Consider the following 225349-nt stretch of genomic DNA (forward strand, 5'->3'; position numbering starts at 1 on the left):
GGAACAGCTCCCACTGGGCCTTGAAGCCGTTGTCGAAGTCGGTGTTGTCGGGGACCTCCTGCCACTGGTCGCGGAAGACCTCGGTGGCGGGCAGGTCCGGGTTCCAGACCGGCTTGGGGGTGGAACTGCGGTGCTGGGCACGGCAGTTGCGCAGCCCCGCGACCGCCGAGCCTTCCGTCCCGTCGACCTGGAACTCGACGAGTTCGTCGCGGTTGACGCGGACGGCCCAGGAGGAGTTGATCTGGGCGATGACGCCGCTGTCGAGTTCGAAGATGCCGTAGGCGGCGTCGTCGGCGGTGGCGTCGTAGGGCTTGCCGTTCTCGTCCCAGCGCTGCGGGATGTGGGTGGTGGCGATGGCCTGGACGGATTTGACGCGGCCGAACAGCTCGTGGAGGACGTACTCCCAGTGCGGGAACATGTCGACGACGATGCCGCCGCCGTCCTCGGCGCGGTAGTTCCACGACGGGCGCTGGGCACTCTGCCAGTCGCCCTCGAAGACCCAGTAGCCGAACTCGCCCCGGACGGACAGGATCCGGCCGAAGAAGCCGCCGTCGATGAGGCGCTTGAGCTTGAGCAGGCCCGGCAGGAAGAGCTTGTCCTGGACGACGCCGTGCTTGATGCCGGCCGCGTCGGCGAGACGGGCCAGCTCCAGCGCGCCCTCGAAGTCGGTGGCCGTCGGCTTCTCGGTGTAGAGGTGCTTCCCGGCCGCGATGGCCTTCTTGAGCGCCTCCTCGCGGGCCGAGGTGACCTGGGCGTCGAAATAGATGTCCACGGTCGGGTCGGCGAGGACCGCGTCGACGTCCGTGGAAATGTTCTCCGGGTCCAGGCCGTGCTGCTCGGCGAGCGCTTTCAGCGCGTACGCGCGGCGGCCGACGAGGATCGGTTCCGGCCACAGCACCGTGCCGTCGCCGAGGTCGAGCCCGCCCTGCTCGCGCAGGGCGAGGATCGAGCGGACGAGGTGCTGGCGGTAGCCCATGCGTCCGGTCACGCCGTTCATGGCGATACGCACCGTCTTGCGTGTCACGTGTTTCCCTTCGTCCGCGTACGTCTCAGCAACGCAGCAAGCGCTTTCTACATATGCAGAAGTTAGCCTTTGCGCACTGGTCTGTACAAGACCGTGATGGGGTCGAGTTGTTCGAGGGGGCGAACAACTGGGGTCGGTGGCCTTATCGTCTGCTCGGACGGGGGCGTCTGCTCGGGCAGGGCTCCCTTCGAGCAGCCTATGGACAACGGCGTACGACTTGATGCGCGACCGAAGTTGCGCGACCGGAGGACGAACGACATGACGGTGACCCTGGCGGACGTGGCGGCCCGCGCCCAGGTCTCCCCCGCGACGGTGTCGCGCGTGCTGAACGGGAACTATCCCGTCGCGGCCTCCACCAAGGAGCGGGTGCTGAAGGCGGTCGACGAGCTGGACTACGTCCTGAACGGCCCGGCGAGCGCGCTGGCCGCGGCCACCTCCGACCTGGTCGGGATCCTGGTGAACGACATCGCCGACCCCTTCTTCGGGATCATGGCGAGCGCGATCCAGGCGGAGATCGGGGGTCCGGGCGGACGTGCGGGCGGGGAACGCCTAGCGGTCGTCTGCAACACGGGTGGCTCCCCGGAGCGCGAGCTGACGTATCTGACCCTGCTGCAGCGGCAGCGGGCCGCGGCGGTGGTGCTGACCGGCGGCGCGGTGGAGAACCTGCCGCACGCCGCGGCCGTGGCGGCGAAGCTGCGGCGGCTGACGGAGGCGGGGACGCGGGTGGTGCTGTGCGGGCGGCCGCCGGCTCCGGACACCGGGGCGGTCGCGCTCACCTTCGACAACCGGGGTGGCGGGCAACGCCTGACCGAGCACCTGATCGGCCTCGGACACCGCAGGCTCGGCTACATCGCGGGTCCGGAGGAACGGACGACGACGCGGCACCGGCTGGAGGGGCACCGGGCTGCGCTGGCCGGGGCGGGGATCGCTGAGGACCCCCGGTGGACCGTGCACGGGCGGTACGACCGGCAGGCGGGGTACGAGGCGACGCTGGAACTGCTGCGCCGGGACCCGTCGTTGACGGCGGTGGTCGCGGCGAACGACTCCGTCGCGCTGGGGGCGGCTGCCGCGCTGCGGGAGTCGGGGCTGCGGATCCCGGACGACGTCTCCGTCGCCGGGTTCGACGACCTGCCGTTCAGCGTGGACGCGGTGCCTGCGCTCACGACGGTGCGGTTGCCGTTGGGCGAGGCGGGGAGCCGGGCGGGGCGGATCGCGATGGGGCGGGAGGAGCCGCCGCCCGGGGGGATCGCGACGGTGGGCGGGGAGTTGATGGTGCGGGGATCTACGGGGGTGCCCCGGGGGTGAGTTGAGGAGGTGCGTCGAGCGGGGGTCCGCTGAGGGGTGGGAGGGGTCTCCTGAGCCGCCTCACAGGCACGTGCGAGCCAGCCATTCGTCGGAGCTGTACGCGTCCCTCGCGGGGTCCGGCGTCGTGGCCGGCGTCTCCTCGACCATGTCCTCCGGGCGAACGCGCTCCGGCAGCCTGCCGAACCGGGCGCGCCGCACGGTCTCGGCGGCGTTCGAGAGCTCGGTCTTCTCAGGTGTCATCTCGTGCTCCTCGGTTGTGCGGCGGCACAGTCGCCGCCTTCGGTCAGAATCGGTCGACGTCGAGGACGGCCCGGGCGAACGCCTCGGGTGCTTCCTGCGGCACGTTGTGGCCGATGCCCCGCAGGGTCCGGTGGTCGTAGGGGCCGGTGAACCTGGCCCGGTAGGCCGCGCCGTCGCCGGCCGGCGTGAAGGGGTCCCGCTCCCCGTCGAGAGTGATGGTGGGCACCGCGATGTCCGGCCCGGCGGCGAGCCGCGCTTCGATGCCGTCGTAACGGGGGTCGCCTTCCGCGAGGCCGAGCCGCCAGCGGTAGTTGTGGATCACGATGGCGACGTAGTCCGGATTGTCGAAGGCCGCGGCGGTGCGGTCGAACGTGGCGTCGTCGAAGTCCCATGTCGGGGAGACGGTGCGCCAGATGAGCTTCGTGAAGTCGTGCCGGTACTCCGTCAGACCCGCCTCCCCCCGGTCCGTGGCGAAGTAGTACTGGTACCACCACGCCAGCTCGGCCGCCGGGGGCAGCGGCAGCTTGTTCTTCTCCCGGTCGGTGATGAGGTAGCCGGTCACGGAGACCAGGGCCTTGCAGCGCCTCGGCCAGAGCGCGGCGATGATGTCGGCCGTCCGTGATCCCCAGTCGAAGCCGCCGAGCACCGCCCGCTCGATCCGCAGGGCGTCCATCAGGGCGATGATGTCGAGGGCGATCACCGACTGCTGCGCGTTGCGGAAGGCGCGGGGCGAGCGGAAGCTCGTGGTGCCGTGTCCACGCAGGTAGGGAACGATGACGCGGTAGCCCCGGGCCGCCAGCAGAGGCGCGACATCGACGTAGCTGTGGATGTCGTAGGGCCACCCGTGCAGCAGGATGACGACCGGTCCGCGGGCCGGGCCTGCTTCGGCGTAGCCGATGGTGAGTTCACCCGCCCTGACCTGCTTCAGTGCCGGGAAGGACCCGTCGCCAGTGCCCGGTGTCCGCGCCGCTGTCGCGTTCTCGGCGCCGGTTCCCGAGGACAGAGCCGCTGCCGCCGAGGGGTGACTCAGGCCGGCCAGTGAGACCGCGGCCGCTCCCGCCGCGCCCGCGCCGGTGACCTTGCCGAAGGTGCGCCTGTCGATCATCTGTGAACCGTTCTGTCCGTGTCGGCCGGCCGGGCGCCGTACGCCCGGCCGAGGGCTCTGGCCACCCATGGTGGTGCGCCGACGCCTCCGGAACATCGGTGACGGGCCGCAGACATGCTGCGGGTTTCCCGCAGTCGCGTCCGTGGCCTCGGCGGCGCCGGGACTCGCCCGACCGCGCCGCCGGTCCCCGGGGCCGGGCCGACCCGACCGCCCAGTACCTTTGCTCCCATGAATGCCGGCCGCGCTGAACAGGGGGTGGAGGCCGTGTCGCGCCTCAGCGTGGTGATCGCCGATGATCATCCGGTGGTCCGTGCGGGCATGCGGGTGCTGTTGTCCCAGGACCCGTCCTTCGAGGTCGTCGCCGAGAGTTCCACGGTTCCCGAGACCGTGCGGGCCGTGACGGAGCACCAGCCCTCCGTGCTGGTCCTGGACCTCACCATGGCCGGACGGTCCAGCCTGCCCTCGATCCCCGATCTGCTCACGGCGTCACCCGGCACCCGCATTCTGGTCCTCACGATGCAGGAGGACCCCGCGTTCGCGCGCGCGTCCCTGCGCATCGGGGCGGCCGGCTATCTGCTCAAGGAAGCGGCGGCGGAAGAGCTGGTCGGCGCGGCCCGTCAGGTCGCCGAGGGAGCCACGTACCTCCAGCCGGCGATGGGCGCCCGACTGGCCGTCGCGGACGTCGGCTCGTCCGGCGCCGAGGGGGACGGCTCGCTGACGGCGCGCGAACTTCAGGTCCTCTCGCTGCTCGCCCTGGGCCACACCAACCAGGAGATCGCGCGACGGCTGCACGTTTCCGTCCGGACGGTGGAGACCCACCGGGCCAGGATCCGGGAGAGGCTCGGGACCGGGACACGGGCGGAACTGATCGCCGCGGCCCGTGAGCGCGGGCTGCTGTGACGGACGGTGGGCCGCGCGCCAAGGCCGGACCGATCACGGAGGCCGCGGGCGCCGCGCTGCTCGTCGTCGCCTTCGCGGTCGAGGTCCTGCAGCAGCAGCCTCGCTGGGTGATGAGGTTCGCCCTCGGCGCGGCCGTCGTCCTCATCGTCGCGGCGGCGCTGAGCAACGCCGTCCGGCGGGCCTGGCTGGCGGCGCTGAGCGGGCTCGCGCTCATTCTCGCCGTGGAGCAACTGGTCCGTATGACCAAGGAGCCGCTGTTCAACGGCTTGAACATCGTGCCGCTCCTGCTGATCGGCTGCGCGGCCATGCTGGGCCGCGGTGCGGTGTCGCGCCGCCGTGCTCTCGCACGGGACCTGGCGCAGGCGCGCAGCGACGGCGAGGAGCGCGAACGTCGGCGCTGGGCCCGCGAGTTGCACGACGAGACCCTTCAGGAACTGGGCGCCGTCCAGATCGTTCTGTCCACCGCCGTCGGCGCCGGCCAGTCCGCCGCGACGAACGAGGCCATCAACCAGGCGCGGGGCCTGATCGCGAACCAGATCACGTCCTTGCGGCATTTGATCGTGGAGATGCGGCCCTTCGCCCTCGACCAGTTCGGCCTGGTGGCCGCTCTCGAGACGCTGTGCCGGCGCACCGAGGAGACGTTCGGGCTGAAGACGCAGCTGAGCGTCGCAGCGGCGTGGAGCGGGCCCGGCGACGAGCTGTCGCCGGAGGCCCAGGCGCACGTCTACCGCATCGTGCAGGAAGCGGTGAACAACGCGGTCAAGCACGCTGAGGCGAGCCGCCTTCTCGTCGAACTCGACAGCGACGAGAAGGCGATCAGCGTGACGGTCCGGGACGACGGCCGCGGGATGGCCCAGTGGCCCGCCGACCCGGTCGACCGAACGGCACCGCGCACGGTGGTCTCCACCGGCACCGGTCTGCCCGCCATGCGCGAGCGCGCCCACCTGCTGAACGGCCAGGTCACCGTCCGCTCGACCGCCGGCGAGGGAGTCCGCGTCACCCTCCGGGTACCGCACCACGCCAGGCGCCCCTCCTGGTGGTAGGCCTTCGGCCTCATACCCACGCCGTCCCCCACCACACAGCCGCCCCCGCCACCACAACCAGCCCCGCGTTGAGCCCGACGTGGCGGTCCCCCCGTCTCAAGTGGACCCTGATCGCGCCCACTTGCAGCGCCACGAACCCGACGGCCGCCACCGGGGCCAGCCAGGGCGCGATGTCGGTCGCCGGCGGGAGGATCAGGCCCAGGGCGCCGAGTACTTCCACCACCCCGATCGCCCGGACCGCCCGCATCGGGATGTCGTCCACCCAGGCCATCATCGGGCGGAGCCGCTCGCGGCTGCGGAGGAGCTTCAGGGTGCCGGCGTAGAGGTGGAAGAGGGCCAGCAGGGCGGCGGTGATCCAGTAGGCGATGGTCATGAGGTGCGTCCAGGGGCGGTCATGCCCCGATTGCAGCGGCAGTGAGCCGCCCGCGTCCAAGACCTGTTCCGTGGGCTCCATACCGTGCGGGTATCGTCGCAGTGCGGAGGGGGTGGGCGGGATGGAACTGCGCACGCTGCGCTACTTCGTGGCCGTTGCCGAGGAGCTCCACTTCGGGCGGGCCGCCGCCCGGTTGCACATGAGTCAGCCGCCGCTGAGCCGGGCGATCCGGCGGCTGGAGTCCGACCTCGGTGCCGCGCTCTTCGAGCGGTCGTCCGCCGGGGTCGTGCTCACGCCGGCCGGGGCCGTGCTGCTCGACGAGGCGCGGGGGCTGCTCGATCAGGTCGAGCGGGCGCACGTCCGGGTGGCCGTCGCCGCCGGGGTCGCGGTCCTCACCGTCGGGCTGCTCGGCGACTCCACCGATTCCCGGGTCGCGCGGCTCGCCGATGCCTATCGGCTGCGGCGTCCAGGCGTCGAGGTACGTATTCGCGAGACCGATCTGACCGACCCCACCTGCGGGTTGCACGCCGGCGCGGTCGATGTCGCCCTGACCCGGGGGCCGTTCGACGGGACCGGGCTCGTCGTGCGGGAGCTGCGGGCCGATCCGGTGGGGGCGTTGCTGCGGGACGACGATCCGCTGGCCGGGCGCGGGAGTCTGAAGCGGGCCGATCTCGTCGACCGGAGGTGGTTCCGGTTTCCGGAGGGGACCGATTCCCTCTGGCAGGGGTTCTGGAGCGGGGGTGAGGTTCGGGAGGGGCCCGTGGTGCGGGCCGTCGAGGAGTGCCGGCAGGCCGTGCTGTGGAACGGGACCGTCGGGATGACGCTCGTCGGCCATCCACCGGGGGCCGGGCTCACCGTCGTGCCGCTCCTGGACATGCCGCCCAGTCGGGTCGTGGTGGCGTGGCACGCGGGGGACGCCAACCCGTTGGTCCAGTCGTTCGTCCGGATCGCCACGGCCGTCCTCGGCGACTGAGTCCGCGCCGGGGTTGAGTCGGCGATCCGGTGCCGGCCGTCATTCGGCGAGCACGGCGGCCGCGAGGTCCAGGCGGGTGCGGATCGCCTTCCTGATCTTCGCCAGGGCCGCGCTGTTCTTCTCGATCGCCTGCCGTTGCAGGGCGGCGTCGACCGTGTACCAGACGCCGACGACGTTGTTCTGTTTCTTGCACTCCGCGTCGGCGCGGGCCGCCGCCTTCTCCTTCGTCGAGGCGGTGCTCGTGCGCCAGGCGCTGTCGCCGGTGGCCGCCAGCGGGTCGGGGTAGGAGAAGCCGCGGGCTCGCATGCACCGCGACCACTTGGCGAACACGGCCTTGACCAGGGGATGCTTCCGTGAGGTCTCGAAGCTGTCGATGTTGATGTCGTTGGAGAGCTCCGCGTCGCCTCCGGCTTCCGGCCCGTCGGAGCGCAGTCGCGCCCTGGCCTCACCGACACATCCGCCGACCGGGATCTTCCGGCCGTGGTAGACCTGCCCGCCGGCCGCCTTGGAGCCGGGTTTGACGTGCGGGTCGTTCGTGCCCGTCAGTACGAGGGTCGTCCTCGCCGACAGCGACGGAGGCTCGGCGGGCGTCGGGACGGTTCTGCTGCCGGGCGGGGCGAATCCGTCGACCGCCGCCCGGGCCGGGTCGGTCACGCCGTACCGGAACTCGGTGGGGGTCCTCGGCCTGAACGCCGGTGCCGGGGCAGGGGACTTGTAGGGGAACCCGAAGCGGGCCATGCACTGCTCGGTCAACGTGGCCTGGGCGGCGGTCAGTTCGTCCGACTGCTGGTCGCTCAGGAGGTAGGGGGCGACCGGGAGTGCTCGGTCGGCCGCCGTGATCAGCCGCGGCACGGAGGACACCTCCGGCATGACGACGGCCGCGTTCTTCGGCCCGGAGGGCCGGGAGGACGGCGGCGAGGAGGAGGAACAGCCCCCGGTCATCAGCACGGCGGCGGTCACCAGGACGACTGCGGCTTTCGGGTGGCCGGTGGCACGGAACGGGATCATGAGCCTGTGTCCTCGGTACGGAGGGGGATGAGTCGCGCAAGGACGGCGGATGACGCGCGGGGACGCTGGGGAACACCGCCGGGGATGCCCGGCCCGGTGTGTGCGGGCGGGGCACCCCCTCGCGTCAGGCCGCGGTGGGCAGACCTCGGTCGGTCCGGACGCCCGGCCCGGTCAGCCGAACTTGCCCGAGGCGTTCTCGTTGCGCAGCGTGGAGTTGAAGTTCCCGCCGCCGCCCGCCGCGAAGCGCTGGCTCGCTCCGGTGTAGTTGATGTGGTAGTACACGGTGAAGGCGTTGTTGAAGTCCCAGTTGTCCACCGAAGCGGCGTTGTTCCGCACGCCCTGGCCCGCGCCGTCACTGCCGTTGGCGCTGGTCACGAAGGTGTAGCCGGAGTAGTTGGGGATGTTGGGGAACTGCTTGTAGAAGGCCCCCTGGTAGTTGGGGTGGTAGTACAGGCAGGCGTAGCCACTGGAACAGGTCGTGTCGGCCGCTGATGCGGGGCTGATGGCGAGCGTGGTGGCGCCGGCGGCGAGGATGGCCGCGACGGCTGCCGAGCGACGGATGTTGTTCACGGTGTGTCTTGTCCTTTCCGGTACTGGTGCGGGCTGACAGACATCGTTGCCAGCACCTCCGGCCGAGGGACACCCCTTTCCATGGGCGTCGAAACGCGCAGGTGAACAGGGATCGGGCCGCGTTTTGAGGGTCAACTGCCCGAGGGGTGCGCCGCGTTGACCAGGGCGGATCCGGTGGACGTGCGGGTGTGCAGGACGAGCTCGCCCTGGTGCAGGGTGCTCAGCAGTCCGGCCGCGCGCAGTGCGGAGAGGTGATGGCTCACCGTGGCGGCGGACACGCCCACCCGGCGCGAGAGTTCCCCGGAGGTGGTGGCGGTCCCGGCGGCGATCAGGATGGAGGCGCGGGTGGTGCCCATGAGCCGCCCAAGGGCTCGGACCGTCACCGGTGCCACGGTCCTGTCGTAGCCGGCGGGATAGACCAGGACGGGCGGCAGAGCGGGGTCGGCCAGCGAGTTCGCGGTGCCCTGGCAGAAGTGCGACGGCACCAGGAGGAGGCCTCGTCCGCCCAGGTGCAGGGTCTGCTCGACGGCGTACCGCACCTGGAGGACGGGAGGCGTCCATCGCATCAGGGGCCGGTAGCTGTGCAGAAGGCCGTGGATCCCGCTGTCGAGAAGGGCCCTGGTGCGCATGGCCCGGTCCGCCTCGACGCTGTTACGGATCGCGTTCCAGTGCGGGGCGAGGGCGATGCGCTGGTAGTCCCTCAGGAGGTGCCGCAGGTCCGCTCTGGCCTCGGGGTCCGCTTCGTACAACCGCTCCAGCCAGGCTGATCCCCGGCCCCGGCCGAGGAGATCGAGTTGGTCGCGCAGGACGTTTCTGTGACATCCGGCCACATCCTCGACGATCGATTCGATTCCGCCGGGCCGCGAGTTCTCCGGGGTGAGAAAGTCCGGAAAATATCCCGAGGCCGGGATCATGGGCATCAGCATGAGTCGAATGCGCGCCAGCAGATCACTGCGGGACGCTTCGGCCTTGACCTGCCGATACCACGGTTCGTACCGGGTCACGGCCAACCGTCTTCGTAATCGGAAGACGCTCAACACCAGCTCCCACATGGGATCCGGCGACGAGACCACCCTGGTTCTGAGCAGATCTTCGGTCGTGAAATGAATCCGCAACATCCCCTACCCCCTACGAGCCCCGCACCTCGCAGGCCAGTTTCTATAACAGGGATGCCCGACTAGCAAGAATTTTATCGAAACATGACTGCAATCATCCGGGACTTGCCCATGGCATGTGCAGTTCCGACGGTTCGGCAGTCGATGCGTGAACGTTCGCAATTTCAAATGAGTAACTCAATCACATCGCCTCGCAATTCCCGGCGGGGAGGCGGGCGCGCCGGTTCCCACCGGCACCACCGATGAGTTTCGCTCGTCCCTCCGGTCTCCATCCCCGCAAGCGGCAACCGGCGAGTACAGGAGTCAGTCCCATGCGCATCGTGGTCAGTGAGTTCATCAGCCTCGACGGAGTCGTGCAGGCGCCCGGCGGTCCCGAGGAGGACACCGACGGCGGGTTCGCCCACGGCGGGTGGTCGCACCCCTACTTCGATCCGGAGGTGGTCGGCGGGGCCTTCGCCGCGGGTCTTGAGCGGGCCGAGGCGCTGCTGTACGGGCGCCGGACGTATCTGACGATGGCGGGGGCGTGGCCCGAGCGGGCCGGGGATCCCTTCGCCGACCGGCTCAACTCGTTGAAGAAGTACGTCGTGAGCGACACCCTCGGTGAGAGCGAACTGGCCTGGAACAACACCGAGCGGATTCCCGGCGCCGACGCCCTCTCCCGGATCCGGGAACTGCGGGAGAGTGAGGGCGGCGACCTCGCGATGATGGGGAGTCCCACGCTCGTGCGGGCGCTGCTCGGGGCAGGCCTCGTCGACGAGTTGCAGCTCATCGTGATGCCCGTGCTGCTCGGGGGCGGCAAGTCGATCTTCCCGGACGACGGGGTCAGGCGGGGGTTCGAGCTGGTGTCCACCGTCGTCGGCAAGACCGGCGTGCAGGTGTGCGTCTTTCGGCCGGCCGCCGAGGGGTAGCCGCGGGAGGCGCGGGCGTCGTACCCTCGGCTCACGGGATCTCTGACTGAGTCAACTATCACCCGGGGGTCGACCACCATGACCGTCCAGGACATCCGCGCCTTCAACCGCTTCTACACGAACGTCATCGGCGCCCTCGACTACAGCCGCCACCTCTACGCCCCCTACACCCTCACCGAGTCCCGCGTACTGTACGAACTCGCCCACTCCCCGCGCACCGACGCCGCCGACCTGCGCGGGGAACTGGCGCTGGACGCCGGGTACTTGAGCCGGATCCTGAACAAGTTCGAGCAGGACGGGCTGATCGAGCGGGTGCCGTCCAAGGAGGACACGCGGCGGCGGCACATCACCCTCACCGCGCACGGGCGGGAGACCGCCGCACTGCTCGCCGAGCGGGCGAACGAATCCGTCGGCACGCTCCTGTCGAGCGTGCCGGCCGCCGACCGGCCCCGGCTGTCGGAGGCGATGCGTACCGTGCGGGAGATCCTCTCCGAGGGCCGGCCGCCCCGCCGCGAGGACGTCCTGCTGCGCGAGCCCGGACCCGGTGACCTCGGCTGGATCGTGCAGCGCAACGCGGCGCTGTACGCGGCCGAGTACGGGTTCAACGCCGACTACGAGGGGCTCGTGGCCCGGATCGTCGCCGACTTCGCCGAGGACCACGATCCGCATCTGGAGCGGGTGTGGGTGGCCGAGCTGGACGGGCGGCCGGTGGGGAGCGTGATGTGCGTGCGGGACGACGCCCCGGGCACCGCGCGGCTGCGGCTGCTGCTCGTCGAGCCCGACGCGCGCGGGCTCGGCATCGGCGACCGGCTGGTCGGCGCCGTCGTCGACTTCGCGCGCGGGGTCGGCTACCGCGATCTCGTCCTGTGGACCAACGACGTACTGACCGCCGCCCGGCATGTCTACCAGCGGCGCGGCTTCGTCCTGGTCGCCGAGAAACCCCACCGGTCCTTCGGAAAGGATCTGGTCGGACAGGACTGGCGGCTGGACCTGCACGGGACGGGCGAGTGAGAGTAGGGGCATGAGATTGGCGTTCTCCACCCTCGGCGTCCCCGGCCTGCCCGTCACGGACGTAGTCCGGCTCGCGGCCACCCACGGCTACCACGGCGTGGAGCTGCGTGCCCACCCGGAGGAACCGGTGCACCCCGGCCTCGACGTCGACGAACGGGCGGACGTGGCCGCCGAGTTCAAGGCCGGTGGCATCGACGTCCTCGGCATCGCCGGGTACGCGCGCGTGGCGGCGCCCGGCGACGACGGGCCGGTGATCGAGGAGGTCCGCCGTCTGGTCGACCTCGCCCGCGACCTCGGCGCGCCCTACGTCCGGGTCTTCCCCGGCGGCGGCCACGAGCAGACCCACGAGCGCGCCGACGCGACGGCGGCCCGCAGGCTCGGCACGGCCGCGGAGTACGGCGCCGACCTCGGCGTACGCATCCTGCTGGAGACGCACGACTCGCACCGCACCGGCGCCGACGCCATCCGCGTCCTGGGCCGGGTCGGCCACCGCAACGCCGGCGCGCTCTGGGACGTCATGCACACCTGGCTCGGTGGCGAGCAGCCCTCCGAGTCCTACGCCGCCCTCGCCCCCTTCCTCGGCTACGTCCAGGTCAAGGACATCGCCTCCGCCGACGACACCACCCCGCTCTCCCTCGGCGCCGGCGTGCTGCCGCTCGCCGAGTGCGTGGAGGTGCTGTCCCGGCACGGCTGGGACGGGTGGCTGTGCTGGGAGTACGAGAAGCGGTGGTACGAGGAGGCCGCGCCGCTCGACGGGCTGCTGGCCGCCGGGCACGACCACCTGTGCCGGCTGCTCAACGACTCGGCGTAAGCCGTCCCCGGAACGGTCCCGCGTAAATCGCTGGCGGGCGCCCGGTCCGGGTTCTAGGGTCCCCGGGTGACCCCGCACCCCGCTCCGTACCCCGCCATGCCCTCATGAGCCCCACCGGCCTGCGCCGGGCCTTCATCGACGTCCGGCCGCTGCGGACCTCGCCCGTCTTCCGACGGCTGCTGTTCGGGCGGACGGTGTCCACGCTCGGCACCTTCATGACCATGGTCACCGTCATGTACCAGGTGTGGGACATGACCCACAGCTCCATGTGGACCGGGGCGGTGGGGGTGGCCCAGGCGGTGCCGATGGTCGGGGTCAGCCTGTTCGCGGGGGCCTGGGCCGACCGGACCGACCGGCGCCGGATGTACCTCACCGGGACCGTCGGCTCGGCGGTGTGCTCCGCGCTGCTCACCGTGCAGGCCTTCACCGGGCACGTGCACGTGGTCGTCGTCCTCGTGCTGGTCGCGGTGCAGACGTCGTTCGCCGCGCTCGGCGCGCCCGCGGCGGGCGTGTTCGTGCCGCGGCTGCTGCCCAAGGACCAGGTGGCCGCGGGCCTCGCCCTCCAGCAGGTCACCGGCCTCGCGATGATGCTGGTCGGCCCGGCCGTGGCGGGAGTGGTGCTCGGCTGGTGGGGCATCGGTGTCTGCTACCTGCTGGACACCCTCAGCTACGGTGCGTCCTTCTACGGCGCCTTCGGCCTGCCCTCGCTCCCGCCCGACGGCGAGAAGTCACGGCCGGGGGTGCACGGCGTACTGGACGGACTGCGCTTCCTGATCGCCCACCGGGCGGTGCGCGGCGCGCTGCTGACCGACTTCGCCGCGACCGTGCTGTCCTTCCCGGTCAGCCTCTTCCCCCTGGTCAACACCGAGCGTTTCGGGGGCGACCCGCGCACGCTGGGTCTGTTCCTGTCGGCGCTCGCGGTCGGCGGTGTCACCGCGACGGCCCTGTCGGGGCCGGTCACCCGGTTCGCCCGGCCCGGGCTCGTGATGCTGGTCGGGGCGGGCGTCTGGGGCGGCGCGCTCGTCGCGTTCGGCCTCTCCACGAGCCCCTGGGCCGGCCTCGGCCTGCTCGTCGTGGCCGGCGCCGGCGACTCCGCCTCCGTGCTCGCCCGCTCCACGATCGTGCGGCTCCACACCCCGGACGCGCTGCTGGGCCGGGTCACCGCGGCCGAGATGATCGTCGGCCAGGCGGGCCCGAACCTCGGCAACGTCCGCGGCGGCCTCCTCGCCGGCTGGACCTCCGGCACGGTCTCCCTCGTCACCGGCGGCCTGATGTGCCTGGCGGCGGTGGGAGCGGTGGCCGCGACCACGCCCGAACTGCGGGAGAAACCGCCCCGCCCCGCCAACCCCTGAAAGCCCGCGTCCCAGTCACCCCCCTGAAAGCCCGCGTCCAGCCACCCCCCTGAAAGCCCGCGTCCAGCCACCCCCTGAGCAGCCTCACGGCACCGGTACCTCGACCGGTACCTCGCACGGCCCCGCCACCGATATCTCTCTCCCGACCCCTACCCCCGCACCCCGCTCACCCGCCGTCGAGCCACCCGCGCCTCAAGCCTCTCCCGGCACTCCGGCCACTCCTGTGCCGTCACCGAGTAGATCGCGGAGTCCCGCAACCGCCCGTCCTCCCCCGGCGCCCAGGACCGCGACCAGTTCCGCAGGACGCCCTCGAAGCGGGCGCCGACGCTCTCGATGGCCGCGCGGGAGCGGCTGTTGCGCGCGTCCGTCTTCAGGTCGACGCGGGCCACGCCCCACTCCTCGAAGGCGTGCCGGAACAGGAGGAGCTTGGCCTCGGAGTTGACGCCCGTGCCCTGTGCGGAGCGCGCCAGCCAGGTGAACCCGACCTCCACCGCGTCGAGCCGGTCCTCCGACAGCCAGGACCGCGGCTCCCAGTACGAGGTCGCGCCCACCGCCCGCCCGGTGGCGAGGGACACCTGCGCGTAGGGCGCAAGCCGTCCCGTCGCCGCGCGGGCGAGCTGCGCGTCGATGTACGCCGCCGCCTCGTCGGCCCGCGGCACCCATGTGAACGCGTACGTGTCCCGGTCCTCCTCGGCCGCCACCGCGAGATCGGCCGCGTGCCGCCGCTCCAGCGGCTCCAGACGCACCAGTTCGCCCGCCAGGACCGGCCCCCGCAACTCGAAGGTCACCCGCGACTCCTCCTTCGTGACCGCGCCCGCGACCGCGCGAACGCCCCTTGGAAACCCGGGTGAGTCTTCCGTACCCGCGCCGGGTCGTCGAACGGGATTCCGGGCACGCGGAGCCCGGTCGCCGCGCGCGGGACCACGCGTCACTCGTGTCGGCGGGGTCGCAGAGGGCGTACGCACTCTGCGGGAGCCGTGGTCCAAGACCAGGGCCCACCCGTCCCGTTGGCCCCTGCGCCACCAACTTCCCGGAATCGTCGGCACGGCGGGAACCCCCGCCGACTACGGTTCGTCCAACCTCCGAGCTGCCGGATGAGTCCCGTGGTGCGGTGTCGGCCCTCGCTGCTGGCTGCGATCGCTGACCTACCCTCTCCGCCGTACCACGGCCGGCAGAAGCCGCCATCGGCGCGCCCCCCTCCAACAGCGCCGATGGCGGCCCCTCTTCACGTACCGTGCGCACTCCCTTGACTGGCAGAAACTTCCCGGATATTGCTGACTCCTCGGAAGTTTCCTTCAAAGGATCACCTCCGGAAGGAGCGCACGTGCCCTCCAGACGCACCGTTCTCACCGCGACCATGGGCGTCACCGCATCCCTCGCGATCGGCGGCACCGCCCACGCCGACGACAAGAGACTCCGCTCGCTGATCTCCCGTATGACGCTGCCCGAGAAGGTCGGCCAGCTCTTCGTCATGCGGGTCTACGGCCACTCCGCCACCGCCCCCGACCAGGCCGACATCGACGCCAACCTGAGCGAGATCGGCGTGCGCACGGCAGCCGAACTGATCGCCAAGTACCGGGTCGGCGGCATCATCTACTTCACCTGGGCGCACAACACCCGGGACCCGCACCAGATCGCCGGCCTCTCCAACGGCATCCAGAAGGCCTCGCTCAAGCAGCCGCGCGGGCTGCCCGTGCTCGTCGCCACCGACCAGGAGCACGGCATCGTGTGCCGGGTGGGCAAGCCCGCCACCCTCTTCCCGGGCGCGATGGCGATCGGTGCCGGCGGCTCCCGCGCCGACGCCCGCACGCTCGGCCGGATCTCCGGTGCCGAGCTGCGCGCGATGGGCATCAACCAGGACTACTCCCCCGACGCCGACGTGAACGTCAACCCGGCCAACCCGGTCATCGGCGTCCGCTCCTTCGGCGCCGACCCGGACGCGGTGGCGGAGCTGGTCGCCGCCGAGGTGAAGGGATATCAGAGCAGCCGGGTGGCCGCGACCGCCAAGCACTTCCCGGGACACGGCGACACCGCCGTCGACAGCCACTTCGGGTTCCCGGTCATCACGCACAGCCGCGCGCTGTGGTCCACGCTGGACGCCGTGCCCTTCCGGGCCGCGATCGACGCCCGGATCGACTCGATCATGACCGCCCACATCATGGTCCCGGCGCTCGACGACTCCGGTGACCCGGCCACCCTCTCCCACCCGATCCTCACCGGCATCCTGCGCGGGGAACTCGGCTACGACGGGGTGGTGATCACGGACTCGCTGGGCATGGAGGGCGTACGGCAGAAGTACGGGGACGACCGCGTGCCCGTGCTGGCCCTGAAAGCCGGCGTCGACCAACTGCTCAACCCGCCCTCCCTCGACATCGCCTGGAACGCGGTGCTGAACGCCGTGCGGGACGGGGAGTTGACCGAGGCGCGGCTCGACGAGTCGATCCTGCGGGTGCTGCGGCTGAAGGCGCGGCTGCGGCTGTTCGAGGAACCGTATGTCCGGCAGGCCGACGTGGACCGGGTGGTCGGCACCCGGACGCATCTCGCGGCGGCCGACCGGATCGCGGAGCGGACGACGACCCTGCTGGTCAACGAGGGCGGGCTGCTGCCGCTGTCGCCCGGGGCGCACAAGAAGGTGCTCGTCGTGGGCGCGGACCCCGCCTCCCCCTCCGGCACCACCGGGCCGCCGACCGGTGTGCTCGCCGCCGCGCTCACCGGGCTCGGCTTCACCGCCACCGCGCTGTCCACCGGCACCGCTCCCTCCGCGGCCACGATCGCGAAGGCGGTCGCCGCGGCCAAGGACGCGGACGCGGTGGTCGTGGGCACGTACAACGTGACGGCGGCCGACGCGCAGACGAAGCTCATCGAGCAACTGGTGGCCGGCGGGAAGCCGGTGGTCGCGGTCGCGATCAGGAATCCGTACGACGTGGCCCGGCTGCCGTCCGTACGGGCCTTCCTGGCCGCCTACTCCTGGACCGACGTCGAACTGCGGGCCGCCGCGCGGGTGATCGCCGGCAAGGCGGCACCGCGCGGGAAGCTGCCGGTGGCGGTGCAGCGGGCCGACGATCCCACGAAGGTGCTGTACCCCGTCGGACACGGGCTGTCGTACTGAGCCCTGGACGGCGGGCGTAGGGGAGGTACGCCACACAACCGGCGTACACCCACCAATCGGCCCGAACCACCCCGTATGCCTGGCGTGTGCCCGCTGTGGCGGGTCACGCTGGGCGGGGGTACCGGGGGGTTCACGATGCGTGAGAGAAGTTCTGTGGGGGTGGTCTGCGCACTGGTGGCACTGCTCGCTGCCCTGGTGTCGGGCTGCGGCGTCCTGTCGGCGTCCGGTTCGGAGGGCGGCGACGCGAGCGCCGCACCGACCGGGACGGAGCGGGCGACGGCGAGCCAACAGTCCGGCTACGGGGCGGTGTTCCTGGGGGTCGACGAGTGCAGCTCGTTCGGGACGACCAGCTTCACCGAGGTGCCGTGCACCAGTGAGCGGGCGGCGGCGCGGGTGGTGGCGCGGTACGACGGCACGGTCGGCGGGGGCCCGCTGTGCCCGGCGACCACGGACTTCGTGCTGCACATCAGCGAGCAGAGCCCGTCCTCCGACGAGGACGGTGACGGCTCGGTGCCGCAGGGGTACGCCTGCATGCGCGACCTGGAGCCGCCGCATCCCGGCGACCCGGGCGGCGGGGGCGGTCCGCGCACCATCGTCGGCGACTGCGTCTACGGCTCCGGCAACGGGCAGGTCCGCGAGACGGCGTGCGACGGCAGCGGCAAGAAGAAGCCGCAGTACAAGGTGGTGAAGGCGGTCGCGAAGCGGACCCAGTGCCCGGCGACGACGGCCCTGTACGTGCAGTTGGAGGGCGAGGAACGGGTGGGCTGCGCCCGGCCGGTGTGATCACGGCTGACTCGCATGTGATCAACGGCCGGGCGCAGCACCGGAGTTACGGACGCAGCGCGGGCTCGCGCTCCACGTCCCGCACGTCCAGCTTCCGGTCGAACGTCGCCAGCGGCTTGGCCTGCGCCGCGGTGGCGGCGGGGACGCCGGCCCAGGCGAGGATCCGGGCGGTGGCGAGCGCCTTCTGGTCGGCGGCCAGGCCGGCCACGTTGGCGCCGTGGTTCAGGCCGGGCGCGGTGAAGACGTACGCGTCCTTCGCCCCCTTGCCGACGGCGAAGCGCTCCGCGCCCCACGGGTCGTTCTGGCCGTAGACGAAGAGCATGTGGCGGGCGTTGTGCTTGACCCACGAGTCGACGTCACGCATCGCGGACGGCTGGAACTTCATCGGGATCGAGCGCGGCACGAAGTTCCGCGGCGGCTGGTAGCCGTAGCGGATGTACTTCTTCTCGATGTACGGGAAGTGGATCGTGGGCGCGCCCAGCTGGGTGCCCGCCTGGTAGTAGTACGGCGTGTACGGCTCCAGGCCCTGGTCCGTGTAGAAGGAGAAGCCGGAGATCGTGTCGACCGAGGTCCAGATCGCGTCGTCGGTCGCGTTCTTGGCGTCGGCCGGGATGTCGGCGCAGTCCGAGAGCAGGCTGTACTGCCAAAAGCCCCAGACGTAGTCGAGGACGACGGCCTCGTACGCCTTGTCCAGGCTGCCGACGGTGGTGAAGGTGTAGCCGTTCTCGGCCGCGTACGCCGCGTACTTCTGCTCCAGCGGCTCGCGGCGCACGAGGGCCTCGCGCTGCACGGCGTTCAGGCGGTCGCGGCACTCCTTGGTGCCGACCTTGGTGAAGAAGCGGTCGTAGGCCGAATCCTCGTTGTTCACCACGTCGTTGGGGGCGACGTACGCGACGACGCCGTCCATGTCCTTAGGGTAGAAGCGCTCGTAGTACGTGGCGGTCATGCCGCCCTTGGAGCCGCCCGTGGAGATCCAGTTCTTGGCGTAGATCTTCTTCAGCGCCTTGAAGATGCGGTGCTGGTCGCTGGCCGCCTGCCAGATGTCCAGCTTGCTCCAGTCGGCCGGGGCCGGCCGGGACGGGGTGAAGTAGCGGTACTCCATGGAGACCTGGTTGCCGTCCACGATCTGGGTCGGCTCGCGGCGGCTGGGCGTCGTGGAGACGTTGTAGCCGCCGGTGTAGAAGACCGTCGGGCGGCTGACGTCCTTGTGCAGCACGGTGATCCGCTGCTGGAAGGTGCCCTTGGACGGGTGCCGGTGGTCGACGGGCTGGGTGTAGTTCAGGACGAAGAAGCGGTAGCCGGTGTACGGCTTCTCCTCGATCAGGCTCATCCCCGGTATGGAGAGCAGCTGATCCTTGATGTCGGTCGTGCCGCCGGCCGCCGGCTGGGCGGCGGTGGCCGCCCCGGCCGTGCTCAACGTGCCTATCAGCACGGTGAGCGCCAGCAGCCATCTGAGCGCCTTGCGCATGCACACTCCCCTGTGGATACAGATGTCCGCCGGAAGCTAACCGAGCAACCGGCCTCCGCACCAGGGGAGTTCAAGAAAAGCTTGTAAGAAAGCCGCGAATCAGCAAAGAATCCAGCCCGAACTGACCGAGCCCCGGCCCACCGAGCCCTTGATCCACACACAGCGGTGCCCGGCGTGCACGGTGATGGGACCCGCGTGGTGGGTGTACTTCCCCTTGTCCACCACCGGCCGGTTGCCGCGCGCCTGCACACTGACCGACATGGTCCGCTTGGTGCCGCTCGCCGTCCTGGGGAAGGTGACGGCACACACGTACCCGTTGCGCTTGTATATGTGGACGACCCCGGTGGAGAAGGGCAGGTCACGCACCTTGCGCCCGCCGCAGTAGGAGTCGGCCTGGGCACTGGCGGGCGTGGCGAGCGCGAGCACTCCGGACACGGTCAGCACGGCCGTACCGAGGGCGAACCACCTCCGTATCGCACCTGTGTCCACTGTCATCCCTTCCGTATCGCCGCGGGCCGGCCCGTCGATGAGCGTACGGGTGTACGGACGCAGGACGTACGTCGGATGGTTGCGCAGGCGCTCCGCGCGGACGGCGGCCACCGACTCGCGTCTCTTCCCTCTTCCGCTCAGGCCCCCACGGGCGCGTCCTCCCCGACGAACGTCCGCCACAGCTCGGCGTATCGGCCGCCTCGGGCCAGGAGTTCGTCGTGCGTGCCGTCCTCCACCACCATCCCGTGGTCCATCACCACCACCCGGTCCGCTCGGGCCGCCGTGGTCAGGCGGTGGGCGACGACCAGGGTGGTGCGGCGGCCGGTGAGGCGGTCGGTGGCCTGGTTGACCTGGGCCTCCGTGGCCAGGTCGAGGGCGGCCGTGGCCTCGTCGAGGAGGAGGATGTCGGGGTCGACCAGTTCGGCACGGGCCAGGGCGATCAGCTGGCGCTGGCCCGCGGAGAGGTTGCGGCCGCGCTCGGCGACCTCGTGGAGGTAACCGCCGTCCAGCGTGGCGATCATCTCGTGCGCGCCGACCGCGCGGGCCGCCGCCTCGACCTGGGCGTCGGTGGCGTCCGGGCGGCCGTAGGCGATGGCGTCGCGGACGGTGCCCTGGAAGAGGTACGCCTCCTGCGGGACCACGCCCAGGCGGTGGCGGTAGGCGGTGATGTCGAGGGTGCGCAGATCGGCGCCGTCGACGGTCACCCGACCGCCCGTGGGGTCGTAGAAGCGGGCCACCAGCTTCACCAGGGTCGACTTGCCGGCGCCCGTCTCGCCGACGAACGCGACCGTCTGTCCGGCCGGGATGCTCAACTCGACGCCGCCGAGCGCCTCTTCGCCCTCCCCGTACGCGAAGTGCACATCTTCGAAGGCGATTTCGCCTCGCAGGGAGAGCACGTCCAGCGGTTCGTCGGCGGCCTTCGTGGAGGTCGGTTCCCGGAGCAGCTCCTGGATGCGGCCCAGCGAGACCGAGGCCTGCTGGTAGCCGTCGAAGACCTGGGAGAGCTGCTGGACCGGCGCGAAGAACAGGTCGATGTAGAGGAGGTACGCGACCAGCGCGCCGGTGGTGAGCGTGGCGTCGTCGATGCGACCCGCGCCCGAGATCAGCACGGCGGCCGCGGCGACCGACGACAGCAGCTGGACGAAGGGGAAGTAGATCGAGATCAGCCACTGGCCCCGGGTCCGCGCCGCCCGGTAGCTCGCGCTGCGCTCCGCGAACCGCGCCCCGCCGTCCCGTTCGCGCCGGAACGCCTGCACGATCCTGAGCCCCGACACCGATTCCTGGAGGTCGGCGTTGACCACCGACACCCGCTCACGGGCCAGTTCGTACGCCTTCACGCTCGCCCGGCGGAAGAAGAAGGTGGCGATGATCAGGGGCGGCAGCGTCGCGAACACGACGAGTGCGAGCTGGACGTCGATCACCAACAGCGCGCCCATGATGCCGAAGAAGGTGACGACCGAGACGAACGCCGTGACCAGACCGGTCTGCAGGAAGGTCGAGAGGGCGTCGACGTCCGTCGTCATCCTCGTCATGATCCGTCCGGTCAACTCCCGCTCGTAGTAGTCGAGTCCGAGCCGCTGCAGCTGGGCGAAGATCTTCAACCGCAGTGCGTACAGCACCCGTTCGCCGGTCCGTCCGGTCATCCGGGTCTCACCGGTCTGCGCCGCCCACTGCACGGCGACGGCGACCAGGCCGAACAGCGCCGCCGTCCACACCGCGCCGATCGCCAGCGCGGAGACGCCCTTGTCGATGCCGTGCCGGATCAGCACGGGCAGCAGCAGCCCCATGCCCGCGTCCACGGCGACCAGCCCGAGGCTGATCAGCAGCGGCCGCCGGAAACCGTGCAGCAGGCGTCCAAGACCGTACGACTCCTCCGGCCGCACCGCCCGCGCCTCGTCGATGCCGGGGAGGTCGGTCGCGGGCGGCAACGCGTCGACCTGGTCCAGGAGTTCGGGCGTGGCGGGCATCCCGGCCAGCGCGGTGTCCTTGGGCGCGCGGTCGCCGGTCCACAGCCGCGGGGTCACTCCGCGCTCGGCGTCGAACTCGGCGTCCAACTCATCGCGTACGGAAGTGTCCTCGGCCGGTACGGCAGGCAGCGCGTGGCCGGGCGAGACACCGCCGAGTTCGTCGGGGTCGGTCAGCAGGCGGCGGTAGAGGGCCGAGCGCTCCTGGAGCTCCTCGTGGGTGCCGACGTCGGCGAGACGGCCCGCGTCGAGGACGGCGATGCGGTCGGCGAGGCCCAGGGTGGAGCGGCGGTGGGCGATCAGAAGGGTGGTGCGCCCCCGCATGACCTCCTTGAGCGCCTCGTGGATCTCGTGCTCCACGCGCGCGTCCACGGCCGAGGTCGCGTCGTCGAGGACCAGGAGGCGCGGGTCGGCGAGGATCGCGCGGGCGAGGGCGACGCGCTGGCGCTGGCCGCCGGAGAGGGTGAGGCCGTGCTCGCCGACCGTGGTGGCGTAGCCCTCGGAGAGTTCGGCGATGAAGCGGTCCGCCTGGGCGGCGCGCGCGGCGGCCTCGACCTGTTCGTCGGTCGCGTCGGGGCGGCCGTAGGCGATGTTGTTGCGGACCGTGTCGGAGAAGAGGAAGGAGTCCTCGGGGACCAGGCCGATCGCGGCGCGCAGCGAGTCGTGGGTCAGCTCGCGGACGTCGTGGCCGCCGACGAGAACGGCGCCGTGCGTGACGTCGTAGAAGCGCGGCAGGAGCAGGGAGACGGTGGACTTGCCGGAGCCGGAGGAGCCGACGACCGCGAGGGTCTCGCCGGCGCGGATCTCGAAGGAGAGCCCGTCGAGCACGGGGCGCTCGTGGTCGTACCCGAAGGACACGTCGTCGAACTCGACGGTCGCGGGCGCGTCGGCGGGCAGCTCCTTCGTGCCGTCCTTCATGGTCGGCTCGGTGTCGATCAGTTCCAGGACGCGCTCGGTGCCGGCCCGGGCCTGCTGGCCGACGGTGAGCACCACGGCGAGCATCCGGACCGGGCCGACGAGCTGGGCGAGATAGGTGGAGAACGCGACGAACGTGCCGAGCGTGATGTGCCCGCGCACCGCCAGCCAGCCGCCGAGCGCCAGCATGGCGACCTGACCGAGCGCCGGGACGGCCTGCAGGGCAGGGGTGTACCGGCTGTTCAGCCGGACCGCGCGCAGCCGCCCCGCGAACAGCCGCCGCCCGACCTCCCGCAGCTTCCCGGTCTCCTGCTCCTCCTGCCCGAACCCCTTCACCACGCGTACGCCGCTGACGGCACCGTCGACCACGCCCGCGACGGCGGCGGCCTGGGCCTGCGCGTACCAGGTCGCGGGGTGCAGCTTCGTACGGCTGCGCCGCGCGATCCACCACAGCGCCGGGGCCACCGCGAGGGCGACCAGGGTGAGCGGCGGGGACAGCCAGGCCATGATCCCGAGCGAGATCACGAAGAGGAGGAGGTTCCCGATGGTCATCGGGAGCATGAAGAGCAGGCCCTGGATCAGCTGGAGGTCGCTGGTCGCGCGCCCGACGACCTGACCGGTGGACAGCTCGTCCTGCCGGCGGCCGTCGAGCCGGGTGATCGTCTCGAACATCTCCGTCCGCAGGTCGTGCTGGACGTCGAGGGCGAGCCGGCCGCCGTAGTAGCGGCGGATGTAGGTGAGGACGTAGACGACCACGGCGGCGGCGATCAGGGCACCGGCCCAGGGGGCCATGCCGCGGCTGTGGTCGCCGATCACGTCGTCGATGATCACCTTGGTGACCAGGGGGACGACGGCCATCACGGCCATGCCGCCCAGCGACGAGCCGAGAGCGAGAATGACGTTCGCCGGATGGCGCCAGGCGTATCCGGCGAGTCGTCTTACCCAGCCCTGCTGTTCCTGCACGCCGGTGCCCTTCGTTGTCCTTCGTACTGATCCACGTACCTGATCCACGTACCTGATCCACCGAAGGACACCAACGTCAGCTGAAGCGGATTTCATCCCTCCGCAACAAAGAGAGATGACAGGGAAGCCTGGGTCAGACCCGTACCCGAAGGTAGTAGAACCGGGTCGTCTGGACCGCGTTCTGGTTGTCGTCGCTCACCAGGAGGACCTTGAGGCGGCCCTTCTCCCTGCCCGTGATCGTCATGCCCTCGATGTTGTCGAGGAGGGGGTTGGGCTGGGGCTGCTTCGCCGTGGCGCCCAGGGTGGGGCAGGTGGCGATGTCGGTGAGGAGGGTCTTCTTGATCAGGCGTACGCCCGCCTGGCCCGTGAGGTTCTCGATGCCGCTGGTGTCGGTGGCGCGGCGGGGGTCGGCCAGGTAGAGGCGGACGGTGTTGCCGACGCCCGCCGTGAAACCGCGCTCCAGGACCAGGAGGCGGCCGTCGGGGGTCGCCTGGACCTCGGGGACGCCGAGGATGGCGTCGTCGGTGCGGTACGCGTACTGCGCGCCGAGCGTGAAGTGGTCGCCCTCGGTCCGGTTCCAGGTCTGGAAGCGGACGATGCCGGTGGAGTCGCCGGCGAGGGCGTACTCCATCGAGGCGAGCAGGGTGCGGCCGCCGGGCAGCAGGGTCAGGCCCTCGAAGGTCTGGTTCGAGGTGGCCCGGCCGGCGGGCGCGACGAGCAGCGAGGACGGGACCGGGAGGCGGTCGAGGATCTTGCCGTCGCGGGAGTAGCGGCGGATCGACGGCTCGGTCTCCGACGTGATCAGACGGGTGCCGTCACGGTCGATGACCAGGCCCTCGGAGTCGAGTGCCGCGCCGTTCTCGTCGGCGAGCTGGACGACCTTCTTCGGGGCCGGCGTCTTCGCGTTCAGGTCGAACAGCGAGGAGCGGTCCGAGAGTGCCGCCAGGGAACCGTCACGGTCGACCGCCAGCGCGGAGAGATTGCCGACGAACGTGCCCTGGTACGTCGTCTTGTCCAGGGCGTCGGAGAAGCGGTCGAGGGAGACGGCGGGCGAACACGCGTGACTCCCGGAGGAGTTGGCGCTTCCAGCGGACCCGGCGGAGGCGGACCCCGCGGAGGCCGGCCCGGCGGCGGTCAGGCACGTGGCCGCCGCCAGGGCCGCGGTGACGGTCGTGAGTACGGTTCTCAGGCGCATGGGCGTCACCGTAGGACGGGGACAGTGACGACCGGGAGACCGTTCCGTGAAAAATCAGCTCGCGGCCAGGTCCTTGTGGATGACCTTGGCGACGCCCTGGATGGTGGTGATCCCGTAGTTCATGGTGCTGTTGCCGTGCGTCAGCACCGTGATCGTGTAGTCGTGGCCGCCCCCCTTGAACGTGCCGACGCTGTGCACGCGCCAACCGTGCGTGGCGCGTTGCAGCCAGCCGTTCTTGACGTGCACGGAGACCCCGGAGGGGGCACCGTACGGGGTGCCCCAGCGCTGGGACGAGATGACCTGGCCCATCAACTTCTGGATGTAGTCACGGGCGTTGTCGCTCAGGACGCTGTTCTTCGCGGTGATCAGCTTGAGCAGCTTCTGCTCGTCGGTGACCGTGATCTGGGTGAGCCCCCAGTAGCCGTTCGCGCCGGGCTTGGTCTGCGTCATCTTGGCGGCGGCCAGGAAGCCCTTGATCTTCGTCATGCCCAACTGCTTCCAGAGCTTGCTGGTCGCGTCGTTGTCGGACTTGGTGATCATGGCCTTGGCGCGGGCGGCCTCGGTGTCGGTCAGATACCGGTTGTGCTTCTTCGCGTCCCACAGCAGCGTGGCGAGGACGGTGACCTTGACGACGCTCGCCGAGTCGAAGGCGCTGGAGGCGCGGAGCGAGCACGTGGTGTTGGTGGTGCGGTCGTAGAGGCCGACCGCGATGGTGCCCTTGCGGTTGGCGAGGGCGGCGGTGATGTCCTTCTTGAGCTTGGTCGCGAGCGCCGCCTTGGACGACGTGCAGGCGACGGTGGGCGTGGCCGCGGCGGCGGGCGTGGCGGCGGTGGCGGTGGCCACACAGGCGGCGAGCGTGGCGCCGGCGATCCATCTGGCACGTACGGATATTCCGTGTTCCCCGTTAGTCATGCCCTCTATGACTCACAGGTTCGACCGAAAGGTTGTACGCATCGCTGTCCAATTGGGCAACGACTGAACAAGACGTTGCCGAGCCCTTGGTCGATTCACAGCCGGGGGCCAGGTTCGCCACAGCGCGCGCCCACTCCCCGTCACCACGATGCTCGGGTGACATCTGCCACCGATCCGCACCCCCACACCGAGACCGTGTCCGAGAACTGGCCGCCGCCGACCCCGCCCGCGGCGCCCTCGGACAAAGCACCGCGCTGGTCGCTGCCCGCCCTGATCGCCATCCTGGTGGTGGCGGCGGCGCTGTACTCCTGGAATCTGTCCGGGTCCAGCCTCAACAGCTTCTACAGCTCGGCCGTCTACAGCGGCACCAAGAGCTGGGAGGCCTGGTTCTTCGGCTCGCTCGACGCGGGCAACTTCATCACGGTCGACAAACCACCGTTCGCCCTGATGGTCATGGGCCTGTCCTGCCGGATCCTCGGCTTCGGCACCTGGCAGATGATGCTGCCGGAGGTCGCCGCCGCGCTCGGCACGATCTGGATCCTGCACGCGTCCGTGAAGCGGTACTTCGGGCACGTGGCCGCGGCGATCGCCGCGCTCGTCCTCGCGCTGACGCCGATCACGGTCGCCATCAACCGGGACAACAACCCCGACACCCTGCTCGTCCTGCTGATGGTCGGCGGCGCGGCCCTCGCCCTGCGCTCGGTGCGCACCGAGCGCCTGCTGCCGCTGATCGGCTCGGCGGTCTGCTTCGGACTCGCCTTCAACACCAAGATGCTCCAGGGCTACATCGCCCTGCCCGCGGTCTTCGCCGTGTACCTCTTCGCGTCGAAGCTGGGCTGGAAGAAGAAGGTCGTCCAACTGGCCCTGGCCACGGTCGCGTTGGCCGTCTCCAGCTTCTGGTGGGCCACGGCCGTGTCCCTGGTGCCGGCCGACGACCGCCCCTACATCGGCGGTTCGACGGACGGCAGCGCCTGGAACCTGATCATGGGCTACAACGGCCTGGGCCGCGTCCTCGGCGGCGAGGGCAACGGCGCAGGCGGCGGTGGCGGGGCCGGTGGGGGCGGCGGAGGCGGCACCTTCGCCGGTACCGCGGGCCTGGGCCGGATGTTCAACGACATCCTCGGCGGCCAGATCTCCTGGCTGATCCCCTTCGCGGGCATCGCGCTCGTGGCCGGCCTGGTGCTGCGCGGGCGCGCCCCGCGCACCGACCCCACGCGTGCCGCGCTGGTGCTGTGGGGCGGCTGGCTGGTGCTGCACTACCTGACCTTCGCGATGGCCGAGGGCACCATGCACCCCTACTACACGACCGCGCTCGCCCCGGGCATCGCGGCGCTCACCGGTGGCGGCGGCGTCATGCTGTGGCGCGCCTTCCGTAGCGGTGACGCCCGCTGGTCGTGGGTGCTGCCGGCAGGGCTCGCGGTCACCGGCATCTGGGCGATCGTGCTGCTGCGCCGGGCCACGGACTGGAACACCTGGCTGTGGCCGGCGGTCGGCGTGGTCATGGTCCTCGCGATCGTCGGCCTGTTCGTCTTCCGCGCGGCGAACGGCGGCACCGGGGCCCGGCTGCTCGCCGTCTCCGTCGCGGCGGCGATCGTGGCGGCCCTCGCGGGCCCGACGGCGTACGCGGCCTCGCCGGCCCTCTCCTCCACGAGCGGCGGCATGGGCGGCACCAACCCGACGGCCGGCCCCTCCACGGGCGGCGGCGGTCCCGGCGGGGGCGGCGGCCGGGGCGGTTTCGGCGGCCGGCGCGGCGAGTTGCCGGGCGGCACGCAGCAGGGTGGCGGCGGCCAGGCGAACGGGGAGTTCCCGGGCGGCGGCCAGGGCCAGATGACGCCGGGCGGTGGCGGCACCGGTGAGCTGCCGCAGGGCGGGGGCGCGCCGAGTGGGGCACCCAGCGGGGCTCCCAGTGGCGGCGGTACGGCCCAGGGCGGCAGTACGGCTCCGGGCGGCACCGGCGGTACGGGCGGTACGGCTCCCGGCGGCACCGGTACCGGCGCCGCACCCGGCGGCACGGGCGGTGCCCGGGGCGGCTTCGGCGGCGGGGGCGGGATGGGCGGGGGCGGCGCATCCACCGAGCTCGTCTCGTACCTGGAGAAGCACCAGGACGGCGCCAAGTGGCTGCTCGCGGTGGCCAATTCGCAGTCCGCGGGCCAGCTGATCCTCAGCACCGGCAAGCCGGTCATCTCCATGTGGGGCTTCACCGGCTCCGACAAGGCGATGACCCTCGCCAAGCTCAAGGAACTTGTGAAGAAGGGCGAGTTGCACTACATCCAGGTCGGTGGCGGCGGCATGGGCGGCAACAGCAGCCTCAACCAGGAGATCACCAGCTGGGTGGAGAAGAACGGGACGGCGGTGAAGGAGAGCGAGTACAGCAAGAGTTCGACGCCGGACGCGTCATCCGGATCCGGCTCGTCCTCGTCCTCATCCTCATCCTCGTCCACGTCCACGTCCACGTCCACGCAGACGACCACGTCGACGATCTACCGTCTGGACCCGTCGGACGTCAGGTGAGTGACTGACTGAGCAAAGCGCGCGCCAATGGCCTCTCAACGGCCCCTGACCTACCGGTCGGGGGCCGTTTTGGTACGTCAACTCGCGTAGACAAGGCCCGATTTGCCGTTTCCAGTCACCGAATGGACACGCGGGGTCCATTTACACGGCTGCATGTCCATGCCACGCTCCCGATTGCCGCCTCCATTCAACCCGCGTAGATGGGACCCCCTTTATGCTGGCGACACGCATCCGCCGCTGGAAGACAGTGGCCCTGACGACGGCAGCCGTCCTGGTCGGCCTCAGCGTCCCCGCGCTGACCGCGACCCCGGCCGCGGCCACGACCACGGCGTACGACACGACGTACTACAAGAACGCGGTCGGCAAGACGGGTACGACCCTGAAGTCCTCGCTGCACACGATCATCAGCGCCAACGTCACGAAGATCTCGTACTCCGCGGTCTGGGACGCGTTGAAGGCCACCGACCAGGATCCGAACAACAGCAACAACGTGATCCTGCTGTACAGCGGGGTGTCCCGCGCCAAGTCCCTCAACGGCGGCGATGTCGGCGACTGGAACCGCGAGCACACCTGGGCGAAGTCCCACGGCGACTTCGGCGAGGTGACCGGCCCGGGCACGGACCTGCACCACCTGCGTCCCGCGGACGTCCAGGTCAACAGCATCCGCGGCAACCTGGACTTCGACAACGGCGGCAGCGCGGTCACCAACGGCGGCGGCTCCACGGTCGACTCCGACTCCTTCGCGCCGCGCGCGGCGGACCGGGGCGACGTGGCCCGCATGATCCTCTACATGGCCGTGCGCTACGAGGGTGACGACGGGTTCGCCAACCTGGAGCCCAACGAGAAGGTCGGCAACGGCAGCAACCCGTACATGGGCAAGCTCTCCGTCCTCAAGGCGTGGAACGAGGCGGACCCGCCGAGCGCGTTCGAGGAGAAGCGCAACCAGGTCATCTACGACACGTACCAGCACAACCGGAACCCGTTCATCGACCACCCGGAGTGGGTCGAGGCGATCTGGTAGACGGGAACCGCTCGGCCGCGTACCGCTCGCCTGCGGCATGCCACCAGGCGGGCGGTACGGGGCCGTGCACGACCGAGTCCGACTGCGGCTGATCGGGATGAAGCCCGAGCCGCCGCAACGCCCCGCCCTCCACCTGAACAGAGAACCAACCACGCCACCGCCCGCTCACCGGATCCGGCCCACAGGCAAGCCCGAAGCACAGCTCGTCGTCCTCGAACGGCATCCAGTCGATGCCGTGCTCGCGCAGTCAACCGAGCAGCTGCCGCAGGGGATTGGGGCAGCCGGGAAGATTCTCGACACTCAGAACGTGCACCCACTCAGCCGGGTCCGCCGTCGCCTTGAGGCCCTTCTCCGACTCGTGTCTCTTCACCAGTCCCCTTCCACCGTCATCGCGGCGTAAGCCGTCATTCAAGCCGCGTCCTCGACAGCCGTGGCCGCCCCAGAACGACCTTCCCTGCAAGGCATATTCGGCCTCGAACACCCCGGCGAGGATCACAGCACGGCCGCCCGAGCGGCGTCGTACGGGTCCCAGTCCGAGTCCAACACCACCCTGAGCCCCTCGGCACGGACGGCGTCCCGCTCCGATGGCCAGACCGGATAGACCGCGACGAGCTCCACGAGATCGTCGGTGTCCCCGCCCGGGGCCGTCACATCGATCCCGTCGCTGAGGGCCGGCACGGGCAGGATCGGGGCCAGGACCAGACTGCTCAGGCCGGACGGCGGCACGTACGGCTCCTTGTAGCCGATCACCATGCCGGGATCGAACGGGCACAGACCGCGAAGGGCGGCCACGACCCGCGCGGGGACCTTCGGCCAGGCCGACCCTGTCGACCGCATGGTGATGCAGAGTTCACGAACGGGCCGCTCGTGCAACCGTTGCCACGGGGACAGACCATAGGTGACTCCGGTCACGAACCCGGGCTCGGGCACGTCCACGAAGGCAAGGGCGAAGACCTCACCGTCGTCGATCGCCCGCGGCTCCACCTCGTGGATGTCCGGCTCCGCGCCCACGATGGAACTCAGGCGGTCCACGAAGCGAGCGAACCGGTCGGCGTCGCCGGGCCGGGCCACTGAATCACCTTCTCTCAACCGGTGTGCCGGGCGAAAGCACCTGTGCCGGGGGCTTCAGGATCGAACTCTGTCGACCAGATGCACCAATGCTTTTCCGGGCTCCCACCGTAGGGGCGGGAAACGCGTCGCAGGTGCCGTGCGGGAGTCAGCGACGAAACGCAGCGTCGTCGGCGAGCAGTGGATTCCCAGCTCGCCCACCGGGTCAGGACGAGAGATCCCGTTGCTCCCTGATCCTGCGCAGGCGTTCCGCGACCGGTACCTGCCCTGGGGGCCTCAGGATGAACTTGTTCTTCATCTCGTCGAAGGCACTCAGATAGCAGGACACACGGTCTCCCACCTCGTAGTTGTCGTCATCGTCGATGTACAGGACATCGATGAGGCCGTCCCGTGAGAGGCCCAGGTCCACGATGACCCCCCACGGGAAGACGGCCGTGGCCTCTCCCTCCGCGACGCTCCCCACGAGGCGCATCTCGGCGTCGGGCACTTCACGGTCGGTCATATGCCGGCCCTCCGGGCGGCGATGATTCAAGGTCATTTCAAGACCGACCCGCCCCACAGGCCACTCCACACACACCCTCACCCAAGATGCGTAGCCGCGAACATCCGCAGTACAGCCGGGAGTACGACCACGGACGGCCCCGGCGTCGACAGCGCCTTCGCCAGGTCCGTCTCCAGTGTCTTCGGGCTCGTCCGTACCCCCGGCACCCCGAACGACTCCGCCAGCGCCACATAGTCCGGTCGCGTCAGTTCCGTCGCCGTCGTCCGGCCGAAGGCGTCCGTCATGTACTCGCGGAGGATGCCGTAGCCCCCGTCGTCGACGATGAGCCACGTGACGTCGAGGTCGTACTGCTTCGCCGTCGCCAACTCGGCGATCGAGTACAGCGCCCCTCCGTCACCCGACACCGCCAGCACCGGTCGCGAGGGGTCGGCCACCGCCGCTCCCAGCGCCGCCGGGAAGCCGTAGCCCAGACCGCCGGCGCCCTGGGCGGAGTGGAGCAGGTTGGGGCCCCTGGCGTCGAAGGCCGACCAGGCCCAGTACGCGAGGATCGTCATGTCCCAGAAGGACGGGGAGGAGGCGGGGAGCGCCCGGCGCACCGACGCCAACACGTCCTGTTCCAGGGTGAGTTCCTGGGAGGCGAGGCGGTCCGCGACGCGGGCCAGGACCTCACGCACCTTCTCCGGCGCCTCCTCGTCCTCCCTCGGGGACACCGTCTCCAGCAGCGCCTGCAACGCCAGTCGCGCGTCCGCGTGGATGCCGAGCGCGGGGTGGTTGGACTCCAGCTTGCCGAGGTCCGCCTCGATCTGGATCACCCGGCCGCGCGGCTTGAACGTGTGGTAGTTGGAGGACAGTTCACCCAGCCCCGAGCCCACCACCAGGAGTACGTCCGCATCCTCCAGGAAGTCCGTGGTGTGGCGGTCCTCGATCCAGGACTGGAGGGACAGGGGGTGCGTCCAGGGAAAGGCACCCTTGCCGCCGGGGGTGGTGACCACCGGGGCCCGCAGCGTCTCCGCCAGCTGTCGCAGCTTGCCCGAGGCGTCGGAACGTACGACTCCCCCGCCCGCGATGATCGCCGGGCGGGCGGCGTTCGACAGCAGGTCGGCTGCCACCGCGGTGAGTTCGGGGCGCGGCGGCAGCTCCCCGGGGAAGGCGTCGCCGCCCGTCACCACCGGGATCGACGTCTCTGCGAGCAGCACGTCCTGCGGGATCTCCACCCACACCGGGCCGTGCGGAGCGGTCAGGGCCGACTTCCAGGCCGCCTCGATCGCGGAGGGGATCTGCGACTGGGTGCGGACGGTGTGGACCGACTTCACAACGCCCCTGAAGGAGGCCGACTGGTCCGGGAGTTCGTGCAGATAGCCGTGGCGGCCGCCGCCCAGACCGGCGGTCGGGATCTGGCTGCTGATCGCCAGCACGGGTGCGGATGCGGCGACCGCCTCCTGGAGGGCCGCCAGGGACGTCAGCGCCCCCGGTCCCGTCGACAGCAGCAGCGGGGCCGCCTCGCCCGTGATCCTGCCGTACGCGTCCGCCGCGAAGCCCGCGTTGTTCTCCACACGCAGGCCGATGTAGCGGAGGTCGGAGCGCCGCAGCGCGTCGAACATGCCGAGCGCGTGCTGGCCGGGCAGGCCGAAGACGGTCGTCGCGCCGAGCGCGGCCAGCGTCTCCACGACCAGGTCTCCGCCGTTGCGGCCGGGAGGAGGGTTGAGAGCAGCGGAAATCTGCGCCTCCGTCGGACGGAGCACCAGGTCGTGGTCGTGAGTCACTGCGCGCGGGCCTCTGCAATCTGGCGGGACATGATCGTGGTCAGTTCGTACGCCGTGTGCGACGCCGCCACCGACGTGATCTCGGCGTGGTCGTACGCCGGTGCCACCTCGACGACGTCCGCCGACACCAGGTTGCAGGATGCCAGGCCGCGCAGGATCTCCAGAAGTTCGCGGGAGGTCATGCCGCCGGCCTCGGGCGTGCCGGTGCCGGGCGCGTGGGCCGGGTCGAGGCAGTCGATGTCGATGGAGATGTAGAGGGGACGGTTCCCGATGCGCTGACGGAGCTGGTCGGCGACCTCGTCGACGCCTCGGCGCATCACGTCCGCCGACGTCACGATCCCGAAGCCCATCTTCGCGTCGTCGGTCAGGTCCTGCTTGCCGTACAGCGGCCCGCGCGTCCCGACGTGCGACAGTGCCTCCGTGTCGAGGATCCCCTCCTCCACCGCCCGCCGGAACGGCGTCCCGTGCGTGTACTCCGCCCCGAAGTACGTGTCCCAGGTGTCGAGATGGGCGTCGAAGTGCAGCAGGGCGACCGGGCCGTGCTTCTTGGCGACCGACCTCAGCAGCGGCAGCGCGATCGTGTGGTCGCCTCCCAGGGTCATCAACCGGGCGCCGGTTCCGAGGAGTTCATCAGCCGCCGCCTCGATCGTGTCCACTGCCTCGTTGATGTTGAACGGGTTCACGGCGATGTCGCCGCCGTCCGCCACCTGCGCCAGCGCGAACGGGGACGCGTCCTGCGCCGGGTTGTAGGGCCGCAGCAGCCGGGACGCCTCGCGGATCGCGTTGCCGCCGAAGCGGGCGCCCGGCCGGTAGGAGACGCCCGAGTCGAACGGCACCCCGACCACGGCCACATCGGCGCGGCCGACCTCGTCCAGGCGTGGCAGCCGGGCGAAGGTCGCGGGTCCGGCGTACCGCGGGACGCGGGAGGAGTCGACGGGACCGCGGGGCGACTCGGGGGTACTCATGGTCGTATGCCTTCCTTCTGTCCTGCTGTCTTGCTGTCTTGCTGTCTTCTTGCCGTGTCTTCTACCGGGATACCGGAACCGGCTCGGGAACCGCTCGTCCGGACAGTCGTTCCCGCCATGCGTCGAGCACCGCCGCGTCGGTCGCCGGTGTCGCCAGTGACACGACGACGTAGACGACGAGGGACGACAACAGGCCGTAGTAGATGGGCTCGTTGGCGAGGATGCCGTAGCCCGCCATCAGGCCGACGACCGCGAGGCCGCCGACGACCACGGAGGCGAGCGCGCCCTGCGCGGTGCCGCGCCGCCACAGCAGTCCGCCGAGGATCGGGACGAGGAGACCGCCGACGAGCAGGTTGTACGCCACCGTCAGCGCCTCGACGACGTTGTTGAGCGCGATCGCCGTGACGATCACCGCGACGCCCATGACGAGGATGAAGAGCCGGTTGTCCCGCACCTCGTCCTTCTCGGTCTCGTCCCGCCGGACGGCTCCCCGCAGCTTCGACCAGATGTCGTTGTTGGCGACCGTGGCGCAGGCGATCAGCGCGCCGGAGGACGTCGACATCACCGCGGCCAGGGCAGCCGCCAGCACCAAACCCCGTACGCCGACCGGGAGTTCGTCCTTGACGATGGTCGCGAAGGCGTCGTCCGGGCTGCCGAGGTCGGGGTACAGGACCTTGGCCGCCGTGCCGATGACGGCGCCCGCGACGGCGTAGACGAGGCAGTAGGTGCCGGCGACCGTGCCGCCCCACTTGGCCGTCCTGTCGCTGCCCGCCGTGAACACCCGCTGCCAGATGTCCTGGCCGATGAGCATGCCGAAGGTATAGATCAGGACGTACGTGAAGATCGTTTCGCCGCCGATGCCCAGCGGGTCGAAGTACTCGGTCGGCAGCTTCGCCTTCATCTCGCTGAAGCCGCCGGCCTTGACAACCGCGATGGGCAGCAGGAGAAGGAGTACGCCGATCGTCTTGACCACGAACTGCACCATGTCGGTGAGGGTGATCGACCACATGCCGCCCAGTGTCGAGTACGCGACGACGATCGAGCCGCCGAGGATGATCGCGACCGTACGGTTCATGTCGAAGAGGACGTCGAAGATCGTGGCGTAGGCGATGGTCGAGGTGACGGCGAGCATGAGGGTGTACGCCCACATGACGACGCCGGAGATCACGCCGGCCCGGCCGCCGTAGCGCAGGTCGAGCATCTCGGAGACCGTGTACACCTTGAGGCGCGCGATCCGGGCCGAGAAGAAGACCGACAGGGCCAGCAGCCCGAGGCCGATGGTGAAGACCATCCAGGCGCCGGAGAGGCCGTACTGGTAGCCGAGGCCCACGCCGCCGATGGTGGACGCGCCGCCGAGGACGATGGCGGCCATGGTGCCGGAGTACATCGCGGGCCCCAGGCGCCGGCCGGCCACCAGGAACTCGCTCTTCGACCTGGCGCGGCGCATGCCCCACCAGCCCATGGCCAGCATGCCGGCCAGATAGACGACGATCACCGCGTAGTCGACAGCCACGGGGGTCCCTCCTTCGCAGGTTCCTGGACCAAAGGATTTCTCGACCAGAGGATTCCTCGGCGGGAGGCTCTCCCGGCCGGAGGTTTCCTCGACCATAGGTGGCCGGAATGTGGCTGCGAAGTGTACGTTTCATCCATTCGAGGTGGCCTGAGTGGAGGAAACGCACACCATGCCGGATCCCGCTGTTCCGCCTACTCCCCCAGTGCCCCTCGCGGCACTTCTGGCCCGCGAGGACCTGGCCCTGCGGCAGATCGCGGGCCCCGCCGACACCGGCGTCGTCATCCACTGGGCGCACACCTCGGAGATGGCCGACCCGTACCCGTATCTGCTGGGCGGCGAGCTGCTGCTGACCGCCGGTGTGCACATTCCCGAGGCGGCCGGGTCGGGGACCTACTTCGACGACTACGTGTCGAGGATCGTCGCTGCGGGCGGTGCGGCGCTCGGGTTCGGGGTGGCGCCGGTGCACGACACCGTGCCGCGGGCGCTGGTCGCGGCCTGCGAGGCGTACGACCTGCCGCTCGTCGAGGTGCCGCCGCAGACCACCTTCTCCGGCGTGGCCCGCGCCGTCTGGCAGCTCATGGCCCAGGCCCGCCTCGCCGAACTGCGCCGGATCAGCGAGGCCCAGCAGAGCCTGGCCGCGGCGGCGGCCCGCCCGGACCCGGTACCGGCCGTGCTGCGGCAGCTGTCCCAACGGGTGGGCGGCCGGGCGGTGTTGTACGGCCCCGAGGGCGCCGAGATCTCGGCGGCGGGACGGCAGCCCGGGGACGAGGTGCGGGTGGCGTTGGCCGAGCTGGCCCGGGTCGTCACCAGCCGCACCTCCACCACCGCCAGCGACACCACCGCCGACACCCACCTCGCCGCCTACGCCCTCGGCGTCGACCGGGGTTTCGTGCTCGGGGTGGCCGCGCCGGGCCGCGAACCCGGCGACCAGGCCATCGCCTCCGTGGCCGCCGTCCTGCTCTCCCTCCTCACCGGCGAACACCACAGCGGCACGGGCGCCGCCCGCTCCTCGGCCCTGGTGCGGCTGCTGCTCGGGGCGCCCGCGGAGGACGCCGCGCCGCTGCTCGGATCCGGTCCCTGGCGCGTCGTGCACGCGCGGCCGGACCGTCAGTCCCCCGACCCGGTGGCCGCCTCCGCGCTGGGCGCGGCCCTCGGCTCGCCGCTGGTCGACGTGGCACGGGACGTCGTACGGGTCCTGGTGCCCGCCGACCGCGAACCGGGCCCGCAGCCCGGCTGGACCCTCGGGGTCAGCGCCCCCGCTGCCCCGACCGCGTGGCCGGCCGCCGACACCCAGGCGGCCCGCGCGCTGGCCCGGGCCCGGGCCACCCGGACGGACCTGGTCCGGCACGACGAGCGCGCCGGGCTCGGCGACCTGGTCCCGCCCGAGGAGGCCGCGGCCCACGCCCGTACGCTGCTCGCCCCGATCGCCGACACCCCGGCCCTCACCGAGACCCTGCGCACCTGGCTCTCCCTGCACGGCAGTTGGGACCGTACGGCCGTCGCCCTCGCCGTCCACCGCAACACCGTCCGCCAGCGCGTCGCCCGCTGCGCGGCGCTCCTGGCCACCGACCTGGACGACCCGGACGTACGCATGGAGCTGTGGTTCGCGCTGCGGGGTCATTAGGGGTCCGGGCGGTGGAAGGCAATGAGTACGAGGCACAACCGGCATGAGTACGTGACGCACGTCCCAGCGTTCGGTACGTCAGGGACGCGCACAGTCGGCTGCCTCACAATGGGAATCATGCCGATACCCGGGACACCCCACCGCGCCGAACTCGTCGAGCACCTCGTCAGGACCCGCATCGCGGGCGATGTCGCCACCCCGCGCGAGAACAACCTCAGCCACTACCGCAAGCTCGCGAACGGCGACCGCCACTACTGGTTCGGCCTGGAGTTCGGCGACCGCTGGAGCGACGAGCAGGACGTGCTCGCGGTGATGGCGGAGCGGGTGGGTGTCAACGACGACCCGGAGTACCGCTACGGGCAGGACACCATCGACGCCGAGCTGACGGTGGACGGGCTGGAGCGGCTCGCGGCGCGGCTGCGCAAGGCGGCGGACGGCGAGCAGCGGGTGCTGTTCGCGACCGGTCACCCGGGCGGCCTGCTGGACGTGCACCGCGCCACGGCCGCCGCGCTGCGCACCGCCGGCTGCGAGATCGTCGTGATCCCGGAGGGGCTGCAGACGGAGGAGGGGTACGTCATGCAGTTCGCGGACGTGGCGGTCCTGGAGCACGGCGCCACCCTGTGGCACACCCACTCGGGCGAACCGATGAAGGCCATCCTGACGGCGCTGGAGCGCGAGGGCCGCCCGCTGCCCGACCTGGTCGTCGCCGACCACGGCTGGGCGGGCTACGCCGGACAGCACGGCGTGGACTCCGCGGGGTACGCCGACTCCAACGACCCGGCCCTCTTCCTCGCCGAGTCCGAGGGCACCGTCCAGGTGACGGTCCCGCTCGACGACCACGTCGTCAGCCCGCGCCACTACGACCCGATGACGGCGTACCTGTTGGCGGCGGCGGAGCTGGCGTAGGCACGACCGGCTGTCACGGCCACGGGTTCAGCCCCTCGTCCCGGCGCTGCGCATACCCCGGCGTCGGGTCCAGGTACACCCGCCCGATCCCGGGGAACGCCTCTCGCAGCCGCTGCTCCGCCCGTTCGCAGGCCCACTCGATCTGGGCCGCCGTCGACGCGTCCCGGAAGTCGACCTTGGCGGCGACGAGTGCCTCGCGCGGGCCCTGCACGAGGGTCGTCAGTTCCAGTACGGCCTCGATGTGCTCGTCCGCCAGCAGCTCCGCGCGGATCCGGTCCCGCATGGGCCTGGGCAGCGGGCGCCCGATGAGGAACTCCGCGTTGGAGCGGCCCAGCACCCAGGCGACGACGAGCAGGAGCAGGCCGATGAGCAGCGAGGCGAGGCCGTCCCAGACACCCGAGCCGGTGAGCTGGCCGCCCAGCAGCCCGCCCGCCGCCAGGACCAGGCCGACCAGCGCGGCCGAGTCCTCCAGCACGACCGCCTTCACGGCGGTGTCCGGGGTGCGGCGGAAGTAGACCCGGAAGGGCGCCCGGAACCGCGCCGCCTCACCCTTCGCCTGCTTCAGCCCCGTACGCAGCGAGTAGCCCTCCAGCACGAAGGCGACCGCCAGGACGATGTACGACACCAGCGGGTCGCCGAGGTCCTCGCCCGCGACCAGGGTGTGGATGCCGTCGTAGAGGGAGAAGACCGCGCCGCCGACGAAGGTGGCGACGGCGGCGAGCATGGCCCAGATGTAGCGCTCGGGGCCGTAGCCGAGCGGGTGTTCCTCGTCGGCCGGCTTCTCGCTGCGCTTGAGCGCGGTGAGCAGCAGGAGTTCGGTGACCGTGTCGGCGACCGAGTGCGCCGCCTCGGAGAGCATCGCGCTGGATCCACTGATGACGCCGGCGACCGCCTTGGCGAGCGCGATCCCGAGGTTGGCGACGGCGGCGACCATCACCGTGAACGTGCTCTCGCCGCCGCCGTCTTCGTGTGTTTCCGTCTGCTCCGTCTGCCCCATGCCCCACAGTCTCACCGAGGGACGCGGACCACGCCCTCCTGGATCACCGAAATCGCCAGCCGGCCGTCCTGCGTGTAGATCCGGGCCTGGCCCAGGCCCCGGCCGCCGTACGCGGAGGGCGACTCCTGGTCGTAGAGCAGCCACTCGTCCGCGCGGAACGGCCGGTGGAACCACATCGCGTGGTCGAGCGAGGCTCCTACGACATCCCCTACCGCCCAGCCGCCGCGGCCGTGCGCGAGCAGGATCGAGTCGAGCAGGGTCATGTCGGAGACGTAGGTCGCGAGGACCACGTGGAGGAGGGGGTCGTCCACCAGCTTGCCGTTGGTGCGGAACCAGACCTGGGAGTGCGGCTCGCGCGGCTCGCCGAAGCGGCCGTACGGCGGGTCGTCGACGTATCGGAGGTCGATCGCCTCGCGGGCCTCAAGGAATCGTTCGACGATCCCCCGGTCGAGGTGGTCGTAGCCGAGAAGCCGCTCCCGGCCGGTGGGTACCGTCTCCGGATCGGGGGCGGGCGGCATGGGCGCCTGGTGGTCGAGGCCTTCCTCGTACGACTGGAAGGACGCCGACAGCGCGAAGATCGGCCGGCCGTGCTGGACGGCGAGCACGCGGCGGGTGGTGAAGGAGCGGCCGTCGCGGATCCGCTCGACGGTGTAGACGATGGGCGCGCCCGGGTCGCCGGTGCGCAGGAAGTACGCGTGCAGGGAGTGGGCGTAGCGGTCGGCGGGGACCGTACGCCCGGCGGCGACCAGTGCCTGCGCCGCCACCTGGCCCCCGAAGACGCGGGGGACGACGGCGGAGCGGGACTGGCCGCGGAAGATGTTCTCCTCGATCTGCTCCAGGTCGAGCAGATCGAGGAGATCCTGTAGTGCCTGGCTCATGTGATCGTTTCTACCGGCCGGCAATTTCGGGGACTTTACAGACCCATGTTCTTCGCGATGATCGTCTTCATGATCTCGCTGGTGCCGCCGTAGATGCGGTTGACGCGGTTGTCCGCGTACAGGCGGGCGATCGGGTACTCGTTCATGAAGCCGTAGCCGCCGTGCAGCTGGAGGCAGCGGTCGATGACGCGGTGCGCGACCTCGGTGCAGAACAGCTTGGCGCTGGCGGCCTCGGCCGGCGTCAGCTCGCCCGCGTCGAGGGCTTCCAGGGCGCGGTCGGCGACCGCCTCGGCGGCGTCCACCTCGGCCTGACAGGCGGCCAGTTCGAACTTGGTGTTCTGGAAGGACGCGACCGGCTTGCCGAAGACGGTCCGCTCCTGGACGTACTCCTTGGCGAACCGCACGGCGGCCTTGGCCTGCGCGTAGGCGCCGAAGGCGATGCCCCAGCGCTCGGAGGCGAGGTTGTGGCCGAGGTAGGAGAAGCCCTTGTTCTCCTCGCCCAGCAGGTCCTCGGCGGGCACCTTGACGTCGACGAACGCCAGCTCGGCGGTGTCGGAGGTCTTCAGACCGAGCTTGTCCAGCTTGCGGCCGATGGAGTAGCCCTCGGACTTGGTGTCCACGGCGAAGAGGGAGATGCCGAAGCGGCGGTCCTCGGCGGTGGACGGCGAGGTGCGGGCGCAGACGATCACGCGGTCCGCGTGCACACCACCGGTGATGAAGGTCTTGGAGCCGTTGAGGACGTAGTGCGTGCCGTCCTCGGAGAGCTTGGCGGTGGTCTTCATGCCCGCGAGGTCGGAGCCGGTGCCCGGCTCGGTCATCGCCAGCGCCCACATCTCCTCGCCGGAGACGAACTTCGGCAGGAAGCGCTTCTTCTGCTCGTCGGTGGCGAGCATCTTGATGTACGGCAGTCCGAGCAGCACGTGCACACCGGAGCCGCCGAACTGGACACCGGCGCGCGCGGTCTCCTCGTACATCACGGCCTCGAACTTGTACGAGTCGATGCCGGCGCCGCCGTACTCCTCGTCCACGCGGATGCCGAAGACGCCGAGCTCGGCGAGCTTGTAGTAGAAGTCGCGCGGCGCCTGGCCCGCGGCGAACCACTCGTCGTAGACGGGGACGACCTCGGCCTCGATGAAGGCGCGCAGGGTCTCCCGGAACGCCTCGTGGTCCTCGTTGAACACAGTACGGCGCACCGCCGCCACCTCCGCTGGATACCTGACGCATGTCTAAGCGCTTGCTCAGAACCCAACGGTACCGGCGGGTAGGGAGAGCGTCCAGTGGAGCGCCCCCGTAACGCTCGTCACGCTCCCGACAGCAGCGCCCATCATCCTCCCGCCGCCGCGAAGGCGCCTCGCGCCATCCGATGCAGCAGCTCCGCCGTCGTCCCCCGCCCCGGGAGCGAGCCGGGACGGCCCAGGTGCGGGGTCGAGTTCAGCAGCCCGAAGACCGAGTGCACCGCCGAACGCGCCGCAGGCTCCGCCAGGCCCGGGTACACCTCGCGGAGCACCTCCACCCACAGCTCGACGTACTGGCGCTGGAGCTGACGGACGAGCTTGCGGTCGCTGTCGCGCAGGCGATCGAGCTCCCGGTCGTGGAGGGTGATGAGGGGGCGGTCGTCGAGGGCGAAGTCGATGTGGCCCTCGATGAGGGAGTCGAGGAGCGTCTCGGGGTTGCCGTCGGTCTCCGCGACCCGCCGCTTGCCGCCGGTCAGGAGCTGGCCGCTGATGCCGACGAGGAGTTCGGCGAGCATCGCGTCCTTGCCCGGGAAGTGGCGGTAGAGACCGGGGCCGCTGATGCCGACCGCGGCGCCTATCTCGTCCACCCCGACGCCGTGGAAACCGCGCTCGGCGAAGAGCCGCGCGGCCTCCTTGAGGATCTGCTCGCGGCGGGTGGGGGCGTCGGTTCTGGTGGCCATGGAAGCAATTCTAGACAGGGAGGTTAGCGGTCGTTAACCTGAAGGAAATGGTTAACGCTCATTAACAGTCGATCGCTGGGTGAGGGGACCGCAGGATGCAAGAGGCACCGGAGCTGACGAGCGCGGAAGATCCCGCGTCGGAGGCGTGGCGGGCCAACGAGGCGGCGCACCGGGCGCTCGCCGAGGAGCTGCGCGGCAAGCTGGCCGCGGCCCGGCTCGGCGGGGGCGAGAAGGCGCGGGCCCGGCACACCGCGCGCGGGAAGCTGCTGCCCAGGGACCGGGTGGACACCCTGCTGGATCCGGGGTCGCCGTTCCTGGAGCTCGCTCCGCTGGCCGCCGACGGGATGTACGAGGGCCAGGCGCCGGCCGCCGGGGTGGTCGCCGGGATCGGGCGGGTGTCGGGGCGCGAGTGCGTGATCGTGGCCAACGACGCCACCGTCAAGGGCGGCACGTACTACCCGATGACGGTGAAGAAGCACCTGCGCGCGCAGGAGGTGGCCCTCGACAACCACCTCCCGTGCATCTACCTGGTCGACTCCGGGGGCGCCTTCCTGCCGATGCAGGACGAGGTCTTCCCCGACCGCGACCACTTCGGGCGGATCTTCTACAACCAGGCCCGGATGTCGGGCGCCGGCATCCCGCAGATCGCCGCCGTGCTGGGCTCGTGCACGGCGGGCGGGGCGTACGTCCCGGCCATGAGCGACGAGGCCGTCATCGTCCGCAACCAGGGCACGATCTTCCTGGGCGGCCCGCCCCTGGTGAAGGCGGCCACCGGCGAGGTCGTGACGGCCGAGGAGCTGGGCGGCGGTGACGTCCACGCGCGCGTGTCGGGCGTGACCGACCACCTCGCGGAGGACGACGCGCACGCGCTGCGGATCGTCCGGAACATCGCCGCGACGCTCCCCGCGCGCGGGCCGCTGCCCTGGGAGGTCACCGAGGCGGTCGAGCCGAAGGTCGATCCGTACGGGCTCTACGGCGCGGTCCCGGTCGACTCCCGCACCCCTTATGACGTACGCGAGATCATCGCGCGCGTGGTCGACGGCTCCCGGTTCGCCGAGTTCAAGTCGGAGTTCGGGCAGACCCTGGTCACCGGGTTCGCCCGGATCCACGGCCACCCGGTGGGGATCGTCGCCAACAACGGCATCCTGTTCTCCGAGTCCGCCCAGAAGGGCGCCCACTTCATCGAGCTGTGCGACCAGCGCGGGATCCCGCTGGTGTTCCTGCAGAACATCTCGGGGTTCATGGTCGGCAAGGACTACGAGGCCGGTGGCATCGCCAAGCACGGCGCCAAGATGGTCACGGCGGTGGCCTGCACCCGCGTGCCGAAGCTGACGGTCGTGGTCGGCGGCTCCTACGGCGCGGGCAACTACTCGATGTGCGGCCGGGCCTACTCCCCCCGCTTCCTGTGGATGTGGCCCGGCGCCAAGATCTCCGTCATGGGCGGCGAACAGGCCGCGTCGGTCCTCGCGACGGTCAAGCGGGACCAGCTGGAGGGACGCGGGGAGGAGTGGCCCGCCGAGGACGAGGAGTCCTTCAAAGCCCCGATCCGCCGGCAGTACGAGCGCCAGGGCAGCGCCTACTACGCCACGGCCCGCCTCTGGGACGACGGCGTCATCGACCCGCTGGAGACCCGCCAGGTGCTGGGCCTGGCCCTGACCGCCTGTGCCAACGCGCCGCTGGGTGAACCCCGGTTCGGCGTCTTCCGGATGTGATGAGGGTGCCCGAGATGGTCGAGATGTTCGAGACGGTCCTGGTGGCCAACCGGGGCGAGATCGCGGTCCGCGTGATCCGCACCCTGCGCTCGCTCGGTGTGCGCTCGGTGGCCGTCTTCTCCGACGCCGACGCGGACGCCCGGCACGTCCGGGAGGCCGACACGGCGGTACGGCTCGGTCCGGCGCCGGCGGCCGAGAGCTATCTGTCGGTGGAGCGGCTCCTGGAGGCGGCGGCCCGCACCGGAGCACAGGCGGTGCACCCCGGGTACGGCTTCCTCGCGGAGAACGCCGGCTTCGCGCGCGCGTGCGCCGACGCCGGGCTGGTCTTCATCGGCCCTCCGGCGGACGCGATCGCCCTCATGGGCGACAAGATCCACGCCAAGGAGACGGTGAAGGCGGCCGGGGTGCCGGTCGTCCCCGGTTCCAGCGGCAGCGGACTGACGGACGCCCAACTCGCCGACGCCGCCCGGGAGATCGGCATGCCGGTGCTGCTCAAGCCGTCGGCGGGCGGTGGCGGCAAGGGCATGCGGCTGGTGCGGGACGCCTCGGCGCTGGCCGAGGAGATCGCCGCCGCCCGCCGCGAGGCCCGCGCCTCCTTCGGTGACGACACGCTCCTGGTGGAGCGCTGGGTGGACCGCCCCCGGCACATCGAGATCCAGGTCCTGGCCGACGGCCACGGGAACGTGGTGCACCTCGGCGAGCGCGAGTGCTCGTTGCAGCGCCGGCACCAGAAGGTCATCGAGGAGGCGCCGAGCGTGCTCCTGGACGAGGCCACGCGCGCCGCGATGGGCGAGGCGGCGGTCCAGGCGGCGCGGTCGTGCGGGTACGCGGGCGCGGGCACGGTGGAGTTCATCGTCCCCGGCAGCGACCCGTCGTCGTACTACTTCATGGAGATGAACACCCGTCTCCAAGTGGAGCACCCCGTCACGGAGTTGGTGACCGGGCTCGACCTGGTGGAGTGGCAGCTGCGGGTGGCGGCGGGCGAGCGGCTGCCCTTCGCGCAGGACGACATCACGCTCACCGGGCACGCGGTGGAGGCACGGATCTGTGCGGAGGACCCGGCCAAGGGCTTCCTCCCGTCCGGCGGCACGGTGGTCCGGCTGCACGAACCCCAGGGCGACGGCATCCGCACCGACTCCGGCCTCTCCGAAGGCACCGAGATCGGCAGTCTCTACGACCCGATGCTCTCCAAGGTCATCGCCTACGGCCCCGACCGCGCGACCGCGCTCAGGAAGCTCCGGGCCGCCCTCGCGGACACGGTGACGCTGGGCGTGCCGACCAACGCCGGATTCCTACGGCGGCTGCTCGCCCATCCGGCGGTCTTGGCGGGCGAGTTGGACACCGGGCTCGTCGAGCGGGAGGCGGACGGGCTGGTGTCCGGCGAGGTACCGGTGGAGGTCTACGCGGCCGCCGCCCTGCTGCGCCACGCGGGGCTCACGCCCGGGCGGGGCTCCGGCTGGGCCGACCCGTTCGCCGCCACGGACGGCTGGCGGCTGGGCGGGGAGCGGGCCTGGACGGCGCACCCGCTCCAGGTGCCGGGCCACGACCCGGTGACCGTGCGCGTCCGCCGCACGCCCGAGGGCGGGACCGAACTGCTGCCGGACGGTGCCGGGAAGGCGCTCGACGCGTCCGGCTGGGCCGGGCCCGACGGCCGGTTCCTCGTGCGGCTCGACGGACTCGTGCACACCTTCACCGCCCTGCCGGACGGCACCTGGCTCGGCCGGGACGGGGACGCCTGGCAGGTGCGGGACCACGATCCGGTGGCCGCCTCGCTCAGCGGGGCCGACCGGTCCGGTGCCGGTTCGCTCACCGCGCCCATGCCGGGGACGGTGACCGTGGTGAAGGTCGCCGTGGGGGATCAAGTGGCCGCCGGGCAGAGCCTGTTGGTGGTCGAGGCGATGAAGATGGAGCACGTCGTCTCCGCGCCGCACGCCGGCACCGTCGCCGAACTCGACGTGACGCCCGGCGCGACGGTCGCCATGGACCAGGTGCTGGCGGTCGTCACACCCGTGGTCGTCACACCCGCGGAGGAGGACCAGTGACACTCCCGATGGTCGTACCGGTCGCCGATCTGCCCGCGCGGGTGCGCATCCACGAGGTCGGCGCCCGTGACGGGCTGCAGAACGAGAAGTCGACCGTGCCGACGGAGGTCAAGGCCGAGTTCATCCGCCGGCTCGCCGACGCGGGTCTGACGACGATCGAGGCGACGAGCTTCGTCCACCCCAAGTGGGTGCCTCAACTGGCCGACGCCGAGGAGCTGTTCCCGCTCGTGCGCGACCTGCCCGGGGTGGACCTCCCCGTCCTCGTGCCGAACGCCCGCGGACTCGACCGGGCGCTGGCCCTGGACGCGCGCCGCGTCGCCGTCTTCGCCAGCGCCACCGAATCCTTCGCGAAGGCCAATCTCAACCGCACGGTGGACGAGTCGCTGGCCGTGTTCGCCCCCGTCGTGGCCCGCGCCAAGGACGAGGGCGCCCATGTGCGCGGCTATCTCTCCATGTGCTTCGGCGACCCGTGGGAGGGCGAGGTCCCCCTCGCGCAAGTGGTGCGTGTCTGCCGGGCGTTGGTCGACATGGGCTGCGACGAGCTGAGCCTCGGCGACACCATCGGCGTGGCGACCCCGGGCCACGTACTGGAGCTGCTCTCGGCGCTCAACGAACAGGGCGTGCCGACGAACGTCCTGGGCGTGCACTTCCACGACACCTACGGGCAGGCCCTCTCCAACACCTACGCGGCCCTGGAACACGGGGTCACCACGGTCGACGCCTCCGCCGGAGGCCTCGGTGGCTGCCCGTTCGCCAAGTCGGCCACCGGGAACCTCGCCACCGAGGACCTCGTCTGGATGCTCCAGGGTCTCGGCATCGAGACCGGAGTCGACCTCGGCCGCCTCGTCGCCACCAGCGAGTGGATGGCCGAACAACTGGGCCGACCCAGCCCGTCCCGCACCGTCCGGGCCCTCTCCCACAAGGACTGATCACTCATGGACTTCCGGCTCTCCCCCGAACTCGAAGAACTCCGGCGCACCGTCGAGGAGTTCGCGCACGACGTCGTGGCACCCAAGATCGGCGACTTCTACGAGCGGCACGAGTTCCCGTACGAGATCGTCCGCGAGATGGGCCGCATGGGCCTGTTCGGACTGCCGTTCCCTGAGGAGTACGGCGGGATGGGCGGCGACTATCTCGCGCTGGGCGTGGCATTGGAGGAACTGGCCCGCGTCGACTCGTCGGTCGCCATCACCCTGGAGGCGGGCGTCTCGCTCGGCGCGATGCCGATCCACCTCTTCGGCACGGACGCCCAGAAGCAGGAGTGGCTGCCGCGGCTGTGCGCGGGCGAGATGCTCGGCGCCTTCGGGTTGACGGAACCGGACGGCGGCTCGGACGCGGGCGCGACCCGCACGACGGCGAAGCTGGACGAGTCGACGAACGAGTGGGTGATCAACGGCACCAAGTGCTTCATCACCAACTCGGGCACGGACATCACGGGCTTGGTCACGGTCACGGCGGTGACGGGCCGGGGGCCCGACGGCCGCCCCCTGATCTCGTCGATCATCGTCCCGTCCGGCACTCCGGGCTTCACCGTCGCGGCGCCGTACTCGAAGGTCGGCTGGAACGCCTCCGACACCCGCGAGCTGTCCTTCGCGGACGTCCGCGTCCCCGCGGCCAACCTGCTGGGCGAACTGGGCCGCGGCTACGCGCAGTTCCTGCGCATCCTGGACGAGGGCCGCATCGCGATCGCCGCGTTGGCGACCGGCCTGGCCCAGGGCTGCGTCGACGAGTCGGTCAAGTACGCCAAGGAACGGCACGCCTTCGGCCGCCCCATCGGCGCCAACCAGGCCATCCAGTTCAAGATCGCCGACATGGAGATGAAGTCCCACACCTCCCGCCTCGCCTGGCGCGACGCGGCCGCCCGCCTGGTCTCCGGCGCCCCCTTCAAGAAGGAGGCCGCCCTCGCCAAGCTCTACTCCTCCACGATCGCGGTGGACAACGCGCGTGATGCCACGCAGATCCACGGCGGCTACGGCTTCATGAACGAGTACCCGGTGGCCCGGATGTGGCGGGACTCGAAGATCCTGGAGATCGGGGAGGGGACGAGTGAGGTGCAACGGATGCTGATCGCCCGGGAGTTGGGGCTCGCCGGGTAGCACCTGGAGAGGGTCGCCGTGGCGCCGGTCACGGGTATCACCGCAGGCGGCGGCCCACCCCACCCCCTGGACGTGAGCTGAGGTTAGGCTAACCTACCTTCGAACTTGTCCGGCGGACGCTCCGCCCCGTTCGAAAGCAGCCATACCCATGTCCAATGCCCGTGCCAGCCACTTCACCCGCCGCGGCCTCCTCGCCGCCGGTGGTGCCCTCGGCCTGGGGGCCGCGCTCGCGGCCTGTGGTGACGACGACGCGAAAAGCGGCGGCTCCGGCTCGGAGAGTGCGGGCACCGAGTCGGGCGCCTGGGCCTTCAAGGACGACCGCGGTACGACCGTGAAGCTGGACGCCGTGCCGACGAAGATCGTCGCCTTCGTCGGCGTCGCCGCCGCGCTGCACGACTACGGCATCGACGTGAAGGGCGTGTTCGGCCCGACCAAGACCAAGGACGGCAAGGCCGACGTCCAGGCCGGCGACATGGACGTCAGCAAGCTGACGGTCTTCGGCAACGTGTGGGACCAGTTCAACGTGGAGGAGTACGCGGCCTTCGGCCCGCAGCTGCTCATCACCACGATGTTCGACGACGCCGGCACCCTCTGGTACGTCCCCGAGGCCTCCAAGGACAAGATCGCCAAGCTCGCGCCCAGCGTCGGCATCTCCGTCTACGACCGCCAGATCACCGAGCCGCTCCAGCGCATGTGGTCCCTGGCGGAGTCGCTCGGCGCGGACATGACGGCCGCCCGGGTCAAGGAGTCCAAGACCGCCTTCGAGACCGCCGCCACCCGGCTGCGCGCCGCCGCCAAGGCCCACCCGGACATCAAGGTGCTGGTCGGCTCCGCGAGCCAGGACCTGTTCTACGTCTCCGGCAGCAACCTCTCCATCGACCTGGAGTACTACAAGGCCCTCGGCGTGAACATCGTCGAGCCGCCGGCCGGCGTCCTGAAGGCGAGCGGTGGCTGGTACGAGAGCCTGAGCTGGGAGAACGTCGACAAGTACAAGGCCGACGTCATCATGATGGACGACCGCACCTCCGCCACCCAGCCGGCCGACATCACCGAGGCCACCTGGAAGAAGCTGCCCGCCGTCAAGGCCGGCCAGGTCATCCCCCGCTCCACCGAGCCGATCCTGTCCTACGCCAAGGTCACCCCGCAGCTCACCGCCCTCGCCGAGGCGATCGAGAACGCGAAGAAGGTCAGCTGACCCCGCCCCGCCAGGAGCCCGGGCCCGCCCCTTGGCAGGGCCTCTTTAGGAGTACGCATGTCGACGGCCGTAGCCGCCCCGTTCCGTTTCTTCTCCCTTCGAGTCGTACGGACGAGGCGGCTCGGTCCGTCCCTGGTCCGGGTCGGCTTCGCCGGGGAGGATCTGCGGCACTTCCTCTCCGACGGGTGCGATCAGTCGCTCTCCCTCTTCCTGCCGCATCCCGGGCAGGAAGTGCCTGCCGTTCCCTATGAGTTGGGCGACGGGTGGTGGGAGGCCTGGCGGCAACTCCCCGACGACGTACGGGCCGTGATGCGCTCGTACACGCTCCGGGGGCTACGTCGTGACGACCGCGGCAACACCGTCGAGATCGACATCGACTTCGTTCTGCACACCCCGGCAGGGCCCGCCTCCGCCTGGGCCGCCGAGGCCGCCGCCGGTGACCGGGTCGTCCTGCTCGGCCCGGCGATCGCGGACAACCGCGCGATCCGCTTCCGGCCGCCCGAGGACACCGACCTGGTGGTGCTGTGGGGGGACGAGACCGCGCTCCCCGCAGTCTCGGCGATCCTCGAAGCCCTTCCCGCCGGGCAGCGCGTGCGGGCCTGGCTGGAGGTGCCCGACGCCGGTGACATCCAGGACCCGGCGACGGAGGCGGACGTCGAGATCACCTGGCTGACCGGACATCAGACCCGCGGCGAGGGGTCCCCCATGGCCCTCGCCGCACTCCAGGCTGCCCAACTCCCGGACTCCGAGCGGCCGTACGTGTGGATCGCCGGGGAGTCGGGGTGCGTGAAGGCGCTGCGCCGGCACTTCGTCCACGAGCGCGGGATCGACCGGCGGCGCGTGACGTTCGTCGGGTACTGGCGGTACGGGATGAACGAGGAAGAGCTGCGCGCGGCCGAGTGATCGCGCCTGGTCGTTGCGACCGAGTCGTCGCGACTGGGCAGTCATGGCTCGGCAGTTGCTGCTGAGGCTCACGTGATCACCGTCACGGCAGGGGCAGGGTTTCGTTCGCGTTACTTAGGTTAGGCTAACCTAAGTAACACGCCCCGGGCCCCTCTTTCCCCGCCCCCACCGGAGGACCACGCACCATGCGCTCGCACCTGCTCAATGACACGACCGCGGAGCAGTACCGCCGCTCCGTGACCGACGGCGTCGAGCGGGTGGCCGCCAAACTCGCCGCCACCGACCGTCCGTTCACCGGCGTCACGGTCGACGCCCTCGCTCCCCGTATCGAGCGGATCGACCTGGACGCCCCGCTGCTCGACACCGCGGCCGTGCTCGACGAACTGGAGGAGGTCTACCTCCGGGACGCGATCTACTTCCACCACCCCCGCTACCTGGCCCACCTCAACTGCCCGGTCGTCATCCCGGCGGTGCTCGGCGAGGCCGTCCTGTCCGCCGTCAACTCCTCCCTGGACACCTGGGACCAGTCGGCCGGCGGCACCCTGATCGAGCGCAAGCTCATCGACTGGACCAACGCCCGCATCGGCCTCGGCGAGAACGCCGACGGTGTGTTCACCTCCGGCGGCACCCAGTCCAACCTCCAGGCCCTGCTGCTGGCCCGTGAGGAGTCCAAGGCCGACTCGCTCGCCGAACTGCGCATCTTCGCCTCCGAGGTCAGCCACTTCAGCGTGAAGAAGTCCGCGAAACTGCTGGGCCTCGGCCAGGACTCCGTCGTCTCCGTCCCCGTCGGCAGCGACAAGCGGATGCAGACGGTCGCCCTCGCCCGGGAGCTGGAGCGCTGCAAGCAGGACGGCCTGGTCCCGATGGCCGTCGTCGCCACCGCCGGCACCACCGACTTCGGCTCCATCGACCCGCTGCCCGAGATCGCCGAACTGTGCGAGCAGTACGGCGTCTGGATGCACGTCGACGCGGCCTACGGCTGCGGGCTGCTCGCCTCGCTCAAGCACCGGCACCGCATCGACGGCATCGAGCGCGCCGACTCGGTGACCGTCGATTACCACAAGTCCTTCTTCCAGCCGGTGAGTTCGTCCGCCGTGCTGGTCCGGGACGCCTCGACCCTGCGCCACGCGACCTATCACGCGGAGTACCTGAACCCGCGCCGGATGGTCTCCGAGCGCATCCCCAACCAGGTCGACAAGTCCCTGCAGACCACCCGCCGTTTCGACGCGCTCAAGCTGTGGATGACGCTGCGCGTGATGGGCGCCGACGGCATCGGCGAACTCTTCGACGAGGTCTGCGACCTGGCCGTGGAGGGCTGGAAGCTGCTCGCCGCCGACCCGCGCTTCGACGTCGTGGTCGAGCCGACGCTCTCCACCCTGGTCTTCCGCTACATACCGGCCGCGGTCACCGACCCGGCCGAGATCGACCGCGCCAACCTGTATGCCCGCAAGGCTCTGTTCGCCTCCGGCGACGCGGTGGTCGCGGGCACCAAGGTGGGCGCCCGCCACTACCTGAAGTTCACCCTGCTCAATCCCGAGACCACGGCGGCCGACATCGCCGCCGTCCTCGACCTGATCGCCGGCCACGCCGAGCAGCACCTGGGAGAGCCCCTTGACCGCGCGTCCTGAAACCCCTGCCACCATCCATGACTTCGTGGGGATCGGGCTCGGTCCCTTCAACCTCGGCCTCGCCTGTCTGACCGAGCCGATCGACGAACTCGACGGTGTCTTCCTGGAGTCGAAGCCGGACTTCGAGTGGCATGCGGGCATGTTCCTGGAGGGCGCGCACCTCCAGACCCCGTTCATGTCGGACCTGGTCACGCTGGCCGACCCGACCTCCCCGTACTCCTTCCTCAACTACCTGAAGGAGCGCGGCCGGCTCTACTCGTTCTACATCCGGGAGAACTTCTACCCGCTGCGTGTCGAGTACGACGACTACTGCCGCTGGGCCGCGAACCAGCTGAGCAGCGTCCGCTTCGGCACCACGGTGACCGAGGTGACGTACCACGACGAGGACGAGCTGTACGTCGTGACGACCGCGGCCGGCGAGGTGTTCCGCGCCCGCCGGCTGGTCCTCGGCACCGGCACCCCGGCGTACATCCCGGAGGCCTGCGAGGGCCTGGGCGGCGACTTCATCCACAACTCCCGTTACGTGCAGCACCGGGAGGAGCTGGTCAAAAAGGAGTCGATCACGCTGGTGGGCTCCGGTCAGTCCGCCGCCGAGATCTACTACGACCTGCTCAGTGAGATCGACGTGCACGGCTACCGGCTGAACTGGGTCACGCGCTCGCCGCGCTTCTTCCCGCTCGAATACACCAAGCTCACGCTGGAGATGACCTCCCCGGAGTACATCGACTACTTCCGCGAGCTGCCCGAGGCCACCCGCTACCGGCTCACGGCCGAGCAGAAGGGCCTGTTCAAGGGCATCGACGGCGACCTCATCAACGAGATCTTCGACCTGCTCTACCAGAAGAACCTCGGCGGTCCCGTGCCCACGCGTCTGCTCACCAACTCCGCGCTGAACAGCGCGCGGTACGAGAACGGCACGTACACGCTCTCCTTCCGCCAGGAGGAGCAGGGCAAGGAGTTCGACCTGCAGTCGCAGGGCCTGGTCCTTGCCACCGGCTACCGGTACGCCGAGCCCGAGTTCCTGCGCCCGATCAAGAACCGGCTCCGCTACGACGTGCACGGCAACTTCGACGTGGCCCGCAACTACGCGATCGACACCACGGGCCGGGGCGTCTTCCTGCAGAACGCCGGCGTGCACACCCACAGCATCACCAGCCCCGACCTGGGCATGGGCGCCTACCGCAACAGCTCCATCATCCGTGAGCTGCTCGGCAGCGAGTACTACCCGGTCGAGAAGACCATCGCGTTCCAGGAGTTCGCCGTATGACCTTCACCTTCCGCCCCCTGGACCCGCTCCAGGACGCCGAGTTGCTGCACACGTGGGTCACCCATCCCAAGGCGGCCTACTGGATGATGCAGGACGCCCGCCTCGAGGACGTCGAGCGCGCGTACATGGAGATCGCGGCCGACCCGCACCACCACGCGCTGCTCGGGCTGCGGGACGGCACACCGGTCTTCCTGATGGAGAAGTACGATCCCGCGCACCGCGAACTGGTCGGGCTGTACGAGCCGTTGCCCGGTGACGTCGGCATGCACTTCCTCACCCCGGCGACCGACACGCCCGTCCACGGGTTCACCCGCGCCGTCATCACCGCCGTCCTCGCGCACCTCTTCGAGGACCCGGCGACCGAGCGTGTGGTCGTCGAGCCGGACGTGTCCAACACGGCCGTGCACGCCCTGAACGAGGCGGTCGGGTTCGTGCCCGAGCGTGAGATCCAGAAGCCGGAGAAAAAGGCGTTGTTGAGCTTCTGCACCCGCGAACAGTTCCGGCCGGCGACGACGGGAGTGCCCGCATGAGCCTCGCCGACGCCGTGGCCCACCTCTCCCCCGAGCGCTGGGAGACGGCCAACCGCCTGCTGATCCGCAAGGCGCTCGCCGAGTTCGCGCACGAGCGGCTCATCACGCCTGAGAACGACGGGGACTTGTACGTCGTCCGCAGCGACGACGGGCTGACCCGCTACCGGTTCGCCGCCGTCCGCCACGCGCTCGACCACTGGCAGGTGGACGCCGGCTCGATCACCCGCAGCCGGGACGACGCCGAACTCCCGCTGGCCGCACTGGACTTCTTCATCGAACTCCGGAAGACGCTGGGCCTGAGCGAGGAGATCCTGCCGGTCTACCTGGAGGAGATCTCCTCCACGCTCTCCGGCACCTGCTTCAAGCTCACCAAGCCCCACGTGCCGGCCGCCGACCTGGTGAAGAGCGACTTCCAGGCCATCGAGACCGGCATGACCGAGGGCCACCCCTGCTTCGTCGCCAACAACGGCCGGCTCGGCTTCGGCATCCACGAGTACCTCGCGTACGCCCCCGAGACCGCGAGCCCGGTCCGCCTGGTCTGGCTGGCCGCGCACCGCTCGCGCGCCGCGTTCACCGCGGGCGTCGGCATCGAGTACGAGTCGTTCCTGCGCGAGGAGTTGGGCGAGGAGACGGTCGAGCGGTTCCGGGAGCAGCTCAGCGGGCGGGGTCTGGACCCCGAGGACTATCTGCTGATCCCGGTCCACCCCTGGCAGTGGTGGAACAAGCTCACCGTCACCTTCGCGGCCGAGATCGCCCGCGGGCACCTCGTCTGCCTCGGCGAGGGCGACGACGAGTACCTGGCCCAGCAGTCCATCCGGACCTTCTTCAACGACTCGCACCCCGAGAAGCACTATGTGAAGACGGCTCTGTCGGTCCTCAACATGGGCTTCATGCGCGGGCTTTCGGCCGCGTACATGGAGGCGACCCCGGCCATCAACGACTGGCTTGCCGGGCTCGTTGAGGGCGACCCGGTGTTGAAGTCGACGGGCCTGTCGATCATCCGCGAGCGGGCGGCCGTCGGCTACCGGCACCTGGAGTACGAGAAGGCGACCGACCGCTACTCCCCGTACCGCAAGATGCTCGCGGCGCTGTGGCGCGAGAGCCCCGTCTCCTCCCTCCAGGAGGGCGAGCAGCTGGCGACCATGGCCTCCCTCGTGCACGTCGACCACGAGGGCGCGTCCTTCGCGGGCGCGCTGATCGAGCGGTCGGGGCTCGCGCCGGCCGAGTGGCTGCGGCACTATCTGCGGGCCTACTTCACCCCGCTGCTGCACAGCTTCTACGCCTACGACCTGGTCTACATGCCGCACGGCGAGAACGTGATCCTGGTCCTGAAGGACGGGGTCGTGCAGCGCGCGATCTACAAGGACATCGCCGAGGAGATCGCGGTCATGGACCCGGACGCGGTGCTGCCGCCCGAGGTCCGGCGGATCCGCGTGGAGGTCCCGGAGGAGAAGAAACTCCTGTCGATCTTCACGGACGTCTTCGACTGCTTCTTCCGCTTCCTCGCCGCGAACCTCGCGACCGAGGGAGTCATGGAGGAGGACGACTTCTGGCGCACGGTCGCCGAGGTCACCCGCGAGTACCAGGCGTCGCTGCCCGAACTCGCCGAGAAGTTCGAGCAGTACGACATGTTCGCGCCCGAGTTCGCGCTGTCCTGCCTCAACCGGCTCCAGCTGCTCAACAACAAGCAGATGGTCGACCTGGCCGACCCGGCGGGCGCGCTGCAGCTGATCGGCAACCTGAAGAACCCGATCGCCGGGTTCTGACCCCGAAGACGGCGGGCACCCCGGAGTACGGTCCTCCGGGGTGCCCGTCCTTTTCTCAACTACTGGTGACTACGCGGCACTTCAGCCGCTGCTCGGCCAAGGCACCTGCGGGGAGCGGTAGTAGGAGATCCCCAGCGCGTCCCACCGCGGAGCCTGCGCCGCGAGCCGCACCTTGTAGGTGTCCCAGTCGTGCGTGGCGGCCGGCGACCAGCCGAGTTCGGCCGTGCCCGCGAGCCGCGGGAAGGCCATGTACTCGATGTCGGCGCTCGTCACGATCGTCTCGGTCCACAGCGGGGCCTCCACACCCTTGATGGACGAACTCGGCGCCCCGGCGAGGTAGGTGCCCGGGTCCCAGTCGTAGGCCCGCCTGACCTCGACCAGCCCGGCCCAGTCCTGGCCCAGCGGGGTGTCGTCGGTGTACTTCATGTCGAGGTAGAGCCGGTCTGCCGGCGAGAGGACCAGCCCGGTCCCGTTCTGTGCCGCCGCCACGACCTGTGCCTTCTCCTCGGCGCTGGCGTCGTCCAGACCCCAGTACTGGGCGAGTGCTCCCTTCGCCGGGTGCGCGCCGGTCAGCTGGTGCCAACCGACCACCGTCTTCCCGTACTTGGCGACGATCGGCTGCACCCGGTCCATGAACTTCACGTAGTCCTCATGGCTGGTGGAGTGCGCCTCGTCGCCGCCGATGTGCAGATAGCGGCCGGGGGTGAGGGCGGCCAGCTCGCGGATCACGTCCTCCGCGAAGTCGTACGTGACGTCCTTGCCCGCGCACAGCGAACTGAAGCCGACCTCGGTGCCCGTGTAGAGCGGGGGCGCGACACCGTCGCAGTTGAGTTCGGCGTACGAGGCCAGGGCCGCGTTGGTGTGTCCTGGCATGTCGATCTCGGGGACGACCTCCAGGAAGCGCGAGGAGGCGTACCGGACGATCTCCTTGTACTCCGCCTTGGTGTAGAAGCCGCCGGGGCCGCCGCCGACCTGGGTCGAGCCGCCGTAGCTCGCCAGGCGGGGCCAGGAGTCGATCGCCAGGCGCCAGCCCTGGTCGTCGCTGAGGTGCAGATGGAGTTTGTTGATCTTGTAGAGGGCGAGTTCGTCGATGTAGCGCTTGACCTGGTCGACGGTGAAGAAGTGCCGGGAGACGTCGAGCATCGCGCCGCGGTAGGAGTAGCGCGGCCGGTCCTCGACGGTGCCGCCCGCGATGGTCCACGGGCCGTGCTGGACGGACTTCGACTCGATGGCGGCGGGCAGGAGTTGGCGCAGGGTCTGCACGCCGTGGAAGAGACCGGCGGGAGCGCCGGCGGTGATGGTGACGCCGCCGCTGCCGCTGTCCAGGCGGTAGCCCTCGGCGCCGTACCGTCCGGGGTCGAGGTGCAGCCGGATGCCGCCGCGTCCCTTGGTGGTGACCGGCAGCGGATAGCCGGTGGACGGGCGCAGCACGGCCGCCAGGTACTCGCCGACGCGGCGGACCTCGCGGTGGTCGCCGACCTTGATGGCGGTGTCACGGGTGATCCGGTACGGCGCTCCGCCCGGGCTGACCGAGGCGGGCGTGGGAACGACCTGGTCGAGCGGGGTCGCGGCGGGTGTCGTGGGGGTAGGTGCCGCGCCGGCCGTGAACGTGCCGGCCGCGGCGACGAGCAGCAGGGATCCGAGGACCCGGACCATGCGGGGAGTCGTTCTGTGGTGCCGTCTCACATGCGCTCCCTTCGACTGTGACCAGAGTGGAGGGACAGATTGGTCAAGACCACTCTCCCGCAGATCCGGTGAAACAATCCCTCCATGGCGGAAATCCTCCAGAAGGACGGCACCTGGGCGTTCGACGGCGACGCCCTGCGACTGACTCCCGGACGGGACAAGAACGTCAGCCTGCTGCGCAGGACCCTGGGCGAACTCATCGTCCCGCTGGGCGCGTTGGCGGGCGTGTCCTTCGAACAGGGTCGCAAGTCGGGCAGGCTCAGACTGCGGCTGCGCGACGGCGCCGACCCGCTGCTGCACGCCACCGGGGGCCGGCTGGCCGAGCCGAACGACCCGTACCAACTGGTGGTGGAGTCCGACCGGTACGGCGTCGCCGAGTACTTCGTGGACGAGGTGCGCAACGCGCTGCTGCTGGACGAGGTGCCGGCCGATCCGGTGGACGGCTATCTGCTGCCCGGCCCGGCGGTGCCTGTGTCGGTCTCCGCCGGGGACGGCACGGCGAGCTTCGACGGGGAGCGCGTGCGACTGGAGTGGAACTGGAAGACCGAGGACGCCAAGGCCGCCGCCGGGGTGCGCAGCCTCGCCGTCGCCGACATCATCGGCGTCGAGTGGCAGCCCGCGGTGGGTCTGGAGAACGGGCATCTGCGCTTCACCGTGCGGCACGCGCCGACCAAGGCGCCGCCGAAGTACGACCCCAACTCGGTGGAGCTGTGGGGCTTCAAGAAGGATCCGCTGATGGCCCTGGTCGCGGCGGCCGTCCAGGCCCGCCTCCCGCATCCGGCCGCGGCCCCCGCGGACGTCCCGCCGCAGGACGCCTCGCCCCGCCAACTCGCGCCCGCCGCCGACCCGGTCGAGGACGGTCACGACGCGTTGCTGCGCCGGCTGCGGGAGTTGGGCGAGCTGCGAAGCTCGGGCGTGCTGACCGACGAGGAGTTCACCTTGGCCAAACAGGCGATCCTCAAGCGCATGTAGCGCGCGAGGACCGCCTGTCGGTCACTCCTGGACTGCTTGCCGTCTCACCGGTACGCCCCGCCTTCCGGGCGCCCGGCGGTGGTCACTTGGCCTTGCGGGCGATCGTGAAGTGGTCGACGCGGGCGCCGGTCTCGGCGATGCCCGACACCTTCAGCTTGGCCAGGTGGCCGCGCGCGGCGGGCTCCACGTCCACGCGCAGGAACGAGTAGTTGAGGTAGCGCACCCGGGACCAGGCGACGGTCTCGTTGACCTTGCCGGACTTGGTGTTGACGAAGGCGGCGACGGACTCGACGTCCTTGACGTGACCTTCGTAGGAGTCCGGGGCGCTGAACGCGTACAGGCTGCGGCCGGCCGCGCCCGCGGTGACGTACACGACACCCTCGGTCTCGGGGTACGCGGTCTCGCCGATCGGCAGCTTCTTGACGACCTTGTCGCCCTTGATGACGTCGGTGCGCTCGTACTGGTGGTTGTGGCCGTTGATGACCAGGTCCACCGTGTACTTCTCGAACAGCGGCACCCACTCCTGGCGCACTCCCCCCTCCGAGGAGTGCGCGGTGGAGGTGCAGTACGCGCAGTGGTGGAAGAACACGACGATGAAGTCGATGTCCTTCGCGGCGCGGTATTTCTTCAGCTGCTTCTCGAACCACTTGGTCTGCGTGCCGCCCGAGATGCCGAGGTTGGCCGGGATCTCGAAGGAGATGTCGTTGGCGTCGAGCGAGATGATCGCCGTGTTGCCGTAGGTGAAGCTGTAGACGCTCGGCAGGTTCTTGGGGTCGGGGCCGTTGTCCGGCAGGTTCCAGCGGGCCTCTTCGCCGCCGTAGCCGTTGGGCGAGTACCAGGCCTCCATGTCGTGGTTGCCGTAGGCGGGCATCCACGGCACCGACTTGGCGACCGACTCGGTCTGGGCGAGGAACTGGTCCCACACCCGCGAGTCGAAGCCGGTGTCGGAGGTCACGCCGCCGCCGGACGGGTCGGCGTAGCAGATGTCGCCGGCGTGCAGGTGGAAGGCCGGGTTCTGGCCGAGCAGCAGGCTGTTGTTGGCCAGGCCGTGGTAGCCGACGCCCTCGTCGCCGAAGGCGGTGAAGGTGAACGACTTCTTGCGGTCGGGCGCGGTGGTGAAGGTGCCCAGGGTGCCCAGCAGGTGCGGCTCGGCCGGGTCGAGGCCCTGGTGGCCGACGCCGTAGTAGTAGGTCCTGCCGGGGCGCAGGTGGGTCAGCTTGGCGTGCACGTAGTACTGGGTGTGGTCGGCGCTGGCGCCCACGCCGGCCGGCGTGTAGAGCGAGCGGACCTCGGCCTCGATCTTGCGGGAGAGGTCCCAGGGGTGGGCGCCGATGCGGATGAAGGGCTTCTTCACCGGGAGCGGCACCTGCCACGAGACGGTCATCTCGGTGCCGGCGTCGGCGCCGAAGGCGAGGTGACGGCCGAAGGGGGAGACGAGCGAGCCGTCGACCGTCTCGGTCACGGGGGCGGTGCGCTGGGTGGGAACCGCGGCCTGCGCGACCGCACCCGGCACGAACGCGCCACCGACGACGGCGCCGATCGTCACGGCGCCGCCTCTCATCACGTTGCGCCGGGAGAATGTGGCGCGCAGGTACTCGTGCTGCTCGGCCATGCTCATGCGCTCGGCCAGCTGCTCGGGTACGCCCATACGAGGAATGTCCATGGCGTCTGAAACTCGTCCCCTCAGACAACGAGGCGCAAGACGCGGAATGGACAGGCCGCGAACAGAGGTCCATGAGAGTTTCAACGTTCTCCCAAAGCTTGCCAACAGGCCGTTGCCCGATATCGGGCAGGATTCTTGCGAAACGCTCTCCGGTACCCCAGGATCGACCGGGTGCACGACGAACTCGTTGATCATCTGACGCGCTCCTCACCCCTGAGCCGGGGCGAGGCGCTGCGGGTGATCCAGGAGGTGCTCGCCTACTTCGACGAGACGACCACGGAGTACGTCCGTCGCCGCCACCGCGAGCTGCAGGCCCAGGGCCTGGTGAACGCGGAGATCTTCGACCGGATCGAGGCGGATCTGAAATACCGGGCGGTCGCGCCGCCGGAGCTCACGCTCAGGCAGCTGCGCCGCATCGTCTACGGCTGAGCCGCAGCCGACAGGACCAGAGGAACACGTATATATGTGCGGAATCGTCGGATACATCGGCAGGCGTGACGTGGCCCCGCTGCTGCTGGAGGGCCTGCAGCGCCTTGAGTACCGCGGCTACGACTCGGCGGGCATCGCCGTCACCTCGCCCAAGACGGCAGGCCTGAAGACGGTCAAGGCCAAGGGCCGGGTGCGCGACCTGGAGGCCAAGGTCCCGGCCCGCTTCAAGGGCACCACCGGCATCGCCCACACCCGCTGGGCAACCCACGGCGCCCCCTCCGACGTGAACGCCCACCCGCACCTGGACGCCGAGAGCAAGGTCGCCGTCGTCCACAACGGCATCATCGACAACGCCTCCGACCTGCGCCGCAAGCTGGAGGCGGACGGCGTGGTGTTCCTCTCCGAGACCGACACCGAGGTCCTGGTCCACCTCATCGCTCGCGCCCAGGCCGAGACCCTGGAGGAGAAGGTCCGCGAGACCCTCCGGGTGATCGAGGGCACGTACGGCATCGCCGTCCTGCACGCCGACTTCCCCGACCGCATCGTGGTGGCGCGAAACGGCTCCCCGGTCGTCCTCGGCATCGGCGAGAAGGAGATGTTCGTCGCCTCGGACATCGCCGCCCTGGTCGCCCACACGCGGCAGATAGTGACGCTGGACGACGGCGAGATGGCCACCCTCAAGGCCGACGACTTCCGCACGTACACCACCGAGGGCACCCGTACGACGTCCGAGCCGACCACCGTGGAGTGGGAGGCGGCCTCCTACGACATGGGCGGCCACGACACGTACATGCACAAGGAGATCCACGAGCAGGCCGAGGCCGTCGACCGCGTCCTGCGCGGCCGCATCGACGACCGCTTCTCCACCGTGCACCTCGGCGGCCTGAACCTGGACGCCCGCGAGGCCCGGCAGATCCGCCGCGTGAAGATCCTCGGCTGCGGCACCTCGTACCACGCGGGCCTGATCGGCGCCCAGATGATCGAGGAGCTGGCCCGCATCCCCGCGGACGCCGAGCCGGCCTCCGAGTTCCGCTACCGCAACGCGGTCGTCGACCCCGACACCCTGTACGTCGCCGTCTCCCAGTCCGGCGAGACCTACGACGTCCTCGCCGCCGTCCAGGAGCTCAAGCGCAAGGGCGCGCGGGTCTTCGGCGTCGTGAACGTCGTCGGCTCGGCGATCGCCCGCGAGGCGGACGCCGGCATCTACGTCCACGCGGGACCCGAGGTCTGCGTGGTCTCCACGAAGTGCTTCACCAACACCACGGTCGCCTTCGCGCTGCTCGCCCTGCACCTGGGCCGCACCCGCGACCTCTCGGTCCGCGACGGCAAGCGGATCATCGAGGGCCTGCGCAAGCTGCCCGCCCAGATCACCGAGATCCTGGCGCAGGAGGAGGAGGTCAAGAAGCTGGCCGAGCAGTACGCCGACGCCCGCTCGATGCTCTTCATCGGCCGCGTCCGGGGCTACCCGGTGGCCCGTGAGGCCTCGCTGAAGCTCAAGGAGGTCTCCTACATCCACGCCGAGGCCTACCCCGCCTCGGAGTTGAAGCACGGCCCCCTCGCGCTGATCGAGCCCGCGCTCCCGACGGTCGCGATCGTCCCCGACGACGATCTCCTGGAGAAGAACCGCGCCGCCCTGGAGGAGATCAAGGCCCGCAGCGGCCGCATCCTGGCGGTCGCCCACCAGCCGCAGGCAAAGGCCGACGAGACGATCGTGGTCCCCAGGAACGAGCCCGAACTCGACCCGATCCTCCTGGGCATCCCCCTCCAACTCCTCGCTTACCACACGGCGTTGGCGCTGGGCCGGGACATCGACAAGCCGAGGAACCTCGCCAAGTCGGTGACGGTGGAGTAGTCCCGGCAGAACGAACCCCCACGTGTGCCTCCTGCACGTGGGGGTTCTTTCCGCTGCTGATCAGCCGGTGGCCGTCACACCCCGGCCGGCAGCCCGCCGCGGAAGCACGGTCGGCCAGTGGGCCAACGCGGCCGTCGCCGAATACCAGGCAACGGCTCCCGCAGCGACACCGAACCACCCACCGACCTTGCTCAGACCGTCACTTCCGGCGAACTGGGCGATGGCGAGCAGCACCAGGGAGACGAAGAACAACCCGTAGGTACCCTGCGTCAGTTGATCCCCACCCGCGAGGGTCACGGACAGGGCGACCAGAGCGAACAGGACCAGGAACAACCCGGCCGCGTTGTCCGAGACGGAGTCACCGGCCGTGACGGCCCAGGTGAACCAGAGCGCGCCGAAGGCCGCGAAGGCCGTACCGGTCAGGGCGTCGCCGTCGCGGAAGGCGAACAGTCCGGCGACGAAGAGGGCAACTCCGCCCACGTAGTGGGCCAGTGATACGGCGTCAGCCGCCGACACCCCGTCGATCACGTCGGCATAGCCCAGGCCGAACGCCAACAGGGTGATTCCCAGGGCCAGTCGGCCGACGATCGAGGTGGTGCTTCCCGCAGAGACGTCATTGTCCACGGCGGGCTCCCTTCATGCATGTGCGTTTGTGCGGTGTGACCGATATATGCCCTTCACAAGGACACAAACACCTCTGCACAGCAGGGAATTCAGAGCCGACCGACGAGTTGGACCTACGAGTTACGGGATGACGACGACGGGCCGCTGCGCCCGCTTGGCGAGCCGCCCCGCCACGGAGCCGAAGATGCGCCCGACGATGCCGTGGGTCGAGCCGACGACGATCGCGTCCGCCTCGTACTCCCGCCCCACCTCTTCGAGTTCGTGGCAGATGTCGCCGCCGCGCTCGACCAGGATCCAGGGCACTTCCGCCAAGTACTCGGCGCACGCCAGCTCCAGACCGAGCACCTCGGTGCGGTGGTCCGGCACATCGACGAAGACCGGTGGCTCGCAGCCGGCCCACACCGTGGTGGGCAGCCGGTTGGCGACGTGGACGATGATCAGGCCCGAGCCGGAGCGGTGGGCCATGCCGATGGCGTACGCCAGGGCGCGCTCACTGGAGGTGGAGCCGTCGAAGCCGACGACGACACCGTGCTTGAAGGCTGGATCGCAGGAATGGCGTGGTTCTTCCGCCGCCAGGGGCTCGGCCGACGTGGGGTCGGCGACTGGCCGCTTGCGGTCCGCGGGTTCGAAGTATTCGTGACCGGCCATGGCTGTCTCGGCGTTTTGATCCTTTTTGGGAGGGACGACAGAGTGCGGCGGAGCTGTGTCCGGGAATTATCTTCCCAACCCCATACCCCCAAGGGTACGGCGGCACGCCTCCTTAGCGCAGATCCCGCCCCCCGTGCGTGGGGGTTCCAGGGAGCATGCACGAGGGGGCGCCCGTAACGCAATGGTTGCTGCGCTGTACAGGCGGTTTGCACAGGATTCACTTACCGTGCGGCCGGTAAGAGGGGGGCGTACAGTGACCGACCGCTCGAACAGGCGTTGAACCCCGTGAGCCGCCGCCCCAGGGAGCACGCATGTCCGGACCGCACGTCACCCCCGAGACCACCCCGCCCCAGGACTCCGTGACCGACGTCGTCCGCTGGGCCGCCTTCAGCTGTGTCCTGGTCCCCGTGGTTCTCCTCTGGTACGGCGGCTCGCTCGCCGGCGCCGCAGGTACGGCCCTCGGCCTGGCCGCCGTCACCGCGGTGTGCCGGCTGCTGCTGCGGCAGTCCGAGCGCGGTGCCGCACAGCTGCGGGCCGAGGAGCGGACACCGTCCCGCGGCCACCGGCACCGGGGCGGCACGAGCGCTCGCAGGGGTGGGCGGCACACTGGGGGAAGTACACCGGTCGGCTGACCGGTTTCCGTGCACACCCACAGCGCTTTTCAGCCAACTTCCGGCCAGGGCGCGATCCTTACCCTCAGTACCCCCCAACCCCCGTTCCACCTGCACGGAAAGGGTCCCGGAGACCCTGCGCACCCTACGTGGATTGGCCACTGCGACAAGGCGCACTTCCCTGCACGGCCCACGAGTGCAACGCTTCGTGATCGAATGCTTCACGCCAAGTTGCCATGTCGACAATGTGCCGGTTCCCGAACTGGGTCACTCCGGCACCACGCGACACAGTAGATTCGATCTTGACGTCTTACGGCGGGGGACTCGTGCAGGACCGAGGGGAAACGTGCAGGAGCGACACAACCGAGGAGCCGCGACCACCGAGGGGGGCTTAGCAGTATGAGCCACGACTCCACTGCCGCGCCGGAAGCCGCGGCCCGGAAGCTTTCCGGGCGACGCCGCAAGGAGATCGTCGCGGTGCTGCTGTTCAGCGGCGGCCCCATCTTCGAGAGTTCCATACCGCTGTCGGTGTTCGGGATTGACCGCCAGGACGCCGGCGTGCCGCGCTACCGACTGTTGGTGTGCGGCGGCGAAGAAGGCCCACTGCGGACCACAGGGGGCCTGGAACTCACCGCGCCACATGGCCTGGAAGCGATCTCACGTGCGGGCACGGTCGTCGTACCGGCCTGGCGCTCGATCACTTCACCACCGCCCGAGGACGCGCTCGACGCACTGCGCCGGGCCCATGAGGAAGGCGCCCGCATCGTCGGACTGTGCACCGGCGCCTTCGTCCTCGCCGCGGCGGGCCTGCTGGACGGCCGCCCCGCGACCACACACTGGATGTACGCACCGACGCTGGCCAAGCGCTATCCGTCGGTGCACGTGGATCCGAGAGAACTGTTCGTGGACGACGGCGACGTACTGACGTCCGCCGGTACGGCCGCGGGCATCGACCTCTGTCTCCACATCGTGCGGACCGACCACGGCAACGAGGCGGCCGGTGCGCTGGCCCGTCGGCTGGTCGTCCCGCCGCGCCGGACGGGAGGTCAGGAGCGATACCTGGACCGCTCTTTACCAGAGGAGATCGGCGCCGACCCGCTGGCCGAGGTCGTCGCCTGGGCGCTGGAGCACCTCCACGAGCAGTTCGACGTGGAGACGCTGGCGGCACGCGCGTACATGAGTCGTCGTACGTTCGACCGCCGCTTCCGCTCGCTGACGGGATCGGCCCCGCTCCAGTGGCTGATCACCCAGCGGGTCCTGCAGGCCCAGCGCCTGCTGGAGACGTCGGACTACTCGGTGGACGAGGTGGCGGGCCGCTGCGGCTTCCGCTCCCCCGTCGCCCTGCGCGGGCACTTCCGCCGCCAGCTCGGTTCGTCGCCGGCGGCGTACCGTGCCGCGTACCGCGCCCGTCGCCCGCAGAGCGAGCGCCCGACCGATCCCGAAGGCACGCCGGGCCCCACCAGCCCGTCCATCCCTTCGGGTCCGCTCACCGCGCTCCCTCCCGAGGGCCCGGTCCCGATGCAGACCCGCCGCACGGCAGCCAGCGCGATCGGCGCGGCGTCGTCCTTGTCGGCGAGCGTGCCGGGCCCACGCACGGGTAGCTGACGTCACACCTCGAACGCCGGGTCGGCTGTCTCAGACAGCCGACCCGGCGTTCGAGGTCGTTTCGAGGGTCGAGGGGGCGGTGGCTTGTCGAGGAGGCACGGTTGCCTGTGAGGCACGGTTCCTTGTCGAGGAGGCCGCCACTTCTCGACGCCGGTCCAGGCAATTTCAGCCCGTCCGGCGTTTGAGGACGAGGCCGTCCAGGCCGAAAGCGGGGGTCTGGGGGCGGCAGCCCCCAGGGACGTCCACCACGACGCGGGGCACCTAAAAGCGGACGTCACCTTTAGGGTGGTCGCATGAACGATCGCATGGTGTGGATCGACTGCGAGATGACCGGCCTCTCGTTGTCCGACGACGCGCTCATCGAGGTGGCCGCCCTGGTCACCGACTCCGAGCTGAACGTGCTCGGCGAGGGCGTGGACATCGTCATCCGTCCGCCGGCCGAGGCCCTCGAGACGATGCCGGACGTGGTGCGCCAGATGCACACCGCATCCGGGCTGCTCGACGAACTCGACGGCGGTACGACGCTGACCGACGCCGAGGAGCAGGTTCTCGCCTACATCCGGGAACACGTCAAGGAGCCCGGCAAGGCCCCGCTGTGCGGCAACTCGGTCGGCACCGACCGCGGTTTCCTGCTGCGTGACATGCCGACGCTGGAGGAGTACCTCCACTACCGCATCGTCGACGTGTCCAGCGTCAAGGAACTGGCCCGGCGCTGGTACCCGAGGGCGTACTTCAACAGCCCGGAGAAGAACGGCAACCACCGCGCCCTCGCCGACATCCGCGAGTCCATCGCGGAGCTGCGCTACTACCGCGAGGCGATCTTCGTACCGCAGCCGGGCCCCGACTCGGACACGGCCCGGACGATCGCCGCGAAGCACGTGCTGCCCGCGCGGTAAAAGCCGTGCGCGAGCACCCCTGCGGACCCTGTACACTTTTTCTCGGCCGGTCGGAAAATCACTGATGGAACGACCGGGCGTGGTGGGTGTAGCTCAGCTGGTAGAGCACCTGGTTGTGGTCCAGGAAGTCGCGGGTTCAAGTCCCGTCACTCACCCCAGACAATCGGCCGGTGGCCCCGTTGATTCGGGACCACCGGCCGCTTCGTTTTCCAGCGGACATCGAAGTGGACGTCTCATGGACCTGAACCCCACCACTATCCACACCCCCCGCCTCGATCTCCTCCCCCTCCGCGTCGACCACGCCGCCGAGATGGCCGAAGTCCTCTCCGACCCGGCCCTGCACACCTACATCGGCGGCGCCCCCGCCTCCCCCGAAGCCCTGCGCACCCGCTACGAACGCCTGGCCTCCGGCTCCCCCGACCCGTCCGTGACCTGGCTCAACTGGGTCCTCCACCACCGCGCCGACGCCCACCTCCTCGGCACGGTCCAGGCCACGGTCACCGGCCGGACGGCAGAGATCGCCTGGATCACCGGCACCCCCTGGCAGGGCAAGGGCTACGCCTCGGAGGCAGTACGCGCCCTGATCACCTGGCTCACCGAACACTCCGTCCGTACGATCACCGCCCACATCCACCCCGCCCACCGCGCCTCGGAGTCAGTGGCCCGAGCAGCCGGCCTCCAACCGACCCACGAGAAACAGGACGGGGAGCGGCGCTGGCGGCTGACGCTGCCCGACTGAGGTCACCCGGTGGACGCCAGATGTCACCGTCATTCCCCGGCGAGGAAATGCCGGATGTCGGCTGCCAGGCAGGCCAGTTGCTCGCCGGACTCCACCCATGTGGTGACCGACGAACTCCAGCCGCCGGCGGCCCGCGGCCATGGCCGCAGGGTCCAGGTCAGGCCGACGTACCCGCCGGACCGGAAGACGGCTGACACCATCAGGTCGCGGTCGTCGGTCCGTCGGCTCCGTTCACCGTCCCACCCCCGGAAGTCGGCGGCGAGGTCTTCCAGGAACGGGACGAGATCGCCGTCCCCCACCCAGGCGACGATCTCGTCGACCCGAGCGGTCAGCCCCGGGGCGCGCAGCTCGACGGCATAGTGCACCGCGCCCGCGTCCACGCCGATCCGGTCGCAGAACGTCACGCCGACGGAGGCGTTGTCCTGGCAGCGAATGGTCACGCCGGCCCTGTCGTCGGTGTCGTCGTCCGGGGAGGTCACGGGCTGAGGCTAGGCCGACACCACATGCGCCGTCACGTCGATTCGTCGCTGGTGGAGTGCCCGCCCGCTGAAGCAAAAGCAATCCCCCGGCGACGATCAGGACGACGCCCGCGTCACCAACTCCGTTGCCAGGACCACCTGTCGGCGCTCCAATCCCCGCGAAACCGCCGGACGGCGATCCGCGATCTCTTCGAGGAGGAGGTCGATCATGCGGCGGCCCATTTCCTCGATGGGCTGGCGGACGCTGGTGAGGGGCGGGTCCATGTGGCGGGCTATGGCCGAGTCGTCGTAGCCGACGAGGGCCACGTCGTCGGGGATGCGGCGGCCCTCCTCGCGCAGCACCTGGCGGGCGCCGGCCGCCATGACGTCCGAGCCGGCGAAGACCGCGTCCAGGTCGGGGCGGCGGGAGAGGAGGGTCTTCATCGCTCTGCGGCCGCCCTCCTCGGTGAAGTCCCCCGGCTCGATGAGCTGTTCGTCCGCCGGGTGGCCCGCGTCGCGCAGGGCGTCGCGGTAGCCGTCGACGCGGCGCTGGGCACCGTACACGTCGAGGCGGCCCGTGATGTGGGCGATCGTGTGGTGGCCGCGGGAGAGCAGGTGCTCCACGGCCGAGCGGCCGCCGCCGTAGTTGTCCGAGTCCACCGAGGTGAGCGTCTCCGCGGCCGAGCGGGGGCCGCTGATCACCGCCGGGATCTCCAACTGGGAGAGGAGGTCGGGCAGCGGGTCGTCCGCGTGGACCGAGACCAGGAGGACGCCGTCGACGCGATGTGCGGCCAAGTACTGGGCCAGGCGCCGCCGTTCACGGGCGCTGCCCGCGAAGATCAGCAGCAGCTGCATCTCCGTCTCCGACAGCTCGGCGCCGACGCCCTTGAGCATGTCCGAGAAGTACGGTTCCGCGAAGAAGCGGGTCTCCGGCTCGGGAACGACGAGGGCGATGGCGTCCGTGCGGTTCGCGGCCAGGGCGCGGGCGGCCGTGTTCGGGACGTAGCCCAGTTCCGCCACGGCCGCCTCGACGGCCGCCCGCGTCGCGTCGCTCACCCGCGGCGAGCTGTTGATCACCCGGGAGACCGTGCCGCGGCCCACGCCGGCACGGGCGGCGACCTCCTCCAGGGTCGGCCGCCGACCGCCCCGGTTCCGCCCACCGCTGACCGTCATGGTCGCCGCCTTCCGTTCGCAGCTTTCAGGCCAGGAATGTAACAGCCGGGCCCGGCCGCCTTACCTCCATCATCCTCCGTCGACCGGGGCTGTCGCCCGCCGAGCCGGGCCTCACCCGTGTTCACCGACTTCCCCGGCTTCACCGGCCGACGGCAGCGCGTTCCCCCGGATCACGTCGGTGTACCAGTGGGCGCTCGCCTTGGGAATGCGGCGCTGGGTGGAGTAGTCGACGTACACCGCGCCGAACCGCTTCGAATAGCCGTAGGACCATTCGAAGTTGTCGAGGAGAGACCACAGGAAGTAGCCGCGCACGTCCGCTCCGTCGGTGATGGCCCGGCGGACGGCGTCGAGGTGGGAGTGCAGATAGGCGATCCGCTGCGGGTCGTTCACCCGGCCCTCGGGGGAGACGTAGTCGTCGAACGCGGCGCCGTTCTCGGTGACCATCAGCGGCAGCGTCGGGTGCGAGGCGGCGAGGCCGGTCAGCAGGGTGTGCAGGCCGCTGGGGTCGATGGCCCAGTTCATCGCGGTGAGCTGGTCGTTGGCCAGGTGGAAGTTCACGCCCTCCGAACCGGTCCACGGGGAGTGGTCGCTGGCGCCATGGCCGTCGTTCTTCGTGGTGCCGGAACCGTCGCCGGCCGAGACGACGGTCGGGGCGTAGTAGTTGACGCCGAGCACGTCGATGGGCCGGGAGATCTCGGCCAGGTCGCCGTCCCGCACCAGCTCCGCCCAGTCGACGAGGTGCGCGGTGTCGGCGAGCAGGTCCTCGGGGTAGGCGCCGTCGAGCACGGGGCCGGTGAAGACCCTGTTGCCGACCGCGTCGATACGGCGAGCGGCCTCCGCGTCCTCGGCGCTGTCGGTGAGGGGGCGCACCTGGTGCAGGTTGAGGGTGATGGAGGTCTGCGCGGAGGCCGGCAGGACCTCGCGCAGCGCCCCGATCGCCTGGCCGTGCCCCAGGTTGAGGTGGTGAGCGGCGCGCAGGGTGGCCGCCGGGTCGGTGCGGCCGGGGGCGTGCACACCGGAGCCGTAGCCCAGAAAGGCGCTGCACCAGGGCTCGTTGAGGGTGGTCCACAGACCGACGCGGTCTCCCAGGGCCCGGCCCATGATCTCGGCGTACTCCGCGAAGCGATGCGCGGTGTCGCGCTGCGGCCAGCCGCCCGCGTCCTCCAACTCCTGTGGCAGGTCCCAGTGGTAAAGGGTGGCGACGGGGGTGATGCCGGCTGCCAGGAGTTCGTCGGTGAGCCGGCGGTAGAAGTCGAGACCGCGCTCCACGGCGGGTCCGCGGCCGGTGGGCTGAACGCGGGACCAGGAGATGGAGAACCGGTACGCCTTCAGACCGAGGTCTTTCATCAGCGCCACGTCGTCGCGGTACCGGTGGTAGTGGTCGGCGGCGATGTCACCGGTGTCGCCGTTGCGCACCTTCCCGGGCGTGTGACTGAAGGTGTCCCAGATGGAGGGGGTACGGCCGCCCTCGGCGGCGGCGCCCTCCACCTGGTAGGCGGCGGTGGCGGCACCCCAGACGAAGCCCGGCGGGAAGGAGGTGGCGGAGGCCGATTCGGCCTTGGTCTCATGTCGTACGGCGGTCATGGTGTGAGCGCTCCCAAAGTGGCGTGAGTAACGGCCGGACGGTGCTCCGGCGACGAGGGGAAGCGGACGGGGCACGACGGCGGGCGCCCGGCCGGGTACGGCCCGCGCTGAGCGGGCCGTACGGAAGGGTGAACAAGGCCTGTCCGACCGGGAGTTCGGCGGTCGACGTCAGCCCTTGACGGCGCCCGCCATGATGCCTCCGATGATCTGCTTGCCGAAGATCACGAACACCAGCAGCAGCGGCAGGGTGCTGATCAGCGCTCCGGCCATGACGATGCTCTGGTCGGGGGTGTAGGAGGCGCTGAGCTGGCCGAGCGCGACCTGGATGGTGGGGTTGTCCTGGTTGAGGGCGAGAAAGGGCCAGAAGAAGTCGTTCCACGCCTGCACGAAGGTGAGCATTCCGAGCACCATCATCGCGGGCCTGGCCGCGGGCAGGACCACGTTCCAGACGACGCGGATGTTGCTCGCCCCGTCCACCTTGGCCGCCTCGATGAGTTCGTAGGGCAGCGCCTCAAGCAGGTACTGGCGCATGAAGAAGACACCGAAGGCACCGACGAGGGTCGGGAAGATCACCGACTCCAGCTTTCCGCCCCAGCCGATGTCCGCCATCATCATGAACAGGGGTACGACGCTGAGTTGGGGCGGGATCGTCAGGGTCGCGATGACCGCGGTCATCAGGGCCCCACGGCCACGGAAGCGCATCTTGGCGAAGGCGTAACCGGCGAGGGTGCAGAAGAACAGGGTGGCCGCGGTGATGCAGCCCGCCACGATCACGGTGTTGACGATCGCCTTCCCCAAGTGGGCCTGTTCCCAGGCCGCTTGGAGGTTGTTCCACAGCCGGCCGCCCGGCACGAGCGGCGGCGGACTGTCGAGGACCCGCTGCTGGTCGTGCGAGGCGGCCACCAGCGTCCAGTACAGCGGGAAGACCGAGCCCAGACCGACGATGATCAGGGCGATGTAGGTGAACGGACCGCCCTTGAGCTGCTGGCCGGCGCCGATCTTGAAGCGTGGGGCTTTGCCCGGGGTGACGGGAAGCGGTGCCGGGCCGAGGTCCGGCGCGGTCTGGGTGGGACTGGTCGTGGTCATCGATATCGCTCCCGTCAGGCCGCGCTGCTACGCACGAACCGGCCGACGATCCAGTTGATCAAGGCAATGAGCAGCAGCAGCACGAGCATGGCCCAGGCCACGGCCGCGGCCGGCCCCAAGTGCCCCAGCTTCCAGCCGTAGTTGAAGAGATAGATGCTGAGCGTCTCGTACTGGTGCTCGCTGCCTCCGGTGGAGCCGAGCGTGCCGCCCTGCAGCAGCAGCGGCTCACCGAACAGCTGCATGGAACCGATGGTCGAGATGACGATGGTGAACAGGATCGTCGGCCGCAGCGAGGGGATGGTCACCTTGCGGAACTGCTGCCAGCGCGTCGCTCCGTCGATCGAGGCCGCTTCGTACAGGTCCGTGGGCACGGCCTGCATGGCCGCCAGATAGATCAGGGTGTTGTAGCCGGTCCACCGCCAGATCACGATGGCCGAGATGGCGAACTTGGACGTCCACTCCCCGTTGCCCCAGTCGGTGTTGCCGATACCGACGAAGTGCAGGACCCAGTTGAGCAGCCCTCCGTCGGCCCGGAAGACCAGGGCGAAGACGAGGGCGGCGGTCGCCACCGAGGTGGCGTACGGGGTGAGGATCACCGTGCGCCAGAAGGTGCTGGCGCGCAGTTTGTAGTTGAGCAGGTGGGCCAGGCCCAGGGCCATGAGGAGCTGGGGGACGGTCGAGATGACACCGATCACGAAGGTGTTGGTGACGGCCGTCCAGAACTCGGAGTCCTGGAGGATCGTGGCGAAGTTGTGCCAGCCGACCCACTCGGACTGGTCCAGGCTCGTCATCTCCACCCGGTGCAGGGCTATCCAGCCCGTGTACAGCATCGGGTAGAGGCCGAAGGCACCGAAGATGAGGAAGAAGGGGGCGATGTACGCGTACGGCGACGCCTTGTCGTCGAAGCGCCACAGACGCGTGCGCCACGCGCTGGGTTCCTTCGACACGGCGCCGGCCCCGCCGGGCGGCGGGGTGGGGGCACCCCGTGTGGGGGTTGTGGTTGCCACGGAGGGAGTCCTTCCCTGGATCTCGGCCGGGTACGGGCAGGAGGCGGCGCGGGGCCGGGCACCCGGCCAGGGGCACGTCGTCGCACTCGGGTCGCCGGTCCGGCGGACGCGGTGCCGCGGCGTCCGGTGAGTGTGCCCGAACACCGCGGAAACGACCGGTACGTGACGACCGGAGCCGGTGCGGACGGCCCCGCGCCTACGGCAGGAGCCGCCGCACGGCCCCACGCACGTAGCGCGGTGCGGGCGCCCGCCGGGCCGCCCGCACCGCGGCTTGGGTCAGCCGATCACCTTGTCGATCGAGTCGGTCGCGGCCTTCCACGCCTTGTCGGGCTTGGTGCCCCGCTGCTCCATGTTGTTGATCTGCGTGGAGATCGTGTCCTTGATCGTGCCGTCCTTCGCGCCGAGCACGGCCTCGGGGATGGCCTTCGCCTCCTCGGCGTAGATCTGACCGATCGGGGCGTTGTTGAAGTACGGCAGCGTCGCGTTCTTCACGCTGTCGAGTTCGTAGGCGCCCTTGTTCGACGGGAAGACACCGATCGCCTTGAAGACGGCGGCCTGCTGCTCGGGAGCGGTCAGCCACTTGACCAGCTCGGTGGCTTCCTTGACGTGCTTGCCGCTCTTGGGCACGGCCAGGAAGGAACCGCCCCAGTTGGCCGCGCTGGTACCGGGTGCACGCGCGATGTCCCACTTGCCCTTGTAGGCGTCACCGGAGTTGATGGAGATCTGGCCGGCCATCCAGGCGGGGCACGCCACGGTGGCGATCGTGCCCTTGCGCAGCGCGGCATTCCAGGCGTCGCCGAACTGGGGGAGACCCTGGGTCAGCTTCTTGGACGCGGCTTCCGCGGCGAGGTTCCAGCCCTGCTGCACGGACGAACTGTCCTTGTAGATCGCCTTGCCGGAAGCGTCGTAGTACTGCTCCGCGGAGGAACCCACGACCGCGTTGTACATGGCGCTCGCGGAGTCCATGAAGTACGTGCCCTTGGGGGCTTTCTGCTTGAACTTCTCGCCGAGCTTGAGGTAGTCCTCCCAGCCGCCCGCGACGGCCTTGGCGACGGAGTCACGGTCGCTCGCCAGGCCCGCCGCCTTGAAGAGGTCCGAGCGGTAGCACAGGGACATCGGGCCGATGTCGGTACCGGCGCCGATGACCGAACCGTCCGCCGCGGTGGCCTGCTTCTCCTTCCAGGAGACCCAGTCGTTCACGTCGATCGACTTGCTGAGGTCGGCGAACTTGCCCGCCTGGGTGTCGACGACCTCCTTGATGCGGCCGACCTCGATGCCCTGGACGTCCGAGAGACCACTGCTCGTGTTCAGCTGCTGAAGCAGCTTCGGGTAGTAGTCCTGCTCGTTGGCGGTGGTGTCTTCCTTCACCGTGATGGTGGGGTGCAGCTTGTGGTACTGAGCGAACAGGCCGGCTTCCTTGTAACCGAACTGCCCGAAGTCGGCCACCGTGAGAGTGATGTTCCCGTTCGAGTCCTTGGCGTCCGAGGAGCTGTCGCTACTGCAGCCGGTCAGCAACAGGGCGGAGGCCGTCAGGACCGTCGTGGTCAGGGCCGCTGCTCTGCGGCCGTGGCCGCCGCCGGTACGGGTGATGCGCATTCCACTACTCCTTGTTCCAGTGGGGAACGGGATCTCAGGAATCGGACCGCCGAGGCTCGACGATCCGGACCTGCCCTCTCGTTTCGAGCAGCGGCCAGCCCACAGCACTGGACGTGCGGTGAAAAGGTGCTGGTCAACGGTGTGCCATGCGAGATAGAGGGACGGGCCGTTGGCGGTTCGATCCACACGGGAGGAAGCCCCCGAGGTTCCGTGGGACCGCTCCCACGCGGCATGCCGGAAGACTCCTTCGTGCCGGGCCGGGTGTCAAGACTTGAAAACGGCGTTGTTGCGCAAGCGTGTTCCGGACGTCACGTGAATGTGTCGCTCCAGCAGGCGTCAACGGCCGGACACGGCCCGGCCTCACGCAGGATTCACGCAGGTCACTCAAGGGTCCGCCGGGGGGCCGGGGAGCCTTGGCCGTCCGTCCGGGCCCTCGCCCGAATTTCTGGGCCAGAATGAGGCGAGCCCCGACCGATCGCCGGAAGGTGAACAATGAGCCCTGCCGAGCAGCCGCCTCCGCGCGCGGAGGTCCGGCGCCCGACCCTCAACGCCGTGGCCGCCCTCGCCGGCGTCGGCCGCGGCACGGTCTCCCGGGTCATCAACGGTTCCCCCAAGGTGAGCGCCCCCACCCGCGCGGCCGTGGAGCAGGCGATCGCCGAACTCGGCTACATCCCCCACCCGGCGGCCCGCTCCCTGGCCAGCCGCCGCACCGACTCGGTCGCCGTGGTCGTTCCCGAGGGCGAGGCCCGGCTCTTCTCCGAGCCCTACTTCTCGGAGATCATCCGCGGGGTGTCGGCCGAACTGGCGGTCGCCAAGATGCAGTTGCTGCTGGTCCTGGTGCCGGACGAGAAGGAGTACGCGCGGCTGGCCACCTACCTGTCCGCACATCGGGTGGACGGCGTCCTGATGCTCTCGGTCCACGGCGGCGACACGCTCCCCGACCGCCTTCACGAACTCGCCGTACCGACCGTGCTCGCCGGCCGGCGCGGCCCCGGCGAGTCGCTCGGGCACGTCCGCGCGGACAACAGCGGCGGCGCCAGGAGCGCGGTCGAGCATCTGCAGGCCAGGGGGCGCCGGACGATTGCCACCATCACGGGCCCGCTGGACATGGAGGCCGCCCAGGCCCGACTCGACGGCTACCGCGAGGCGTTGGAGCACGTGGGCATGGCCGTCGACGAGGACCTGATCGCGTACGGCGACTTCCGGGAGGAGGGCGGACGCGCGGCCATGCGGGAACTGCTGCGCCGACGGCCCGGCCTCGACGCGGTCTTCGCCGCGTCCGACGTGATGGCGTCGGGCGCCGTGCTGGAACTGCGCGCGGCGGGCCGGCGGGTGCCTCAGGACGTCGCCGTCGTCGGCTTCGACGACTCGATCGTGGCCCGGCACATCGATCCCCCGCTGACCAGCGTCCGCCAGCCGCTGGAGGAGATGGGCCGGACCATGGCGAGGCTCCTGCTGCACGAGATCGCCCACCGCGGGGACGATCACCGCGGAGTGGTCCTGCCGACGCGGTTGGTGGTGCGGGAGTCCACGTGAGCCAAGTCCCCGACGGAACCGGACGCAGCCGCGGAAGGAGCCGCTGCCCCCTTTACGCATGGGAGCGCTCCCATGCACAATGGGCGCCACCCGACCCATGGGAGCGATTCCATGTCCGACCTGACGACCGTGACCTTTCCTCCCGCCTTCCTCTGGGGCGCGGCGACCTCCGCGTACCAGATCGAGGGGGCGGTGCGGGAGGACGGCCGTACGCCCTCGATCTGGGACACCTTCAGCCATACGCCGGGCCGGACGGCCGGCGGCGAGCACGGTGACATCGCTGTCGACCACTACCACCGCTACCGCGAGGACGTGGCGCTGATGGCCGACCTGGGCCTGAAGGCGTACCGCTTCTCGATCTCCTGGTCGCGGGTGCAGCCGACGGGCCGGGGCCCGGCGGTCCAGGTGGGCCTGGACTTCTACCGGCGGTTGGTCGACGAGCTGCTGGCGCACGACATCAAGCCGGCCGTCACCCTCTACCACTGGGATCTGCCGCAGGAGTTGGAGGACGCGGGCGGCTGGCCGGCGCGCGACACGGTGTTCCGGTTCGCCGAGTACGCGCAGATCGTGGGCGAGGCGCTGGGCGACCGGGTGGAGCAGTGGATCACGCTCAACGAGCCCTGGTGCAGCGCCTTTCTGGGCTACGCCTCCGGCGTGCACGCGCCGGGCCGCACGGACCCGGAGGCCTCGCTGCGCGCCGCGCACCACCTCAACCTGGCGCACGGCCTCGGCACCACGGCCCTGCGCTCGTCGATGCCGTCCCGCAACTCGGTGGCGCTGAGCCTCAACTCGTCGGTGGTCAGGCCCGTTTCGCGGGACCCGGCGGATCTGGCGGCGGCCCGGAAGATCGACGACCTGGCCAACGGCGTCTTCCACGGCCCGATCCTGCACGGCGCGTACCCGCAGACGCTGCTGGCGGCGACCTCGTCGGTGACCGACTGGTCCTACGTCCTGGACGGTGATCTGCGGGCGATCCAGCAGCCGTTGGACGCGCTGGGCCTCAACTACTACACGCCTACGCTGGTTTCGGCGACGGAGTCGCCCCGGACGGGTCCGCGTGCCGACGGCCACGGCGCGAGCGCGCACTCGCCCTGGCCCGGCGCGGACGACGTCACCTTCCTCCAAACCCCGGGCGAGCGTACGGAGATGGGCTGGACGATCGACCCGACCGGCCTGCACGAGCTGATCATGCGCTACACCCGCGAGGCCCCGGACCTGCCGCTCTACATCACCGAGAACGGCGCGGCCTACGACGACAAGCCCGACCCCGACGGCCGCGTCCACGACCCGGAGCGCATCGCGTACCTGCACGGTCACCTCTCGGCGGTCCGGCGCGCCATCGCGGACGGCGCGGATGTCCGGGGCTACTACCTGTGGTCGCTGCTGGACAACTTCGAGTGGGCGTACGGCTACGAGAAGCGGTTTGGGGCGGTGTACGTGGACTACGCGACGCTGGCCCGGACGCCGAAGTCGAGTGCGCGGTGGTACGGGGAGGCGGCTCGGTCGGGGGCGTTGCCCGCTGTGACCGAGGTCTGAGCCGCCTCCCCCTCAAGGGCTGTTCCCCTCAGCTCAGTTGAAGGCCGCGAACGCCTTCGAGAACGCGAACTTGTCCTGAAGGATCGAGCTGCAGGTGGCGTCGGCGGTGGGCTTGGTGCCGCCGGCGCACTGCTGGTCGCGGCCCGCCGACCACATGGAGAGCCAGCCGAGGCCCTTGGACTTGGCGAAGTTCACCAGTTGGGTGGCGTCGTCGACCTTGAAGATCTCGGAGGCCACGTCGTTCACACCGAGCATCGGGGTGACGGCGACGGTCTTCCAGGCGGCGGCGTCCGAGAGGCCGAGCACGCTCTTGACCTGGGCCTGGGTGGCGGTGGCCGCCTGTTCGGCGTAGGTGCCCATGTCGCCGCTGTAGGCGGGACCGTAGTCCATCGCCATGATGTTGACCGTGTTGATCTTCACGCCGTTGGACTTGGCGTTGGACAGGAGGTTCACGCCGTCCTGGGTGAGGCCCTCGGGCATGACCGGGAGGGTGTACGAGACGTCCAGACCCGGGTGCGCGGCCTGGAGCTTGGCTATGGCCTTGGCGCGGTTGGTGTTCGCGGCGGTGTTGGGCAGCGCGCCGCCCTCGACGTCGAAGTCGACCTTGGTGAGCTTGTAGGCGTCCACGACCTTGCCGTACGCCGTCGCCAGCGCGTCCGCCGAGGAGCAGGTCGTGGCCAGTTCGGAGCCGGAGGCGCCGCCGAAGGAGACGCGGACGTCACCGCCCTTGGCGCGCAGGGCGCCGATCTGCGCGGCCACGGCGTCGGTGCCGAGGTCGCTGACCCCGCCCCACTTGGGGGTGCAGCCGCCGCCGTCGGTGATGAAGGCGAGGTTGTAGTTCTTGACGCCGGTCGCCGTCGCGCTCGCGAGGAGGTCGAAGGCCGGGTAGAGGGAGGTGTCGACGTAGGGCGCGAAGCCGGCGCTCGTCGTGGTGCCGGTGCCGGAGGTCGAGGTGGGGGTCGGCGTCGGCGTGGGGGTGGCCGTCTTGGTCGGGGTGGCCGTGGGGGTGGAGGTCGGCGTGGGGGTGGGCTTCGGGGTCGTGGTCTGCGTGGGGCGGCCGGTCGGTTCGGGCGTGGCGGTGCCGTCCGCCGAACACTTGGCGCCGTCGATGAGACACGCGGTCGGGTCCGCGGTGCCGTTGACGACGAAGCCGACGGTGACGGACTCGCCGGCGGTCAGCCCGTCGGTGTCCCACTTCGGGGGCGTCACGGTGACGTGCTGCCCGCTGACGCTCGACTCGGCGTTCCACAGCGAGCTGAGCTTCGCGCCCGAAGGCAGGTCGAACTGCAGCTTCCAGGTCTTCTCGGTGCCGCCGCTGTTGTTGGTGACGACGTACTGCGCGGTGTAACCCGTCGACCAGTCACTGGTCTTCGTGTACGCGGCGCCGATCCCGGCCGCCTGGGCGGTACCCGTGAGCAGGACCGCGCCACCGCCGACCACGGCCGCGGCGACCACTCCGCCGATCACCTTGTTTCTGCCGCTCACCTTGCGCCGGTGCGTGGTCATCGCGTGCCTGCCTTCGTTCTGGGGGTGGGGTGCGGCAGCACGCTAGCGACCTGGAATCGGGCAAAGTGCCTGATCCGGGCGGGGGTTGCGGATCTTAGGGTGCGCTTAAGGAAGGGATCGGGAGCGGTTAAAGGTAGAGACCAATCTGCCGCGCCGACGGCGCCGTACGGACCCCCGGTGACCTCTGCGTTCCGGCTCCCGGCCGTCCACCTGGATCCAGATCCGCACCTCGGTCCCGCCCAGGACGGACGACCCGATCCGTACGTCCCCGCCGGTCGACTCCGCGAGCCTGCGCACGATGTCGAGGCCCAGGCCGGTAGAGCCGGCGGCCCCCGAGCCGCGCCCGCGGGCCATCGCGGCCACGGGGTCGATGATGCCGGGGCCCGCGTCGGAGACCAGGACGATCACCGCGTCCTCGCCGTTGTGCAGGTCGACCGCGAAGGCCGTGCCCTCGGCGGTGTGCCGGAAGACGTTGCCGAGCAGGGCGTCGAGCGCGGCGGCGAGGTCGGCGCGGGCCACGGGTATGCGTACCGGCCGGTCGGCGCCGGCCACCCGCCACTTGCGGCCCTCGTCCTCCGCGAGCGCCGACCAGAACACCATCCGCTCCCGGACCACCTCGGCCGCGTCGCACCCGGCGCCGGGCAGGGCCGCCGCGGTCTGCGGCTTGGCCTCCCGGGCGGTCCGGATGATGGTGTCGACCTCGCGCTCCAGCTGGGCGACCGCCTCCCGGGTCTGCTCGGCGGCCGGACCCTCGCCCAGCGAGGCCGCGTTGAGCCGCAGCACGGTCAGCGGCGTACGCAGCCGGTGGGACAGGTCGGCCGCCAACTCCCTTTCGTTCGCCAGCAGTTGGACGACCTGGTCGGCCATCGAGTTGAACGCGACGGCCGCCAGGCGCAGTTCGCTCGGCCCCTCCTCCGGCACCCGCGCCCCCAGCTTGCCCTCCCCCAGCTCGTGCGCGCCCTCGACCAGGCGCCGCGCGGGCTTCACCATCCGCACGCCCAGCCGGTCGGCGACCGCGACCGAGCCGACGATCAGCGCGACGCCGACCGCGGCGAGCACCGCCCAGGCCGTGCCCACCCCGTGCCTGACCTCGGCGTCGGGCACGAACACCTCGACGACCGCGATCGCGCCGGAGCTCAGCGCGACCGGCTGGAGCAGCGTGGACCCGCCCTCGACCTCCGTGGTGGAGGCGCGGCCGAGCTTGCGCACGGTCGCGATGGCGTCGTCGGCCGCGCGTCTGCGCCCGATGTCGACGGCCTTGCCGCCCTCGACGGCGGGTATGTGCACGGCCATCCCCGAGTCGGAGCCCGCCGAGGCGACGACCTTCTCCAACTGGTCGCGGTCGGTGGTGATGGACAGCGCCGGGGCGACCGCGGCGGCCTCCCGCTCGGCGTTGGAGAACGCGCGGTCCCGGGCCATCTCCTTGATGACCAGGCCGAGCGGGACCGCGAAGGCGACCACGACCATGGCGGTGACCGCCAGGCAGACCTTGACCAGTGCCCATCTCATCGCGGCGGCTCCGCTCCCCCGGGTGGTTCCAGCTTCACGCCGACGCCGCGCAGGGTGTGCAGATAGCGCGGGCGGGCGGCGGTCTCGCCCAGCTTGCGGCGCAGCCAGGACAGATGGACGTCGATGGTCTGGTCGTCGCCGTACGACTGCTGCCACACCTCGGCGAGCAGCTCCTTGCGGGGCACGACGACGCCCGGCCGGCCGGCCAGGAAGGCCAGCAGGTCGAACTCGCGGCGCGTGAGGTCGAGCCGCACGCCGTCCAACTCGGCCTGGCGGCGCAGCGGGTCGACGGTCAGGCCGCCGACGCTCAGGACGCTGGACGGCGGGGCCTCTCCGGTGGCGGCGCGGGAGCGTCGTAGGACCGCCGCCATGCGCGCGGAGAGGTGCTCGACCGAGAACGGCTTGGTCAGGTAGTCGTCCGCGCCCGCGTTCAGCAACCGGACGATCTCCGTCTCGTCGTCGCGCGCGGTGGCGATGATCACGGGTACGTCCGTGATCCCGCGCAGCATCTTCAGCGCCTCGGACCCGTCCAGATCGGGCAGTCCGAGGTCGAGGATGACCACGTCGAAACGGAAATGGGCGACCTCGCGCAGCGCCTCCAGTGCCGTCCCGACACTGCGCACCGTGTGCGCGGCGTCGGTCAGGTGCCGGATCAGCGCCGAGCGGACGAACTGGTCGTCCTCGACCACGAGCACACTTGCCATGCGCCGCACCGTACGCCATCCGGGCGAGCCGGATCCGGGCCTGTGGATAACTTCCTACGGGCGACACCTGTGGGGCGCGTGAGGCAGTATGGCCGCGATGCTCAGAGGACTCGTACACGTACTGGCTTGGTCGCTCGCCACGGGCGCGGCGGTCACGCTGTCGTGGTGGGGTGTCCACACGGTGATGGCGGGCACGGCCTACGATCCGCCGCGCGCCCTGCCCATCACCGCGGGCCGCGCGACCACGCAGGAGTCGAAGCCGCTGGCGTCCTCGTCGCCGAGCGGGCCGACTCCCACGCCGAGGCCGACGCCGTCGAAGACGTCCACCGCGCCTTCGCCGACCCCCTCGAAGACACCCACCACCAGCCCGTCGCCCACGACTTCGGCCGCCGGCCAGGTCAAGAGCTACGACACCGACGGCGGCCGGGTGGTCTTCGACCTCGCCGACACGTACGCGACGCTGGTGTCGGCGACGCCGGGGCCCGGCTGGTCGATGCAGGTGTGGAAGACGGAGACGTGGATCCGGCTGGAGTTCGCCTCGGGCGCGGACCGGGTGTCGGTGTTCTGCACGTGGCACGACGGGCCGCCGCGGGTGGACGTGGAGAACTACTAGTCGCGAGCGGCCGGTTGAGGATCGCCCGTCGGGTCGGTCAGCGGAACACCGAGGGCGGTGGGGCCGGCGAGGCCACCGCCGCCGCGTCGGTGACGGGGGCCGCGCCGCCGGTGAAGTCCAGCAGGGCGCGGCCGTGTTCGACGCGGCCGGGGTGCGGGTCGGAGGCGGCGCGGCGGGTGAGTTCCGCGAGGGGCAGCGGGGTGTCGGAGGCGACCAGGACGGCGTTGCCGAACCGTTTGCCGCGCAGCACGGTGGGGTCGGCGATCAGGGCGAGTTCGGGGAAGCGGGCGGCGGCGGTGGCGATCTGGCCGCGCAGGTGGGTCAGCGGCGGGCCGTCGGCGAGGTTGGCGGCGTAGCAACCGCTCGGGCGCAGCACGCGGCGGACCTCGTCCAGGAACTCGGTCGAGGTGAGGTGGGCGGGGGTGCGGGCTCCGCTGAACACGTCCGCGACGACGAGGTCGGCCCACCCGTCGAGCACCTTGGCGAGCCCCTCACGCGCGTCGATGGACCGCACCCTGATCCGGGCGGAGGTGTCCAACGGCAGCTGTCTGCGCACCAGTTGGACGAGCGAGGCGTCCCACTCGACGACCTGCTGGGTGGACCGGGGCCGGGTGGCGGCGACATAGCGCGCGAGCGTCAGCGCACCGCCTCCGAGGTGCACGACGTGCACGGGCTTCCCGGCGGGTGCGACCAGATCGACGACATGCCCGAGCCGACGCTGGTACTCGAAGGAGAGAAACGCGGGATCGTCCAGATCCACGTGCGACTGCGGCGCCCCGTCGATCAACAACGTCCAGCCCCGCGTCCGGTCCCGATCGGGTATGAGCTCCGCGAGCCCCCCGTCGACGGCCTCGACAACGGCTTCAGCACCGGCCGACCCACGCCGGGCGTTCCTGGACTTTCCCATGCGCCCATTATCGACGGGGTCGAGAGGCACCGCCTGCGCACGGGGGCGTGAACATCGCGGGCGCCGCCGGGCAACGCCAGTGGCGGCCGGCCACGCGCGCGTGGACTGGCCCGATGGCCACGCCCGTCGCGCGCGCCAGCCTGACCGGCCACGCACGCGTGCAACACCCGCCGGCGGCTCGCCCTGCGCCCGACAGTCGGTGACGGCGAAAGGTCCCGCCTACGCCCGCCGGCGGCTCGCGTGCCGATCGTCCGGTGGCGACTCGCGCAGGCATCGCCCGACAGGGACGGTCACGCACGTGCGCATCGCCTATCGGCGGCACGCACGTCGAACGCCCGACGGCCGCCCCTGCTGATCGTCGAAGGCAACTCGCGTGAAGTTACCGGCAGTTGTCCGCCGCCTCGATCAGGCGGGCCGCCTCGCCCAGGGCCTGGCGCAGTACCGCCGGGTCGGTGGCCAGGTCGGAGTCGCCGGGCGGCAGGAGCCAGTCGGAGCCCTCGACGGGGGGCTCGGCGGGCAGGCGCAGGCCGCGGCCGTCGGTCTCCGTGCAGGTGCTGCCGGGAACGTCCCAGGCGGCGGCGGTGCCGGAGGGGACGACGAAGCCGAGGGTGCCGCAGCCGTCGTCGTGGAGTACGGGCCCCATCGCGTCGCAGGCGCCCCGGCGCAGGATGTCGACGGCCTCCAGCCCCTGCCGCGTCGGCACGGTCACCAGATCGCAGCCGGGCGGTGCACCACCGTCCGGCACCGGCGTGAACCTCACCGGCGTCACCATCGTACGAGGATCGCTGCTCTGCCTGGGTCGCATCCTGGACTCCACCACGGAACCCCTCCTTGGACGAAGCGGCTCGGGAGTCGGGTGGCTCCCGGTCCTGCTGGGTTCAACGCGCCACCGCGTCAACGGCTACGGCGAAAATCCGCCGCAAAGGATGGCAGTTCATGGCAGATCCCGGATGAGATATCCGGTTTGTAGCCAAACCCTGCGTGCCGGGTCGGTGACAGCGGGTACGTTCATGCCGCCGGAAATCAAGGGCGATCCCGTTGACAACCAGCTCAAGTCGCCCGGAATCCGGCTTGGTTCGACGGTTCGCACGAGAGGACCCGGCCATGGCGTCGTCAATGGTGACCTCGTCCCAGCCCACCCACCCACCACGGCCGAATCTGGCCTTCCGACAGCTGCGCGGCCGACGCTCACCGGCCGAGTTCGCGGCGGCCGTACGGCGGTCGGCCCGCGAGATCGGGGAGCGGGTGAGCTGCGACGCGCGCTACGTCGGCCGGGTCGAGGCGGGCGAGATCCGTTGCCCCAACTACGCGTACGAGCGGGTGTTCCTGCACATGTTCCCCGGCCGCACGCTCGCCGACCTGGGCTTCGCGCCCCGCTCGTCCGTACGCGGACGCCGGGCCCGCGACACAGGTGAGACGCAGGGGTCGGGCGATCCGTATGAGACACCGGACGCGCACCCGCACGAGGACCGGAACCGCACGTTCCACGAGATTCACGAGAACGACGAGAACGACGAGGAGAGCGACGTGCTACGTCGCGCATTCATGACCGGCGGGGGCGCCACGGTGGCCGCCGCCTCGCTGGGCCCCTTCGGCCTCGCCTACGACGCGGCCGCCGCGGAACGTCCCGTGCGCCGGGCCGGGGCGAGCGACGCGGGCGCCCTGGAGGAAGCCGTCCGCAGGATCCGGCTGCTCGACGACCGGCACGGCGCGGACGGCCTCTACCGGCGCGCGGCGGCCCCGCTGCGCGCCGCCTACGCGCTGCTCGACGCCGGCGCGACCCGGCAGACCACCGCCGACCGGCTGCACTCGGGCGCCGGTGAACTGGCCATCTCGGTGGGCTGGTTGGCGCACGACTCGGGGCGCTGGGACGACGCGCGTTCGCACTACGCGGAGGCGCTCGCGACCGCCCGGATGACCGGCGACGACGCCCTGGAGGCACACGCCTTCTGCAACACGGCGTTCCTCGCGCGCGACGCCGGCCGGCCGCGCGAGGCGGTGCGGGCCGCGCAGGCCGCGCAACGCGTCGGGCGGTCCCTGGGCTCGTCCCGCCTGATGTCGCTGCTCGCGCTGCGCGAGGCCGGCGGCTGGGCCGGGCTCGCCGACCGCATCGCCTGCGAACAGGCGCTCGCCCGCGCGCAGGCCCTTTTCGAGCGCGGCTCCTCGGACGCCGACCCCGAGTGGATGAGCTTCTACGGGGAGGCCGAACTGGAGGGCCTGGAGGCGCAGTGCTGGTCGACGCTGGGCGACTGGCCCCGCGCCGCCCGCCACGCGCGCCACGCCGCCCACCTCCAGGACCCGCACTTCACCCGCAACATCGCCCTCTACACCGCGGAACTCGCCGACGACCTGGCCCGCGGCGGCCACCCCGACGAGGCCGCGACGGCGGGCCTGCGCGTCATGGACCTCCTGGACCAGGTCCAGTCCTCCCGCGTGCAGACCATGCTCGCGACCACCGCGCGCGTGCTGCTGCCGCACCGACGCGCGTCGGGCGTATCGACGTTCCTGGAGAGGCACGCCTCACGTCCGCGGACGGCGTGAGAGCAGCCCCGGACGGCGTGAGGGGGGCGCGGGAGCAGGGCGTACGGGCAAAGCCTCGCGCGCCGTCAGTTCGTCAAGTGCCCCAAGTCGTTCCAGCTCTCGATCGCCGGTTCGCCGTAGGCCCAGCCGAGGACCGACAGGGACGTCGGGTTGAGCCGTATTCGGGCGGCGAAGTCGAGGGGGAGGCCGAGCCAGCGGGCGCCGATGGAGCGCAGGATGTGGCCGTGCGCGAAGACGAGGACGTCACGGTCCTCGGCGCGGGCCCAGGCGACCACCTCGTCCGCGCGGGCGGTGACGTCGGCGAGGGACTCGCCGTCCGGGACGCCGTCGCGCCAGATGAACCAGCCGGGTCGGACGGCCTGGATGTCGTCCGGGGTCATGCCCTCGTAGGCGCCGTAGTCCCACTCCATGAGCGTGTCCCAGGGCTGGGCGCGCTCGCCGAACCCGGCGAGTTCGCACGTCTCACGCGCGCGTGCCAGCGGGCTGGTGCGCACCTCGACGCCGGGCAGTCCGTCCAGCGGCGCCCGGTGCAGGCGCTCGCCGAGCAGCTTGGCGCCCCGGCGGCCCTCCTCCAGGAGCGGCACATCGGTCCTGCCCGTGTGCTTGCCGGACAGCGACCACTCGGTCTGTCCGTGGCGGGCCAGCAGGATGCGCGCAGCCATGGGTGAGGAAACCTTTCCGGGATAACCAGAGGCGGACCGGATCCATCATCGCGCACCCTGGAGGAGGGCAACCCGACGGGCGATCTCAGCGTCTTTGAGGGCCGGGGGCCGCGCCACGAGGGCGTGCGCATACGCCGTAAAGTGGCACGGCCGGACCACCGGGCGCCGCGCGAGACGAAGGGGGAGGGGATCGGAAGCCGATGACCGAGACACCAGGCACCGAGACAGCCCCGGGCGCCCGCCTGCGCTGGTGGACGGAGCTGCCGCTGATCCTGCTGGTGTACGCGTGCTACTCGGCCGGCCGGCTGCTCGCCCGCGGCAACGAGACCGGCGCCGTCGACCACGGCCTGACGATCCTGCGCATCGAGAAGGCCCTGCACCTCAACGCCGAGCACCCGCTGAACCGGCTCTTCACGCGCGAGGCGTGGCTCGGCGTGCCGGCCGACTTCTGGTACGCGTCGCTGCACTACATGGTCACGCCGGTGATCCTGATCTGGCTGTTCAGGTCGCGCGCGGTGCACTACCGCGCGGCCCGCACCTGGCTGATGACGTCGACCTTCATGGGCCTGATCGGCTTCACCCTGTTGCCGACCTGCCCGCCCCGGCTACTGTCCGCGGGCCACGGCTTCGTCGACACGATGGCCCAGTACAGCTCGTACGGCTGGTGGGGCGGCGACGCGAGCGCCCCGCGCGGCCTGGGCGGCATGACCAACCAGTACGCGGCGATGCCGAGCCTGCACGTGGGCTGGGCGCTGTGGTGCGGGATCGTGCTGTGGCGGTTCGGCGGGACGCGGCTGACGAAGGCCGCCGCCGTCGCCTACCCGCTGCTGACCACGATCGTCGTGATGGGCACCGCGAACCACTACTTCCTCGACGCGGTGGCGGGCGCCGCCGTGATGGGCGCCGGCTTCCTCCTGACGCCGTACGTGATGCGGGTGGCGAACCGGATCCGCAAGCGGCTGCCCTTCGCCGCAGTGCCCTCTCCCGGCGCAGGTTCCCCAATTGTCAGTGCCGGATGCCAGACTTCCGCAGGTGAGCGATTTCCACGGCAGCGCGAGTCCCGGATCGGTTCCGGAGCCGAGCCCGACGCCTCTCCCACCGACGCGGGAGAAGGCGCTGCGGCAGCGGCTCGCTGAGCTGCGCGGACCCGGAGTACCGGCCAAGGCCCTCGACGCCCGCGCCCTGGCGGCGCTGGCGGCCAACCCCGGGTGCAGACGGCGCGCGATCCTCGACGGTGCCGGGGTGGACAAGACGGCGGTGGCGGGGGCGCTGGGCTCCCCGTCGGCCTTCGGCCAGTCCCAGTTCGCGATCACGCGGGGCAACGCGTTCGAGGCGAAGGTCAAGGCGGACGGCGGCGCCGAGCTGCTGCGGCTGGTGCACGAGCGGCTGGACGCCGGGGCCGAACCGCCCGCCGACGCGCGCGTGCCCGACCTCACGGCGATCGGCCCCGAGGGCCGCGCGGCCCGTACGGCGCTGGCGCTGCGCGAGGCCGGCGAGGCGCCCGGCGCCTGGACGCTGCTCGACCACCCGATGCTGGCGCTGGACGTGGCGGGCTCCCCCGCCTTCCTGGAGCCGGACGCCGTGGTGGTGCACCCGGACGGCAGCTGGACGGTCGTGGAGATCAAGTCCTTCCCGATGCTGGACGGCTCCGCGGACCCGGCGAAGGTCGGCGCCGCCGCCCGCCAGGCCGCGGTGTACGTGCTGGCTCTGGAGCAGGTCGCCGCCCGCCTCGACCCGGCCCCCTCGGTGCGGCATCGGGTGCTGCTCGTGTGCCCGAAGGACTTCTCCAACCGGCCCACCGCCTCCGCCGTGGATGTCCGCAAGCAGCGCGCGGTCACCGCCCGCCAGCTGGCCCGCCTCACCCGCATCCAGGACATCGCCGACGCCCTCCCCGAGGACACCTGCTTCTCCCCCGAGCTGCCCGCCGCCGAACTGACGGCCGCCGTCGAGTCGGTGCCCGCCGCCTACGCGCCCGAGTGCCTGTCCGCCTGCGAGCTGGCCTTCCACTGCCGCGACCACTCCCGCGCGGCCGGCGCGGTGACCACCCTCGGCCGCCCGGTCCGCGCCGAACTGGGCGGCCTGGCGACGGTCGAGGATGTCCTGGCCGCGTCCCGGGGCGAGACCGGGGACCCCGACGACCCGGCGGTGGCCGCCCTGCGCAGGGCGGCGGCGCTGCGGGCGGAGGCCCTGGCGGGCGCGCGCCTGGCAGCCGTGCCGCCCCAGTCGTTCCTCCCCACCTCGGAGGGCGCTCTGTGTCGCTGATCTCCACCCTCGCCCGGCTCGAAGCCGTCAGCACCGGGCGTGCCCAGCCCGCCGCGACCGTCCGGCACCGGCATCTGTCGGAGCGCCCCCTGGTGTTCGTGCCGCTCACCACGGCGGGCGAGGCCGGGGCGCCGCTCGGCGCGCTGGTGGGCACGGACCGGGACGCGCCGCGGCTGCTGATCGTCGCGCAGCCCCGGGACCGCGACCTCAGGTTCGCGTTCCTGGCCGAGCTGGCGGACATCGTGCTGCCGTACATCGACGGGTACGCGGAGGACGTGGAGGCCGCCGAGCGCAACGAGACCGACCCGGAGACCGGCAAGCGCGTCAAGGTCGAGGTCGAGCTGTGCGCGGACGCCCCGCAGCTGATCGTGCCCAGCCGCGCGGGCCTGGACTTCGTCCGGCTGCTCGGCCGCTCCATGCGCTTTCGCCGTACGGCCGAGCAGGACCCGGAGACGCCCTATCCCGCGCCCCCGCGCGTGCCGCTGCTCGGCCGGTGGCTGACGCACTACGGGGAGCGGTCCCGCGTGCCGGGTTCCTCGCTGCTGCTGGCGATGACGGACGTGCTGGCCCGGCACTGGGCGACCGGGCAGTCCGCCCTGGAGGACCAGCACCTGGGCGCGCTGCTCGCCTGGATCGACCCGCCGGAGGGCACGACCGGCGCGGAGGCCGCGCTGCGTGCCGAGCTCGCGCGGGACGCGAAGGGCCAGTTGCTGTGTCCGCCGGCCGGCCCGGCGACCGACCCGGCCTTCGACAACAAGCTGCTGGCCCCCGCCCTGGATTGCCACTACCGCGCGCGTACCGCCCTCGCCGCCGCCGAGGACGGTCTTGAGGCGGACGACCGGCTCGGTGAACTCACCGCCGCCGAGCGGGAGATCCGCGCCCTGGTCGAGAGCCGGACCCGGCCCGCCTGGGACGCGGTGTGGCGCGGCCTCGACCTGGTGCGGGAGCTGCCCGAGGGCGCCCGGGTCGAGGAGCGCTGGACCCGGGACCGCTGGTCGTTCACCGCGCACCGCGACCGGATCGTCGCGGGCGAGCCCCCGCAGCCGCGCCGCGACGACGCGGTGGCCGCGGCCAACAAGCTCGCCGCGCGCGAGCGCGAACAGGCCCGTCTGGAGGCGCAGGAGGCCCTGGACGACCCGCTGGTGATGGCGGGGCGGCGGCTGTCCGGGGAGGCGTTCGCCGGTGAGGTGACGGACGTGGTCATGGCGTACAGCGAGGGCAAGCGACCGAGCCCGCGCCCGCTGGTCACCGTCCGCTCGGACGACCGGCCGCACCTGGGCGAGCGCGCCAAGGTGTTCCGGTCCCTCGGCGGCAAGCCGCAGTCGGCGGAGTACGTCGGCCGCGAGGAGTCCGCGGCGGGCGAGGCGCTGATCGTGCTGCGGGTCCTCGACAAGATGGGTCGCGGCAAGGAGCCCGAGGCCGGTTCCGTGCCCGAGAAGGGCGACCGGCTCTGCTTCACGCTGTTCGAGCACGAGCAGCGGGGCGGCCCGAAGCTGCCCGACCCGGAGGCGACCCCGTGGACGCACGGCGGCCCGCCCGGTGAGGCCGTCACGGAGGCCGCCGATCCCCTGACCTCGGAGGACGTCCTGTGACCGCCGCCTTCGACCCCGGTACCGCCGCCACCCGGGCGACCGACGCGATCCTCCGCGACACCCTGCACGGCACCCACCGGGGCGTGGTCGTCGACTCCCCGCCGGGCGCCGGCAAGTCCACGCTCGTGGTCCGCGCCGCGCTCGAACTGGCCGAAGCGGGGCGCCCGTTGATGGTGGTCGCGCAGACGAACGCCCAGGTCGACGACCTCGTCCTGCGGCTCGCGGAGAAGAGCCCCGAACTCCCCGTCGGGCGGCTGCACAGCAGCGACGCCGACCCGTACGACAAGGCGCTCGACGACCTGCCGAACGTACGCAAGTCGGCGAAGGCGGGAGACCTGGCCGGGCTGTCGGTCGTCATCTCCACGGCCGCCAAGTGGGGGCACGTGAAGGTCGACGAGCCGTGGCGGCACGCGATCGTGGACGAGGCGTACCAGATGCGCTCGGACTCGCTGCTCGCCGTGGCCGGGCTGTTCGAGCGGGCGCTGTTCGTGGGCGACCCGGGCCAGCTGGACCCGTTCTCCATCGTCGGCGGCGAGCAGTGGGCGGGCCTGTCGTACGACCCCTCGGCGTCCGCCGTGACCACGCTCCTCGCGCACAATCCCGAGCTGCCCCAGCACCGCCTCCCCGTGTCCTGGCGCCTGCCGGCATCGGCGGCGCCGCTGGTCTCCGACGCCTTCTACCCGTACACGCCGTTCCGCAGCGGCACGGACCACGGCGACCGCCGCCTGTCCTTCGGTGTCCCCGCCGACGGTTCCGGTCCCGACCGGGTCATCGACGAGGCCGCGGAGTCCGGCTGGGGCCTGCTGGAGCTGCCCGCGCGGCACACCCCGCGGACGGATCCGGAGGCGGTGCGGGCGGTGGCGACGGTCGTACGGCGGCTCCTGGACCGGGGCGGCGCGGCCACGTCGGAGCGCTCGCCGGACCCGGCCCCGCTCGCCGCCGACCGCATCGCCGTCGGCACGGCCCACCGCGACCAGGCGGCCTCGGTCCGGGCGGCTCTCACGGACCTCGGCGTCACGGACGTCACCGTCGACACGGCCAACCGCCTCCAGGGCCGCGAGTACGACGTCACGGTCGTCCTGCACCCGCTCTCCGGCCGCCCCGACGCCACCGCCTTCCATCTGGAGACGGGCCGCCTCTGCGTCCTCGCCTCCCGCCACCGGCACGCCTGCATCGTGGTCTGCCGCGCGGGCGTGACCGACCTCCTGGACGACTACCCGTCCACGGAACCGGTCCAGCTGGGAACGCTGGTGAAGTTCCCGGACGGGTGGGAGGCGAATCACGCGGTGCTGGCGCGGCTGGCGGAGCATCGGGTGAGCTGGCGGCCGTGAAGGGGGCCCTGGTGGGCCGACGTGAACGATCGCGCATCCACTCATCTCCTATCCGTCGGGAACATCACGCACCCCCGTCACCTTGATAGCGGGGGTGCTCTTGCGCGGGCACGAGACAATGGACGGTGGCCCGGTCACGGAACGGGTCGCCCGCGACGTACGTACGAGGAGGAGAAGACATGGCGGAGCCCACGCCGCGTCGGAACGAACCGCGGCTACGCCCCGCGCCCCTGCTCTTCGAGCCCGCCGAGGCGGCCGCCGATCCGGAGCACTTCTTCGACCTGGAGTCGATCGACGACCCGCACGCGCTGCTGGCCCGCTCGACGGAACTGGCGCAGGCCTTCCGCGCGGCGGCGGACCGGGCGGTGGAGTACCAGGCGATGGCGGCGGCGCAGCTCGCCGACCCGCGGCGGTTCGACCGGCTGACGCCCGCGGACATCGCGGAGCGGGCCGAGTGGACCGAGGACTATGCCAAGAAGATGGTCGAGTACGGGCAGCGCCTGATGCGCGGCGCGGAGGGCGGCGGCGGCCCCGACCCGGTCTGAGGCGAGGGGCTCTTCCCTCTGCTCACCCACCCGCTGCGGCATATGCCAGGCGGGCAAGATACCCCGCCCCGACCCCTCCTGTCCCGATTTTCGGCAACTCTCAGGAACGGAAGGCTCACGGCCGGTAGATGTAGATGCCATGAGCAGCGAAACCGACCAGCCCTTCTCCGATCGTTGCGACGTCCACGGAGTCACCCGGGACGGCGTGGCGTGGCTCGCCTCGGCAGGAACGTATCCGCGCAGCACGCTCGCCCTCTGGGAGGAGCGGCCCGACGCTCCCGTCGTCTTACCGTGCGGTTCCGTCTTCGACGTCGTCAGCGTGCCGGCGGTCTTCGGGCGCCGCATGCTCGACCGGCTGTGGGAGGAGGGGCCCGGTTCCGGGCCGGTGGCGGTGTTCCGCGGCCGGACGCTGCTGTTCGCCGCGCCGGGTACGGCCCAGCGGCTGCCGTCGCTGCTGCGCTGGGAGGAGTTCGGCCGCACGGGCGCGATCCCGTCCCTGCTGTGCCACGGCAACGGCGACGCGGTGACCGTGCCGGCCCCCCTGGCCGGCGCGGCGACCTCCCGGTGGCTCGTGGCCCCCGACACCCGTCACCCCTGGCTGCCGGGCCCGGAAATCGTGCTCTGGGCGGCGGTCCGAGCGGCCCGCTCGGCAGTGCGGATATCGATTTTTCCTCCCGCCGATCAGGATGCTAAGGTCTACGACGTCAGCAGGCGCCGCTAGCTCAGTTGGTTAGAGCAGCTGACTCTTAATCAGCGGGTCCGGGGTTCGAGTCCCTGGCGGCGCACAGACACCGAGGGCCTCTCGCAGATGCGGGGGGCCTTCGTCGTCGGCACAAGTTCCCACCGGCACCGCAGGCGCTGCTGGGGGTCCGGGGGTTATCCCCCGGGAGATGCAGCATCAGCGGGTCCGGGGTTCGAGTCCCTGGCGGCGCACGACGTCGATGGCGAGGCATGTTCGCGGAAAGCGCGAACCGGCCTCGCCGTCGTCATTTCTGCGCGGCTGCGCCGCGCGCTGTGGGGGCTTCGCCACCCACACCCCCATTCCCGTCGGCCACAGTCACCGTCGGTCGAGAACTACCCGACCGAAATCCTCACCGTCCAAGCCCCCGAAGCCGTTCGGCCCTCCGCTGCCACCCGGACCTTTCCGCCCCGTGCCGTCCCGCCCGGCACGGTGAAGTTCTCGCCCAGGGCGACCGGGGCGTCGGCGAGTGGGGGGTAGACCGAGTTCTCCCAGCAGGCCTCGGTGCGTGGGTGGGCGTCGATGACCTGGATGGGGCCGTCGCCGGACTGGGCGCCGCTGCTGATGCGGTAGACGAGGATGCCGGACCGGCACACGGCGGTGTCGTTGCCGACCGGCCCGCGCGCCTCGAAGGCGAGCGCGCTGTCGGGTCCGGTGCGCACCACCGCGAGCTTGGTGCCGCGCCCGAGGCCGAAGGCCGGCGATCCGGCCGCGCCCGTCACCGGCAGCCCCGGCCCGGCGCCGAGCGGTTCGAGGGTCAGCCGAGTGGTGCCCTGTCCCCGCGCGCACACCACCTGGCGCGGCTCCAGCCAGCCCAGCTTCCACTTGTGCCAGCCGAAGAGGTCGGGGGCCATGCCGAACTGGCTGCCCATCAGGTCCCAGTCGCCGACATACGTGTCCCAGTCGCCCTTGCCGTCGACCGGCCGGTGGTAGAGGTCCGGCAGATCGAAGACGTGCCCGGTCTCGTGGGCCAGCACCAAGTGGTCCGGCGGATGCTTCTCGAAGACCGTGACGACCCGCCGGATGTCCGTGCCGTCGGCCCGCAGCGGGGTGTCCATGTTGACGACCTTCGTGGCGTCCGAGTCCACGCCGGGCGCGTCCGGGTCGGCGACGAAGTACACGACGTCATACCGGGAGAAATCGACCTCGGGGTCGGCGGCGGCGAGCGCGTCGCGCAGGTAGGCGGCGCGGTCCGCGGCCTGCCAGTCGCGCTGTATGGCGTACGCCGTGGACGGACGCGGCATCCGGATCCAGTGGTTCAGCGGGTGCGGGTCCAGCGAGAACCGGCCGTAGGAGGCGCGCTCGAAGAAGCGGCTGGTGGCCGGGAAGTGGTCGGCGGTGAGCTGGGCCGGCGTGGTGCGCGGGGCCGCGTCCGGGAAGGACAGGAAGACCATCACGGCGTCCAGCCGGCGGGCCGGGCGCGGGTACGCGGCGTTCCAGGTGTCGACGCCCTCCGAGTGGTGGGCGTCGGTGCGCTGCAGGGCGCACGGGGCCGCCGAGAACGGTTCGGCGACCGAGGGCCCGGTGAAGAGCGAGGTCGCCGCGAGTGCCGAGAGGGTGGTGAACACCGCGGCGGTGCTGCGCAGTCGGGGCCGGGGGAACGGACGCGGCAACTGAACCTCCGGGAGCGGATCACGGGACACCGCACCCAGCCTCTTGGAGATTGTCGTACTACGCCCTGTTTGTCTGCACCAGAAGAGTGAGTCAGCCGAAAGACCGTCAGAGACGACACCCCGAAGCGCTCACGGAACGTCACAACTGGTCGGAGGCCAGATGAACACGTCCAGGTGCGGGCAGAAACGATCTGTCAGAACGGTCGCCCGATCCTGGACACTGGAGAGTGGCTGGAAGGCCCTTGGGTCTGCCTCTATGATCGGCACACTTTCCTGCACGGACAGAGATCGAATGCACTGCGGGAGCGAGCGGTGAGCGGAACGTCCGAAGGGCCGGCGCCCGCGGCAGACCTCGATCGGTCCGCCGTCACAGAGAGTGACACCATCTATCGGTCCGTCTTCAGGACCGCTTCCCTCGCGATGGCCGTCGTCGACCGCGAGGGTCTCGTCGTCAGCGCCAACGACGGTTTCGGCGCCCTGTTCGGCAGCGCGCCCGACGCGCTGACCGGCCGGGTCGCCGCCGACCTCGTCGACCTGGCGTCCGACGCGCGTACCTGGCACGCCTACCGGGAAGTGTTGCGCGGCCGGGAGGCCAGACTGCGCTGCACCCGCCGGCTGAAGCGGCCCAACGGCGAGTCGGTGTGGGCGCAGATCGCGGTCGCGCCGCTGCCCACGCCTGGGAAGGGCATCCTGCTGTCGGTCGCCGACATCAGCGCCCAGCACGAACTCCAGGACCGGCTGCGGCACTTGCAGATGCACGACCCGGTGACCCGGCTGCCCAACCGCACCCTGTTCTTCGAGCGCCTGACGGCCGCACTGGACGCGGAGTCCTACACCGACGGCGGCACCGGGCGGATCGGGCTGTGCTACCTGGACCTGGACGGCTTCAAGGCCGTCAACGACACGCTCGGCCACCGCGTCGGCGACCGGCTGCTGTCCGCCGTGGCGGAGCGCCTCACGCGCTGCGCCGACGAGGTCGGGCAGGGCCGGGCGGGCGCCACGCTGGTGGCCCGGCTCGGCGGCGACGAGTTCGCACTGCTCGTGGAGGACTCGACCGGCACCGAGCAGCTGGCCGACCTCGCCGAGTCCGTCCTTGAGGCGGTCCAGGCCCCGTTCGACCTCGGCGGTCAGCGGGTGTCGGTGTCGGCGTCCATCGGTGTCGTCGAGCGGCTCGCGACAGGCACCACCGCGACCGCCCTGATGCAGGCCGCCGACACCACGCTGTACTGGGCGAAGGCCGACGGGAAGGCCCGCTGGACGCTCTTCGACCCGGAGCGCAACGCCCACCGGATGACCCGTCAGGCGCTGTCCTCCTCGCTGCGTCCCGCCGTCGAGCGGGGCGAGTTCGCGCTGGAGTACCAGCCGTTGGTCGGGATGGAGGACGGGCGGCTGCGCGGGGTGGAGGCGCTGGTCCGCTGGAACCACCCGCAGTTCGGCATGCTGACGCCGAATCGCTTCATCACACTGGCCGAGGAGGACGGCTCGATCGTGCAGCTCGGCCGCTGGGTGCTGGTCACCGCCTGCCGGCAGGCCCGGCGCTGGCAGGTGGAACATCCGGACGAACCACCGCTGTTCGTCAGCGTGAACGTGGCGGTCCGGCAGGTCTGGGACTCCGACCTGGTCGCGGACGTGGCCAAGACCCTCGCGGACACCGGCCTCGCCCCGCATCTGCTCCAGCTGGAGTTGACCGAGTCGGCCGTGATGGGCTCGGCCGGGCGGCCCCTCCAAGTGCTGCAGGCTCTCAGCGACATGGGCGTTGGGATCGCGATCGACGACTTCGGCACCGGCTACTCGAACCTCGCCTACCTCAGCCGGCTGCCGGTGTCGGTGCTGAAGCTGGACGGCTCGTTCGTACGCGGCTTCCAGTACGAGAGCGACGGCACCACGGGCGCGCCGCCCAACCCCGCCGACGAGGTGATCGTGGAGGCGATGATCCAGCTCGCGCACCGGCTCGGGCTGACCGTCACCGCGGAGTGCGTGGAGACTTCCGCGCAGGCCTCGCGGCTGCGCCGGATCGGCTGCGACACCGGCCAGGGGTGGCTGTACTCACGGCCGGTGTCGCCGGATCGTATCTCCGAACTGATCGGCCCCCGGACCCGCTCCGGGGATCAGGTGGTCGGCAACCCGTAGGCGTCCGCGATCAGTTCGTACGAGCGCAGGCGCAGCTCGCCGTTGTGGGCGTGGGACGTGAGCATCAACTCGTCGGCGCCCGTGCGCTTCTGGAGGTCGTCGAGCCCGTCGCGGACCTGGTCGGCGGTGCCGTGGATGACGTTGGCGTTCCAGGAGGTGATGAACTCCCGCTCCATGGGGCTGAATTCGTACGCCTCGGCCTCTTCCGGGGTGGGCACGAGTCCGGGGCGGCCGGTGCGCAGCCGGACCATGTTGAGCGCGGCGGCCAGCACCTGGCGGCCGGCTTCCTTCTCGTCGTCGGTAGCGAGCGCCGAGACGCCGATGAGGGCGTAGGGGGCGTCCAGGACCGCGCTCGGGCGGAAGGACTCGCGGTAGAGGTCGAGCGCCGGGATGGTGTTCTGCGCGGAGAAGTGGTGCGCGAAGGCGAAGGGCAGACCGAGCATGCCGGCCAGGCGGGCGCTGAAGCCGGAGGAGCCGAGCAGCCAGATCGGCGGGCGGTGCGGGGACTGCACACCGCCCGGCGAGGTCGCCTGGATCGGGCCGGGGACCGCGTGGATACGGCGGTAGGGGTGGCCGTCGGGGAAGTCGTCGTCCAGGAAGCGGGTCAGCTCCGCCAGCTGCTCCGGGAAGTCGTCGGCGCCTTCGTTGAGGCGTTCCGTGCGGCGCAGGGCGGCCGCGGTGGCGCCGTCCGTGCCGGGGGCGCGGCCCAGGCCCAGGTCGACGCGGCCGGGGGCCAGCGCCTCCAGCGTGCCGAACTGCTCCGCGATGACCAGCGGGGCGTGGTTGGGCAGCATGACGCCGCCCGAGCCGAGCCGGATGCGGTCGGTGTGGGCGGCGAGGTGGGCGAGGATCACGGCGGGCGACGAGGAGGCGACACCGGGCATGGAGTGGTGCTCGGCCACCCAGTAGCGGTGGTATCCCCGTGATTCCGCGAGGCGGGAGATCCCGACGCTGGTCTTGAGGGCTTCCGTGGCCGTGCGGCCCGCGCCGACGGTGACCAGGTCCAGTACGGAGAGGGGTACGGGGGCGGTGCCCTGTGCGGTGCCCCGGATCTCGTCTGCCGTCACGGTGAGTGCCTCCTGGATTCGGCGGGTCTGTCGTTCCCGGAGTTAACAGGAGGCACTCTCCGTTTTATTCCCTGGGGCTGCCGCCCCAGACCCCGCTTCGGCCTGGACGGCCTCGTCCTCAAACGCCGGACGGGCTGAAAGACGCCTGCACCAAGGGCTCGCGCGTGAAGAGTGCCCCGAGCCTCGGTGCGTTCACCCTGCGGTCCGCAAGCCTCAGGCCCTCCCACACCGTGACCTGGTTGGCCGTGAGGACCGGCTTGCCGAGTTCCCTCTCCAGGGTCTCGATGTGGGCGGCGGTGTGCAGGGCCGTGTCCGGGAGGAGGACCGCGTCCGCGTCCGGGGAGTCCGCCTCGCGGGCCAGGGCGTGGACCTCCTTCTCGTCCCAGGTGCCGACCTCGGCGGCCGTGATGATGCCGGCGCCGCGGACGCCGGTCACCTCCGCGCCGCCGGCCCGCAGGAACTCCGCGAAGAGCTCGGCCACGTCGTCCGGGTAGGTCGCGCCGACGGCGACCCGCCGCAGGCCCAGCTCCTGGAGCGCGTGCACGAAGGCGAAGGACGTCGAGGAGGCCGGCAGACCCGCCGTGCGGGCCAGGGCGCGGACCTGCTCGTGGGCGCCCTCCCAGCCGTGGACGAAGCTGCCGCTGGTGCAGGCCCAGACCACCGAGTCCGCGCCCGCCATCCGCAGCTCGCCGACGCCCGCCGCAAGCCGGTCGGCCGAGCCCATCTCAAGGAGCGCGTCCACCCGGTGCGCGTCCTCGCCGATGTCGGTGTGGACGACGTCCAGGCGGATGTCGCTGCCGAGCAACTGCTCGATGCGCGGATAGTCGTCCTCGGCGGAGTGGCCGGGGTAGAGGAATCCGAGTGACGTCATGGTGAGCCTTCCTGCTGCTGTTCTTCGGCCGGTAGCACGGGGCCCGTGCGCGCCGACGGATCGATCAGCGCTTGGTACGGCCCCACCGCCCGGGTACCCAGTCGGCGCAGCGCGGCCCACATCGTCACTTGGTTGGCCGAGATCACCGGTATGCGCAGTTCCGCCTCCAGTTGGGGGATGACGTCGTAGGTCGGGAGGTTGGTGCAGCTGATGAACAGGGCGTCGGCGTCGCCGCGGACGGCCGTGCGGGCCATGTCGGCGACCTCGCGGTACGGGACCTTCCAGATGTGCCGGGTCAGGCCCATGAAGGAGCAGCCGGCGACCGTGACGCCCGCCTCGGCGACGTACTCCTCAAGAGCACGTGTCACCGACACCGTGTACGGGGTCACCAGGGCCACCCGGCGGGCGCCGAGCGCGGTCAGCGCCTCCAGGAGCGCGCCCGAGGTGGTGATCGAGGGGACCGCGCCGGCCCGGGTCATCGCCTCGCACATCGCCCGCTCGCCGGCGATCCCGCCGACGAAGCTGCCGGAGGTGCAGGCGTAGCCGACCACCTCCGGGGAGACGGCGACGAGGGTGCGGACCGCGTCCTGAAGCGTCTCGTGCTCGCTCACCAGACGGGCCAGGTCGAGGCTCACCTCGACCGGCACGTACGGAGTCCGGGTCAGGTGCAGCGAGACCTCGTCCGGGACCCAGCGCCACAGCTCGCGGTCCAGGGCGAAGTCGAAGGGGGCGACGACACCGACCCCGCGCTGCGGCCCGGGCCCACCGAGAAAGGAGACGTCCATGACGACCACCGCCCTCACCGAACGAACAGGGTGCGCAACGGACCGTACGAACGCCCGTGTTGACGAAGGTAGGTTCGGGTGCGAGCGTGGTCAAACCTCGCATGTCAGACGGCTGTCAGCACTCGGACCGCGCGCAGAAACGGCTTCCATGTCCGCACCCGCTCCCCCGTCCCGGCCCACCCTTCTCGTGCTGGACGCCGAACCGCTCCCCCGGCTCGGCAGTCTCACCGGGCGCGCCCGCGTCGAGCACGCCGACGCGTCGACGCTCGCCGAGCGACTGCCGCACGCCGACGTCCTGTTGGTGTGGGACTTCGCCTCGCGGGCGGTGCTGTCCGCATGGCCGGGCGAGGGGCCGAGGCCGCGCTGGGTGCACACGGCGAGCGCGGGCGTGGACCACCTCATGTGTCCCGAACTGGCCGCGTCCGACACGGTGGTGACCAACGCGCGGGGCGTCTTCGACCAGCCGATCGCCGAGTACGTCGCCGCGCTCGTCCTCGGCATGGCCAAGGACCTGCCGCGGACGCTGGAGTTCCAGCGGGAGCGGACCTGGCGGCATCGGGAGACTCAGCGGGTGGCGGGCACGCGCGCGTGCGTGGTGGGGTCCGGGCCGATCGGGCGGACCATCGCCCGCACGCTCAAGGCGCTCGACATCACCACCGCGCTGGTCGGCCGCACCCCGCACACCGGCATCCACGGCCCAGACGACCTGGACCGGCTGATCGCCCGTGCCGACTGGGTGATCGCCGCCGCGCCGCTCACCGAGCAGACGCGGGGCATGTTCGACGAGCGCCGCTTCGGGGTGATGCAGCCGTCCGCGCGGTTCATCAACGTCGGACGCGGGCCGCTGGTCGTCGAGGAGGCGCTCGCCCAGGCGCTCGCTAAACGCTGGATCGCGGGGGCCGCGCTCGACGTCTTCGAGCACGAACCCCTCACCCCCGACAGCCCGTTGTGGCAGGCCCCGGGCCTGATCGTGTCCCCGCACATGAGCGGCGACACGGTCGGCTGGCGGGACGAACTGGGCAGGCAGTTCGTGGAGTTGTACGACCGCTGGGAGGCAGGACGGCCGCTGCTGAACGTGGTCGACAAGAAACGCGGGTACGTACCCGGACGTTGACCACCCGGACGCCGAACACCCGGACGCTGGAGGGCAGATGACGGACCTCGCCGAGCTGACCGCCGCACAACTCCTCGACGGCTACCGCAAGGGCGAGTTCAGCCCCGAGGAAGCCACCCGCGCGACCCTGGAACGGGCCGAGCGGATCCAGCCCGAAGTGAACGCCTTCGTCCGCCTGTTGGCCGACGAAGCCCTCGCCCGGGCCCGGGAGTCGACGGGACGGTGGCGGCGCGGCGAGCCGTCGGGCCTGCTGGACGGCGTGCCGGTCACGGTGAAGGACATCCTGCTGCTGCGCGGCTCACCCACCCTGCGGGGCTCAAAAACGATCTCGGAGCAGGGGAGTTGGGACCAGGACGCGCCCTCGGTGGCCCGACTGCGCGAACAGGGCGCCGTCTTCCTCGGCAAGACCACGACACCGGAGTTCGGCTGGAAGGGCGTCACGGACTCGCCGCAGTCGGGGGTGACCCGCAATCCCTACGACCGCACGCGTACCGCGGGCGGCTCAAGTGGCGGCGCGGCGGCGGCCGTGGCCCTCGGGGCCGGACCCCTCGCGCTGGGCACCGACGGCGGCGGCAGTGTCCGTATCCCGGCCGCCTTCTGCGGGATCTTCGCGCTGAAGCCGACGTACGGCCGGGTGCCGCTGTACCCGGCGAGCGCGTTCGGCACGCTGTCGCACGTGGGGCCGATGACCCGGGACGCGGCGGACGCGGCACTGATGCTGGACGTCATCGGCGTGCCGGACGCTCGCGACTGGTCGGCGCTCGGGCCGCCGCCGGGGTCGTTCTCGGCAAGCCTCGGCGAGGGGGTGCGGGGGCTCAGGGTCGCGTACTCGCCGACGCTGGGCGGGCAGGTCGCGGTGCGGCCCGCGGTCGCCGCCGCGGTCCGGCAGGCGGTGCAGGGGCTGGCCGGGCTCGGCGCGTACGTCGAGGAGGCCGACCCCGACTTCGCCGATCCGGTGGACGCCTTCCACGCCCTGTGGTTCGCGGGGGCGGCCCGGGTGACCCAGCAACTGGGACCGCGGCAAAGGGAGTTGCTGGACCCCGGGCTCAGGGACATCTGCCGCACCGGCGCCCGCCTCTCCGCGCTCGACTATCTCGCCGCGGTGGACGTCCGGATGGAACTGGGCCGCCGAATGGGCCGCTTCCACGAGTCCTACGACGTCCTCGTCACGCCGACGCTTCCCATCACCGCGTTCGAGGCGGGCGTCGAGGTGCCCCAGGGCTCCGGGCTGCGCCGCTGGACGGGGTGGACGCCGTTCACGTACCCCTTCAACATGACCCAGCAGCCGGCGGCGACCGTGCCGGTCGGCACGGACGCCGCCGGGCTGCCGGTCGGACTGCAGATCGTGGCCGCGCGGCACCGGGACGACCTGGTGCTGCGCGCGGCGCACGCCCTGTACGAGGCGGGGATCGCCACGCCCGTCCCGGCCGGTCTCACAACCGCCGGAAGCTGAGCGTCTCCCCCGCCGCCCCGGTCCGCCACAGGTCGTTACAGCCCTCGGCCAGCTCTTCGAGCCCCTCGACGACCTGGCCCCAGACGATGCCGGGCACCCAGCCCACATGGCCGTTCAGGAGCAGGTTGTTGCGCTCGTAGAACAGGGCCAGGTCGACCACCGTCGTGCCGGCGCGGACCTCACGGTCATAGCCGTAGGCCTTGGTGCCGAGTTCCGATCCGGCGAAGGAGAAATAACAGAGATCTCCGGGAATCGGGGTAACTGTCGGATTCTCCAGGGGCGGCTCCGATTCCGCGAAGGGCGGGAACAGGGCGTAGATCTCATTGCGCGCGTATTTGGCGTGATAGACGTCACTGCCGAGTGGCAGGGCATCCCACACCGCTGCGCAGGTGAGAGGGGCGCGGTCGTCCAGCAGTATTGCCGTGCCGGTGATTCCGCGTTTGACCAGGGAGACTTCTATGTAGCGCTCGGTCATGCCATCCATGGTGCATACAACGCATCGTCTCGGGTAGCCGCGCCGCCATGGCTCCACCACTTCGGAACGACAGAGGCACAAACAGGCCAGAGACAGCCGGCGGACCCACCACCGGGACCAGCCGCCGATCGCTGCTCGCGGGGGTGGCGGCGCTCGGTGCGCTGGGGGCCGCGGGCTGCACGCGCGTGGCCACGGCGTCGACCACGGACGGCGGCGACCTGCTCGACCGGCTCAAGGCGGCGGGTGTCGTGAGACTCGGTATCGCCGGTGAGATCCCGTTCGGCTACATCGACAAGGACGGCGAACTGACCGGCGAGGCACCGGAACTCGCCCGGGTCATTTTCAAGCGGCTCGGAGTGGACAAGGTGCAGCCCGTACCGACCGAGTTCGGCTCGCTGATCCCCGGCCTGAATTCCCAACAGTTCGACGTCGTGGCGGCCGGAATGTACGTCAACCCCGAACGCTGCGCACAGGTGATCTTCGCGGATCCCGACTATCAGATGCTCGATTCCTTCATCGTGCGCAAGGGAAATCCCAAAGGCCTGCACAACTACAAGGACATCGTCGCGAAGAAGGCCAAGTTCGCGACGGGCACCGGTTATGCGGAGATCCAGTACGCCGTCGAGGCGGGGTACAAGGAGAGCGACATCCTGATCGTGCCGGACCAGGTAGCGGGATTGAACGCCGTCGAGGCCGGACGCGTCGACGCCTTCGCCGGTACGGCGCTGACCACCCGCGAGGTGGTGAAGAAGTCGGGCAAGGCCGAGGCCACGGAGGCCTTCTCCCCACTCGTCGACGGCACACCGCATGTCGACGGGGGCGCGTTCGCGTTCCGGCCGACCGAGACGAAGCTGCGCGACGCGTTCAACGTGGAGCTGCGCGCGCTGAAGAAGAGCGGCGAACTGCTGCGCATCCTCAAGCCCTTCGGGTTCACCAAGGCCGAGATGACCGACCTGACCGCGAAGGAGCTGTGCGGGGAAGGGGCGGGCGGATGACCTCGGGACTGTGGGACCTCGTACTCAAGGGCGTCTGGACGACGATCCAACTCCTTCTGTTCAGCGCCCTGTTGGCTGCCGCCGTCAGCTTCGTGGTCGGTGTCGCGCGCACCCACCGCCGGTGGGTCGTCCGCTTCCTGGCGGGCGTCTACACCGAGGTGTTCCGCGGGACCTCGGCCCTGGTCATGATCTTCTGGGTGTTCTTCGTGCTCCCCCCGGCCTTCGGCTGGCAACTGGTGCCGATGTGGGCGGGCACGCTGGCGCTCGGGCTGACGTACGGGGCCTACGGCTCCGAGATCGTGCGCGGCGCGCTGAAGGCGGTCGACCCGGCGCAGCAGGAGGGCGGGATCGCGCTCAGCTTCACGCCCTGGCAGCGGATGCGGCTGATCCTGCTGCCGCAGGCGGTGCCGGAGATGATCCCGCCGTTCTCCAACCTGCTGATCGAGCTGCTCAAGGGCACCGCGCTGGTGTCCGTCATGGGCATGGGCGACCTCGCGTTCAGCGGCAACCTGGTGCGGCTCGCGCTCCAGGAGAGCGCCGAGATCTACACGTATCTGCTGGTCATCTACTTCGTGATCGCCTTCCTGCTGACCCGGGTGATGCGCGGTCTGGAGAAGAAGCTCAAGGCCGGTGTCGGCAAGGCGCCGCAGCGTGGGCCGGCCGCGGGTGAGCTCAAGCGGGCCGAGACGACCGGTGTCGGAGGTGGTGTCGCGTGAAGTGGGACTGGAACGCGGTGAGCGACTTCATGCCGCACTTCTGGGACGGTCTCGTCGTCACCCTGCAGGCGCTCGCGCTCGGCTCGCTGATCTCGTTCGCGCTGGGCCTGGTCTGGGCGCTGCTGATGCGGACGCCGACGCGCTGGGTGCGCTGGCCGGTCGGGGTGGTCACGGAGTTCGTGCGCAACACCCCGCTCCTTGTGCAGCTGTTCTTCCTCTTCTACGTGCTGCCCGAGTGGGGCCTGACCTTCTCGGCGCTGACCACCGGCGTCTTCGCGATCGGGCTGCACTACTCGACGTACACGATGCAGGTCTACCGGGCCGGTATCGAGGCGGTGCCGGCCGGCCAGTGGGAGGCGGCGACGGCGCTGAACCTGCCGCGGATGCGGACCTGGCAGGTGGTGATCCTGCCGCAGGCGATCCGGCGGGTGGTGCCCGCGCTCGGCAACTACGTGATCGCGATGCTCAAGGACACGCCGATGCTGATGGCGATCACCGTGCTGGAGATGCTCGGCCAGGCCCGGCTGTACTCCCAGGAGCACTTCCAGTTCACCGAGCCCCTGACGGTGATCGGCGTCGCCTTCATCGTCATCTCCTACCTGGCCTCCCTTCTTCTGCGAGCTCTGGAGCGACGTCTTGTCCACTGACGCCCCCCTCATGAAAGATCCCGACTCCCACGCCAACCCGCCGGTGGACGGCAGCGAGCTGATCAGGTTCGACTCGGTCACCAAGCGGTTCGGCTCCCACACGGTCCTGGACCATCTCGACTTCTCCGTCGAGTCCGGCAAGCACGTCACGCTGATCGGCCCGTCCGGCTCCGGCAAGACCACGATCCTGCGGCTGCTGATGACACTGGCCCAGCCGGACGAGGGCACGATCACGGTCGCCGGGGAGCAGCTGTTCCCGGCGCCCGAGAAGCGGGTCCGCGAGCTGCGCAAGAACATCGGGATGGTGTTCCAGCAGTTCAACCTGTTCCCGAACATGAGCGCGCTGCGCAACATCACCGAGGCGCCGGTGACGGTCCTCGGGCTGTCCAAGGAGGAGGCGGAGCAGCGGGCGCGCGAGCTGCTGGACCTGGTGGGCCTCGCCGACAAGGCGGACGCCCGGCCGAGCCAGCTCTCCGGCGGCCAGCAGCAACGCGTCGCGATCGCCCGCGCGCTGGCCATGCGCCCGCAGGTGCTGCTCCTGGACGAGGTGACGTCCGCGCTCGACCCGGAACTGGTGGCCGGCGTCCTGGATCTGCTCCGGGACATCGCCCGCACCACCGACATCACGATGCTCTGTGTGACCCATGAGATGAACTTCGCGCGGGACATCTCCGACCAGGTCCTGATGTTCGACTCCGGCCGGATCATCGAGGCGGGGCCGCCGGAACGGATCTTCAGCGAGCCGGAACAGGACCGAACGCGAGAATTTCTGAGCGCGGTGCTGTGACCTCGGGTATTGAATGACGTTCAATCTGCGAGGTCCAGGCGGTGGATCAGGACATAGGCATATGCCAGAGTGCCTTCGTCCCTGTTGAGAGGGGTGCGGGCGGGGTTGGAATCTCGTCAACACCCGCTCACAACAGGCCTCTTGGCGGTTATCGTGGAGAGGATTCGCTGTCCGGTTACGGCCCAGTAGCAGTGCGAACAAGCGAGCGCAGGGGGATTCACCGTGGCGCTGAAGCACGAGCCGACCGCGCCGTACCACTCGGCCCAGGACGCCCTGCGCGTCCTGGAGACGGTGGCGCGGCACTCCGGAGTCACCGACACCGAGCTCGCCCGCCGCACCGGCCTGGAACCGGAGCGCCTGACCGCCCTGCTGCGGATGCTGCGCCGCGAGGGCTACGTCGAGCAGACCACCGACGGCGCGTACGTCACAGGCGACGCCCTCACCAAGCTCGGCTCCACCGACGGCCGCGAACAGGCGCTGCGCGAGCGGCTCCAGCGCACCCTGGACCGGCTGCGCGATTCGGTGGGCGCGGCGGTGTACCTGAGCCGGTACGTCGACGGGGAGGTCCGGATCTCCCAGTACGCCGACGGGCCTACGACGCCGGTGGTGCACGAGTGGGTGGACTTCCGTTCCTCGGCTCACGCCACCGCGATCGGCAAGAGCCTGCTGGGCCAGCTCGACCACAACAGCCGCCGCGAGCACCTCTCCCGGCACAAGATGGCCCGCCTGACCTCGCGCACGATCACCAGCGACAAGCTCCTGCTCTCCCGCCTGGAGACGCAGCCGCCGACGGTCCCCCACCTCGACCTCCAGGAGTACGCGGTGGGCACGGTCTGCGCGGCCGTCCCGATCACGGCCGGCTCGGCGGTGGGCTGCCTGGCCCTGTCCCTCCCCGTGGAGCACGCGCACCGGCTGCGCCAGGCGGCCGACACCCTCAATCGCAGCGCGACCCCGCTCCTCCTGTCGCTGACCATCTGACCCCCCTCACGTGGTCCGGAGCACCCCTCCGCACCAGGTAGTATTTTCCTGTCGCCGACCGCGAGACACAGATCCAGCGGTCGGCGTGAGTCATGCGCCGCTAGCTCAGTTGGTTAGAGCAGCTGACTCTTAATCAGCGGGTCCGGGGTTCGAGTCCCTGGCGGCGCACGGATCGAAGGCCTCTCGCGGATGCGGGGGGCCTTCGTCGTGGGTAGGGGCTCTCGGCGGCTCGGCATTGGGTGGGCTGGGGGTCCGGGGGTCATCCCCCGGGAGATGCAGCATCAGCGGGTCCGGGGTTCGAGTCCCTGGCGGCGCACACATCGAAGGCCTCTCGCAGATGCGGGGGGCCTTCGTCGTGGGTAGGGGCTCTCGTCGGCTCGGCATTGGGTGGGCTGGGGGTCCGGGGGTTATACCCCGGGAGATGCAGCATCAGCGGGTCCGGGGTTCGAGTCCCTGGCGGCGCACAGTTCGAAGGCCTCTCGCGGATGCGGGGGGCCTTCGTCGTGGGTAGGGGCTCTCGGCGGCTCGGCGTTGGGTGGGCTGGGCGTCCGGGGGTTATCCCCCGGGAGATGCAGCATCAGCGGGTCCGGGGTTCGAGTCCCTGGCGGCGCACGGATCGAAGGCCTCTCGCGGAAACGAGGGGGCCTTCGGCGTCCTCCTCGGTCAACCGCCGGTACGCGGTCTCCCCCGGTGGGCGCCACCAGACCGGGTCCGGGCAGTGGACGCCCTCGCGGCGCAGCCGCGCCCGGTGGATCTTGTTCGTGGCGGTGACCGGCATCCGCTCGACCACCCGCACGAACCGGGGTGCCATCTTCGTGCCCAGGTCGGGCTGGGCCTGCAGGAAGTCCGCGAAGTCGAGCGGGTCGAACGTGCCGGCGACGGCCGCCATGACCTGGTCGCCGGTGACGGGGTCCGGGACCGCGTACACGGCGACGGCGTCGGCACCCTCGTAGCGGGCGAGGATGTTCTCGATCATCGCGGCGGCCAGGTTCTCGCTGTCGACGCGGAGGCGGTCGTCGGCGCGGCCCGCGAAGTAGAGGTAGTCGTCGCGGTCGCGGTAGAAGAGGTCGCCGGTCCAGTACCAGCCCTCCCGGCGGCGCTCGGCGTCCGCGTCCGGGTTGCGCCAGTAGCCCTCGAAGGGGTTGGGGGCGCGGTTCACCAACTCCCCTATCGCCGCCTCGCCGTTGAGCAGGCGGCCCGACGGGGCGAGGACTGCGCGCGGGCACTCCCGTTGTGTCCGCGGATCGAGTACGACCAGTCCGGGGGCCGCCCTGCCCACCGCCCCGGCCGGCGTTCCCGGTGACCACTGCACCGCCGCGCCGCCCTCCGAGGACCCGTATCCCTCCACCAGCCGTACCCCGAACCGCCGTTGGAACGCCGCCGCGTCCACCGCCCCCGCCTCCGTGCCGAAGCCGAGGCGCAGCGGGTTGTCGCGGTCGTCGGGCCGTTCCTCGGTGGCCAGGACGTACTGCACGGCCCGGCCCACGTACGTGAAGTAGGTCGCCCGGTAACGGCGTACGTCCGCCAGGAAACCGGAGGCCGAGAAGCGCCGTCTGAGCGCCACGCCCGCGCCCGCCGCCAACGCGGGTGCCCAGTCGGCGATCACCGCGTTGCCGTGGAACATCGGCATGCAGATGTAGTGCACGTCCTCGGGACCCACCCCGAACTGGTCGACCAGGGAACGCCCCGCGGCGGCCAGCCGGCCCTGCGAGCAGATCGCCGCCTTCGGGGCGCCCGTGGAACCGGAGGTGAAGTAGAGGAGGAGGCGGTCCGAGGGGGTCGCGCGGGAGGCGTCCGGCTCGGATTCCGTATGGGGCGCGAGCAGGTCCTCGTACTCCTCCGTGTCCGTCACCAGGACGCGCACGTCCGGGAGTTGGAGGCCGGCGAGGAGCGGGAGGTGAGCTTGTTCGGTGAGCAGGACCCGGCACTCGGTGTGCAGGATGTCGCGGGCGAGTTCGGGGCCGCGGCGGGTGGGGTTGATGCCGGCCAGGGCCGCTCCGGCGAGGGCGGCGGCGCCCAACCAGAGCGGATATTCAGGGGTGTTGTCGAGAAGTACGCCCACATGGCGCTCGGCGCCCGGCGGCAGGAGGTCCGCCAGCAGGGCCGCGCGGGCCGCCGCGCCGGCGGCCACCTCGTGGTGGGTGAGGACCAGGTCCTCGCACCACAGGCCGGGGCGGTGGTCGCCCCAGCGTGCCTGTACGAGTTCGGCGACGGTACGCCCGGCCGGCCTTGTCGACTCCATGAGGGCGCACGGTAGTTGACGTACCGTCAGATGTGGAGACTACGGCTGGAAGAAGTCACCCGTCAGGGAGAAGGCCTCGTGGACGCCGATCATGAAGGCGACGCAGAAGGCGGCCACGACGCCGAGGAAGGCCAGCAGGCAGCCCGTGCCCGCCGCGAGTCTGCCGCGGGCCGGCGGCTTCGCCGTGGCGCGCTCGGGGCGGTCCGCCGCGTAGCGCACGGTCACGATGTCGCCCTCCAGGGTCGTCCCCGGTCCGCCGCCCTCGTCGAAGCGGACGACGCGGCCCTCGCGCGTCATGAACTCGTAGACGTGGTGGAGGGTCGTGTGCACCATGCTGTCGCCGCCGCCGCTGGTCGTCGTGTACGTCCGCAGACAGCGGGCCTCGGCCGTGAGGCCGCTGGTCCAGGCACGGTCGACCTGACGTGCTCGGCGGATCGCCGTGATGGCGCCGAGGAGCACGACGGTGAGGATGAGCGACGGCACGATGTAGAAGAAGGCTTCCATGGGGTCCCCCGAACTCCCTGCACGGCCGATGCGGCCGGTGTGCAGGGAACGTACCCCCAGGTCGGGCGGTGTTCGCTCAAGAAATGCTCAGAGATCGGGCAGTCGGAGCGAAGGTCGCCGTGCGGGCGGCCCGTCGGCCGGCACGGTGCCCTGGGTCAGCTGGGCGATCCCGAGGTCGATCACGTCGTGGGTGAGGTCGCGGCCGTTCGGGAAGCCCGCGGCGCTCGTGCAGTCGCCGCGGTCGTCACGGCCGGGGACCCGGCCGTGACTCCACACACCCGTCGGACGATTCGAGTCGGAAGGGTCAGAAGGTGACGTCGGAGCAGGCGTAGAACGCGTTGCTCGTGTCCGCGATCGTCCACACCGCGACGATCACGTGGTGGCCGCTCAGCCCGCTGGGCAGGGTGCCGCTGTGGGAGAGCGTGGACGGGGGCCGCTGGTTGTTGTACGGCACCGTCAGGAACGGTGTGGTGTTGAGGTCGGAGCGGGCCAGGTTGTGGTTCTGGTTCCAGCCCGCCCTGGTGACGTAGTACTTGAAGTCGGTCGTGGCGTGCATGGCGGTGAACTGCCAGCGGAACGTGTAGCTCTGGCCGCCCGTCACCCTGGTGGTGGGCCAGGCGCCGCCCGAGGGGGTCCTCGGTGCGCTGAGCTGGGCGAACCTGCTGACTCCGCCGTTGCAGATCTGGCCGTCGGCGGGGCCGCCGCCCGGGAAGCCCTTGGGGCCCTCGACGCTCTGCGGCTCCCACTGGATGTCGCCGCAGTTGGTCACGGTGCCGTTCTGACAGAGCTTCTGCCTGCTGATGGGGAGGTCGGTGTAGCCGTGGCCGCTCGCACCGCCGGAGGAGAGCACGAGGGCTCCGGTGGTGGCGAGACCCACCGCGACTGCGGACACCTTGGTCTTTTTGCGCATGCTGCCGCTCCCTGGAGAACGTGGGGGAAGTTCCGTGAGGCGTGCAGGTCTAGACCAAGTCCCAGGTTATTGCCGTTAGTTGAACATGTCCATACCAATCACAGGGGTCAATTCCGAAGGCCGTTCCAGGCCGTTCACTGCCCCGTCTCGCCCCGCCCCGCGCAGAACGCCACCGTCAAGTCCTTGACCAGCGCCTTGCGTTCGTAGTCGTCCAGTTCGACCAGGCCCCGCATGGTCAGCCGGGTCACCGTGTCCTCCACCGAGTCGACGACCGAGGTGAGCATGGACGCCCGGTGCTGCGCGTCCAGCGCGGTGATCCGACGGCGGTGCATCGCGGCGGCCACCTCGGGGGCGTACTCGGTGCGTACCGGGCGTACGGAGAACACCTCCAGGCCGACCGGTGCCGCGTCCGCCGCCACGAGCCGGGTCAGCGCCTCGGCCGCCGCGTCGCCCGCCCCGCGCGCGCCGCCCGGCGGCTCCACCGGCACCCGGGCCAGCGCCGCCTCCACGCACTCGCGCAGATACGTCTCGTGGTCCTCGACCCCGAGCACGGCACGCGCGGTGTCCCGCACCCGCCACACCACCAGGACGACCACCCGCAGCGCGACCCCGTTGCCGTCGGCCGCCTGCATCGGCTCGCTGCGCCAGTGCCGCAGCCGTACGTCGACCCGGCGGCGCAGCAGCAGCGGGTTGACCCACATCAGGCCGGTGCGCCGGACGGTCCCCCGGTAGCGGCCGAACAGCCCGAGCACCCAGGCCCGTCCGGTCCGCCCGCGGGCAAGACCGCCGTACCCGAACAGGGTGAGCGCCCCGGCGCCCGCGTAAGCCGCCCACTGGAGGGGACCGAGCCCCGCCCCCGCGTACTCGGGCAGCCGCAGTGCCTGCACGGCGAGCGGCGGCAGGACGCCGGCCCACCACGAGGCGGCCAGGCAGCCGACCGCTCCGCAGGTCCCGGCGAGGACGCCGAGGGTCGCGGGCAGTACGTGGGCCGCGCGTTCCGCGAGATCGGGGTCGACCTGCGGGGCGGGACGCGACGGCACGGGTGCGGGGCGGCGGAAGCGCGGTTGTTCGCCGGTGCCCTGTCTGCGCCCCACGACGGCGGGCTTCAGCGGCACCGACACCGGGTCGGGCTCGTCGCGGAACAGCAGGTGGACGGGGATCTCGGTGGTCGCCTCGTTCTGGATGAGCCGCGCGTTGCGGGCCTGCTGGCCCTCCGCGGGGCCTTCGGACTCGGGCGTGTGTGAAGTGGTCGTCGTACTCATGGGTGCCTCCAGCCTCCGCGCCAGATGCGTCACAACGGGTGGTCAGGACAACGGGTGGTGAGGACTGCGGGTGGTGAGAACTGCGGGTGGTGAGAACTGCCGGTGATCAGGAAAAGAGTCGTCGCCAGGTCTCCGGGCCCGGGTAGCCGTCCGCCGCGCCGCCCCGCCAGCCCTGGGCGCGCTGGAAGGCCTCGACGTTGCGTCGGTCCGCCTCGCCCCAGCGCGGCCCCGGTCCTGTCGTGTAGTACTTGCCGAATCCTTTCTTCACCAGCTGCTTTCCGAGCTGCGTGACGTAGCCGCTGCCCGCGCCGGGCCGGAACATCGCCCGGCCCGGATACGCGGGGACCCCGTGCGAGGAGGGTCCGTGCGAGGACGGTCCCGGCGAGGAAGGCGCCCCGTGCGAGGAGGGCGCCGACGGTCCCGCCGCTCCGACGTTGATGTTCTTGCCCTTCCCGGTGACCAGCAGCTGCCAGGTCAGCGGTCCGGGCAGCCCGTCGGCGTCGGCGCCCTGCCAGCCCTGGGCCAGTTGGAAGGCCTGGGTGGCCCGCCGGTCCGCGTCCGACCAGCGCGGGCCGGGACCGGTCGTGTAGTAGCGCCCGGCACCGCGTGCGACGAGCATCGTGCCGAGCTGGGTGACGTACTTGTTGTTCGCGCCGGGACCGAAGGACCCCGCTCCCGGGTACGGCGCGGTCTTGGCCGGAACGGCGGGCGTGACCGGCGTGCCCGGGGCCTCCGCCCCGGCGGTGTCCGGTGCGAGGCCCTTGTAGCGGTAGGCGACGTACTGGTCCGAGTGGCTCCAGTACGCGTAGGGAGTCGCCTGCCGGCGGGCGCGCGGCGGCGTCTGCTCGTAGGCGATGTAGTAGGTGTGCGTGTAGTCCGTCCAGCCGCCGAAAATGACGACGTGCGAGCCTTTCTCGGGGTTCGACGGATTGTGGAACAGGAGAATGTCGCCGGGCTGCAGATCCTCCTTGGGAATGCGGTCGCCGTACTGGTCGAGGCTGCCCGTCCATTCGTTTCCGGGCAGCGTCCAGGCCATCGAGACGAAGCCCGAACAGTCCTGGCGGTAACCGTCGGACCAATACGCGCTCATGCTGTACGGCACCTGGGCGGCGACCCAGGTCTTGGCCCGTCTGATGATCTCCGAACGGGTGGTCAGGGGTGCCTTGACCGCGGCCGGCGGCTTGGCCGGGTGCCCGCTCGGGCCGTGCAGCGGGGCCTTGCTGCCCTGCGGGGTGTCGGGCTCGTCGCCTGCGGGAACGCCGGGCCGCGCGGGTGCGTGCGGGGCGGCGATCGCGGGTACGGCACCGGTCGCGCCGAGCGCTGCGGACGCGGCGGCCGCCACGATCACCGTCCGGTGGGCGGCGGGGTGCCGGGCCGCTCGCGCGTACGGCAGCACCCGGCGCCAGTGGGCGCATCCGGGGCAGTCGCAGTCGCTCGCGGGATCGAATTCCTCGAATACCGGAGTTCCCATGCGATGCCCCTCACACTCCAGATGGAAATAGCCACGCGTGTGCACATTGATCAGTTTCCCAACTGTCTTCCCGACGCGCATGTTGACGGTCCGAATGATGTACAAGGCCCTCGCGGGGGCCGGCGCCCTCCGGTGGTCCGGAGCACCCCGTCAGGTCCGGTAGAGTTGATCCGTCAGCGCGCGCCGCTAGCTCAGTTGGTTAGAGCAGCTGACTCTTAATCAGCGGGTCCGGGGTTCGAGTCCCTGGCGGCGCACGGACCGAGGGCCTCTCGCGGATGCGGGGGGCCTTCGATGTTGGTAGGGGCTTTCGCCGGCTCGGCGTTGGGTGGGCTGGGGGTCCGGGGGTTATCCCCCGGGAGATGCAGCATCAGCGGGTCCGGGGTTCGAGTCCCTGGCGGCGCACGTATAGAAGAAGGTCCCCCATACACATGGGGGACCTTCTTCGTGTGGCCGGATACCCTCTCGCCATGGCAGCGCGCGACCTCCAGGAGCGGATCAAGAAGCTCATCCTCGATGGGCGGCTCGCGTCCGGGGCGCCGCTGCCGACCGAGCCCGAACTGATGGCGCATCTGGGTGCGAGCCGGAACTCGGTGCGTGAGGCGCTCAAGGCGCTGCAGGCGATGGGCATCGTGGAGATCCGGCACGGTTACGGCACCTATGTCGGCGCGATGTCCCTGGCCCCGATGATCGAGGGGCTCGCCTTCCGTACGGTCGCGGGGCACTACCGCGGCGAGGACACCCTGCTCCAGCTGCTCGAACTGCGCGAGGCGGTGGAGACGGGGCTGATCTCGCGGCTCGCGGGCCGGCTGCCCGAGCGGGACCTCGCTGAACTGGACGCGCTCGTGGCACGTATGGATCAGCAGGCCGCCGCCGGAGGCGACGGCCTCGCCGAGACCGACCGGGCCTTTCACGCCACTCTCTACCGGGGGTTGGACAACGTGTTGCTCGGTGAGGTCCTGGAGGCGTTCTGGGACGCCTTCCACCGGGTGCACACGGATCTCGGGGGCGCACCGCAGGACCCGAAGGTGACCTGCCGGCAGCACCGGGACATCCTCGACGCGGTGCGATCGGGCGGCGCGATACGGGCGGAGGAGGCCATAAGGGAACACTTCGGGAACATCCGCACGCGGTTGTCCACAACCGAACCCCGGCTGTCCACAACCGATCCACAAGACCCCCACAGGCGCCACAATGAACGCGTATGACCGGTAAACACCACGTTTCGCGTCTTGCGATCATGACGAACGGCGTAGAACCCTGTTTTTTCAAGATGCTGCGGATACGCGGCAGTTGGGGGTAGAAGTAACCGGTTGCCGGGTCTGCGGGGAGAGGGGCCCCGTTCACGAGGCGATGCCGAGGGGGGCATCATGCAACCGGAAGGACACAGTTCCATGTCTGAGAGTGTGCAAAATGTGGTGACTGTGGCCTGCCACTGACACGTGCGCGGTGAGTCGAGGGGGACTCGTCGCGGACGGAAGGAACCGACACAACACGCGGGTGACCCGCGTGTGGGGGGATGACTCATGACGTCGACGCCGACGGGCGCCCGGCAGAACTTCGACCCGTCAGATACCACCCAGCTCAGAGTGGATTCGCACCGAAACAGCCAGACAGGCCAGTTCCGCCGGATCAAGAAGACACTGCCGAGATACGACTACGAGCACTACAGCCGGCTGGCCGGTCCCCTCACTCAGCCCGACCCGAGCAAGCCGTACAAGGTGCAGTACCGCTCGCTGCTGTCGCAGGAGCCGCACCGGCTGCGGGCCGCGCTGATGCTGGGCGCCGCGCCGCTGCTGTCCCTGGTCCTGCTGGCCTGGCTGCTGCAGCCGGAGCACTGGACCGAGCGCGACTACCCGGCCTTCGACTTCCTGCCGGCCCTGGACATAGTGATGCTCGTCTCGATCGGCCTGATCGAGTTCTTCCGCTGCATGAACGTGCTGTCGAACGCGCACGCCACCCTGGTCGCCCGCGACCCCATCCCGGTGGTGCCCGAGACCGGCACGAGAGTGGCGTTCATCACGACGTACGTGCCCGGCAAGGAACCCCTGGAGATGGTGACCAAGACCCTGGAAGCGGCCGTCCGGCTGCGGCACCGGGGTCTGCTGCACGTCTGGCTCCTGGACGAGGGCGACGACGCCGAGGTGAAGGCGGTCTGCGCCCGCCTCGGTGTGCACCACTTCTCCCGCAAGGGCGTCGCGCAGTGGAACCAGGCCAAGGGCGCGCACCGCGCCAAGACCAAGCACGGCAACTACAACGCCTGGCTGGACGCGCACGGCGACGCGTACGACTTCTTCGCCTCCGTCGACACCGACCACGTACCGCTGCCCAACTACCTGGAGCGGATGCTCGGTTTCTTCCGCGACCCGGACGTCGGCTTCGTCATCGGCCCGCAGGTGTACGGCAACTACGACAACCCCATCACCAAGGCCGCCGAGTCCCAGCAGTTCCTCTTCCACGCCCTCATCCAAAGGGCGGGCAACCGGTACGGCTCACCCATGTTCGTGGGCACGTCGAACGCCGTACGCATCAGGGCCCTCAAGCAGATCGGCGGGCTGTACGACTCGATCACCGAGGACATGGCCACTGGTTTCGAGATGCACCGGGCCAAGAACCCGGTCACCGGCCGGAAGTGGCGCTCGGTCTACACGCCGGACGTGCTCGCGGTGGGCGAGGGGCCGGGCGCCTGGACGGACTTCTTCACCCAGCAGCTGCGCTGGTCGCGGGGCACGTACGAGACGATCCTCAAGCAGTACTGGAAGGGCTGGTACTCGCTTCCGCCGAGCAAGCTCTTCAACTACACGATGATGATCATCTTCTACCCGATGTCCGCCCTCAACTGGATCCTGGCGGCGCTGAGTTGTGCGCTGTTCCTGGGCCTGGGCGCCTCGGGCGTGAACATCGACCCGACGGTCTGGCTGATGCTGTACGGCAACGCGTCCGCGCTGCAGATCGGCCTGTACGTGTGGAACCGGCGGCACAACGTCTCCCCGCACGAGCCGGAGGGCTCCGGCGGGGTGGCGGGCATGGTGATGTCGGCGCTGTCGGCGCCGATCTACGCCCGCTCGCTGCTGGACACCGTGCTGCGCCGCAAGAGCAAGTTCGTGGTCACGCCCAAGGGCGACTCCGCCAGCCCGGACACCTTGTTCGGGACCTTCCGCATCCACCTGTTCTTCATCCTGGTCTTCGGCGGCTCGATCGCCGCCGGTCTCACGCTCGGGCACGGTCACCCGGCGATGCTCGTCTGGGCCACCTTCGCCCTGCTGATCACCGCCTCGCCGATCATCGCGTGGCGCTACGAGCTGCGGCAGACGAAGAAGCGGCCGCCCGCCCCGATACCGCCGCAAGCGCAGCCGGCGCCGGCCGAGCCGTACCAGTCACAGCCGTTGCCCGCGCAGCACGCGCCGCACGGCACCGGGCAGAAGCCCAGCTGGGCCGCCTCGGGCAGTGGCAACGACCAGACCATGCAGATCGCGCTCGGTGGACTCGGGGGACGTAAGGAATGAACGACCGTGCAGGCCACCGCCGGGCCCGTCGACTCGCGATCGGCACGGTGGTGGTGCTCGCGCTGGCCGGGATGAACGGGCCGTGGCTGTACCGCTTCGGGACCGAGAAATACCACCAGTACAAGATCAACAGACCCGAGTACAAGGCGGACAACGGTCACTGGCAGATCGTCGACTTCCCGAAGGAGTACCGCCAGAACACCATCCACGCGGCGCTGCTGCGCACCGGCAAGGTGCTGCTGGTGGCCGGCTCGGGCAACAACCAGGACAACTTCGACGCGAAGAGGTTCGACTCCCGGATCTGGGACCCGGTCAAGGGCACCATCAAGAAGGTGCCCACCCCGGCCGACCTGTTCTGCACCGGGCACACGCAGCTGTCCAACGGCAATCTGCTGATCGCCGGCGGCACCAAGCGGTACGAGAAGCTGAAGGGTGACGTCACCAAGGCCGGCGGTCTGATGGTGGTGCACAACGAGAACCCGGACGCGCCGATCACGCTGCCCGCGGGCACCAAGTTCACCGGCAAGGAGAACGGCAAGACCTTCGTGTCGAAGGACCCGGTGCTCGTGCCGCGCGCGAAGAAGGTCTTCGACAAGAAGACGGGAGCGTTCCTGCGCAACGACCCGGGGCTCGGCCGGATCTACGTCGAGGCGAAGCAGAGCGGCACCAAGTACGAGACCGGCACCCAGGACAACTACCGCATCCAGGGCCTGACCGGCACCGACGCCCGCAACACCTACGGCATCGCGCAGAAGCTCGCCCTGGACAAGAAGGACTTCCAGGGGATCAGGGACGCCTACGAGTTCGACCCGGTGGCCGAGAAGTACATCAAGGTCGACCCGATGAACGAGGCCCGCTGGTATCCGACGCTGACGACTCTGTCGGACGGCAGGATCCTCAGCGTCTCCGGGCTCGACGACATCGGGCAGTTGGTGCCGGGCAAGAACGAGGTGTTCGATCCGGCCACCAAGAAGTGGACGTATCTCAGGACCGTCCGGCAGTTCCCGACCTACCCGGCGCTCTTCCTGATGCAGAACGGCAAGGTCTTCTACTCGGGGTCCAACGCGGGGTACGGGCCGGACAACGTGGGCCGTGAGCCGGGCGTCTGGGACGTCGACACCAACAAGTTCACCAAGCTCCAAGGGCTCAGCGACAGCAAGGAGATGGAGACGTCCGGCACCGTGCTGCTGCCGCCGGCACAGGACGAGAAGTTCATGGTGATCGGCGGCGGCGGGGTCGGCGAGTCCAAGGAGTCCAGCAACAAGACGCGGCTGATCGACCTCAAGGACAAGAACCCGACGTTCACCGACGGGCCGACGCTGGAGAAGGGCACGCGGTATCCGCAGGCCTCGATCCTCCCCGACGACAGCGTGCTGGTGTCGGGCGGCTCGCAGGACTACCGCGGGCGTGGCGACTCCAACATCCTCCAGGCGCGGCTCTACCACCCGGACACCAACACGTTCGACCAGGTCGCCGACCCGCTGGTGGGGCGCAACTACCACTCAGGGTCGCTGCTGCTGCCCGACGGGCGCGTGATGTTCTTCGGGTCGGACTCGCTGTACGCCGACAAGGCCGACACCAAGCCGGGCAAGTTCGAGCAGCGGATCGAGATCTACACGCCGCCGTATCTGTACCGGGACTCCCGGCCGTCGCTGTCGGGCGGTCCGCAGACGATCGCCCGGGGCGCTTCGGGGACGTTCACGTCCCCGCAGGCCTCGGCGGTCAAGAAGGTGCGGTTGATCCGGCCCAGCGCGTCGACCCATGTGACGGATGTGGACCAGCGGTCGATCGCGCTGGACTTCACGACGTCCGGGAACAAGATCAAGGTGACCGTGCCGAAGAACAAGAACCTTGTTCAGTCGGGCTGGTACATGGTGTTCGTGGACGACGACCAGGGGACGCCGAGTGAGGCGCAGTGGGTCAAGGTTCCGTAGCCGTCCGGTAGTTGTTCAACTACCGGACCACGACTACTTACTGCCCTTGGCGAGGGCGAGTGCATAACTCGCCCACCACTCGCCCGCCTTCGGGCCGCCCTTGCACTCGCCGTCCGACTCCCCGGGGCGCTTGACCCACAGGTACGCGTCCACCAGGTCGTCCGACGTCTTTGTCGTCGGGGTCTCGCCCAGGGCGCGTCCCGGTGGGTTGCACCAGCGTTCGTCCTCGTCGCCGCCCGTGTAGGGGCCGTTGCCGTTGCGGCTGGTGTCGATGACGAAGGGCTTGTTGCCGACCTTGCCGGAGAGCTGCTTGCCGTAGGTGACGGAGTCCTTGGTGGAGTAGAAGTTGGAGACGTTGACCGCGAAGCCGTCCGCCTCCTCGACGCCCGCCAGCTTGAGCGACTCGAAGATCTCGTCGGGATGGCCCCAGCCCGCGTTGCCCGCGTCCAGGTACACCTTCGTGGACTTCAGGGACTTGAGCTTGGTGATCGCGCCCTTGAGGAGGTCGTAGCGCTCCTCGTGGAACTCGTCCGGGGTGCAGCCGTCGACCAGGTGCAGGACGGCGTCCGGCTCCAGGACGATCGTGGCCGGGCGGTCGCCGATGCCCGCGGCCACCCCGTCGATCCACTCCCGGTACGCGTCGCCGTCGGCGGCGCCGCCCTGTGAGTACTGGCCGCAGTCGCGGTGCGGGATGTTGTAGAGGACCAGGAGCGCGGTGCGGCCGGCCTTGTCGGCGGCCTCCGTGAAGCCCTGTGCCTCGTCCTTCGGGTTCTCCGGGCCGATCCACTCGCCGGTCGGCTGCTCGGCGATCTTGCGGATCTGCTCGGCGTCCTCGTTCTTTCCGGACTTCGCGTAGGCGGCCACCTGTTGGGCCGCGTTGCCGTCGGGGTTGACCCAGAACGGGTCGCTCTCCTTGGGCTGTTGAGTGATGGTGGCGCCGGCGTCGTCCTGCCCGCCGCCGTCCGATGAGGAGGAACACCCCGCGATGATCAGTGCCGCCCCCAGCACTGTCGCGGAAGCCCTCACTCCGGCCCCCCTGCTGCCGTACATCCAACTCCCCCTTGGGTGCACCGTTCCAAGTGTCAATCCTGACATACGCCGCGCTCCGGCCACGAGGTCGCCCGGGCCTTGTCGGGGAGCTGTTACAGCACCCATGGTGGGGTAGGCGTGCGGCAGGGGCGGACGGTCAGGGAAGGGGAGTGCGCGGTGATGCACGACACCACCCGGGAGCTCCGGCTTGCGGCGGCGCTCGTGGAGGCCGCGGACACGCTCACCGAGGACTTCGAGGCGACGGCCCATCTGGGGCGGGTGGCCGACCGCTGCGTGGAGCTGCTGGCGGCGCGGGCGGCCGGGATCATGCTCGTCGAAGGGGAGCGGACGGTGGCGCTGGCGGGCGGCGGCGGGGCGCGGGAGGTCGCGCTCGATCTGCTGCGGGCCCAGCGCGAGGGCGGGCCCTGCCTGGAAAGCCACGGCTCGGGGCGTCCGGTCACGCCGGTCTCCGTGCGGGCCGCGCACGAGGACGCCCGCTGGCCGGCCTTCACCGGCGCCGCGCTCGACCACGGCATCACGACCACGTTCGCGGTACCGCTGCGCCGGCGCGGGACCGCGCTCGGCGCGCTCAACGTGTTCGCGGCGGAGGGCGGCACCGGTGGCTGGGAGCCGGAGCTGTCGGTCGCCCAGGCGCTCGCCGACGCGGCGGCCGTCGGGCTGGTCAGCCACCGCGGGTACACCCGGTACCGCACGCTGTCGACGCAGTTGCAGGAGGCGCTGTCCAGCCGGGTCCGGATCGAACAGGCCAAGGGCATACTCGCCGAGCGCTGGAACACCGGCACCGCGGAGGCGTTCACGGCGCTGCGGCGGTACGCGCGGGGCCGGCGGCTGCCCCTGGACCAGGTCGCGGGCGCGGTCGTCGACGGAACGGCGGACGACACGGAGCTGCGCGCGAAGGCTCAGGGTCCGTCCGGGCCGGGGTAGTTGTAGAAGCTCCCACCACCTGCGTGGATGACCGAGAGCCACCGGTCGGGGACTTGGCGTCGAACCGCCTCTAGGCCCGGGCGCTCATCCGTTCTAAAGTCTTCTCAGACGACCCCGGCCCCCGGTCGGTACAAGCCTCCCGCGGCGGTCGCCGGGTTACTCCCGCAGCCCGTGCGCACGCGGTCGAGGACCGGCCCGGTCGACGGCTTTTTCGGGGGGAGCGGGTCGTCGACCGGGCCAGGTGCCATCGGAGATCCGACGTGCACCGACCGAGCCTTGGTGTCCTTCCGAGCCTTGTTGCCCTTCCGAGCCTGTCCGCCCGCTCAGAGACCGGTCCCCGTCAGGTACGCCGACACGATCACGTTGGCCGTGTAGCTGCGGCTGGTGCGGTCGAAGGTGCCGCCGCAGGTGATCAGCCGCAGCTCGGCACGGCCCGACTCCCTTTGCCCGTAGGCCTGTTGGGCGTCGAAGCCGGTCCGGTTCAGCACGGTCACGTCGTCGACGGTGAACTCGGCGACCTTGCCGTCGGCGCGGATCACCCGGATCGTCTCGCCTGGCTTGAGGGCGCTGAGCTTGTAGAAGACGGCCGGCCGGGTCTCGGTGTCGACGTGGCCCACCAGCAGTGCGGCCCCCTTGGCGCCCGGCGCCGCCCCGGCCGCGTACCAGCCGACGACGCCCGCCTGCTCGAAGGGCGGTGGATCGATCGCGCCCTGCCGGTCGAGGCCCCGGGCCACGACCGGTGCCTGCACACCGAGGTCGGGGATGTCCACGCGCTGCGGTAGGGCGTCGCCCAACGGCCTTGCCGGGGGCGGCAGTTCGACCTCCGGCGGCCGTCCGACGGCGGCCATGTCGCCGGTGGTCGGCGCGGATATCCCCTGGCGTATGTCGGTGACCTGCCGTCCCCACAGCCACAGCCCGAGGAGCAGCAGCGCCCAGGCGACGCCCATCAGCAGCCGCCCCGAGCCGCTGGAACGCTCGTGGTCGGACATGGTCAGCCCGTTCCGCGGCTCCGGCGGGCGCCGAGCAGCGCCACGGCCGCGACGGCGATCCCGGCCAGCACGAGACCGGTCACCGCCTGCGCCGTACCGGGCCCGGCGGACCGCGCGTCCACGGCGGCGAGGTGCGCGCTGCCGCCACCGCCCGCGTGGACGGGGGCGACGGGGGACGCGGGCGCGGTGGGCTCCGCCGTGGCGCCGCCGACGGTGAACCTGCCCTTGCGCTCGGTGTCGCCGCAGGTGACCTGCACGTCGTAGCTGCCGGCGCTCAGTGCGGAACGGACGCGGGTCTCCCCGACGAGTGTGCCGTCGGCGCCGGTCAGCTTCGCGTCCGCGACGAAGGCCGCGGAGACCGCCGTCGCCGTCTTCTGCCCACAGCCGTCCACGCGTACGGCGACGTCAGCGCCCGGAGCCGGGGAGGCCGGGCGGATCGCGATCCCGCCACCGCCGTCCTGCGCGTACGCCGTCGGGGTGAGGACGGCCACGAGTACCGCGGCCGCACCGAGAGTGACCTTTGCTGAACCCATCGTGAACCTCCAGATACCTGGAGACTCCTCCTCGGAACCGGCGCCCGCATCCTCAGGGGGGCCCTGTTGCTCCGTACGGGTGTGCCCGGGTTTCAGATCCGGTCGACGAGGTCCGCGATCGAGTCGACGACCTTGGACGGCCGGTACGGGAAGTCCCCGATCTGCTCCGGCCGGGTCAGGCCCGTGAGCACGAGGAAGGTCTGCATCCCGGCCTCCATACCCGCCAGCACGTCGGTGTCCATGCGGTCGCCGATCATCGCGCTGGTCTCTGAGTGGGCGCCGATCGCGTTGAGCCCGGTGCGCATCATCAGCGGGTTGGGCTTGCCGGCGAAGTACGGCTGCTTGCCGGTCGCCTTGGTGATCAGCGCGGCCACCGCGCCGGTCGCCGGCAGCGCGCCCTCGGCGGAGGGACCGGTCTCGTCCGGGTTGGTGCAGATGAAACGGGCGCCCGCGTCGATCAGCCGTACCGCCTTGGTCATCGCCTCGAAGGAGTACGTGCGGGTCTCGCCCAGGACGACGTAGTCCGGCTCGTGGTCGGTGAGGATGTACCCGATGTCGTGCAGGGCGGTGGTCAGACCCGCCTCGCCGATCACGTACGCCGAGCCGCCCGGCCGCTGGTCGTCCAGGAACTGGGCGGTGGCCAGGGCCGAGGTCCAGATGGACTCGACCGGCACGTCCAGGCCCATGCGGCGCAGCCGGGCGTGCAGGTCACGCGGGGTGTAGATCGAGTTGTTGGTGAGCACCAGGAAGGGCTTGCCGGACTCGCGCAGCTTCTTCAGGAAGGAGTCGGCGCCGGGGATCGGCACGCCCTCGTGGATGAGCACACCGTCCATGTCGGTGAGCCAGGACTCGATGGGCCTGCGGTCTGCCATGTGCGTTGTCTCCTGGCGTTGCGTACGAGCGTGAGCCGGTGGCGCCAAAACCGCGCTGTGCCGACGCCCCCAGCCTAGGCCTTGCCGTGCGCGACCACTCCGGGCCGACGCCGTCCATCAGCTTGGTCGGCGCGACGGCGCCGGCCCCGAGGCGAGCCGTACGCGACCGTGCCGGAGTCGAAGCGGATGCCGCTGGTCACGCGAGGACTCCGGGCAACTGCCCCACACCGTCGAGCACTTGGGTCGCCCCAGCCGCCCGCAGTGCGTCCGCGTCATGCGCGCCGGTCAGCACACCGGCGACCAGGCCCGCGCCCGCACGGACGCCGCTGAGCATGTCGTACGAGGTGTCGCCGACGACGGCGATCTGCCGTACGTCGTCCGCGGCCGCCGTCCGCAGGAACGCGGCGAGGACCATGTCCGGGTACGGCCGCCCCCGGCCCCCTGCGTCGGCGGGGCACAGCGTGAGGGGCACGAGGTCCTGCCAGCCGAGCGCGGCCAGGATCGCGTCCTGCGTGGTGCGCGCGAAGCCGGTCGTCAACACCACCGTGAGACCACGGGACTTGAGCGTGTCGATGGTCGCGCGGGCGCCGGGCAGGGCGGCGACCCGGCCGCCGTCGACGAGTTCGGCGTACGCCGCCTCGAAAGCCTTGTTTGCCTCCTGGGCCTTTCCCTCCTCGCCGAACAGGTGCCGGAAGACGGAGATCTTGGACTCGCCCATGGTGGCGCGCACGTAGCCGATCATCTCGTCGGGGTCGGCGTCCAGGTGGTGGGCCGCCGCCGTGAAGGCCTGCTCGACGAGGCCGCCGTCGGCGACGGTGGTGCCGGCCATGTCGAGGACGACGAGACGGATGTCGTGCGTACGGCTGTCGTGCGCACGGCTGTCATCGGTGTTGTCAGTGTTGTCAGTGTTGTCGATGTTGGCGGTCATGTCGGGTGTCACCAGCCCAGTTCGTTCGCGGTCGTTTCGGCGATGGCCGGCGAGCAGGTCATGCCGCGCCCGCCGGGCCCGGTCACCAGCCACACCCCGTCACGCACCTGCTGCCGGTGCACGACCCGGCCCGGTTCGGTGCACTGCGCGTACACCCCGGCCCAGCGGCGCCGGACCTTGGGGAGCGGGCGGCCGAGGAGGGATTCGACGACCTCGGTGAGGTGGTCGTAGGGGTCTTCGAGGGTGTCGAAGGCGAAAGGGTGCTCGTACTCGTGGGTGTCGCCGATGGTGAGACCGCCGTCGGCGCGCTGGACCATCAGCAGTTGCATACGGTGCTCGGCGGCGGTCGGGGCCTGCGGCTGCCGGGAGTTGAGCTCGCCCAGGGCCGGGGAGGCGTAGGCCGGGTAGTAACGGAAGCTGTCGGCGTCGGCGACCGAGGTGGTGAGCGGTTCGCCCAGTGGCTCGGTCTGCATCATCTGCAACCGCACGCGCCGCACGGGCAGTTCGGGTCCGGCGAGCTCCCGCACCAGGCCGCCGAGCCAGGCGCCGGTGCACAGCACCACGACGTCGGCGGTGTGCACGTCGCCGTGGTCGTCGCGGACGGCTCCGGGGCCGACCACCTCGCGGACCTCGCGGCCGGGCAGGAAGGTGTAGTGCGGGGACTTCGACAGCTCGGCGCGCAGGGCGAGTTGGGCGGTACGGGGTTCGACGGCGGCGTCCCGCTCGCAGTACAGGGCCGCGTCGAAGGCACCGCGCAGGGCGGGGTTGAGGGCGCGGGCCTCGCCGGGCGTGAGCAGCTTGTGTCCGCGGGCGGCCGAGTCGGCGCGGGCCACGGCGGCTTCGGCGACGGCGAGTTCGTACGCACCGCGCAGCGGGGTCAGTGACCCGTTGGCCCGGAACCCGAGGCCGGGCACGCGCTCGCCGATCCCCTCCCACAACTCCCGTGCCCGCAGGGCGGTTTCGAGCTCCTCCCCACCGGCGCGCCCGCTCACCCAGATCTGCCCGAAGTTGCGCAGCGAGGCGCCGCGGGCCTCGGCCTCGCGCTCGATCTGCACCACCTCGTGGCCACGTTCCACCGCCTGCCAGGCGTGCATGGTGCCCACCACGCCTGCTCCTACGACTGTCACTCTCACGTCGGTCACGCTCCTCGCGCACGGGGAGCCGGAAGAGTCCGGCTGACAACGAGAGCCTGAACGAACCATCACGATTGGGCTAGACCCGTTATTCATTTGTGACACTTCGCGAGATGGGGACGCGAATCGTGGTCAGCCGCGCAGATGGGTGGTGAAGGAGAACCGGTCCCCCCGGTACAGCGACCGCACCCGCTCCAGCGGGCGGCCCTCGGTGTCCCGTGAGACCCGGTGGATCAGCAGCATCGGAAGGGCCGGCGGGGTGCCGACGAGAAGAGCCTCGCGCGGGGTGGCCAGCACGGTCTCGATGCGTTCGTCGGCGTCGCCGAAGCCGATGCCGTGTTCGTGGAGGTAGGCGTAGAAGGAGGAGTCGGGCTCGAACTCGGTGTCCAGGTGCGGGAGTCGGGCGACGGCGACGTAGGTGCTCTCCAGGCCGACCCGTTCGTCGTCGGCGAGCAGCACGCGCTCCAGGTGCCAGACGGGTTCGCCGCGCTCCAGGCCGGTCTCGGCGGCGAGGGCGGCCGGGCAGGGGAAGCGGTCGAGGGTGACCAGGCTGCGGCCGGGGGTGCGGCCCTGTCGCCGTACGCCTTCCGTGTAACTGGCGAGGGAGAGCGGCTGGGCGAGCTTGGGCCCGGCGACGACCGTGCCGCGTCCCTGCCTGCGCAGCTTCCCCTCCAGCACGAGTTCGCGCAGTGCCTGCCGGACGGTCTCGCGGGCGACGCCGTACTGCTCGGACAGATCGCGCTCGGTGGGGATGGTGCCGCCCTCCCCCAGCTCACCGACGAGCCGGTCGATCCGCGCCTTCACCGCGTAGTACTTCGGAATCCGGCCGTGCTCCGGAATGCCGGAGCGGACGGGTGCGCCGGGGTCCTGGTCGTTCGGGTAGTCCACGCGAGGATCGTCGCAGACAGAGCCTGCGGGGTGCGCGGGCGGTGTCTGTCGGCTTGCCGCCGGCTTCAGCGGCGCCGCCATACCCTCCGGGTCAGCAGCAGGGTGCCGACCGCGGTGAGGAGGGCGGCGGCGGTCGCGAGGGTTCGGTGGGGGGTGCCGAGGCCGGTGCGGGCGAGTTCCTCGGCTTCCCGTGTGAGGGGGAGGCCTTCGTCGCGGCGGGAGTCGGGGGCGGAGGGCGAGGCCGGGTCGGACGCGGAGTCCGTGGGGTCGGAGGCGGCGGGGTCGGACTCGACCTCGAACCGGTAGTCGTTCGACTGCCCGACCCAGTCGCCGTCCTCGTCGTGCCGCTGGACGACGGCCGCGTTCACGGTGACGCCGTCGGGCGCCGCGTCCGAGGTGAACGCGAGCCTGACCTTGACGGTGACGGTGCCGCGGGGGCCGACGGTGAATCCCGCGAACCCGTCGTCGAAGGCACCGACCAGCTCGTCCTCGTCGCTCACCTCGAACCGCACGAGATGCGGCCGCTCACCCTCGTAGAACTCCAGCCTGGCCTGCGCCGGCTTCAGCGCCCGTGCCCCGTCGACGAGCACGACGACCGGGTGGACGTTCGTGCACGTCCGGGTGGTGGTGTTGGTGAGCCGCAGTTCCCAGACGCCGTAGCCGCCCCCGGCTTCGTAGGTGGCGGGGCCGTTCTGGATGCGGGTGGTGAGGGGGAAGCGGGCGGCTTCGGCACACGTGGGCGCCGCCGCGGCCGGTGGTGCCGCGGAGAGGGAGAGGAGACCGGCGGCTGCTGCAAGGCAGAGGGAGACAGGCGTGCACAGTCGCATGGACAGGTGACCCTGCCGGGTGGGAGCGGGCGGGAGGCGGCGGCGCTCCGAGGGGCGGGAGAAATCCGTTCGTTCGGCGGATGCCGGAGGGGTTGTTCGGTCGGCGGGTGCGGGGAATCGCTGCGTGGGTGGGTACGGGGAATCGCTCGGTCAGCGGATGCTGGGGGTCGGTCCCGCGGCGCGGGTGCCGGACAGCACAACCCACCCACCGAACCGCCGAAAGCGCCACGCACCAGCGAACCCTCCTGCCAGGCCACCCCGGCGCACAGCGCACCCCGCCTGCCGAACCGCCGGAGGCATCACGCGTCGGCTCGCCCGAAGAGTCGTGCCAGTACGAGCTGCGCCGCGCCCTCCGCCACCTCGCCGGAGGCGGTGCGTACCGGGACCGGGGGCTCGCCCACGCGCCGGGCGCGTTCGTCGAGGACGACGCGTACGCCTCGTACGAAAGGTTCCGGCGCGGTGGTGACGGTGCGGCCGCCGAGCAGGACGAGGTCGATGTCGAGCAGGGCGACGAGGTTGCCGGCGCCGGTGCCGAGGACGCGAGCCGCCTCCGCGAGGTCGCCGCGCGCCACCGCGGCCAGGCACAGCGCCTCGACGCAGCCACGGTTGCCGCAGCCGCACAGCGGCCCGTCCAGCTGGACGACCTGATGCCCGAACTCCCCCGCGCCGGTGCGGGCGCCCCGATGCACGGCACCGCCGATGACGAGCCCGGCCCCGAGCCCCGTACCGAGATGCAGGTAGGCGAAGGACCCGCGCTCCCCGCCGACGGCGAGTCCGAGCGCGGCGGCGTTCGTGTCCTTGTCGACAGCCACCGGCATCCCGAGCCGCCGCGCGAGCGCGTCCCGCAGGGGGAACCCGTCCCACTCCGGGAAGCCTGTGACGCGGTGCAGGATTCCGCTGGTGTGGTCGAGGGGGCCGGGGAGGGCCGCCCCCACGCCCAGTACGGACCCACCACCCCCGACCAGTGCCTCCGCCTCCCTCGCCACGGCACCCAGCACCGCCTCGGTCCCCGCCCCCAGATCCAGCGAGGCGCGCCGCTCCCCCACCACGGCCCCGGTCAGGTCGACCAGCACCGCCCGGAGTTCGTCGCGGTCCAGGTGCAGTCCGACCGCGTGGCCCGCTTCCGGCACCAGGCGCAGTACGGTCGCCGGCTTGCCGCCGGTGGAGGCTCGGCGGCCCGCGTCGGCCACCAGACCGTCGTCCCGCAGACGGGCCGTGATCTTGCTGACGGCCTGCGGGGTCAGCCCGGTGCGCTCGGCGAGTTCGAGCCGGCTGATGCCGTCGGCGCCGGCCGTGCGCAGCAGGTCCAGTACGAGCGCGGCATTGTGACTGCGCAGGGCGAACAGATTCACGCCCCCGCGCCTGACCTCACCCGTACGCCTGACCTCGCCCCCATGCCCGACCTCACCCCCGCGCCGAGCTTCTCCACCCGCGCGCAGACCACCGCCCGCCGCGCCGACCACGTCCGCACCTCCACTCACCGCACCTCCACTCACCACACCGCCACCGCCACCGCCCGCGTCACCCGCACCGCTCCTCGCCGCGTCCACACCCCATTCTCCCCCGCGCTTGCACTTTGGCAACAGCGTTGCGAAAGTGGAGGGCATGACTGCTACCGCTACTCCTCTCCGCGTGGGCCTGATCGGCTACGGTCTCGCGGGCTCCGTCTTCCACGCCCCGCTGATCGCCGCCACCGAGGGCCTCACGCTCGACACGGTGGTCACCTCGAACCCGGAGCGGCAGAAGCAGGCCCGCGACGAGTTCCCGGACGTCGGCATCGCGGCCACGCCCGACGAGCTGTTCGCCCGCGCCGCGGAGCTGGACCTGGTCGTGATCGCGTCGCCGAACAAGACGCACGTCCCGCTCGCGACCGCCGCCCTCGACGCCGGCCTCCCGGTCGTCGTCGACAAGCCGGTCGCCGGCACGGCCGCCGAGGCACGCGAGCTGGCGGCCCGGGCCGAGGCGCGCGGCCTGCTGCTCTCCGTGTTCCAGAACCGCCGCTGGGACAACGACTTCCGCACCCTCCAGGCGCTGCTCGCCGAGGGCGAGTTGGGCGACCCCTGGCGCTTCGAGTCGCGGTTCGAGCGCTGGCGCCCGCAGCTGAAGGGCGGCTGGCGCGAGTCCGGCGACCCGGCAGAGATCGGAGGTCTGCTCTACGACCTCGGCAGTCACGTCGTCGACCAGGCACTCGTCCTCTTCGGCCCGGTCACGCGGGTCTACGCCGAGTCGGACATCCGGCGCGACGGCGCGCAGACCGACGACGACACGTTCATCGCTCTGACCCATGCGAACGGCGTCCGCTCCCACCTCTACGCCTCCGCGACCACCGCCCAACTCGGCCCGCGCTTCCGGGTCCTGGGCTCGAAGGCCGGTTACGTGAAGTACGGCCTCGACCCGCAGGAGGCAGCCCTGCGCGAGGGCGGGCGCCCCGACACCACCGCCGACTGGGGCACCGAGCCCGAGGAGCTGTGGGGCCGGCTCGGTTCCGGCGAGTCCCCGCTGACCGGCGGCGGCACCCCCGTACCGACCCTTCCCGGCGACTACTCCGCGTACTATGCGGCCGTGGCCAGGGCCCTTACCGACGGCGGCGCCAATCCGGTGACGGCGTCGGAGGCGGCGGCCGCCCTCGACGTACTGGAGGCGGCTCGGCGTTCGGCCCGCGACGGAGTGGCGGTGACGCTGTGACGCACAACACCGGGATCACGCCGAAGTTCCAGCCGGAGCTCACCCCGCCGCTGGAGGAACTGGAGGCGCAGGAGCGCCACTTGGTCTTCAGCCGGTTCACCTTCGAGGACGCGTGGGCGCTCGGCTCGCTCCTGGTCGACCTGGCCAGGGAGCGGCAGGCGCCGGTCGCGATCGACATCCACCGCGGTGGTCAGCAGCTCTTCCACGCGGCGCTGCCGGGCTCGACGCCGGACAACGACGCCTGGATCGCCCGCAAGCGCCGGGTCGTCGAGCGCTATGGCAGCGCCTCCTACCTGGTCGGCGCGCGGTTCCGTGCCAAGGGCACGACGTTCGAGGACTCCTCCCGTCTGGACCCGGACGAGTACGCGGCCCACGGCGGCTCCTTCCCGATCACCGTCGACGGCGTGGGTGTCGTCGGCTCGGTGACGGTGAGCGGACTGCCCCAGCTGGAGGACCACCGGATGGTGGTGGAGGCGCTGGAGGAGTACCTCAAGCGCTGACGCCCGGTTCGGGCCGGTACCTCTCTCGGGCTGACACTTCGTTAGGTCCGGGGATTATCGAGGGTCCCCCTCCGGTTGGGACCGCCGTAGAGCACACCGACCGGAGGGACCGCGACCATGACCGACTTGTTGAAGGACCGCGTCGGCCGCTACGGCATCTGGAGCATCGGCCTGCGCGCTGAGGAGCCCGGCCGACGGGCCGAACTCGCCGAGGCCGTCTCCGAGTTGGAGCAGCTGGGCTACGGCGCCGTCTGGCTCGGCAGCAACAGCACCGCCCGTAACGCCCGGCCGCTGATCGAGGCCACCTCGAAGATCACCGTCGGTACCAGCATCCAGAGCATCTGGCAGGCCGAAGCGGCGTCGGCAGCCGCGGAGTTCACGGACGTGGAGGCGGCCCACCCCGGACGCTTCGTCCTGGGCCTCGGCGTCAGCCACGCCCGTCTCTCGGACCGCTACCGCCGCCCGCTGGCCGCGCTGAACGCCTACCTCGACACCCTGGACGCGGCCGGCGTCCCCGCCGACCGCCGTCTCATCGCCGCCCTCGGCCCCAAGTCCCTCGAACTGACCCGCGATCGCGCGGCCGGCTCGGTCCCGTACCTCGTCACGACCGAGCACACGGCCCACGCCCGCGAGATCCTGGGGCAATCTCCGCTGCTGGCGCCGGAGTTGAAGGTCGTCCTGGAGTCGGACCCGGCCCGGGCCCGTACCCTCGCCCGCGGCAGCCTGGCCCCCTACCTCGGGCTCCCCAACTACACGAACAACTTCCTCCGCCACGGTTTCACGGAGGCCGACTTCACGGACGGCGGCAGCGACCGCTTGGTGGACGCGGTGTTCGCATGGGGCGACGACGACACGATCCGGGCCCGCGTCGACGCCTACCTCGACGCAGGCGCCGACCACGTGGCACTCCAGGTGGTGGACGGCAACGCGCGCCAGACTCTCCCGAGGGAGGCGTGGCGCAGGCTGGCGGCCCTATTGACCTGAGGAACCCGCCCTCCGCGGACCGTCGTCAGGCATCTTTGAACTCCTGCCTCTGCCTGCCCAGACCGGCGATCTCCAGCTCCACCACATCCCCCGCCCGCAGATACGGCTTGGGCTCGGGCTGCCCAAGAGCCACCCCTGCCGGCGTCCCCGTGTTGATGACATCCCCGGGATACAGCGTCATGAACTGACTGACGTACCGCACGACTTCGCCCACCGGAAAGATCTGCTCGGCCGTGGTCCCGTCCTGCTTCAGCTCCCCGTTGACCCACAGCTTCAGGGACAGGTCCTGCGGGTCGGGCACCTCGTCCGCCGTCACGAGCCACGGCCCGAGCGGGTTGAACGTCTCGCAGTTCTTCCCTTTGTCCCAGGTCCCGCCCCGCTCGATCTGGAACTCCCGCTCGGACACGTCATGCGCCACCGCGTACCCGGCGACATGCGCGAGCCCGTCCTCGGCGGAGTCCAGATACCGGGCCGTACGCCCGATGACGACCGCCAGTTCGACCTCCCAGTCGGTCTTCACCGAGCCGCGCGGCACGAGCACGGTGTCGTTGGGCCCGATCACCGTGTCCGCCGCCTTGAAGAAGATCACGGGCTCGGCGGGCGGCTGGGCCCCGGTCTCGCGGGCGTGGTCGTGGTAGTTCAGCCCGATGCACACGACCTTGCCGATCCGCGCGAGCGGCGGCCCGACCCGCAGCCCCGCCGCGTCCAGCGCGGGCAGCTCGCCCCCCTCGGCGGCGGCCCGAATCCGGCCGAGCGCCGCGCCGTCGGCGAGCACCGCCCCGTCAAGGTCGGCCACGACCCCCGAGAGATCCCGCAGGACCCCCTCGGCGTCGAGCAGCGCGGGCTTCTCCGCTCCCGCCGTACCGACTCGCAGCAGCTTCATCGTCACCATCTCCCTCGATCGCGTGCGGTCGACCGATGGGTGCAGCCATCGGAGGACTGGTCGATCCTCCAAGCTCAGGGTGCGGTATGCAATACCCGGTTCACGTACTGGACCGCGACCACCCCCGGCCGATGGCCTTCTCCGACCGACGACCCACCCGGCTGACGGTCCGCCGGTCTACCGGGTGGGCACGGGATCCGTCTCGATCGGCTCCAGCAGTCTCTTCGGCTTGAGGAGGGCGCGGCCGACCGGATCCGTCGGGTTCGGGTCGAGGTCGGCGCCCGGCACCATGACGACGTCCGCAACCGGTACGACGCCTCCGCAGGCGGGGCATTCGCCGTACGGTCCGAGTTCGGTGCCGCAGTCGGCGTGCTCGAAGCGGCGCAGTTGGGTCTCGCTGAAGTGCTCGCGGCCCCAGCGGCCCAGGGAGCGGACGGTCGGCCACAGGGCGATGCCGCGGTCGGTGATGACGTACTCGTCGCGCGGCGGCGACTGCTGGTAGCGCCGCTTCTCCAGGAGCCCCTCCGCCGTCAGCATCTGGAGGCGGGCGGCGAGGACCGCGCGCGGAATGCCGAGGTGGGTGAGGAAGTCGTTGTAGCGCCGGACGCCGTAGAGGGCGTCGCGGATCACGAGGAGTGTCCAGCGCTCGCCGATGACCTCAAGGGCTCGGGCGATGGAGCACTCCTGGGTCGCGTAGTCCTTGCCCAGTGCCATGGCGTCCACTGTAGCGACTTTCCGACGTCTTGGTTCGGTGAATGAACCGACGATGCTACGGTGCTCGACATGACTAGGTTCAATGAGCGAACCCTCGCGGGGGCGGGTGCGCCGACCGTCCCGACGCCGGCCCCCGCCGAGGCGCCTCCGCATCCCCGGGCCACCCTCGCGCTGACCAGCGCGGCGACGGCCATGACCCTGATGACGTACACCGCGCCGATGATCACGCTCCCGGACACGGCGGCCGACCTGCACACCGCCGTCTCCGCGCAGGCCTGGCTCATCAACGGCACCCCGCTCGGCCTGGCCGCCCTCCTCCTGGTCGCCGGCAGCCTCGCCGACGACTACGGCCGCCGCCGGATCTTCCTGGCCGGCACGCTGACGCTGGGCATCACGACGGCGCTGGGCGCGCTGGCCTCCTCCACCTGGCTGTTCACGCTGGCCCGCATCGCGCAGGGCGGGGCGAGCGCGGCCATCCTGGCGAGCAGCCTGGGCCTGCTGGTGCACGCCTTCCCCACCGCGCAGGGCCGCCTGTACGCGACGGGCGTGTGGGGAGCGTTCGTGAGCGGCGGCATCGCGGTGGGCCCGGTGGTCTCGGGCGCCATAGGCAACTGGCGGCTCTCGTACGTCGTCCTCGGCGCGGCGACCCTCCTGGTGGCGGCCCTCGCGACCCGCCCGCTCGCGGAGTCCCGGTCACCGCGAGGCGGCCGCCCGGACATCCTGGGCGCCCTGACCTTCGGCCTGGCCCTGGTGGCACTGGTCGCGGCGCTGACGCTTGGCAGGGACGGCTGGCTACGGATACAGGTGGGCCTGCCCCTCCTCGCGGCGGTGGCGCTACTGGCCCTCTTCGCCTGGCTGGAAACCCGAACGGCCACCCCCATGATCGACCTGTCCCTCCTGCGTCACCGCCGCTTCCTGTCGTCCTCCGCGGGCGGGTTCTTCACGGGCCTGGCGGTGATCGGCCTGTTCAGCTTCCTGCCGACCGTCTTCCAACAGGCGCTGCACCTCTCGCCGATGGACACCGCATGGCTGTTCCTGCTCTGGTCCGGCCTGTCCTTCGCCGTCGCCCTCCAGGCCAAGCGCCTGGCGGGCCGCGTCCCCCCGCGCCCCCAACTGGCCCTGGGCTTCGCCCTCCACGCGGCCGGCGTCCTGGCCATGCTCGGCGCGATCGACTCCGGCACCTGGCAACGCCTCATCCCCGGCCTCCTCCTCAGCGGCATCGGCAGCGGCCTCCTCAACGCGGCGCTCCCCCTGCTGGCGGTCGAGTCGGTCCCGGCGGCCCGCGCGGCGATGGGCTCGGGCGCGCAACAGACCCTTCGCTACATCGGCTCCTGCGCCGGAGTCGCACTGACCATCGCGCTCGTCACGTCCTCGGGCGGGGGACTGGGACACGGCGCGAACGTGGCGATGGTGGTGTCGGCGGTGCTGTCGGTGGGGGCGGCGGGAGCAGTGCTGGTCCTGCGGGAACGCGCGTAAGGAAGTCAACTGCCGCCCGCCGACGCGTACTAAGACCTCGGCCGCATCGACACCAACTTCCCCCACACCACCAGCCGGTACCGGGACGTGTACTCCGGCGTGCAGGTGGTGAGGGTGATGTAGTAGCCGGGCTCGGAGTACCCGTACCCGGTCTTCACGACGGAGCGCGGGACGGCTCGTACGACTCCGGAGTCCCGCGCCGAGGTCTGCCGCAGCGTCTTGTCCACGACGTACGTGTACGTCGCCCCGGCCGTCTCCACCTTCACCACGTCCTTGGCCCGCAGCCGGTTGATGTACCGGAAGGGCTCGCCGTGGGTGTTGCGGTGCCCGGCGACGGCGAAGTTGCCTGCCTGGCCCGGTTGTTGGGTGCCGGGGTAGTGGCCGACGTAACCCTTGTTGAGGACGTCCCGCTTGCTGACGCCCTCGGCCACGGGGACGCGGAGGCCGAGGCGGGGGATGGTGAGGACGGCGTAGGCCTGGGACCAACCGGGCGTGGACCGGGCGGTGTCGGCGGTACGGGGATCAGGACCGTCGGCGCCGCCGGCACCGGCCCGGCCGCTCGGCGACATGGACGAGGCGGACGTATCGCCGGAGCCGTCCCCGGCCCCCGAGCCGCCCCCGTCTCCCCACTCCCGTTCCAGCGCCTCCACCTTGCGTTCGGCCCCGCGCCTGGCCTCCCGGTTCGTCCACCACAGTTGGTGCACGACGAGAAGGAGCAGCACCAGCCCTACGGTGACGAGGACTTCGCCCCCGCCCCACCACACCCGTCGGAGCCGCGTACTCCGCCGCCGGCTGCTGTGCTGCACCACGGGAACGCGCATCCGGACGCACACCTCCTCGACGGGGCCGCCCGCACGATAGGCGCCGCCCGACCAAGCCACCAGACACAAGGGCCGTTCGACACTTCGTACATAGGTTTTAGAAAGGGCTGTCGCAACTCTCGACAACCCCGCACGGCACACCCGATGCTTCGACGTGGCATGAACGGGACAGCCCGTCGAGCGAACCGGAGAAGCCGCAATGATCCGACGCAGAACCCTGCTGGCCGCAGCCGGCGGCGGCATCCTGGGCAGCGCCCTCGCGACCGGTACCGCCCACGCGGACGCGACCGTCGCAGTCAACCCCGGGACCTCGTACGGGACTTGGGAGGGCTGGGGCACCTCCCTGGCCTGGTGGGCCAATGTCTTCGGCGCGCGGGACGACTTCGCCGACATCTTCTTCACCACCAAGTCGACGACGTACAACGGCACTTCGCTCCCCGGCCTGGGCCTGAACATCGCCCGTTACAACCTGGGCGCGTGCAGCTGGAACTCGGTGAACGGCGAGTCGATGGTCGCTTCCCCGAACATCCCCGCGTTCAAGCAGATCGAGGGTTTCTGGCAGGACTGGAACAACGAGGACCCCACCTCCTCGGCCTGGGACTGGACGGCGGACGCGGCCCAGCGCGCGATGCTGGTGAAGGCGACCGCGCGCGGTGCGACCAGCGAGCTGTTCGCCAACTCCCCCATGTGGTGGATGTGTTCCAACCACAACCCGTCCGGCGCGGCCGGCGGCGGCAACAACCTCCAGACCTGGAACTACCGCCAGCACGCCTCCCACCTCGCCGCGGTCGCCCTCTACGCCAAGAACAACTGGGGCGTGAACTTCGCGACGGTCGACGCCTTCAACGAGCCCTCGTCGTCCTGGTGGACGGCGACCGGCACGCAGGAGGGCTGCCACATGGACGCGACGGTCCAGTCCGCCGTACTGCCGTACCTGCGAAGCGAGTTGAACGCCCGCGGCCTCACCGCCACGAAGATCTCGGCGTCCGACGAGACGAGTTACGACCTCGCCCGCACCACCTGGAACTCCTTCAGCTCCACGACGAAGGGGTATGTGAACCGGGTCAACGTCCACGGCTACCAAGGCTCGGGCGGCCGTAGGGACTTGCTCTACACGGACGTCGTGACGACGGCCGGCAAGGCGCTGTGGAACTCGGAGACCGGCGACAACGACGGCACCGGCTACACCATGGCCTTCAACCTCCTCTACGACTTCCGCTGGCTCCACCCCACCGCCTGGGTGTACTGGCAGGTCATGGACCCGTCCTCGAACTGGGCGATGATCGCGTACGACGCGAACACGCTGGCGGCGGGCGCGGTGACGACGAAGTACTACGTCATGGCCCAGTTCAGCCGCCATCTGCGCCCCGGTATGCGGATCCTCGACACGGGTGTGAGCTACGCGACGGCCGCCTACGACTCCACGGCCAAGCGCCTGGTGATCGTCGCCCTGAACACCGCCACCACCGCCCAGACCCTCACCTTCAACCTCGCCAACTTCACTTCGGTGACCGGTGGTTCGGGCGGCTTGGTGCCGCGCTGGAACACGGTGACCACGGGCGGGGACCAGTACAAGGCGTACTCGGACACGTATGTGAGCGGGAAGACGGTGGCGGTGCCGTTCGCGGCGAAGGCGGTGCAGACGTTGCAGATCGACGGGGTGACGCTCTGATCGCCGGTGCTCAGCGACCGTGGGGAGGGCCGTCCAGCCGGACGGTCATCTCCACGGTCACGTCGTCCCCGGCGGCGATCCCCTGCGGCGTGCGCACCGCGTTCTTCAACGGCAGCAGATACCCGCCGTCCTTCGGAAGGAGGGACGTACCGAAGACGACCTCCCCGATCCGCGCCTCCACCGGAATCACCCCCCACCCGTAGGTGGCCATGGCGGCCACCTCCCGAATGTCCTCGGACTCCTGGTCCGGCACGGGGACGAAGTAGTACGGCGCGGGCCCACGCCACTCGATCACCTGCCCGGAGAAGACAAGACGCATGGCGCCAGTCTCCCCCGCCGGCCCCCGGGCCCTCTCGCCTCCCCTTCTCCATCGGTGCTGGCCTGCGGATATCTCTCCTTTGTCACCCGTCGGCAGTACGGTGTCCCCCATGCGCCCCGACACGCCTGCCGAGAACGTCGACCACACCGCCGAAGCGGCACGCCTGGAGCGGACCGCCGGCCGGTATCCCGAGGACGCCGAGGCCCTGCTCCTGCAGGCCGCGGCCCACCTGGAACTGTCCGGCGACCGCCCCGCCGCGACCGCGCTCTACGACCGCCTGCTGTCCTCCTCCGTCTCCCTGGACAACCCCCACCTGGTACGGGCCCTCAAGGCCTCGAACCTGTGGGAGTACGGCCATGAGGCCGAGGCCCGCGCGATCATCGACGGCGTCCGCGGGGCGTCCCCGCGCGACCCGGCCGCCTGGGTGATCGTGGCCGAGGCCCTGGAGTCGCACGACGAGCTGGAGGCGGCCCAGGAGACGTTCTCGGAGGGCGCCCGCCTGCTCCTCGCGGACGTGGCGGAACCCCCGTACTCCACCCACCCCCTCCTCTTCGGCCGCCACCGCGTCCGCCGGATGCTGGGCGTGGCCCACGACGAGTGGGACATGTTGGCCGACACCCTGCACTCCTCCCCCGTCTCCCTGGACGAACTCCACGACCCCAAGCGCGTCTGGTCCCTGGGCTCGGACAACCCCGCGGAACTGGAGGCCGAGATCTCCCGCCTCCGCGCGGAACTGGGCACGTACCGCGAGGCCCTCTCCCGCCCGTTCCCGGTGGCGGTCCTGCACTGGCCGACAACGGAACTGGCGGAACTGATCTCGGACTACCCGACGCTGTCCGCCGAATACCCGTCCCACGAGGCGCACTTGGCGACGATAGAGGCGTCACTGAGGGAACTGGCAGCGTCGGGCACCCCGAACCTCGGAATCGTGACGGGCACGGTCCCGTCGTACGAGGCCTTCGCGGCGTCGGAGGGGTCGTCGCCGGCGGACCCGGATCTGCTGCCGCAGTATGCGACGACGTTGGCTGCGCGGGGGCGGGCTGTGGCTTGGCCGCCGCAGCGGGGGGGTGTTTGTTGGTGTGGGTCGGGGCGGGGGTATGGGGAGTGTCACGGGGTGTGAGGGCCAATCGAAGTGTCGGAGCAACGCACACCTGCCGCCCGGCAGTTGGCACTCCGATTCCTCGGGATGTGGAACCCGAGTGGCTCTCAGATTGCCGGTGAAGTCCTCCACCCGGACAGTGCTGAACGGTGCCGGGGGCACCAGCTCCCACCAGGACGTGCGTTTCGACTTCAGCGCGGTAATGAGCGATAAGGAGCTGCTGACCGCAGCTGCCGTGTTGAGCCAGGGGGTTAGCTCGGCAGCGATGGTGAGCGGGCTGCTCTGGTTGGTCGATGTTCGGGATGAAGAGACGGCTTGATCACGGATATGTACTTACCGTCGCGACGAATGGGGAGCAATCTGCTCTTCGAGACACACGGGCCAAACATTGATAGAGAGCGAACCAAGCAAACCTTGACCGTCACAGGAAGCCCATTCTCGATAGACTTGTGGACCACCGTAAAAATAGCGGAACGCTCATGGAACGTATTTATAGATGCATTGAAACAAGGTCAGCTGTGAGCCACGAAGGCATAATTCACCCCATCTAAGTATTTCTCCACGACCCACGATTCACTGAGTGGCAAAGTCTGCCATATCGAGCAGATCAAATACCCAGGATTCAAATAGTCTGATTCCTCCCGCAACAGGCGCATCTAGCAGCTGAAGGACATTCGACGCCTTGTGAGTTGACATCAAAGGAGACATTCTTGCAGCTGCACTCTTTCCTCGATGCGCGATATAATTGCGAACAGATTGCACTTCCTGCGGAGGAGAAGCGTTTCCCTGCACTCCAGCGCTAGGTGACACTGTGCTATGAATCGTCGAAACACCGATGGCGGCCGCTATAGTTGATCTGTTTGGAACATCTAATACAGAGGCCGCATCAATAGTAGCCGCAGGGATGAACCACGTAGGCTCACCGAACGACTTCGAAGAAATCGCCGAAAGGTTCGCATTCAAAAATCGCAGCGCCTCACTCTGGTTCCTACCTATCGATGGACGAAGCACTCGACCTGAGCGGGTTTCGAATTGATGATAGGAACTTCGCAATACCAGGCTCTTACAAAATCGATTCCAGGCATCATGTAGCGCAATTACGGCTCCCTCGCGCGCAACCCTTTGCGCCCTCATCCCGAATTGATGACGCACTCCGCTCGCAGGCAGAGAGAAGGAGGCTAGAATCTCTTCACATTCGACTCTAAAGCCAATATATGGAGCTGAAAGATATAGCACTAATGCTCCATACTGTCTGCAGCTATGGCCTCACAAAATACCTTGAAGCGCTCACGGCGGCTGGCGATCCTTTGAGTTGAGGACTTCGATGCCGCATAGAACCTCTCGTAGCTCCTGGGCGGCTCCTCAGCCTTGAGAACTTCATTCAAGAAGGTCAGATTAGCCGTGAATCGATCGATAGAGCCATTCAGACCATCGCCCCGGTCCGGCATATCTTCACCGATATCTCCAACAGGCAGGCCGTACTTCACATGCGCCAGTGCCGCGAAAATCATGAGTGCTTGTGGACGCTTAACGATTGCCTCGTTGGCAAGGCTTGGCACTACGCGATCGAACATAATTGAAAGGAGGCGATCGACCCGCTCCTCGACCAATTCTTGCTCGGGAAAATTGGTCTTTTTCCGTTCATAAAGGCGATTGATCTTGTCTTCTCCGCCGTCCGTCACACCCTGAAGGAGGATTCCATACATCTCCGCCATGAGGGAATAACCGATCATCCGGACTTGGTCACGCTTACCCAGGATTCCCAGATCCCAGAGATCGGTCCATTTGCGAGACTTTTCCTGCACGGACCAACTGAACTCTGTATCAAACTTGGCGTTACGAAGCTCGGCGGCATTTACCGGCACAGCATAGCTGTTAATTCGGGCAAAGACTTCAAGAACATCACTATCAGACGCGTTGATCAATTGTTCAGCAGTGATTTTGTACGCCAGGAACTTATCTTGAATCTCTCCCGGGAGGCTGGCGTAATCTGCCCCACGATAGATCTTCGATCGAATACCGAGCTTAAACTTCCCGGCAGCGAAATCTATAATCGTCCGCAAACGCTGTTGACCATCTACCACTTCACGAAAAATTCGATGCGAAGTGCGGTCGATATGCGTGCGCATCAGCACCTTGGGAATCGGATATCCGTGCAAGATGGTGTCAATCAGGTAAGTGCGCGCCGTCGTTGTCCAGACCGGTCCTCGTTGAAAGCTCGGATTTAGGACGAGCTCCTTCTCATTATTCCATTTAATAAAGTCTGCAACAGGGTAGTGCTCGGGGCTGGACTGGTCCATTAAATTCCTCGCCATGGAAGGGAATCTGATGATTGATCATATCTCCACTGAGGGCGCCCTGTCTGGGACCTCCGGTGGTGGTGCGCGTCGTGACCCGAGTGAACGTAGCCGTCGAGCCGACAAGGTGAACTGTCCCTCAGCATCACCAAGTTGCTCGAACGTAGGCCGACAGTGCCAGTACGTCAACGCCGCTGAACGGCGACCACCTCGCCGCCCTAGGAGAGGTACGTGGCAAGCCTCAGTACGCGACCCTCAACGCATGAGAGGACGGGGCCAGTTGGCAACGGCGGCTAACTATCGAAATTAAGGACATTCAGGGCGGGTTGATCGGTTGATGTCATTGGGTGGGGTGCTGGAAGTCGTATATCCCGGACGCGATCCGGGGCGGGCTAAAGATCGGGACGTACGCAATCGTCATCCGGGGGCAAGTCGTCGACCATCTCCTGGTTTCGAGCGACGTGCCGGACGGGGTCACCACGCGGTGGAACGGCAGCAGGTGCTCTACGACGGTGAGCACCCCGACAACGTCGTCCTCGGCGAACAGGGGTCGTACACGAACGTTAGAGGCTCGGAGGCGATGCGGAGGCAGTTGGTAGAGGCTACTCCGTGAGATCGGCCTCCCTTCGCCCGCTCTCGGCTTCCTCCCCGCCACCGCCGAGGTGGGCATCGTGCCCATGCCACGAAACATGTACGACGGCAGTCGAGCCCACTACGGGCCGGTCTCCAACGGTGTGGACATCACCGATTCCGCTGAACTCGCCCTCCACGACAAGGCCCTCGCCACCATCAGCGGTGCCGCGTCCTACGGCGATGTCGCCGAACTGATCAGCAAGGTGCTGCTTCACTAGTAGGACTCCGTTAGGTCAATCTGGTTCTTGGGTTTGGGCTGGTGGTGGTTGTTCTGGGCAGGGGGCGGTGGCAGGTGGTGCAGGCGCCGGTCCAGCAGTTCAGCAGGTCCTGGATGGTGTCGAGGATCTGGTAGAGGGTGAGTCCGCTGTATCGGCTTTTAGGGCCAGACGCCGTTCGGTGAGGAAGGCGTGGGCGGCGGTGACCAGGGTGACGTGATGGTGCCACCCGGCCCAGGAACGTCCTTCGAAGTGGTCCAGACCGAGGCCGTGCTTGAGTTCCCGGTAGTCGTGCTCGATGCGCCAGCGGATCTTGGCCAGGCGGACCAGTTCGGTGAGCGGGGTGCCGACGGGCAGCCTGGTCAGCCAGTAGCCGGTGGGGCCTTGGGCCTGCTCGGGCCATTCGACCAGCAGCGTGACCGCGGGCAGGACACCGTCCCAGAAGCCGTCCTGTGCGAGGGCTTCGGCCCGGGCCAGGCGGCGGGCCCGGACTCCGGCCGGCCGCACCTGCAGTGCCGCAAAGTGTGAGCGCATCGGCCCGCGGGATCCCTCCCGCCAGGTCACCTCGGTGAAGGTGTGCCGCCCCTGACGGGCCGCCAGCACGGCCACCGGAGACGGCTTGTCGCGGTGACGGGACTGCGGCTTGCGGCCGTTGCCCGTCCATGCCGGGGCGGTGGGCCGCGCGTCGTGCGGGTGGACGGTCATATCCGAACGGATCGCCACGACATAGCCGATGCCCCGGCCGTCCAAGCCGTCGCGGAAGTCGGCGTTCTGCCCGTAGCCGGCATCGGCCACCACCACCGGCGGCGCCATACCCCACCCCGCCAGCTCGTCGAAGATGTCCAGGGCCAGGCGCCACTTCTCCCGGTGCCCGACCTCCCGCGGTATCCCGGTCTTGTGCCGTCGTCTGGCATCGTCCGCCCATTCCCGGGGCACGAACAACCGCCACTGCAACGGACAGGACGCGGTGTCGGAGCCCGCGTGCACGCTCACCGCGACCTGGTAGTTGGCCTGCTTGTCCAGCGCTCCGCAGTACTGCGGAGCGACCGCCACCGACATCTTCCCGTCCTTGGGAAACGACACGTCATCGACAGCCCAGGCGTCCGGGCCGATCTGCGGCACCATCCGCTGTGCGATCCGCCGCCGCACCGGCAACGGATCCCAGGTCGACTGGTTCACGAACTGCTGCATGTTCTGCTCGTTGGCGTCCGCCAGCCGTGAAGCGATGGCCTGGATGGACTTGCGGCGCCCGCTGATCCTTGCGCGGCACCGACGCGAACACGTCAGCCATGAACAACGCCAACGTCGCCCGCATACGGTTCACTTCATGTGCGTCCACTCACCCAAGATGCTTTTGATCAGGCCAAACGGAAAGACCTAACGGAGTCCTACTAGGGCGATGTCTGAGTGCCCTACTCAAGTCAGCGGGTAGCGGAAACGCCCCGCAACCCTCTCGAAGACCTCCAGTGTGATCACCGGAACGAAGACCGAACAATCCCCCACATCCTCAGGAAGATGCCCCCGAACTTCCTCACCACACAAGGAGGTTCCGACGGAGGCGGGGATCGCGCCCACACGATCCGCCAGTTCGACAACGACTTTCTGTACTTCACCGGCCCCCTGGCCTCGGCATGCACTAACCGCGCTAGGAAGTCGCTTCGTTCAGCCGATCCAACAGCCCCAACAACAACCCGAGTTCCTCATCCCCCAGCCCCGCGAAGCACTCCCCCAGCACCCCATCCGCCACCACCTGCCCCGCCTTCAACACCCGCTCTCCCTCCGGCGTCAGATGGTGCTCGATCCGTCGCCCCCGCCCCGGCCGCCGTTCGATCAGCGCCTGCATCGCGAGCCGCGTCGCCAGAGTTCCGAAGGACTGTTCCGTCTGGAAGGTCTCGGCGGACAGTTCGCGAGCCGAGGAACCCGGCGTACGCGCGATCGCGCGCAACGCGTCCCACTGGGCCAGCGTCGTGCCGATCGTCGCCAACGCGCTGTCCAGCGACCGGTGTTGGCGGTACTGGGCTTGCTTGACCGCTCGGCCGACGAGTTGGAGTTGGGAACGGCGGTCGGGCGAGCGGTGAACTTGCAGGTCATCCGGCATGGGCGAAGTTTACCCCAAGACTAAGCTTCCTTATATAAGGATGTTTAGTTAGAGTGGCGGCCATGACCTCACAGCAGCAGACTCAGCGCCTCTACGACGACCTCGACATCACGTTCTCCGCAGCCGGCCCCGCCGACGGCCGCCCCGTCCTCCTCCTGCACGGCGGCGGCGGCCCCTTCACCGTCGCCGGCATCGCCCAGCACCTCGCCGGGAACGGCGCCCGCGTCCTCACCCCCGTACACCCCGGCTGGGACGGCAATCCCCGCCCCGACTGGCTCACCGGCGTCGACGATCTCGCCCTCGCCTACCTCCACCTCCTCCAGGACCTCGACCTGAAGGACGTCCTCGTCATCGGCTCGTCCATGGGTGGCTGGATCGCCGCCGAGATGGCCGTACGGGATGTCGAGCAGGAGCGCCTCAGCGGGGTCGTGCTCATCAACTCCGCCGGTGTGTACGTCGAGGACGAACCGATCGTCGACTTCTTCTCCCTCGATCCGCGTGCCGCCGCGGAACTGTCCTGGCACGATCCCGATCGCTTCTACGTCGATCCCACCACCCTTCCCGTCGAGCAACTCGCCGCCCGGCAAGCCAACATGGCGACCATGCGGGTCCTCGCCGGTGAACCCAACATGCACGACCCGAAGTTGTTGCGCCGGCTCGGTCGGGTGCGACAGCCCGCGCTGGTGGTGTGGGGCGAGAGCGACGGGCTCTTCACCGCCGCTTACGGTGCCGCGTACGCGTCCGCCTTCGGGGACGGTCGATTCGAGCTCGTGCCCAAGGCCGGTCACCTGCCGCAGCTCGAACAGCCTGACGTCACCTTCCGGCTCATCGACGAGCATCTCGATCGGACCGCCTGAGGGGCAGGGCCGGAGGCCGGCTTCCTGGACACCCCGCCCTCATGCACCGCTCGCGCGCGGGTTAGCCTCGGGCCACATCAGTTACAAGGCTCAGGTCGCACGCCTCAGGAGGCACGCATGGCCAAGGTTCCCAGCGCGGTGGTCGCCGCGGGCGGGCTTGTCGGTGGGTACGGGGTGGCACGATGGACGCGGAAGCGGGAGCTCGGTGGGGCCGTGCTGGCCGTCGCCGGGGCCGCGGCCGCGCAGCAGTGGCGGCGGCAGGCCGGTGGGACGGCTGCCGGGGCGCTGACCGGTGCCTACGTCGCCGCCTTCGCCGCGTCGCATCCGCTGGCCAAGAAGGTGGGCGCCTGGCCCGCCGTCTTCGGCGTCGCCGGCGCCGTGGCACTGGCCTCGTGGGCTGTGGCCGACCGCCGGGGGTAGGGCCTCGACGCGCAACGGGACGTAGGACTCCGGGACGTCGGCCGAGACATCCGCGCCATTTTCTCGTTGTCGGCCCCCACCCCCAGACGTCCCCTGCGCATGCACGCCACACCTCACCCCAGCCGTTCCGCCCTCAGGCGTCCCGCCCTCCCCCGCCGCACCCTCCTCAAAGCCACCGGCACCGCAGCCGCGACCGCCTCCCTCGGCATGCCGACCACCTCCACCCCCGCCACCGCAGCCGGCGGCTACGCCCAACTACTGGACCAACCGGGACCTCATGACCGTCGCCGGAGGCCTGCTTCTGATGCGCCGTCGGGACCGGGTCAGGCGGGGCGCTTGCGAATAGGCGTCCCCGAAGTACCCGAAGAAGTACCCGACGTACCCGAACTCCCAGGCGCCGTCGCCCCCTTCACCGCCGCCCCCGCCTTCGCCACCACCGCGGTCAGCGGCGTGGCGATGTCCTCCAGCGACCTCCGTTCCGCGTTCACCGCGAGGAACGCCGCGACGATCCCCGCCGCGCACATCAAACCCGCGCCGATCTGGAACGCGAGGGTCGTGTCGCCGACGACTCCGGATTCGGTGAGGTCGGCGAAGACGAGGGGGCCGGTGATACCACCGGCGGCCGTGCCGATGGCGTAGAAGAAGGCGATGGACATGGCGCGGGTCTCCATCGGGAAGATCTCGGAGACCGTGAGGTAGGCGCTGGAGGCGCCGGCGGAGGCGAAGAACAGGACCGCGCACCAACACGCCGTCAGGGTCGTCGCGTTGAGCGAGCCGCGGTCGAAGAGCCAGGCCGTGCCGAAGAGGAGGAGTCCGGAGAGGATGTACGTCGACGAGATCATCGTCCGGCGGCCCACCGTGTCGAAGAGCTTGCCCAGCAGCAGGGGGCCGAAGAAGTTGCCGACCGCGATCACGGCGAAGTAGTAGCCGGTGTTCCCGGTCGGGACGTCGTAGAACTTCGTCAGGATCGCGCCGAAGCCGAAGGTGATGGCGTTGTAGAGGAACGCCTGGCCGATGAAGAGGGAGAAGCCGAGGACCGAGCGCTTGCGGTAGTCGGAGAAGAGGGTGCGGCCGATCTCCAGGAAGCTGATGCTCTCGCGCTGGTGGATGGTGATCTCGCCCTCGGGGGCGGGGAGTTGTTCGCCCGTCTCCGCCTCCACCCGCTCCTCGATCGAGGAGACGATGCGTTCGGCTTCCTCCTCCTTGCCGTGGATCAGCAGCCATCGTGGGCTCTCGGGCACGTGTCGTCGTACCAGAAGGATCACCAGGGCGAGGACCGCGCCGAGCGCGAAGGTCAGGCGCCAGCCCACGTCGGCCGGGAGGATCGCGGTGTTCAGCGCGACGATGGAGAGGAGTGAGCCGAAGACCGCGCCCACCCAGAAGCTGCCGTTGATGATGAGGTCGACGCGCCCGCGGTGGTAGGCGGGGATCAGTTCGTCGATGGCGGAGTTGATCGCCGCGTACTCGCCGCCGATGCCGAAGCCGGTCAGGAAGCGGAAGGCGAAGAACCACCAGGTCTGGAAGGAGACCGCCGTCAGGGCGGTGGCCGCCAGATAGACGATCAGGGTGATCATGAACAGTTTTTTACGGCCGTAGCGGTCGGTCAGGCGGCCCCAGAACAGGGCGCCGGAGCAGGCACCGGCCACGTACAGCGCGGCGGCGAGACCGGTGACCTCGCCGGAGGTGATCGGCAGACCGCTGCCGGGCTCGGACAGGCGGCCCGCGATGTTGCCGACGACCGTGACCTCCAGGCCGTCGAGGATCCACACCGTGCCGAGGCCGATGACGATCGTCCAGTGCCAGCGCGACCAGGGCAGCCGGTCCAGGCGGGCGGGGATGCTGGTGGTGACGATGCGGCCGTTCTCGGCCTGAGCGGTGGCCATGGGGCTCCCTCCTCGTCGAGCGAACCATCCGTAGGGACTTCCGCCGGGTGCCCCCACCAGCCCGCTTTACGCTCCCCGCGCTCCCCGCGCGCCCGACCCGCCTCCCCTCACCTTGTCCCGCCCGCCCCTTCCTCGCATCCCGCAGGCCTTCTTCCCCGCCTCCCGCGGGCCTTCTTCCCCGCATCCCCCAGGCCCGCTGCACGGCCTCCCATCGGCCCGCTTCACGGCCTCCCGCAGGCCCGCTTCAGGGCCTCCCGCCGGACGGGCCTACGCCCCCAGCCCTCGCGACACCGCGTAGATCAGCAAACCCACCAGCGACCCCACCACCGTGCCGTTGATCCGGATGAACTGCAGGTCACGGCCGATGTGCGCCTCGATCTTCCTCGTCGTGTGCTCGGCGTCCCAGCTCGCCACGGTGTCCGTGATCAGGGAGGTGATCTCGCCGCGGTAGGTGGTGACGACGTACACCGCCGCGCCCTCCACCCAGCCGTCCACCTTGGCCTGCAGCTTGGCGTCCACGGACATCCGCGCGCCCAGTGACAGCAGGGAGGCCCGCACCCGCAGGCGCAGCTCGCTGCGCTCGTCCTCGGCCGCCGAGACGATCATCGAGCGTACGGAGGTCCAGGCCGAGGCGATCAGGTCCTGGACCTCGCCGCGGCCCAGGACCTCGCCCTTGAGGCGCTCGATCCGCGCGCGGGTCTCGGTGTCGGACTGGAGGTCGGAGGCGAAGTCGGTCAGGAAGCGGTCCAGGGCGCCGCGCGCGGGGTGCGAGGGCATGTCCCGCATCTCGGTGACGAAGCGCAGCAGCTCCTTGTAGACGCGCTCGCCGACCTTCTTGTCGACGAACCGCGGGGTCCAGCCGGGCGCCCCGCCCTGGACGGCGTCCATGACCTGCTCGTCGTGCAGGACCAGCCAGTCGTGCGCGCGGGTGACGATCAGGTCGACGACCCGCTTGTGGCCGCCGTCGGCGACGATCTTCTCCAGCATCTTGCCGATGCCGGGCGCGATCTCCTGGGCGTCGGCCCGGCGGGTGATCGCCTCGCCCACGATCGCCTGGACGTCGGAGTCGCGCAGGACGGTGAGGGCGCCGCGCAGGGCGGCCGAGAGTTCCGCCGTCACCCGGTCCGCGTGCTCGGGGTCCGCCAGCCAGACGCCGAGCCGGCTGCCGATGCCGACGGCGCGCAGCCGCTGCCGTACGACGTCCTGGGAGAGGAAGTTCTCCCCGACGAACTCGCCCAGGGAGATGCCGAGTTGGTCCTTCTTGGTGGGGATGATCGCGGTGTGCGGGATGGGCAGGCCGAGCGGGTGGCGGAAGAGGGCGGTGACCGCGAACCAGTCCGCCATCGCGCCGACCATGCCGGCCTCCGCCGCCGCGGCCACGTAGTCGGCCCAGACCCCGGCGCCCTCGTGGGAGGCCCACTTGGCGAGGACGTAGACGACCGCCACGAACAGCAGGAGCCCGGTCGCGGTGAGTTTCATACGACGCACCCCGCGCCGCTTCTCCTCGTCGGCGGGGCTGAACGTCGTCATCGTGCGGGCGGCCGGGGCGGGGGTTGCCGGAGCGGCGCGGTCGCCCACCGGGGCGGCGCGGTTATCCGCCGGGTCGGGCTGGGCATGCTTCATGGCGACGTCACTTGATCCCGCTTCATCCGGATTCGTACGTTCCATCCACTCCACCCGTTCGTGATCCCCTGCACATATTGTCCCTTCCTGACCGACTCCCGGAACGGAACAGGAGTTCCCGCCGTCTGTCGGGAGGGGGAATTCGTGACGAACTCCGGTGACCCAGTGGGGGGTCCTGGTCGACTACCCCTCATCACAGCCGAGGAGACACGCACCGCATGGCCAACCGAAACGGCGGGGGTGTGGGGGTGTCCCCCACGAAGCACAGCGCCCTGCTGGCGGGGATCGTCGCCCTGATCGTGGGGATCTCCGCCGCCATCTACGCCGGTGCCGCCGCCGACGACGGCCACGCCCGCACGAACGCCCTCGCCCAAGGGGGCCCCCGGCACAACTCCGCCGCCCCCGCCTCCACCGGCACCTGGGTCGGCTCCTGGTCCGCGTCCCCGGCGGGCGCCGAGCCCGGCACGGAGACCGTCGGTCTGGCGGGGCGTTCGGTGCGCAACGTCGTGCACGCGGGCGTGGGCGGCACCAGCGCCCGCGTCACGCTGTCCAATCTGTACGGGCAGTCGGCGCTGACCCTCACCAACGCGTCGATCGCCGTCGCCGCCACGAGCCGCAGCGCGGTCGCCGCGGCGCGGTCGATGGTGCGGCTGACCTTCTCCGGCGCCACCACCGTCGTCATCCCGGCCGGCGGCCAGGTGCTGAGCGACGCGGTCCGCATCGTGATCCCGCAGGGCAGCGACGTCCTGGTCACCACGTACTCGCCCACCGCGTCCGGACCGGTCACCTACCACCCGCACGCCCGCCAGATCTCCTACGTCGCCGACGGCGACCTCACCGAGGACGTGACCGGCACCGCGTACACCCAGCAGACGGCGTTCTGGCGCTATCTGACGGCGCTGGACGTGCTGAGCAACGAGTCGGACGGCACCGTCGTCGCCTTCGGGGACTCCCTCACCGACGGCGTCACCTCCACCACGGACGCCAACCGCCGCTGGACGGACGTCCTCGCGCGGCGGCTGCGCGAGGCGATCGAGTCCGGCCAGGACGTGCCCCGCTACAGCGTGGTCAACCAGGGCATCAGCGGCAACCGGATCCTCACCGGCGGCCTCGGCCGGCCGGCCGACAACCAGAGCGGCCTGGACCGCTACGCCCGTGACGTGCTCTCCCGCACGAACGTCAAGGTCGTGATCATCGACCTCGGCGTCAACGACATCCTGCGCGACCCCCGGCTCGCCGACCCGGACCGGATCGTCGCGGGCCTGCGCGCCCTGGTCCAGCAGGCCCACGCCCGGGGCATCAAGGTCGTCGGCGCGACCCTGATGCCCTTCCGGGGGCACCGCGGCTACTCCGGGGACCGCGAGGGCGTACGGCAGCAGGTCAACGCGGAGATCCGCTCGGGCCGGGTGTTCGACGCCGTGGTCGACTTCGACCGCGCCCTGCGCGACCCCTACGACCCCCGCCGCCTGCGCTCCGACTACGACTCCGGCGACCACCTCCACCCCAGCGACAAGGGGTACGCGCGGATGGCGGCGGCCTTCGACCTGGACGACCTCAAGGGCTCGGCGCCGGCGGAGCTGTGACGGGCCCCGCCGGGCAGCCCGCAGGTCGGACGGCTGCTCGGCCATCGTCATGCCGCTGCACCCGCGGGACCGCGCGCCGCAATCCCGTGGCACCACACTCCGACGGCCCCCGGTCGCCGAACCCGGCAGTCGGCGGCGCCGCGCTTCAACGGCCCCGCGCGGCCAGGCACCAGCGGTCCCGGCCGCGCCGCAACTCGCCGTCCCCGCGCCGCAATCCCGTGGCACCGCACTCCGACGGCCCTCGATCACCAACCACCGGCAGTCGGCGGCGCCGCGCCTCAACAGCTCCGCGCGGCCTGGCACCAGCGGCCTCAGCCGCGCCGCAACTCGCGGGGCCGCGCGCCGGAATCCCGTAGCGCCGCACTCCGACGGCCCCCGGTCGCCGAACCCGGCAGTCGGCGCCGCCGCGCCCCAACCCGCCGTCTCCGCGCCTCAGTCATCCCCGAACCGGCGCCAACCCCGCGCCTCAGTAATCCCCGAACCGCCGCCGGTCCCGCTCCTCGCGGCGCTCGCGGCGGCGTTCCTCCTGCTGCTCGCGGCGCTCCTCCTGGCGTTCGCGACGCGGGTCGCGGTGGCGGCCGTCGAGCATGCGGTGGTGGCCGAGGATGCGTTCGTGGTCGTCGAACACGTCGTCGCGGGAGGACTCCGGCAGCTCGCGGCCGGAGTTCTTGCGCTCCAGCCTCTCCTGGCGGCGCTCCTCCTTGATGCGGCGCCGCTCCTCGCGGGTCAGCTTGCGCTCGACGTCGACGCCGCCCCAGAAGGCGAAGCCGGTGACGATCACGCGCGGGGCGCCCGGGTCGCCGGGCACGCCGTCCTCGCGGCTGTCGAAGGCGCCCATGATCCCGATGCCGCGCACGACGACCTCGACGCCGGGCGGCACGGTCACGTTCACCCCGCCCATGATCGCGACGCAGTTGATCACGACCTCGCGGTCCGCGAAGTTCGCCTCGCGCAGGTCGATGTCGCCACCGCCCCAGAAACAGAAGGAGTTGAACCGCTTGGGCACGGTCCAGCGCCCCTTGCGCTGGAAGCCGGACATCACGGCGACGGCCCACGTCGACGAACCCTCGCCGCCGACGATCCGCCCGGCCCAACTCCCGCCGCCCACCGGCTCCTTGACCATGCTCACCGACGGCGGGGCGACCCCGGGGGCCGGCAGATCGCGGGTGATCGGCGCCAGTTCGGCGTACGTCCGCGCCTTGTACGTGGCCTCCAGCCGCTCCTCGAACTCCTCCATGTCGAGGCGGCCCTCCGCGAGGGCGTCCCGCAGGATCTCCGAGACCCGCTCACGGTCGGCGTCGGAGGCGCGAAGCTCCGGGACTGCGTCGTCACTCATGTACAGCAGCCTACGAGGTCCCTCCGGCGAGGGCTACGAGACCGCTTCCTCGGCCTGTTCCGGCGGGGAACCGGCCTGCCCTGCGGGCGATTCGCGGGCGTCCCCCAGGGAGTGCAGCATCTTGGCGATGACCGCCTCGATGTCCGGCTCGCGCACCGAGAGGTCCACCAGCGGATACTCCGCCGCGATCCGCGCGACCAGCGGAGCCGCCGACCCCGACGCCGGGAACGCCAGCCACTGGCGCGGCCCCTCCACCTTCACCACGCGCGCGTCCGGGATCTCGATCGGCCCCAGCTCCCGCTCCAGGTCCACCACCAGGGTGCGCTCGCTCTCCCCCACCTCGTGCAGCCCGGCGAGCGGACCGTCGTACATCATGCGCCCGTGGTCGATGACCATCACGCGCGAGCAGAGCTGCTCGATGTCCTGGAGGTCGTGCGTGGTCAGCAGGACCGTCGTGCCGCGTTCGGCGTTCAACTCCCGCAGAAAACCCCGCACCTTGGCCTTGGACATTACGTCGAGCCCGATCGTCGGCTCGTCGAGGTACAGCACCTCCGGGTCGTGCAGCAGCGCCGCCGCGATGTCCCCCCGCATCCGCTGCCCGAGCGAGAGCTGACGCACGGGCACGTCCAACAGGTCGGCCAGCTCCAGGAGTTCGACACAGCGGTCGAGGTTCTCGCGGTAACGGGCGTCGGGGATGCGGTACATGCGGTGCATCAGCTTGTACGAGTCGATCAGCGGCAGGTCCCACCACAGCGTCGTACGCTGCCCGAATACCACGCCGATCCGGTGCGCCAGGCGGGTGCGCTCACGGGAGGGGTCGATGCCGGCCACCCGCAGCCGGCCGCCGCTCGGCGTCAGGATGCCGGTCAGCATCTTGATCGTCGTCGACTTCCCGGCGCCGTTCGGGCCGATGTAGCCGACCATCTCGCCGCGCGCGACGGTGAAGGAGATGCCGTCGACGGCCCGCACCTGCCGGCGCTCCCGCCTGAGGAAACCGGTTTTCCGGCGGACGTCGAAGACCTTCTCGACCCGGTCGAGTTCAATGAAAGGTTCCGTCGTCCGAGAATCCGTCGTCTGTTGAAGGTCCATCGTCTGCTCGCTAACTCCCCGTACTCCGATAGGACCTGAGACCCACCCGCCAGGCAACTCCCGCGAGCGCGCAGCAGGCGACCGCCACGAGCGGTGACACGAACGCCGTCCACTGCGGCAGCCCCAGCGGCAGCGGACGCCCCAACACATAGGACGCGGGCACCCAGTTGACGAAGGCCAGCGGCAGCACGAACGTCACCCCGCGCACCAGCTCCTGGCCGAAGACGCTGGGCGGGTACTGCAACAGCGTCGTGCCGCCGTACGTGAACGCGTTCTGCACCTCCGACGCGTCCTGCGCCACGAACTGGAAGGCCGCGCCCGCCACGAACACCGCGCAGAAGATCCCGGCCCCGCTCAACACGGTCACCAACATCAGCGCCACCTTCACCGGCGTCCAGCCGATGTCGACGCTGAGCAGGGCGTACCCGAGCACCAACGCCCCCTGCGTGACGCGCCCCAGGCGCCGCAGCCCGAAGCGGTCGGCGGCCACCTGCGCGAGCACCGGCGCGGGGCGCACCAGCAGCGTGTCCAGCGTGCCGTCCCGAACGCGCTGCCCCAGCCGCTCCATCGAGCCGATCGCCAGATCCGCGAGACCGAACGCGACGGACGACAGGCCGTACAGGAAGGCCACTTCGGCCAGTGGCCAGCCACCGAGCACGTCGACTCGCGAGAACATCAGCAGGATCGCCACGAAGTCCAGCCCGGTCACCGCGAAGTTGGCGAACGTCGTCATCACGAAGGACGCGCGGTACGCCATCGTGGAGCGCATCCACATCGCCGCGATCATGCGATAGGTGCGCAGCCCGTCGACCACACCGCCGATGTCAGCCACCCTGTACGACCACCCTCCGCGTCGCCACCGACTGCACCAGCCGCCCGGCCGCCAGCAGAGCCACCGCCCACGCCCCCTGGAAGGCGAACGTCGACCACGGATCCGCCTCCCCCAGCAGCACGTCCGCCGGCTTCTGCAGCAGCGCCGACCAGGGCAGCATCCGTACGACCCCGCCGAGCGCGCCCGGGAACACGTTCAGCGGCAGCACCATCCCCGAGCAGAAGAACCCCACGAGCATCGCCATGTGCGTCACGCCCGTACCGTCCATCAGCCAGAACGTGAGCAGCGCGACCAGGTACCGGATGCCGAAACCGACCGCCATGCCCAGCACCACGGACACCAGGAACGCGACCCAGGTCACCCAGGAGCCCGGCAGCGCCACCGGAAACACCAGTGCGCCGAAGACGAACGGGACCACACCCCGCCCCACCAGCTGGAACAGCGCGCGCCCGACGTCGGCCGCCAGCCACCACAGCTGGAGATCCGCGGGCCGGTACAGGTCGGTCGCGATGTCCCCGGTGCGGATCCGCTCCATCAGCTCGTTCTCGACCCCGCCACCCCCGATCGCCAGCGCCGCGAGGAGCGCCTGCCCGAGCCACACGTAGGTGACGGCCTGCGCCTGGTCGTACCCGCCCAGATGCGGCCGCTCGTCCCACAGCGCCAGATACGTGTACACGAGGATCAGCCCGAACACGGTGTTGGTGAACACCCCCGCCGCGGTGGCCGCCCGGTACGTCGAGTACCGCTTCAGGCCGCCCGCCGCGACGGCCGCGTACAACCGTCCCGAGCCCACCTCCAACACCCTCCAAGGCTCGTTCGACACCGAAGCGCAGGAGCCTAGCCCGCAGGTGGTGACGTACGCCACGCATTTTCGCGGCAGGACGCGTGCCGCGATCTGCAACGGAACGCATGGTGCGAGAGTCTTCAAGAGGGGGCGCAGAACGCGTACGAGGTCGTACCGGAACGTATGACGCGAAATTGGAGTCCGTGCACAACATGAGCGACGAGCCGCAGCAGCCGACCGAGGGCTGGGCACCGAGAGAGCCGCTGGCGGCCGAACAGACGGGTGGGAAGAAGAAGATGAAGCGGCCCAAGCGCACCGGCTGGCGGCGGATCATCCCCACCTGGCGCATGGTGCTCGGCACGTTCGTCATCGGCGTCATGCTGCTGGTCGGCCTGTTCTTCCTCGGCTACTCCCTGGTCAAGATCCCGCCGGCCAACGCGCTCGCCACCAAGCAGTCCAACGTCTTCCTGTACGCCGACGGCTCGCAGCTCGCCCGGGACGGCGAGGTCAACCGCGAGAACGTGACCCTGGCGCAGGTCTCCAAGGACGCCCAGCACGCCGTGCTGGCCGCCGAGGACCGCGACTTCTACACCGAGTCCGCCGTCGACCCCAAGGCGATGCTGCGGGCCGGCTGGAACACCGCGACCGGCAAGGGCCGCCAGTCCGGCTCGACGATCACCCAGCAGTACGTCAAGAACTACTACCTGGGCCAGGAACAGACCGTCACCCGCAAGGTGAAGGAGTTCTTCATCTCGATCAAGCTGGACCGCACGGAGTCCAAGGACCAGATCCTCGAGGGCTACCTCAACACCAGCTACTTCGGCCGCAACGCCTACGGCATCCAAGCCGCCGCCCAGGCCTACTACGGCATGGACGCCACCGACCTCGACCCCGCCCACGCCGCCTACCTCGCGGCCCTGGTCAACGCGCCCAGCGAGTACGACGTCGTCGCCCACCCCGAGAACAAGCCGGCGGCCGTGGCCCGGTGGAACTACGTCCTGGACGGCATGGTCAAGAAGGGCTGGCTGACGGAGGCGAAGCGGTCCGGGCTGAAGTTCCCGATGCCGAAGGAGCAGACGGTCTCCACCGGACTGTCCGGGCAGCGCGGTTACATCGTCGAGGCGGTCAAGAGCTACCTCATCAAGAACAAGATCGTCACCGCGGACGAGCTGGAGGCCGGCGGCTACCGCATCAGGACCACCCTGGACAAGAGCAAGCAGGACGCCTTCGTCAAGGCCGTCGACGACCAGGTGATGTCCAAGCTGAACAAGAAGGACCGCAAGGTCGACAACTACGTCCGCGCGGGCGGCGCCTCCGTCGACCCCAAGACCGGCAAGGTCGTCGCGATGTACGGCGGCATCGACTACGTCAAGCAGTACACGAACGGCGCGACCCGCGGCGACTTCCAGGTCGGCTCCACCTTCAAGCCCTTCGTGTTCACCTCGGCCGTGGAGAACCACTCCGAGACGCAGGACGGCGAGATGATCACGCCCAACACCTACTACGACGGCACCAACAAGCGCCCCGTGGAAGGCTGGAGCGGCGGCACCTACGCGCCCGAGAACGAGGATCAGACCTCCTACGGCGACATCACCGTGCGCACCGCCACCAACAAGTCCGTCAACGCGGTGTACGCGCAGATGGCCGTCGACGTCGGTCCCGCAAAGGTGAAGCAGACCGCGGTCGACCTCGGCATCCCCTCCGACACCCAGGACCTCAACGCCTACCCGTCGATCGCGCTCGGCACCGCCACCGCCAGCGTCCTGGACATGGCGGAGGCCTACGCGACCCTCGCCAACCACGGCCGGCACGGCACGTACACGATGATCGACTCGATCACCAAGGACGGCCAGGACGTGGTGGAGGTGCCCAAGGAGCAGGCCCACCAGGCCGTCAGCCGCGAGGCCGCCGACACCACGACGTCGATCCTGCAGAGCGTCGTCGAGAGCGGCACCGCGACTGTCGCCCAGGGCGCCGACCGCCCCGCCGCCGGCAAGACCGGCACCGCGGAGAACGACACGGCCGCGTGGTTCGCCGGCTACACGCCCGAGCTCGCGACCGTGGTCTCCGTGATGGGCCAGGACCCGGTCACCGCCAAGCACAAGCCGCTGTACGGCGCGATGGGCCTGCAGCGCGTCAACGGCGGCGGCCCGCCGGCCGAGATCTGGGCACAGTTTACCAAGGCGGCCCTCAAGGGCGAGAAGGTCACCGACTTCGACCTCCAGCTCCAGGACGGCGCCGAACAGACCGCCCCGCCGTCCGAGGAATCCACGCCCCCCGACACCGGCGACCAGGACAACGGTGGCACCACCGACGGCGGTCAGGGCGACCAGGGCCAGACCCAGGGACAGACGCAGGGCCAGACCGACGGCGGCACGACGGACGGCGGCACCACCACCACGACCGGCGGAACCACCGGCGACACCACCACGGGCGGCACGACCACCGACGGGGGCACCACGACCGACGGCGGCACGACGGACGGCGGCACCACCGGCGACACGACGGCCGGCACCGACACCGGCGGCACCACGGACGGCGGCACCACCGGCGGCACGACGGGCGGCACCGACACCGGCGGCAACAGCGCCGGCACGACGGCGGGCCCGCAGAGTACGGCAAGACGCGAGCGGTAGCCCTGGCGTATCAGTGCCCGGAGGTCGCCTTCAGCCCCACCACGGCGACCAGCAGCAGAGAGACGAAGAAGATCCGAGCGGCGGTGACGGGCTCCCCCAGCACCACCATCCCGAGCACCGCCGCGCCGGCCGCCCCGATCCCCACCCACACGCCATAAGCGGTACCGATGGGCAGGGAACGGGCGGCGTACGAGAGCAGCAGCATGCTGGCGACGATCCCGGCACCGGTGAACAGACTCGGCACCAGCCGGGTGAAACCGTCGGTGTACTTCATCCCGATCGACCAGCCCACTTCGAGCAGGCCGGCGACGAGCAGCAGAACCCAGGCCATGACAGGCACCTCCGAGACGTACGTACTGAGCGGGGGTGCGTCGTCTTTGCGTCCTGTCCTGCTCCCGGTACGGCGCGTCTCGTCGGGTTCCTTCAAAACTAGCAAAGAAACGGGAAAGGGGCTGGTGACCATAGTCACCAGCCCCTTTGAAACCCTTGATTCAGAGGTACAGGCCGGTCGAGTCCTCGGACCCCTCGAAACGGTCGGCGGCCACGGCATGCAGATCACGCTCACGCATGAGCACGTACGCCGTGCCCCGCACCTCGACCTCGGCGCGGTCCTCCGGGTCGTACAGCACCCGGTCGCCCGGCTCCACGGTCCGCACGTTCTGACCCACCGCGACGACCTCGGCCCACGCCAGGCGGCGCCCCACGGCAGCCGTGGCCGGGATCAGGATCCCGCCACCGGAACGCCGCTCGCCCTCGCCGGCCTCCTGCCGCACCAGAACCCGGTCGTGCAGCATCCGGATCGGCAGCTTGTCGTCGTGGGTGCGCTGCTCGTCTCGTCTGGGCTCGTCTCTTTTGGCGCTCACGCCCTGAACCTACCTGCCCTCACCGCGTCCGTACGCCGCCGGGTCAGCGCTTGCGCCGACGAGCGCCGAAAGCCAGCAGGCCCACGACACCGACCACCACGAGGGCGACCGGCACCACACGCTCGAGGCGGGGCGCGCCCTCCTCGTCCACGAACTGCGCCTTCACATCGCTGACGACCCGGTTGACGCCGACGTAGGCACGCCCGACGGTGTGATCAATGTTCGACACGACCTTGGCCTTGGCATCGCCGACAATCGTCTTCGGATGCACCCGCACCCCGATCTCGTCGAGCGTCTCGGCCAGCACGTCGCGGCGGCGTTTGATGTCCGCCTCGATCTGCGCCGGGGTTCTGGTGTCCGACGTGTCCGCCACGGTTGGGCCTCCGAAGTCAGCTGATCCCTGTTGTGCTGTTGCTGTTCTGGACAGTCTGTCAGCTCCGGCCGCCGCCGCACTGTCAGGACCCCCGGTTACGCTGGCCCGATGAGTGAGCGACTCCAGCCCGGGGACGTGGCCCCCGACTTCACCCTCCAGGACGCCGACGGCACCGAGGTGTCCCTCGCGGACCACAAGGGCCGCAAAGTCATCGTCTACTTCTACCCCGCCGCCCTGACGCCCGGCTGCACCAAGCAGGCCTGCGACTTCACGGACAACCTGGAGCTGCTGACCGGCGCGGGCTACGACGTCCTCGGCATCTCCCCCGACAAGCCGGAGAAACTGGCCAAGTTCCGCGACAAGGAATCCCTGAAGATCACGCTCCTGGCCGACCCGGAGAAGACGGTCACCGAGTCCTACGGCGCGTACGGCGAGAAGAAGAACTACGGCAAGACCTACATGGGCGTCATCCGCTCCACGATCGTGGTGGACGAGGAGGGCAAGGTCGAACGGGCCCTCTACAACGTCCGAGCGACAGGCCACGTGGCGAAGATCATCAAGGACCTGGGCATCTGAGAAGACGCCTGCACCGAACAAGCGGCTCGTACCGGGCGACCCGGCACGAGCCGCTTTACGTTCCGGGCGTGACTGTCCGATAAGAGGTTCGTTACTCCGTACGAGGCCACGAACGTGTGGTCGGGGACGGAGGGGATCGATGGGGATCAGCGCGTATCCGAAAGAGCGGCTGGAGGCGGCGGCTCGTGGGGCTCGGACGTTGTCGGAGGCGTTGGGGAGGTTGGGGGTGGATCCGAAGAGCTGGAAGCGGCGGTACATCCACGAGCGGATGAAGAAGCTCGGAGTGGATGTGTCGCACTTCGAGCGCGAGGGGGCCAAGTGGACACGGGAGGTTTTGGAGCCGGTGGTAGCTCGCTCGACGAGCGTCAACGAGGTGCTACGGCAGCTGGGGCTCGATCCGGTCGGCGGGCACCACACGAACATCTCCCGGCGCATCAAGGCGTACGGCCTCGACACCTCGCACTTCACAGCGGTGGCCCGCACGGAACGGCAGCGGTACAACCAGCGCCGCCGGACGGCCGAAGAGATCCTTGTCGAGGACACGTCGACACACGCCACGCGCGTACCGAGCAGCCGTCTCAAGCGTGCGATGCGTGAGCGGGAAGTGGCCGAGCGCTGCGCCCTGTGCGGAATCGAGCCGGTGTGGTGGGGCGAGCCGCTCCCTCTTGAGGTCGATCACATCGACGGCGACTGGCGGAACAACCGGATCGAGAACCTGCGGCTGCTGTGCCCCAACTGCCACTCGACGACCGACAGTTACCGAGGGCGCGGCAAGAAAAAGGCCGGAGGGGGAGCGTCATGACCAGCGGCACGCAGTACACCCGCGAGCGCCTGACCGAAGCAGCACGCCGGTGCGCCGACATCGACGATGTCATCGCATATTTCGGCACCCGACCATACGGACGCCTCCGCCGATACCTTGAGGGTCGATTCGCCCACTTCGGCGTCGACATCTCGCACTTCCGGCCATGTGGCAGACGCTCCCGGCCCCCCGAGAGCGAACTGCGCGCGGCGGTGGCCGAGTCGGCCTCGCTCGCCGAAGTACTGCGCCGGCTGGATCTCCCGGGCAACGGCACACAACGCACCAAGGTGCGCAACTGGATCGCCGAGCACGGGATTTCGACCTCGCACTTCCTGGGTCAAGCCCACCGACGAGGCGGACCGGCAGTGAACGCCAAGCGCTCGGCGGACCTACTGGTCCAGCACAGCGGCACCCACCGGACGGCGGCCAAGCGCCTACGGCGAGCTCTGTTGGACGTCGGCGTCGCCGAAGAGTGCGCCCGCTGCGGAATCGGCCCCGAGTGGCTCGGCAAGCCCATGACGCTGGAGATCGATCACATCAACGGAGACTGGAGCGACGACCGGCGCGAGAACCTGCGCTTGCTGTGTCCCAACTGTCACGCGGTCACGAGTACGTGGTGCAGGGGAGGGAGACAGCGGGCGGTGCGCACTTCTTAGTAGAGTGGGCCGAGCTGCGGGCCCGTATCCCAGCAGGCTAGAGGATGTCGGTTTAGATCCGATATGTCGTGGGTTCGAGTCCCACCGGGCCCACTCTTGAGGGGCACTCCACCGACAGCGGGGCGTGCCCCTCAACGCTCAGCCCAACAGCTCCCGCACCACCGGCACCAACCCCCGGAACGCCTTCCCCCGATGGCTGATCGCGTTCTTCTCCTCCGCGGTCAACTCCGCGCACGTCCGGGTGTCGCCCTCCGGCTGCAGGATCGGGTCGTAGCCGAAGCCGTTCGTGCCGGCAGGCGTGTGGCGGAGTACGCCCCGCAGCCGGCCCTCGACCACCCGTTCCGTGCCGTCCGGCAACGCCAACGCCGCCGCGCAGGCGAAGTGGGCGCCCCGGTGTTCGTCGGCGATGTCGGAGAGCTGGGCCAGCAAGAGGTTCAGGTTCGCCTCGTCGTCTCCGTGGCGGCCGGACCAGCGGGCGGAGAAGATGCCGGGCGCGCCGTTCAGGACGTCGACGCAGAGGCCCGAGTCGTCGGCGACAGCCGGAAGGCCCGTGGCCCGGGCGAGGGCGTGGGCCTTGAGGAGGGCGTTCTCGGCGAAGGTCACGCCCGTTTCCTTGACGTCGGGAATCTCGGGATACGCGTCCGCGCCGACCAGCTCGTGGGGCAGGTCGGCCGCGGCGAGGATCGCCCTCAGTTCGACGATCTTTCCGGCGTTGCGCGTGGCGAGGATCAGGCGGGTCATGCCCGACAGTATTGCGGGCCCTCCGCTCGCTACGACGTGCAGACCTTCGTCAGTTCGCCCGCCGCGTCCGTGACCGGGCTGACGTCCGGCGTGTTGTCGCCGTTCCTGATCGCCGTACGGACGTTGTCGACGGCGTCCCCGAGGTTCTCGACGGCCTTGTTGACGTCGGTGTTGTCGGTCTTGTCACCGATCTTGTCGAGGTCCTTGTCGATGGAGGCGAGGGACTCGTCGATCTGGGTCGGGTCGTTGGAGGCGTTCTCCACCGCCTGCTGGAGGGAGGTGACGCTGTCGGCGATCGCGTCGGCGGTCTGGACGCAGTCCAGGGCCTTGTCGACGGCGTCGCAGCCCGTGGTCACCGCGGTCGTCAACCCGATGGCCGCCACTGCGGCGGCGGTGACGACGAAACGGCGACGGCGGCTTGCGGCCATGGCTGTGTTCCCTCCCGTTTTTCTGGCCCGAAGGCCCCCGTATGCAGGCCCGGAAGGCCCCCGTGTGCTGGTCGAGCGCACGGTGGTGTGCCGTGCGCCCGCATTGGTAGGGACGCCGGTGCGGGCGGCCGGGTTGCCCCGTCGGCCGCCCTTTTCTTGGTGCGCCCTTTACTTTTCGAGGACCGTATCAAGGGCCTTGCGCTGCAGGACGGCGAGTTCCGTGCAGCCGGCGACGGCGAGGTCGAGGAGGGCGTTGAGTTCGTCGCGCGCGAAGGGTTCGGCCTCGGCGGTGCCCTGGATCTCGACGAAGCGGCCGTCGCCGGTGCAGACGACGTTCATGTCGGTCTCGGCCTTCACGTCCTCCTCGTAGCGGAGGTCCAGCAGCGGGACTCCGCCGACGATGCCGACCGAGACCGCCGACACCGTGCCGGTGAGCGGCTGGCGGCCGGCCTTGATCAGCTTCTTGCCCTGGGCCCAGGCCACGGCGTCCGCGAGCGCGACGTACGCGCCGGTGATGGCCGCCGTACGGGTGCCGCCGTCGGCCTGCAGCACATCGCAGTCGAGGACGATGGTGTTCTCGCCGAGCGCCTTGTAGTCGATGACCGCGCGCAGGGAGCGGCCGATGAGGCGGCTGATCTCGTGGGTGCGGCCGCCGATCTTGCCGCGTACGGACTCGCGGTCGCCGCGGGTGTTGGTGGCGCGGGGCAGCATGGAGTACTCGGCGGTGACCCAGCCCTCGCCGCTGCCTTTGCGCCAGCGGGGGACGCCTTCGGTGACGGAGGCCGTGCAGAAGACCTTCGTGTCGCCGAAGGAGACGAGGACGGAGCCCTCGGCGTGCTTGCTCCAGCCGCGTTCGATGGTGACCGGGCGGAGCTGTTCGGGCGTGCGGCCGTCGATTCGAGACATGGCGCCGAGCCTATCGGCACAGCTGGAAGGGGCTCCTCCCGACCGGGAAAGGAGCCCCTCTTCATGTGACGTCAGGTCACATCATGTCTTCGATGTCCGCGGCGATGGGGTCGGCGTCGGTGCCGATGACGACCTGGACGGCGGTGCCCATGCGGACGACTCCGTGGGCGCCGGCGGCTTTGAGGGCGGCTTCGTCGACCTTGCCCGGGTCGATGACCTCGGTGCGGAGGCGGGTGATGCAGCCCTCGATCTCTTCGATGTTCTCGATGCCGCCGAGCCCGGCGACGATCTTCTCTGCCTTGGTGGCCATTTCGGTCTCCTCACGCACAGTTGGCCCAACTTTTTGAGCGATTGCGCCGTACGTACCGAAAGATGGCGTTACAGCAAGCCAATCGTCGAGAACTGGTCTACACCACCTGACAGGCGGTCGCCAACTGATGAGTGCCTCCTCCGCCTCCCCCGAGATCACGCCGGTCCGCCGCCGGTGGCAGTCGACCTTCCAGGGTCTGCAGAAGATGGGCCGCAGTCTGCAGCTCCCGATCGCCGTGCTGCCGGCCGCGGGCATCCTCAACCGCCTTGGCCAGCCTGATGTGTTCGGGGACGACGGGCTGGGCTGGACGAACGTCTCCAAGGTGATGGCGGGGGCGGGCGGCGCGCTGCTGGACGGCACGCTCGGGCTTCCCCTCCTGTTCTGTGTGGGCGTGGCCATCGGCATGGCGAAGAAGTCCGACGGCTCGACCGCGCTGGCGGCGCTGGCGGGTTTCCTCGTCTACTTCAACGTGCTGCGGCAGTTCCCGGAGGACTGTCCGGAGGGCGCGAAGGCGATCATCGGGATCGGTTGTCAGGCGACGGTGGACCACTCGGTGGTGGCGTTCACCTACCAGAACCCCGGGGTCTTCGGTGGCATCGTGATGGGCCTGCTGTCGGCCTACTTCTGGCAGCGTTTCCACCGTACGAAGCTGGTGGACTGGCTGGGCTTCTTCAACGGCCGCCGGCTCGTCCCGATCATCATGGCGTTCGTGGCGATCGTGTTCGCCGCGCTGTGTCTGTGGGTGTGGCCGCCGATCGGTGACGGTCTGGAGAACTTCAGCGACTGGCTGAGCGACGCGGGCGCCTGGGGCGCGGGCGTGTTCGGTCTCGCCAACCGCGCGCTGCTGGTCATCGGGCTGCACCAGTTCCTGAACGTGCCCATCTGGTTCCAGTTCGGCAGCTTCACCAAGCCGGACGGTTCGGTGGTGCACGGCGACATCAACATGTTCCTGGCGGGCGACCCGAACGCGGGCCAGTTCACCTCGGGCTTCTTCCCCATCATGATGTTCGCCCTGCCGGCCGCGGCCCTGGCGATCACGCACTGTGCGAAGCCGGCCCGGCGCAAGGAGGTCGGCGGCCTGATGCTGTCGGTCGCGCTGACGTCGTTCGTCACCGGCATCACCGAGCCGATCGAGTACTCGTTCCTCTTCATCGCGCCCGTGCTGTACGCGGTGCACGCGGTGCTGACCGGTGTGTCGATGGCGGTGACGTGGGGGCTCGGGGTGCACGACGGCTTCAGCTTCTCGGCCGGTCTCATCGACTACGTCATCAACTGGAACCTCGCGACCAGACCCTGGGCGATCATCCCGATCGGCCTGTGCTTCGCCGTCGTCTACTACGTGATCTTCCGTTTCGCAATCACGAGATTCGACCTGAAGACCCCGGGCAGGGAGCCGGAGGACGAGCGCGAGGACGTCACCAAGGCCTGACGCCTGGGCGAACGGGCCGGTACAGCGCGTAGCGACTCCGTAGCGGAATTGAAGGGTTCCTTAGTAACGACTCCATCGTGTACAACAGGTCTACACCACTGAGTGGTGTAGACCACCACCCGATGGAGGAAGAAGTATGAGCACCGCCACCGCACCGGCGGTCCCCGCGAAGAGGCGGGGATCCGGCCTGCTCCAGGGTCTGCAGAAGGTAGGCCGGAGCCTCCAGCTCCCGATCGCCGTGCTGCCGGCGGCGGGCATCCTGCTCCGTCTCGGCCAGCAGGACATCCACGACAAGCTGAACCTGCCCGACAAGGTCACGGCGGTGTTCGCCACGGCCGGTGGCGCGATCTTCGACAACCTCCCGATGCTGTTCTGCATCGGTGTCGCGATCGGCTTCGCCAAGAAGTCGGACGGCTCGACAGCGCTGGCCGCCCTGGTCGGCTTCCTGGTCTACAGCAACGTCCTGAAGGCGTTCCCGGTCACCGAGGCGAAGGTCCAGGCGGGTGCGGACGTCGCCGCGACCTACAACAACCCGGGGGTGCTCGGCGGCATCCTGATGGGCCTGCTCTCCGCCGTGCTGTGGCAGCGCTACCACCGCAAGCAACTGGTGGACTGGCTCGGCTTCTTCAACGGCCGCCGTCTGGTGCCGATCATCATGGCCTTCGTCGGCACCGCCATGGGTGTCTTCTTCGGTCTGGTCTGGGAACCGATCGGCGAGGGCATATCGAACTTCGGTGAGTGGATCACCGGTCTCGGCGCGCTGGGCGCGGGTCTGTTCGGTCTCATCAACCGCGCGCTGATCCCGGTCGGCATGCACCAGTTCGTGAACTCCGTCTCCTGGTTCCAGATCGGCGACTTCAAGGACTCGGCCGGCCAGGTCGTGCACGGTGACCTCACCCGCTTCTTCGCCGGTGACCCGACCGCCGGACAGTTCATGTCGGGCTTCTTCCCGATCATGATGTTCGGTCTGCCCGCCGCCGCGATCGCCATTGCGCACTCCGCCCGTCCCGAGCGCCGCAAGGCCGTGACCGGCATGATGATCTCGCTCGCGCTGACGTCCTTCGTGACCGGCGTGACCGAGCCCATCGAGTTCTCGTTCATGTTCATCGCCCCGCTGCTGTACGCCATCCACGCGGTGCTGACCGCGCTGTCCATGGCGATCACCTGGGCGCTCGGCGTGCATGCCGGCTTCACCTTCTCCGCGGGCTTCATCGACTACGCCCTGAACTGGAACCTGGCGACCAAGCCCTGGCTGATCATCCCGATCGGCCTGGTGTTCGCGGCGATCTACTACACGGTCTTCCGCTTCGCCATCGTCAAGTGGAACCTCCCCACTCCGGGCCGCGAACCCGAGGAAGAGGTCGAGGACCTCACCAAGGCGTAAGCCCGCACCACACGTGATGCCCGGCCCGGAGGCGCACTCCGGGCCGGGCATCCGGCAGTTCAGACGGTGAGTACGATCTTCCCCCGCACCGACCTGCTCTCACTCCTGCGGTGCGCCTCGGCGGCCTCGGTGAGCGGCAGCGTCAGACCGACGCGGGCCTTCTTCGTACCGTCGGCGACATCCGCGAGGATCCGTGCCAGCAGCGCGCCGTCGGACTGCGCGCTGACGCGGCGCACGTCGACACCGCGCTCCGCCGGAGGCTCCGGCACGACCGCGATGACGACGAAGACACCGCCGTCCCGCACGGCGTGGATCAGGTCGCCCCCGATACCGGCCGGGTCCACGACCACGTCTACTCCACCGGGCACCGACTTCCGTACCGCCGCGGCGAGTTCCCCGGCATCGCCCGCCCGGCCGAGGACGATGTCGGCGCCGAGATCCTCGACGTACTTCTCGTCGCCGTCCGACGCCACGGCGACGACCGTGGCGCCCCGGCCGGCCGCGTGCTGGACCGCCCACCCGCCGATCGCACCGCTCGCCCCGGTGACCAGCACGGCCTGCCCGGCTTCGAGCCCGCCCAGGTCGAGGGCCTGCCAGGCGGTCTCGGCGGTGATCGGGACGGCCGCGGCCGTGACGTCGTCGACCTCGTCGGGGATCTGCGCGAGATGGGCGGGGTCGATCGAGACCACCTCCGCGTACGTGCCCTCCTGGTTCACGAACCAAGGCGCGAGCCCGGCGACACGGGTGCCGGGGGCGAACGGTCCGTCGCCGTCGATGACCGTCCCCGCGAGGTCCGCGCCGAGGATGAACGGCGGTGCCAGATCGGGCAGCACCTGGCGCAGCCAGCCCGCGCGGGCCGCGAGGTCGGCGGGGTTCACGGAGGTCCCCGTCACCCGGACCCGGACCCGTCCGGCGCGCGGCGCGGGTTCGGGGATCTCGGTCACGGTGAGCACCTCGGGCCCACCGAAGTCGTACTGCTGAATCGCTTTCATCACAGCCTCTTCATCGTGTGAGTCGGATCGGTGCGGTCAGCCGTGGCCGGTGCGCGCGGCCTGAGACACACTACTTGCTTGCAAGAGCAAGCTTAGAGGCATTTACTTGCCCTGGCAAGCATTTCGACGAGAGAAGGATGACCGCTCAGAAGCTGTCGCCGCTGAGCGCCTCCAGGAAGACCTTCGGGTTCCAGTACTCGCGGTAGTTGACGATGAGCCCGTCGCGGAAGGTCACGAAGGTCGCGTAACTCATGTTGTACGGGTTGCCGTTGGAGACCACGCTGCCGATCACGCTCCACTCCGCGATCGCCACGTTCTCGTCGGCGGTCGGGTAGACGCGCACCGAGGGGATCTCGCGCACGTCGATGAGGTCGGGGTAGCCGCGCAGGTAGTTGAAGAGCGCCTCGCGCCCCTCGATCCGGGCCGGCGATCCCTCCGGGGCGAAGGGGAATTCGGCGACGACGTCGTCGGCGCACAGGTCGGTCCAGGCCTTCATGTCCTTGGCGAGGAAGGTGTCGAGGCTGCGCCGCAGCAGGTCGACGGACGAGGGGATGCCACTCATGGTGTGCTCCTGTCGTGAGGGGCGCCCGCCCGGAGTGAGCGGTCGCCCGGAGACTCCGACACTAGCATTGTGTAAGCGACACAGCGACACTTAATCCTGCGTGATGACAGCGGTGGCACGGGACACCCCGTCGCACGGTCACCATTCGAGCGGCATCGTGAAGTTCCCGAGGCGGGCGACCTCGTCGGCGATCTCCGCGATCGTGGTGTGGTCCAGTTCCGCCTCGAAGGCCTCGCGGGCGCGGGTCAGCGCGGGCTGGAGACCGCCCACGATGTTGCTGCCGACCGCGCAGTCCGGCGGCGGCGGGCTGCGGTGCAGGGTGAACAGGCGGGTGTCCTCCACCGCACGGTACACATCGAGGAGTCGGATCTCCTCGGCCGGCCTGGCCAGCAACGCGCCTCCGCCCGCGCCGAGTTGGGACCGGGTGAGCCCCGCGCCGTTCAGCCGGGACAGCAGGCCGCGGATCACCACGGGGCTCGTGTTGGCCGAGTGGGCGAGATCCTCGGAGCGCAGCGGCTTGTCGCCGCTGACCGCGAGGGCGACCAGGGCGTGCACGGCGACGACGAAGCGGCTGCTGGTAGGCATGGCGGTCCCGGAGCGCGTAAGGGTGGCGGTTACACGTCCCACTATGCCGCAGCGGCGACTTGCCATGCGACCGGGAATGAACGCACCATTTGCTTGCTTGAGCAAGAGAAGACCTTGGGTGCCGCGCTGGAGGAGATGAGAACCATGGCTGATGTCCCGACGTCACGGGTCGCGGCGGTGACCGGCGGAGCCGGCGCGATCGGCGGTGCGATCGCGCGTGAACTCGCCCGCCTCGGCCACCGGGTCGTCGTCCTGGACCGGGCCGGTGACGTCGTGTGCGATCTCGCCTCGGAGCAGGACGTCCGGCGGGCCGCCGCCGAGATCCTGGAGCGGTACGGCCGGGTCGACGTGCTCGTCCACTCGGCCGCCGCGGTCGACCCGCAGGAGCTGGAGAGCGTCGACCTCGCCACCTGGCGGCGGATCCAGGCCGTCAACGTCGAGTCGGTCCTGCTGCTGTCCCAGGCCTTCACGCCCGGGATGCGGGAGCGCCGGTTCGGGCGGATCGTGCTCATCACTTCCGACACCGTCTGGAAGCCGCCGAGCGCTGACCTGCTCGGCTACATCACCAGCAAGGGGGCGCTCACCGCGTTCGGGCGCACCCTGGCCGTCGCGCTGGGCGGGGACGGCATCGCCGTGACGTCCGTGGCCCCGGGCCTGACCCGCACCCCGTCGACCGCGTACCAGCCCGACGAGGCGTTCGAGGCGGCCCTGGCCACCCAGGCGCTCCCCCGCGCCCTCGTCCCCGAGGACGTCGCGGCGACCGTGGGCTTCCTGGCCGGCGAGGGCGCGGAAGCCCTGACCGGTCAGGTCCTCACGGTGGACGGCGGCAGCGTGCTGCGCTGACGGCGCGGGCACGGCCACGCACGCCGAGGCCCCCGGAGCGGGAAGGCTCCAGGGGCCTCGTCACGTCGTAGGACCTGGCCGTCGTAGGACCTGGCCGTCGTAGGACCCTGCTGTCGTGGGACCTAGATCTCGTACGACATCCTCGGCGCCGCCAGTTCCACCGGACCGGTGTAGACCGCGCGGGCGTCGTTGAGGTTGGCCTGCGGGTCGGTCCACGGGGGGATGTGGGTGAGGACCAGGCGGCGGGCGCCGGCCCGGGTCGCCGTCTCGCCCGCCTCGCGGCCGTTGAGGTGCAGGTCGGGGATGTTCTCCTTGCCGTACGTGAACGCGGCCTCGCACAGGAACAGGTCGGTGTCCCGGGCGAGTTCGTCCAGGGCCGGGCTGATGCCGGTGTCGCCGGAGTACGTCAGGGACGTGCCCCCGTGCTCGACCCGGATGCCGTACGCCTCCACGGGATGGGCCACGCGTTCGGTGTGCACGGTGAACGGGCCGATCTCGAACGTGGACGGCTTGACGGTGTGGAAGTCGAAGACCTCGCTCATGGAGGAGGCGGTGGGGGTGTCGGCGTAGGCCGTGGTGAGGCGGTGTTCGGTGCCTTCGGGGCCGTAGACCGGGATGGGGTCGCAGCGGCCGCCGTCGTGGCGGTAGTAGCGCGCGACGAAGTACGCGCACATGTCGATGCAGTGGTCGGCGTGCAGATGGCTGAGGAAGATCGCGTCGAGGTCGTAGAGACCGCAGTGGCGCTGCAGCTCGCCAAGGGCGCCGTTGCCCATGTCGAGGAGCAGCCGGAAGCCGTCGGCCTCTACGAGGTAGCTCGAGCAGGCCGATTCCGCGGACGGGAACGACCCCGAGCAGCCGACGACGGTGAGCTTCATAAAGCAGAAACCTCCGCTGGCGGAAAATCCAGACGATCGGGGAATGGGCGTCGGGGGTCGTGCGGTCCGTCGAGCGTAAGGCGCAAAACGTCCGGTCGCTCCTCCGCCAAGGGCTGTTGTGGGCGAACTCACCTGCGCTGTCACCGGTTCGGCTGGAAGCGGGGCGGGAGAGGCGCGCGAGAGGGCGCGCGTCTGGGGGTGCGCGCCGGTAACGTCGTCCGTATGGACACGTCCTGGTGGTTGGCGCTCGCCGCGGTGGTACTGCTGGCGCTGGTCGCCACGCTCGTCGACGGCTGGGGGCGCGGTCGCCGTCCGGCGGGGCGCAGGTCGCGGCCGCCGGGCGGGCCGGGACGCGGTGGAACCGGCGGCGGGAGGGGTGATCGGCCTCGGCCCGCTGAGATCTGGTGGGCGAATGTTCCCTACGAGGATCAGCCGGGGGTCGCGAAGGACCGGCCGTGTCTCGTGCTGGCCGTGCGCGGGCGGAAGGTGACCGTCGCGAAGATCACCAGCAAATACCACGACGAGCGGGCCGGGGTAATTCCCTTGCCGCCAGGGTCTGTTGGCGATGCGCGGGGGCGGGCCAGTTTCCTGGAGACCGACGAGCTGCGGGACGTTCCCCTCCGGGAGTTCCGTCGGCGGGCGGGGGTGGTGGACCCGGTCCTGTGGGATCAGGTCCGTCACCTGGCGAACTGAGCCGTCAGCCCGAGGGAACGCCCCCTGTCACGCCCAGAGTTGGCCCTGCAGCGTCTCGATGGCCTCTTCCGTCGTGGCCGCCGTGTACACGCCCGTCGACAGGTACTTCCAGCCGCCGTCCGCCACCACGAAGGCGATGTCCGCGGACTCGCCCGCCGCCACGGCCTTCTTGCCGACGCCGATCGCCGCGTGGAGGGCCGCGCCGGTGGAGACGCCCGCGAAGATGCCCTCCTGCTGGAGGAGTTCACGGGTGCGGGTGACCGCGTCGGCGGAGCCCACGGAGAAGCGGGTCGTCAGGACGGACGCGTCGTAGAGCTCGGGGACGAAGCCCTCGTCGAGGTTGCGCAGGCCGTAGACGAGGTCGTCGTAGCGCGGCTCGGCGGCGACGATCCTGACGTCCGGCTTCTGTTCGCGGAGGTAGCGGCCCACGCCCATGAGCGTGCCCGTGGTGCCGAGGCCCGCGACGAAGTGCGTGATCGACGGGAGGTCGGCGAGGATCTCCGGGCCGGTGGTCGCGTAGTGGGCGCCGGCGTTGTCCGGGTTGCCGTACTGGTAGAGCATCACCCAGTCGGGGTGCTCGGCGGAGAGCTCCTTGGCCACGCGTACGGCGGTGTTGGAGCCGCCGGCGGCCGGGCTGGAGATGATCTCGGCGCCCCACATGCCGAGCAGGTCCCGGCGCTCCTGCGAGGTGTTCTCGGGCATCACGCAGACCATGCGGTAGCCCTTGAGCTTCGCCGCCATGGCCAATGAGATGCCGGTGTTGCCGGAGGTCGGCTCCAGGATCGTGCAGCCGGGGGTCAGGCGGCCGTCCTTCTCCGCCTGTTCGACCATGTGCAGGGCCGGGCGGTCCTTGACCGAGCCGGTCGGGTTGCGGTCCTCCAGCTTGGCCCAGATGCGGACCTCGGCGGACGGCGACAGCCGCGGCAGGCGCACCAGAGGGGTGTTGCCCACCGCGGCCAGCGGGGAGTCGTAGCGCATCGAGGATCAGGCCATGCCGCCGGCCACGGCCGGCAGGATCGTCACGTTGTCGCCGTCGGCGACCTTGGTGTTGATGCCCTCCAGGAAGCGGACGTCCTCGTCGTTCAGGTAGACGTTGACGAAGCGGCGCAGTTCGCCGCCGTCCACGATGCGGGCCTGGATGCCCGCGTGCCGGGTCTCGAGGTCGGTGAAGAGCGCGGCGAGGGTGTCCCCGTTGCCCTGCACGGCCTTCTGGCCGTCGGTGTACGGGCGGAGGATGGTGGGGATGCGGACCTCGATGGCCATGGCGAAGGGCTCCTGTCGGAAAGGGTCTGGTCTCGGGGAGAGCGCGGCACAGCGCCGCGGCGGGCGGCCTGCGGCGACAGCGCGGAGGTCAACAGATGGCGCTGTTCAGCCTGCACAGGTCGACGTGCAGCCGCGCCACGAGCAGCGTGCCCGGCGCCTTGTCGCTCACGTCGAGAAGAACCATGGGGTCATCGTATCGATTCCCGCCCGGGTGCCCGAGGTGTGATCTCGCATGCTGGATGAATTCTGCCCGAATTGCGAGATCGCGCGGGTCCGGCGGGTGGGGCGGGTCCGGCGGGCAGGGGCTCAGTAGGCCTCGACGATCCTGACCTCCTCCTCCGTGACCTCGCCCTCGACGATGCGGTACGAGCGGAACTGGAAGTCGCCCAGGCCGTCGGTGTCGGCGGTGGACACCAGGACGTAGTGGGCGCCGGGCTCGTTCGCGTAGGAGATGTCGGTGCGGGAGGGGTAGGCCTCGGTCGCGGTGTGGGAGTGGTAGACGACCACCGGCTCCTCGTCGCGGTCGTCCATCTCGCGGTAGAGCCTGAGCAGGTCGCCGGAGTCGAACTCGTAGAACGTGGGCGACATGGCCGCGTTCAGCATCGGGACGAAGCGCTCGGGGCGGTCCGAGCCCTCGGGGCCCGCGACGACGCCGCACGCCTCGTCGGGGTGGTCCTTGCGCGCGTGCGCGACGATCTGGTCGACGAGGGCCTGGGTGATGGTCAGCATGTTCGTCAGGATAAGCAGAGGGCCCGTTCGTACCAATGGGTGGTACGGACGGGCCCATATGCCGGACGGGTCGGTCAACCGATCTTCTCGAACTCCGGTTCCCGGCGCGCCGCGATCTCCGGGTTGCGGGACTTCAGGACCGACCAGCCCACGCCGAGCACCGCCGCCCAGCCGGCCATGACGTACAGGCAGACGCGGGAGTCGGAGTCGTACGCGATCAGGCAGGTGACGAAGAGGAGGAAGGCGATGGCGATCCAGCTGCACTTCGAGCCGCCCGGGGCCGGGAAGGGCGAGGCGGGCAGGCGGCCCGCGTCGACCGCGCGGCGGTAGAGCACGTGGCTGACAAGGATCATCAGCCAGGTCCAGATGCCGGCCGCGGTGGCGACCGAGGTGACGTAGCCGAAGGCCTTCTCCGGGACGACGTAGTTCAGGACGACGCCGATGCCCATGCACAGGACGGAGACGGTGATGCCGAAGGCCGGGGCCTTGGTGCCGGAGAGGCGCTGGAAGACCTTGGGTGCCTCGCCGTTGGTGGCCAGGTTGCGCAGCATCCGGCCGGTCGAGTACATGCCCGAGTTGCAGGAGGACAGGGCCGCGGTGAGGACGACGAAGTTGACGATGCCGGCGCCGGCCGGGATGCCGATCTTCGCGAAGGCCTCGACGAAGGGCGAGACGCCGGGGGCGAACTCGGTCCACTTCACGACGCAGAGGATGACGCTGAGCGCGCCGACGTAGAAGAGGGCGATGCGCCAGGGGAGGGTGTTGATCGCCTTGGGGAGGGTCTTCTCCGGGTTCTCCGACTCCCCCGCCGTCACGCCGACCAGCTCGACCGCGAGGTAGGCGAACATGACGCCCTGCAGGGTCATCAGGGACGAGCCGACGCCCTTGGGGAAGAAGCCGTCGAACTGCCAGAGGTTGGCGACCGCGGCGGTGTCACCGGCGGAGCTGAAGCCGAAGGTGAGGACACCTAGGCCGATCACGATCATGCCGATCAGGGCGGTGACCTTGACCATCGAGAACCAGAACTCGAGCTCTCCGAAGACCTTCACGGAGATCAGGTTGACCCCGAAGAGGACCACCAGGAAGACCAGGGCCGTCACCCACTGCGGGACCGACGGGAACCAGTAGTTGACGTAGATCGCGGCGGCGGTCAGCTCGGCCATGCCGGTGACCACCCACATCAGCCAGTACGTCCAGCCGGTGAAGTAACCGAAGAACGGGCCGAGGAATTCGCGGGAGTACTCCGCGAAGGAGCCCGAGACCGGGCGGTACAGGAGCAGTTCGCCAAGGGCCCGCATGATGAAGAAGATGATCACGCCCGCGAGGGCGTACATGACGATGAGGCTGGGACCGGCCTTGGCGATGTTCGCGCCGGCGCCCAGGAACAGCCCGACCCCGATGGCACCGCCGATGGCGATCATCTGGACCTGTCGGCTGCCGAGCCCGCGCTCGTACCCCTCCTCGGGGGCCTTCCCCTCCTCGGGGATGTTGTCCGTGTCGACCTGAGCGGAGGTCATGTGGTGGTGTGCCTTTCGCCGAGTCCCCCGTGTGCAGTCGTGAAGATCTATCACGGCCGTATCGGTGATCGACGAGGGGTTTTGTGGCGCACACCACAGGAAGAAGAGGACAAAACGCGGTCGGCGTCGGCATTTCCGGCCGCCGCGGTGACGTGATCGTTATCCGGATTTGAGCGTCTTCTGAGCGAACAGGAAACGCTCGCCGGTCACGGCATCAGGGTGGAGACGAGCGTCTCCTGGAGCCCGCCGAGCCACAGGTACGCCATCACCATCGGCTTGCGCGGGTCCTCGTCCGGCAGCCGGTAGAGGTCGTCGGTGTCGTCCTCGTCGGTGATCTCCAGGCGTGAACCGATCGCCAGGCGCAGGTCGTTCAGGGCGCCGAGCCACTGCCGGGAGTCCTCGGCCGACAGCTTGAGGATCGCGCCGCCGTCGCCTGCCGGGGTCAGTCCGTCCAGGGTGCGCACCACCACGAGGGCGCTCTCGCGCTTGCCGGCCCGCAGGTCGTTCTCGGTGTAGCGGCGGAACTCGGACGAGTACGCGCGGTTCTCCTCGGCCTGCCCCGGCGAGTCCGGGACCTGCTCGGGGTCGCTGTAGGCGTCCGGGAACAGGCGCCGCAGCACCGGGTCCTTGGGCGGCTCGGTGGGACCCTCAGCGAAGAGTTCGGCCAGCGGGTCGTCGGAGGCGTCCTCGCCGGGGCCTGGGCCGATGAGCTCCAGCAGCTGGACGGCCAGCGACCGGATGATGGAGATCTCGACGTCGTCGAGGGCGACGGCCGCGCCGCCGCCGGGGAGCGGTTCGAAGTGTCCGGGCATGAAGGGCGTCGCTACTTCCGCTGCTGGGTCGCTACTTCCGGTCCTGCTGGAGGGTGGCCCACAGGCCGTAGCCGTGCATGGCCTGCACGTCCCGTTCCATCTCCTCGCGGCTGCCGCTGGAGACGACCGCCCGGCCCTTGTGGTGCACGTCGAGCATGAGCTTGGTGGCCTTGTGCTTGCTGTAGCCGAAGTACGCCTGGAAGACGTAGGTCACATAGCTCATGAGGTTGACCGGGTCGTTGTGGACGATCGTGACCCAGGGGACGTCGGGCTCGGGTACGGCGAAGGTCTCCTCCGCCGACTCGGTGCGTTCGATCTCCAGGGGTGCGGGTGACGTCACAGGGGCCATGCTGCCACGCATCCCACAAATCGTCACACCGACGAGAAGGGAGTACGATGCGTTGCCATGAACACAGCGGACCTTGGGCTGCCGGTGGACGTTCCCTCTACGGCGCTCTTCACGGACCAGTACGAGCTGACGATGCTGCAGGCGGCCCTGAGAGCGGGCACGGCCGAGCGGCGGAGCGTGTTCGAGGTCTTCACCCGGCGACTGCCCGACGGGCGGCGCTACGGCGTCCTGGCGGGCACCGGACGGGTCCTCGACGCGGTCGAGAACTTCCGCTTCGACGCGGACGTCCTGGGCTTCCTGCGGGAGCGGTCCATCGTCGACGAGGCGACCCTCCAGTGGCTCGCGAACTACCGCTTCTCCGGTGACATCTGGGGCTACCCGGAGGGCGAGGTGTACTTCCCGGGCTCGCCGATCATGCGGGTCGAGGGCTCCTTCGCCGAGTGCGTCCTGCTGGAGACCGTGATCCTGTCGATCCTCAACCACGACTCCGCGATCGCCGCGGCGGCCTCGCGGATGTCGTCGGCCGCGGGCGGGCGTCCGCTGATCGAGATGGGCGCCCGCCGCACCCACGAGCTGGCGGCCGTCGCCGCCTCCCGCGCGGCCTACGTCGGCGGCTTCGCCTCCACGTCCGACCTCGCGGCCGGCTTCCGCTACAACATCCCGACCGTGGGCACCTCCGCCCACGCCTTCACGCTGCTGCACGACAACGAGCGGGACGCCTTCCAGGCCCAGGTCGACTCGCTGGGCCGGGACACCACACTGCTCGTGGACACCTACGACGTCGCCGCCGCGGTCCGTACGGCCGTCGAGGTCGCCGGGCCCGAGCTGGGCGCCGTCCGCATCGACTCCGGCGACCTGCTGCTGGTCGCCCACCGGGTCCGGCAGCAGCTGGACGAGCTGGGCGCGACCAACACGCGGATCATCGTCACCTCGGACCTGGACGAGTACGCCATCGCCTCGCTGGCGGCGGCTCCGGTGGACGCGTACGGCGTCGGTACGCAGCTGGTGACCGGGTCGGGGCATCCGACCTGCTCGATGGTCTACAAGCTGGTCGCCCGCGCCGAGTCCGCCGACCTGAAGGCGCCGCTGGTGGCGGTGGCGAAGAAGGCGGCCGGCGGCAAGACGTCCGTCGGCGGGCGCAAGTGGGCCGCGCGGCGGCTCGACGAGGACGGGGTCGCGGAGGCCGAGGTCGTCGGCACGGGTGCCGTCCTGCCCGAACTGGTGGACCGGCAGCTGCTCGTCGAACTGGTCAAGGGCGGTGACGTGGTGGCCCGCGAGCCGCTGGACGTCGTACGCGACCGGCACGCGAGCGCGCGGGCCGGGCTGCCGCTGTCGGCGACCCAGCTGTCGCGCGGGGAACCGGTCATTCCCACGGAGTATGTACAGGGGCGCTCGGGTAGTTAGGGGCTGCCAGGCCCCCAATGCGGGGCACGCCCTCCCGCTGGGGCGCCGAAGTCTCTAGGCTCGAACTTCACTCACAGTCGAAGGACACCCACCATGCGCCGCGCCTTGATCGTCGTCGACGTACAGAACGACTTCTGCGAGGGAGGCAGCCTCGCGGTGGCCGGGGGCGCCGATGTGGCCGCCGCGGTCACCGAGCTGATCGGGCAGGCGGCCGGCTCCGGCTACCAGCACCTGGTGGCCACCCGCGACCACCACATCGCGCCCGGCGGCCACTTCGCCGACAACCCCGACTACGCCCGCTCCTGGCCCGCGCACTGCGTCGCGGGCACCGAGGGGGTGGGCTTCCATCCGAACTTCGCGCCGGCCGTCGCCTCCGGCGCGATCGACGCGGTCTTCGACAAGGGTGCCTACGCGGCCGCGTACAGCGGCTTCGAGGGCGCCGACGAGAACGGCGTGAAGCTGGGCGACTGGCTGCGGGCCCGGCAGGTCACCGAGGTCGACGTGGTGGGTATCGCCACCGACCACTGCGTGCGGGCCACGGCCCTGGACGCGGTCCGCGAGGGCTTCCGCACCCGGGTCCTGCTGGAGCTGACGGCGGGCGTCGCCCAGGAGAGCACCGACCGCGCGCTGGAGGAGATGCGCGAGGCCGGCGTGGAACTGTCGGGCAAGCCGGTCGTGGCCTAAAACTTCAAGCGTAGGGATCCAAGCACGCCAGACCGGCAAAGGTGCAGGTCAGGCTCGGGCTGTCGGTCTTCGTAGGAGGGCTCTGATCGGGTGCCACAGTTCCTGGACCAGGTCCGGGCCGACCGGGACACCGTTGTCAGGGGCCGTGCGCCATATGAGGCCGTCGGGGTGGTGGAGGACCGCGGTGATCTCGTCGGGGGTCGGCGGCGAGCCGTTGCCGCGCAGGTAGACCGCCCGCATGCCCAGATTGCGCAGCCGGGTCAGGGCGCGTGCCCGGTTCTGGGCGTGCACGAGCACCCGTACCCCCGTGCCGTCGGTGGTGGGGCTGGGCAGGTTCAGCGCCACCACGACGCTGCCGGTGGGCAGCTTGCAGAAACCTCCTGCGGACATGCGGTCATACCCCCGTACGGGTCGGTGTCGATCTCTGTGTCAATAAGCAGGGCACAGCACGCACCTAAACACGATCGGCGGCGACCCGCCAGAGGGTCACCGCCGATACGTATCTGACCTGCGTAAACGCTGGTTACTTGGTCGAGGGGCCGACCTTCACCTTGATCGTCGAGCCACTGAAGGGCTCGTCGATGATCCTTATCGACGTGTTGGTGTCAGTGACCTTGACGCCGGCCAGCGGGTTCGACGCGTCGTAGTACGTCGAGCGTCCGTCGTCGAAGAGCGGGACACCGAACTGCGACTTGATCTTGGTCGCCACGTCGGCCTTGTGCAGCGTGACCGAGTCGGTCGGGTACCAGCTGAACGGCGAGTCGTAGGCCTGGATGCGGTTGCGCATCAGCGTGCCGTCGGACCACTTCAGCGGCTTGGGGTGCGAGTCGATCGGGAGGATCAGGCCCTCACCCGGGTGGGCGCTGGTGTTGTCGTCCGCCTGGGAGGTGTCCCACTTCCAGATCAACAGGCCGTTCTGGTACGCGTAGTGCTCCACCCAGGCCGGACGGGTCGTCGAGAAGCCGTAGTTGTACGGGCCGACCTTCAACACCTTGTCGTACGACACGTACTGCCGGTTCTCGGCGATGTAGTACTGCGCGTAGTCGTCGGTGATCGAGGCGCCGATCCGCGTGAAGCCGTTCGACGTCCAACCGGCGTCCGCCGTCTCGGCGTTGTCGGAGAAGACGGTCGCGCCGTCCGCGGTCACCTTGATCTCGTCGGCCGCGAAGCCCTTCTGGGCCACACCGCCGTCGGTCGCGTAGCGGAAGCGCAGGGTGATCTTCTGGCCGGCGTACGCGTTCAGCGGGAACGTCAGCTTCTGGTACGCGTCCACCGTGCCGGTGAGGGCCGGCTTGCCGCTGCCGTCGCGCGGAATCGCCGTGCCGTCGGCGAGAGTTCCGTCGATCGGGGTGTAGCTCGCGCCGCCGTCGGTGGAGACCTCGGCGTAGAGGTAGTCGTAGTCCTGCTCGATGTCCCACCAGCCGTCGAGGGTCAGCGCGGCCGAGGCCTTGCCGGTCAAGTCGACCGTGCGGGTGAGGGTGTTGCGCAGATCGTCACCGCTGCCGCTCCACCACTGGGTCGCGCCCTCGGCCGGGGCGACCACCTCGGTGGTGACCTCCTTCTGCGGCAACTCGACCACCAGCGCCTGCGGGTTCTTGGTGTTGTACTCCGCGACGCCCAGCTTGTGGGTCGACTTCTTGCCGGCCTTGGCCACGTCGTAGTCCAGCCAGCCCAGTTGGAGCTTGTCCCAGGCGTTCATGTCGCCGGGCAGGTCACCGATGGAGTCCTTGCCGGTGCCGAGCCACGAGCCGGAGGACATCAACGTCCAGAAGCCGGTGGAGTTCTCGCCGCCCGCGGTGTCGTACTCGTCGGGCAGACCGAGGTCGTGACCGTACTCGTGGGCGAAGACACCCAGTCCGCCGTTCTCCGGCTGGATGGTGTAGTCGCCGACCCAGATGCCGGTGTCGCCGATCTGGGTGCCGCCGAGCTTGTTGGTGTCCGGGCCGGTGGAGCCGGCGTCGGTGCCGAACGCGTACCAGCGGTGCGCCCAGATCGCGTCCTCGCCCTGCGCGCCGCCGCCGGCGGACTCGTCCTCGCCGGCGTGCACGATCTGGAAGTGGTCGATGTAGCCGTCGGGCTCGTTGAAGTTGCCGTCGCCGTCGTAGTCGTAGCGGTCCCACAGGTCGTACTGGGCCAGCTCCGCCTTGATCTCGGCGGCCGTGTCACCTGCGGCCTCGCGGTCGGCGACCCAGGCGTTGACGCCGTCCTGGACCGCGTACCAGGCGCCGGTGGACGCGCTGTTGGAGCCGTAACGGGCCTCGTTGTAGGGGACCTTGACCCAGTCGGTGACCTCGCCGTCGACCGAGTAGCGGCCCGAGGACTGCTTCTCGTAGTACTTCTTCAGCGACTCGGTGTTCTTGCCGGTGCCGAAGTAGAGGTCCTGGAAGTGCGCCTGGTTGTAGTCCGCCTGCCAGGCCGTGCTGTTGTCCTGCTTGCGGTCCGGCTTGGCTATCTCGTTGTGCAGCGGGCCGACCGTGCCGCCGTAGCGGCTGTCGATCTGGTCGCCGAACTCGACCAGGATGGTGAAGATCTTGTCCGTCTTCTCACGGCCGAGTTCGACGTACTTGTCCTGGCCCTTGAGCTTGACGACCTTCGAGCCGTTCCGGTCCTTCACGGCGGCGGCTCCGGATATGACCTGGTCCAACGCCTCTTTGTGCTGGGCTTCCTGAGTCTTCGTCAGGGGGCCGTCGAGGTCGTGTTCCTTGGCCTTCACCGGCTGCGGATCGTGCCGGTCAACTGCGGTGGTCGCGGCCGAGTCGGCCTGCGCCACGGCGAACGTCGAGAACGTGGCGGTGGCCGCCGCGAGCGCGACACCGACCGCGGCCGCTCTGAACGTCCAGTGTCTGTAGGTCACTTGAGTTCCTTGTGATGAAGGGGTGTATTCAAGTGACGCAATTTGACTAGAGAATAGTAAGAAAAGACAGGCCTTGACTTGAACATAACAAGTGCTCTATGCACAGCGGGCGCGCGCATTACGAACGTGTGAACGGGCGAGTGGTTGCGCGCTCAACAGGCGCGCGGGCCCGTCCACAGGGTGGACGGCATGACTCCGTGCGCCCCCTGTGCACCGGCACTGTTGGTTAGGTCACGCTTACTGTTCGTTCCAGTCGGGCATGCACGCGATTAGAGTCGGTTGGCGGCTCGCCCGGAATATGGCGGAAAGCCAGGCCGACACACCCGTGGACCCCCACTTCCGAGGACACGATTGCCATGCCTCGTCCGACTGCCGCACAGCTCGCCTACGGTTCCTTCACCGTGATCTTCTCGACGCTCGCCATGCTGCTGCTGTCACAGACGAGTTCGGGCGTGGGGATCGCGGTCATCGCCTTCGCGGCGCTCGCGCTCGGGCTCCTGGTCGCCATGACCGTACCGCTGCCCAGGTCGCGGGTCGTCGCGCGGTCGCAGCCGGCTCCGGCCGTCTCGGCCGCGCCCGCCGCACCGACCGCGCCTCTCGCGCACCAGACGGAAGAGCCCGTGCCCGCCGCGGCCACGCGCTCCTCCAACGCTGCCTGAGCTCCGACGTACATATACGACAGGCGGCGCCGGCCGGGTCACTCCTCGACCCGGCCGGCGCCGCCTGTCGCATGTGCCGTCCGCGCCGACTCCCGTCGGCGCGGGCTCAGTTGGTGCTGACCACCACCGTCTTGGCGGCCTTGTCGTGCAGACCCTGCTTGTAGGGCCGGTCGAAGAAGCTCCAACCGCCGCTGATCGCCGTCCAGATGCAGGCGCAGCAGAACGCGAACGGGATCCACAGCACCGCCGAACGGGCCAGCGTGGACTGCACGGAGGGCGTGGAGCCGTTGTCGAGGTTGGCCACCCGCATGTTCAGCCACTTCTTGCCGAGCGTCTGGCCGGTCCTGCTGATCATGGCGGTGTCGTAGCCGATGTAAAGGATCGCGGCGACCAGGGACTGCGCGAACGACTTGCCGTACGACATGTTGTCGCCGCTCACGTCGTACTCGTGCACGCCCAGCGGCCAGGTGACCAGCCAGACGACGATGCCGACGAGGATCAGGTCGATGATCCGCGCCAGGGTGCGCTTGCCGCTGTCGGCGAGCGGAGGCATGCCGGCCAGCGGATCGTTGGGGTAGGAGCCGCCGCCGTAGGGAGTGCCCCCACCGGCGGGGCCACCGCCGTAGGGATCGCCGCCGTAGGGCGGCGGCTGACCGCCGCCCGGGGGCGGGTCGTACGGCGAGCCCGGGCCCTGGCCGGGCGGGGGCTGCTGCGGTGGCTGCTTCCGGAACGGGTCGTCGTCCGGCGGCTGCTGGCCGGAACCGGGAGGCGGTTCGGTGGTCATGGCCCGAGTGCACCGCGAACCCCGCCGGTCCGCATCCGACGAGCGGCCGTCCGGAGTACCGGATCACCTGGTACCGATGCGGTAGACGGTCACCCCGCCACGAACGTATGCGCCGCCTTGTCGTGCCAGCACTGGCGCCACGGACGGTCGAACAGACACCACGCGACGCCCACCACACCGATCACGAGCAGGCCGGGCACGCAGTAGACGAGCCAGCGGCGGAGGGCTCCGCCGAAGCTCGGCGACTGGTGGCCCTCGATGTCACGCACCTCCAGTCCCAGCAGCTTCTTGCCCAGGGTGCGGCCCCACCTGGCGGTGGGCAGCGCCTCGTAGAGGACACCGAAGAGGAGCAGGACGGCCAGGACGATGGCCAGGTAGACGGAGGTCGTGCCGTCCAGGAACCAGACGGTGACGGTCTCGCCGGAGAGCTTCGCCGCGTCGATCTTCTCGTCGACGTGGTCGATCGCCTTGGTGCCGAGCGGTACGGCGGCCACGGCGGTGACACCCGCCAGGACGACGGTGTCCAGCAGCCGGGCGATCAGGCGCTTGCCGAGCGGTGCGGGACGGGCCTCGGACTGGCGCCGGGCGGCGGCCTGGAACACGTCCTCGACGGGCGGCTTCCAGGGCGCGACCGGCTGCTCCTCACCGCCCGCGAGCCGGTGCACCTGCTGCGCCCACGAGGGCTGTCCGCCGCCGGACCCACTGGACATGGGGGCGGCGGAGGCCTGCCCGGCCGCCGCCGGCTGCTGCGCGGGCTGGCGACCACTGGACTGCGCGGGCACGCCGGGGGCGGCGGCCTGTTGAGCATCGGAGAGAGCGCTCGGGGCGGCGGACCCCTGGGCGCCGGAGAGGCCGGAGGCCGCGGACGCCGGTCCCTGGCGGCCGGAAAGACCGGAGGATCCGGAGGCCGGACCCTGCGGACCGGAGAGGCCGGTTGGTGCGGAAGCCGGACCCTGCGGACCGGAAAGGCCGGTTGATGCGGAAGCCGGTCCCTGGGGGCCGGAGAGGGCGGTCGGTGCGGGGGTCGAGCCCTGGCCCCCGGCTGCCCCGGCCTGTGCCGCTGCCGCGCGGTCCGCTGCCGCCTTGCCCGCGCCGAAACCGGGGCCGCCGGGCGCCCCCGCGCCCCCGCTCTGCGCCCCGCCCTGCTGTCCCGCGCGTGGGGTCATCGTGCGGAAGGTCATGGTGCCGTCGTCCCTGACGGGACCGCCGGGACCGGGGACGGAGGCGTGACCCGCGCCGGATGCGCCGTCCGCACCCGCTTTCGGGCGGCGGAAGACGAAGGTGCCGTCGGACGGGATGTCGGCCGAGGTGTCCGCGGGAGGGACGGTCGCCGTGCCGTCGGTGTGACCGGTCGGGTCGGCGTACGAGGCATCGGGGTGGACCCGCGGGTCGGGACCCTGCGGGGAGCCCCACGACACGCGCCGGTCCTGCTCGCCGCCGAAGCCGGCCTGGCGGGAGCGGTCGGCGCCCCACGCGGACGCCGGTTCGGGACGGCTGCCGTGCTGGGACACCTGGGGCGCGGGGTCCTCGTCGAAGAAGTGCGGGCCCGTCTCCTCGACCGGCGCGGAGCCGGCACCGGAGCCGTCCGGCGCGGCGAGCGGGGCACCGTCCGACGGGGCCGGACGGCTGGTGCCCGGTACCCAGGAGGCACCGTTCCAGTACCGGACGTATCCAGGGATGGACGGGTCCGGGTAATACCCCTCGCGGGGCCTGTCGTCACCTGGTGCCGGGGTTGGGGCGCTCATGTCCGTCGTCCCGTATCTGCTCGGGGGTCAATATGGGGGGCTCCACATCTATCAGACCGGCGTGGCCACCACTGCCCCTCCCGCAGGACCCGCCCCTTTCCGGGCAAGGGCGTGCACCCGCTTCACCGTTCCGGAAAAAAATTCTCCGAACCCGCGTAATGGTTGCGCGCCCGCCCCCTCTCCATTCGTACGGGCCCGTCCGCGGAGCCCCGTACACCTGACCGAGAGAGGAACCGCACGCCATGCACTACACAGTGGTGGAACGCGAGTTGGAGCTGAAACTCATCCTGTCGCCGGAGCGCAGCATCCCGGTACCGGCCCGACTGGGCTACCGGACCGACGACCCCTACGCCGTGCACGTCACCTTCCACATCAACTCCGAGCACCCCGTGCACTGGACGTTCTCCCGCGAGCTCCTGGTGGAGGGGGTGTTCCGGCCGTGCGGACACGGGGACGTGCGGGTGTGGCCGACGAAGTCGGAGGGGCGCAGCGTCGTCCTGATGGCGCTGAGTTCACCCGACGGGGACGCCCTGCTCGAAGCACCGGCGGCCCAGGTCTCGGCCTGGCTGGAGCGGACGCTGCGGGTGGTGCCCCCGGGGACTGAGGGCGAGCAGCTGGGGATCGACGACGCGCTCGACCAGCTGCTCGCCCAGTGACCCCACCGACACCACCGTCGCCACCGACACCACCGTCGCCGTCAGAACAGCTTGCCCGGATTGAGGATGCCCAGCGGGTCGAAGGTCTGCTTGACCGCCCGCTGCATCTCCAGCCCGACGGGGCCGAGTTCGCGCGCCAGCCACTCCTTCTTCAGGACGCCCACGCCGTGTTCGCCGGTGATCGTGCCGCCGAGCTCCAGGCCGAGCGCCATGATCTCGTCGAAGGACTCGCGGGCGCGCCGGGACTCGTCGGGGTCCTGTGCGTCGAAGCAGACGGTGGGGTGGGTGTTGCCGTCGCCGGCGTGCGCGCAGACCCCGATGGTCAGCCGGTACTTCTCGGCGACCCGCTCGATCCCTTCGAGCATGTCGCCGAGCCGGGAGCGGGGCACGCACACGTCGTCGATCATCGTCGTGCCCTTGACCGCCTCCAGCGCGGTCAGCGAGAGCCGCCGGGCCTGCAGCAGCAGTTCGGACTCGGCGGCGTCGTCGGCGGGCACGACCTGGGTGGCACCGGCCGCCTCGCACAGCGCGCCGACGGCGGCGAGGTCGGCGGCCGGGTCCGGGGTGTCGAAGGCGGCGAGGAGCAGCGCCTCGGTGGTCTCCGGAAGTCCCATGTGCGCGAGGTCGTTGACGGCCTTCACCGTCGTACGGTCCATGAGTTCCAGCAGCGAGGGCACGTGACCGCCCGCCATGATCCGGCACACCGCGTCACAGGCCTCGGCCGCGGACGCGAACTCCGCGGCGAGCACCAGTTGCTCGGGCGGCTGCGGGCGCAGCGCCAGGACCGCCCGTACGACGATGCCGAGCGAGCCCTCGGAGCCGACGAAGAGGCGGGTGAGGTCGTAGCCGGCGACGCCCTTGGCGGTGCGGCGCCCGGTGGACATGAGGCGGCCGTCGGCGAGGACGACGTCGAGGCCGAGGACGTACTCGGCGGTGACCCCGTACTTCACGCAGCACAGGCCGCCGGAGGCGGTGCCGATGTTGCCGCCGATCGTGCACATCTCCCAGCTGGAGGGGTCCGGCGGGTAGTAGAGGCCGTGTTCGCCGACCGCGCGGGAGAGGGTGACGTTGATGACGCCCGGCTCGACGACGGCGGTGCGGTCGATCGGGTTGATCTCCAGGATGCGGTCCATCTTGAGGAGCGAGAGGACGACGCATCCCTCGGAGGCGTTGGCCGCGCCGGACAGGCCGGTGCGGGCGCCCTGCGGGACGACCGGGACGCGCAGTTCGGTGGCCACGCGCATGACGTGCTGGACCTGTTCGACCGTGCGGGGCAGGACGACGGCCGCCGGGACGCCGGCCGGGCAGAAGCTCGCCATGTCGTTGGCGTAGGAGGCCGTGATGTCGGGGTCGGTCAGGACGGCCTCGGCGGGCAGCCCGCCCAGCAGCCGGTCCACGAGGCCACCGGCGGCCACCGTGTCCTCGTCGCGACGCGCTTCGATACGACTCATGATCACAGCCTCGCACCGGCGGCCATCGGTGTGAACCCCGCCTGCGGCAGTCGCGGGATGCCGAGGTGTGGTCGTCGTACTGGCGCACAGTGAGCGCCATGACGAACGCGAGGGACAGGGCCGCCACGGAACGGAAGCGGGCCCGGCGTTCGCGGGTCACCGGGTGGCTGGTGGCGGGCGCCGTCGTGGGGTGCGGCGCGCTGGGCGGGGTGCTGATGCTGTGGCCGTTCGAGCGGGCGACGGCCGTCCGGCCGCCGGCACCGGCGCCGGGCGCGCAGGCGCTGACCGCGGTCACCGCCGGGGTGCCGGCGTCGCTGCCGGATCTGGCGGTGCTGATCGGCGAGCGCGAGACCTTTGTGCGGACCCATCCCCGGGACGCGCGGTCGTGGGCGGTGCTCGGGACGGCCTATGTCGAGCAGGGCCGGCGGACGGCCGACGCGACGAACTATCCGCGGGCCGAGCAGGCGCTGCGCACCTCGCTGAAGGTGCGGGCGAAGGGGAACGCCGAAGCCCTCGACGGCATGGCGGCGCTGGCGAACGCGCGCCATGACTTCCGGGCGGCGCGGAGCTGGGGCGAGGCCGCGCTGAGGGCGGACGCCAGGCGCTGGACGACGTATCCGCTGCTGCTCGACGCCTACACCGGGCTCGGTGACCACAAGGCGACCGGGCGGACGCTCGACGCGCTGCTCGAACTGCGCACCGGGCCCGCCGTGATGGCGCGGGCCGCCGGGGTCTACCGGGACCGGGGCTGGCGCGAGGACGCGGCGGCCGCCCTCTCCGACGCGGCAGCGCGGTCGACGGCACCGGCCGAGCGGGCCGCGTGGCTGGAACGCGCCGGGCAACTGGCCTGGGAACGGGGTGACTTGACGGATGCGCTGCGGCACTTCCAGGAGGCGGTGCGCGTCGATCCCGACCAGCGGGCCGCGCAGGCCGGACAGGGCCGGGCGCTGGCGGCCCTCGGCCGGACCACGGAGGCGCTGAACGCGTACCGGGTCGCGCTCGCCCGGCAGCCGAGCCCGCAATACGCCCTGGAGCTGGGCGAGTTGTACGAGTCGCTGGGGCTCGGGCAGGCCGCGCGGGTGCAGTACGACCTGCTGCGGGATCGGGTGCGGCAGGAGGAGGCGGGAGGCGTGGACGACGAGTTGGTGCTCGGCGTCCTCGAGGCGGACCACGGGGAACCGGCGGTGGCGGTACGGCGGTTGCGGGCCGAGTGGCGACGGCAGCCGGGAATCGCCGTCGCGGACGCGCTGGGGTGGGCGCTGCACCGGGACGGCAAGGACAAGGAGGCGCTGCGGTACGCCACGGCGGCGACCGACAAGGCGCACGGGGGCGGCGTACGCAGTGCGTCGTACGCGTATCACCGGGGCATGATCGAGCGGGAGTTGGAGCGGTACGCGCCCGCGCGGCGGCATCTTCAGGACGCGCTGCGGATCAACCCGCACTTCTCCCCGCTGGGCGTGCCGCTCGCGCGGGCCGCGCTGGCCGCGCTCGGGGAGCCGCCGGACGAGGACGTGCCGGTGATGGACGCCAAGCGGCAAAGGCGGTGAGTCCGGCGCCGGGAGGGGAAGGGCGCCGGACCGCACCTGGGGGTGGCCCGGGACAGCGTCGGCTCAGAGGTTGCCGCGGCGCTCCTGCTCGCGCTCGATCGCCTCGAACAGGGCCTTGAAGTTGCCCTTGCCGAAGCCCATCGAGCCGTGCCGCTCGATCATCTCGAAGAAGACGGTCGGCCGGTCCTGGACCGGCTTGGTGAAGATCTGCAGCAGATAGCCGTCCTCGTCGCGGTCGACGAGGATCTTCAGCTCGCGCAGGGTCTCGACGGGGACGCGGGTCTCGCCGGCCCACTCGCCGAGGGTGTCGTAGTAGGAGTCCGGGGTGTCGAGGAACTGCACGCCGGCCGCGCGCATGGTCCGTACGGTGCGCACGATGTCGTTCGTGTTGAGCGCGATGTGCTGGACGCCCGCGCCGCCGTAGAACTCCAGGTACTCGTCGATCTGGGACTTCTTCTTGGCGATGGCGGGCTCGTTGATCGGGAACTTGACCTTGAGCGTGCCGTCGGCGACCACCTTGGACATCAGCGCGCTGTACTCGGTGGCGATGTCGTCGCCCACGAACTCCTTCATGTTCGTGAAGCCCATGACCTTGTTGTAGAAGCCGACCCACTCGTTCATGCGGCCGAGCTCGACGTTGCCGACGCAGTGGTCGACCGCCTGGAAGGTGCGCTGGGCGGGCGGCTCGACGATCGGGCTCGCGGGCGTGAAGCCGGGCAGGTAGGGGCCGTCGTAGCCGGTGCGCTCGACGAGCGTGTGACGGGTCTCGCCGTAGGTGGCGATCGCGGCGAGGACGACGGTGCCGTGCTCGTCCTTGACCTCGTACGGCTCGGCCAGCGAGCGGGCGCCGTGCTCGACGGCGTAGGCGTGCGCGGCGCGGGCGTCCGGGACCTCGATGGCGAGGTCGACGACGCCGTCGCCGTGCTCGGCCACGTGCTCGGCGAGGAAGTGGCCCCAGGTGGTGTCGGGTTTGATGACGGAGGTGAACACGAAACGGGCGGAGCCGTTCTCCAGGACGTAGCTCGCGGTCTCGCGGCTGCCGTTCTCGGGCCCGGAGTAGGCGACCAGGCGCATGCCGAAGGCCGTGGAGTAGTAGTGCGCCGCCTGCTTGGCGTTGCCCACCGCGAAGACGACCGCGTCCATTCCCTTGACCGGGAAGGGGTCGGCCTGCCGGGCGGTGTCGGGAGTGTGGTGTGTGGTCTGCGTCATGGGGGAAGCGTGACCCCGTCCCGCAAGGTGCGCAATAGTTCTCGTATTCGCTGGACATTCTGTGCAGTGCGAGCCAGGTGGATCGCTGAATTCTGTACAGGATGACCACCACTTCGGGAGGTTGCCGTGGCCATCGACGAGCTGGACGGGCGGATCATCGTGCTGCTGGCGCGGGAGCCGCGGATCGGGGTGCTTGAGATGTCCCGGCGGCTGGGGGTGGCGCGCGGGACCGCGCAGGCGCGCCTTGACCGGCTTCAGTCGAATGGCGTCATCCGCGGATTCGGCCCGCAGGTGGATCCGGCGGCACTCGGCTACCCGGTCACCGCCTTCGCCACGCTGGAGATCCGGCAGGGGCAAGGGGCCGACGTCCGGGCGCATTTGACGACCGTGCCGGAGGTCCTGGAGCTGCACACGACCACCGGCGGCGGGGACATGCTGTGCCGCCTGGTGGCGCGCTCCAACGCCGATCTCCAGCGGGTGATCGACCTGGTCGTGGGTTTCGATGGGATCGTCCGGGCCTCCACCGCGATCGTCATGGAGAACCCCGTTCCGCTGCGGTTCATCCCGCTGGTGGAGCAGGCGGCGGGGGACCAGGAAGGGATCTGACGGCGACCATGGGATGAGCGTGTGAACTTCTGGGAGTACCTCGGCAACCGCCATCAGCAGTTGCTCACGGACGCCTACCAGCACGCCAGCGCCGTCTTCCAGTGCATGGTGGTGGCCACCCTGCTCGGGGTGCTGATCGGGGTCGTCACCTACCGCAGCGACTGGGCCGGGAACCTCGCGACGACGGCCACCTCGACCATCCTGACCGTCCCGTCGCTTGCCATGATCGGTCTGCTCATCCCGATCGTGGGTCTGGGCGTGCCGCCCACGGTGATCGCGCTGACGCTGTACGGGCTGCTGCCGATCGTGCGCAACGCGATCGTCGGCCTGCGCGGGGTCGACCCCTCGCTGGTGGACGCGGCGCGCGGGATCGGGATGTCCCGGGTGATGCGACTGGTGCGGGTGGAGCTGCCGCTGGCCTGGCCGCCGATCCTGACCGGGATCCGGGTCTCCACGCAGATGCTGATGGGCATCGCCGCGATCGCCGCGTACGCCTCGGGACCCGGCCTCGGCAACGAGATCTTCCGCGGCATCGCCTCGCTGGGCAGCAAGAACGCGCTCAACCAGGTCCTCGCGGGCACGCTCGGGATCATCGTCCTCGCGCTGCTGTTCGACGCCGCCTACGTCCTGATCGGACGGCTGACCATTCCGAGGGGCATCCGTGACTGAGACCGGTACGTCCGGCGCGTCCATCGAGCTGGAGAACCTCACCAAGCGCTACCCGGGCAGCGCCGACCCGGCCGTGGACAACGTGAACATGGAGATCAAGGCGGGCGAACTCGTCGTGTTCGTCGGCCCGTCGGGTTGCGGCAAGTCCACCACCCTCAAGATGATCAACCGGCTGATCGAGCCGACCGGCGGCCGCATCCGCATCGGCGGCGAGGACGTCACCGACATCGACCCGGTGAAGCTGCGCCGCAAGGTCGGCTACGCGATCCAGTCCGCCGGCCTCTTCCCGCACATGACCGTCGCCCAGAACATCTCCCTCGTACCGAGGATGATCGGCTGGTCCAAGCCGCGGACCCGGGCGCGGGTCGAGGAGCTGCTGGACCTCGTCGGGCTCGACCCGGCGGAGTTCCGGGGGCGCTATCCGCGCCAGTTGTCGGGCGGCCAGCAGCAACGGGTGGGCGTGGCACGGGCGTTGGCCGCCGATCCGCCGGTACTGCTGATGGACGAGCCGTTCGGTGCGGTCGACCCGATCACGCGGGACCATCTCCAGGACGAACTGATCAGGCTCCAGCACGAGTTGCACAAGACGATCGTCTTCGTCACGCACGACTTCGACGAGGCGATCAAGCTCGGCGACCGGATCGCCGTGCTGCGCGACCGCTCCCACATCGCCCAGTTCGACACCCCGGAGGCGATCCTCACCAACCCGGCCGACGACTTCGTGTCCGGGTTCGTGGGCGCGGGAGCCGCCCTCAAGCGACTCAATCTCACCCGCGTGCGGGACGTCGAGGTCCGGGACTACCCGACGGTGACCGTCGACGACCCGCTCCAGCTGATCTTCGACAAGCTCCGGGACAGCGGCACCAACGAGATCCTGCTGCTCGACAAGCGGGGCCGCCCCTACAAGTGGCTCAGACGCGGCGACCTGATGCGGGCCCGCGGCTCACTGGCCCGCGCAGGCACGCTGGTGCACGACACGGTGACCCGGGACGCCACCCTGCGGGACGCGCTGGAGGCGGTGCTGACCGACAACGCGGGGCGCACGGTGGTGACCGGGCGACGCGGTGAGTACGAGGGTGTCGTCGACATGGAGACGCTCATGAACTCCGTGCACGAACTGCTGGAGGCCGACCGCCTGGAGGCCATGGAGCACCAGCACGAACTGGAGGACGCCCGGGCCGCGCGGACGCACGCGGAGCAGGAGGGCGCCGCCGAAGGGGAGCCGACGTCGTGAGCAGTCCCGCGGAGCACAAGCGGCCCGCCGGCGAGCACGAGGTGAAGGGGCTCGCCTTCCGGGACGAGGGCGGCGGCGAAGGCGGGAGAGATGCCGGCCAGGAGGCTCCCCCGCAACGGTCGGCGCGCCGCCTCACCTGGCAGAAGCTGACGTTCCTGCCGACCTTCCTGATCGCCGTGCTGCTGGCGACCTGGCTCTGGTTCCAGCAGGCGGACCTGGACTCGATCTCCGAGAACGCGATCTCGGGCGGGCAGGTCTCCAAGGCGCTGTGGCAGCACGTGGAACTGACCGTGATCTCCACGTTCTTCGTGCTGATCATCGCCATCCCGCTGGGCATCCTGCTGACCCGCAAGGCCTTCCGCAAAGGCACCCCGGTGGCGATGGCGTTCGCCAACACGGGCCAGGCGACCCCGGCGATCGGCCTGCTCGCCCTGCTCGTCATCTGGCTCGGCACCGGTACGAAGGCCGCCCTGATCGGCATCATCATCTACGCCGTCCTGCCGGTGCTGTCCAACACGATCGCCGGCCTCAAGGCGAACGACCCGACCCTCCTCGAAGCGGCCCGCGGCATCGGCATGTCCCCCCTGGGCGTGCTCGCCAAGGTCGAACTCCCCCTGGCGGTCCCCCTGATCCTGGCCGGCGTCCGCACCGCCCTGGTCCTGAACGTCGGCACGGCCACGCTCGCGACCTTCGGCGGGGGCGGCGGTCTGGGCGTCCTGATCACCACCGGCATCACCACCCAGCGGATGCCGGTGCTGATGCTGGGCTCGATCCTCACGGTGGCGCTGGCGCTGCTGGTGGACTGGCTCGCGTCACTGGCCGAACTGCTGCTGCGGCCGCGGGGGTTGGAGGTGTCGACATGAGCGGAGGCGTGCGGAGGAGAGGGCCTGCCCGCGGCCGCCTGCTGCTGGCGGGAGCCCTGCTGACCGCGTCCGCCGGCTGCGGACTGACCAGCGGCTCCCCGATGGTCGACGACGTGACGCCCGGCTCGATCGGGAAGGGCGAGCCCCTCAAGGGCGCGCATCTCACCGTCACGTCAAAGGAGTTCACGGAGCAGTTGATCCTCGGCGCGATGATGGGCATCGCCTTCGAGGCGGCCGGCGCGGACGTCCTGGACCGGACGGGCATCCAGGGCTCCATCGGTGCGCGGGAGGCCGTCAGGAGCGGGGACGCGGACGGCATGTACGAGTACACGGGCACGGCGTGGATCACGTATCAGGGCAACAGCAAGCCGATCACCGACCCGGAACAGCAGTGGCAGGCCGTGCACGACGCGGACCTCAAGAACGGCCTGACCTGGCTGCCGCCGTCGGCCCTGAACAACACCTACGCGCTGGCGATGAACCAGTCCCACTACAAGGAGTACGGCACGAAGACCCTGTCGGACGCGGCCGCGCTGTCGAAGTCGAACCCGGGGGCCGTCACCGTCTGCGTGGAGAGCGAGTTCGCCAACCGGGCGGACGGGATGCCGGGCATGGAGAAGGCGTACGGGATGAGCCTGCCCGCGAAGAATCTCACGCAGATGGACACCGGGATCATCTACACCCAGGTGGCGAAGGGCAGTTGCACCTACGGCGAGGTCTTCACGACCGACGGCCGCATCAAGTCCATGAACCTCGCGGTGATGCGGGACGACAGGAAGTTCTTCCCCAACTACAACGTGGCTCCGGAGATCAACTCCAAGGCGCTGAAGGAGTATCCCGAGATCGCCGAGGTCCTGGACCCGATCACGAAGAAGCTCGACAACACGGTGGCGCGGGCGCTGAACGCGAAGGTGGACGTGGACGGGGAGGATCCGCATCAGGTGGCGTTGGACTGGATGAAGGCGGAGGGGTTTGTGAAGTAGCCCGGCAGGGGCGGGACTTGCAAAGAAGTCGATGCAAAGAGTCCCTTGCAAAGGGTTCTTTGCAAGGCTACCTTGATACGCATGACGGAGCCCGCACAGCCCAACGTCCGGCATCTGGACGCCCGTTCGCTCAGAGGACTCGCCCATCCGCTGCGCATGCAGTTGCTCGACGCCCTGCGCTTTGGCGGACCGGCCACCGCCTCCCAACTCGCCGAGAAACTGGGCGAGTCGAGCGGGGCGACCAGCTACCACCTGCGCCAGCTCGCCGCGCACGGGTTCGTCGAGGACGCTCCCGAGCGGGGCAAGGGACGCGAACGCTGGTGGCGGGCCGCCGTCCAGGGTCTGGTCTTCGACGACTCACTCCTCGACGACACCAGCGCGGCCGTACGCGGGGCCGCGGATCTCTATCTGCACGAGGTGGCGACGACCCAGGCCCGCGAGGTGTCGACCTGGCTCGGCACCCGCGAGGACTGGTCGGCGGAGTGGGCCCGCAGCACCGACATGAGCAGCATGACGCTCCGGCTGACCCCTGAACTCACCCACGAACTCGTCGAGAAGATGCACGCCCTCGTGGACAGCTACCGCGATCTGGCCGAGGTCGAGGAACACCCCGACGCGCAGACGGTCCGCGTCCACACGCACGCCTTCCCCTTCACCACGGACTGAGAGGCCGAGCCCGATGCACCCCGAGACCCATCTCGCCCTGCACCGCATACGCGCCGCCGAACTCCAGGCCCAGGCCGCCGCACACCACCTCGCCCTGCAGACGAGGCGCCCGCGCAACCTCCGTACCCGTGTGGGCTGGACCCTGGTCGAGGTGGGCCTGCGACTGGCCGCCGCGCCGAAGCCCGTACCGGCCGTCTGACTAACAGCTGGGGACGGAGCCCTTCCCCTTCTCCAGCGCCACCAGCGAGGTGACCGCGCCCTTGAGGTCGGTCACCGGGATCAGCCGCAGTCCCTTGGGCAGTTCGGACTTGGCGTCGGCGCACTCGTCCTTGGGCACGAGGAACACCGTCGCCCCGTCCCGCCGCGCGGCCTGCGTCTTCAGGGCCACGCCACCCACCGCACCGACCGTCCCGTCCCCGGTGATGGTCCCCGTACCGGCGATGTTGCGACCGCCCGTGAGGTCGCCGCCGCTGCCGTCGCCGTTGAGTTTGTCGATGATGCCGAGGGTGAAGAGCAGCCCGGCGCTGGGCCCGCCGACGTCGGCGAGCTTGAGGGTGACCTTGACCTTCTTGTCGCTCAGGTCGAGGTAGTTCAGCGCCGCCTGGGTCGCCGCGTCCTGGGACTGCTCCATCTGCTCGGTGTTGTGCGCCTCGATCTCCTTGGTGCTCTGCCCGCTCGGATAGACCGAGTCCCGCGGCATGACCGCACGGTCGGTGGCGAACCACGCGTCGAGCACCTGGCTCAGCGAGACGTGCGTGTCGGGATTGGTCGCCTCGATCGTCGTCATCCGCAACTGCCCGGTCGTCGTCCGGGTCGACGCGCCCGTGACCGTGATCACCGGGGTGCCCTTGTTCTCGCCGAGCACGTTGGCCGTCATGCCCGGCTGCGTCAGCGAGAAGGGCAACGGCGCGAAGACCGCGGTGGCGATCAGCGCGACGACGGGCAGCGCAGAGAGGGCGACGGCTTGGGGGCGCGTGAGGCGAGAGAGCACGGGATCAATCTAACGTGAGAGTGACTTCAGGCCAGGTGGTGGTCAGGTCAGGAGACAGCGCCCGTCTTTCAGCCCGTCCGGCGTTCGAGGACGAGGCCGTCCAGGCCGAAGCGGGGACCTGGGGGCGGCAGCCCCCAGCAGACGGCCACGCCAACACCGGCCCAGCTCAGCGCAACGCCTCCGCGACCTCCCGAGCCGCGTCGACGACCCGTGGTCCCACCCGCTCCGGCACCGCGTCCGCCAGCATCACGACCCCCACACTGCCCTCGACCCCCGTCACCCCGATCAACGGCGCGGCAGCCCCACTGGCCCCCGCCTCCAACTCCCCGTGCGTCAACGTGTACCCCGGCTCCCCCAGCGGCTGCGACCGCGCGGAGAGGATCGCCCGGCCGGCGGCCCCCCGGTCCAGCGGATGCCGAAAGCCCGCCCGATAGGCCACGTGATAGTCGGTCCAGGTCGGTTCGACGACGGCCACGGCAAGCGCGTCCGCCCCGTCCACCAACGTCAGATGCGCGGTCGCCCCGATGTCCTCGGCCAGCGACCGAAGCGCGGGCAGCGCGGCTTCCCGTACGAGCGGATGCACCTGCCGGCCCAGGCGCAGAACGCCGAGTCCGACCCGGGCGCGACCGCCCAAGTCCCGGCGTACGAGCGCGTGTTGTTCCAGTGTGGCGAGCAACCGGTACACGACGGTCCGGTTCACCCCCAGTCGATGGGAAAGCTCGGTGACGGTCAGCCCGTGGTCGGTGTCGGCCAGCAGCTTGAGGACACGCAGTCCCCGGTCGAGCGTCTGAGAGGTCTCCGCGGTCACGACGCCCACTCCTCCAAGTGGTGAGGTCGGCGGCTCTCATCGCGGCGGTTGCGTCACCGAGTCCCGTCAGTGACGCGCTTCAGAGGCCGCCGGTCGGCCGGCGGCCCGGCGCTCCGGACCGCGTCGCTTCACGGCTGCGCTCCGCGGCGGCGCTGCCACGGGGCGTGTGCGTAGCGGGACAGTAGCGAAGCGGGTTCGCTCAGCGGAAGGCTCCGTCCAGAATCCGGGCACCGGTACGGCTGGAGTACCTACGTTTGTCCTGATACGAGACTCCGAGGCACCGGATTCAGGAGTGCGCCGACACCGGAACCGGGCTCCTTCCCGCACCACACGCCCCTCCCCCACCGGGGCGGAGGGGCGGACGGGCGGAGGGTCACTTCATCCGCGTGGCCCACTCCTGGACCTTGGCGATCCGCTGCCGCAGCTGCCCGGCCGTGGCCTCGGCGCTCGGCGGTCCGCCGCACGTGCGGCGCAGCTCGGTGTGGATGACGCCATGCGGCTTGCCGGTCTGGTGGACGTACGCGGAGACCATGGTGTTGAGCTGTTTCCGCAGCTCCATCATCTCCTTGTGCGAGACGACGGGCCGCCGCTCGGCGGGCAGTTCCAGCAGGTCGGCTTCCTCGGCCGGCTTCTTGCGGCTGTGCGCGATCTGCCGGGCCTGCCGCTTCTGCAGCAGCATCTGCACCTGGTCGGGTTCGAGGAGCCCGGGGATACCGAGATAGTCCTGCTCCTCCTCGCTCCCCGGGTGGGCCTGCATGCCGAACTCGGCACCGTCGTAGAGCACCCGGTCGAAGACGGCGTCGGACTCCAGTGCCTCGAAGGAGAACTGCTCCTGCTCCCCGGTGTCCTCGTCCTCCTCCCGGTTCGCCTCCTCCATCTCCTTCTCGGATTCGGCGTACGGGTCCTCCTCGCCCTCCTTCTTCGGCTTGTCGAGGGCGTGGTCGCGCTCGACCTCCATCTCGTTGGCGAAGGTGAGGAGGTCGGGGACGGTGGGGAGGAAGACGGAGGCGGTCTCGCCGCGCCGCCGGGACCGTACGAAGCGGCCGACGGCCTGGGCGAAGAAGAGGGGCGTGGAGATGGTGGTGGCGTAGACCCCGACGGCGAGCCGGGGTACGTCGACGCCTTCCGACACCATGCGCACCGCGACCATCCAACGGTCGTCGTTCGCGCTGAACTTGTCGATGCGCGCGGACGCGCCGGAGTCGTCGGACAGGACGAGGGTCGCCTTGGACCCGGTGATCTCGCGGATCAACTTGGCGTAGGCGCGCGCCTGTTCCTGGTCGGAGGCGATGACGAGCGCACCGGCGTCCGGGATGCCCTTCCGGACCTCGGTCAGCCGCTGGTCGGCCGCGCGCAGCACACTCGGCATCCACTCGCCGCGCGGATCCAGCGCCGTACGCCAGGCCTGGCTGATCGCGTCCTTGGTCATCGGCTCACCGAGCCGGGCGGCGATCTCGTCACCGGCCTTGGTGCGCCACCGCATGTTGCCGCTGTAGGAGAGGAAGATGACCGGCCGGACGACGCCGTCGGAGAGCGCGGACCCGTACCCGTAGGTGTAGTCGGCGGAGGAGCGCCGAATCCCGTCATTCCCTTCCTCATACGTGACGAAGGGAATGGGATTGGTGTCGGACCGGAAGGGCGTACCGGTGAGCGCGAGCCGTCGGGTGGCCGGCTCGAAGGCTTCGAGACACGCCTCGCCCCAGGACTTCGAGTCACCGGCGTGGTGGATCTCGTCCAGGATGACGAGCGTCTTGCGCTGCTCGACCCGGTTGCGGTGCAGCATGGGCCGCACGCCGACGCCGGCGTAGGTGACGGCGACGCCCTGGTAGTCCTTGCCGAGCGGTCCCGCGCTGTACTCGGGATCCAGCTTGATCCCTATCCGCGCGGCCGCCTCCGCCCACTGCTTCTTCAGGTGCTCGGTCGGCGCGACCACGGTCACCTGCTGCACGACGTGATGGTGCAGCAGCCAGGAGGCGAGGGTGAGCGCGAAGGTCGTCTTGCCGGCGCCGGGTGTCGCGACCGCGAGAAAGTCCCGCGGCTGTTCCTGGACGTACCTCTCCATGGCCCCTTGCTGCCAGGCTCGCAGCTTGCCGGCGGTACCCCAGGGGGCACGGCCGGGGAAGGCCGGGGAGAGGTGGTGGCTGTGCGAGGAGGAAGCGGCGGTGGTAGTCACGGTCTCCGTGGAGGGGTCGGGCGGCTCTGCTGCGTACGGCTGCGTACAGGGGGCTACGTGTATGACAACCGGGCCACCCTACCGGCGGGCCGGCGCGTCAACGGGGGACGACGCCGGGTCGGCCGGGGATGCGATTCAGCTCACATCGCCTCGTGCAGCGACCTCAGGCGCAGCGCGATCAGTCCCCCATCCTCCAGGCTGCCGGCCGCCACCTCGATGACCAGCTTGTACGCCTCGTCCTGATCGACGCCCAGCATCTCCGTGCCGTTGAAGTCGAGGAAGACGACCGCACACATCCACGCCATGCGTTTGTTGCCGTCCACCAGAGGATGGTTCGCGGCGAGGGACTGAAGCAGCGCGGCGGCCTTCTCGAAGAGATCCGTATACGCCTCGACGCCGAACATCTGCGAATGCGGACGGTGTACGGCCGAGCTGAGCAGTCCCAGGTCACGCACGGCAACCTGCGTCTGCTCCCCGCACGCCAACTCGGCCAGATCCAGGACTTCCTGGACCGTGAGGTACTTCATCGCCTACTCCCCCAGCCTCCGCAGCAGGTCCGCGTGGCCCGCCGCGTACTTGGCCCCCAGGCGCCGCACCGTGGTCCGGTCCGCCTCCTGCTCCAGATACCGGTCGATCGCCTGAAGCACAATGGCGTGCATGCTGCGCCCCTCCTCCTCGGCACGCAGCTTGAGGGCCTCCTGCTGGTCGTCGCGCAGACGAAGGTTCATAGCCATACCAGGACGGTACCACTTATGGGGTCAAGGTGGTACCGAGATCAAACGCCTCGCTCCCGCAGCCGCGTAGTCACCCACGCCCCCACCAGCGCCACCCCCGCCATCGGCAGAAACACCGCGGCGAAGGCGGCCGGATGGGACCCGGCCCCGCTCGCGGTGGTGGCCGTATGAGCCACCGTCCCCCCGCCCAGCGCGGCGAAGGCCGCACCACCCACCGACAGCAGGACGACGTTCGACAGCCCATCGGAGATCTGAAGGGAGGCGGAGTTGGTCCCGGCCTCTTCCGGGGCGGAGAGCTTGAGCAGCAGGACGCTGCTGGAGGAGATGACCAGCCCCATCCCGAAACAGCCGAACCCCCAGGCGACGGCGACGATCCAGACCGGCACGGAGTGGATCAGCACGCTGGGCGCGGTCGCGATGGCCGCGGCGACCAGCACCATCCCGGCCCCCATCAGACGTTCCCGGTACGGCTCCACCCGGGCCCGCGCCTGCACCCACGACCCCAGCGCCCAGGTCGCCCCGCCCGCCGCGAGCGAGAACCCGGCGAGCGTCGGCGACAGCCCCCTCTGAGTGACCAGCATCAACGGCACGAAGGACTCGGCGCTGATGAAGGCCCCCGCGGCCACCCCGCGCAACAACACGACGGACGGCAGCCCACGCGCCGCGCGATACGTGCCACGCGGGAGCAGCCCGAGCACGGCCGGCACGAGCAGCGCGACGCCGACGGCGCCGGGCAGCAGGGAGATCCAGCGCAGATCCTGGGCGGCGTACTGGAGAAGTCCGGCACCGAGGGAGATCGCGAGGGCGAGCCGGATCCGCCGCCGGTCGAAGGAGGTGGACTTGGCGGCGGACTTGGCGGCGAGTTCGGCGGCGGACTCGACCGCGCCACCATCCACGGCCCCGGCCGCCCGCAGCCGAATCTGCGGCAGCGCGAGCGCCAAGGGCAGCACGACCAGCACGGGTATCCCGAGGAAGACCCACCGCCACCCGAGGTGCTCGGTCACAGCCCCCGAGGCAAGCGGCCCAACAATCGAAGGCACAACCCACCCGGCCGCGAACGCCGCCATGATCGCCGGCCGCAACCGCTCGGGATAAGCCCGCCCCACAACGACATACAAAGCGACAATGACCAGCCCGCCCCCCAACCCCTGCACGGCCCGCCCGAGAATGAACACCCACATCACCCCGGCGGTCCCTGCCACCACCAGCCCGACCGTGAACGCCCCGATCCCCGTGGTCAGCGCCCCCAGCGGCCCGCGCCGATCGCTCCACTGCCCGGCGAGCACCATCCCGAACAGACTGGTGGTGAAGTACCCGGAGAAGGCGAACGCGTACAACGCCACCCCGTCCAACTCACGCGCGGCAACGGGCATGGCCGTAGCAACGGCGGTCGCCTCAAAGGCGATCAGCAGTACGACGGAGACGATCCCGACACTGAGCGCCCGATAGGAACGGCTCAACACTCCGCCGTCGGTCGTACCCACAGGTTCATCTGCGACACCGGCGTCGCGCGGCTCAATGACGGTCATGACCACCACCGTAAGACCCATAACAGGGTTTGACCCCTGTCGCGAGCCCCACTCCACCTGGGACCTTGGTCGTACGCCCTCCGTCTCCCCCACCGTCGTTCATGAACGGCGTATGGCAGTCCCATTGCAGCCCCGGCGATCCCCTTGAGTCCACCCCCGCCCCCGCCGTAGCTTCATCTCACCGACACGGCCGTGTGCCCGAGTGGTTTAGGGACTCGCCTGCAAAGCGAGTTACGTGGGTTCGATTCCCGCCACGGCCTCAAGTGGTTGACCAGGCAAAAAGAAGCGGGTGACACCCAGGCAGGGTGTCACCCGCTTGTCTTCCGTCTCAAAGAGCGTCTCAGTCGCGCCCGCGTGGGACTTGCCGACGAAAGCGAGCATCAGTAGTCGGCGCACCTCAGCGCGAGCCTGTTCCCAGGTCACTTCAAGGATGCGGATGCGCGTGGTGGCGAGGTCAACCTGCTTGAGCAGTACGCCTGTGGGTGAGCGCCTGCTCCGTCTCTCTACGCAGTTGGTCCTCAGGGGTCCGGCTTGCCGCTCAGTGCAACATGTCCCCGTCCAGTAAGCCGGATCGAGAACGAATCCACTCAACGATTGTCAGCCAGACCTTCGGACGGTGGATCTCTCGGCTTCGGGGGCACACCCTGCCCTACCGTGGCGCCATGACCGATCACCCCCAAGCGCCTGTCACGCCCGTCGAGGCCTACGAACCGCCGTACTACGTGGCCGTCTTCACCACGGTGCGCACCGTCGAGCAGACCGGCTACAGCGAGACGAACGCCCGCATGGAAGCCTTGGTGAACGACGTCCCCGGGTACCTCGGGATGGACCACGCGCAGACCCCCGGCGGGCTGGGCATCACCGTCGGGTACTTCCGTGACGCCGACGCCCTCACGGAGTGGCGGACCGACGCCGAGCACCGCGCGGCTCAGCAGCGTGGGCGGGAGCAGTGGTACGAGAGCTACACCCTGCACGTGGCGAAGGTCGAGCGGAGTCACGGGTTCATACGGGCGCGGGGTCAGGAGGGCCCGCAGGAATCGGCAGCGGGCTGACCGGCCGACGTCCCTTGCATCACGGCATGGATCGCAGCGGAGGGTGCTGCGCCGTCATCCCCGGTGGCTGGAGCAGTGGTGGGGGCTCGGGACCAGGGTCTTCGGTCGTTACGACGCCGGCGGCCGTGGGGTCGAAGTCGGCGGGCCAGCGGGTGAGTTCGCTGGCCCGGGCGTCGGTCAGGCGTGCCTGGTCGAGGTCGGCCGTGCTCAGGTCGGTGCCGCGCAGGTCGGCCAGGCGCAGGTCGGCGCGGTGGAAGAGCGCACCGCGCGCGTCGGCCTTGCGCAGGTTCGTCTCGCGTAGGTCGGCCTCGGTGAAATCGGCGTCCCGCACGTCCGCCTCGGTCAGCCGCGCGCCGCGCAGGTCGGCCAGTGCACAGCGGGCCCGGCGGAGGGTGGCGGTCTTGAGGTCGGCGTGCCGCAGGTTGACCGACACCAGGGACGCCTGGGTCAGGTTGGCGTGGTAGAGGCCCGCCGCTTCCATGCAGGAGCGGTCGAGATTGACCTCGGGCAACCACAGCCCGTCACAGTCGGCCCGGCGCAAGTCGGTGGCGCTGAGGTTCACCCAGGACTGCTCGCGGTGTTGGCACAGCACGCCGAGGCCGGTCAGCGCCACCTGTGAGTCGGCGGCTCGGGCCTCCAGCGGTGCGATGTCGTTGATGGGGATGTCCGCCGACGGCGCCTCCGGCCCGGTGGGTGGCCAGGGCAAGTGGGTACGCAGATACGCGGCCTGGATGGAGATGACGGCCTCGCGGTCACGGGCGGACTGTTCCGCGACGCGCCACAGCGCGTGGAGCCCGCCGACGCGCACATCCAGCTTGTCGCTGCCGAGCTGGTCGACCGCCCGGCTGAACCTGTCGGTGACGTAGCCCTCCTGGGTGGCACGCAAGCCGTCCTGGCTGACCCGGAGTTGGCGCCAGGTGGCATACGCGCCGAAGAGCACGACCGACCCGCCGGCCACTTGCAGCAGAGTCGTCCGGACGTCGTTCACGGCCTTGAGCCGATCCTGCGGCGCGACGGCGCCCCCGGCGAGATCATGGTCGACCACCGCGCCCGGCACGACAACGAACAGGACTCCCAGAACGGCCAGTCCCATCGCCCCGGCCAGCAACACCGTGACCGTACGACGACCGACCGACCGCTCGCGCCACGACCGATGGTGGTGGTCCGGTTCCCCCATGACTCGGGAGCCTAGGCGCACCGCGGAGAGTGATCAAGGTGCACCTCAGCCCTCAGAGCACCCCGCCCGCCTCGTCCTGGAACGTCTCCGTCCAGTAGTGGTGGCCGGTGCCCACGTCCGGGCCCGTCGGGTCGACCGTCGCCAGGGTCTGGAGCATCGTCGTGGCCAGTTGGTCGTACGCCTCGGTCGACAGCTCGCCCGACAGGCCGTCGTCGATCGTCTTCTCTCGGTGGAGGAGCCAAAGGGTGAAGGCCAGGGTGGAGACGTCCGTGTTGAGCGGGTACAGCGTGGCGTCCGGCTCGCTCCAGTTGAGGACCGCGCCCGTCGCGCCGTCCACGACCAGGCTGTTGTCCTCGATGAGGTGGCCGAGGCGGATCAAGTGGGCGGCTCGGGGCGGGAGTTGGCCGTGCGGCGTGTCGGAGCAGTTGTCCTCGTAGTACTCGGCGAGGGTCTGCAGCGGCACGTCCGTGTCCAGGTGGAAGAGGACACCGTCCTCCGGCAGGCCCCGTTCGCGCAGGAAGAGGCGGGTCGGGGTGTGGGTGAGGGTCGCCGGGAAGTCGAGGTTCTCGAAGCGGGCCACCTTGCCCTGCCCGAACTCCTCGTCCAGGAGGCGGGCGGGGAGGTCGAGGGCCAGGCCGGATGCCGTGCCGGGGCCGGCGACCAGGGACAGCGGGCGGATCAGGGCCGCCATCTTCCAGAACGGCGCCATCTCGCCGTCCGTGCCCTCTTCGCCCGCCTCGCCCGCCTCGAAGAGCGCCAGCAGCTGACGGGACGCCTCCGTCGCCACCTTCGGGCCGAAGCGGCCGGCGTAGGAGGCGAACCGCCCGCGGAATCCCGCCAGTTCGTCCGCTGCCGTCGCGCAGCGCACCAGGGTCCGCAGTGACGGGGCCAGCGGGCGGGTATCCATCAGGTCGGGGCGGTCGGGCAGGAAGTACGTCGTCGCTATCTCGCCCGTCGCGCCGTCCAGGAGGAGGGATTCCGTCTCCAGGCCCGCCGGGCCCAGCAGCGCGCCTATCACCAACTGGTCGCGCAGCTCCGCCGCCAGGCGGTCGTCCGGGGCGGCCGTCGCGTCCCCTACCGTCCGCAGGCCCTCCCGGCCCAGGTCCACGAAGCTGAACAGGCCGCTGTCGCCCGGCAGTCCGGGCCCGGTCAGCCAGCCGCGCGTCAGCTCGTGTGTCACGTACGGATCGAGTTGATCCTCGGTCAAGGTGATCGCCGGTGTGGCGACATCGGTCGTGCTCATCGTCCCGTTCCCCCGGATTTTCCCGCTCACAGCCCCCGCACAGGCGGCCGTCGGACGGATGCGTCGGCCGCCCGTTCCCCACTGTCCAGAACACTACGCCCCGCCACTGACAACGACCCCCGGCCCGCATCCCCCGGATCACAGGACGTTCCGGGCACCCTCGCCCGTTCCCGTCCCGCCATGATCGCCTCCACCGTCTCCCCCACCGCCCCCCCACCGTCAGCTCCGAACTGTCCAGCCACACAGGCCGAGGCGAGGTGTGCGGGTGCGCGTGACGTCATCGAGGGCCGGGACCGTCCAGACGGCCCCGTAGCCGGTCTTCGGGCGCCCCTCGCACGCGGCGACCACGTCCGCGTCCGGTGCCAGTACGGCGACGCCTACTCCTCGCGGTCCGTCACGATCATCCGCCGGAAGACGTCTCCACGCACGTGTGCCGCTCGCGGGAGGCTCTCCGCCAGGGCCTGGGCCACCGCCGACTTGCCGGCCGCCACCACACGGGTGATCAGGACGACCCCCTGCGGCACCGCGACTACAAGGAGGTCACTGGGACGTGACCACGGCCGCCTGGGGGCGGATCGGGAGGCGGTTCACCGGGCGGCCCGTCGCGGCCCGTACGGCGGACGCGATGGCCGCCGGGGAGGTGACCACGGGCGCCGCGCTGACCGCCTTCGCGCCGAAGGGGGCGACCACGTCGCGCTCCTCGACGAGCTTGACGATCCGGATGTCGGGGGTGTCCAGGGCCGTCGGCAGGGAGTAGCCGGTGAGGTCGGGGTGGCGGATCAACCCGCGCGCGGTGCGCAGGTTCTCCGTCAGCGCGATACCCACGCCCTGGGTGACGCCCGCCTCGATCCGGGCGGTCAGCTGCGCCGGGTTGAGCACGCGGCCGACGTCCTGGGCGAGCGCCAGCTCCACGACGCGTACCGAGCCGAGTTCGATGTCGACGTCCACGACCGCGCGGATCGCGCAGAACGCCATCCCCACGAAGGCGTCGCCCTGGCCGTGCTCGCCGAGCGGCTCGGTCGGGTGCGGGCGGCACTGTGCCGTCGCCCACAGTTCCTTGCCGTCCATCGCCTCGGTGACGGTGGTCGACAGGACACCGTCGTACGACGTGATCTTGCCGTCGGTGATCTGCAGCAGCTCCGTGGACATGCCGAACTTGTGCGCCAGGGGCTGCAGGAGCTGGGTGCGGACCATCTTGGCCGCCCGCTCCACCGCGCCGCCCGACACCCAGGTGTGCCGGCCGCGGCAACCGGGGCCGGCCGGCGGCTGGTCGGTGTCCACGGGCGCGACGTGCACCTCGTCGATGCCGAGGGTCTCCTGGACGATCTGGCGCGCGAGCGTGGTGAATCCCTGGCCGGTCTCCACCGCCGCGCACAGGACGGTCGCGATGCCGTCGTGGACCTTCACGGTCGCCGTGGAGACCTCGTCGGCGCCCTCCGCGCCGAGGATGTGCACCATGCCCAGGCCGTAGCCCACGCCCCGGCGCACCGCGCCCGGCTCGCCGGCGCCCTCGGGGCCGCCGGGCAGCAGCCACTCGTCCTCGGGGGTGTCCTTGGGGAGCGCGGGCAGCGGGAAGTCCCGTACCGCCTGGAGGAGTTCGGCGACCGGCGCCGGGCAGGTCACGGTCTGGCCGGTCGGGAGTACGTCACCGGTGGCCATGACGTTGCGCATGCGCAGGTCGGCCGGGTCGACGCCGAGTCTCTTGGCCAGCTTGTCCATCTGCGCCTCGTAGGCGGCGCACACCTGCATGGCGCCCTCGCCGCGCACATGGCCGGAGGGCGGGTTGTTGGTGCGTACGGCCCAGCCCTCGATGAAGGCGTTCGGGACGACGTAGGGGCCGCAGGCGAAGCCGACGGCCGCTGCCAGGGCCTCCGCGGAGGTGTCGGCGTAGGCGCCCGAGTCGAGCAGGATCTGCGCCTCGACCTTCACCAACCGGCCCTCGGCGTCGGCGTGGTGGCGGTAGCGCAGCAGGGTGGGGTGGCGGTGGGTGTGGCCGAGGAAGGACTCCTCGCGCGTGGCGGTGAGTTTCACCGGGCAGCCGGTCTTCAACGCCAGCAGGCCGAGCGGGAGTTGGAAGCCCTGGTCCTCGCGGTCGGCGGTGGCGCCGGGCACACCGGTGACGACGATCTTCACGCGCTCGGGTTCGAGGCCGTAGCAGGCGGCGGCCGTGTCGCGGTCGCCGTGCGGGTCGGTGGAGGCCAGGTACAGCTCGACGCCGCCGTCGGGACGGGGCACGGCGAGGCCGGCCTCGGCGCCGATGGGGGCGGGGTCCTGGCGGCCGATGCGGTAGAGGCCCTCGACGACGATCTCGCCGGCCGCGTCGGGGTCGCCGTGGCGCAGCGGGATGTGCCGGATCAGGTTGCCGTCGGGGTGCAGCGGCTCGGCCTCGAAGGCGCGCTCGGGGTCGGTCACCGGGTCGAGCACCTCGTACTCGACGCTGATGGCGGCGGCGGCCATGCGCGCGGTGTCGGGGTGGTCGGCAGCGACGGCCGCGATGGGCTCGCCGTGGTGGCGTACGACCTCGGAGGCGAACACCGGGCGGTCGGCCTCGCCGCGGCCGTAGAACTCGGTGCCGGGGACGTCCTCGTGGGTGATGACGGCCCGTACGCCGGGCATCTCGCGCGCGTGGGTGGTGTCGATGGACACGATGCGCGCGTGCGGGTGCGGGGAGCGCAGTACGGCGGCCCACAGCAGGCCCTCGGCCCACAGGTCGGCCGCGTACGGGAAGGTGCCCTCGGTCTTCGCGCGCGCGTCGGCCGCGGGCAGGGAGGAGCCGAGGCCGTGCGGGATCGGCTCGGCGGCGGGGGCTGCCTCCGCGGTGCTGGTCGCGGTGGCGGCTTCGTTGGTCACGCCTGGCCTCCGTCCTGTCCGTGCGCCTGGTCGTGCGCCCGGTGGGGCTCGAACGCCGACGGGTTGATCCCGCCGGCCCCCGGGCCCGCCTGGTGAGGAATACGCGCCTCGTCGCCGTCCTGTTCGGACGAGTCGCCGGCGGAGTGCGCCTCGCGTTCGGCGACGACCTCCTTGACGGCGTCCAGGACGCCCCGGTAGCCGGAGCAGCGGCAGAGGTTGCCGCACAGGGCCTGGCGGGCCTCCAGCTCGGTCGGCGCCGGGTTGCCCTCCAGGAGGTCGTGGACCGTCATCGCCATGCCGGGCACGCAGAAGCCGCACTGGACGGCGCCGCAGCGGGCGAGCGCGCGCTGCACGTCCGAGGGCTGTCCGTCCTCGGCGAGGCCTTCGACGGTGCGTACTTCGGAGCCCGCGGCGGTCACGGCGGGGACCAGGCAGGAGGCGACGAGCCGTCCGTCGACCTGGACGTTGCAGGCCCCGCACTCGCCCTGGGAGCAGCCGTCCTTGGCGCCCGCGAGGCCGAGCCGCTCGCGCAGCACGTAGAGCAGCGACTCGCCGACCCAGGCGCCGGAGACGGGCCGGTCGACGCCGTTGACGCGCAGGACGAAGGAGGCGAGGGGGTGTTCCTCGCCGGGAGGCGGTGGCGGGGCGTCGTCCGCCGAGGTGTCGGGGTGGCCCTCGGAGGCCGCGTGGCCGTCGTCGGCGGAGCCTTCGTGGCCGTCGGACTCGGCGGGGCCGACGGGCGCCGGGCGGACCGAGGTGTCCGAACTGTCCGTGGCGTCACGGGTGTCGGAGCCGGCGGAGGCGTGGGCCTCGGCGCCGTTCCGTCCGTTCGCGGCGTCCCGGGTGGACCCGTCGAAGGGCTCCACGGGCCTCTCAGGCGCCTCAGCGGCCTCCTGGGCGCCGTCGGCCACTCTCGCTGCCGCCGCGGCCTCTCCGGGCCCGTGAGGCGGCCGTGAGGCGGCTACGGCGGAGACCTCCCCGTAGGCCCCGGGCGACTGTTCGTCCGTGCGAGGCGCGGTGTCCTGCGCTCCGGCCGTCCGCCGGGCCCCGGCGTGGTCGTCCCCGTCCGGTTCGTCGGCGTGCGGCGGCAGGCTCAAGGGCCGGCGCGTGCCCGCGTGCCCGGCAGCGGCATGCGGTTCGCCGACTCCCGGTGACTCGTCCGTGAGGGCGCCCGACTCCTGCGCCCACGGCTGCCCCGTCCCGTCCGTCGCCCAGGGCGCGGCGGCGCCGCCGGGCAGCGTGGCCGGCGGGGTGCCGCCCCACTGCTGGACCAGGGACGAGGTGGTGAACTCGCCCGATTCGTCCGGAAGATCGCCGTCGGCGACCGGAATCGACCACTGCCCGGTCACGTCCTGGCCGGGATGGCCGGGGTGCCCCGTCCCGTGCGGCGGGGTCCCGGTGCCGCCGGGCGGCTCCTCGAAGGCCCACTGCTGCGTGGAAGCGGGGTTGTACGCGAACCGGTCGCCGCCGTCCTGCGGCACGCTGTTCGGGTCGGGCCACTGGGCGCCCTCGCCCGGCCCGGGCATCGCCCAACTGCCGGTCCCCGACGGGTCCGCCTCGGTCGAGCCGGGCGTGGCCGCTATCTGCGGCGGCACATACCCGTGCCCCGGCGCGGCCAGCGGCTCGGCGGAGGCCAGGAGCGCCTCGATGCCGCCCTCGGGGAGTTTCACGAAGGCGGTGGCGCCGTCGTCGTAGTCGCCCTGGGGCAGCGGGTCCCAGCGGCCGCCGCCCCGGGGGGCGCCTTCTCCGTGCTGGTCGTCGGTCACGACAGCGCCCTCCCCAGTGCTCGTCGGGCCAGCGCGGCGACGGTGCGCCGCAGATGCAGTACGGCGGGCGGAAGCGGTTGCACGGACCCGTCCGGCTCCGGGACCGGGTCCGGGATGCAGGCGGCCGCGACGTACTCGCCGAAGGCGGTGAGCGCCTCCGGGACGATCGTGCGGCCGTTGTCCCAGTCGATGAGGCGGGCGACCCAGTGCTCGGCGTCCAGCGGGCGCAGCGGCATCGGCGCTATGGCTCCGACGGCGCACCGCACCCCGCGCCGGGCGGGGTCCAGGACGACTGCGACGGACGCGACGGCGCGTCCGGGGCCGGTCCGTCCGGTGGCCTTCAGGAAGACCTGCGGGGCGTGCAGCAGCGGCATCCTTACGAAGCCGATGAGTTCGCCGCCGCGCAGCATGTCCACGCCTGCCAGCAGGTGCGAGACCGGGATCTCCCGGCGGGCGCCGGCCGGGCCCGCGATGATGAGCGTCGCCTCCAGGGCGGCCAGCACGGGCAGCGCGTCCCCGGTGGGCGCGGCCGAGGCGATGTTGCCGCCCAGGGTGCCCGCGTTGCGGATCTGCGGCGGACCGGCGGCGCGGGCCGCGGCGGCCAGTGCCGGGATCAGCGCGGCGAAGTCGGGGCGGCCCATACGCGCGTGCGTGAGACCCGCGCCGAGCAGCGCGTGACCGTCCTGGTACTGCCAGCCGCGGATCTCGCTGATGCGGCCGAGGCCGACCAGCGCGGCGGGCCTGAGCTGCCCGGAGTTGACGGCGGCCATGAGGTCGGTGCCACCGGCCACGGGCACGGCGGCGGGCATGGCGGACAGGGCCGCCACGGCTTCGTCCAGCGTCGTGGGCAGCGTGACGGACTGCGCCGACTGCGGTGCTTGCGTGGTCAAACCGGCTGCCCCTTCCCGCTGCCCCACCTGGTCCCACCTGTGCTGCCGTACGGTACGTGCTGACAGGGCGGACGTGGCAACTCTGGCACATCTTCGCAGGGGCCGAAGACAGGGGTCCGCTAGGCGGCATTCGCCCACCTCACCAGCGAGATGACCCGTTTTCGCACCGCATCACCGGAGCGTGCGAATTGGCACTCTTCGGTGATGCTTGCGACGATTTTCCCCTACCTGTTCGGCGGGGGCGGGTACTTGTTCGGCGGGACCGGCCGTCCGCGAGTGGACTACCTGTGCGGCGGCAGCCCCTCGATCGGGCGGCCGAGCACACCCGGGCGCCGCTGCCAGGGCAGCGGGCCGGTCGGCGGACGGTAGGCGACGCCCAGGGCGTCGAGGCGCGCGTAGTGGGCGGTCATCCGGCGCTCGAAATCCGCGAAGTCCCGTTCCGCCGGGGCCGGCAGGGCGCTCCAGGCCACCTCGGCGAAGGCAGCGAGCCGCGGGAACGTCTGGTAGTCCACGCGCGCCTGATCCTCCATCACCTCGGTCCACACGTTGGCCTGGGTACCGAGGACGTGCTCGGCCTCCTCAGGGGTCAACTCGGCCGGAACGGGCTCGAAGCGGTAGACGTCCTCCAGGGTGCGCACGAACCCGATGGGCACGGGCTCGTCGGGGCCGCCGTGCTGGCGGTGGTCCAAGTACACGTACTGCTCGGGGCACATGACGACGTCGTGACCCGCGCGCGCGGCGGCGATCCCGCCGCCGTAGCCCCGCCAGGAGGAGACCGCCGCGCCCTCGGCGAGGCCGCCCTCCAGGATCTCGTCCCAGCCGATGAGCCGGCGCCCGCGCGCGGACAGCCATGTGTCGAAGTGCCGCACGAACCAGGACTGCAACTCGTCCTCGTCGGCGAGGTCGAGTTCCTTGATGCGGTTCTGCGCGGTGTGCGACTCCCGCCACTGGTCCTTGGGGCATTCGTCACCCCCGATGTGGATGAACTCCGAGGGGAAGAGCGCGAGCACTTCCTCGAACACCCCCTCGTAGAACTCCAGGGTGTTGTCGGTGGGGGCCAGTACGTTGGGGTTGATTCCCCAGGTGTCCCAGACGGTGAGGGCGGTGGTGTCGATGACGTCGGTGTTGCCGAGTTCCGCGTACGCGGCGATGGCTGCCTGCGAGTGGCCCGGTACGTCGATTTCGGGGACGACGGTGATATGCCGCTCGGCGGCGTAGGCGACGATCTCCCGGATGTCGTCCTGGGTGTAGAAGCCCCCGTGCGGCTTCTCGTCCCACAGGGGCGAGGCCCGGTGGCCGAATTTCGTGCGGGACCGCCAGGACGCGGTCTCGGTCAGTTTCGGGTACCGCCGGATCTCGACGCGCCAGCCCTGGTCGTCCGTCAAGTGGAAGTGGAAGACGTTGAGTTTGTGCGCGGCCAGCAGGTCCAGGTAGCGCAGCACGCCTTCCTTGGGCATGAAGTGCCGGGCGACGTCGAGCATGAGACCGCGCCAACCGAATCGCGGGGCGTCCTCGATGGTCAGGTGGGGCACGCCGTACGTCGTGCCGGGGTCGATCGGCGCGCGCCGGAAGGCCGCGGGGCCCAGCAGTTGACGCAGCGTCTGCGCGCCCCAGAACACGCCGGCCGCGCTGCCGCCGGTGATCGTGACACCCACCGTGGCGACCACCTCCAGGCGGTACGCCTCCGGTGCCAGGGTCTCGTCGAGCCGCAGCGCAACGGTGTTGGGCTCCCCCTCCCGCCCCGGTGCCAGCGGCAGACCGAGGGCGGCGCCGAGCGTGGACCGCAGCCAGCGCTGTGTGCTCTCGGTGCCGGGCTCGCCCCACAGGGCGGTGTCCGTCTCGAACGGGAAACCGCACCGCCCCGCACCCTCGACCGCGCGGGGCGCCGGGATCAGTTCCGTCAGTGAAGTCACGTCAGTCCTTAACCGCTCCGCCCAGCCCCGAGACCAGACGTCGCTGTACGAGTACGAAGAACACCAGCACCGGGATCGTCATCACCGTCGAGGCCGCCATCACGCCACCCCAGTCCGGCTCGTCCGGCTTGAAGAAGACCAGCAGGGCCATCGGCAGGGTCGACTGGGAGGTGTCGCTGATGATGAAGGACTTGGCGAACAGGAAGTCGTTCCAGGCCGAGATGAAGGAAAACACGCTCGTGGCCACGAGCCCGGGGAAGACCAGTGGGAAAAGGATCTGCCACAGGAATCGCGCCCGGCTCGCCCCGTCCATGTACGCGGCCTCCTCCAGCGCGTCCGGCACGGCTTTCACGAACCCCCGCAGCATCCAGATCGCGAAGGGCAGCGAGAAGGCGATGTGCGGCAGGATCAGCGAACCCAGCGTGTTCAGTTGGTCGAAGTCCCGCATGAGGAAGAACAACGGGATCGTGAGGGCTTCGACCGGCACCATCTGGGCGACCAGAAACATGATCAGCAGCGTGGTCCGGAAGCGGAACCGGAATCGCGTCACGGCGGTCGCGGCGAGAAACGCGATGAGTGCCGAGGCGATGACGACACTGCCCGCGACGACAAGGCTGTTGACGAAATACCGACCGAAATCCTGCTGCCCGAACACGCGCCGGAAGGAGTCCAGCGAGGGCGCCAGCGTCCAGGGCCGCGGCTCACTGGACTCGATCTCACCGGCCGGCTTGAAGGCGCCGAGCACCATCCAGTAGAGGGGGAAGGCGACGACGACGGCGATGGCCAGCGCCGACAGTTCGGCCGCCAGCCGCCAGGGGCGCCGCAGTTGGGCCCGCATGAGATTCACAGTTCCTCCCCCTGCCGGCGCAGCAGCCGCAGGTACACGAGCGTCACGGCGAGCAGCATCAGCAGCATCACGACGCCGATCGCCGAGCCGAGGCTGTACTGCGAGGACGCGAACGCCTGTTGGTAGGCGTACACGTTCAGGACGAGGTTCTGGCCCGCGATGCCGCCGCCGTTCGTCATGACGTAGATCTGCGTGAAGACCTTGAAGTCCCAGATGACGGACTGGATGGTCACCACGGTCAGGATCGGCCGCAGCATCGGCGCCAGCACGGACCGCCAGATCCGCCACTGCGAGGCGCCGTCCAGCGCGGCGGCCTCAAGCACCTCGGCCGGTACGGCCCGGATACCGGCGTAGACCGTGACCATCACGAACGGGAAGGAGCACCACACCACTTCGAGCAGCACGAGGAAGAAGGCGCTGAAGCGCCCGTACGTCCACGAGTGGTCGCCGAGCCCGAGGATCCGGTTCACCGGCCCGAAGTCGGGGTCGAAGAGGAACAGCCAGACCGTCGAGCCGGTCACCGCCGGGGTCGCCCACGCGCCGAGCGCGGCCAGCATCAGCGCCAGCCGCGGCACGGCACGCACCCGGGTCAGCAGCACGGCGAGCGCGCAGCCGACGGCGAGCGTCGAGACCACGCACCCGGCCGCGAACACCACGGTCGCCAGCAGTACTTGCCAGAACTCGGAGTCCGAGAAGAGCGTGCTGTAGTTCCCGAACCCCTCGAAGGTGGTCGGTTCCCCACCACTCACCTGAGCCTGCGTGTAGTGGAAGAACGAGATCAGCCCGAGCTGGTAGATGGGATAGACGAGCAGCCCGCCGAGCACGACCAGGGCTGGAGCAAGGTAAAGCCACGGCGTCCATCGACCGACGTTCCGGTGATGCCGCAAGGGGCGCGGGGAGCTGCGCGACAAGCCCCCACGAACCCGCACCCGCCGACGCTCCACCACCCCCGAGCTCTCAGGCGCCACCCCCGTCACCCGGCGGAGCCAAACGCATCGTCCATCTTCCCAGCCGCTTCCTTCGCCGCAGCGTCAACACTCTTCTTGCCGCTGATCACCTGCTGCAAAAGATTCGGCAGCACCAGCTGCGAGTCGATCTGCGACCAACCCGGCGACGCGGGAACGAACTTGGTCCCGGCACCCAGCGTCTGCACGAACGGCTTCTCGAACGGCACCTTCGCCGCGGCCGCGTCCCGCACGTCCGTGAACGTCGGCAGGAAGCCCATGGCGTCGAACATCGAGGCCTGGGTCTTCTTCGAAGTGAGCTGCTCCATCAGGTCGACCGCGAGCGAGCGGTGCGAAGTGCTCTTGAGGACACCGATGTTGTTGCCGCCCGCGAAGGCCGGAGCTATCGACCCGGACGCGACACCGGGCAGCGGCACCACCGCGTACTTGCCCTTCACCTTGCCCGCCTCGACGGCCGCGTGGCTGAAGTCGCCGCCGATCGCCATGCCCGCCTTGCCCGCCGCGAACGCGGTGATCGTGTCGTTGCCGCCCATCCCGGCGCACTTGGCGGCGGGACAGTTGTCCGAGGTGAACAGGGACGTGTAGGCCTTGATGCCCTTCTGGGCGGCCGCGCTGTCGATGGCGGAGGTGTACGAGTCGCCCTCGCCGGTGGCGAGTTCGCCGCCGTTGGCCCACACGAAGGGCATCGCGCCGTACGTGTAGGCGCCGCCGACGACCAGGCCGTACAGGTCGGGCTTCTCGGCGCGGATCCTGCGGGCCGTGGTGGCCAACTCGGCCATGGTCCTCGGGGGTTGCAGTCCCAGGTCCTTGAAGACGTCGGTGCGGTAGTACAGGGCGCGGACACCAACGTAGAACGGGGAGCCGTACTGCTTGCCGTCGACGGTGACCGACTGCCTGGCCGTGGGGTCGGTGTCCTTGGCCTCGCTCCAGGCGCCGAACTCCTTCGTGACGTCGAGGAGTCCGCCGTCGTGGACGTAGCCGGCGGTGTCGGTGTTGCCGAACTCCATCACGTCCGGCGCGGACTTCGGGTCGTTGAAGGCGGCCTTGACGCGCTGGGCCCGGGTCTCGACGGGGATGTACTCGACGTCGACCTTCGTGCCCTTGTGCGTCTTCTGGAAGGCGTCGACCACGGAGTCGACGACCTTCTCCTTCGGGTCGTTGCCGACCTCCTGGAACAGCCACACCCGCAGGGTGCCGTCCTTGTCGTCCTTCTCGGAGGAGGAGTTGGAGGAGGTCTGGGGGGCGCAGGCGGTGACGACCAGGGCGGTCAGCACGACGGCGAGTCGGGGAGAGAGCTTCATGGAGTGGTCCTCCGAGAGTGCGTTGCAACATATGCAATGACTGTTTCGCTCTGCACAACGCTCCGGAGACTAGGGACAACATGAACACGCCCACAAGAGGTCTCAACCACTTCGTGACATGCAAAAGGCCCCCGGGGCGCGCCGAACGCGCCCCGGGGGCCTTGAGAAGCCTCAGGTGTTACGTGGTGCTACTTGTCCTTGTCGTCGTCCCCACCGCTGCCCATGGAGTCGTAGATCTCCTTGCACATGGGACAGACGGGATACTTCTTCGGATCGCGGCCCGGCACCCAGACCTTGCCGCACAGCGCCACGACGGGAGTCCCGTCGAGGGCGCTCGCCATGATCTTGTCCTTCTGGACGTAGTGGGCGAAGCGCTCGTGGTCGCCGTCGCCGTGGGACACCTGTGGCGTCGGCTCTACGAGGGTCCCCGTACCAGTCCCGCGCTCGGGCTCAAGAGTGCTCATGGCGCCAAGGGTACTGAAGCTCACACGCATCAGTTGAGCGAAGGGTCGTCGGGGTAGGTGGCCACCATCGCGAGCTCGTTGCGCTGGCGGCGCAGGACCGCGCGCCAGAGTCTCTCCGGGGACGGCGAGGAGACGTCGCCGGGCTCCGACTCGACGACGTACCAGGCGCCCTCCACCAGCTCGTCCTCCAGCTGGCCCGGGCCCCAGCCGGCGTAGCCGGCGAAGATCCGCAGGGAGCCGAGGGCCGAGGCGAGCAGTTCCGGCGGGGCCTCCAGGTCGACCAGGCCGATCGCGCCGTGCACCCGGCGCCAGCCCAGCGGCGCGCGCTCGGCGGAGGAGGAGCCGCCGGGGATGACGGCGACCCCGAGGGCGGAGTCGAGGGAGACCGGGCCGCCCTGGAAGACGACACCGGGCTCGCCGGCGAGATCGCCCCAGCCGTCCAGGATGTCGCCGACGTCCACCGGGGTCGGCCGGTTGAGGACGACACCGAGGGAGCCCTCCTCGTCGTGGTCGAGAAGGAGCACCACCGCACGGTCGAAGTTCGGGTCCGCCAGGGCGGGCGTGGCCACGAGCAGCCGCCCTGTGAGCGAGGACACCTCGGTCATGGCAGACATGATCCCGCATCTTCCCTCCGCGTGGGGAGGCAATGGGTGTTCGCGGGTGAATGCAGCTCAGGGCGCACAGGTGCGTCCCGAGCGCACGGGGGCGGCGGTGACCCCATGTGTCCGGCGTGCAGCGGTTCGTGTTGTGACAGAGCTATGACGTGGCTGAGGCGTGCCTGGGCTTACAGAAGGGGGGTACGCGGCGATTACGCTTGCTCCCCTGGCCCTGCCCCCCTCACCGGAACGCGAGATACATGACCGTCAACGGCTCTGATGACGTACTGCTTGTCCACGGTGGAACCCCGCTGGAAGGCGAGATCCGGGTCCGCGGTGCGAAGAACCTCGTACCGAAGGCCATGGTCGCCGCCCTGCTGGGCAGTGAGCCGAGTCGACTGCGCAACGTTCCGGACATCCGAGACGTGCGTGTCGTACGCGGCCTGCTGCAACTGCACGGGGTGACGGTCCGTCCGGGTGAGGAGCCGGGCGAGTTGGTGATGGATCCCTCCCACGTGGAGAGCGCGAACGTCGCCGACATCGACGCGCACGCGGGCTCCAGCCGCATCCCGATCCTGTTCTGCGGCCCGCTGCTGCACCGCCTGGGCCACGCGTTCATCCCGGGCCTGGGCGGCTGCGACATCGGCGGCCGGCCGATCGACTTCCACTTCGAGGTGCTGCGGCAGTTCGGCGCGAAGATCGAGAAGCGGGCGGACGGTCAGTACCTGGAGGCGCCGCAGCGGCTGCGCGGCACGAAGATCCAGCTGCCGTACCCGTCCGTGGGCGCCACCGAGCAGGTGCTGTTGACGGCCGTCCTCGCGGAGGGCGTCACGGAGCTCTCGAACGCGGCGGTGGAGCCGGAGATCGAGGACCTGATCTGCGTCCTGCAGAAGATGGGCGCCATCATCGCGATGGACACCGACCGCACGATCCGTATCACGGGCGTGGACCGGCTCGGCGGCTACAACCACCGCGCCCTCCCGGACCGCCTGGAGGCCGCCTCGTGGGCGTCCGCGGCGCTGGCGACCGAAGGCAACATCTACGTCCGCGGCGCCCAGCAGCGCTCGATGATGACGTTCCTGAACACCTACCGGAAGGTGGGCGGTGCCTTCGAGATCGACGACGAGGGCATCCGGTTCTGGCACCAGGGCGGCCAGTTGAAGTCCATCGCCCTCGAAACGGACGTGCACCCGGGCTTCCAGACGGACTGGCAGCAGCCGCTGGTTGTGGCGCTGACCCAGGCGACGGGCCTGTCGATCATCCACGAGACGGTGTACGAGTCCCGCCTCGGATTCACCTCCGCGCTCAACCAGATGGGTGCGCACATCCAGCTGTACCGCGAGTGCCTGGGCGGCTCGAACTGCCGCTTCGGCCAGCGCAACTTCCTCCACTCGGCCGTGGTGTCGGGCCCCACCCGCCTCCAGGGCGCCGACCTGGTCATCCCCGACCTGCGCGGCGGCTTCTCGTACCTCATCGCCGCGCTGGCCGCCCAGGGCACGTCCAGGGTCCACGGCATCGACCTCATCAACCGCGGCTACGAGAACTTCATGGAGAAGCTGGTCGAGCTGGGCGCGAAGGTGGAACTGCCGGGCAAGGCACTCGGATAGCCCCGTGAGGAGCCCCGAAAGAGGCGCTCCCACGACGATGGGGCGGCCACCCTGACCGGGTGGCCGCCCCATTCGCGTTGCTGAGCCTCGTACGCAATACCGTCGCGTACGCGAAGGTTTACTTGCCCTTGGCGGCTTCCTTGAGCTTCGAGCCCGCGGACACCTTGACGCTGTAACCGGCGGGGATGTTGATCGGGTCACCGGTCTGCGGGTTGCGCGCGGTGCGAGCGGCACGGTGGGTGCGCTCGAAGGTCAGGAAGCCGGGGATGGTGACCTTCTCGTCGCCCTTGGCGACGATCTCGCCGACGGTCTCGGCGAACGCCGCCAGAACGGCGTCGGCGTCCTTGCGAGTCACCTCGGCGCGGTCGGCCAGCGCGGCCACCAGCTCACTGCGGTTCATGTCGTTACTCCCGTGTTCTTCTTGCTGTTGGGGCGTGCCACGCGGCGGAGCCGCATGTTAGGCGCTATGAGAAGTCCGATGCGCTCTCACCCAGGGAGGCATCCTGCCCCTACCTGCGGCGGGAAAGCCAATCCGGCACCCGTAGGGAGTCGCTAGTACACCCTGGGGAGTCACACGGAAGGCCTGAGCGTGCCCGCCACCCTAAAGCGCCCTCGTATGCCCGCCGTTCCGCGACGCGCCGAGGCAGCCGGGTGGTGATCCTCACAGCACTTGCACCGTACGCCACGGCTACGACATCGAGCCTACGACGCCGCGCCCGCCGCCTTCGCCGCTTCCCGGACCGCTCCGGCCACCGCGCCCGCGACCTTGTCGTTGAAGACGCTCGGGATGATGTAGTTCGGGTTGAGCTCGTCCGAGGTCACGACGTCCGCGAGGGCGGTCGCCGCGGCCAGCATCATCTCGGTGTTGACGGTGCGGGACTGGGCGTCCAGCAGACCGCGGAAGACACCCGGGAAGACCAGCACGTTGTTGATCTGGTTCGGGAAGTCGGAGCGGCCGGTGGCCACGACGGCGGCCGTCTGGCGGGCGATCGTCGGGTCGACCTCGGGGTCGGGGTTCGCGAGCGCGAACACGATGGCGCCCTCGGCCATGGCGGCCACGTCGTCCCCGTCCAGCACGTTCGGGGCGGAGACGCCGATGAAGACATCCGCTCCGCGAACGGCTTCCTTCAGCGTGCCGGTCAGGTTCTCGGGGTTGGTGTTGTCGGCGATCCAGCGCAGCGGCGAGTCGGCCGCCGCGTCCACCAGGTCCTCGCGGCCGGAGTGCACGACACCGTGGATGTCGGCGACGACGGCGTTCTTCACGCCCGCGGCGATCAGCAGCTTGAGAATGGCCGTACCGGCCGCGCCCGCACCGGACATGACGACCCGGATGTTCTCGATCTCCTTGCCCGCCACACGCAGCGCGTTCGTCAGGGCGGCCAGGACCACGATCGCCGTGCCGTGCTGGTCGTCGTGGAAGACGGGGATGTCGAGGGCCTCGCGCAGCCGGGCCTCGATCTCGAAGCAGCGCGGCGCGGAGATGTCCTCCAGGTTGATGCCGGCGAAGCCCGGGGCGATCGCCTTGACGATCTCGACGATCGCGTCGGTGTCCTGGGTGTCCAGGCACAGCGGCCAGGCGTCGATGCCGGCGAAGCGCTTGAAGAGCGCCGCCTTGCCCTCCATGACCGGCAGGGCGGCCTTGGGGCCGATGTTCCCGAGGCCGAGGACCGCGGAGCCGTCCGTCACGACCGCAACGGAGTTGCGCTTGATGGTGAGGCGGCGGGCGTCCTCGGGGTTCTCGGCGATCGCCATGCACACGCGGGCCACGCCCGGGGTGTAGATCATGGACAGGTCGTCACGGTTGCGGATCGGGTGCTTGGACTGCATCTCGATCTTGCCGCCGAGGTGCATCAGGAACGTACGGTCCGACACCTTGCCGAGGGTGACGCCCTCGATACGGCGCAGCTGCTGGACGATCGAGTCGGCGTGGTCCGTGGAACTCGCCGCGATGGTGACGTCGATGCGCAGCTTCTCGTGGCCTGAGGCGGTCACGTCGAGGCCGGTGACCGAGCCTCCGTGGGTCTCCACGGCCGTGGTGATCTGGGAGACCGCCGTTCCTGAGGCGGGCACCTCCAGACGGACCGTGATCGAGTAGGAGACGCTGGGCGCCGTTGCCATGGCCGACTTCCTCTGCTTTCACCTGTGACGCTGTGTGCCGTCCGATGGTCGCACCTACCGATGAGTAGGCGTTAGTCGGACCGGATTGCGAACCTTGAGTTCACGAAAGAGTCCACAGGAGAGGGAAGAAGGTGACACCGGCCCGCCATGCTCGCCTCGCGGCAAGTGGTCGCTCGTAGCGACGAAGGTTGGGCCCGGGGGCTTGGATCGGGCCGGTGTCACGTCCAGGCTAACAAACAGATCCCGTAAGACCATTCCCGTACGGGGAGTTCACAGGAACCAGTCCGGTGGCCACTCCCCCGACGGTCAGTCCCTCAGCAGGTCGGGCACCCCGGACGCGTCCGGCTCGTCCCGTTCGGCGGAGACGATCGTCAGCTGCTGGGTGGCGCGGGTGAGCGCCACGTACAGCACCCGCAGGCCGGCCGGGGACTCGTCGGCGATCTCGGCCGGCGAGACGACGACCGTCGCGTCGTACTCCAGGCCCTTGGCCTCCAGGCTGCCGAGGGCCACCACCCGGTCGCCGAGCCCGGCGAGCCAGCGCGCCGCCTCCTCGCGGCGGTTCATCGCGACGACGACACCGACCGTGCCGTCGACGAGCCCGAGCAGCCGGTCGGCCTCGGCACGGACGGTCTGCGCCAGGGATTCCCGTACGACGGTGAAGCGTGGCTCCACGCCGGTGGAGCGCACCGCCCGCGGTGACTCCGAGCCGGGCATGGCCAGCGCCAGCACCTTCGCGGCGAGGTCGGCGATCTCGGAGGGGTTGCGGTAGTTGACGGTGAGCTGGAAGCGGCGGCGCGGACGAGTGCCCAAGGCCTCGTCACGGGCCTCGGCGGCCTCGTCCACGTCGGACCAGGAGGACTGGGCCGGGTCGCCGACGACCGTCCAGGTGGCGTGGCGGCCGCGGCGGCCGACCATGCGCCACTGCATCGGGGTCACGTCCTGGGCCTCGTCGACGATGACGTGCGCGTACTCGGTGCGCTCCTGGGCGAGCCGCTCGGCCCGCTCCCACTGCGTCTCCTCGCGGGTCGGCATCAGCTCTTCGAGGCCGGTCAGCTGGTCCAGCGGGTCCAGTTCGCGCCGCTTCCTGGGGCGGGCCGGGACGCCGAGGATCGCCTGGAGCTCGTCGAGCATGGCGATGTCGTGCACGGAGTACCCGTCCCGGCGCAGCGAACGGGCCACCCGGCGGATCTCGCCGGGGTTGAGGATCCGCCGGGCCCAGCGGCCCAGGCGTCGCTCGTCGGCCATCGCGTCCAGCACGGCTCTGGGGGTCAGCTCGGGCCACCAGGCGTCCAGGAACGCCGTGAACGCGTCCTCCGAGGTGACGTCCTCGTCGAAGGAGGAGCGCAGCTCGGCGGCGAGTTCCGGGTCGGTGTGCCGGGTGCCCGCGCCGGACCGGTCCCACAGGGCGTCCAGGAGGAGCTTGCGGGCGCGCGGGCGCAGCAGGTTGACGGGGGCGGTGCCGCTGAGCGCGTTCTGGCGGATACGTTCCAGCGTGTCCGCCTCCAGCTCCAGGCGGCGCCCGAAGGCGACGACCCGCAGCCGGGAGGTCGAGACCGGTCCGCGCGGGTCGGTCTCGGCCGAGTCGCCGCCGGGACCGTCGCCGAAGTCGTCGCCGAAGGAGAGCTGACCGGCGGCGGGCCGGGCGGAGCCGCCGGGGCGTCCCTGCTCCAGCGCCCCGCGGGCGGCCTTCCGCAGCACCTTGAGCATGCGGTGGGAGCCCTTGGCGCGGGCCACGGCCGGGGCGTCGTACAGCGTGGCCTCGACACCGTCGACCAGCGAGCCGATCGCCCGGATCGCGACCTGGCCCTCCTCGCCGAGGGAGGGCAGGACGCCCTCGGTGTAGGCGACCAGCAGCGGGGTGGGCGAGACGATGAGGATGCCGCCCGCGTACCGGCGCCGGTCCTGGTAGAGCAGGTAGGCGGCGCGGTGCAGCGCCACCGCCGTCTTCCCCGTCCCCGGCCCGCCCTCGACGTACGTCACGGAGGCGGCGGGGGCGCGGATGACCAGGTCCTGCTCGGCCTGGATGGAGGCGACGATGTCCCGCATGGTGTGCCCGCGGGCCTGCCCGAGGGCTGCCATGAGGGCGCCGTCGCCGATGACGGGCAGTTGCTCGCCGTCCAGCAGGGCGGTGAGCTCGGGGCGCATGAGGTCGTCCTCGACGCCGAGCACCTTGCGCCCCTTGGAGCGGATCACCCGGCGCCGCACGACCCGTCCCGGGTCCACCGGGGTGGAGCGGTAGAACGGCGCCGCCGCGGGCGCCCGCCAGTCGATGACCAGCGGAGCGTACTCGGAGTCCAGGACGCCGATGCGCCCGATGTGCAGGGTCTCCGCGATGTCGGCGGTGTGGTCGTCCCGTACGGCCCCTTCGGCGGGTTCCACGGCGGTGTAGGCGCCGTCGGGACCCTTCTTGCCGTCCTTGCCGAGGAGCAGGTCGATCCGTCCGAAGAGGAAGTCCTCGAACTCGTTGTTGAGCCTGTTGAGGTGGATGCCGGCCCGGAAGACCTGGGCGTCCCGCTCGGCGAGCGCGCCGGGCGTGCCGACCTGGCCACGCTTGGCCGCGTCGTTCATCAGGAACTCGGCCTCGTGGATCTTCTCCTCAAGGCGCTGGTACACCCGGTCGAGATGTTTCTGTTCGACGCTGATCTCGCGATCGCGGACCGAATCCGCTGCGGCGTCGACCGCGGTTTCCTGCTGAGCCTGTGCGGCCACCGGGCCCCCTTCTGACGTGCTGGGCAGCCGTCAACCGTACGCGAAGGGGGCCGGTGGAAGCTACGTTCACTACGCGTCTACTGCCACGAGCTTCTTGCCGTCGAAGGTCATGACCTCGAAATGGTCGATCTCGTTGGGCTGGAAAGCGGCGCCGCCCTGGGCGTAGAGAGGCTGCTTGGCCTGCTCGGTCTTGGCGTTCGGGATGCCGTAGCCCCACTTGGGGACCGCCCAGGTGGACATCGTCTCGCGCTCGCCGTTCTTGCCGACGGCGATGAGCGAGCACTTCAACGGGCCCTTGACGTTACTGAGTTCGACGACACCCCAGGTGCCCCAGTCCTTCTTCTCCATCGCCACGGTCGCCTTGACCTTGGTGGAGGAGTCGGTCGCGGAGACCTTGTCGGACAGGGTGGTGAAGGCCGCCTTGGCGCCGGCCTCGTCACCGGTACCGCCGCTGGAACCGCCGCCGTTCACCGCGATCGCCGCCAGCGGACCGGCGATGATCAGCGCGGCCGCTGCCGCCACCATGTAGAAGCTGCGCCGCCGCTTGAGGGCACGCTTCTCGCCGACCTCGTCGACCAGTTTCTCCACGAGCCGAGGGCTCGGCTTGGCGGAGAGGGACTCGCCGATGGCGGGGGTGCCGGTGCCGGGCAGGTCCGCGAGGGCGGCCAGCATCGGCTCCATCCCGGCCAGCTCGTCGAGCTGCTGGGCGCACCACTCGCAGGTGGCGAGGTGGATTTCGAAGGCGGTCGCCTCGGCGTCATCGAGGATTCCGAGTGCGTAGGCCCCGACGGTTTCGTGTTCGTTCGGGCCCGGAGATCCCATCATGGAGCCAGACATACCCGAACCACCTGTGCCGAATCCCTGGTTTCCCCCGTAAACACTCATCACGCCGTCACCCCCCGCTCCTCCAGTGCCAGCTTCATCGAGCGCAACGCGTAGAACACGCGTGAGCGCACGGTGCCACTGGGAATTCCGAGCGTCTCAGCCGCCTCGTTGACGGTACGCCCCTTGAAGTACGTCTCGACGAGCACCTCCCGGTGGGCCGGGGTCAGGTCGTCGAGCGCGTCAGACAGCGTCATCAGCCACAGCGCCTTGTCGATCTCGTCCTCCGCGGGGATGACCTCCAGCGGCGACGGATCGACCTCCTGCGGCCGGGCCTGCCGGCTGCGGTGGCCGTCGATGACGATGCGGCGAGCGACCGTCACCAGCCAGGGGCGTACCGATCCGGTCGCTCGATTGAGCTGACCGGCGTTCTTCCAGGCACGGATGAGTGTCTCCTGCACGACGTCCTCTGCTCGCTGCCGGTCTCCGGCGACCAGCCTGAGTACGTACGCAAGGAGAGGTCCGGCATGCTCTCTGTAGAGGGCACGCATCAGCTCCTCATCAGGTTCCGAGGGCTGGGACATGCGATGTCGGGCCCTCGATCCACGTTCATTGGCCACGACGGAATCCTTGCGCACGCCCACCTCCGGTGTCCGGGGGATCCCCCAGTCGGTCGCTCCTCCACAGGTACGGATGTGGTCTCCGTCATGTTCAACGGGAGGCGACAGTTTTCTCCGGGGTGTCATGACGAGGGGGACATGGGTGCACATTCCTACCTCTCGATCTTTACATTTCCACCACATCGCCTCTCTGCTGTCTGGTGCCGCTGGCATATTCGGGCCAAACCCAGTGTTGTCGAAATCACTTCGACCACATGACCGCACTCCCCCCACAGAAGCCGCTTACCGGACACCTAGGCTCGGGCGAGTGCCGCCCGCCGACGGTGCCGGGCGACTCTTTCGCGGTTTCCGCAGACCTCGCTGGAGCACCAGCGCCTTCTGCGGCCCCGGGACGAATCGACATAAAAGATCGGACAGTTGTCGCCCTCGCACTGCCGCAGGCCGGCCCGCGCGACCGGGTCCGTGAGCAGCTCCACGGCGTCCCGGGCGATCGCCCCGAGCAGCGCCGCGCACTCCGGCGGCCCGTCCAACTCCCGCACCAGCGAGCCGTCCTCGCCGCGCACGGCCCGTGGGGCCGGGGGCGCGACCCGGGCGATCTCGTTCACGCGGGCGAGCGCGATGTCGTACGTCGGCCGGGGCGGGGTCGTCACCGCCCCGCTGACCAACTGCCCTATCTGTCCGCGCAGTTCACGGAAGTCGACCAACCAGGACGGGCCGGCGTGGGTCAGCGGGATGCCCGGCGGAACCAGGCCGGCGCCGGTGATCCACGCGCACAGAACCTCCACGGAGTCGAACCGTTCCTCGGGATGAGAGGTCGCGAGCAGGTCGAGACAGACCCGTCCGGCGTCGTAGCGGAGTTCGTACGCGACCGTGGCCGTACCCAGTGCCATGTGCCTGTCACCGCCTGGCTCGGGAAGCTGAGGGCAGAGGAACCGTTCCCTCATACAGTGCCTTCCCGCTCTCGCGGCCGGAACCCCTCATACCCACGGGACCCGTGGACGGCCGCTTATGCGGGTGCGCGTCTCGGCGATGTCCGGGGCCGCGCGGCGCCCGTTGACTGGAGCCATGACACAGAACAGGACTGCTTCGGGACTCCTACTGGGCGCGGCCACGGTCGCCATGGGCCTGATCGCCGGGCTCTTCTACACCTTCGCCTGCGCGATCATGCCCGCGCTGGCCCGCAGCGACGACCGGGTCTTCGTCGACGTCATGCGGGACATCAACGACGTGATCCAGAACCCGGTGTTCTTCCTCAGCTTCATGGGCGCGCTGGCGCTGTCCGCGGTGTCGGCGTGGCAGCTGCGCGGGCAGCCGTACCGGTGGTGGGTGTGGGCGGGTTTCCTGGCCTACGCCCTGGTCTTCCTGATCACCGTCGTCGTCAACATCCCGCTCAACAACGACCTCGCGGACATGACGGATCCGGCGGCGGCCCGCGAGCATTTCGAGGATCCGTGGGTGGCGTGGAACATCGTGCGGGCGGTGGGGTCGACGGTGGCGCTGGGGTTGCTGGCGCGGGGGTTGGTGCTGTTCGGCCGAGCCGGTCAGACGTCGGCGTACTTGGCGTCCGCCGCCGGATCCAACGCCAGCCGGTAGCCCCGCTTGACCACCGTCTGGATCAGCTTCGGCGCGCCGAGTGCCGTCCGCAGTCGGGCCATCGCCGTCTCCACGGCGTGCTCGTCACGGCCGGCGCCCGGCAGTGCTCGCAGCAGCTCCGAGCGGGCCACCACCCAGCCCGGGCGGCGGGACAGGGCGCGCAGCAACGACATACCGGCGGGCGGTACGGGACGCAGGGCGCCGTCGACGAGGACCGCGTGGCCGCGGATCTCCACCCGGTGGCCGGCGATCGGCAACGACCGTGCGCGGGCCGGGAGTTCCTGGCACAGGATCTGTACGAGGGGTCCGAGGCGGAAGCGTTCGGGTGAGACCGTGGTGACGCCGTGGGCCTGGAGCGGCAGCGCGGTGACCGGGCCGACGCAGGCCGGCAGGACGTCGTGGTGGAGGGCGGCGAGGAGTTCGGGCAGCAGCCCGCGTTTCTCGGCCCGGCTCAGTAGGGATGCCGCTGCGGGCGCGCTGGTGAAGGTCAGGGCGTCCACGCCCCGCGAGACGGTGGCGTCCAGGAGCCGGTCCACCGGCCCGATGTCCTCCGGCGGCATCCACCGGTACACCGGCACGCCCACCACCTCGGCCCCCGCGGCCCGCAGCGCCTCGACGAACCCGGGCAGCGGCTCGCCGTGCAGCTGTACGGCGATACGGCGCCCGTCGACGCCCTCCTCCAGCAGCCGGTCGAGCACCTCGGCCATCGACTCGCTGGACGGCGACCACTCCTCGGTCAGTCCGGCGGCCCGAATCGAGCCCTTGACCTTGGGCCCGCGGGCGAGCAGCTCCACTCCGCGCAGCCGCTCCAGGAGCGCCTCCCCGAGCCCCCACCCGTCGGCCGCCTCGACCCAGCCGCGGAAGCCGATGGCCGTGGTCGCCACCACGACGTCCGGTGCCCGGTCGATCAGTCCCTTCGTCGCGGCCAGCAGCTCGCTGTCGTCGGCGACCGGCACGATCCGCAGCGCGGGCGCGTGCAGCACGGCGGCGCCACGCCGCTGGAGCAGCGCACCCAGCTCGTCGGCGCGACGCGCGGCCGTCACACCGACGGTGAACCCCGCGAGGGGTCCGTGCGGGGCGTGATCCGGCGGCTGCTGTTGCTCGTACATGGAACTCCTAGGGCCGGTCTTTCGGCTCAGGTCGGCTGGCCCGCATGGCGACCGAGCCTGTCAACCGCTCGTGACAGGCTCGGTTCGGGTTCATGTCGCCGGTGTTACGTCACACCTCGGCATAGCTGAGCTGGGGCTTCGACTCTGCGGCAGCCGTGGCACGGGCCGCGGCTGCCGGGCGGCGAAGGTATACGGCCCATGTCACCGCGAAGCAGGCGGCGTAGAAGGCGAGGAAGACCACGAAGGCGCCGGTGCCGGAGCCGGAGCTGAGGAAGGACTGGCGGAAGGCGAGGTTGATGCCGACCCCGCCGAGCGCGCCCACCGCGCCGATCAGCCCCATGGAGGCCCCGGAGAGCCGACGCCCGTAGGCGGCCGCCGCCTCCCCCTCAAGACCCTTGGCGAGGGCCTTGGTCTGGAAGATGCCGGGGATCATCTTGTACGTCGACCCGTTGCCGAGCCCGCTGAGCACGAACAGGACGATGAACACGGTCACGAACAGCGGCAGCGACTTCTGCATGCTGGCGACGACCAGGACGGCGGTCGCGGCGGCCATGCCGACGTAGTTGTAGAGGGTGATCCTCGCGCCGCCGTACTTGTCGGCGAGCCAGCCGCCGACGGGCCGGATCAGGGAACCGAGCAGCGGGCCGATGAAGGTGAGGTACGCGGCCTGCAGCGGGGTCCGCCCGAACTGGACCTGGAGCACCTGGCCGAAGGCGAAGGCGTAGCCGATGAACGACCCGAACGTGCCGATGTAGAGGAACGCCATGATCCAGGTGTGCGCGTCCCGCGCCGCGTCCTTGGCGGCCCCGGTGTCGTTCTTCACGTTCTCCAGGTTGTCCATGAAGAGCGCGGCCAGTGTGGCGGCGACGACGATGAGCGGGATGTAGATCCCCAGCAGCACACGCGGACCGCCGCTCGCGCCGATGACCGCGAGGGCCACGAGCTGGATGACGGGTACGCCGATGTTGCCGCCGCCCGCGTTGAGGCCGAGCGCCCAACCCTTCTTCCGCAGCGGGAAGAAGGCGTTGATGTTGGTCATGGAGGAGGCGAAGTTGCCGCCGCCGACGCCCGCGAGGAGACCGACCCACAGGAAGGTCGAGAAGGACGTGCCCGGTTCCATCACCACGAACGCGGCGATCGTCGGGACGAGCAGCAGGGCGGCCGAGACGATGGTCCAGTTGCGGCCGCCGAAGATCGCGACCGCGAACGTGTAGGGCACGCGGGCGACCGCGCCGACCAGGGTCACCATCGAGGTCAGCAGGAACTTGTCGGCCGGGGTGAGCCCGTACTCGGGGCCCATGAAGAGCACCAGCACGGACCACAGGGTCCAGATCGAGAAGCCGATGTGCTCGGACAGGACGGAGAAGAGGAGATTGCGCCGGGCGATCTTCTCCCCCTTCTCGCGCCAGAAGGTCTCGTCCTCGGGATCCCAGTGCTCGATCCACTTACCAGCGGCTGTCATGACGCCTCCACGGGGGCATTCCTGGGCTCGGGCATGCCCCGAAGGTAGGGAGAGCGCGTTTCCGAGCTGTGCCACCGGGTGACCGGAAGGGAACGTTGCTCTCACCTGGCGCGGGAGCGGGGTGAGAGGTTGCGGCGGCTATCCTCCAGCGGACCCCCACGGACCTTTACGGAAGCAGGAGCCCATGTCCGCCGAATCGCGTTCCGGACGTCCCAAAGCCCGGCGGGCACCCCGGTCCGTCCTCGGGAACATCGCCTTCGGGGTGGGGTTGATCGTCGTGCTGACGGCCATGGTCCTGGGAGCCTTCGCGGCGGTGGCCCTGCTGAGCAAGGCCGCCGATGCCGCGCCTCTCTCGACAGTGATCCCCGACGACGGGCGCGCCGCTCTGGTGGTCGGCGGCATCGCGAGCGGCGGGGTCACCGGACTGACCCTGCCCGTGATCCTGCTCACCCTGGTGCGGGGAAGCGAGGACCCGCCATGGGTCTGGCCCGGAACGGCGCTCCTCAAGGTGCTCGCCGTACTGGCCTTCGACGTCTACGTGCTCATCCTTGCGGTGATCCTGGCCCAGCTCGGGTGGGTGCTCCCGGAGACGGTCACGGCCGCCGTCGCCGTGTTCGCGATCGGCTTCAGCTGGGTGCCGCTCGCCATGATCCCCCGGGAGCGGTTCGGGCCGGCCTCACGCCAGAGTGACTGACCGCGCCAACGCGTCGGCCACCTGCTCCAGTTCCTCGCCGAAACCGAGCGTCGACCACAGCAGGCGGCACTCCAGCGCGGTGGGGTACCGGCTCGGCAGGACGTAGTGGGCGACCCCTTCCGTGATGCCGCCGGTGTCGGACTCGGGATCGGTGGGTTCCAGCCGGTGCACGCGCAACGCCGGTCCCAGCGGGAGGTCGACTTCCGTCAGGTCCTGTGAACCGAAGAACGGCCCCTCCGCGTGCGCCACTTCGGCGCGCAGCGCGGCGACGCTCAGGTACTGGGCCGGCAGCTTCAGCTCCCGCACGGTGCAGCTCGCCATGACCGCGCCGTCGGCGGGCGCCAGCAGGGCGGCGCACAGGGCGCCCTGCCGGCGGGCGGCACCCCAGTACCAGAGCAGGTCGGCCGCGAAGGCCTCCACCCACTCCGGGCGGGCCCCGGTGTCGAGGTGCGCGGCGGCGAGGTCGCGGGCCCAGGACTCGGGGTCCTCGGTGGCCAGGTCCAGGACCAGCCAGTTCTGCAGGGCGGGGAGGGCCACCTGGCACGCGGTCCAGTCGGCGCCGGGCTCTCCCGTGGCTTTCGTGGCTTCCATGGCTTTCGTGCCGTCCGCGCTGCCCGTACCGTCCGTCGCTTTCATCGCGCCGCTCACTTCCCGGCCAGGGACGCGTCGGGCCCGGTGACGCTGGGCTCGTCGTCGCCGCCGAACAGCCCGGCGAACTGGTAGCTGTCGGCCGTCGCGCCCACGCCGGTGCCGCCGAGGGCGAGGGAGTTGTAGTTCATGGCCTGCTTGAAGGCGTCCGGCGTACCGATGAAGCTCAGGTCCGTCGGGTCGATGTTCTTGATGCGGGCCAGTTCGTCGACCATGCCGGGACCGGCGTACATGCTGGCCAGGCCGCGCGGGCCGGCCGCGGAGTAGGCGTCGCGGGCCGCGGAGAGGTTGTCGCCGAACTTGAAGGCCTGGCGCCAGTTGCCGCGGACGGCACCGAGGTCCTCGGCGAAGGAGCGCGGCAGCCCGCGGAAGGCGGCCCCGAGGGACACCTCGGGCAGGGCCGCGCGGGCGGTGGCACCGGCTCGCGGGCCGACCATCGACTCCACCAGCAGCCGGCGCGCGGCGGAGGACATCGCCGGGTTCCAGCCGCGGACGTACTCCGTCGCGGCCGTCCAGACCCGGCTGCGGCCGACCACGGCGGCGGCCTTGCCGCCCGCGGAGAAGACGCGCCCGACGCCGAAGGTCGCGAGGCTGAGGACGTCCATCGCGACATCGCCCCAGGACCCGTCGCCGTTGAGGGCGAGCAGGACGTGACAGACCAGTGATACGCACGTCGCCACCAGGGCGATGGTGCCGAGCACCCCGGCCAGCGCCTGGCCGATCACCGGGATCCAGCCGACCAGCAGCGAGAGCACGCCGCAGACCGCGGCGACGGCTCCCGCGATGTCGGCGACGAGATTGAGGGTGTCGCGCAGGTCGTCCAGCCACGAGTCGTTCAGGCCGTCGTGCTCGGTGGTGTCGTGGATGGCGCGGGCCGCCTTGTCGCCCGCGTCCTTGTGCCGCGTCTTCAGCGGGGAGAGCTGATCGCGCAGCCCGTCCAGCCCCTTCTGGAGGTCGGTCACCGACTTGTCGAGCG

The 225349-nt window shown here is 70.3% G+C and carries 209 protein-coding genes, 6 tRNA genes, 2 pseudogenes and 1 riboswitch (2 of these 218 only partly in view); of the genes and pseudogenes, 93 read left to right on the plus strand and 124 right to left on the minus strand.

Annotated features, from left to right (window positions below):
- Window positions 1-1024, minus strand: the 5' portion of a protein-coding gene (locus ACIQI8_RS15620) for a Gfo/Idh/MocA family protein (RefSeq protein WP_402349640.1). It extends 134 nt beyond the left edge of the window; the window shows 1024 of its 1158 coding nt (coding positions 1-1024); its start codon is at window positions 1022-1024; its stop codon lies off the left edge, out of view.
- A 258-nt stretch (window positions 1025-1282) separates the two neighbouring features.
- Between ACIQI8_RS15620 and ACIQI8_RS15625 the strand changes: the two genes are divergently transcribed.
- Window positions 1283-2329, plus strand: coding sequence for a LacI family DNA-binding transcriptional regulator (locus tag ACIQI8_RS15625; protein ID WP_402349643.1), 1047 nt, complete (start codon window positions 1283-1285; stop codon window positions 2327-2329).
- Window positions 2330-2389: 60 nt separating this feature from the next.
- Here the strand turns inward: ACIQI8_RS15625 and ACIQI8_RS15630 are convergent, their stop codons facing one another.
- Window positions 2390-2569 carry a hypothetical protein gene (locus ACIQI8_RS15630; RefSeq protein WP_402349646.1) on the minus strand — a complete coding sequence of 60 codons (180 nt, stop codon included), beginning with the start codon at window positions 2567-2569 and terminating at the stop codon, window positions 2390-2392.
- A gap of 43 nt (window positions 2570-2612) precedes the next feature.
- Window positions 2613-3674 carry an alpha/beta fold hydrolase gene (locus ACIQI8_RS15635; protein ID WP_402349649.1) on the minus strand — a complete coding sequence of 354 codons (1062 nt, stop codon included), beginning with the start codon at window positions 3672-3674 and terminating at the stop codon, window positions 2613-2615.
- 228 nt (window positions 3675-3902) lie between these two features.
- Between ACIQI8_RS15635 and ACIQI8_RS15640 the strand changes: the two genes are divergently transcribed.
- Together ACIQI8_RS15640 and ACIQI8_RS15645 are read left to right on the plus strand one after the other, a co-directional pair.
- A complete protein-coding gene (locus ACIQI8_RS15640) occupies window positions 3903-4574 on the plus strand; it encodes a response regulator (RefSeq protein ID WP_402349652.1) in 672 nt (223 codons plus the stop codon).
- Window positions 4571-5617, plus strand: a complete 1047-nt coding sequence (locus ACIQI8_RS15645; RefSeq protein ID WP_402349655.1) for a sensor histidine kinase — start codon at window positions 4571-4573, stop codon at window positions 5615-5617. Before ACIQI8_RS15640 ends, ACIQI8_RS15645 begins: the two co-directional genes overlap by 4 nt.
- Before the next feature lie 10 nt (window positions 5618-5627).
- Here ACIQI8_RS15645 and ACIQI8_RS15650 read toward each other — a convergent pair whose 3' ends face one another.
- Window positions 5628-5990 carry a DoxX family protein gene (locus ACIQI8_RS15650; RefSeq protein ID WP_402350480.1) on the minus strand — a complete coding sequence of 121 codons (363 nt, stop codon included), beginning with the start codon at window positions 5988-5990 and terminating at the stop codon, window positions 5628-5630.
- A 121-nt stretch (window positions 5991-6111) separates the two neighbouring features.
- Between ACIQI8_RS15650 and ACIQI8_RS15655 the strand changes: the two genes are divergently transcribed.
- Window positions 6112-6963, plus strand: a complete 852-nt coding sequence (locus tag ACIQI8_RS15655; RefSeq protein ID WP_402349658.1) for a LysR family transcriptional regulator — start codon at window positions 6112-6114, stop codon at window positions 6961-6963.
- Between the two features lie 39 nt (window positions 6964-7002).
- On the opposite strand, the gene ACIQI8_RS15660 is transcribed toward ACIQI8_RS15655, so the two are convergent.
- The 3 genes from ACIQI8_RS15660 to ACIQI8_RS15670 all read right to left on the minus strand — a co-directional run bounded on the left by ACIQI8_RS15660 (window position 7003) and on the right by ACIQI8_RS15670 (window position 9455).
- Window positions 7003-7971: a hypothetical protein gene (locus ACIQI8_RS15660; RefSeq protein WP_402349661.1), complete on the minus strand. Its 969-nt coding sequence runs from the start codon at window positions 7969-7971 to the stop codon at window positions 7003-7005.
- Window positions 7972-8142: 171 nt separating this feature from the next.
- On the minus strand, window positions 8143-8541 hold the full coding sequence (locus tag ACIQI8_RS15665) for a peptidase inhibitor family I36 protein (protein ID WP_185146201.1): 399 nt from the start codon (window positions 8539-8541) through the stop codon (window positions 8143-8145).
- Window positions 8542-8672: 131 nt separating this feature from the next.
- The gene (locus tag ACIQI8_RS15670) at window positions 8673-9455 is read right to left on the minus strand and encodes a winged helix-turn-helix domain-containing protein (RefSeq protein WP_402349665.1); all 783 of its coding nucleotides are present in this window, start codon (window positions 9453-9455) and stop codon (window positions 8673-8675) included.
- Window positions 9456-9967: 512 nt separating this feature from the next.
- Here ACIQI8_RS15670 and ACIQI8_RS15675 point away from each other — a divergent pair.
- The 4 genes from ACIQI8_RS15675 (at window position 9968) to ACIQI8_RS15690 (ending at window position 13738) form a co-directional block, all read left to right on the plus strand.
- On the plus strand, window positions 9968-10564 hold the full coding sequence (locus tag ACIQI8_RS15675; RefSeq protein WP_402349667.1) for a dihydrofolate reductase family protein: 597 nt from the start codon (window positions 9968-9970) through the stop codon (window positions 10562-10564).
- A 78-nt stretch (window positions 10565-10642) separates the two neighbouring features.
- Window positions 10643-11575, plus strand: coding sequence for a GNAT family N-acetyltransferase (locus ACIQI8_RS15680; RefSeq protein ID WP_402349670.1), 933 nt, complete (start codon window positions 10643-10645; stop codon window positions 11573-11575).
- 10 nt (window positions 11576-11585) lie between these two features.
- Entirely contained in the window at window positions 11586-12386 is an 801-nt protein-coding gene (locus tag ACIQI8_RS15685) for a sugar phosphate isomerase/epimerase family protein (protein ID WP_402349673.1), read from the plus strand.
- Between the two features lie 104 nt (window positions 12387-12490).
- Window positions 12491-13738: an MFS transporter gene (locus tag ACIQI8_RS15690; protein WP_402349675.1), complete on the plus strand. Its 1248-nt coding sequence runs from the start codon at window positions 12491-12493 to the stop codon at window positions 13736-13738.
- Between the two features lie 149 nt (window positions 13739-13887).
- On the opposite strand, the gene ACIQI8_RS15695 is transcribed toward ACIQI8_RS15690, so the two are convergent.
- Window positions 13888-14526 carry a GNAT family N-acetyltransferase gene (locus ACIQI8_RS15695; RefSeq protein ID WP_402349678.1) on the minus strand — a complete coding sequence of 213 codons (639 nt, stop codon included), beginning with the start codon at window positions 14524-14526 and terminating at the stop codon, window positions 13888-13890.
- Between the two features lie 536 nt (window positions 14527-15062).
- Between ACIQI8_RS15695 and ACIQI8_RS15700 the strand changes: the two genes are divergently transcribed.
- Complete coding sequence (locus ACIQI8_RS15700) at window positions 15063-16847, plus strand: glycoside hydrolase family 3 protein (RefSeq protein ID WP_402349681.1); 1785 nt, start codon at window positions 15063-15065, stop codon at window positions 16845-16847.
- A 135-nt stretch (window positions 16848-16982) separates the two neighbouring features.
- Window positions 16983-17630 carry a hypothetical protein gene (locus ACIQI8_RS15705; RefSeq protein WP_402349684.1) on the plus strand — a complete coding sequence of 216 codons (648 nt, stop codon included), beginning with the start codon at window positions 16983-16985 and terminating at the stop codon, window positions 17628-17630.
- Window positions 17631-17676: 46 nt separating this feature from the next.
- On the opposite strand, the gene ACIQI8_RS15710 is transcribed toward ACIQI8_RS15705, so the two are convergent.
- From ACIQI8_RS15710 to ACIQI8_RS15730, 5 genes are all read right to left on the minus strand, one after another.
- On the minus strand, window positions 17677-19098 hold the full coding sequence (locus tag ACIQI8_RS15710) for a S28 family serine protease (protein WP_402349687.1): 1422 nt from the start codon (window positions 19096-19098) through the stop codon (window positions 17677-17679).
- A gap of 99 nt (window positions 19099-19197) precedes the next feature.
- Window positions 19198-19587 (minus strand): hypothetical protein, encoded by a 390-nt coding sequence (locus tag ACIQI8_RS15715; protein ID WP_402350483.1) that lies wholly within the window; start codon window positions 19585-19587, stop codon window positions 19198-19200.
- A gap of 137 nt (window positions 19588-19724) precedes the next feature.
- Window positions 19725-23429 carry an ABC transporter ATP-binding protein gene (locus ACIQI8_RS15720; protein WP_402349690.1) on the minus strand — a complete coding sequence of 1235 codons (3705 nt, stop codon included), beginning with the start codon at window positions 23427-23429 and terminating at the stop codon, window positions 19725-19727.
- Window positions 23430-23562: 133 nt separating this feature from the next.
- Window positions 23563-24624: an esterase-like activity of phytase family protein gene (locus tag ACIQI8_RS15725; protein WP_402349693.1), complete on the minus strand. Its 1062-nt coding sequence runs from the start codon at window positions 24622-24624 to the stop codon at window positions 23563-23565.
- 54 nt (window positions 24625-24678) lie between these two features.
- Window positions 24679-25536, minus strand: coding sequence for a serine hydrolase (locus ACIQI8_RS15730; protein ID WP_402349696.1), 858 nt, complete (start codon window positions 25534-25536; stop codon window positions 24679-24681).
- Window positions 25537-25692: 156 nt separating this feature from the next.
- On the opposite strand from ACIQI8_RS15730, the gene ACIQI8_RS15735 reads away from it, so the two are divergent.
- On the plus strand, window positions 25693-28047 hold the full coding sequence (locus ACIQI8_RS15735; RefSeq protein WP_402349699.1) for a glycosyltransferase family 39 protein: 2355 nt from the start codon (window positions 25693-25695) through the stop codon (window positions 28045-28047).
- Window positions 28048-28261: 214 nt separating this feature from the next.
- A complete protein-coding gene (locus tag ACIQI8_RS15740) occupies window positions 28262-29068 on the plus strand; it encodes an endonuclease I family protein (protein ID WP_402349702.1) in 807 nt (268 codons plus the stop codon).
- A gap of 492 nt (window positions 29069-29560) precedes the next feature.
- Here ACIQI8_RS15740 and ACIQI8_RS15745 read toward each other — a convergent pair whose 3' ends face one another.
- From ACIQI8_RS15745 to ACIQI8_RS15765, 5 genes are all read right to left on the minus strand, one after another.
- Window positions 29561-30139: a hypothetical protein gene (locus tag ACIQI8_RS15745; protein WP_402349705.1), complete on the minus strand. Its 579-nt coding sequence runs from the start codon at window positions 30137-30139 to the stop codon at window positions 29561-29563.
- Between the two features lie 202 nt (window positions 30140-30341).
- Window positions 30342-30638 (minus strand): hypothetical protein, encoded by a 297-nt coding sequence (locus ACIQI8_RS15750; protein WP_402349708.1) that lies wholly within the window; start codon window positions 30636-30638, stop codon window positions 30342-30344.
- 77 nt (window positions 30639-30715) lie between these two features.
- On the minus strand, window positions 30716-32401 hold the full coding sequence (locus ACIQI8_RS15755) for a thiamine pyrophosphate-binding protein (RefSeq protein ID WP_402349711.1): 1686 nt from the start codon (window positions 32399-32401) through the stop codon (window positions 30716-30718).
- A complete protein-coding gene (gene speB / locus ACIQI8_RS15760) occupies window positions 32398-33366 on the minus strand; it encodes an agmatinase (RefSeq protein WP_402349713.1) in 969 nt (322 codons plus the stop codon). The genes ACIQI8_RS15755 and speB overlap by 4 nt, the downstream gene beginning before the upstream one ends.
- A gap of 61 nt (window positions 33367-33427) precedes the next feature.
- Entirely contained in the window at window positions 33428-34879 is a 1452-nt protein-coding gene (locus ACIQI8_RS15765) for a sodium:solute symporter (RefSeq protein ID WP_402349716.1), read from the minus strand.
- 169 nt (window positions 34880-35048) lie between these two features.
- Here ACIQI8_RS15765 and ACIQI8_RS15770 point away from each other — a divergent pair, with 169 nt between their 5' ends.
- Entirely contained in the window at window positions 35049-36503 is a 1455-nt protein-coding gene (locus ACIQI8_RS15770; RefSeq protein WP_402349719.1) for a PucR family transcriptional regulator ligand-binding domain-containing protein, read from the plus strand.
- Between the two features lie 117 nt (window positions 36504-36620).
- Window positions 36621-37409 (plus strand): phosphatase, encoded by a 789-nt coding sequence (locus ACIQI8_RS15775; RefSeq protein WP_402349722.1) that lies wholly within the window; start codon window positions 36621-36623, stop codon window positions 37407-37409.
- A 13-nt stretch (window positions 37410-37422) separates the two neighbouring features.
- Here the strand turns inward: ACIQI8_RS15775 and ACIQI8_RS15780 are convergent, their stop codons facing one another.
- From ACIQI8_RS15780 to ACIQI8_RS15795, 4 genes are all read right to left on the minus strand, one after another.
- Entirely contained in the window at window positions 37423-38406 is a 984-nt protein-coding gene (locus tag ACIQI8_RS15780; RefSeq protein WP_402349725.1) for a cation diffusion facilitator family transporter, read from the minus strand.
- Between the two features lie 11 nt (window positions 38407-38417).
- Window positions 38418-39284, minus strand: a complete 867-nt coding sequence (locus ACIQI8_RS15785; protein WP_402349727.1) for an acyl-CoA thioesterase — start codon at window positions 39282-39284, stop codon at window positions 38418-38420.
- Between the two features lie 35 nt (window positions 39285-39319).
- The gene (locus tag ACIQI8_RS15790) at window positions 39320-40477 is read right to left on the minus strand and encodes an acyl-CoA dehydrogenase family protein (RefSeq protein WP_402349730.1); all 1158 of its coding nucleotides are present in this window, start codon (window positions 40475-40477) and stop codon (window positions 39320-39322) included.
- 131 nt (window positions 40478-40608) lie between these two features.
- Window positions 40609-41199 carry a TetR/AcrR family transcriptional regulator gene (locus ACIQI8_RS15795; protein ID WP_402349732.1) on the minus strand — a complete coding sequence of 197 codons (591 nt, stop codon included), beginning with the start codon at window positions 41197-41199 and terminating at the stop codon, window positions 40609-40611.
- 95 nt (window positions 41200-41294) lie between these two features.
- Here ACIQI8_RS15795 and ACIQI8_RS15800 point away from each other — a divergent pair, with 95 nt between their 5' ends.
- The 10 genes from ACIQI8_RS15800 to ACIQI8_RS15845 all read left to right on the plus strand — a co-directional run bounded on the left by ACIQI8_RS15800 (window position 41295) and on the right by ACIQI8_RS15845 (window position 54338).
- Window positions 41295-42911 carry a carboxyl transferase domain-containing protein gene (locus ACIQI8_RS15800; protein WP_402349735.1) on the plus strand — a complete coding sequence of 539 codons (1617 nt, stop codon included), beginning with the start codon at window positions 41295-41297 and terminating at the stop codon, window positions 42909-42911.
- 23 nt (window positions 42912-42934) lie between these two features.
- A complete protein-coding gene (locus ACIQI8_RS15805; RefSeq protein WP_402350486.1) occupies window positions 42935-44953 on the plus strand; it encodes an acetyl-CoA carboxylase biotin carboxylase subunit in 2019 nt (672 codons plus the stop codon).
- Window positions 44954-44961: 8 nt separating this feature from the next.
- Window positions 44962-45882, plus strand: a complete 921-nt coding sequence (locus ACIQI8_RS15810; protein WP_402350489.1) for a hydroxymethylglutaryl-CoA lyase — start codon at window positions 44962-44964, stop codon at window positions 45880-45882.
- 6 nt (window positions 45883-45888) lie between these two features.
- Window positions 45889-47049, plus strand: coding sequence for an acyl-CoA dehydrogenase family protein (locus ACIQI8_RS15815; RefSeq protein ID WP_402349738.1), 1161 nt, complete (start codon window positions 45889-45891; stop codon window positions 47047-47049).
- A gap of 148 nt (window positions 47050-47197) precedes the next feature.
- Window positions 47198-48244: an ABC transporter substrate-binding protein gene (locus ACIQI8_RS15820; RefSeq protein WP_402349741.1), complete on the plus strand. Its 1047-nt coding sequence runs from the start codon at window positions 47198-47200 to the stop codon at window positions 48242-48244.
- A gap of 57 nt (window positions 48245-48301) precedes the next feature.
- Window positions 48302-49147 carry a siderophore-interacting protein gene (locus tag ACIQI8_RS15825; protein WP_402349744.1) on the plus strand — a complete coding sequence of 282 codons (846 nt, stop codon included), beginning with the start codon at window positions 48302-48304 and terminating at the stop codon, window positions 49145-49147.
- A gap of 185 nt (window positions 49148-49332) precedes the next feature.
- Complete coding sequence (desA, locus tag ACIQI8_RS15830; RefSeq protein ID WP_402349747.1) at window positions 49333-50775, plus strand: lysine decarboxylase DesA; 1443 nt, start codon at window positions 49333-49335, stop codon at window positions 50773-50775.
- On the plus strand, window positions 50759-52042 hold the full coding sequence (locus ACIQI8_RS15835) for a lysine N(6)-hydroxylase/L-ornithine N(5)-oxygenase family protein (RefSeq protein ID WP_402349750.1): 1284 nt from the start codon (window positions 50759-50761) through the stop codon (window positions 52040-52042). Before desA ends, ACIQI8_RS15835 begins: the two co-directional genes overlap by 17 nt.
- Window positions 52039-52572: a GNAT family N-acetyltransferase gene (locus tag ACIQI8_RS15840; protein ID WP_402349751.1), complete on the plus strand. Its 534-nt coding sequence runs from the start codon at window positions 52039-52041 to the stop codon at window positions 52570-52572. The genes ACIQI8_RS15835 and ACIQI8_RS15840 overlap by 4 nt, the downstream gene beginning before the upstream one ends.
- Window positions 52569-54338 carry an IucA/IucC family protein gene (locus tag ACIQI8_RS15845; RefSeq protein ID WP_402349754.1) on the plus strand — a complete coding sequence of 590 codons (1770 nt, stop codon included), beginning with the start codon at window positions 52569-52571 and terminating at the stop codon, window positions 54336-54338. The genes ACIQI8_RS15840 and ACIQI8_RS15845 overlap by 4 nt, the downstream gene beginning before the upstream one ends.
- 81 nt (window positions 54339-54419) lie before the next feature.
- Here ACIQI8_RS15845 and ACIQI8_RS15850 read toward each other — a convergent pair whose 3' ends face one another.
- Window positions 54420-56024: a beta-N-acetylhexosaminidase gene (locus ACIQI8_RS15850; RefSeq protein WP_402349757.1), complete on the minus strand. Its 1605-nt coding sequence runs from the start codon at window positions 56022-56024 to the stop codon at window positions 54420-54422.
- A gap of 84 nt (window positions 56025-56108) precedes the next feature.
- Between ACIQI8_RS15850 and ACIQI8_RS15855 the strand changes: the two genes are divergently transcribed.
- A complete protein-coding gene (locus ACIQI8_RS15855) occupies window positions 56109-56996 on the plus strand; it encodes a DUF4429 domain-containing protein (RefSeq protein WP_402349761.1) in 888 nt (295 codons plus the stop codon).
- Window positions 56997-57078: 82 nt separating this feature from the next.
- Here ACIQI8_RS15855 and ACIQI8_RS15860 read toward each other — a convergent pair whose 3' ends face one another.
- Window positions 57079-58644, minus strand: coding sequence for a purple acid phosphatase family protein (locus ACIQI8_RS15860; RefSeq protein ID WP_402350492.1), 1566 nt, complete (start codon window positions 58642-58644; stop codon window positions 57079-57081).
- Between the two features lie 186 nt (window positions 58645-58830).
- Between ACIQI8_RS15860 and ACIQI8_RS15865 the strand changes: the two genes are divergently transcribed.
- Complete coding sequence (locus tag ACIQI8_RS15865; RefSeq protein ID WP_124000174.1) at window positions 58831-59088, plus strand: hypothetical protein; 258 nt, start codon at window positions 58831-58833, stop codon at window positions 59086-59088.
- 34 nt (window positions 59089-59122) lie between these two features.
- Window positions 59123-60940: a glutamine--fructose-6-phosphate transaminase (isomerizing) gene (gene glmS / locus ACIQI8_RS15870; RefSeq protein WP_402349764.1), complete on the plus strand. Its 1818-nt coding sequence runs from the start codon at window positions 59123-59125 to the stop codon at window positions 60938-60940.
- A gap of 60 nt (window positions 60941-61000) precedes the next feature.
- On the opposite strand, the gene ACIQI8_RS15875 is transcribed toward glmS, so the two are convergent.
- On the minus strand, window positions 61001-61564 hold the full coding sequence (locus ACIQI8_RS15875; protein WP_402349767.1) for a GPR1/FUN34/YaaH family transporter: 564 nt from the start codon (window positions 61562-61564) through the stop codon (window positions 61001-61003).
- A 120-nt stretch (window positions 61565-61684) separates the two neighbouring features.
- Window positions 61685-62212, minus strand: coding sequence for a universal stress protein (locus tag ACIQI8_RS15880; protein WP_402349769.1), 528 nt, complete (start codon window positions 62210-62212; stop codon window positions 61685-61687).
- Between the two features lie 311 nt (window positions 62213-62523).
- Here ACIQI8_RS15880 and ACIQI8_RS15885 point away from each other — a divergent pair, with 311 nt between their 5' ends.
- From ACIQI8_RS15885 to ACIQI8_RS15905, 5 genes are all read left to right on the plus strand, one after another.
- Window positions 62524-62844, plus strand: a complete 321-nt coding sequence (locus ACIQI8_RS15885; RefSeq protein ID WP_402349772.1) for a hypothetical protein — start codon at window positions 62524-62526, stop codon at window positions 62842-62844.
- A gap of 378 nt (window positions 62845-63222) precedes the next feature.
- The gene (locus tag ACIQI8_RS15890) at window positions 63223-64428 is read left to right on the plus strand and encodes a helix-turn-helix domain-containing protein (RefSeq protein ID WP_402349775.1); all 1206 of its coding nucleotides are present in this window, start codon (window positions 63223-63225) and stop codon (window positions 64426-64428) included.
- A 293-nt stretch (window positions 64429-64721) separates the two neighbouring features.
- On the plus strand, window positions 64722-65324 hold the full coding sequence (orn, locus tag ACIQI8_RS15895) for an oligoribonuclease (protein ID WP_402349778.1): 603 nt from the start codon (window positions 64722-64724) through the stop codon (window positions 65322-65324).
- Window positions 65325-65406: 82 nt separating this feature from the next.
- Window positions 65407-65482 (plus strand) — tRNA-His (locus tag ACIQI8_RS15900).
- A 77-nt stretch (window positions 65483-65559) separates the two neighbouring features.
- A complete protein-coding gene (locus ACIQI8_RS15905) occupies window positions 65560-66063 on the plus strand; it encodes a GNAT family N-acetyltransferase (protein ID WP_402349781.1) in 504 nt (167 codons plus the stop codon).
- Window positions 66064-66092: 29 nt separating this feature from the next.
- Here ACIQI8_RS15905 and ACIQI8_RS15910 read toward each other — a convergent pair whose 3' ends face one another.
- The 6 genes from ACIQI8_RS15910 to ACIQI8_RS15935 all read right to left on the minus strand — a co-directional run bounded on the left by ACIQI8_RS15910 (window position 66093) and on the right by ACIQI8_RS15935 (window position 72967).
- Window positions 66093-66542 carry a DUF6228 family protein gene (locus ACIQI8_RS15910; protein WP_402349784.1) on the minus strand — a complete coding sequence of 150 codons (450 nt, stop codon included), beginning with the start codon at window positions 66540-66542 and terminating at the stop codon, window positions 66093-66095.
- A gap of 96 nt (window positions 66543-66638) precedes the next feature.
- The gene (locus tag ACIQI8_RS15915; protein WP_402349787.1) at window positions 66639-67694 is read right to left on the minus strand and encodes a LacI family DNA-binding transcriptional regulator; all 1056 of its coding nucleotides are present in this window, start codon (window positions 67692-67694) and stop codon (window positions 66639-66641) included.
- 111 nt (window positions 67695-67805) lie between these two features.
- Complete coding sequence (locus tag ACIQI8_RS15920) at window positions 67806-69278, minus strand: GH1 family beta-glucosidase (RefSeq protein ID WP_402349790.1); 1473 nt, start codon at window positions 69276-69278, stop codon at window positions 67806-67808.
- A 168-nt stretch (window positions 69279-69446) separates the two neighbouring features.
- The gene (locus tag ACIQI8_RS15925) at window positions 69447-70364 is read right to left on the minus strand and encodes a carbohydrate ABC transporter permease (protein ID WP_402349793.1); all 918 of its coding nucleotides are present in this window, start codon (window positions 70362-70364) and stop codon (window positions 69447-69449) included.
- A gap of 14 nt (window positions 70365-70378) precedes the next feature.
- Window positions 70379-71371, minus strand: a complete 993-nt coding sequence (locus ACIQI8_RS15930) for a carbohydrate ABC transporter permease (RefSeq protein WP_402349796.1) — start codon at window positions 71369-71371, stop codon at window positions 70379-70381.
- 276 nt (window positions 71372-71647) lie between these two features.
- The gene (locus ACIQI8_RS15935; RefSeq protein WP_402349799.1) at window positions 71648-72967 is read right to left on the minus strand and encodes an ABC transporter substrate-binding protein; all 1320 of its coding nucleotides are present in this window, start codon (window positions 72965-72967) and stop codon (window positions 71648-71650) included.
- 492 nt (window positions 72968-73459) lie between these two features.
- Here ACIQI8_RS15935 and ACIQI8_RS15940 point away from each other — a divergent pair, with 492 nt between their 5' ends.
- Together ACIQI8_RS15940 and ACIQI8_RS15945 are read left to right on the plus strand one after the other, a co-directional pair.
- On the plus strand, window positions 73460-74503 hold the full coding sequence (locus ACIQI8_RS15940; RefSeq protein WP_402349802.1) for a LacI family DNA-binding transcriptional regulator: 1044 nt from the start codon (window positions 73460-73462) through the stop codon (window positions 74501-74503).
- A 111-nt stretch (window positions 74504-74614) separates the two neighbouring features.
- A complete protein-coding gene (locus tag ACIQI8_RS15945) occupies window positions 74615-76039 on the plus strand; it encodes a GH1 family beta-glucosidase (protein WP_402349805.1) in 1425 nt (474 codons plus the stop codon).
- Between the two features lie 33 nt (window positions 76040-76072).
- Here the strand turns inward: ACIQI8_RS15945 and ACIQI8_RS15950 are convergent, their stop codons facing one another.
- From ACIQI8_RS15950 to ACIQI8_RS15960, 3 genes are all read right to left on the minus strand, one after another.
- Entirely contained in the window at window positions 76073-77545 is a 1473-nt protein-coding gene (locus ACIQI8_RS15950) for a cellulose binding domain-containing protein (protein WP_402349806.1), read from the minus strand.
- A gap of 105 nt (window positions 77546-77650) precedes the next feature.
- A complete protein-coding gene (locus tag ACIQI8_RS15955) occupies window positions 77651-79054 on the minus strand; it encodes a sensor histidine kinase (protein ID WP_402349808.1) in 1404 nt (467 codons plus the stop codon).
- Window positions 79051-79758: a response regulator transcription factor gene (locus tag ACIQI8_RS15960; protein ID WP_402349810.1), complete on the minus strand. Its 708-nt coding sequence runs from the start codon at window positions 79756-79758 to the stop codon at window positions 79051-79053. The genes ACIQI8_RS15955 and ACIQI8_RS15960 overlap by 4 nt, the downstream gene beginning before the upstream one ends.
- Before the next feature lie 97 nt (window positions 79759-79855).
- On the opposite strand from ACIQI8_RS15960, the gene ACIQI8_RS15965 reads away from it, so the two are divergent.
- Window positions 79856-80371: a hypothetical protein gene (locus tag ACIQI8_RS15965; RefSeq protein ID WP_402349813.1), complete on the plus strand. Its 516-nt coding sequence runs from the start codon at window positions 79856-79858 to the stop codon at window positions 80369-80371.
- Window positions 80372-80408: 37 nt separating this feature from the next.
- Here the strand turns inward: ACIQI8_RS15965 and ACIQI8_RS15970 are convergent, their stop codons facing one another.
- Together ACIQI8_RS15970 and ACIQI8_RS15975 are read right to left on the minus strand one after the other, a co-directional pair.
- Window positions 80409-81278 (minus strand): spermidine synthase, encoded by an 870-nt coding sequence (locus ACIQI8_RS15970; RefSeq protein WP_402349816.1) that lies wholly within the window; start codon window positions 81276-81278, stop codon window positions 80409-80411.
- Between the two features lie 379 nt (window positions 81279-81657).
- Entirely contained in the window at window positions 81658-82083 is a 426-nt protein-coding gene (locus ACIQI8_RS15975) for a hypothetical protein (RefSeq protein ID WP_402349819.1), read from the minus strand.
- Window positions 82084-82382: 299 nt separating this feature from the next.
- Between ACIQI8_RS15975 and ACIQI8_RS15980 the strand changes: the two genes are divergently transcribed.
- A complete protein-coding gene (locus tag ACIQI8_RS15980; RefSeq protein WP_402349822.1) occupies window positions 82383-83819 on the plus strand; it encodes a tetratricopeptide repeat protein in 1437 nt (478 codons plus the stop codon).
- 65 nt (window positions 83820-83884) lie between these two features.
- On the opposite strand, the gene ACIQI8_RS15985 is transcribed toward ACIQI8_RS15980, so the two are convergent.
- Window positions 83885-84481, minus strand: a complete 597-nt coding sequence (locus ACIQI8_RS15985; RefSeq protein WP_402349825.1) for a histidine phosphatase family protein — start codon at window positions 84479-84481, stop codon at window positions 83885-83887.
- A 200-nt stretch (window positions 84482-84681) separates the two neighbouring features.
- Here ACIQI8_RS15985 and ACIQI8_RS15990 point away from each other — a divergent pair, with 200 nt between their 5' ends.
- The 7 genes from ACIQI8_RS15990 to ACIQI8_RS16020 all read left to right on the plus strand — a co-directional run bounded on the left by ACIQI8_RS15990 (window position 84682) and on the right by ACIQI8_RS16020 (window position 90996).
- A complete protein-coding gene (locus ACIQI8_RS15990; protein ID WP_402349828.1) occupies window positions 84682-85617 on the plus strand; it encodes a phosphatase PAP2 family protein in 936 nt (311 codons plus the stop codon).
- Window positions 85598-86743 carry a hypothetical protein gene (locus ACIQI8_RS15995; protein ID WP_402350495.1) on the plus strand — a complete coding sequence of 382 codons (1146 nt, stop codon included), beginning with the start codon at window positions 85598-85600 and terminating at the stop codon, window positions 86741-86743. The genes ACIQI8_RS15990 and ACIQI8_RS15995 overlap by 20 nt, the downstream gene beginning before the upstream one ends.
- Window positions 86734-88335 carry a hypothetical protein gene (locus tag ACIQI8_RS16000; protein ID WP_402349831.1) on the plus strand — a complete coding sequence of 534 codons (1602 nt, stop codon included), beginning with the start codon at window positions 86734-86736 and terminating at the stop codon, window positions 88333-88335. The genes ACIQI8_RS15995 and ACIQI8_RS16000 overlap by 10 nt, the downstream gene beginning before the upstream one ends.
- A complete protein-coding gene (locus ACIQI8_RS16005) occupies window positions 88332-89666 on the plus strand; it encodes an AAA family ATPase (protein ID WP_402349834.1) in 1335 nt (444 codons plus the stop codon). Before ACIQI8_RS16000 ends, ACIQI8_RS16005 begins: the two co-directional genes overlap by 4 nt.
- 179 nt (window positions 89667-89845) lie before the next feature.
- Window positions 89846-90211 carry a hypothetical protein gene (locus tag ACIQI8_RS16010; protein ID WP_402349836.1) on the plus strand — a complete coding sequence of 122 codons (366 nt, stop codon included), beginning with the start codon at window positions 89846-89848 and terminating at the stop codon, window positions 90209-90211.
- 139 nt (window positions 90212-90350) lie between these two features.
- Window positions 90351-90932 (plus strand): bifunctional DNA primase/polymerase, encoded by a 582-nt coding sequence (locus ACIQI8_RS16015; protein ID WP_402349839.1) that lies wholly within the window; start codon window positions 90351-90353, stop codon window positions 90930-90932.
- Window positions 90923-90996: transfer RNA gene (locus tag ACIQI8_RS16020), tRNA-Lys, on the plus strand. Before ACIQI8_RS16015 ends, ACIQI8_RS16020 begins: the two co-directional genes overlap by 10 nt.
- Window positions 90997-91285: 289 nt before the next feature.
- On the opposite strand, the gene ACIQI8_RS16025 is transcribed toward ACIQI8_RS16020, so the two are convergent.
- A complete protein-coding gene (locus ACIQI8_RS16025; protein WP_402349842.1) occupies window positions 91286-92593 on the minus strand; it encodes a M6 family metalloprotease domain-containing protein in 1308 nt (435 codons plus the stop codon).
- A 282-nt stretch (window positions 92594-92875) separates the two neighbouring features.
- On the opposite strand from ACIQI8_RS16025, the gene ACIQI8_RS16030 reads away from it, so the two are divergent.
- On the plus strand, window positions 92876-94693 hold the full coding sequence (locus tag ACIQI8_RS16030) for a putative bifunctional diguanylate cyclase/phosphodiesterase (RefSeq protein ID WP_402349845.1): 1818 nt from the start codon (window positions 92876-92878) through the stop codon (window positions 94691-94693).
- Here the strand turns inward: ACIQI8_RS16030 and ACIQI8_RS16035 are convergent.
- From ACIQI8_RS16035 to ACIQI8_RS16045, 3 genes are all read right to left on the minus strand, one after another.
- Window positions 94672-95760: an LLM class flavin-dependent oxidoreductase gene (locus ACIQI8_RS16035; protein ID WP_402349848.1), complete on the minus strand. Its 1089-nt coding sequence runs from the start codon at window positions 95758-95760 to the stop codon at window positions 94672-94674. The genes ACIQI8_RS16030 and ACIQI8_RS16035 overlap by 22 nt on opposite strands.
- Before the next feature lie 118 nt (window positions 95761-95878).
- On the minus strand, window positions 95879-96631 hold the full coding sequence (locus ACIQI8_RS16040) for a decarboxylase (RefSeq protein ID WP_402349851.1): 753 nt from the start codon (window positions 96629-96631) through the stop codon (window positions 95879-95881).
- Window positions 96628-97416, minus strand: a complete 789-nt coding sequence (locus ACIQI8_RS16045) for an aspartate/glutamate racemase family protein (RefSeq protein ID WP_402349854.1) — start codon at window positions 97414-97416, stop codon at window positions 96628-96630. Before ACIQI8_RS16045 ends, ACIQI8_RS16040 begins: the two co-directional genes overlap by 4 nt.
- Before the next feature lie 148 nt (window positions 97417-97564).
- Here ACIQI8_RS16045 and ACIQI8_RS16050 point away from each other — a divergent pair, with 148 nt between their 5' ends.
- Together ACIQI8_RS16050 and ACIQI8_RS16055 are read left to right on the plus strand one after the other, a co-directional pair.
- Window positions 97565-98530 (plus strand): D-2-hydroxyacid dehydrogenase, encoded by a 966-nt coding sequence (locus tag ACIQI8_RS16050; protein ID WP_402349857.1) that lies wholly within the window; start codon window positions 97565-97567, stop codon window positions 98528-98530.
- A 37-nt stretch (window positions 98531-98567) separates the two neighbouring features.
- On the plus strand, window positions 98568-99983 hold the full coding sequence (locus tag ACIQI8_RS16055; RefSeq protein ID WP_402349859.1) for an amidase: 1416 nt from the start codon (window positions 98568-98570) through the stop codon (window positions 99981-99983).
- Here ACIQI8_RS16055 and ACIQI8_RS16060 read toward each other — a convergent pair.
- On the minus strand, window positions 99964-100458 hold the full coding sequence (locus ACIQI8_RS16060) for a DUF3830 family protein (RefSeq protein WP_402349862.1): 495 nt from the start codon (window positions 100456-100458) through the stop codon (window positions 99964-99966). The genes ACIQI8_RS16055 and ACIQI8_RS16060 overlap by 20 nt on opposite strands.
- A 47-nt stretch (window positions 100459-100505) precedes the next feature.
- Between ACIQI8_RS16060 and ehuB the strand changes: the two genes are divergently transcribed.
- The 6 genes from ehuB to ACIQI8_RS16090 all read left to right on the plus strand — a co-directional run bounded on the left by ehuB (window position 100506) and on the right by ACIQI8_RS16090 (window position 104749).
- Window positions 100506-101453 carry an ectoine/hydroxyectoine ABC transporter substrate-binding protein EhuB gene (gene ehuB, locus ACIQI8_RS16065; RefSeq protein ID WP_402349865.1) on the plus strand — a complete coding sequence of 316 codons (948 nt, stop codon included), beginning with the start codon at window positions 100506-100508 and terminating at the stop codon, window positions 101451-101453.
- The gene (gene ehuC, locus ACIQI8_RS16070) at window positions 101450-102169 is read left to right on the plus strand and encodes an ectoine/hydroxyectoine ABC transporter permease subunit EhuC (protein ID WP_402349867.1); all 720 of its coding nucleotides are present in this window, start codon (window positions 101450-101452) and stop codon (window positions 102167-102169) included. The genes ehuB and ehuC overlap by 4 nt, the downstream gene beginning before the upstream one ends.
- The gene (gene ehuD / locus ACIQI8_RS16075) at window positions 102166-102816 is read left to right on the plus strand and encodes an ectoine/hydroxyectoine ABC transporter permease subunit EhuD (RefSeq protein ID WP_402349870.1); all 651 of its coding nucleotides are present in this window, start codon (window positions 102166-102168) and stop codon (window positions 102814-102816) included. The genes ehuC and ehuD overlap by 4 nt, the downstream gene beginning before the upstream one ends.
- Before the next feature lie 10 nt (window positions 102817-102826).
- Window positions 102827-103603 carry an ectoine/hydroxyectoine ABC transporter ATP-binding protein EhuA gene (gene ehuA / locus ACIQI8_RS16080; RefSeq protein WP_402349873.1) on the plus strand — a complete coding sequence of 259 codons (777 nt, stop codon included), beginning with the start codon at window positions 102827-102829 and terminating at the stop codon, window positions 103601-103603.
- Window positions 103604-103825: 222 nt separating this feature from the next.
- Complete coding sequence (locus ACIQI8_RS16085) at window positions 103826-104581, plus strand: IclR family transcriptional regulator (protein WP_402349876.1); 756 nt, start codon at window positions 103826-103828, stop codon at window positions 104579-104581.
- A 94-nt stretch (window positions 104582-104675) separates the two neighbouring features.
- Window positions 104676-104749 (plus strand) — tRNA-Lys (locus ACIQI8_RS16090).
- Window positions 104750-105158: 409 nt separating this feature from the next.
- Here ACIQI8_RS16090 and ACIQI8_RS16095 read toward each other — a convergent pair.
- From ACIQI8_RS16095 to ACIQI8_RS16120, 6 genes are all read right to left on the minus strand, one after another.
- The gene (locus tag ACIQI8_RS16095) at window positions 105159-106823 is read right to left on the minus strand and encodes an AMP-binding protein (RefSeq protein ID WP_402349878.1); all 1665 of its coding nucleotides are present in this window, start codon (window positions 106821-106823) and stop codon (window positions 105159-105161) included.
- 39 nt (window positions 106824-106862) lie between these two features.
- A complete protein-coding gene (locus ACIQI8_RS16100) occupies window positions 106863-107327 on the minus strand; it encodes a DUF3592 domain-containing protein (protein WP_402349880.1) in 465 nt (154 codons plus the stop codon).
- An 87-nt stretch (window positions 107328-107414) separates the two neighbouring features.
- A complete protein-coding gene (locus tag ACIQI8_RS16105) occupies window positions 107415-107603 on the minus strand; it encodes a hypothetical protein (protein ID WP_402349882.1) in 189 nt (62 codons plus the stop codon).
- Between the two features lie 28 nt (window positions 107604-107631).
- Complete coding sequence (locus tag ACIQI8_RS16110; protein WP_402349884.1) at window positions 107632-108237, minus strand: lytic polysaccharide monooxygenase; 606 nt, start codon at window positions 108235-108237, stop codon at window positions 107632-107634.
- Between the two features lie 134 nt (window positions 108238-108371).
- The gene (locus ACIQI8_RS16115; protein ID WP_402349888.1) at window positions 108372-109499 is read right to left on the minus strand and encodes an SPFH domain-containing protein; all 1128 of its coding nucleotides are present in this window, start codon (window positions 109497-109499) and stop codon (window positions 108372-108374) included.
- Window positions 109500-109605: 106 nt separating this feature from the next.
- On the minus strand, window positions 109606-110970 hold the full coding sequence (locus ACIQI8_RS16120; RefSeq protein WP_402349890.1) for a peptidoglycan-binding protein: 1365 nt from the start codon (window positions 110968-110970) through the stop codon (window positions 109606-109608).
- A gap of 180 nt (window positions 110971-111150) precedes the next feature.
- On the opposite strand from ACIQI8_RS16120, the gene ACIQI8_RS16125 reads away from it, so the two are divergent.
- The 4 genes from ACIQI8_RS16125 to ACIQI8_RS16140 all read left to right on the plus strand — a co-directional run bounded on the left by ACIQI8_RS16125 (window position 111151) and on the right by ACIQI8_RS16140 (window position 116407).
- Window positions 111151-111224, plus strand: a tRNA-Lys gene (locus ACIQI8_RS16125).
- A 213-nt stretch (window positions 111225-111437) separates the two neighbouring features.
- The gene (locus ACIQI8_RS16130) at window positions 111438-112175 is read left to right on the plus strand and encodes a FadR/GntR family transcriptional regulator (RefSeq protein WP_402349892.1); all 738 of its coding nucleotides are present in this window, start codon (window positions 111438-111440) and stop codon (window positions 112173-112175) included.
- Window positions 112176-112493: 318 nt separating this feature from the next.
- The gene (locus tag ACIQI8_RS16135) at window positions 112494-114473 is read left to right on the plus strand and encodes a glycosyltransferase family 2 protein (protein WP_402349895.1); all 1980 of its coding nucleotides are present in this window, start codon (window positions 112494-112496) and stop codon (window positions 114471-114473) included.
- A complete protein-coding gene (locus ACIQI8_RS16140; RefSeq protein ID WP_402349898.1) occupies window positions 114470-116407 on the plus strand; it encodes a galactose oxidase-like domain-containing protein in 1938 nt (645 codons plus the stop codon). The genes ACIQI8_RS16135 and ACIQI8_RS16140 overlap by 4 nt, the downstream gene beginning before the upstream one ends.
- Before the next feature lie 33 nt (window positions 116408-116440).
- On the opposite strand, the gene ACIQI8_RS16145 is transcribed toward ACIQI8_RS16140, so the two are convergent.
- Window positions 116441-117457 carry a glycoside hydrolase family 6 protein gene (locus tag ACIQI8_RS16145; RefSeq protein WP_402349901.1) on the minus strand — a complete coding sequence of 339 codons (1017 nt, stop codon included), beginning with the start codon at window positions 117455-117457 and terminating at the stop codon, window positions 116441-116443.
- A 159-nt stretch (window positions 117458-117616) separates the two neighbouring features.
- On the opposite strand from ACIQI8_RS16145, the gene ACIQI8_RS16150 reads away from it, so the two are divergent.
- Window positions 117617-118381: a GAF and ANTAR domain-containing protein gene (locus tag ACIQI8_RS16150; protein ID WP_402349904.1), complete on the plus strand. Its 765-nt coding sequence runs from the start codon at window positions 117617-117619 to the stop codon at window positions 118379-118381.
- 323 nt (window positions 118382-118704) lie between these two features.
- Here the strand turns inward: ACIQI8_RS16150 and ACIQI8_RS16155 are convergent, their stop codons facing one another.
- From ACIQI8_RS16155 to ACIQI8_RS16195, 9 genes are all read right to left on the minus strand, one after another.
- Window positions 118705-119370 (minus strand): class F sortase, encoded by a 666-nt coding sequence (locus tag ACIQI8_RS16155; protein WP_402349907.1) that lies wholly within the window; start codon window positions 119368-119370, stop codon window positions 118705-118707.
- Between the two features lie 2 nt (window positions 119371-119372).
- Window positions 119373-119903, minus strand: a complete 531-nt coding sequence (locus tag ACIQI8_RS16160) for a hypothetical protein (RefSeq protein ID WP_402349910.1) — start codon at window positions 119901-119903, stop codon at window positions 119373-119375.
- Between the two features lie 92 nt (window positions 119904-119995).
- Window positions 119996-120775, minus strand: a complete 780-nt coding sequence (locus tag ACIQI8_RS16165; RefSeq protein ID WP_402349913.1) for an HAD-IIA family hydrolase — start codon at window positions 120773-120775, stop codon at window positions 119996-119998.
- A gap of 74 nt (window positions 120776-120849) precedes the next feature.
- Window positions 120850-120975, minus strand: a complete 126-nt coding sequence (locus ACIQI8_RS16170) for a hypothetical protein (RefSeq protein ID WP_402349916.1) — start codon at window positions 120973-120975, stop codon at window positions 120850-120852.
- Complete coding sequence (locus ACIQI8_RS16175; RefSeq protein WP_402349919.1) at window positions 120972-121703, minus strand: phosphonatase-like hydrolase; 732 nt, start codon at window positions 121701-121703, stop codon at window positions 120972-120974. Before ACIQI8_RS16175 ends, ACIQI8_RS16170 begins: the two co-directional genes overlap by 4 nt.
- A gap of 8 nt (window positions 121704-121711) precedes the next feature.
- Entirely contained in the window at window positions 121712-122836 is a 1125-nt protein-coding gene (locus tag ACIQI8_RS16180; RefSeq protein ID WP_402349922.1) for a TIGR03364 family FAD-dependent oxidoreductase, read from the minus strand.
- 132 nt (window positions 122837-122968) lie between these two features.
- On the minus strand, window positions 122969-123724 hold the full coding sequence (locus ACIQI8_RS16185; RefSeq protein ID WP_402349925.1) for a GntR family transcriptional regulator: 756 nt from the start codon (window positions 123722-123724) through the stop codon (window positions 122969-122971).
- A 65-nt stretch (window positions 123725-123789) separates the two neighbouring features.
- A complete protein-coding gene (locus tag ACIQI8_RS16190) occupies window positions 123790-124551 on the minus strand; it encodes a hypothetical protein (protein ID WP_402349928.1) in 762 nt (253 codons plus the stop codon).
- A 299-nt stretch (window positions 124552-124850) separates the two neighbouring features.
- Complete coding sequence (locus ACIQI8_RS16195) at window positions 124851-125990, minus strand: ROK family protein (RefSeq protein WP_402350498.1); 1140 nt, start codon at window positions 125988-125990, stop codon at window positions 124851-124853.
- 166 nt (window positions 125991-126156) lie between these two features.
- Between ACIQI8_RS16195 and ACIQI8_RS16200 the strand changes: the two genes are divergently transcribed.
- The 3 genes from ACIQI8_RS16200 to ACIQI8_RS16210 all read left to right on the plus strand — a co-directional run bounded on the left by ACIQI8_RS16200 (window position 126157) and on the right by ACIQI8_RS16210 (window position 128720).
- Window positions 126157-127236, plus strand: coding sequence for a Gfo/Idh/MocA family oxidoreductase (locus ACIQI8_RS16200; RefSeq protein WP_402349931.1), 1080 nt, complete (start codon window positions 126157-126159; stop codon window positions 127234-127236).
- Entirely contained in the window at window positions 127233-127736 is a 504-nt protein-coding gene (locus ACIQI8_RS16205) for a heme-degrading domain-containing protein (RefSeq protein ID WP_402349934.1), read from the plus strand. Before ACIQI8_RS16200 ends, ACIQI8_RS16205 begins: the two co-directional genes overlap by 4 nt.
- A gap of 117 nt (window positions 127737-127853) precedes the next feature.
- A complete protein-coding gene (locus ACIQI8_RS16210) occupies window positions 127854-128720 on the plus strand; it encodes an LLM class F420-dependent oxidoreductase (protein WP_402349937.1) in 867 nt (288 codons plus the stop codon).
- Between the two features lie 25 nt (window positions 128721-128745).
- Here the strand turns inward: ACIQI8_RS16210 and ACIQI8_RS16215 are convergent, their stop codons facing one another.
- Both ACIQI8_RS16215 and ACIQI8_RS16220 read right to left on the minus strand, forming a co-directional pair.
- Complete coding sequence (locus tag ACIQI8_RS16215; RefSeq protein WP_402349940.1) at window positions 128746-129603, minus strand: fumarylacetoacetate hydrolase family protein; 858 nt, start codon at window positions 129601-129603, stop codon at window positions 128746-128748.
- Window positions 129604-129780: 177 nt separating this feature from the next.
- Window positions 129781-130317: a winged helix-turn-helix transcriptional regulator gene (locus tag ACIQI8_RS16220; protein ID WP_402349943.1), complete on the minus strand. Its 537-nt coding sequence runs from the start codon at window positions 130315-130317 to the stop codon at window positions 129781-129783.
- Between the two features lie 69 nt (window positions 130318-130386).
- Here ACIQI8_RS16220 and ACIQI8_RS16225 point away from each other — a divergent pair, with 69 nt between their 5' ends.
- Complete coding sequence (locus tag ACIQI8_RS16225; protein ID WP_402349946.1) at window positions 130387-131793, plus strand: MFS transporter; 1407 nt, start codon at window positions 130387-130389, stop codon at window positions 131791-131793.
- Between the two features lie 29 nt (window positions 131794-131822).
- Here the strand turns inward: ACIQI8_RS16225 and ACIQI8_RS16230 are convergent, their stop codons facing one another.
- Window positions 131823-132614, minus strand: coding sequence for a class E sortase (locus ACIQI8_RS16230; protein ID WP_402349949.1), 792 nt, complete (start codon window positions 132612-132614; stop codon window positions 131823-131825).
- 199 nt (window positions 132615-132813) lie between these two features.
- Here ACIQI8_RS16230 and ACIQI8_RS16235 point away from each other — a divergent pair, with 199 nt between their 5' ends.
- Window positions 132814-134286 (plus strand): beta-1,6-galactanase, encoded by a 1473-nt coding sequence (locus tag ACIQI8_RS16235; protein WP_402349952.1) that lies wholly within the window; start codon window positions 132814-132816, stop codon window positions 134284-134286.
- 10 nt (window positions 134287-134296) lie between these two features.
- Here the strand turns inward: ACIQI8_RS16235 and ACIQI8_RS16240 are convergent, their stop codons facing one another.
- Window positions 134297-134605: a DUF1905 domain-containing protein gene (locus tag ACIQI8_RS16240; RefSeq protein ID WP_402349955.1), complete on the minus strand. Its 309-nt coding sequence runs from the start codon at window positions 134603-134605 to the stop codon at window positions 134297-134299.
- Window positions 134606-134714: 109 nt separating this feature from the next.
- On the opposite strand from ACIQI8_RS16240, the gene ACIQI8_RS16245 reads away from it, so the two are divergent.
- The gene (locus ACIQI8_RS16245) at window positions 134715-135725 is read left to right on the plus strand and encodes an SEC-C domain-containing protein (protein WP_402349958.1); all 1011 of its coding nucleotides are present in this window, start codon (window positions 134715-134717) and stop codon (window positions 135723-135725) included.
- Window positions 135726-136939: 1214 nt separating this feature from the next.
- Here ACIQI8_RS16245 and ACIQI8_RS16250 read toward each other — a convergent pair.
- Window positions 136940-138004 carry a DUF262 domain-containing protein gene (locus ACIQI8_RS16250; RefSeq protein WP_402349961.1) on the minus strand — a complete coding sequence of 355 codons (1065 nt, stop codon included), beginning with the start codon at window positions 138002-138004 and terminating at the stop codon, window positions 136940-136942.
- 668 nt (window positions 138005-138672) lie between these two features.
- On the opposite strand from ACIQI8_RS16250, the gene ACIQI8_RS16255 reads away from it, so the two are divergent.
- Window positions 138673-138852, plus strand: a complete 180-nt coding sequence (locus ACIQI8_RS16255; RefSeq protein ID WP_402349964.1) for a hypothetical protein — start codon at window positions 138673-138675, stop codon at window positions 138850-138852.
- A 99-nt stretch (window positions 138853-138951) separates the two neighbouring features.
- Here the strand turns inward: ACIQI8_RS16255 and ACIQI8_RS16260 are convergent.
- Window positions 138952-140188 (minus strand): annotated as a pseudogene (locus ACIQI8_RS16260) (IS701 family transposase).
- Between the two features lie 306 nt (window positions 140189-140494).
- The gene (locus ACIQI8_RS16265) at window positions 140495-140947 is read right to left on the minus strand and encodes a MarR family winged helix-turn-helix transcriptional regulator (RefSeq protein WP_402349967.1); all 453 of its coding nucleotides are present in this window, start codon (window positions 140945-140947) and stop codon (window positions 140495-140497) included.
- A gap of 62 nt (window positions 140948-141009) precedes the next feature.
- On the opposite strand from ACIQI8_RS16265, the gene ACIQI8_RS16270 reads away from it, so the two are divergent.
- Window positions 141010-141804 carry an alpha/beta fold hydrolase gene (locus ACIQI8_RS16270; RefSeq protein ID WP_402349971.1) on the plus strand — a complete coding sequence of 265 codons (795 nt, stop codon included), beginning with the start codon at window positions 141010-141012 and terminating at the stop codon, window positions 141802-141804.
- Window positions 141805-141921: 117 nt separating this feature from the next.
- Window positions 141922-142224, plus strand: a complete 303-nt coding sequence (locus ACIQI8_RS16275; protein WP_402349974.1) for a hypothetical protein — start codon at window positions 141922-141924, stop codon at window positions 142222-142224.
- A gap of 323 nt (window positions 142225-142547) precedes the next feature.
- Here the strand turns inward: ACIQI8_RS16275 and ACIQI8_RS16280 are convergent, their stop codons facing one another.
- Both ACIQI8_RS16280 and ACIQI8_RS16285 read right to left on the minus strand, forming a co-directional pair.
- On the minus strand, window positions 142548-144107 hold the full coding sequence (locus ACIQI8_RS16280) for an MFS transporter (protein WP_402349977.1): 1560 nt from the start codon (window positions 144105-144107) through the stop codon (window positions 142548-142550).
- A gap of 267 nt (window positions 144108-144374) precedes the next feature.
- Entirely contained in the window at window positions 144375-145775 is a 1401-nt protein-coding gene (locus tag ACIQI8_RS16285; RefSeq protein WP_402349980.1) for a DUF445 domain-containing protein, read from the minus strand.
- Window positions 145776-145948: 173 nt separating this feature from the next.
- Here ACIQI8_RS16285 and ACIQI8_RS16290 point away from each other — a divergent pair, with 173 nt between their 5' ends.
- A complete protein-coding gene (locus ACIQI8_RS16290) occupies window positions 145949-147313 on the plus strand; it encodes an SGNH/GDSL hydrolase family protein (protein ID WP_402349983.1) in 1365 nt (454 codons plus the stop codon).
- 466 nt (window positions 147314-147779) lie between these two features.
- Here the strand turns inward: ACIQI8_RS16290 and ACIQI8_RS16295 are convergent, their stop codons facing one another.
- Genes ACIQI8_RS16295 through ACIQI8_RS16310 form a run of 4 tightly spaced genes read right to left on the minus strand, consistent with a single transcriptional unit; the run spans window position 147780 to window position 151363 of the window.
- Entirely contained in the window at window positions 147780-148649 is an 870-nt protein-coding gene (locus ACIQI8_RS16295) for a DUF1707 domain-containing protein (RefSeq protein WP_402349986.1), read from the minus strand.
- 33 nt (window positions 148650-148682) lie between these two features.
- A complete protein-coding gene (locus ACIQI8_RS16300) occupies window positions 148683-149738 on the minus strand; it encodes an ATP-binding cassette domain-containing protein (protein ID WP_402349989.1) in 1056 nt (351 codons plus the stop codon).
- Window positions 149739-149748: 10 nt separating this feature from the next.
- Window positions 149749-150525: an ABC transporter permease gene (locus ACIQI8_RS16305; RefSeq protein WP_402350501.1), complete on the minus strand. Its 777-nt coding sequence runs from the start codon at window positions 150523-150525 to the stop codon at window positions 149749-149751.
- Window positions 150526-150562: 37 nt separating this feature from the next.
- Complete coding sequence (locus ACIQI8_RS16310) at window positions 150563-151363, minus strand: ABC transporter permease (RefSeq protein WP_402350504.1); 801 nt, start codon at window positions 151361-151363, stop codon at window positions 150563-150565.
- Between the two features lie 203 nt (window positions 151364-151566).
- On the opposite strand from ACIQI8_RS16310, the gene ACIQI8_RS16315 reads away from it, so the two are divergent.
- On the plus strand, window positions 151567-153990 hold the full coding sequence (locus ACIQI8_RS16315; protein ID WP_402349991.1) for a transglycosylase domain-containing protein: 2424 nt from the start codon (window positions 151567-151569) through the stop codon (window positions 153988-153990).
- Window positions 153991-154000: 10 nt separating this feature from the next.
- On the opposite strand, the gene ACIQI8_RS16320 is transcribed toward ACIQI8_RS16315, so the two are convergent.
- From ACIQI8_RS16320 to ACIQI8_RS16330, 3 genes are all read right to left on the minus strand, one after another.
- Window positions 154001-154321, minus strand: coding sequence for a DMT family transporter (locus ACIQI8_RS16320; protein WP_402349993.1), 321 nt, complete (start codon window positions 154319-154321; stop codon window positions 154001-154003).
- 34 nt (window positions 154322-154355) lie between these two features.
- A riboswitch (guanidine-III (ykkC-III) riboswitch) is annotated at window positions 154356-154433 on the minus strand.
- Between the two features lie 48 nt (window positions 154434-154481).
- Window positions 154482-154853, minus strand: coding sequence for a co-chaperone GroES (locus ACIQI8_RS16325; protein WP_402349996.1), 372 nt, complete (start codon window positions 154851-154853; stop codon window positions 154482-154484).
- Window positions 154854-154896: 43 nt separating this feature from the next.
- On the minus strand, window positions 154897-155226 hold the full coding sequence (locus ACIQI8_RS16330; RefSeq protein ID WP_402349999.1) for a DUF3618 domain-containing protein: 330 nt from the start codon (window positions 155224-155226) through the stop codon (window positions 154897-154899).
- 108 nt (window positions 155227-155334) lie between these two features.
- On the opposite strand from ACIQI8_RS16330, the gene bcp reads away from it, so the two are divergent.
- The 4 genes from bcp (at window position 155335) to ACIQI8_RS16350 (ending at window position 157353) form a co-directional block, all read left to right on the plus strand.
- Complete coding sequence (bcp, locus tag ACIQI8_RS16335; RefSeq protein WP_124000269.1) at window positions 155335-155802, plus strand: thioredoxin-dependent thiol peroxidase; 468 nt, start codon at window positions 155335-155337, stop codon at window positions 155800-155802.
- A gap of 139 nt (window positions 155803-155941) precedes the next feature.
- A complete protein-coding gene (locus ACIQI8_RS16340; protein ID WP_402350003.1) occupies window positions 155942-156604 on the plus strand; it encodes an HNH endonuclease signature motif containing protein in 663 nt (220 codons plus the stop codon).
- Entirely contained in the window at window positions 156601-157260 is a 660-nt protein-coding gene (locus tag ACIQI8_RS16345) for an HNH endonuclease (protein ID WP_402350006.1), read from the plus strand. Before ACIQI8_RS16340 ends, ACIQI8_RS16345 begins: the two co-directional genes overlap by 4 nt.
- Before the next feature lie 18 nt (window positions 157261-157278).
- Window positions 157279-157353, plus strand: a tRNA-Leu gene (locus ACIQI8_RS16350).
- 45 nt (window positions 157354-157398) lie between these two features.
- Here ACIQI8_RS16350 and rdgB read toward each other — a convergent pair.
- From rdgB to ACIQI8_RS16370, 4 genes are all read right to left on the minus strand, one after another.
- On the minus strand, window positions 157399-158001 hold the full coding sequence (rdgB, locus tag ACIQI8_RS16355; protein WP_402350009.1) for an RdgB/HAM1 family non-canonical purine NTP pyrophosphatase: 603 nt from the start codon (window positions 157999-158001) through the stop codon (window positions 157399-157401).
- A gap of 29 nt (window positions 158002-158030) precedes the next feature.
- Complete coding sequence (locus ACIQI8_RS16360; protein ID WP_402350012.1) at window positions 158031-158429, minus strand: hypothetical protein; 399 nt, start codon at window positions 158427-158429, stop codon at window positions 158031-158033.
- 168 nt (window positions 158430-158597) lie between these two features.
- Window positions 158598-159335, minus strand: coding sequence for a ribonuclease PH (rph, locus tag ACIQI8_RS16365; protein ID WP_402350015.1), 738 nt, complete (start codon window positions 159333-159335; stop codon window positions 158598-158600).
- 76 nt (window positions 159336-159411) lie between these two features.
- On the minus strand, window positions 159412-159645 hold the full coding sequence (locus tag ACIQI8_RS16370; protein WP_280881918.1) for a PTS glucose/sucrose transporter subunit IIB: 234 nt from the start codon (window positions 159643-159645) through the stop codon (window positions 159412-159414).
- Between the two features lie 127 nt (window positions 159646-159772).
- Between ACIQI8_RS16370 and ACIQI8_RS16375 the strand changes: the two genes are divergently transcribed.
- Together ACIQI8_RS16375 and ACIQI8_RS16380 are read left to right on the plus strand one after the other, a co-directional pair.
- Complete coding sequence (locus ACIQI8_RS16375; protein ID WP_402350019.1) at window positions 159773-161074, plus strand: PTS transporter subunit EIIC; 1302 nt, start codon at window positions 159773-159775, stop codon at window positions 161072-161074.
- 136 nt (window positions 161075-161210) lie between these two features.
- Entirely contained in the window at window positions 161211-162458 is a 1248-nt protein-coding gene (locus ACIQI8_RS16380; protein ID WP_402350022.1) for a PTS transporter subunit EIIC, read from the plus strand.
- Window positions 162459-162517: 59 nt separating this feature from the next.
- Here the strand turns inward: ACIQI8_RS16380 and ACIQI8_RS16385 are convergent, their stop codons facing one another.
- The 3 genes from ACIQI8_RS16385 to ACIQI8_RS16395 form a co-directional block, all read right to left on the minus strand.
- Window positions 162518-163450: an NADP-dependent oxidoreductase gene (locus ACIQI8_RS16385; RefSeq protein ID WP_402350025.1), complete on the minus strand. Its 933-nt coding sequence runs from the start codon at window positions 163448-163450 to the stop codon at window positions 162518-162520.
- Window positions 163451-163595: 145 nt separating this feature from the next.
- Window positions 163596-164012 carry a nuclear transport factor 2 family protein gene (locus ACIQI8_RS16390; protein WP_402350028.1) on the minus strand — a complete coding sequence of 139 codons (417 nt, stop codon included), beginning with the start codon at window positions 164010-164012 and terminating at the stop codon, window positions 163596-163598.
- A gap of 138 nt (window positions 164013-164150) precedes the next feature.
- A complete protein-coding gene (locus ACIQI8_RS16395) occupies window positions 164151-164597 on the minus strand; it encodes an Rrf2 family transcriptional regulator (protein WP_402350031.1) in 447 nt (148 codons plus the stop codon).
- Window positions 164598-164741: 144 nt separating this feature from the next.
- On the opposite strand from ACIQI8_RS16395, the gene ACIQI8_RS16400 reads away from it, so the two are divergent.
- Complete coding sequence (locus ACIQI8_RS16400) at window positions 164742-165440, plus strand: SDR family NAD(P)-dependent oxidoreductase (protein ID WP_402350034.1); 699 nt, start codon at window positions 164742-164744, stop codon at window positions 165438-165440.
- A gap of 122 nt (window positions 165441-165562) precedes the next feature.
- Here ACIQI8_RS16400 and ACIQI8_RS16405 read toward each other — a convergent pair whose 3' ends face one another.
- The gene (locus tag ACIQI8_RS16405; RefSeq protein WP_402350037.1) at window positions 165563-166315 is read right to left on the minus strand and encodes an MBL fold metallo-hydrolase; all 753 of its coding nucleotides are present in this window, start codon (window positions 166313-166315) and stop codon (window positions 165563-165565) included.
- Between the two features lie 222 nt (window positions 166316-166537).
- Here ACIQI8_RS16405 and ACIQI8_RS16410 point away from each other — a divergent pair, with 222 nt between their 5' ends.
- The gene (locus ACIQI8_RS16410; protein ID WP_402350040.1) at window positions 166538-167008 is read left to right on the plus strand and encodes a type II toxin-antitoxin system PemK/MazF family toxin; all 471 of its coding nucleotides are present in this window, start codon (window positions 166538-166540) and stop codon (window positions 167006-167008) included.
- A gap of 27 nt (window positions 167009-167035) precedes the next feature.
- On the opposite strand, the gene ACIQI8_RS16415 is transcribed toward ACIQI8_RS16410, so the two are convergent.
- From ACIQI8_RS16415 to clpS, 7 genes are all read right to left on the minus strand, one after another.
- Window positions 167036-167986, minus strand: coding sequence for a PLP-dependent cysteine synthase family protein (locus ACIQI8_RS16415; protein ID WP_402350043.1), 951 nt, complete (start codon window positions 167984-167986; stop codon window positions 167036-167038).
- A 6-nt stretch (window positions 167987-167992) separates the two neighbouring features.
- Window positions 167993-168271 carry a MoaD/ThiS family protein gene (locus ACIQI8_RS16420; RefSeq protein ID WP_402350046.1) on the minus strand — a complete coding sequence of 93 codons (279 nt, stop codon included), beginning with the start codon at window positions 168269-168271 and terminating at the stop codon, window positions 167993-167995.
- 88 nt (window positions 168272-168359) lie between these two features.
- Window positions 168360-168455 (minus strand): putative leader peptide, encoded by a 96-nt coding sequence (locus tag ACIQI8_RS16425; RefSeq protein ID WP_019065921.1) that lies wholly within the window; start codon window positions 168453-168455, stop codon window positions 168360-168362.
- A gap of 122 nt (window positions 168456-168577) precedes the next feature.
- On the minus strand, window positions 168578-169000 hold the full coding sequence (locus ACIQI8_RS16430) for a Mov34/MPN/PAD-1 family protein (protein ID WP_402350049.1): 423 nt from the start codon (window positions 168998-169000) through the stop codon (window positions 168578-168580).
- Between the two features lie 74 nt (window positions 169001-169074).
- Window positions 169075-170517, minus strand: a complete 1443-nt coding sequence (locus ACIQI8_RS16435; protein WP_402350052.1) for an amino acid permease — start codon at window positions 170515-170517, stop codon at window positions 169075-169077.
- A gap of 206 nt (window positions 170518-170723) precedes the next feature.
- On the minus strand, window positions 170724-171329 hold the full coding sequence (locus tag ACIQI8_RS16440; protein ID WP_402350055.1) for a DUF2017 domain-containing protein: 606 nt from the start codon (window positions 171327-171329) through the stop codon (window positions 170724-170726).
- Window positions 171330-171360: 31 nt separating this feature from the next.
- Window positions 171361-171678: an ATP-dependent Clp protease adapter ClpS gene (gene clpS, locus ACIQI8_RS16445; protein WP_124000467.1), complete on the minus strand. Its 318-nt coding sequence runs from the start codon at window positions 171676-171678 to the stop codon at window positions 171361-171363.
- Between the two features lie 57 nt (window positions 171679-171735).
- On the opposite strand from clpS, the gene ACIQI8_RS16450 reads away from it, so the two are divergent.
- Together ACIQI8_RS16450 and ACIQI8_RS16455 are read left to right on the plus strand one after the other, a co-directional pair.
- Window positions 171736-173082 (plus strand): nicotinate phosphoribosyltransferase, encoded by a 1347-nt coding sequence (locus ACIQI8_RS16450; protein WP_402350058.1) that lies wholly within the window; start codon window positions 171736-171738, stop codon window positions 173080-173082.
- Window positions 173083-173175: 93 nt separating this feature from the next.
- Entirely contained in the window at window positions 173176-173766 is a 591-nt protein-coding gene (locus tag ACIQI8_RS16455) for an isochorismatase family protein (RefSeq protein ID WP_402350061.1), read from the plus strand.
- A gap of 48 nt (window positions 173767-173814) precedes the next feature.
- Here ACIQI8_RS16455 and ACIQI8_RS16460 read toward each other — a convergent pair whose 3' ends face one another.
- Together ACIQI8_RS16460 and ACIQI8_RS16465 are read right to left on the minus strand one after the other, a co-directional pair.
- Complete coding sequence (locus ACIQI8_RS16460; protein ID WP_402350064.1) at window positions 173815-174156, minus strand: hypothetical protein; 342 nt, start codon at window positions 174154-174156, stop codon at window positions 173815-173817.
- Window positions 174157-174289: 133 nt separating this feature from the next.
- Window positions 174290-176620 (minus strand): immune inhibitor A domain-containing protein, encoded by a 2331-nt coding sequence (locus ACIQI8_RS16465; protein ID WP_402350067.1) that lies wholly within the window; start codon window positions 176618-176620, stop codon window positions 174290-174292.
- Between the two features lie 356 nt (window positions 176621-176976).
- Here ACIQI8_RS16465 and ACIQI8_RS16470 point away from each other — a divergent pair, with 356 nt between their 5' ends.
- Complete coding sequence (locus ACIQI8_RS16470; RefSeq protein ID WP_402350070.1) at window positions 176977-177279, plus strand: hypothetical protein; 303 nt, start codon at window positions 176977-176979, stop codon at window positions 177277-177279.
- A gap of 106 nt (window positions 177280-177385) precedes the next feature.
- Here the strand turns inward: ACIQI8_RS16470 and ACIQI8_RS16475 are convergent, their stop codons facing one another.
- Together ACIQI8_RS16475 and ACIQI8_RS16480 are read right to left on the minus strand one after the other, a co-directional pair.
- Window positions 177386-178063: an RDD family protein gene (locus tag ACIQI8_RS16475; protein ID WP_402350073.1), complete on the minus strand. Its 678-nt coding sequence runs from the start codon at window positions 178061-178063 to the stop codon at window positions 177386-177388.
- Window positions 178064-178152: 89 nt separating this feature from the next.
- Window positions 178153-179808 carry an RDD family protein gene (locus ACIQI8_RS16480; RefSeq protein ID WP_402350076.1) on the minus strand — a complete coding sequence of 552 codons (1656 nt, stop codon included), beginning with the start codon at window positions 179806-179808 and terminating at the stop codon, window positions 178153-178155.
- Between the two features lie 242 nt (window positions 179809-180050).
- Between ACIQI8_RS16480 and ACIQI8_RS16485 the strand changes: the two genes are divergently transcribed.
- Window positions 180051-180464: an SsgA family sporulation/cell division regulator gene (locus ACIQI8_RS16485; RefSeq protein ID WP_124000295.1), complete on the plus strand. Its 414-nt coding sequence runs from the start codon at window positions 180051-180053 to the stop codon at window positions 180462-180464.
- Between the two features lie 41 nt (window positions 180465-180505).
- Here ACIQI8_RS16485 and ACIQI8_RS16490 read toward each other — a convergent pair whose 3' ends face one another.
- A complete protein-coding gene (locus ACIQI8_RS16490) occupies window positions 180506-181921 on the minus strand; it encodes an FAD-binding oxidoreductase (RefSeq protein ID WP_402350079.1) in 1416 nt (471 codons plus the stop codon).
- Window positions 181922-182013: 92 nt separating this feature from the next.
- Here ACIQI8_RS16490 and ACIQI8_RS16495 point away from each other — a divergent pair, with 92 nt between their 5' ends.
- Window positions 182014-183462, plus strand: a complete 1449-nt coding sequence (locus ACIQI8_RS16495; RefSeq protein ID WP_402350082.1) for a tetratricopeptide repeat protein — start codon at window positions 182014-182016, stop codon at window positions 183460-183462.
- 63 nt (window positions 183463-183525) lie between these two features.
- Here the strand turns inward: ACIQI8_RS16495 and hppD are convergent, their stop codons facing one another.
- A complete protein-coding gene (hppD, locus tag ACIQI8_RS16500) occupies window positions 183526-184671 on the minus strand; it encodes a 4-hydroxyphenylpyruvate dioxygenase (protein WP_402350085.1) in 1146 nt (381 codons plus the stop codon).
- Between the two features lie 126 nt (window positions 184672-184797).
- Between hppD and ACIQI8_RS16505 the strand changes: the two genes are divergently transcribed.
- The 7 genes from ACIQI8_RS16505 to ACIQI8_RS16535 all read left to right on the plus strand — a co-directional run bounded on the left by ACIQI8_RS16505 (window position 184798) and on the right by ACIQI8_RS16535 (window position 189891).
- Window positions 184798-185277: an Lrp/AsnC family transcriptional regulator gene (locus ACIQI8_RS16505; protein WP_402350089.1), complete on the plus strand. Its 480-nt coding sequence runs from the start codon at window positions 184798-184800 to the stop codon at window positions 185275-185277.
- Window positions 185278-185298: 21 nt separating this feature from the next.
- Window positions 185299-185946 (plus strand): ABC transporter permease, encoded by a 648-nt coding sequence (locus tag ACIQI8_RS16510; protein WP_402350092.1) that lies wholly within the window; start codon window positions 185299-185301, stop codon window positions 185944-185946.
- A complete protein-coding gene (locus tag ACIQI8_RS16515; protein ID WP_402350095.1) occupies window positions 185939-187180 on the plus strand; it encodes a betaine/proline/choline family ABC transporter ATP-binding protein in 1242 nt (413 codons plus the stop codon). Before ACIQI8_RS16510 ends, ACIQI8_RS16515 begins: the two co-directional genes overlap by 8 nt.
- The gene (locus ACIQI8_RS16520; protein WP_402350098.1) at window positions 187177-188043 is read left to right on the plus strand and encodes an ABC transporter permease; all 867 of its coding nucleotides are present in this window, start codon (window positions 187177-187179) and stop codon (window positions 188041-188043) included. The genes ACIQI8_RS16515 and ACIQI8_RS16520 overlap by 4 nt, the downstream gene beginning before the upstream one ends.
- A complete protein-coding gene (locus tag ACIQI8_RS16525; protein WP_402350101.1) occupies window positions 188040-189026 on the plus strand; it encodes a glycine betaine ABC transporter substrate-binding protein in 987 nt (328 codons plus the stop codon). Before ACIQI8_RS16520 ends, ACIQI8_RS16525 begins: the two co-directional genes overlap by 4 nt.
- 81 nt (window positions 189027-189107) lie before the next feature.
- A complete protein-coding gene (locus tag ACIQI8_RS16530; RefSeq protein ID WP_402350104.1) occupies window positions 189108-189692 on the plus strand; it encodes an ArsR/SmtB family transcription factor in 585 nt (194 codons plus the stop codon).
- Between the two features lie 13 nt (window positions 189693-189705).
- On the plus strand, window positions 189706-189891 hold the full coding sequence (locus tag ACIQI8_RS16535) for a hypothetical protein (RefSeq protein ID WP_402350107.1): 186 nt from the start codon (window positions 189706-189708) through the stop codon (window positions 189889-189891).
- Here the strand turns inward: ACIQI8_RS16535 and ACIQI8_RS16540 are convergent, their stop codons facing one another.
- From ACIQI8_RS16540 to ACIQI8_RS16565, 6 genes are all read right to left on the minus strand, one after another.
- Window positions 189892-190683, minus strand: a complete 792-nt coding sequence (locus ACIQI8_RS16540; RefSeq protein WP_402350110.1) for a S16 family serine protease — start codon at window positions 190681-190683, stop codon at window positions 189892-189894.
- A gap of 166 nt (window positions 190684-190849) precedes the next feature.
- Window positions 190850-191491 carry a helix-turn-helix domain-containing protein gene (locus ACIQI8_RS16545; RefSeq protein WP_124000305.1) on the minus strand — a complete coding sequence of 214 codons (642 nt, stop codon included), beginning with the start codon at window positions 191489-191491 and terminating at the stop codon, window positions 190850-190852.
- A gap of 373 nt (window positions 191492-191864) precedes the next feature.
- Entirely contained in the window at window positions 191865-193664 is a 1800-nt protein-coding gene (locus ACIQI8_RS16550) for a DEAD/DEAH box helicase (RefSeq protein ID WP_402350114.1), read from the minus strand.
- Window positions 193665-193804: 140 nt separating this feature from the next.
- A complete protein-coding gene (locus ACIQI8_RS16555; RefSeq protein ID WP_402350117.1) occupies window positions 193805-194191 on the minus strand; it encodes a type II toxin-antitoxin system death-on-curing family toxin in 387 nt (128 codons plus the stop codon).
- Between the two features lie 3 nt (window positions 194192-194194).
- The gene (locus ACIQI8_RS16560; RefSeq protein ID WP_067445450.1) at window positions 194195-194392 is read right to left on the minus strand and encodes an Arc family DNA-binding protein; all 198 of its coding nucleotides are present in this window, start codon (window positions 194390-194392) and stop codon (window positions 194195-194197) included.
- Between the two features lie 47 nt (window positions 194393-194439).
- Window positions 194440-195927, minus strand: a complete 1488-nt coding sequence (locus ACIQI8_RS16565; RefSeq protein ID WP_402350120.1) for an MFS transporter — start codon at window positions 195925-195927, stop codon at window positions 194440-194442.
- Between the two features lie 188 nt (window positions 195928-196115).
- On the opposite strand from ACIQI8_RS16565, the gene ACIQI8_RS16570 reads away from it, so the two are divergent.
- A tRNA-Cys gene (locus tag ACIQI8_RS16570) sits at window positions 196116-196187 on the plus strand.
- 402 nt (window positions 196188-196589) lie between these two features.
- A complete protein-coding gene (locus ACIQI8_RS16575) occupies window positions 196590-196979 on the plus strand; it encodes an antibiotic biosynthesis monooxygenase family protein (RefSeq protein WP_402350123.1) in 390 nt (129 codons plus the stop codon).
- Between the two features lie 19 nt (window positions 196980-196998).
- Here ACIQI8_RS16575 and ACIQI8_RS16580 read toward each other — a convergent pair whose 3' ends face one another.
- The 12 genes and pseudogenes from ACIQI8_RS16580 to ACIQI8_RS16635 form a co-directional block, all read right to left on the minus strand.
- The gene (locus tag ACIQI8_RS16580; protein ID WP_402350126.1) at window positions 196999-198156 is read right to left on the minus strand and encodes a pentapeptide repeat-containing protein; all 1158 of its coding nucleotides are present in this window, start codon (window positions 198154-198156) and stop codon (window positions 196999-197001) included.
- A 52-nt stretch (window positions 198157-198208) separates the two neighbouring features.
- Window positions 198209-199399 carry an SUKH-4 family immunity protein gene (locus ACIQI8_RS16585; RefSeq protein WP_402350129.1) on the minus strand — a complete coding sequence of 397 codons (1191 nt, stop codon included), beginning with the start codon at window positions 199397-199399 and terminating at the stop codon, window positions 198209-198211.
- Between the two features lie 155 nt (window positions 199400-199554).
- Window positions 199555-199923, minus strand: a pseudogene (locus tag ACIQI8_RS16590) (phosphotransferase); the annotation flags it as partial.
- 16 nt (window positions 199924-199939) lie between these two features.
- Window positions 199940-202249 (minus strand): xanthine dehydrogenase family protein molybdopterin-binding subunit, encoded by a 2310-nt coding sequence (locus ACIQI8_RS16595; protein ID WP_402350132.1) that lies wholly within the window; start codon window positions 202247-202249, stop codon window positions 199940-199942.
- Window positions 202246-204015 carry a 2Fe-2S iron-sulfur cluster-binding protein gene (locus ACIQI8_RS16600; RefSeq protein ID WP_402350135.1) on the minus strand — a complete coding sequence of 590 codons (1770 nt, stop codon included), beginning with the start codon at window positions 204013-204015 and terminating at the stop codon, window positions 202246-202248. Before ACIQI8_RS16600 ends, ACIQI8_RS16595 begins: the two co-directional genes overlap by 4 nt.
- On the minus strand, window positions 204012-204905 hold the full coding sequence (locus tag ACIQI8_RS16605; protein WP_124000315.1) for an FAD binding domain-containing protein: 894 nt from the start codon (window positions 204903-204905) through the stop codon (window positions 204012-204014). Before ACIQI8_RS16605 ends, ACIQI8_RS16600 begins: the two co-directional genes overlap by 4 nt.
- 281 nt (window positions 204906-205186) lie before the next feature.
- Window positions 205187-206818, minus strand: a complete 1632-nt coding sequence (locus tag ACIQI8_RS16610) for a beta-N-acetylhexosaminidase (RefSeq protein ID WP_402350139.1) — start codon at window positions 206816-206818, stop codon at window positions 205187-205189.
- Window position 206819: 1 nt separating this feature from the next.
- Window positions 206820-207656 (minus strand): carbohydrate ABC transporter permease, encoded by an 837-nt coding sequence (locus ACIQI8_RS16615; protein WP_402350509.1) that lies wholly within the window; start codon window positions 207654-207656, stop codon window positions 206820-206822.
- Window positions 207657-207661: 5 nt separating this feature from the next.
- Complete coding sequence (locus tag ACIQI8_RS16620) at window positions 207662-208594, minus strand: carbohydrate ABC transporter permease (RefSeq protein WP_402350512.1); 933 nt, start codon at window positions 208592-208594, stop codon at window positions 207662-207664.
- A gap of 44 nt (window positions 208595-208638) precedes the next feature.
- The gene (locus ACIQI8_RS16625; RefSeq protein ID WP_402350142.1) at window positions 208639-209931 is read right to left on the minus strand and encodes an extracellular solute-binding protein; all 1293 of its coding nucleotides are present in this window, start codon (window positions 209929-209931) and stop codon (window positions 208639-208641) included.
- A 188-nt stretch (window positions 209932-210119) separates the two neighbouring features.
- A complete protein-coding gene (locus ACIQI8_RS16630; RefSeq protein ID WP_124000320.1) occupies window positions 210120-210395 on the minus strand; it encodes a DUF3039 domain-containing protein in 276 nt (91 codons plus the stop codon).
- Between the two features lie 29 nt (window positions 210396-210424).
- The gene (locus ACIQI8_RS16635) at window positions 210425-211000 is read right to left on the minus strand and encodes a YqgE/AlgH family protein (RefSeq protein ID WP_402350146.1); all 576 of its coding nucleotides are present in this window, start codon (window positions 210998-211000) and stop codon (window positions 210425-210427) included.
- A 251-nt stretch (window positions 211001-211251) separates the two neighbouring features.
- On the opposite strand from ACIQI8_RS16635, the gene murA reads away from it, so the two are divergent.
- A complete protein-coding gene (gene murA / locus ACIQI8_RS16640) occupies window positions 211252-212598 on the plus strand; it encodes a UDP-N-acetylglucosamine 1-carboxyvinyltransferase (protein ID WP_402350149.1) in 1347 nt (448 codons plus the stop codon).
- A 118-nt stretch (window positions 212599-212716) separates the two neighbouring features.
- On the opposite strand, the gene ACIQI8_RS16645 is transcribed toward murA, so the two are convergent.
- The 6 genes from ACIQI8_RS16645 to ACIQI8_RS16670 all read right to left on the minus strand — a co-directional run bounded on the left by ACIQI8_RS16645 (window position 212717) and on the right by ACIQI8_RS16670 (window position 219757).
- Entirely contained in the window at window positions 212717-212998 is a 282-nt protein-coding gene (locus ACIQI8_RS16645; RefSeq protein WP_105974351.1) for an HU family DNA-binding protein, read from the minus strand.
- Window positions 212999-213300: 302 nt separating this feature from the next.
- Entirely contained in the window at window positions 213301-214716 is a 1416-nt protein-coding gene (locus ACIQI8_RS16650) for an NAD-dependent malic enzyme (RefSeq protein ID WP_402350154.1), read from the minus strand.
- A gap of 306 nt (window positions 214717-215022) precedes the next feature.
- Complete coding sequence (locus tag ACIQI8_RS16655) at window positions 215023-217425, minus strand: HelD family protein (RefSeq protein WP_402350157.1); 2403 nt, start codon at window positions 217423-217425, stop codon at window positions 215023-215025.
- Window positions 217426-217494: 69 nt separating this feature from the next.
- Complete coding sequence (locus ACIQI8_RS16660) at window positions 217495-218310, minus strand: zf-HC2 domain-containing protein (protein WP_402350160.1); 816 nt, start codon at window positions 218308-218310, stop codon at window positions 217495-217497.
- A complete protein-coding gene (locus ACIQI8_RS16665; protein WP_010039908.1) occupies window positions 218310-218831 on the minus strand; it encodes a sigma-70 family RNA polymerase sigma factor in 522 nt (173 codons plus the stop codon). Before ACIQI8_RS16665 ends, ACIQI8_RS16660 begins: the two co-directional genes overlap by 1 nt.
- A 329-nt stretch (window positions 218832-219160) precedes the next feature.
- Window positions 219161-219757: a CGNR zinc finger domain-containing protein gene (locus ACIQI8_RS16670; RefSeq protein ID WP_402350163.1), complete on the minus strand. Its 597-nt coding sequence runs from the start codon at window positions 219755-219757 to the stop codon at window positions 219161-219163.
- A gap of 175 nt (window positions 219758-219932) precedes the next feature.
- On the opposite strand from ACIQI8_RS16670, the gene ACIQI8_RS16675 reads away from it, so the two are divergent.
- Window positions 219933-220460, plus strand: a complete 528-nt coding sequence (locus ACIQI8_RS16675) for a DUF1772 domain-containing protein (protein WP_402350166.1) — start codon at window positions 219933-219935, stop codon at window positions 220458-220460.
- Here the strand turns inward: ACIQI8_RS16675 and ACIQI8_RS16680 are convergent.
- Window positions 220409-221569 (minus strand): uroporphyrinogen-III synthase, encoded by a 1161-nt coding sequence (locus ACIQI8_RS16680; RefSeq protein ID WP_402350169.1) that lies wholly within the window; start codon window positions 221567-221569, stop codon window positions 220409-220411. The genes ACIQI8_RS16675 and ACIQI8_RS16680 overlap by 52 nt on opposite strands.
- A 109-nt stretch (window positions 221570-221678) precedes the next feature.
- A complete protein-coding gene (locus ACIQI8_RS16685) occupies window positions 221679-223031 on the minus strand; it encodes a nitrate/nitrite transporter (RefSeq protein ID WP_402350172.1) in 1353 nt (450 codons plus the stop codon).
- A gap of 184 nt (window positions 223032-223215) precedes the next feature.
- Between ACIQI8_RS16685 and ACIQI8_RS16690 the strand changes: the two genes are divergently transcribed.
- Complete coding sequence (locus ACIQI8_RS16690; protein WP_402350175.1) at window positions 223216-223725, plus strand: hypothetical protein; 510 nt, start codon at window positions 223216-223218, stop codon at window positions 223723-223725.
- Here the strand turns inward: ACIQI8_RS16690 and ACIQI8_RS16695 are convergent.
- Entirely contained in the window at window positions 223708-224361 is a 654-nt protein-coding gene (locus tag ACIQI8_RS16695; RefSeq protein WP_402350178.1) for a hypothetical protein, read from the minus strand. The two genes, ACIQI8_RS16690 and ACIQI8_RS16695, sit on opposite strands and share 18 nt — an antisense overlap.
- An 8-nt stretch (window positions 224362-224369) precedes the next feature.
- Window positions 224370-225349: the 3' portion of a putative T7SS-secreted protein gene (locus ACIQI8_RS16700; RefSeq protein WP_402350181.1), read on the minus strand. Its footprint extends 412 nt past the window's final position; 980 of the gene's 1392 nt are visible here — the last part of the coding sequence; its start codon lies off the right edge, out of view; the stop codon is at window positions 224370-224372.

The sequence above is a fragment of the Streptomyces sp. NPDC092369 genome, from assembly GCF_044755245.1.
Classification (GTDB): Bacteria; Actinomycetota; Actinomycetes; order Streptomycetales; family Streptomycetaceae; genus Streptomyces.

Coding starts and splice junctions, on each gene's coding strand:
- ACIQI8_RS16560 (WP_067445450.1), bottom strand. CDS start 194,392: ATGAACCTTCGTCTGCGCGACGACCAGCAGGAGGCCCTCAAGCTGCGT.
- ACIQI8_RS15820 (WP_402349741.1), top strand. CDS start 47,198: ATGTCCAATGCCCGTGCCAGCCACTTCACCCGCCGCGGCCTCCTCGCC.
- ACIQI8_RS16440 (WP_402350055.1), bottom strand. CDS start 171,329: ATGCCCGGACACTTCGAACCGCTCCCCGGCGGCGGCGCGGCCGTCGCC.
- ACIQI8_RS15945 (WP_402349805.1), top strand. CDS start 74,615: ATGTCCGACCTGACGACCGTGACCTTTCCTCCCGCCTTCCTCTGGGGC.
- ACIQI8_RS15980 (WP_402349822.1), top strand. CDS start 82,383: ATGGCGTCGTCAATGGTGACCTCGTCCCAGCCCACCCACCCACCACGG.
- ACIQI8_RS16630 (WP_124000320.1), bottom strand. CDS start 210,395: ATGAGCACTCTTGAGCCCGAGCGCGGGACTGGTACGGGGACCCTCGTA.
- ACIQI8_RS16680 (WP_402350169.1), bottom strand. CDS start 221,569: ATGTACGAGCAACAGCAGCCGCCGGATCACGCCCCGCACGGACCCCTC.
- ACIQI8_RS16385 (WP_402350025.1), bottom strand. CDS start 163,450: ATGAAAGCGATTCAGCAGTACGACTTCGGTGGGCCCGAGGTGCTCACC.
- ACIQI8_RS15635 (WP_402349649.1), bottom strand. CDS start 3,674: ATGATCGACAGGCGCACCTTCGGCAAGGTCACCGGCGCGGGCGCGGCG.
- ACIQI8_RS16015 (WP_402349839.1), top strand. CDS start 90,351: ATGAGCAGCGAAACCGACCAGCCCTTCTCCGATCGTTGCGACGTCCAC.
- desA (WP_402349747.1), top strand. CDS start 49,333: ATGCGCTCGCACCTGCTCAATGACACGACCGCGGAGCAGTACCGCCGC.
- ACIQI8_RS15965 (WP_402349813.1), top strand. CDS start 79,856: ATGCTCAGAGGACTCGTACACGTACTGGCTTGGTCGCTCGCCACGGGC.
- ACIQI8_RS16300 (WP_402349989.1), bottom strand. CDS start 149,738: ATGGACCTTCAACAGACGACGGATTCTCGGACGACGGAACCTTTCATT.
- ACIQI8_RS15675 (WP_402349667.1), top strand. CDS start 9,968: ATGCGCATCGTGGTCAGTGAGTTCATCAGCCTCGACGGAGTCGTGCAG.
- ACIQI8_RS15880 (WP_402349769.1), bottom strand. CDS start 62,212: ATGGCCGGTCACGAATACTTCGAACCCGCGGACCGCAAGCGGCCAGTC.
- ACIQI8_RS16360 (WP_402350012.1), bottom strand. CDS start 158,429: ATGGCCGCAAGCCGCCGTCGCCGTTTCGTCGTCACCGCCGCCGCAGTG.
- ACIQI8_RS15935 (WP_402349799.1), bottom strand. CDS start 72,967: ATGCGCATCACCCGTACCGGCGGCGGCCACGGCCGCAGAGCAGCGGCC.
- ACIQI8_RS15795 (WP_402349732.1), bottom strand. CDS start 41,199: ATGGCCACCAGAACCGACGCCCCCACCCGCCGCGAGCAGATCCTCAAG.
- ACIQI8_RS16320 (WP_402349993.1), bottom strand. CDS start 154,321: ATGGCCTGGGTTCTGCTGCTCGTCGCCGGCCTGCTCGAAGTGGGCTGG.
- ACIQI8_RS15985 (WP_402349825.1), bottom strand. CDS start 84,481: ATGGCTGCGCGCATCCTGCTGGCCCGCCACGGACAGACCGAGTGGTCG.
- ACIQI8_RS15840 (WP_402349751.1), top strand. CDS start 52,039: ATGACCTTCACCTTCCGCCCCCTGGACCCGCTCCAGGACGCCGAGTTG.
- ACIQI8_RS15660 (WP_402349661.1), bottom strand. CDS start 7,971: ATGATCCCGTTCCGTGCCACCGGCCACCCGAAAGCCGCAGTCGTCCTG.
- ACIQI8_RS15845 (WP_402349754.1), top strand. CDS start 52,569: ATGAGCCTCGCCGACGCCGTGGCCCACCTCTCCCCCGAGCGCTGGGAG.
- ACIQI8_RS15905 (WP_402349781.1), top strand. CDS start 65,560: ATGGACCTGAACCCCACCACTATCCACACCCCCCGCCTCGATCTCCTC.
- ACIQI8_RS16290 (WP_402349983.1), top strand. CDS start 145,949: ATGGCCAACCGAAACGGCGGGGGTGTGGGGGTGTCCCCCACGAAGCAC.
- ACIQI8_RS15780 (WP_402349725.1), bottom strand. CDS start 38,406: ATGGGGCAGACGGAGCAGACGGAAACACACGAAGACGGCGGCGGCGAG.
- ACIQI8_RS16420 (WP_402350046.1), bottom strand. CDS start 168,271: ATGGCCATCGAGGTCCGCATCCCCACCATCCTCCGCCCGTACACCGAC.
- ACIQI8_RS16380 (WP_402350022.1), top strand. CDS start 161,211: ATGAGCACCGCCACCGCACCGGCGGTCCCCGCGAAGAGGCGGGGATCC.
- ACIQI8_RS15990 (WP_402349828.1), top strand. CDS start 84,682: ATGACCGAGACACCAGGCACCGAGACAGCCCCGGGCGCCCGCCTGCGC.
- ACIQI8_RS16110 (WP_402349884.1), bottom strand. CDS start 108,237: ATGCGCAAAAAGACCAAGGTGTCCGCAGTCGCGGTGGGTCTCGCCACC.
- ACIQI8_RS16650 (WP_402350154.1), bottom strand. CDS start 214,716: ATGGCAACGGCGCCCAGCGTCTCCTACTCGATCACGGTCCGTCTGGAG.
- ACIQI8_RS16690 (WP_402350175.1), top strand. CDS start 223,216: ATGTCCGCCGAATCGCGTTCCGGACGTCCCAAAGCCCGGCGGGCACCC.
- ACIQI8_RS15855 (WP_402349761.1), top strand. CDS start 56,109: ATGGCGGAAATCCTCCAGAAGGACGGCACCTGGGCGTTCGACGGCGAC.
- ACIQI8_RS16450 (WP_402350058.1), top strand. CDS start 171,736: ATGAACACAGCGGACCTTGGGCTGCCGGTGGACGTTCCCTCTACGGCG.
- ACIQI8_RS16410 (WP_402350040.1), top strand. CDS start 166,538: ATGGACACGTCCTGGTGGTTGGCGCTCGCCGCGGTGGTACTGCTGGCG.
- ACIQI8_RS16220 (WP_402349943.1), bottom strand. CDS start 130,317: ATGGCACTGGGCAAGGACTACGCGACCCAGGAGTGCTCCATCGCCCGA.
- ACIQI8_RS16175 (WP_402349919.1), bottom strand. CDS start 121,703: ATGACCGCCAACATCGACAACACTGACAACACTGACAACACCGATGAC.
- ACIQI8_RS16190 (WP_402349928.1), bottom strand. CDS start 124,551: ATGCGACTGTGCACGCCTGTCTCCCTCTGCCTTGCAGCAGCCGCCGGT.
- ACIQI8_RS15710 (WP_402349687.1), bottom strand. CDS start 19,098: ATGCGCAAGGCGCTCAGATGGCTGCTGGCGCTCACCGTGCTGATAGGC.
- ACIQI8_RS16040 (WP_402349851.1), bottom strand. CDS start 96,631: ATGACGTCACTCGGATTCCTCTACCCCGGCCACTCCGCCGAGGACGAC.
- ACIQI8_RS16425 (WP_019065921.1), bottom strand. CDS start 168,455: ATGGTTCTTCTCGACGTGAGCGACAAGGCGCCGGGCACGCTGCTCGTG.
- ACIQI8_RS16145 (WP_402349901.1), bottom strand. CDS start 117,457: ATGTACGGCAGCAGGGGGGCCGGAGTGAGGGCTTCCGCGACAGTGCTG.
- ACIQI8_RS15680 (WP_402349670.1), top strand. CDS start 10,643: ATGACCGTCCAGGACATCCGCGCCTTCAACCGCTTCTACACGAACGTC.
- glmS (WP_402349764.1), top strand. CDS start 59,123: ATGTGCGGAATCGTCGGATACATCGGCAGGCGTGACGTGGCCCCGCTG.
- ACIQI8_RS16060 (WP_402349862.1), bottom strand. CDS start 100,458: ATGACCGAGCGCTACATAGAAGTCTCCCTGGTCAAACGCGGAATCACC.
- ACIQI8_RS16485 (WP_124000295.1), top strand. CDS start 180,051: ATGCACTACACAGTGGTGGAACGCGAGTTGGAGCTGAAACTCATCCTG.
- ACIQI8_RS16615 (WP_402350509.1), bottom strand. CDS start 207,656: ATGCGGGCCCAACTGCGGCGCCCCTGGCGGCTGGCGGCCGAACTGTCG.
- ACIQI8_RS16530 (WP_402350104.1), top strand. CDS start 189,108: ATGACGGAGCCCGCACAGCCCAACGTCCGGCATCTGGACGCCCGTTCG.
- ACIQI8_RS16370 (WP_280881918.1), bottom strand. CDS start 159,645: ATGGCCACCAAGGCAGAGAAGATCGTCGCCGGGCTCGGCGGCATCGAG.
- ACIQI8_RS16345 (WP_402350006.1), top strand. CDS start 156,601: ATGACCAGCGGCACGCAGTACACCCGCGAGCGCCTGACCGAAGCAGCA.
- ACIQI8_RS16285 (WP_402349980.1), bottom strand. CDS start 145,775: ATGGAACGTACGAATCCGGATGAAGCGGGATCAAGTGACGTCGCCATG.
- ACIQI8_RS16230 (WP_402349949.1), bottom strand. CDS start 132,614: ATGCGCGTTCCCGTGGTGCAGCACAGCAGCCGGCGGCGGAGTACGCGG.
- hppD (WP_402350085.1), bottom strand. CDS start 184,671: ATGACGCAGACCACACACCACACTCCCGACACCGCCCGGCAGGCCGAC.
- ACIQI8_RS16265 (WP_402349967.1), bottom strand. CDS start 140,947: ATGCCGGATGACCTGCAAGTTCACCGCTCGCCCGACCGCCGTTCCCAA.
- ACIQI8_RS15685 (WP_402349673.1), top strand. CDS start 11,586: ATGAGATTGGCGTTCTCCACCCTCGGCGTCCCCGGCCTGCCCGTCACG.
- ACIQI8_RS16055 (WP_402349859.1), top strand. CDS start 98,568: ATGACGGACCTCGCCGAGCTGACCGCCGCACAACTCCTCGACGGCTAC.
- ehuB (WP_402349865.1), top strand. CDS start 100,506: ATGGCTCCACCACTTCGGAACGACAGAGGCACAAACAGGCCAGAGACA.
- ACIQI8_RS16645 (WP_105974351.1), bottom strand. CDS start 212,998: ATGAACCGCAGTGAGCTGGTGGCCGCGCTGGCCGACCGCGCCGAGGTG.
- ACIQI8_RS16480 (WP_402350076.1), bottom strand. CDS start 179,808: ATGAGCGCCCCAACCCCGGCACCAGGTGACGACAGGCCCCGCGAGGGG.
- ACIQI8_RS15705 (WP_402349684.1), top strand. CDS start 16,983: ATGCGTGAGAGAAGTTCTGTGGGGGTGGTCTGCGCACTGGTGGCACTG.
- ACIQI8_RS15740 (WP_402349702.1), top strand. CDS start 28,262: ATGCTGGCGACACGCATCCGCCGCTGGAAGACAGTGGCCCTGACGACG.
- ACIQI8_RS16390 (WP_402350028.1), bottom strand. CDS start 164,012: ATGAGTGGCATCCCCTCGTCCGTCGACCTGCTGCGGCGCAGCCTCGAC.
- ACIQI8_RS15670 (WP_402349665.1), bottom strand. CDS start 9,455: ATGATCCCGGCCTCGGGATATTTTCCGGACTTTCTCACCCCGGAGAAC.
- ACIQI8_RS16115 (WP_402349888.1), bottom strand. CDS start 109,499: ATGAGTACGACGACCACTTCACACACGCCCGAGTCCGAAGGCCCCGCG.
- ACIQI8_RS16130 (WP_402349892.1), top strand. CDS start 111,438: ATGGCAGCGCGCGACCTCCAGGAGCGGATCAAGAAGCTCATCCTCGAT.
- ACIQI8_RS16400 (WP_402350034.1), top strand. CDS start 164,742: ATGGCTGATGTCCCGACGTCACGGGTCGCGGCGGTGACCGGCGGAGCC.
- ACIQI8_RS15650 (WP_402350480.1), bottom strand. CDS start 5,990: ATGACCATCGCCTACTGGATCACCGCCGCCCTGCTGGCCCTCTTCCAC.
- ACIQI8_RS15975 (WP_402349819.1), bottom strand. CDS start 82,083: ATGCGACCCAGGCAGAGCAGCGATCCTCGTACGATGGTGACGCCGGTG.
- ACIQI8_RS16495 (WP_402350082.1), top strand. CDS start 182,014: ATGACGAACGCGAGGGACAGGGCCGCCACGGAACGGAAGCGGGCCCGG.
- ACIQI8_RS16340 (WP_402350003.1), top strand. CDS start 155,942: ATGGGGATCAGCGCGTATCCGAAAGAGCGGCTGGAGGCGGCGGCTCGT.
- ehuA (WP_402349873.1), top strand. CDS start 102,827: ATGAAAGATCCCGACTCCCACGCCAACCCGCCGGTGGACGGCAGCGAG.
- ACIQI8_RS16430 (WP_402350049.1), bottom strand. CDS start 169,000: ATGCTGACCATCACCCAGGCCCTCGTCGACCAGATCGTCGCGCACGCG.
- ACIQI8_RS15955 (WP_402349808.1), bottom strand. CDS start 79,054: ATGAGATGGGCACTGGTCAAGGTCTGCCTGGCGGTCACCGCCATGGTC.
- ACIQI8_RS16675 (WP_402350166.1), top strand. CDS start 219,933: ATGACACAGAACAGGACTGCTTCGGGACTCCTACTGGGCGCGGCCACG.
- ACIQI8_RS15915 (WP_402349787.1), bottom strand. CDS start 67,694: ATGACGGTCAGCGGTGGGCGGAACCGGGGCGGTCGGCGGCCGACCCTG.
- rph (WP_402350015.1), bottom strand. CDS start 159,335: ATGTCTCGAATCGACGGCCGCACGCCCGAACAGCTCCGCCCGGTCACC.
- ACIQI8_RS16635 (WP_402350146.1), bottom strand. CDS start 211,000: ATGACCGAGGTGTCCTCGCTCACAGGGCGGCTGCTCGTGGCCACGCCC.
- ACIQI8_RS16475 (WP_402350073.1), bottom strand. CDS start 178,063: ATGACCACCGAACCGCCTCCCGGTTCCGGCCAGCAGCCGCCGGACGAC.
- ACIQI8_RS16405 (WP_402350037.1), bottom strand. CDS start 166,315: ATGAAGCTCACCGTCGTCGGCTGCTCGGGGTCGTTCCCGTCCGCGGAA.
- ACIQI8_RS16095 (WP_402349878.1), bottom strand. CDS start 106,823: ATGGAGTCGACAAGGCCGGCCGGGCGTACCGTCGCCGAACTCGTACAG.
- ACIQI8_RS15960 (WP_402349810.1), bottom strand. CDS start 79,758: ATGGCAAGTGTGCTCGTGGTCGAGGACGACCAGTTCGTCCGCTCGGCG.
- murA (WP_402350149.1), top strand. CDS start 211,252: ATGACCGTCAACGGCTCTGATGACGTACTGCTTGTCCACGGTGGAACC.
- ACIQI8_RS16050 (WP_402349857.1), top strand. CDS start 97,565: ATGTCCGCACCCGCTCCCCCGTCCCGGCCCACCCTTCTCGTGCTGGAC.
- ACIQI8_RS16275 (WP_402349974.1), top strand. CDS start 141,922: ATGGCCAAGGTTCCCAGCGCGGTGGTCGCCGCGGGCGGGCTTGTCGGT.
- bcp (WP_124000269.1), top strand. CDS start 155,335: ATGAGTGAGCGACTCCAGCCCGGGGACGTGGCCCCCGACTTCACCCTC.
- ACIQI8_RS16585 (WP_402350129.1), bottom strand. CDS start 199,399: ATGAGCACGACCGATGTCGCCACACCGGCGATCACCTTGACCGAGGAT.
- ACIQI8_RS16565 (WP_402350120.1), bottom strand. CDS start 195,927: ATGACCGTCATTGAGCCGCGCGACGCCGGTGTCGCAGATGAACCTGTG.
- ACIQI8_RS16200 (WP_402349931.1), top strand. CDS start 126,157: ATGACTGCTACCGCTACTCCTCTCCGCGTGGGCCTGATCGGCTACGGT.
- ACIQI8_RS16210 (WP_402349937.1), top strand. CDS start 127,854: ATGACCGACTTGTTGAAGGACCGCGTCGGCCGCTACGGCATCTGGAGC.
- ACIQI8_RS15630 (WP_402349646.1), bottom strand. CDS start 2,569: ATGACACCTGAGAAGACCGAGCTCTCGAACGCCGCCGAGACCGTGCGG.
- ACIQI8_RS16555 (WP_402350117.1), bottom strand. CDS start 194,191: ATGAAGTACCTCACGGTCCAGGAAGTCCTGGATCTGGCCGAGTTGGCG.
- ACIQI8_RS16695 (WP_402350178.1), bottom strand. CDS start 224,361: ATGAAAGCGACGGACGGTACGGGCAGCGCGGACGGCACGAAAGCCATG.
- clpS (WP_124000467.1), bottom strand. CDS start 171,678: ATGGCCCCTGTGACGTCACCCGCACCCCTGGAGATCGAACGCACCGAG.
- ACIQI8_RS16295 (WP_402349986.1), bottom strand. CDS start 148,649: ATGAGTGACGACGCAGTCCCGGAGCTTCGCGCCTCCGACGCCGACCGT.
- orn (WP_402349778.1), top strand. CDS start 64,722: ATGAACGATCGCATGGTGTGGATCGACTGCGAGATGACCGGCCTCTCG.
- ACIQI8_RS15730 (WP_402349696.1), bottom strand. CDS start 25,536: ATGACTAACGGGGAACACGGAATATCCGTACGTGCCAGATGGATCGCC.
- ACIQI8_RS16225 (WP_402349946.1), top strand. CDS start 130,387: ATGACTAGGTTCAATGAGCGAACCCTCGCGGGGGCGGGTGCGCCGACC.
- ACIQI8_RS16215 (WP_402349940.1), bottom strand. CDS start 129,603: ATGAAGCTGCTGCGAGTCGGTACGGCGGGAGCGGAGAAGCCCGCGCTG.
- ACIQI8_RS15940 (WP_402349802.1), top strand. CDS start 73,460: ATGAGCCCTGCCGAGCAGCCGCCTCCGCGCGCGGAGGTCCGGCGCCCG.
- ACIQI8_RS15690 (WP_402349675.1), top strand. CDS start 12,491: ATGAGCCCCACCGGCCTGCGCCGGGCCTTCATCGACGTCCGGCCGCTG.
- ACIQI8_RS16305 (WP_402350501.1), bottom strand. CDS start 150,525: ATGATCGCGGCGATGTGGATGCGCTCCACGATGGCGTACCGCGCGTCC.
- ACIQI8_RS15800 (WP_402349735.1), top strand. CDS start 41,295: ATGCAAGAGGCACCGGAGCTGACGAGCGCGGAAGATCCCGCGTCGGAG.
- ACIQI8_RS16315 (WP_402349991.1), top strand. CDS start 151,567: ATGAGCGACGAGCCGCAGCAGCCGACCGAGGGCTGGGCACCGAGAGAG.
- ACIQI8_RS16235 (WP_402349952.1), top strand. CDS start 132,814: ATGATCCGACGCAGAACCCTGCTGGCCGCAGCCGGCGGCGGCATCCTG.
- ACIQI8_RS16660 (WP_402350160.1), bottom strand. CDS start 218,310: ATGAGTGTTTACGGGGGAAACCAGGGATTCGGCACAGGTGGTTCGGGT.
- ACIQI8_RS15725 (WP_402349693.1), bottom strand. CDS start 24,624: ATGCGCCTGAGAACCGTACTCACGACCGTCACCGCGGCCCTGGCGGCG.
- ACIQI8_RS15970 (WP_402349816.1), bottom strand. CDS start 81,278: ATGGGAAAGTCCAGGAACGCCCGGCGTGGGTCGGCCGGTGCTGAAGCC.
- ACIQI8_RS16535 (WP_402350107.1), top strand. CDS start 189,706: ATGCACCCCGAGACCCATCTCGCCCTGCACCGCATACGCGCCGCCGAA.
- ACIQI8_RS16460 (WP_402350064.1), bottom strand. CDS start 174,156: ATGTCCGCAGGAGGTTTCTGCAAGCTGCCCACCGGCAGCGTCGTGGTG.
- ACIQI8_RS15925 (WP_402349793.1), bottom strand. CDS start 70,364: ATGACCACGACCAGTCCCACCCAGACCGCGCCGGACCTCGGCCCGGCA.
- ACIQI8_RS16010 (WP_402349836.1), top strand. CDS start 89,846: ATGGCGGAGCCCACGCCGCGTCGGAACGAACCGCGGCTACGCCCCGCG.
- ACIQI8_RS15920 (WP_402349790.1), bottom strand. CDS start 69,278: ATGACCGCCGTACGACATGAGACCAAGGCCGAATCGGCCTCCGCCACC.
- ACIQI8_RS16625 (WP_402350142.1), bottom strand. CDS start 209,931: ATGAAGCTCTCTCCCCGACTCGCCGTCGTGCTGACCGCCCTGGTCGTC.
- ACIQI8_RS15885 (WP_402349772.1), top strand. CDS start 62,524: ATGTCCGGACCGCACGTCACCCCCGAGACCACCCCGCCCCAGGACTCC.
- ACIQI8_RS16685 (WP_402350172.1), bottom strand. CDS start 223,031: ATGACAGCCGCTGGTAAGTGGATCGAGCACTGGGATCCCGAGGACGAG.
- ACIQI8_RS15640 (WP_402349652.1), top strand. CDS start 3,903: ATGAATGCCGGCCGCGCTGAACAGGGGGTGGAGGCCGTGTCGCGCCTC.
- ACIQI8_RS15860 (WP_402350492.1), bottom strand. CDS start 58,644: ATGGGCGTACCCGAGCAGCTGGCCGAGCGCATGAGCATGGCCGAGCAG.
- ACIQI8_RS15750 (WP_402349708.1), bottom strand. CDS start 30,638: ATGACCGACCGTGAAGTGCCCGACGCCGAGATGCGCCTCGTGGGGAGC.
- rdgB (WP_402350009.1), bottom strand. CDS start 158,001: ATGACCCGCCTGATCCTCGCCACGCGCAACGCCGGAAAGATCGTCGAA.
- ACIQI8_RS15805 (WP_402350486.1), top strand. CDS start 42,935: ATGTTCGAGACGGTCCTGGTGGCCAACCGGGGCGAGATCGCGGTCCGC.
- ACIQI8_RS16100 (WP_402349880.1), bottom strand. CDS start 107,327: ATGGAAGCCTTCTTCTACATCGTGCCGTCGCTCATCCTCACCGTCGTG.
- ACIQI8_RS16165 (WP_402349913.1), bottom strand. CDS start 120,775: ATGGCAGACCGCAGGCCCATCGAGTCCTGGCTCACCGACATGGACGGT.
- ACIQI8_RS16670 (WP_402350163.1), bottom strand. CDS start 219,757: ATGGCACTGGGTACGGCCACGGTCGCGTACGAACTCCGCTACGACGCC.
- ACIQI8_RS16240 (WP_402349955.1), bottom strand. CDS start 134,605: ATGCGTCTTGTCTTCTCCGGGCAGGTGATCGAGTGGCGTGGGCCCGCG.
- ACIQI8_RS15625 (WP_402349643.1), top strand. CDS start 1,283: ATGACGGTGACCCTGGCGGACGTGGCGGCCCGCGCCCAGGTCTCCCCC.
- ACIQI8_RS16455 (WP_402350061.1), top strand. CDS start 173,176: ATGCGCCGCGCCTTGATCGTCGTCGACGTACAGAACGACTTCTGCGAG.
- ACIQI8_RS16120 (WP_402349890.1), bottom strand. CDS start 110,970: ATGGGAACTCCGGTATTCGAGGAATTCGATCCCGCGAGCGACTGCGAC.
- ACIQI8_RS15775 (WP_402349722.1), top strand. CDS start 36,621: ATGCCGATACCCGGGACACCCCACCGCGCCGAACTCGTCGAGCACCTC.
- ACIQI8_RS16160 (WP_402349910.1), bottom strand. CDS start 119,903: ATGGGTTCAGCAAAGGTCACTCTCGGTGCGGCCGCGGTACTCGTGGCC.
- ACIQI8_RS16045 (WP_402349854.1), bottom strand. CDS start 97,416: ATGGACGTCTCCTTTCTCGGTGGGCCCGGGCCGCAGCGCGGGGTCGGT.
- ACIQI8_RS15815 (WP_402349738.1), top strand. CDS start 45,889: ATGGACTTCCGGCTCTCCCCCGAACTCGAAGAACTCCGGCGCACCGTC.
- ACIQI8_RS16140 (WP_402349898.1), top strand. CDS start 114,470: ATGAACGACCGTGCAGGCCACCGCCGGGCCCGTCGACTCGCGATCGGC.
- ACIQI8_RS15825 (WP_402349744.1), top strand. CDS start 48,302: ATGTCGACGGCCGTAGCCGCCCCGTTCCGTTTCTTCTCCCTTCGAGTC.
- ACIQI8_RS16525 (WP_402350101.1), top strand. CDS start 188,040: ATGAGCGGAGGCGTGCGGAGGAGAGGGCCTGCCCGCGGCCGCCTGCTG.
- ehuC (WP_402349867.1), top strand. CDS start 101,450: ATGACCTCGGGACTGTGGGACCTCGTACTCAAGGGCGTCTGGACGACG.
- ACIQI8_RS16280 (WP_402349977.1), bottom strand. CDS start 144,107: ATGGCCACCGCTCAGGCCGAGAACGGCCGCATCGTCACCACCAGCATC.
- ACIQI8_RS16245 (WP_402349958.1), top strand. CDS start 134,715: ATGCGCCCCGACACGCCTGCCGAGAACGTCGACCACACCGCCGAAGCG.
- speB (WP_402349713.1), bottom strand. CDS start 33,366: ATGAGTACCCCCGAGTCGCCCCGCGGTCCCGTCGACTCCTCCCGCGTC.
- ACIQI8_RS16135 (WP_402349895.1), top strand. CDS start 112,494: ATGACGTCGACGCCGACGGGCGCCCGGCAGAACTTCGACCCGTCAGAT.
- ACIQI8_RS16575 (WP_402350123.1), top strand. CDS start 196,590: ATGACCGATCACCCCCAAGCGCCTGTCACGCCCGTCGAGGCCTACGAA.
- ACIQI8_RS16470 (WP_402350070.1), top strand. CDS start 176,977: ATGCCTCGTCCGACTGCCGCACAGCTCGCCTACGGTTCCTTCACCGTG.
- ACIQI8_RS16415 (WP_402350043.1), bottom strand. CDS start 167,986: ATGCGCTACGACTCCCCGCTGGCCGCGGTGGGCAACACCCCTCTGGTG.
- ACIQI8_RS16395 (WP_402350031.1), bottom strand. CDS start 164,597: ATGCCTACCAGCAGCCGCTTCGTCGTCGCCGTGCACGCCCTGGTCGCC.
- ACIQI8_RS16665 (WP_010039908.1), bottom strand. CDS start 218,831: ATGTCCCAGCCCTCGGAACCTGATGAGGAGCTGATGCGTGCCCTCTAC.
- ACIQI8_RS15950 (WP_402349806.1), bottom strand. CDS start 77,545: ATGACCACGCACCGGCGCAAGGTGAGCGGCAGAAACAAGGTGATCGGC.
- ACIQI8_RS16150 (WP_402349904.1), top strand. CDS start 117,617: ATGCACGACACCACCCGGGAGCTCCGGCTTGCGGCGGCGCTCGTGGAG.
- ACIQI8_RS16155 (WP_402349907.1), bottom strand. CDS start 119,370: ATGTCCGACCACGAGCGTTCCAGCGGCTCGGGGCGGCTGCTGATGGGC.
- ACIQI8_RS16435 (WP_402350052.1), bottom strand. CDS start 170,517: ATGACCTCCGCTCAGGTCGACACGGACAACATCCCCGAGGAGGGGAAG.
- ACIQI8_RS15890 (WP_402349775.1), top strand. CDS start 63,223: ATGAGCCACGACTCCACTGCCGCGCCGGAAGCCGCGGCCCGGAAGCTT.
- ACIQI8_RS15655 (WP_402349658.1), top strand. CDS start 6,112: ATGGAACTGCGCACGCTGCGCTACTTCGTGGCCGTTGCCGAGGAGCTC.
- ACIQI8_RS16580 (WP_402350126.1), bottom strand. CDS start 198,156: ATGGGGGAACCGGACCACCACCATCGGTCGTGGCGCGAGCGGTCGGTC.
- ACIQI8_RS15770 (WP_402349719.1), top strand. CDS start 35,049: ATGCCGGATCCCGCTGTTCCGCCTACTCCCCCAGTGCCCCTCGCGGCA.
- ACIQI8_RS15785 (WP_402349727.1), bottom strand. CDS start 39,284: ATGAGCCAGGCACTACAGGATCTCCTCGATCTGCTCGACCTGGAGCAG.
- ACIQI8_RS15810 (WP_402350489.1), top strand. CDS start 44,962: ATGGTCGTACCGGTCGCCGATCTGCCCGCGCGGGTGCGCATCCACGAG.
- ACIQI8_RS16250 (WP_402349961.1), bottom strand. CDS start 138,004: ATGGACCAGTCCAGCCCCGAGCACTACCCTGTTGCAGACTTTATTAAA.
- ACIQI8_RS16270 (WP_402349971.1), top strand. CDS start 141,010: ATGACCTCACAGCAGCAGACTCAGCGCCTCTACGACGACCTCGACATC.
- ACIQI8_RS16375 (WP_402350019.1), top strand. CDS start 159,773: ATGAGTGCCTCCTCCGCCTCCCCCGAGATCACGCCGGTCCGCCGCCGG.